The sequence below is a fragment of the Clostridium sp. Marseille-Q7071 genome, assembly GCF_965112025.1.
Genome location: NZ_CBCOPR010000001.1, coordinates 749,731 through 980,416 on the forward strand (window position 1 = coordinate 749,731; position 230,686 = coordinate 980,416).

General features: G+C 28.2%; 207 protein-coding genes, 1 tRNA gene, 3 pseudogenes and 2 other annotated features (1 of these 213 cut by a window edge). Of the genes and pseudogenes, 160 read left to right on the plus strand and 51 right to left on the minus strand.

The features are described from left to right. Window positions 1–277, plus strand: partial view of an aminotransferase-like domain-containing protein gene (locus ACWPW7_RS03495; protein WP_454052380.1) — the 3' end only. 1,184 nt of this gene lie to the left of the window's left edge; 277 of the gene's 1,461 nt are visible here — the last part of the coding sequence; the start codon falls outside the window, past its left edge; the stop codon is at window positions 275–277. A 151-nt stretch (window positions 278–428) separates the two neighbouring features. Here ACWPW7_RS03495 and ACWPW7_RS03500 read toward each other — a convergent pair whose 3' ends face one another. The 5 genes from ACWPW7_RS03500 to ACWPW7_RS03520 form a co-directional block, all read right to left on the minus strand. After that, window positions 429–779, minus strand: a complete 351-nt coding sequence (locus ACWPW7_RS03500) for a hypothetical protein (RefSeq protein WP_291562513.1) — start codon at window positions 777–779, stop codon at window positions 429–431. A gap of 175 nt (window positions 780–954) precedes the next feature. Continuing rightward, a complete protein-coding gene (locus tag ACWPW7_RS03505) occupies window positions 955–1,965 on the minus strand; it encodes a 3-oxoacyl-ACP synthase III family protein (RefSeq protein ID WP_454052381.1) in 1,011 nt (336 codons plus the stop codon). A 300-nt stretch (window positions 1,966–2,265) separates the two neighbouring features. Continuing rightward, entirely contained in the window at window positions 2,266–2,865 is a 600-nt protein-coding gene (locus tag ACWPW7_RS03510) for a hypothetical protein (protein ID WP_454052382.1), read from the minus strand. A gap of 174 nt (window positions 2,866–3,039) precedes the next feature. Then, window positions 3,040–3,756, minus strand: a complete 717-nt coding sequence (locus tag ACWPW7_RS03515) for an EcsC family protein (protein WP_454052383.1) — start codon at window positions 3,754–3,756, stop codon at window positions 3,040–3,042. 282 nt (window positions 3,757–4,038) lie between these two features. Then, window positions 4,039–4,161 carry a hypothetical protein gene (locus ACWPW7_RS03520; protein WP_454052384.1) on the minus strand — a complete coding sequence of 41 codons (123 nt, stop codon included), beginning with the start codon at window positions 4,159–4,161 and terminating at the stop codon, window positions 4,039–4,041. Between the two features lie 414 nt (window positions 4,162–4,575). On the opposite strand from ACWPW7_RS03520, the gene ACWPW7_RS03525 reads away from it, so the two are divergent. The 3 genes from ACWPW7_RS03525 (at window position 4,576) to ACWPW7_RS03535 (ending at window position 8,765) form a co-directional block, all read left to right on the plus strand. Beyond that, window positions 4,576–5,028 (plus strand): MarR family winged helix-turn-helix transcriptional regulator, encoded by a 453-nt coding sequence (locus tag ACWPW7_RS03525; RefSeq protein ID WP_454052385.1) that lies wholly within the window; start codon window positions 4,576–4,578, stop codon window positions 5,026–5,028. A 123-nt stretch (window positions 5,029–5,151) separates the two neighbouring features. Beyond that, the gene (locus tag ACWPW7_RS03530; RefSeq protein ID WP_454052386.1) at window positions 5,152–6,876 is read left to right on the plus strand and encodes an ABC transporter ATP-binding protein; all 1,725 of its coding nucleotides are present in this window, start codon (window positions 5,152–5,154) and stop codon (window positions 6,874–6,876) included. Further along, the gene (locus ACWPW7_RS03535; protein WP_454052387.1) at window positions 6,873–8,765 is read left to right on the plus strand and encodes an ABC transporter ATP-binding protein; all 1,893 of its coding nucleotides are present in this window, start codon (window positions 6,873–6,875) and stop codon (window positions 8,763–8,765) included. The genes ACWPW7_RS03530 and ACWPW7_RS03535 overlap by 4 nt, the downstream gene beginning before the upstream one ends. A 200-nt stretch (window positions 8,766–8,965) precedes the next feature. Here the strand turns inward: ACWPW7_RS03535 and ACWPW7_RS03540 are convergent, their stop codons facing one another. Together ACWPW7_RS03540 and ACWPW7_RS03545 are read right to left on the minus strand one after the other, a co-directional pair. Further along, entirely contained in the window at window positions 8,966–9,586 is a 621-nt protein-coding gene (locus ACWPW7_RS03540) for a hypothetical protein (protein WP_454052388.1), read from the minus strand. A gap of 169 nt (window positions 9,587–9,755) precedes the next feature. Further along, on the minus strand, window positions 9,756–10,463 hold the full coding sequence (locus ACWPW7_RS03545; protein ID WP_454052389.1) for a hypothetical protein: 708 nt from the start codon (window positions 10,461–10,463) through the stop codon (window positions 9,756–9,758). Window positions 10,464–10,785: 322 nt separating this feature from the next. Between ACWPW7_RS03545 and ACWPW7_RS03550 the strand changes: the two genes are divergently transcribed. Together ACWPW7_RS03550 and ACWPW7_RS03555 are read left to right on the plus strand one after the other, a co-directional pair. Beyond that, the gene (locus ACWPW7_RS03550; RefSeq protein ID WP_454052390.1) at window positions 10,786–11,709 is read left to right on the plus strand and encodes a helix-turn-helix transcriptional regulator; all 924 of its coding nucleotides are present in this window, start codon (window positions 10,786–10,788) and stop codon (window positions 11,707–11,709) included. 107 nt (window positions 11,710–11,816) lie between these two features. Then, entirely contained in the window at window positions 11,817–12,380 is a 564-nt protein-coding gene (locus tag ACWPW7_RS03555; RefSeq protein WP_454052391.1) for a DJ-1/PfpI family protein, read from the plus strand. A 412-nt stretch (window positions 12,381–12,792) separates the two neighbouring features. Here the strand turns inward: ACWPW7_RS03555 and ACWPW7_RS03560 are convergent, their stop codons facing one another. The 3 genes from ACWPW7_RS03560 to ACWPW7_RS03570 all read right to left on the minus strand — a co-directional run bounded on the left by ACWPW7_RS03560 (window position 12,793) and on the right by ACWPW7_RS03570 (window position 15,096). Continuing rightward, window positions 12,793–13,362 (minus strand): flavin reductase family protein, encoded by a 570-nt coding sequence (locus ACWPW7_RS03560; RefSeq protein WP_454052392.1) that lies wholly within the window; start codon window positions 13,360–13,362, stop codon window positions 12,793–12,795. A gap of 147 nt (window positions 13,363–13,509) precedes the next feature. Beyond that, the gene (locus ACWPW7_RS03565) at window positions 13,510–14,361 is read right to left on the minus strand and encodes a GNAT family N-acetyltransferase (RefSeq protein WP_454052393.1); all 852 of its coding nucleotides are present in this window, start codon (window positions 14,359–14,361) and stop codon (window positions 13,510–13,512) included. 147 nt (window positions 14,362–14,508) lie between these two features. Further along, a complete protein-coding gene (locus ACWPW7_RS03570; protein ID WP_454052394.1) occupies window positions 14,509–15,096 on the minus strand; it encodes a lipoprotein BA_5634 family protein in 588 nt (195 codons plus the stop codon). A gap of 574 nt (window positions 15,097–15,670) precedes the next feature. On the opposite strand from ACWPW7_RS03570, the gene ACWPW7_RS03575 reads away from it, so the two are divergent. The 8 genes from ACWPW7_RS03575 (at window position 15,671) to ACWPW7_RS03610 (ending at window position 25,179) form a co-directional block, all read left to right on the plus strand. Further along, window positions 15,671–18,046 carry an HAD-IC family P-type ATPase gene (locus ACWPW7_RS03575; RefSeq protein ID WP_454052395.1) on the plus strand — a complete coding sequence of 792 codons (2,376 nt, stop codon included), beginning with the start codon at window positions 15,671–15,673 and terminating at the stop codon, window positions 18,044–18,046. Window positions 18,047–18,214: 168 nt separating this feature from the next. Continuing rightward, window positions 18,215–19,627: an alpha/beta hydrolase gene (locus ACWPW7_RS03580; RefSeq protein ID WP_454052396.1), complete on the plus strand. Its 1,413-nt coding sequence runs from the start codon at window positions 18,215–18,217 to the stop codon at window positions 19,625–19,627. 190 nt (window positions 19,628–19,817) lie between these two features. Then, window positions 19,818–20,123 (plus strand): hypothetical protein, encoded by a 306-nt coding sequence (locus tag ACWPW7_RS03585; RefSeq protein ID WP_454052397.1) that lies wholly within the window; start codon window positions 19,818–19,820, stop codon window positions 20,121–20,123. Window positions 20,124–20,300: 177 nt separating this feature from the next. Next, a complete protein-coding gene (locus ACWPW7_RS03590) occupies window positions 20,301–20,717 on the plus strand; it encodes a HutP family protein (protein WP_454052398.1) in 417 nt (138 codons plus the stop codon). A gap of 464 nt (window positions 20,718–21,181) precedes the next feature. Continuing rightward, window positions 21,182–22,183 carry an ABC transporter substrate-binding protein gene (locus ACWPW7_RS03595; protein ID WP_454052399.1) on the plus strand — a complete coding sequence of 334 codons (1,002 nt, stop codon included), beginning with the start codon at window positions 21,182–21,184 and terminating at the stop codon, window positions 22,181–22,183. Beyond that, the gene (locus ACWPW7_RS03600; RefSeq protein ID WP_454052400.1) at window positions 22,184–23,068 is read left to right on the plus strand and encodes an ABC transporter permease; all 885 of its coding nucleotides are present in this window, start codon (window positions 22,184–22,186) and stop codon (window positions 23,066–23,068) included. It abuts the gene before it with no gap. Continuing rightward, window positions 23,052–23,846: an ABC transporter ATP-binding protein gene (locus ACWPW7_RS03605; RefSeq protein ID WP_454052401.1), complete on the plus strand. Its 795-nt coding sequence runs from the start codon at window positions 23,052–23,054 to the stop codon at window positions 23,844–23,846. The genes ACWPW7_RS03600 and ACWPW7_RS03605 overlap by 17 nt, the downstream gene beginning before the upstream one ends. 475 nt (window positions 23,847–24,321) lie before the next feature. Further along, window positions 24,322–25,179, plus strand: coding sequence for a DegV family protein (locus ACWPW7_RS03610; protein WP_454052402.1), 858 nt, complete (start codon window positions 24,322–24,324; stop codon window positions 25,177–25,179). A 60-nt stretch (window positions 25,180–25,239) separates the two neighbouring features. Here ACWPW7_RS03610 and ACWPW7_RS03615 read toward each other — a convergent pair whose 3' ends face one another. After that, window positions 25,240–25,434, minus strand: coding sequence for a carboxymuconolactone decarboxylase family protein (locus tag ACWPW7_RS03615; protein WP_454052403.1), 195 nt, complete (start codon window positions 25,432–25,434; stop codon window positions 25,240–25,242). A 432-nt stretch (window positions 25,435–25,866) separates the two neighbouring features. Here ACWPW7_RS03615 and ACWPW7_RS03620 point away from each other — a divergent pair, with 432 nt between their 5' ends. The 5 genes from ACWPW7_RS03620 (at window position 25,867) to ACWPW7_RS03640 (ending at window position 30,935) form a co-directional block, all read left to right on the plus strand. Further along, a complete protein-coding gene (locus ACWPW7_RS03620) occupies window positions 25,867–26,367 on the plus strand; it encodes a transglycosylase SLT domain-containing protein (RefSeq protein WP_454052404.1) in 501 nt (166 codons plus the stop codon). Between the two features lie 231 nt (window positions 26,368–26,598). Continuing rightward, window positions 26,599–27,297 carry a response regulator transcription factor gene (locus tag ACWPW7_RS03625; protein WP_454052405.1) on the plus strand — a complete coding sequence of 233 codons (699 nt, stop codon included), beginning with the start codon at window positions 26,599–26,601 and terminating at the stop codon, window positions 27,295–27,297. Window positions 27,298–27,300: 3 nt separating this feature from the next. Further along, complete coding sequence (locus ACWPW7_RS03630) at window positions 27,301–28,287, plus strand: sensor histidine kinase (RefSeq protein WP_454052406.1); 987 nt, start codon at window positions 27,301–27,303, stop codon at window positions 28,285–28,287. 10 nt (window positions 28,288–28,297) lie between these two features. Next, window positions 28,298–29,062: an ABC transporter ATP-binding protein gene (locus tag ACWPW7_RS03635; protein ID WP_454052407.1), complete on the plus strand. Its 765-nt coding sequence runs from the start codon at window positions 28,298–28,300 to the stop codon at window positions 29,060–29,062. Next, window positions 29,037–30,935 carry an ABC transporter permease gene (locus tag ACWPW7_RS03640; RefSeq protein WP_454052408.1) on the plus strand — a complete coding sequence of 633 codons (1,899 nt, stop codon included), beginning with the start codon at window positions 29,037–29,039 and terminating at the stop codon, window positions 30,933–30,935. Before ACWPW7_RS03635 ends, ACWPW7_RS03640 begins: the two co-directional genes overlap by 26 nt. A gap of 404 nt (window positions 30,936–31,339) precedes the next feature. On the opposite strand, the gene brnQ (ACWPW7_RS03645) is transcribed toward ACWPW7_RS03640, so the two are convergent. Next, window positions 31,340–32,665, minus strand: coding sequence for a branched-chain amino acid transport system II carrier protein (gene brnQ / locus ACWPW7_RS03645; protein WP_454052409.1), 1,326 nt, complete (start codon window positions 32,663–32,665; stop codon window positions 31,340–31,342). A gap of 835 nt (window positions 32,666–33,500) precedes the next feature. On the opposite strand from brnQ (ACWPW7_RS03645), the gene ACWPW7_RS03650 reads away from it, so the two are divergent. The 4 genes from ACWPW7_RS03650 to ACWPW7_RS03665 all read left to right on the plus strand — a co-directional run bounded on the left by ACWPW7_RS03650 (window position 33,501) and on the right by ACWPW7_RS03665 (window position 37,988). Continuing rightward, on the plus strand, window positions 33,501–34,370 hold the full coding sequence (locus ACWPW7_RS03650) for a GDSL-type esterase/lipase family protein (RefSeq protein ID WP_454052410.1): 870 nt from the start codon (window positions 33,501–33,503) through the stop codon (window positions 34,368–34,370). A 194-nt stretch (window positions 34,371–34,564) separates the two neighbouring features. Continuing rightward, window positions 34,565–35,062: a DUF4358 domain-containing protein gene (locus tag ACWPW7_RS03655; protein WP_454052411.1), complete on the plus strand. Its 498-nt coding sequence runs from the start codon at window positions 34,565–34,567 to the stop codon at window positions 35,060–35,062. A gap of 44 nt (window positions 35,063–35,106) precedes the next feature. Next, window positions 35,107–36,513, plus strand: a complete 1,407-nt coding sequence (locus ACWPW7_RS03660; RefSeq protein ID WP_454052412.1) for an MBOAT family O-acyltransferase — start codon at window positions 35,107–35,109, stop codon at window positions 36,511–36,513. Between the two features lie 335 nt (window positions 36,514–36,848). After that, window positions 36,849–37,988: a DHHW family protein gene (locus ACWPW7_RS03665; RefSeq protein WP_454052413.1), complete on the plus strand. Its 1,140-nt coding sequence runs from the start codon at window positions 36,849–36,851 to the stop codon at window positions 37,986–37,988. 76 nt (window positions 37,989–38,064) lie between these two features. Here the strand turns inward: ACWPW7_RS03665 and ACWPW7_RS03670 are convergent, their stop codons facing one another. Beyond that, window positions 38,065–38,748: a hypothetical protein gene (locus ACWPW7_RS03670; RefSeq protein WP_454052414.1), complete on the minus strand. Its 684-nt coding sequence runs from the start codon at window positions 38,746–38,748 to the stop codon at window positions 38,065–38,067. 210 nt (window positions 38,749–38,958) lie between these two features. On the opposite strand from ACWPW7_RS03670, the gene ACWPW7_RS03675 reads away from it, so the two are divergent. Beyond that, entirely contained in the window at window positions 38,959–39,825 is an 867-nt protein-coding gene (locus ACWPW7_RS03675) for a tRNA 2-thiocytidine biosynthesis TtcA family protein (protein ID WP_039634776.1), read from the plus strand. A gap of 64 nt (window positions 39,826–39,889) precedes the next feature. Here the strand turns inward: ACWPW7_RS03675 and ACWPW7_RS03680 are convergent, their stop codons facing one another. Continuing rightward, window positions 39,890–41,248, minus strand: coding sequence for a YjiH family protein (locus ACWPW7_RS03680; protein ID WP_454052415.1), 1,359 nt, complete (start codon window positions 41,246–41,248; stop codon window positions 39,890–39,892). Between the two features lie 292 nt (window positions 41,249–41,540). After that, window positions 41,541–41,808, plus strand: a binding site (T-box leader). A gap of 125 nt (window positions 41,809–41,933) precedes the next feature. On the opposite strand from ACWPW7_RS03680, the gene lysS reads away from it, so the two are divergent. The 21 genes from lysS (at window position 41,934) to ACWPW7_RS03785 (ending at window position 64,278) form a co-directional block, all read left to right on the plus strand. Continuing rightward, window positions 41,934–43,454, plus strand: a complete 1,521-nt coding sequence (lysS, locus tag ACWPW7_RS03685; RefSeq protein WP_454052416.1) for a lysine--tRNA ligase — start codon at window positions 41,934–41,936, stop codon at window positions 43,452–43,454. 330 nt (window positions 43,455–43,784) lie between these two features. Beyond that, window positions 43,785–45,299, plus strand: coding sequence for a D-alanine--poly(phosphoribitol) ligase subunit DltA (gene dltA, locus ACWPW7_RS03690; RefSeq protein ID WP_454052417.1), 1,515 nt, complete (start codon window positions 43,785–43,787; stop codon window positions 45,297–45,299). Then, complete coding sequence (gene dltB, locus ACWPW7_RS03695) at window positions 45,299–46,456, plus strand: D-alanyl-lipoteichoic acid biosynthesis protein DltB (RefSeq protein WP_454052418.1); 1,158 nt, start codon at window positions 45,299–45,301, stop codon at window positions 46,454–46,456. Before dltA ends, dltB begins: the two co-directional genes overlap by 1 nt. An 18-nt stretch (window positions 46,457–46,474) precedes the next feature. Continuing rightward, window positions 46,475–46,708 (plus strand): D-alanine--poly(phosphoribitol) ligase subunit DltC, encoded by a 234-nt coding sequence (dltC, locus tag ACWPW7_RS03700; RefSeq protein ID WP_454052419.1) that lies wholly within the window; start codon window positions 46,475–46,477, stop codon window positions 46,706–46,708. Window positions 46,709–46,711: 3 nt separating this feature from the next. Further along, a complete protein-coding gene (gene dltD, locus ACWPW7_RS03705; RefSeq protein ID WP_454052420.1) occupies window positions 46,712–47,884 on the plus strand; it encodes a D-alanyl-lipoteichoic acid biosynthesis protein DltD in 1,173 nt (390 codons plus the stop codon). A 926-nt stretch (window positions 47,885–48,810) separates the two neighbouring features. Beyond that, window positions 48,811–49,329, plus strand: a complete 519-nt coding sequence (locus ACWPW7_RS03710; RefSeq protein ID WP_454052421.1) for a S4 domain-containing protein — start codon at window positions 48,811–48,813, stop codon at window positions 49,327–49,329. A gap of 221 nt (window positions 49,330–49,550) precedes the next feature. After that, a complete protein-coding gene (locus tag ACWPW7_RS03715; protein WP_454052422.1) occupies window positions 49,551–50,372 on the plus strand; it encodes a MerR family transcriptional regulator in 822 nt (273 codons plus the stop codon). A 260-nt stretch (window positions 50,373–50,632) separates the two neighbouring features. After that, window positions 50,633–51,739 carry a VanZ family protein gene (locus ACWPW7_RS03720; protein ID WP_454052423.1) on the plus strand — a complete coding sequence of 369 codons (1,107 nt, stop codon included), beginning with the start codon at window positions 50,633–50,635 and terminating at the stop codon, window positions 51,737–51,739. 310 nt (window positions 51,740–52,049) lie between these two features. Continuing rightward, window positions 52,050–52,547 (plus strand): hypothetical protein, encoded by a 498-nt coding sequence (locus ACWPW7_RS03725; protein ID WP_454052424.1) that lies wholly within the window; start codon window positions 52,050–52,052, stop codon window positions 52,545–52,547. A 219-nt stretch (window positions 52,548–52,766) separates the two neighbouring features. Next, window positions 52,767–52,907, plus strand: coding sequence for a hypothetical protein (locus ACWPW7_RS03730; RefSeq protein WP_454052425.1), 141 nt, complete (start codon window positions 52,767–52,769; stop codon window positions 52,905–52,907). A 714-nt stretch (window positions 52,908–53,621) separates the two neighbouring features. Continuing rightward, window positions 53,622–53,744 (plus strand): hypothetical protein, encoded by a 123-nt coding sequence (locus tag ACWPW7_RS03735; protein ID WP_454052426.1) that lies wholly within the window; start codon window positions 53,622–53,624, stop codon window positions 53,742–53,744. 144 nt (window positions 53,745–53,888) lie between these two features. After that, on the plus strand, window positions 53,889–54,047 hold the full coding sequence (locus tag ACWPW7_RS03740) for a hypothetical protein (protein ID WP_454052427.1): 159 nt from the start codon (window positions 53,889–53,891) through the stop codon (window positions 54,045–54,047). Between the two features lie 653 nt (window positions 54,048–54,700). Then, a complete protein-coding gene (locus ACWPW7_RS03745) occupies window positions 54,701–55,039 on the plus strand; it encodes a hypothetical protein (protein ID WP_454052428.1) in 339 nt (112 codons plus the stop codon). 1,333 nt (window positions 55,040–56,372) lie between these two features. Then, window positions 56,373–56,630 (plus strand): hypothetical protein, encoded by a 258-nt coding sequence (locus tag ACWPW7_RS03750; RefSeq protein WP_454052429.1) that lies wholly within the window; start codon window positions 56,373–56,375, stop codon window positions 56,628–56,630. 391 nt (window positions 56,631–57,021) lie between these two features. Further along, window positions 57,022–57,171 (plus strand): hypothetical protein, encoded by a 150-nt coding sequence (locus ACWPW7_RS03755; RefSeq protein ID WP_454052430.1) that lies wholly within the window; start codon window positions 57,022–57,024, stop codon window positions 57,169–57,171. Window positions 57,172–58,993: 1,822 nt separating this feature from the next. Further along, window positions 58,994–59,239: a hypothetical protein gene (locus tag ACWPW7_RS03760; protein WP_454052431.1), complete on the plus strand. Its 246-nt coding sequence runs from the start codon at window positions 58,994–58,996 to the stop codon at window positions 59,237–59,239. A 538-nt stretch (window positions 59,240–59,777) separates the two neighbouring features. Continuing rightward, window positions 59,778–59,900 (plus strand): hypothetical protein, encoded by a 123-nt coding sequence (locus tag ACWPW7_RS03765; protein WP_454052432.1) that lies wholly within the window; start codon window positions 59,778–59,780, stop codon window positions 59,898–59,900. A 1,972-nt stretch (window positions 59,901–61,872) separates the two neighbouring features. Continuing rightward, window positions 61,873–62,019, plus strand: a complete 147-nt coding sequence (locus ACWPW7_RS03770) for a hypothetical protein (protein ID WP_454052433.1) — start codon at window positions 61,873–61,875, stop codon at window positions 62,017–62,019. A 171-nt stretch (window positions 62,020–62,190) separates the two neighbouring features. Continuing rightward, complete coding sequence (locus ACWPW7_RS03775; protein ID WP_454052434.1) at window positions 62,191–62,313, plus strand: hypothetical protein; 123 nt, start codon at window positions 62,191–62,193, stop codon at window positions 62,311–62,313. Between the two features lie 515 nt (window positions 62,314–62,828). Further along, the gene (locus tag ACWPW7_RS03780) at window positions 62,829–62,978 is read left to right on the plus strand and encodes a hypothetical protein (protein ID WP_454052435.1); all 150 of its coding nucleotides are present in this window, start codon (window positions 62,829–62,831) and stop codon (window positions 62,976–62,978) included. Window positions 62,979–64,059: 1,081 nt separating this feature from the next. Further along, window positions 64,060–64,278, plus strand: coding sequence for a hypothetical protein (locus ACWPW7_RS03785; protein WP_454052436.1), 219 nt, complete (start codon window positions 64,060–64,062; stop codon window positions 64,276–64,278). Between the two features lie 1,330 nt (window positions 64,279–65,608). Here ACWPW7_RS03785 and ACWPW7_RS03790 read toward each other — a convergent pair. After that, window positions 65,609–65,782 carry a hypothetical protein gene (locus tag ACWPW7_RS03790; protein ID WP_454052437.1) on the minus strand — a complete coding sequence of 58 codons (174 nt, stop codon included), beginning with the start codon at window positions 65,780–65,782 and terminating at the stop codon, window positions 65,609–65,611. 322 nt (window positions 65,783–66,104) lie between these two features. On the opposite strand from ACWPW7_RS03790, the gene ACWPW7_RS03795 reads away from it, so the two are divergent. From ACWPW7_RS03795 to ACWPW7_RS03965, 35 genes are all read left to right on the plus strand, one after another. Then, complete coding sequence (locus ACWPW7_RS03795; protein WP_454052438.1) at window positions 66,105–66,233, plus strand: hypothetical protein; 129 nt, start codon at window positions 66,105–66,107, stop codon at window positions 66,231–66,233. 676 nt (window positions 66,234–66,909) lie between these two features. Then, the gene (locus ACWPW7_RS03800; RefSeq protein ID WP_454052439.1) at window positions 66,910–67,116 is read left to right on the plus strand and encodes a hypothetical protein; all 207 of its coding nucleotides are present in this window, start codon (window positions 66,910–66,912) and stop codon (window positions 67,114–67,116) included. A gap of 50 nt (window positions 67,117–67,166) precedes the next feature. Continuing rightward, window positions 67,167–67,292, plus strand: coding sequence for a hypothetical protein (locus ACWPW7_RS03805; RefSeq protein WP_454052440.1), 126 nt, complete (start codon window positions 67,167–67,169; stop codon window positions 67,290–67,292). 82 nt (window positions 67,293–67,374) lie between these two features. Next, a complete protein-coding gene (locus ACWPW7_RS03810) occupies window positions 67,375–67,536 on the plus strand; it encodes a hypothetical protein (RefSeq protein WP_454052441.1) in 162 nt (53 codons plus the stop codon). A gap of 336 nt (window positions 67,537–67,872) precedes the next feature. After that, the gene (locus tag ACWPW7_RS03815) at window positions 67,873–68,040 is read left to right on the plus strand and encodes a hypothetical protein (RefSeq protein WP_454052442.1); all 168 of its coding nucleotides are present in this window, start codon (window positions 67,873–67,875) and stop codon (window positions 68,038–68,040) included. A gap of 116 nt (window positions 68,041–68,156) precedes the next feature. Further along, a complete protein-coding gene (locus ACWPW7_RS03820; protein WP_454052443.1) occupies window positions 68,157–68,366 on the plus strand; it encodes a hypothetical protein in 210 nt (69 codons plus the stop codon). A 247-nt stretch (window positions 68,367–68,613) separates the two neighbouring features. Continuing rightward, the gene (locus ACWPW7_RS03825; protein WP_454052444.1) at window positions 68,614–68,778 is read left to right on the plus strand and encodes a hypothetical protein; all 165 of its coding nucleotides are present in this window, start codon (window positions 68,614–68,616) and stop codon (window positions 68,776–68,778) included. Between the two features lie 1,022 nt (window positions 68,779–69,800). Further along, the gene (locus ACWPW7_RS03830) at window positions 69,801–69,950 is read left to right on the plus strand and encodes a hypothetical protein (RefSeq protein ID WP_454052445.1); all 150 of its coding nucleotides are present in this window, start codon (window positions 69,801–69,803) and stop codon (window positions 69,948–69,950) included. A 54-nt stretch (window positions 69,951–70,004) separates the two neighbouring features. Continuing rightward, the gene (locus tag ACWPW7_RS03835) at window positions 70,005–70,133 is read left to right on the plus strand and encodes a hypothetical protein (protein WP_454052446.1); all 129 of its coding nucleotides are present in this window, start codon (window positions 70,005–70,007) and stop codon (window positions 70,131–70,133) included. A 1,124-nt stretch (window positions 70,134–71,257) separates the two neighbouring features. Further along, complete coding sequence (locus ACWPW7_RS03840; protein WP_454052447.1) at window positions 71,258–71,578, plus strand: hypothetical protein; 321 nt, start codon at window positions 71,258–71,260, stop codon at window positions 71,576–71,578. Between the two features lie 452 nt (window positions 71,579–72,030). After that, the gene (locus ACWPW7_RS03845) at window positions 72,031–72,240 is read left to right on the plus strand and encodes a hypothetical protein (protein ID WP_454052448.1); all 210 of its coding nucleotides are present in this window, start codon (window positions 72,031–72,033) and stop codon (window positions 72,238–72,240) included. 1,003 nt (window positions 72,241–73,243) lie between these two features. Then, complete coding sequence (locus ACWPW7_RS03850; protein WP_454052449.1) at window positions 73,244–73,453, plus strand: hypothetical protein; 210 nt, start codon at window positions 73,244–73,246, stop codon at window positions 73,451–73,453. A 249-nt stretch (window positions 73,454–73,702) separates the two neighbouring features. Continuing rightward, the gene (locus ACWPW7_RS03855; protein ID WP_454052450.1) at window positions 73,703–73,888 is read left to right on the plus strand and encodes a hypothetical protein; all 186 of its coding nucleotides are present in this window, start codon (window positions 73,703–73,705) and stop codon (window positions 73,886–73,888) included. Continuing rightward, window positions 73,885–74,052, plus strand: a complete 168-nt coding sequence (locus tag ACWPW7_RS03860) for a hypothetical protein (protein WP_454052451.1) — start codon at window positions 73,885–73,887, stop codon at window positions 74,050–74,052. Before ACWPW7_RS03855 ends, ACWPW7_RS03860 begins: the two co-directional genes overlap by 4 nt. 721 nt (window positions 74,053–74,773) lie before the next feature. Next, window positions 74,774–74,959, plus strand: a complete 186-nt coding sequence (locus ACWPW7_RS03865) for a hypothetical protein (RefSeq protein WP_454052452.1) — start codon at window positions 74,774–74,776, stop codon at window positions 74,957–74,959. Window positions 74,960–75,196: 237 nt separating this feature from the next. After that, window positions 75,197–75,367: a hypothetical protein gene (locus ACWPW7_RS03870; RefSeq protein WP_454052453.1), complete on the plus strand. Its 171-nt coding sequence runs from the start codon at window positions 75,197–75,199 to the stop codon at window positions 75,365–75,367. Between the two features lie 820 nt (window positions 75,368–76,187). Continuing rightward, a complete protein-coding gene (locus tag ACWPW7_RS03875; protein WP_454052454.1) occupies window positions 76,188–76,373 on the plus strand; it encodes a hypothetical protein in 186 nt (61 codons plus the stop codon). A 1,619-nt stretch (window positions 76,374–77,992) separates the two neighbouring features. Continuing rightward, on the plus strand, window positions 77,993–78,235 hold the full coding sequence (locus ACWPW7_RS03880; protein ID WP_454052455.1) for a hypothetical protein: 243 nt from the start codon (window positions 77,993–77,995) through the stop codon (window positions 78,233–78,235). Between the two features lie 46 nt (window positions 78,236–78,281). Further along, window positions 78,282–78,530, plus strand: a complete 249-nt coding sequence (locus ACWPW7_RS03885) for a hypothetical protein (protein WP_454052456.1) — start codon at window positions 78,282–78,284, stop codon at window positions 78,528–78,530. Further along, window positions 78,514–78,879 carry a hypothetical protein gene (locus ACWPW7_RS03890; RefSeq protein ID WP_454052457.1) on the plus strand — a complete coding sequence of 122 codons (366 nt, stop codon included), beginning with the start codon at window positions 78,514–78,516 and terminating at the stop codon, window positions 78,877–78,879. The genes ACWPW7_RS03885 and ACWPW7_RS03890 overlap by 17 nt, the downstream gene beginning before the upstream one ends. A gap of 777 nt (window positions 78,880–79,656) precedes the next feature. Further along, entirely contained in the window at window positions 79,657–79,818 is a 162-nt protein-coding gene (locus ACWPW7_RS03895) for a hypothetical protein (RefSeq protein WP_454052458.1), read from the plus strand. Between the two features lie 1,494 nt (window positions 79,819–81,312). Continuing rightward, entirely contained in the window at window positions 81,313–81,471 is a 159-nt protein-coding gene (locus ACWPW7_RS03900; protein ID WP_454052459.1) for a hypothetical protein, read from the plus strand. Between the two features lie 2,377 nt (window positions 81,472–83,848). Then, window positions 83,849–84,085 (plus strand): hypothetical protein, encoded by a 237-nt coding sequence (locus tag ACWPW7_RS03905; RefSeq protein WP_454052460.1) that lies wholly within the window; start codon window positions 83,849–83,851, stop codon window positions 84,083–84,085. Window positions 84,086–84,381: 296 nt separating this feature from the next. After that, complete coding sequence (locus ACWPW7_RS03910; protein WP_454052461.1) at window positions 84,382–84,525, plus strand: hypothetical protein; 144 nt, start codon at window positions 84,382–84,384, stop codon at window positions 84,523–84,525. Between the two features lie 218 nt (window positions 84,526–84,743). Further along, window positions 84,744–84,935 (plus strand): hypothetical protein, encoded by a 192-nt coding sequence (locus tag ACWPW7_RS03915; RefSeq protein WP_454052462.1) that lies wholly within the window; start codon window positions 84,744–84,746, stop codon window positions 84,933–84,935. Between the two features lie 617 nt (window positions 84,936–85,552). Beyond that, complete coding sequence (locus ACWPW7_RS03920) at window positions 85,553–85,684, plus strand: hypothetical protein (protein WP_454052463.1); 132 nt, start codon at window positions 85,553–85,555, stop codon at window positions 85,682–85,684. A 119-nt stretch (window positions 85,685–85,803) separates the two neighbouring features. Next, complete coding sequence (locus ACWPW7_RS03925; RefSeq protein ID WP_454052464.1) at window positions 85,804–86,052, plus strand: hypothetical protein; 249 nt, start codon at window positions 85,804–85,806, stop codon at window positions 86,050–86,052. A gap of 382 nt (window positions 86,053–86,434) precedes the next feature. After that, window positions 86,435–86,599 (plus strand): hypothetical protein, encoded by a 165-nt coding sequence (locus ACWPW7_RS03930; protein ID WP_454052465.1) that lies wholly within the window; start codon window positions 86,435–86,437, stop codon window positions 86,597–86,599. Between the two features lie 135 nt (window positions 86,600–86,734). Further along, window positions 86,735–86,941 (plus strand): DNRLRE domain-containing protein, encoded by a 207-nt coding sequence (locus ACWPW7_RS03935; protein ID WP_454052466.1) that lies wholly within the window; start codon window positions 86,735–86,737, stop codon window positions 86,939–86,941. Window positions 86,942–87,091: 150 nt separating this feature from the next. Continuing rightward, window positions 87,092–87,250 carry a hypothetical protein gene (locus ACWPW7_RS03940; RefSeq protein WP_454052467.1) on the plus strand — a complete coding sequence of 53 codons (159 nt, stop codon included), beginning with the start codon at window positions 87,092–87,094 and terminating at the stop codon, window positions 87,248–87,250. Between the two features lie 77 nt (window positions 87,251–87,327). After that, window positions 87,328–87,471 carry a hypothetical protein gene (locus ACWPW7_RS03945; RefSeq protein WP_454052468.1) on the plus strand — a complete coding sequence of 48 codons (144 nt, stop codon included), beginning with the start codon at window positions 87,328–87,330 and terminating at the stop codon, window positions 87,469–87,471. A 667-nt stretch (window positions 87,472–88,138) separates the two neighbouring features. Beyond that, window positions 88,139–88,279, plus strand: a complete 141-nt coding sequence (locus ACWPW7_RS03950; protein WP_454052469.1) for a hypothetical protein — start codon at window positions 88,139–88,141, stop codon at window positions 88,277–88,279. Window positions 88,280–89,106: 827 nt separating this feature from the next. Then, the gene (locus ACWPW7_RS03955) at window positions 89,107–89,247 is read left to right on the plus strand and encodes a hypothetical protein (RefSeq protein WP_454052470.1); all 141 of its coding nucleotides are present in this window, start codon (window positions 89,107–89,109) and stop codon (window positions 89,245–89,247) included. Between the two features lie 879 nt (window positions 89,248–90,126). Beyond that, the gene (locus ACWPW7_RS03960) at window positions 90,127–90,321 is read left to right on the plus strand and encodes an antitoxin VbhA family protein (protein WP_454052471.1); all 195 of its coding nucleotides are present in this window, start codon (window positions 90,127–90,129) and stop codon (window positions 90,319–90,321) included. 10 nt (window positions 90,322–90,331) lie between these two features. Further along, the gene (locus tag ACWPW7_RS03965) at window positions 90,332–90,982 is read left to right on the plus strand and encodes a Fic/DOC family protein (RefSeq protein WP_454052472.1); all 651 of its coding nucleotides are present in this window, start codon (window positions 90,332–90,334) and stop codon (window positions 90,980–90,982) included. 226 nt (window positions 90,983–91,208) lie between these two features. Here ACWPW7_RS03965 and ACWPW7_RS03970 read toward each other — a convergent pair whose 3' ends face one another. Next, window positions 91,209–93,014, minus strand: a complete 1,806-nt coding sequence (locus ACWPW7_RS03970; protein WP_454052473.1) for a glycerophosphoryl diester phosphodiesterase membrane domain-containing protein — start codon at window positions 93,012–93,014, stop codon at window positions 91,209–91,211. Between the two features lie 287 nt (window positions 93,015–93,301). On the opposite strand from ACWPW7_RS03970, the gene ACWPW7_RS03975 reads away from it, so the two are divergent. From ACWPW7_RS03975 to ACWPW7_RS04005, 7 genes are all read left to right on the plus strand, one after another. Further along, entirely contained in the window at window positions 93,302–94,837 is a 1,536-nt protein-coding gene (locus ACWPW7_RS03975; protein WP_454052474.1) for an FAD-dependent oxidoreductase, read from the plus strand. A 159-nt stretch (window positions 94,838–94,996) separates the two neighbouring features. Continuing rightward, the gene (locus ACWPW7_RS03980) at window positions 94,997–95,563 is read left to right on the plus strand and encodes a glycerol-3-phosphate responsive antiterminator (RefSeq protein ID WP_454052475.1); all 567 of its coding nucleotides are present in this window, start codon (window positions 94,997–94,999) and stop codon (window positions 95,561–95,563) included. A 239-nt stretch (window positions 95,564–95,802) separates the two neighbouring features. Continuing rightward, window positions 95,803–97,305: a glycerol kinase GlpK gene (gene glpK, locus ACWPW7_RS03985; protein ID WP_454052476.1), complete on the plus strand. Its 1,503-nt coding sequence runs from the start codon at window positions 95,803–95,805 to the stop codon at window positions 97,303–97,305. A 231-nt stretch (window positions 97,306–97,536) separates the two neighbouring features. Further along, entirely contained in the window at window positions 97,537–98,976 is a 1,440-nt protein-coding gene (locus ACWPW7_RS03990) for an FAD-dependent oxidoreductase (RefSeq protein ID WP_454052477.1), read from the plus strand. 14 nt (window positions 98,977–98,990) lie between these two features. Next, the gene (locus tag ACWPW7_RS03995; protein WP_454052478.1) at window positions 98,991–100,250 is read left to right on the plus strand and encodes an NAD(P)/FAD-dependent oxidoreductase; all 1,260 of its coding nucleotides are present in this window, start codon (window positions 98,991–98,993) and stop codon (window positions 100,248–100,250) included. A 2-nt stretch (window positions 100,251–100,252) separates the two neighbouring features. After that, window positions 100,253–100,600, plus strand: coding sequence for a DUF1667 domain-containing protein (locus ACWPW7_RS04000; protein WP_454052479.1), 348 nt, complete (start codon window positions 100,253–100,255; stop codon window positions 100,598–100,600). Window positions 100,601–100,616: 16 nt separating this feature from the next. Continuing rightward, complete coding sequence (locus ACWPW7_RS04005) at window positions 100,617–102,068, plus strand: FAD-dependent oxidoreductase (RefSeq protein ID WP_454052480.1); 1,452 nt, start codon at window positions 100,617–100,619, stop codon at window positions 102,066–102,068. Between the two features lie 73 nt (window positions 102,069–102,141). Here ACWPW7_RS04005 and ACWPW7_RS04010 read toward each other — a convergent pair whose 3' ends face one another. After that, complete coding sequence (locus ACWPW7_RS04010) at window positions 102,142–102,879, minus strand: AAA family ATPase (RefSeq protein WP_454052481.1); 738 nt, start codon at window positions 102,877–102,879, stop codon at window positions 102,142–102,144. Between the two features lie 592 nt (window positions 102,880–103,471). On the opposite strand from ACWPW7_RS04010, the gene ACWPW7_RS04015 reads away from it, so the two are divergent. After that, entirely contained in the window at window positions 103,472–106,429 is a 2,958-nt protein-coding gene (locus ACWPW7_RS04015; protein ID WP_454052482.1) for a heavy metal translocating P-type ATPase, read from the plus strand. 340 nt (window positions 106,430–106,769) lie between these two features. On the opposite strand, the gene ACWPW7_RS04020 is transcribed toward ACWPW7_RS04015, so the two are convergent. The 10 genes and pseudogenes from ACWPW7_RS04020 to ACWPW7_RS04065 form a co-directional block, all read right to left on the minus strand. Further along, complete coding sequence (locus ACWPW7_RS04020; RefSeq protein ID WP_454055463.1) at window positions 106,770–107,561, minus strand: nucleoside hydrolase; 792 nt, start codon at window positions 107,559–107,561, stop codon at window positions 106,770–106,772. Between the two features lie 275 nt (window positions 107,562–107,836). Continuing rightward, window positions 107,837–108,522, minus strand: a pseudogene (locus tag ACWPW7_RS04025) (TVP38/TMEM64 family protein). A gap of 44 nt (window positions 108,523–108,566) precedes the next feature. Continuing rightward, window positions 108,567–108,830, minus strand: a complete 264-nt coding sequence (locus ACWPW7_RS04030) for a TVP38/TMEM64 family protein (protein WP_454055464.1) — start codon at window positions 108,828–108,830, stop codon at window positions 108,567–108,569. A 26-nt stretch (window positions 108,831–108,856) separates the two neighbouring features. After that, a complete protein-coding gene (locus ACWPW7_RS04035) occupies window positions 108,857–109,225 on the minus strand; it encodes a TVP38/TMEM64 family protein (RefSeq protein WP_454052483.1) in 369 nt (122 codons plus the stop codon). Between the two features lie 59 nt (window positions 109,226–109,284). Then, window positions 109,285–110,421, minus strand: coding sequence for a heterodisulfide reductase-related iron-sulfur binding cluster (locus ACWPW7_RS04040; RefSeq protein ID WP_454052484.1), 1,137 nt, complete (start codon window positions 110,419–110,421; stop codon window positions 109,285–109,287). After that, on the minus strand, window positions 110,400–111,185 hold the full coding sequence (locus tag ACWPW7_RS04045) for a TIGR04282 family arsenosugar biosynthesis glycosyltransferase (protein WP_454052485.1): 786 nt from the start codon (window positions 111,183–111,185) through the stop codon (window positions 110,400–110,402). The genes ACWPW7_RS04040 and ACWPW7_RS04045 overlap by 22 nt, the downstream gene beginning before the upstream one ends. 264 nt (window positions 111,186–111,449) lie before the next feature. Further along, window positions 111,450–111,710 (minus strand): hypothetical protein, encoded by a 261-nt coding sequence (locus ACWPW7_RS04050; protein WP_454052486.1) that lies wholly within the window; start codon window positions 111,708–111,710, stop codon window positions 111,450–111,452. Between the two features lie 209 nt (window positions 111,711–111,919). Further along, window positions 111,920–112,150, minus strand: a complete 231-nt coding sequence (locus ACWPW7_RS04055; protein WP_454052487.1) for a hypothetical protein — start codon at window positions 112,148–112,150, stop codon at window positions 111,920–111,922. Between the two features lie 2 nt (window positions 112,151–112,152). After that, on the minus strand, window positions 112,153–112,443 hold the full coding sequence (locus ACWPW7_RS04060; protein ID WP_454052488.1) for a hypothetical protein: 291 nt from the start codon (window positions 112,441–112,443) through the stop codon (window positions 112,153–112,155). A gap of 34 nt (window positions 112,444–112,477) precedes the next feature. Next, complete coding sequence (locus tag ACWPW7_RS04065; protein ID WP_454052489.1) at window positions 112,478–113,152, minus strand: TIGR04283 family arsenosugar biosynthesis glycosyltransferase; 675 nt, start codon at window positions 113,150–113,152, stop codon at window positions 112,478–112,480. A 269-nt stretch (window positions 113,153–113,421) separates the two neighbouring features. Between ACWPW7_RS04065 and ACWPW7_RS04070 the strand changes: the two genes are divergently transcribed. Then, window positions 113,422–113,613, plus strand: coding sequence for a ferredoxin (locus tag ACWPW7_RS04070; protein ID WP_291562323.1), 192 nt, complete (start codon window positions 113,422–113,424; stop codon window positions 113,611–113,613). 144 nt (window positions 113,614–113,757) lie between these two features. Here the strand turns inward: ACWPW7_RS04070 and ACWPW7_RS04075 are convergent, their stop codons facing one another. After that, window positions 113,758–115,188 carry a Na+/H+ antiporter NhaC family protein gene (locus ACWPW7_RS04075; RefSeq protein WP_454052490.1) on the minus strand — a complete coding sequence of 477 codons (1,431 nt, stop codon included), beginning with the start codon at window positions 115,186–115,188 and terminating at the stop codon, window positions 113,758–113,760. 370 nt (window positions 115,189–115,558) lie between these two features. On the opposite strand from ACWPW7_RS04075, the gene ACWPW7_RS04080 reads away from it, so the two are divergent. The 9 genes from ACWPW7_RS04080 to ACWPW7_RS04120 all read left to right on the plus strand — a co-directional run bounded on the left by ACWPW7_RS04080 (window position 115,559) and on the right by ACWPW7_RS04120 (window position 125,611). Next, window positions 115,559–115,789 (plus strand): DUF1450 domain-containing protein, encoded by a 231-nt coding sequence (locus ACWPW7_RS04080; RefSeq protein WP_291562317.1) that lies wholly within the window; start codon window positions 115,559–115,561, stop codon window positions 115,787–115,789. Window positions 115,790–115,963: 174 nt separating this feature from the next. After that, on the plus strand, window positions 115,964–117,550 hold the full coding sequence (locus ACWPW7_RS04085; RefSeq protein WP_454052491.1) for an SEL1-like repeat protein: 1,587 nt from the start codon (window positions 115,964–115,966) through the stop codon (window positions 117,548–117,550). A 429-nt stretch (window positions 117,551–117,979) separates the two neighbouring features. Continuing rightward, a complete protein-coding gene (locus ACWPW7_RS04090; RefSeq protein WP_454052492.1) occupies window positions 117,980–119,170 on the plus strand; it encodes a DUF3798 domain-containing protein in 1,191 nt (396 codons plus the stop codon). Between the two features lie 80 nt (window positions 119,171–119,250). Continuing rightward, on the plus strand, window positions 119,251–120,846 hold the full coding sequence (locus ACWPW7_RS04095; RefSeq protein WP_454052493.1) for a sugar ABC transporter ATP-binding protein: 1,596 nt from the start codon (window positions 119,251–119,253) through the stop codon (window positions 120,844–120,846). Continuing rightward, complete coding sequence (locus ACWPW7_RS04100) at window positions 120,847–121,896, plus strand: ABC transporter permease subunit (RefSeq protein ID WP_454052494.1); 1,050 nt, start codon at window positions 120,847–120,849, stop codon at window positions 121,894–121,896. It abuts the gene before it with no gap. After that, on the plus strand, window positions 121,889–123,166 hold the full coding sequence (locus tag ACWPW7_RS04105) for an ABC transporter permease subunit (protein ID WP_454052495.1): 1,278 nt from the start codon (window positions 121,889–121,891) through the stop codon (window positions 123,164–123,166). The genes ACWPW7_RS04100 and ACWPW7_RS04105 overlap by 8 nt, the downstream gene beginning before the upstream one ends. A 637-nt stretch (window positions 123,167–123,803) precedes the next feature. Beyond that, the gene (locus ACWPW7_RS04110) at window positions 123,804–124,550 is read left to right on the plus strand and encodes a Bax inhibitor-1/YccA family protein (RefSeq protein ID WP_454052496.1); all 747 of its coding nucleotides are present in this window, start codon (window positions 123,804–123,806) and stop codon (window positions 124,548–124,550) included. Between the two features lie 152 nt (window positions 124,551–124,702). After that, complete coding sequence (locus ACWPW7_RS04115) at window positions 124,703–124,927, plus strand: hypothetical protein (RefSeq protein ID WP_454052497.1); 225 nt, start codon at window positions 124,703–124,705, stop codon at window positions 124,925–124,927. Window positions 124,928–124,969: 42 nt separating this feature from the next. Further along, window positions 124,970–125,611, plus strand: a complete 642-nt coding sequence (locus tag ACWPW7_RS04120; RefSeq protein ID WP_454052498.1) for a YidC/Oxa1 family membrane protein insertase — start codon at window positions 124,970–124,972, stop codon at window positions 125,609–125,611. Window positions 125,612–125,669: 58 nt separating this feature from the next. On the opposite strand, the gene ACWPW7_RS04125 is transcribed toward ACWPW7_RS04120, so the two are convergent. Further along, window positions 125,670–126,851: a sensor histidine kinase gene (locus ACWPW7_RS04125; RefSeq protein ID WP_454052499.1), complete on the minus strand. Its 1,182-nt coding sequence runs from the start codon at window positions 126,849–126,851 to the stop codon at window positions 125,670–125,672. A gap of 327 nt (window positions 126,852–127,178) precedes the next feature. Then, window positions 127,179–127,439 (plus strand) — a binding site (T-box leader). Between the two features lie 332 nt (window positions 127,440–127,771). Between ACWPW7_RS04125 and brnQ (ACWPW7_RS04130) the strand changes: the two genes are divergently transcribed. Then, a complete protein-coding gene (gene brnQ / locus ACWPW7_RS04130; RefSeq protein ID WP_454052500.1) occupies window positions 127,772–129,100 on the plus strand; it encodes a branched-chain amino acid transport system II carrier protein in 1,329 nt (442 codons plus the stop codon). A gap of 284 nt (window positions 129,101–129,384) precedes the next feature. On the opposite strand, the gene ACWPW7_RS04135 is transcribed toward brnQ (ACWPW7_RS04130), so the two are convergent. Continuing rightward, window positions 129,385–131,376 carry an ABC transporter substrate binding protein gene (locus ACWPW7_RS04135; protein ID WP_454052501.1) on the minus strand — a complete coding sequence of 664 codons (1,992 nt, stop codon included), beginning with the start codon at window positions 131,374–131,376 and terminating at the stop codon, window positions 129,385–129,387. A gap of 653 nt (window positions 131,377–132,029) precedes the next feature. Here ACWPW7_RS04135 and ACWPW7_RS04140 point away from each other — a divergent pair. From ACWPW7_RS04140 to rodA, 6 genes are all read left to right on the plus strand, one after another. Then, window positions 132,030–132,704: a response regulator transcription factor gene (locus tag ACWPW7_RS04140; RefSeq protein ID WP_454052502.1), complete on the plus strand. Its 675-nt coding sequence runs from the start codon at window positions 132,030–132,032 to the stop codon at window positions 132,702–132,704. A gap of 15 nt (window positions 132,705–132,719) precedes the next feature. Further along, a complete protein-coding gene (locus ACWPW7_RS04145) occupies window positions 132,720–133,754 on the plus strand; it encodes a sensor histidine kinase (RefSeq protein ID WP_454052503.1) in 1,035 nt (344 codons plus the stop codon). Window positions 133,755–134,053: 299 nt separating this feature from the next. Further along, a complete protein-coding gene (locus ACWPW7_RS04150; RefSeq protein WP_454052504.1) occupies window positions 134,054–134,821 on the plus strand; it encodes an ABC transporter ATP-binding protein in 768 nt (255 codons plus the stop codon). After that, window positions 134,808–136,754, plus strand: a complete 1,947-nt coding sequence (locus ACWPW7_RS04155) for an ABC transporter permease (RefSeq protein ID WP_454052505.1) — start codon at window positions 134,808–134,810, stop codon at window positions 136,752–136,754. Before ACWPW7_RS04150 ends, ACWPW7_RS04155 begins: the two co-directional genes overlap by 14 nt. A 102-nt stretch (window positions 136,755–136,856) precedes the next feature. Beyond that, the gene (locus tag ACWPW7_RS04160; RefSeq protein ID WP_454052506.1) at window positions 136,857–137,918 is read left to right on the plus strand and encodes a pentapeptide repeat-containing protein; all 1,062 of its coding nucleotides are present in this window, start codon (window positions 136,857–136,859) and stop codon (window positions 137,916–137,918) included. Between the two features lie 452 nt (window positions 137,919–138,370). After that, complete coding sequence (gene rodA / locus ACWPW7_RS04165) at window positions 138,371–139,456, plus strand: rod shape-determining protein RodA (RefSeq protein WP_454055465.1); 1,086 nt, start codon at window positions 138,371–138,373, stop codon at window positions 139,454–139,456. Here the strand turns inward: rodA and ACWPW7_RS04170 are convergent. Beyond that, complete coding sequence (locus ACWPW7_RS04170; RefSeq protein ID WP_454052507.1) at window positions 139,446–139,673, minus strand: hypothetical protein; 228 nt, start codon at window positions 139,671–139,673, stop codon at window positions 139,446–139,448. The genes rodA and ACWPW7_RS04170 overlap by 11 nt on opposite strands. Before the next feature lie 85 nt (window positions 139,674–139,758). Between ACWPW7_RS04170 and ACWPW7_RS04175 the strand changes: the two genes are divergently transcribed. From ACWPW7_RS04175 to ACWPW7_RS04245, 15 genes are all read left to right on the plus strand, one after another. After that, window positions 139,759–141,234, plus strand: coding sequence for a LexA family protein (locus tag ACWPW7_RS04175; protein WP_454052508.1), 1,476 nt, complete (start codon window positions 139,759–139,761; stop codon window positions 141,232–141,234). Between the two features lie 596 nt (window positions 141,235–141,830). Next, entirely contained in the window at window positions 141,831–142,367 is a 537-nt protein-coding gene (locus tag ACWPW7_RS04180) for a TDE2712 family protein (RefSeq protein WP_454052509.1), read from the plus strand. Window positions 142,368–143,518: 1,151 nt separating this feature from the next. Beyond that, window positions 143,519–144,916 carry an MATE family efflux transporter gene (locus tag ACWPW7_RS04185; protein WP_454052510.1) on the plus strand — a complete coding sequence of 466 codons (1,398 nt, stop codon included), beginning with the start codon at window positions 143,519–143,521 and terminating at the stop codon, window positions 144,914–144,916. A gap of 292 nt (window positions 144,917–145,208) precedes the next feature. Continuing rightward, a complete protein-coding gene (murI, locus tag ACWPW7_RS04190; RefSeq protein ID WP_454052511.1) occupies window positions 145,209–145,985 on the plus strand; it encodes a glutamate racemase in 777 nt (258 codons plus the stop codon). Between the two features lie 281 nt (window positions 145,986–146,266). Beyond that, window positions 146,267–146,707: a hypothetical protein gene (locus tag ACWPW7_RS04195; protein WP_291567926.1), complete on the plus strand. Its 441-nt coding sequence runs from the start codon at window positions 146,267–146,269 to the stop codon at window positions 146,705–146,707. A gap of 576 nt (window positions 146,708–147,283) precedes the next feature. Continuing rightward, window positions 147,284–147,802: a peptidylprolyl isomerase gene (locus ACWPW7_RS04200; RefSeq protein WP_454052512.1), complete on the plus strand. Its 519-nt coding sequence runs from the start codon at window positions 147,284–147,286 to the stop codon at window positions 147,800–147,802. Between the two features lie 150 nt (window positions 147,803–147,952). Then, window positions 147,953–148,339, plus strand: a complete 387-nt coding sequence (locus ACWPW7_RS04205) for a DUF3783 domain-containing protein (RefSeq protein ID WP_454052513.1) — start codon at window positions 147,953–147,955, stop codon at window positions 148,337–148,339. A 92-nt stretch (window positions 148,340–148,431) separates the two neighbouring features. Beyond that, a complete protein-coding gene (locus ACWPW7_RS04210; protein ID WP_454052514.1) occupies window positions 148,432–149,103 on the plus strand; it encodes a helix-turn-helix domain-containing protein in 672 nt (223 codons plus the stop codon). Between the two features lie 471 nt (window positions 149,104–149,574). Further along, a complete protein-coding gene (locus ACWPW7_RS04215; RefSeq protein ID WP_454055466.1) occupies window positions 149,575–153,138 on the plus strand; it encodes a S8 family serine peptidase in 3,564 nt (1,187 codons plus the stop codon). Window positions 153,139–153,167: 29 nt separating this feature from the next. Continuing rightward, entirely contained in the window at window positions 153,168–155,036 is a 1,869-nt protein-coding gene (locus ACWPW7_RS04220; RefSeq protein WP_454052515.1) for a S8 family peptidase, read from the plus strand. 36 nt (window positions 155,037–155,072) lie between these two features. Then, a complete protein-coding gene (locus tag ACWPW7_RS04225; protein ID WP_454052516.1) occupies window positions 155,073–156,941 on the plus strand; it encodes a S8 family peptidase in 1,869 nt (622 codons plus the stop codon). Between the two features lie 45 nt (window positions 156,942–156,986). Next, window positions 156,987–158,855 carry a S8 family peptidase gene (locus ACWPW7_RS04230; protein ID WP_454052517.1) on the plus strand — a complete coding sequence of 623 codons (1,869 nt, stop codon included), beginning with the start codon at window positions 156,987–156,989 and terminating at the stop codon, window positions 158,853–158,855. 46 nt (window positions 158,856–158,901) lie between these two features. Continuing rightward, the gene (locus ACWPW7_RS04235; RefSeq protein ID WP_454052518.1) at window positions 158,902–160,770 is read left to right on the plus strand and encodes a S8 family peptidase; all 1,869 of its coding nucleotides are present in this window, start codon (window positions 158,902–158,904) and stop codon (window positions 160,768–160,770) included. A 46-nt stretch (window positions 160,771–160,816) separates the two neighbouring features. Next, a complete protein-coding gene (locus ACWPW7_RS04240; RefSeq protein ID WP_454052519.1) occupies window positions 160,817–162,694 on the plus strand; it encodes a S8 family peptidase in 1,878 nt (625 codons plus the stop codon). A gap of 340 nt (window positions 162,695–163,034) precedes the next feature. Next, complete coding sequence (locus ACWPW7_RS04245; protein ID WP_454052520.1) at window positions 163,035–164,420, plus strand: peptidoglycan-binding domain-containing protein; 1,386 nt, start codon at window positions 163,035–163,037, stop codon at window positions 164,418–164,420. Between the two features lie 668 nt (window positions 164,421–165,088). Here the strand turns inward: ACWPW7_RS04245 and ACWPW7_RS04250 are convergent. Together ACWPW7_RS04250 and ACWPW7_RS04255 are read right to left on the minus strand one after the other, a co-directional pair. Beyond that, on the minus strand, window positions 165,089–165,778 hold the full coding sequence (locus ACWPW7_RS04250; protein WP_454052521.1) for a TraX family protein: 690 nt from the start codon (window positions 165,776–165,778) through the stop codon (window positions 165,089–165,091). A gap of 312 nt (window positions 165,779–166,090) precedes the next feature. Continuing rightward, a complete protein-coding gene (locus tag ACWPW7_RS04255; RefSeq protein WP_454052522.1) occupies window positions 166,091–166,216 on the minus strand; it encodes a hypothetical protein in 126 nt (41 codons plus the stop codon). A gap of 126 nt (window positions 166,217–166,342) precedes the next feature. Here ACWPW7_RS04255 and ACWPW7_RS04260 point away from each other — a divergent pair, with 126 nt between their 5' ends. The 3 genes from ACWPW7_RS04260 to ACWPW7_RS04270 all read left to right on the plus strand — a co-directional run bounded on the left by ACWPW7_RS04260 (window position 166,343) and on the right by ACWPW7_RS04270 (window position 170,762). Then, window positions 166,343–167,029, plus strand: coding sequence for a response regulator transcription factor (locus ACWPW7_RS04260; protein WP_291564639.1), 687 nt, complete (start codon window positions 166,343–166,345; stop codon window positions 167,027–167,029). Then, entirely contained in the window at window positions 167,019–168,524 is a 1,506-nt protein-coding gene (locus ACWPW7_RS04265; RefSeq protein WP_454052523.1) for a histidine kinase dimerization/phospho-acceptor domain-containing protein, read from the plus strand. The genes ACWPW7_RS04260 and ACWPW7_RS04265 overlap by 11 nt, the downstream gene beginning before the upstream one ends. A 438-nt stretch (window positions 168,525–168,962) precedes the next feature. Beyond that, complete coding sequence (locus ACWPW7_RS04270; protein ID WP_454052524.1) at window positions 168,963–170,762, plus strand: heme NO-binding domain-containing protein; 1,800 nt, start codon at window positions 168,963–168,965, stop codon at window positions 170,760–170,762. Between the two features lie 268 nt (window positions 170,763–171,030). Here the strand turns inward: ACWPW7_RS04270 and ACWPW7_RS04275 are convergent, their stop codons facing one another. Then, window positions 171,031–171,936, minus strand: a complete 906-nt coding sequence (locus tag ACWPW7_RS04275) for a radical SAM protein (RefSeq protein ID WP_454052525.1) — start codon at window positions 171,934–171,936, stop codon at window positions 171,031–171,033. Window positions 171,937–172,130: 194 nt separating this feature from the next. Beyond that, on the minus strand, window positions 172,131–173,213 hold the full coding sequence (locus ACWPW7_RS04280; RefSeq protein ID WP_454055467.1) for a YkvI family membrane protein: 1,083 nt from the start codon (window positions 173,211–173,213) through the stop codon (window positions 172,131–172,133). 223 nt (window positions 173,214–173,436) lie between these two features. On the opposite strand from ACWPW7_RS04280, the gene splB reads away from it, so the two are divergent. From splB to ACWPW7_RS04295, 3 genes are all read left to right on the plus strand, one after another. Beyond that, complete coding sequence (gene splB / locus ACWPW7_RS04285; RefSeq protein ID WP_454052526.1) at window positions 173,437–174,444, plus strand: spore photoproduct lyase; 1,008 nt, start codon at window positions 173,437–173,439, stop codon at window positions 174,442–174,444. A 245-nt stretch (window positions 174,445–174,689) separates the two neighbouring features. Then, on the plus strand, window positions 174,690–176,114 hold the full coding sequence (locus ACWPW7_RS04290) for a TldD/PmbA family protein (RefSeq protein WP_454052527.1): 1,425 nt from the start codon (window positions 174,690–174,692) through the stop codon (window positions 176,112–176,114). After that, the gene (locus ACWPW7_RS04295; RefSeq protein WP_454052528.1) at window positions 176,114–177,409 is read left to right on the plus strand and encodes a metallopeptidase TldD-related protein; all 1,296 of its coding nucleotides are present in this window, start codon (window positions 176,114–176,116) and stop codon (window positions 177,407–177,409) included. Before ACWPW7_RS04290 ends, ACWPW7_RS04295 begins: the two co-directional genes overlap by 1 nt. A 221-nt stretch (window positions 177,410–177,630) precedes the next feature. Here ACWPW7_RS04295 and ACWPW7_RS04300 read toward each other — a convergent pair whose 3' ends face one another. Beyond that, a complete protein-coding gene (locus tag ACWPW7_RS04300; RefSeq protein WP_454052529.1) occupies window positions 177,631–178,053 on the minus strand; it encodes an EamA family transporter in 423 nt (140 codons plus the stop codon). 388 nt (window positions 178,054–178,441) lie between these two features. Between ACWPW7_RS04300 and ACWPW7_RS04305 the strand changes: the two genes are divergently transcribed. The 6 genes and pseudogenes from ACWPW7_RS04305 (at window position 178,442) to ACWPW7_RS04330 (ending at window position 182,260) form a co-directional block, all read left to right on the plus strand. Continuing rightward, on the plus strand, window positions 178,442–179,380 hold the full coding sequence (locus ACWPW7_RS04305; protein WP_454055468.1) for a TIGR01212 family radical SAM protein: 939 nt from the start codon (window positions 178,442–178,444) through the stop codon (window positions 179,378–179,380). Then, on the plus strand, window positions 179,377–180,084 hold the full coding sequence (locus ACWPW7_RS04310; RefSeq protein WP_454052530.1) for a 2-phosphosulfolactate phosphatase family protein: 708 nt from the start codon (window positions 179,377–179,379) through the stop codon (window positions 180,082–180,084). The genes ACWPW7_RS04305 and ACWPW7_RS04310 overlap by 4 nt, the downstream gene beginning before the upstream one ends. A gap of 293 nt (window positions 180,085–180,377) precedes the next feature. Beyond that, window positions 180,378–180,605, plus strand: coding sequence for an LD-carboxypeptidase (locus ACWPW7_RS04315; RefSeq protein ID WP_454052531.1), 228 nt, complete (start codon window positions 180,378–180,380; stop codon window positions 180,603–180,605). Window positions 180,606–180,670: 65 nt separating this feature from the next. Next, window positions 180,671–180,820 (plus strand): hypothetical protein, encoded by a 150-nt coding sequence (locus tag ACWPW7_RS04320; RefSeq protein WP_454052532.1) that lies wholly within the window; start codon window positions 180,671–180,673, stop codon window positions 180,818–180,820. A 21-nt stretch (window positions 180,821–180,841) separates the two neighbouring features. Then, window positions 180,842–181,240 (plus strand): annotated as a pseudogene (locus tag ACWPW7_RS04325) (hypothetical protein). Window positions 181,241–181,378: 138 nt separating this feature from the next. Further along, complete coding sequence (locus ACWPW7_RS04330) at window positions 181,379–182,260, plus strand: DMT family transporter (RefSeq protein WP_454052533.1); 882 nt, start codon at window positions 181,379–181,381, stop codon at window positions 182,258–182,260. A 783-nt stretch (window positions 182,261–183,043) separates the two neighbouring features. On the opposite strand, the gene ACWPW7_RS04335 is transcribed toward ACWPW7_RS04330, so the two are convergent. Further along, window positions 183,044–184,264 carry a NupC/NupG family nucleoside CNT transporter gene (locus ACWPW7_RS04335; protein ID WP_454052534.1) on the minus strand — a complete coding sequence of 407 codons (1,221 nt, stop codon included), beginning with the start codon at window positions 184,262–184,264 and terminating at the stop codon, window positions 183,044–183,046. A 406-nt stretch (window positions 184,265–184,670) separates the two neighbouring features. Between ACWPW7_RS04335 and ACWPW7_RS04340 the strand changes: the two genes are divergently transcribed. Then, window positions 184,671–184,862 (plus strand): hypothetical protein, encoded by a 192-nt coding sequence (locus ACWPW7_RS04340; protein ID WP_454052535.1) that lies wholly within the window; start codon window positions 184,671–184,673, stop codon window positions 184,860–184,862. A gap of 33 nt (window positions 184,863–184,895) precedes the next feature. Here the strand turns inward: ACWPW7_RS04340 and ACWPW7_RS04345 are convergent, their stop codons facing one another. Then, the gene (locus ACWPW7_RS04345) at window positions 184,896–186,074 is read right to left on the minus strand and encodes a class I SAM-dependent rRNA methyltransferase (RefSeq protein ID WP_454052536.1); all 1,179 of its coding nucleotides are present in this window, start codon (window positions 186,072–186,074) and stop codon (window positions 184,896–184,898) included. A 340-nt stretch (window positions 186,075–186,414) separates the two neighbouring features. Here ACWPW7_RS04345 and ACWPW7_RS04350 point away from each other — a divergent pair, with 340 nt between their 5' ends. The 3 genes from ACWPW7_RS04350 to ACWPW7_RS04360 all read left to right on the plus strand — a co-directional run bounded on the left by ACWPW7_RS04350 (window position 186,415) and on the right by ACWPW7_RS04360 (window position 189,974). Then, window positions 186,415–187,971, plus strand: a complete 1,557-nt coding sequence (locus tag ACWPW7_RS04350; protein ID WP_454052537.1) for an ABC-F family ATP-binding cassette domain-containing protein — start codon at window positions 186,415–186,417, stop codon at window positions 187,969–187,971. A 199-nt stretch (window positions 187,972–188,170) separates the two neighbouring features. Beyond that, complete coding sequence (locus tag ACWPW7_RS04355) at window positions 188,171–189,193, plus strand: MerR family transcriptional regulator (RefSeq protein ID WP_454052538.1); 1,023 nt, start codon at window positions 188,171–188,173, stop codon at window positions 189,191–189,193. 214 nt (window positions 189,194–189,407) lie between these two features. After that, window positions 189,408–189,974, plus strand: coding sequence for a hypothetical protein (locus tag ACWPW7_RS04360; protein ID WP_454052539.1), 567 nt, complete (start codon window positions 189,408–189,410; stop codon window positions 189,972–189,974). Window positions 189,975–190,089: 115 nt separating this feature from the next. Here the strand turns inward: ACWPW7_RS04360 and ACWPW7_RS04365 are convergent, their stop codons facing one another. Beyond that, window positions 190,090–190,761 (minus strand): TetR/AcrR family transcriptional regulator, encoded by a 672-nt coding sequence (locus ACWPW7_RS04365; protein WP_454052540.1) that lies wholly within the window; start codon window positions 190,759–190,761, stop codon window positions 190,090–190,092. A gap of 194 nt (window positions 190,762–190,955) precedes the next feature. Here ACWPW7_RS04365 and ACWPW7_RS04370 point away from each other — a divergent pair, with 194 nt between their 5' ends. The 6 genes and pseudogenes from ACWPW7_RS04370 to ACWPW7_RS04395 all read left to right on the plus strand — a co-directional run bounded on the left by ACWPW7_RS04370 (window position 190,956) and on the right by ACWPW7_RS04395 (window position 197,927). Beyond that, complete coding sequence (locus tag ACWPW7_RS04370; protein WP_454052541.1) at window positions 190,956–192,281, plus strand: glycine/sarcosine/betaine reductase component B subunit; 1,326 nt, start codon at window positions 190,956–190,958, stop codon at window positions 192,279–192,281. 73 nt (window positions 192,282–192,354) lie between these two features. Continuing rightward, complete coding sequence (gene grdH / locus ACWPW7_RS04375) at window positions 192,355–193,668, plus strand: betaine reductase selenoprotein B (protein ID WP_454052542.1); 1,314 nt, start codon at window positions 192,355–192,357, stop codon at window positions 193,666–193,668. Window positions 193,669–194,120: 452 nt separating this feature from the next. After that, complete coding sequence (locus ACWPW7_RS04380; protein WP_454052543.1) at window positions 194,121–195,650, plus strand: glycine betaine uptake BCCT transporter; 1,530 nt, start codon at window positions 194,121–194,123, stop codon at window positions 195,648–195,650. 344 nt (window positions 195,651–195,994) lie between these two features. Next, a complete protein-coding gene (locus ACWPW7_RS04385) occupies window positions 195,995–196,543 on the plus strand; it encodes a hypothetical protein (protein ID WP_454052544.1) in 549 nt (182 codons plus the stop codon). Between the two features lie 733 nt (window positions 196,544–197,276). Then, a pseudogene (locus ACWPW7_RS04390) lies at window positions 197,277–197,517 on the plus strand (hypothetical protein); the annotation flags it as partial. 44 nt (window positions 197,518–197,561) lie between these two features. Further along, window positions 197,562–197,927 (plus strand): hypothetical protein, encoded by a 366-nt coding sequence (locus ACWPW7_RS04395; protein WP_454052545.1) that lies wholly within the window; start codon window positions 197,562–197,564, stop codon window positions 197,925–197,927. Between the two features lie 124 nt (window positions 197,928–198,051). Here ACWPW7_RS04395 and ACWPW7_RS04400 read toward each other — a convergent pair whose 3' ends face one another. The 5 genes from ACWPW7_RS04400 to ACWPW7_RS04420 form a co-directional block, all read right to left on the minus strand. Continuing rightward, window positions 198,052–198,507 carry a hypothetical protein gene (locus tag ACWPW7_RS04400; RefSeq protein WP_454052546.1) on the minus strand — a complete coding sequence of 152 codons (456 nt, stop codon included), beginning with the start codon at window positions 198,505–198,507 and terminating at the stop codon, window positions 198,052–198,054. Window positions 198,508–198,737: 230 nt separating this feature from the next. Further along, a complete protein-coding gene (locus ACWPW7_RS04405; RefSeq protein WP_454052547.1) occupies window positions 198,738–199,394 on the minus strand; it encodes an HAD family hydrolase in 657 nt (218 codons plus the stop codon). Between the two features lie 254 nt (window positions 199,395–199,648). Next, window positions 199,649–200,995 carry a [Fe-Fe] hydrogenase large subunit C-terminal domain-containing protein gene (locus ACWPW7_RS04410; RefSeq protein WP_454052548.1) on the minus strand — a complete coding sequence of 449 codons (1,347 nt, stop codon included), beginning with the start codon at window positions 200,993–200,995 and terminating at the stop codon, window positions 199,649–199,651. 252 nt (window positions 200,996–201,247) lie between these two features. Beyond that, complete coding sequence (locus tag ACWPW7_RS04415; protein ID WP_454052549.1) at window positions 201,248–202,183, minus strand: IS3 family transposase; 936 nt, start codon at window positions 202,181–202,183, stop codon at window positions 201,248–201,250. 14 nt (window positions 202,184–202,197) lie between these two features. Continuing rightward, complete coding sequence (locus ACWPW7_RS04420) at window positions 202,198–202,503, minus strand: transposase (protein ID WP_454052550.1); 306 nt, start codon at window positions 202,501–202,503, stop codon at window positions 202,198–202,200. A 340-nt stretch (window positions 202,504–202,843) separates the two neighbouring features. Between ACWPW7_RS04420 and ACWPW7_RS04425 the strand changes: the two genes are divergently transcribed. Further along, window positions 202,844–205,204, plus strand: a complete 2,361-nt coding sequence (locus tag ACWPW7_RS04425) for a YceG family protein (protein WP_454052551.1) — start codon at window positions 202,844–202,846, stop codon at window positions 205,202–205,204. A 33-nt stretch (window positions 205,205–205,237) separates the two neighbouring features. Next, window positions 205,238–206,344: a toxic anion resistance protein gene (locus ACWPW7_RS04430; RefSeq protein WP_454052552.1), complete on the plus strand. Its 1,107-nt coding sequence runs from the start codon at window positions 205,238–205,240 to the stop codon at window positions 206,342–206,344. Window positions 206,345–206,476: 132 nt separating this feature from the next. Here ACWPW7_RS04430 and ACWPW7_RS04435 read toward each other — a convergent pair. Beyond that, window positions 206,477–206,552: transfer RNA gene (locus tag ACWPW7_RS04435), tRNA-Pro, on the minus strand. Between the two features lie 377 nt (window positions 206,553–206,929). Here ACWPW7_RS04435 and ACWPW7_RS04440 point away from each other — a divergent pair. Both ACWPW7_RS04440 and ACWPW7_RS04445 read left to right on the plus strand, forming a co-directional pair. After that, window positions 206,930–208,300, plus strand: a complete 1,371-nt coding sequence (locus tag ACWPW7_RS04440) for an aldehyde dehydrogenase (protein ID WP_454052553.1) — start codon at window positions 206,930–206,932, stop codon at window positions 208,298–208,300. A gap of 116 nt (window positions 208,301–208,416) precedes the next feature. Beyond that, window positions 208,417–208,767 carry a hypothetical protein gene (locus tag ACWPW7_RS04445; protein WP_454052554.1) on the plus strand — a complete coding sequence of 117 codons (351 nt, stop codon included), beginning with the start codon at window positions 208,417–208,419 and terminating at the stop codon, window positions 208,765–208,767. 115 nt (window positions 208,768–208,882) lie between these two features. Here ACWPW7_RS04445 and ACWPW7_RS04450 read toward each other — a convergent pair whose 3' ends face one another. Beyond that, a complete protein-coding gene (locus tag ACWPW7_RS04450; protein ID WP_454052555.1) occupies window positions 208,883–209,845 on the minus strand; it encodes a PhzF family phenazine biosynthesis protein in 963 nt (320 codons plus the stop codon). Between the two features lie 49 nt (window positions 209,846–209,894). Then, window positions 209,895–211,283, minus strand: coding sequence for a UDP-N-acetylmuramate--L-alanine ligase (murC, locus tag ACWPW7_RS04455; RefSeq protein WP_454052556.1), 1,389 nt, complete (start codon window positions 211,281–211,283; stop codon window positions 209,895–209,897). A 422-nt stretch (window positions 211,284–211,705) separates the two neighbouring features. Here murC and ACWPW7_RS04460 point away from each other — a divergent pair, with 422 nt between their 5' ends. After that, window positions 211,706–212,290 (plus strand): sigma-70 family RNA polymerase sigma factor, encoded by a 585-nt coding sequence (locus tag ACWPW7_RS04460; protein WP_454052557.1) that lies wholly within the window; start codon window positions 211,706–211,708, stop codon window positions 212,288–212,290. A gap of 129 nt (window positions 212,291–212,419) precedes the next feature. Here ACWPW7_RS04460 and ACWPW7_RS04465 read toward each other — a convergent pair whose 3' ends face one another. Beyond that, window positions 212,420–212,623, minus strand: coding sequence for a DUF4177 domain-containing protein (locus ACWPW7_RS04465; protein WP_454052558.1), 204 nt, complete (start codon window positions 212,621–212,623; stop codon window positions 212,420–212,422). A gap of 418 nt (window positions 212,624–213,041) precedes the next feature. Between ACWPW7_RS04465 and ACWPW7_RS04470 the strand changes: the two genes are divergently transcribed. Further along, window positions 213,042–213,185: a hypothetical protein gene (locus tag ACWPW7_RS04470; protein WP_291564735.1), complete on the plus strand. Its 144-nt coding sequence runs from the start codon at window positions 213,042–213,044 to the stop codon at window positions 213,183–213,185. 223 nt (window positions 213,186–213,408) lie between these two features. On the opposite strand, the gene ACWPW7_RS04475 is transcribed toward ACWPW7_RS04470, so the two are convergent. Together ACWPW7_RS04475 and ACWPW7_RS04480 are read right to left on the minus strand one after the other, a co-directional pair. Continuing rightward, window positions 213,409–214,374: a DMT family transporter gene (locus tag ACWPW7_RS04475; RefSeq protein ID WP_291564736.1), complete on the minus strand. Its 966-nt coding sequence runs from the start codon at window positions 214,372–214,374 to the stop codon at window positions 213,409–213,411. Between the two features lie 166 nt (window positions 214,375–214,540). Continuing rightward, complete coding sequence (locus tag ACWPW7_RS04480; protein WP_454052559.1) at window positions 214,541–215,461, minus strand: DMT family transporter; 921 nt, start codon at window positions 215,459–215,461, stop codon at window positions 214,541–214,543. A 224-nt stretch (window positions 215,462–215,685) separates the two neighbouring features. Between ACWPW7_RS04480 and ACWPW7_RS04485 the strand changes: the two genes are divergently transcribed. Both ACWPW7_RS04485 and ACWPW7_RS04490 read left to right on the plus strand, forming a co-directional pair. After that, window positions 215,686–216,108 carry a hypothetical protein gene (locus tag ACWPW7_RS04485; RefSeq protein WP_454052560.1) on the plus strand — a complete coding sequence of 141 codons (423 nt, stop codon included), beginning with the start codon at window positions 215,686–215,688 and terminating at the stop codon, window positions 216,106–216,108. 149 nt (window positions 216,109–216,257) lie between these two features. After that, entirely contained in the window at window positions 216,258–216,476 is a 219-nt protein-coding gene (locus ACWPW7_RS04490) for a hypothetical protein (RefSeq protein WP_291564744.1), read from the plus strand. Window positions 216,477–216,686: 210 nt separating this feature from the next. On the opposite strand, the gene ACWPW7_RS04495 is transcribed toward ACWPW7_RS04490, so the two are convergent. Next, on the minus strand, window positions 216,687–217,178 hold the full coding sequence (locus tag ACWPW7_RS04495) for a 4Fe-4S binding protein (RefSeq protein WP_312579466.1): 492 nt from the start codon (window positions 217,176–217,178) through the stop codon (window positions 216,687–216,689). 420 nt (window positions 217,179–217,598) lie between these two features. On the opposite strand from ACWPW7_RS04495, the gene ACWPW7_RS04500 reads away from it, so the two are divergent. The 10 genes from ACWPW7_RS04500 (at window position 217,599) to mfd (ending at window position 230,539) form a co-directional block, all read left to right on the plus strand. Then, entirely contained in the window at window positions 217,599–217,880 is a 282-nt protein-coding gene (locus tag ACWPW7_RS04500; protein ID WP_291564750.1) for an ArsR/SmtB family transcription factor, read from the plus strand. Between the two features lie 436 nt (window positions 217,881–218,316). Then, on the plus strand, window positions 218,317–219,159 hold the full coding sequence (purR, locus tag ACWPW7_RS04505) for a pur operon repressor (protein ID WP_454052561.1): 843 nt from the start codon (window positions 218,317–218,319) through the stop codon (window positions 219,157–219,159). A 133-nt stretch (window positions 219,160–219,292) separates the two neighbouring features. Then, the gene (gene spoVG, locus ACWPW7_RS04510; protein ID WP_039634355.1) at window positions 219,293–219,580 is read left to right on the plus strand and encodes a septation regulator SpoVG; all 288 of its coding nucleotides are present in this window, start codon (window positions 219,293–219,295) and stop codon (window positions 219,578–219,580) included. Between the two features lie 187 nt (window positions 219,581–219,767). Further along, window positions 219,768–221,138, plus strand: coding sequence for a bifunctional UDP-N-acetylglucosamine diphosphorylase/glucosamine-1-phosphate N-acetyltransferase GlmU (gene glmU / locus ACWPW7_RS04515; protein ID WP_291564756.1), 1,371 nt, complete (start codon window positions 219,768–219,770; stop codon window positions 221,136–221,138). 22 nt (window positions 221,139–221,160) lie between these two features. Further along, a complete protein-coding gene (locus ACWPW7_RS04520) occupies window positions 221,161–222,117 on the plus strand; it encodes a ribose-phosphate diphosphokinase (protein WP_291564758.1) in 957 nt (318 codons plus the stop codon). A 326-nt stretch (window positions 222,118–222,443) separates the two neighbouring features. Next, window positions 222,444–223,130, plus strand: a complete 687-nt coding sequence (locus ACWPW7_RS04525) for a response regulator transcription factor (protein ID WP_039634361.1) — start codon at window positions 222,444–222,446, stop codon at window positions 223,128–223,130. Further along, window positions 223,130–224,551, plus strand: a complete 1,422-nt coding sequence (locus ACWPW7_RS04530; protein ID WP_454052562.1) for a sensor histidine kinase — start codon at window positions 223,130–223,132, stop codon at window positions 224,549–224,551. Before ACWPW7_RS04525 ends, ACWPW7_RS04530 begins: the two co-directional genes overlap by 1 nt. Window positions 224,552–224,785: 234 nt before the next feature. Beyond that, the gene (locus ACWPW7_RS04535) at window positions 224,786–225,949 is read left to right on the plus strand and encodes a S1C family serine protease (protein WP_454052563.1); all 1,164 of its coding nucleotides are present in this window, start codon (window positions 224,786–224,788) and stop codon (window positions 225,947–225,949) included. Between the two features lie 422 nt (window positions 225,950–226,371). Next, window positions 226,372–226,935, plus strand: coding sequence for an aminoacyl-tRNA hydrolase (gene pth / locus ACWPW7_RS04540; RefSeq protein WP_454052564.1), 564 nt, complete (start codon window positions 226,372–226,374; stop codon window positions 226,933–226,935). Between the two features lie 73 nt (window positions 226,936–227,008). Then, window positions 227,009–230,539: a transcription-repair coupling factor gene (gene mfd, locus ACWPW7_RS04545; RefSeq protein WP_454052565.1), complete on the plus strand. Its 3,531-nt coding sequence runs from the start codon at window positions 227,009–227,011 to the stop codon at window positions 230,537–230,539. Window positions 230,540–230,686: the final 147 nt, after the last annotated feature.

Consider the following 230,686-nt stretch of genomic DNA (forward strand, 5'->3'; position numbering starts at 1 on the left):
ACAAGTAAAAAGATACATTCCTAATGAATATATAATGGGACAGGGAGGACTCCATATATTTATAAAACTTCTTAACGGACTTAGTTCAAGAGTTGTACTTGAGGAGTGTTATAAAAAAGGAGTGGTATTTACACCAGGAGATATATTTTATACTGATGATAGCGGTACAGATACTATGAGACTGGGCTTTTCAAGAGTTAATGAAGAGGATATAAAGAAAGGAATAAAAATTATTGGTGACGTAGTTAAAGAGTTAAGTGAGGAAACTAAAAATTGAGGTAACTTAGTAATGTTTAATCAAAGTTTAGAGCTAATTATAATAAATACTTTGAAATGAAATAACTAGTCAAGTATGTTATCATAATTGGCTAGTTATTTTTAAAAGATATTTAAATATAAAAGAATTATTAACCTTAGTATATGTAAGATTAACTATTTAAAAATTTTTCAGCATCATTTATATTATCAAAAAGGCTTTCTTGATCTTCTTCAAATGCTCTCTTTACTTGCATTTTCAATACAGCAGAACTCATTATAAATGCAGCTTTTTTATATCCTTTCGCTTTTGCATAGGCTTTGCTTTCGTTAAGTTTATCATTGATTTCAGGAAGAACCGCTGTAGTCTTTGATAAATCAGTACAAATTTTAAAATTTGGACCTGTGCTATCTACAGCTTTTTTGAAGTCTACTACATAATTATTAGCTTCCTCCATTTTCATGTTTCCCTCAACCACAACATAAATACAGTTTTTTAATTTATCATATCTTATTTTGTACATCTAAAATCCCCCTCGTATGAATAAAAATTATTAACTATTCAGATAATTTTTAGCCTCTTTAACATTTTTAAAAATATTACCTGATTAATTAAATGGTTTTGATAAATTAATATTAAAAACCTCACTATTTAAAATAACAGCAACTTTATATAATTTTTTTCATCTTCTAAAATTATTATAATTTTATTATTGCAGCAATGTGATTTTCGCCTGCACCTGAAGATGTAATTAAAAGGGTTTGACCTTCTTTAAGTAACCCTTTTTCTTTAGCCTCATAAAGAGTTACTGGTATTGAAGATGAAGCAAGATTTCCATATTTACGGAAGGTTTGATACGAACGTTCTTTAGGAATATTAATTGAATCTCTCCATGCATTATGAGCCCAATCAGCTGGTTGATGAGAGAAAAACATATCAATATCTTCTGAAGTCATATTAGCTTTTTTAAGTGTTTTTTCAAGAATTTCTTGCATTATATCAACAGAGTTCTTTCCCACCCCATTTGTTTTAATAGGATTAGTTGTAAAGAATGGTCTTAATGGAGATGGTTCAAAGAATCTTCTTCTTTTCTGATTTAAAGGCATTCTTTCAGCGAGTGTAAATGCATCATGATAATAACCATCAGAATTGCAGCAAGATGCAACATATCCTCTTCCTTCAGGAACTTGTCCCATAACTATAGCACCAGCTCCATCTCCTGCATATAGGCTTAAATAATCTGAGTAATCGAGAATTCTTGAATGAAATACAGAAGTTACGATTAAGATATTTTTAAATTCGCCCATTGCTATTAAATTAGATGCAGTGGTAACCATTGTAACAAAACTTGAACAGCAAGTATCAATATGCCAAGCACCTGCATTTTTTAAACCTAATTTATATTGAACTAAACTTGCATTACTAGGAATTATTTCATCTTGAAGCATAGAATGAACCATGACAAGATCAATATCGTCCTTTGAAATACCAGCATCTTTAATAGCTACTTCTGCTGCTTTAACTTCTGCGTCTGAAGGCAGCATATTAGCTGGAAATACTCTTCTTTCATCTATTCTTTCAAAGGGGCTTTTTCTACCTTCAGGTAAATTTGCTATTTCAATATTTTCCCAAAAGTCATTTTTCCTAATTTCTTCTGGAATATATGCGCCTATTCCTAAAATTCCAGAAGGCACGATTTCTTTTAACATTTAATTACCTCCCAACTGTTGTAAAAAACTTAAAAATGTAGTAATAATGTATAAAATATAAATATTACGCATTATTATATTTTATATATTTATTCTACAAGTTATTTTACATTCCTTTTAAAAATTACCTTAAATTATATAATTTTACAACAATTATCGACTATATTTATCAATATTATATATTTGGGAAATATTATGTATTTAAATTTTCAAAAATATTCATATTATTTTAAATCATTTAAAGATTAAATTTAATATTATAAAGAAAACCTTATAGGATACTCTACAAGGTTTAATATATTAGTTACCCCAATCTTTAAATTTAAAAAAAGGAAATTTTAGTGATAAAGAAGATAAATAAAAATTTATTTCATCTTCTAAGGCATAATCATTATTACCAAAGAAGAGAGCAGGATTATTTTCAAGAAGATGTAGAGTTATAAGAATATATAAATTTAATGGGGTTATATTTATTGTAGCCGTATATAAGGGTAGAATAGCATTGGTGTTTGTTATAAAAAAAGCTATAGAAGCATTGAGTTCATCATCAATGGATATGTTATTACTTAGAGCTTTATGAATAAAATCATTAGCTACTTTATTATTATGAATTATAGAATTATTATCGTATTCAATAATGTCATTCTGAATTTGGCTTATATAAAGACCTATTATAAAATTTGAAATACTTATCTGGAGATTAGAAGAAATTGTTATCATATTATTGTTATTATTATTATTTGAAGGGTTTACACTTAAAAAACAGTATATTCTATTAAAATTACGATATAATAATTTACCATCTTTTATTAAAGGATTAGAGTTATTTAAGAATTGAGCGCAAGGAGGTATTTCACCTTCAAAAGCATTACAGTTATAGCATCTACAGAATTTACGCATATAGAGCCTCCATAAACTTGATAATGTTATATAATATGATTTAAAACGTATAATGACATATTTTAGTAAGCAATTAATTAGTGATTAAAAAATAACTAGTTAGTATTAATAACTAGTTATTTTCTCTTTAACCTCTTTATAAAAAACATCTAAAAGATGGAATGCAAATTATAGTTATTTAAATAATCTCATTCTATATGAATTAATTGCTGTTTCACCAAGTTTATCTAATAATTTTGAATTAACATAAGCACCAACTAAAGCTCCAATAGCTGGTAACATTTGCATAAGTTTAGCAATATCAATATAGTCTCTATATTCCTGTTGAAATTTTCCCCAATCAAAGTAATCCATATCGTTAGGTAATGAACTAGAGTACTCTTCCCATCTTTCCATTTTGAAAAATATTTCATTTATATTTTCTTGGCTAGAAAATGCAAGCTCAAATATATGAAGTATATATACCCTTTCTTTATAATCACGAACATCAAATCCATAAATTGAAGCAACATCATATAAAAATTTTATTTTTATACTAAGAAGTAATGGAAAGTCAGCAAGACTCATCACAAATCCACCAGCACCTGTACCAGCGCCTTCTATCATAGCAGTTCGTTTATATGTTGAAATTTTTTCCTTGACCAATCTTTCTTTTTCTTCAAGATCTAAAATCCCATAAGGAGGCTTGGTAGCAATTTCTGAACCTAAAAGTACAAATTTAATCATATTTTTTATTGCGGATGTTAACATTTTATGATATTTTTCTGGAATTACATTATTAAATTTATTTTGTAGACCTTTTGATGCTTTGCTAATTATAGAAGGCTTTTTTCGCATTTTTGATTTCCAATTCTCTAATTCTTTGGCTGCATTTAAGTAATAATCATTCATAACATCACCTTATTTTAATATTATATTTTTAATATTATTGTTAAGCATATAAGTTTAAATATTCATTATAATTCTTTATTTTAAATCTTATTGAGTCTTAATATCATATATAAATCAATTAAAGTACAAAGTAAATAGTTTTTTAATCATAGATAAATTTTAACTTACATAAATAAATGTTAATAATGTGGATATTATTAGATTTATATTTTTAAAATGTGGATAAAAAACTCCTTTCTAAATATATATTTTATAATATCTAGAAAGGAATACGCTATACAGTTATTTATTATATTTTTCTCTATATTCATCTTCTAAAATGCTCATTAAGATAGCATCATGGTATTTATGGTTATAAAATAGCTTCTCTTTGAATTCATTCTCTTTTAAATCCAACCCGTTCATATGTATTTACATCTATTTCATTATATGAATACGCTTCAAGATCAATTCTGTGTAAATTTAATATTTCAAAAGCATAAATAAATGTGAATTTTATCACAATTTAGGGTATAATTCTCAATGATTAATAATATAAAAACAATTATAAATATTATTAGTAGACTAATAATAATTCTTCAGTCAGTTTTCAATAAAAAATATAAAAAACTTATATTTAAGTTCACATATTTTTATATAAATTCTATATGAAAAGTGGAGCTACTTAGTAAATGTGTAGCAGTAAGTCATCTGAAACAAAATTGTTAAATAAGAAAGTTAAAATTTTTTATATAAATTTGTACAAAATTATTGACTAGAAAATAACTTAATGATAATATTAAAAAATACTTAGCCAGCTAAATAGTTAGGAGGAAATAAATGAATTTTCATGAATCTGATTCACTATATCATGTTTTTTACCAAGTGATAAGATTGCATTACTACCGCACTCATACGCAACTTGATAAAATAGGTCTTTATCCTGGGCAACCACCTATGTTGCATGTTTTATATATGAAAGATGGGCAAAGCCAAAAAGAACTAGCTAGTAAGCTTGAAATAAAGCCTGCTACTATTACGGTAATGTTAAATAGAATGGAAAAGTCAAAACTTGTAGAGAGGCGCCAAGATCCTGAAGACCAACGGATATCAAGAGTATACCTAACTGAATATGGTAGAGAAATTTGTAAAGAGATGAATGAAATTGTAAAAGATATAGAATCGGAATGTTTTAGTAATTTTACAATGGAAGAGCAAGTTTTACTTCGTAGGTTATTGATGCAAATGCGTGATAATCTTTTAAAGGTATGTGACAAAAAGGTAGATATGTAATATTAAACTAAATAGAATTTTATTTCAGATGCCTAAAGTCAATAAGTTTTTTATTAAAGATATTTATTAACTTAATTTTACATGAAAAGTTTAATAGCTTTAACTGACTGGAGATGATTATTAATGATTAAGTTGTTTAAGTTTTTAAAACCATATGCAGCTTCTATAGCTGTTATTTTAATACTTGTATTTTTTCAATCCCTTTCTGAACTATATTTACCAACTTTAATGTCAAATATAGTTGATACTGGGATAGTGAATGGAGATACAAACTATATTTTGAAAATTGGTGGATTTATGCTTCTTGTAGCAGCAGGAGGTACTATTTGTACAATTTTAGCCAGCTTTTTATCCTCAAAAGTTGCAACAGGATTTAGTAAAGATCTTCGTAAAAATGTTTTTTCAAGAGTTGAAAGCTATTCATTACAAGAATTCGATAAAATAGGAGCATCTTCTCTTATTACAAGAACTACAAATGACATTACACAAATTCAACAAGTATTAGTAATGATGCTTCGTATGATGATTAGTGCTCCAATGATGTGTATTGGTGGTATTATAATGGCAGTATCGAAAGATGCAAAGTTATCACTAGTCATTATTGTTGTAATGCCTATACTGGCTATCGCCATAGGTATTATTGGAAAAAAAGGTATGCCATTATTTAAGATGATGCAATTAAAGATTGATAAATTAAACCTTGTATTACGTGAAAATCTTACAGGAATTAGAGTAATACGTGCATTTAATAGGATTGATCATGAAAAAAAGCGTTTTGATAAAGCCAATTTAGATCTTACCAATACAGCTATAAAGGTTAATAAAATAATGGCTGCATTAATGCCAATAATGATGGTAGTACTTAACTTTACAACAATTGCAGTTGTTTGGTTTGGAGGTATTCGTATTGATAATGGAAGTATGCAAGTTGGAGATCTAATGGCATTTATTCAATATGTAATGCAAATAATGTTCTCGTTAATTATGGTTTCTATGATGTTTATATTAATTCCTCGTGCATCAGCTTCAGCGGTGAGAATTAATGAAGTGCTTGATACTGTTTCGGAAATAAATGATGGCGATAATACTAAAAGTTCTAATAAAAAAGGCTATATTGAGTTTAAAGATGTTACTTTTAATTATCCTGGTGCAGAGAAACCAGCGTTAAGTAATATTTCTTTTAGTGCAAAGCCTGGTGAAACTACTGCAATTATAGGGGGAACCGGTTCTGGTAAATCTACACTTATAAGCCTTATACCACGTTTTTATGATATTAGTGGTGGTAGTATCTTAGTTAATGATATAGATATTAGGGAAATGACTCAAGAAGATCTTAGGCTGAAGGTAGGTTTTGTACCTCAAAAGGCTGTCTTATTTACTGGTACAATAGCTGACAATATAAGATATGGTAAGGAAAATGCTTCTGATGAAGAAGTTAAACAGGCAGCAGAAACTGCTCAGGCTTCAGATTTCATTTCTAATATGCAAGATGGATTTGAATCTGTTATATCTCAAGGTGGAACTAATGTTTCAGGAGGACAAAAGCAACGTCTTTCAATAGCTCGTGCATTGGTGAGAAGACCGGAGATATATGTTTTTGATGATAGTTTTTCTGCTTTAGATTTTAAGACAGATGCAAAATTACGTGCAGCACTTAAAAAGGAAACAGGGAAATCAACAGTGATTATAGTTGCACAAAGAGTAAGTACAGTTATGGATGCAGATAGAATTATAGTTTTAGATGACGGACAAATTGCAGGAATAGGAAATCATAAAGAACTTTTAAATAATTGTGATGTATATCGTGAAATTGTATCTTCACAGCTGTCAGAGGAGGAATTAGCATGAGCGAAAAACGTATAGAGCGTAAACCAAACAATGGAGCAAAAGTAGGTCATGGTGGACCTCGTATGGGTATGGCTGTAGAAAAAGCAAAGGATTTTAAAGGAACACTAAAAAGATTAATAGGATATTTAGCACCTCATAAACTGCAAATTTGTGCAGTATTTTTAATGGCTATTCTAAGTACGGTTTTTAGTATTGTAACACCTAAAATAATGGGAAAAGCTACAACAACTCTATTTGAAGGTCTTATGGCTAAGTTTACGGCTATAAAGATGAATCAACCTGTGCCTAGTGTTGACTTTGATTATATAGGACATATAATTCTTATTTTAATAGCATTTTATATAATTAGTGCAGCTTTTAACTATGTTCAGCAATTAATTATGGCTGGTGTTGCACAGAAGACAGTTTATAATATGCGTAATGATATTAATAATAAACTTTCACGTCTACCACTTAAATTTTTTGATTCTCATACCCATGGGGAAATATTGAGCCGTGTGACCAATGACGTTGATAATATTAGTAGTACATTACAGCAGAGCATTACACAACTTATAACATCCATGCTTACACTTATAGGTATTATTGTTATGATGCTTACTATAAGTCCAGTATTGACACTTATTTGTATTGTAACTTTGCCATTATATATATTTGTAACAAAAGTTGTGGCATCAAAATCACAAAAACATTTTGCTCAGCAACAAAAGTCACTTGGTGAGCTAAATGGTCATGTTGAGGAGATGTATACTGGCCACAAAATTATTAAGGCATTTGGACATGAAGAAAAGTCAATAAATGAATTTGATGAAATTAATGAAAAATTATATAATGCAGGTTGGAAAGCTCAATTTATTTCTGGTATTATCATGCCATTAATGACTTTCATTAGTAATTTAGGATATGTACTTATATGTGTTGTAGGTGGTATTTTTGTTACTAAGGAGAGAATTAAGATTGGTGATATACAAGCTTTTATTCAATATTCAAAACAATTTACTCAACCAATAGTTCAAACAGCAAATATAGCAAATATTCTTCAATCAACTGTTGCATCTGCTGAACGTGTTTTTGAACTTCTTGATGAAGTTGAAGAGATTAAAGATAGTGAATACAATAAGGTTATAGAATCTCCTAAAGGTGAAGTTAAGTTTGAACACGTTAAATTTGGATATAAGGAGGATGCTACTCTTATTGAAGATATGAATATTGATGTTAAACAAGGTCAAACTATTGCTATTGTAGGTCCAACTGGTGCAGGAAAAACTACACTTGTTAATTTATTAATGCGTTTTTATGAGATAAATGATGGTAGAATTACTGTAGACGGTGTTAATATTCAAGATTTAAATCGTGGAGATTTACGCAGCATGTTTGGAATGGTACTTCAAGATACATGGTTATTTAATGGTACTATAAGAGAAAACATAGGTTACGGACGTAGTGGAGCTACTGATGAAGAGATTATTAAGGCGGCAAAGGCAGCTCATGCTGACCACTTTATTCGAACTCTTCCAGATGGATATGATACAATACTAAATGAAGAGGCTTCTAATATTTCTCAAGGACAAAAACAATTACTTACAATTGCGCGTGCCATACTTGCTGACCCTGCAATACTAATTTTAGATGAGGCAACAAGTAGTGTAGATACAAGAACAGAGTCTTATATACAAAAAGCAATGACAGAACTTATGAAGGGAAGAACAAGTTTTGTTATAGCACATAGATTATCAACAATCCGTGATGCAGACTTAATACTTGTTATGAACAATGGTAGTGTAATTGAAAAAGGTAATCATAATGAACTTCTCTTAGAAGGCGGATTCTATGCAGATCTTTATAATAGCCAATTTACCAGTGGAAATTTAGAAGAACAAGCTATGTAAATAAAATATAAATTTAATATATATGAAACTTAATAAAAAAGCTGTGAACAAAGATAAAATGTTCACAGCTTTTTTATGAAATTTTAAATCTATATACTTTGTTATTAGCAACAATTAAAATTTAACCATCATTACAAAATATTCCACTTTGCCTTTTATTGTATGAAGATTTACTCCAATACACCCCTTATTATCTGTTGTTATCTGAGATTTGGAATAGTATTCTTTACTATACTATTTTTTAAACGGCTATCCATTGCAAGCTCATTTGCATTATTATATATTACATCAGCACAATTATGAATATAAGGCACTATTTGAGAACTTAGTTCCCTATTATCAATATAATCAACTATATTTTTAAATAAGGCTTTTGAATTAGTTTCATCTAGTGAATATAATAATTCAAAATAATTTCCTAATGTTAGTGATTTATTGGAATTGCCTTCCGTGAAGTCATAATCAAAAGTAATACTTGCATTGTCAAATATATCTGATGGCTCTGCATTTTTATGCACTATTAAAACATATGATTCTTTTTCTTTAAAAATTAGCATACTATCTGGTTCTGAACCTACTACTATTTTTTTTATCAATTCTTCTTCTTTTTTATTATTAACTTTTTTAAAAAACTCCTCTAATGTTATATCTTTTAAACCTTTATCATTTCTAGCATTAGCAGTCTTATATACTTTTATAGACTTTATATCTTTTGGTTTATTTGTTATGGATTTTGCTTCTGCTGCTTGAGTATTAACCCCTAAGAATAAACAAAGAATCATAATTAGAGAAAATGACAATAGAATTTTTTTCATTTTCATTTTTATATCCCCCCCGTAGTATATGTTATAGCTATACTGTAGCATTGCATTAAGACCATTATCATATGATATGTGAAATTTGACAGTGTATAAGCTGTGAACAAAGACAAAATGTTCACAGCTTTTTTATAAAATTCTTAAACTTATATATTGCGTTATTATTTAACAATTAAAACTTCATTGCTATTATATAATATTCTATTTTTCCCATTGTTGTATGAAGATTTACTCCAATATAACCATTATTATCTGTTGTTATTTGAGATTCGGAATAGTATTCTTTATTATTTTTTAAAGTTCTATCCACTACAAGAGCATTTGCACTATTAGATATTACATTATAACAATTTATAGAATAAGGTACTATTTGAGAACTTAGTTCTCTATTATCAATATAATCAACTACATTTTTAAATAAGACTTTTGAATTAGTTTCATCTAATGAATCTAATAATTCAAAATAATTTCCTAATATTAGTGATTTGTTAGAATTATCTTCTGTGAAGTCATACTTAAAAAATATATTTATATTGCTAAACATATCTGGTGTGCCTACATTTTTACACACCATTAAAGTATATACTTCTACGTCTTTTTCTTTTAAAATTAGTATACTTTCTGGTTCTGAACCTACTACTATTTTTTTTATCAACTCTTCTTCTTTTTTATTATTAACTTTCTTAAAAAACTCCTCTAATGTTATATCTTTTAAACCTTTACCATTTCTAGCATTAGCAGTCTTATCTACTTTTATAGACTTTATGTCTTTTGGTTTATTTGTTATGGATTTTGCTTCTGCTGCTTGAGTATTAACCCCTAAGAATAAACAAAGAATCATAATTAGAGAAAATGACAATAGAATTTTTTTCATTTTCATTTTTATATCCCCCCGTAGTATATGTTATAGCTATACTATAGCATTGTATTAATAGCGTTCTCAATGGATGTATAGTATAATTATTGGAAAATAAATAAAATATTTTACATTTAAGTAGTTTTTTTATTGTAATTTAAAAATATGTAAAATAATGTTGATGAACACATTTTTTTGGTGATAAGAAGAAAAATAGGTAGATAAACCTCACTTAAATTAATTTAGTAATAGTCATTAAATTTTTCACTTATATGCTTAGAGATTAAATTATAAGAAAGTGAAGATTAAGAAAGGGTAAAAACGTTAAAAACGTGGAGTGCAAATTATGAGGGTAGATAGATTATTATCAATTTTATTAATAATTTCTAATAAGGGTATGGTTACAGGAAAGGAACTTGCAGAGCACTTTGAAGTATCTATAAGAACTATATATAGAGATATAGAAAAAATAAGTGAAGCAGGTGTTCCTATAGCTTCTATTGGTGGAAAAAATGGCGGCTTTTATATAATGGAAAATTATAATTTAGATAATCTCTTTCTAAATAAAAAAGAAGTTCAACCATTAATATCAATAATGAATAATTTAAAATTTTTGTTTGGGAATAACGAGCAATTTAATAATATTATTTTAAAATTTGAAAATGTATATAAAAAAGAAATATTTGAGTATGATAAATTAAGTATAAATATGTCTCATTTTAGTATGGAGGATGAACTTAAAGAATATTTATTTTTAATTAATAAAGCAATTGAAGAGAGTAGATTATTAGAATTTTATTATATAAATAGAAGGATGGAATATTATGAAAGAATAGCTGAACCTATTCAAATAAAGTTCGATCAAGGTTCATGGTATTTAATAGCTTTTTGCAGAATAAAAAATTCTTATAGAATGTTTAAATTAGTTAGAATAAGAAATCTTAAACTAGGTAGAAATTTCATAAAAAAAGATATTTCTAAAGAAGAAATAGAAAAAATATTTGATGAAGGATATAGTAATAAAAGTATTAAAGTTAAGCTAAAATTTACTTGTAAAATTGGAGAACAATTAAAAGAATATTTTTCTAAAGATAGAATTAAAATTTTAGAAGATGGAGAGTTTATTGTTGAGGATTTTTTCCCATATGAAGAGGGATTAATAAAGTTTATTTTGGGCTTTGGTAAAGAATGTGAAGTGATAGAGCCTAAATATCTAAAAGAGGAAACTAAAGAATATCTAAAAGAATTATTAGAGAAATATAATGACTGACATATAGGTGTCAGTCATTATATTTTATAATTAAAGCACATAAAAGAAAATAATAGCTTAAATATCTCAAATATTGTAAAGTAAATAATTAAATAGGAGATGATTATATGAACGTATGTATTTTTTATTATGACGGGTTCCTTGGTTATGAAATTATGTTTGCAGCATCACTGTTTGATGAGAAAAACGTTTTTTCAGCTGCTTTAGAAAATAGGTCATATATAAGTGGAGAGAAACAAAGATTTTTACCGGATAAAACAATATCAGAGCTTAATCTAGATGATATAGATGTTTTTATAATTCCTGGTGGAGCTGGTAATGATAATCTTTATAATAATTCAATACTTAGAGATTTCATCACAAAATTAAATAATAGTAAAAAAGTTATTGCTGGTATTTGTGGTGGAGTTTTTCTAATGGCTAATTATGGCATCCTTGATAATAAAAAATGTACTGGAGATGGAGAAGGAATACAACTTGACTCTGAGTTTTCATATTTATTTGATAAATCACATGTAGTAAATGAAGATGTTGTAACTGATGAAAACATCATAACTTCAACTGGACAAGCATTTATGGAGTTTGCTTTTGAGATAGCTAAAAAGATGAACATTTATGATAATGATGATGACATGTTAACTGCATACAGATGGTTGAAAAATATCAAATAAATAAAATTAACAATAATAATTTATTATAATATTCCTTTAGGAACATTATATAAGAGAGCTATAGGGATACAATTTGAAAATCTAAAATATAGTATAGAAAATGAATTTTCTATAAAGATAACTTAAATCTTTAGAAATTAAGGATTAATAATTAAGAGTGAAGAATTTAGGATGAAATTCACTAAGTGTGAATTTCTTAAAATAAAATTATTCTAAAAAACTCCGAAGACTTTAATGGTGGAGTTTTAACCATAATTCTTCATTTTTCATTCTTAATTTTTCATTCATGATAAAAATTTTATTATGGAAATTAAAATCATGTATAAGTTAAATTTTTATTATCAAACTCTATATTAGCTCTCTTAATATCTTTATCAAAGACATGTTTTATAAATATGAATATATTTTTAAACTAAATAAAAGATTTTGAACTATCTATATGTTTTTTATCAATATATTTGTAGACACGCTCACTATCATCACCAACATAAAGAACTGGATCTAGCTTTTTATAATCTAAATATCCTTCTTCATTTAAAAGCTCTGATGAAACACATCTACCTTTAATCTGAGCTAATATATTGGTAATGCCATAATAATAATCCTTTTCTATTACATCTGTTAATGTACACTCAATAGATATTGGACATTCTTCAATCATAGGTGCATTTATAATATCTGATTTTATTGGGGTTAAGTTTACAAAACCAAATTTTTTGCAATTATGTCCTGAGGAATATCCACAGAAATCTATTTCTTTCATCAAGCTTCTATCTGGTATGTTTATAACAAAATCTTTGACTTTTTTTATTTGGTTTATAGCATATCCCTTACTGCCAAAACCTAGACAAATCATATCTCTTAAAGTATAGGATGATGAAAGTGTGGTTACATTAGGAACGCCATCTTCATCATAAAAGCTTACGAAAAAAACAGGAAATCCATAATAGAGTTTTTTATAGTTTACTCTTTGCTTTTCCATATCATTATTCTCCTATTAAATAAATTAATATAATATTTTGAGATCATTAGGTAAGTTAGTTTATAGTTAATTATATAGCAATTCATTTAATATTCTGTGATAATCATCACAGTTAAAATAGAATAAGTATATTGCTTATAAATTTAATTATAAGGTTAAATACATTTCATATTGGTTAATATTATCTTTTTTAAAGTCCATATGTTTTAAAAATCCTTGTAAAAGGTTGTTATTAGGAAATGCAACAGCAATTTTTGATATAGCTAATTTTTCACAAGCTTTGTTTAAAAGAGATGTGGCAATTCCCTTTCCTCTAAACTCACTTTTAATCCATAAAAAGCTAAGTTTTCCATTGGAGCTAATACAAAGAGACCCGACTAATTCATCACCATAGTATGAGCCATAATAAAATGTATTATCACATTTTTTTACATAGTCCATATCATTTTGCCAGTTAATATGAATGTCTTTTGTTTTATCTATGACCTTCTCAAATTCAGATAAATCAATTTTCCTAATATGAACATTTGTAATATCATATTTTTTTAACTTTGATGTATCATCAAATGAATAGTAGGAAAGATCATAAATTTTTTCATAACCAAGTTTTTTATAAAAATTAACAGCTCTATCATTACCAACTATAACTTCGAGAAATAGTTGTTTACATTGATTTTTTATTCCTTCTTCTTTATGGAGTTCAAAAAGTTTATTACTAATTCCTTTACCTCTATACTCTGGATGAACGCCTAAGGTGCCACATCTTATTGTTTTTATTCCTTCATATACTTTAATTCCCCCAAGTATAACACCAACAGCCTTATTTTCATCAAGTGCTATAAATGAATGCTCTAAAAAGTTTCCTTCTGGTCCTAAAAATCTAGTTATAAAGTCATCTTTAGACATATTAATTTTTATAATATAGTCAGAAAAACCAATTTGAAAAGCTTCATAGATTAAATTCATATCTACCTCTGAACATTTTTTATAAGTTACCATTTACCATAACCCCCTCTATATAATTTAAAATAAGATTCACAATTCATATGAAAAATAAAGCTATATTTTACATATTTTATCATCATTATAATAAAAAAACATAAAAACATCTATAATTAAATTATAATGTTTTTATGCTTTTAAGCTTTATTCAAATTTCATTAATTGTGCGAGTTCCACATTGAAGTTAATCATTTCATGTTTAGGATCTTTATTGAACTCTAATAATCCTATAGTTTTTTCTTCGCTATCAATTGTTTTCCAAATTGAATCGTCAACAATTGCAAACATATCAACATATACGCGGCCATCGCCAATAATAGTATTTCCTTCATATTTAACATTTAATTTTTTATCATTAATCATTAAATTTTCAATATTATTTTTTGCAAATAATACACCAGTATCACTTGTAACTGCTGGTAAAGATTTTAATGTTTCTGCATTATCATCTTTATCAACTTTTTTAAATACTCCTTGCTTAATAAAAGCCTCAGTAGTAGTTTTATTTAACACCATTAATTTCTTATCATCTATATTTGCTACTTTAATTTTATAAGATGTTTCTGACTTTAATTCTTTTTTATATTTTTCAATGGTATTTTCAACTTGCTGTTGGCTCCCGTATAACGCTACACCATTTGCCTTACTTAAAATTTTATCAGTTAGTGAGCAGCCTGTTAATAAAGACATTGAAAGTAATGATATAAATAATAATTTAATAATTTTTTTCATCTACATTTCTCCTTACTATAAATTAGAATATTATTTAAACACAAAGTTTATCAAAAGATATACTTAACATGATAAACTTTGTCTATGGTTTGATTTTAAGACAATAGGTACATATCTGCTATTTATTTTCCTTACAATAGGATTACATCTATGTAATAAAAGATGTATGTAAAAACGAATTATTGTTAAGAAATAAGGATAAACTTTATTATTAATTAAAAGTATAATATTTCAAATGGAAATCTAATAAATTAATGGGCATTTTCTAAGTGTATTCTAATAAAAGATAATTAAAATATATAAAGAAGTAGGATTATAACTAAGCATTAAATTATATAAGAGAAATAACAAATATTATTTATTTAATACTTTGAAATTTTATCTTATGTATATTTTTAATATAGATATGTTAAATAGTTATTTAGAAAAGAGTTTTGTTATAGAAATTAAAATATTGTATAAGTTGAATTTCCATTGAGAAACTCCATTAAATAAGCTTATACTAGATAATTATTCTTTGAAGATACCATAATTGGTATAAGTAATTCAAATGGAACTGAAAAGAGGTGGCTATATGAGATCGGAGTTTATATATGAGAACAAATCTTATAAAATTTCAAAAAGTAATGATGTGAATTATGGGCTTACAGATAAAGAAGTAAAGGATAGAGTTAAAAAAGGTAAAGTAAATATTATTCCTAAAACACCATCCCGTACAATTGGGCAGATAATTAGAGCAAATTTATTTACTAGTTTTAATGCTTTAAATGCAGTTTTAGCCATAATTGTTATTATAGCAGGATCACCTAAGAATGCTCTTTTTGCAGGCGTTATAATAACTAATACGATGATTGGCGTTGTTCAAGAAGTTCGTGCTAAGGCTATAATAGAAAAACTTTCTCTTTTAAACATGACTAATGTTAAGGTTATGAGAAATGGGGTAGAAAAAGAAATTTCCATGGAAGATTTAGTTATTGATGATGTTATGGTTTTAAATCCAGGAGCAAAAATAGTAGCTGATGCAGAAATATTACATGGAAGCGAAATTGAAGTAGATGAATCTTTACTTACTGGAGAATCAGATCCTGTATTAAAGAAGTCTTCTTCAAAAATTTTATCAGGAAGTTTTGTAGTAGCAGGAAATGGTTATGCTAAGGTAACAAGTGTTGGCGCTGATACATATTCAGCTAAACTTGCGGAAGAGGCAAAAAGATATAAGCTTATTAATTCGGAACTTCAAACAGCAGTAAATAAAATATTTAAAGTGATAATTTGGCTTGTAATTCCTATAGGAATATTACTTGTTGCTACACAGCTTCTGTTTGCTGATAGAAGTTGGCAAGATGCAATTATAGGAGCGGCTTCAGGTATTATAGGTATGGTGCCTGAAGGATTTGTACTTTTAACAAGTGCGACTTTTATAGTAGCAGTTGTAAGGCTTTCTAAATGGGATACTCTTGTACAAGAGCTTCCAGCTACGGAAGTTTTAGCTAGAGTGGATGTGCTATGTCTTGATAAAACAGGAACTATAACAGAAGGAAAGTTAAAGGTAGTAGATATAGTAGCTTTAGAAAATAATGATATTAATAATATTGAAGAAATTCTTGCAGGAATAGTTCATGGATCGCCTAGTATAAATCCAACACAACAAGCTATATTAGAAAAATATAAAGATAAACCAGAATTAAAAATAAAAAATAAAATACCATTTTCTTCTGAAAAAAAATGGAGTGGGGTTGAATTTGAAGAAAAAGGAGCATGGGTTCTTGGGGCTCCAGAAATGATTTTAAAGGATGAATATGAAGAAATAAAATCAATGGTTGAAGGTGAAGCTATAAAAGGAAGAAGGGTACTTCTTTTAGCAAAGACCTCAGAGAATGAATTTAAAAATCAGACATTAAATAATGTAGAGAAAACAGCTCTAATTCTTATTGAAGATATTATAAGAGAAGAGGCAACTAAGAGTTTTCAATATTTTGAAAAAGAAGGTGTTGAACTAAAAATAATATCAGGAGATAACCCTGTAACAGTATCTGCTGTTGCAAAGAGAGCAGGTATTAAAAGTGCTGATAAATATGTAGATGCTAGAACTTTACCAGAAGATAGTGAACAATTAGCAGAAATTATTGAGAATAATACTATTTTTGGTAGAGTAACTCCTCATCAAAAGAAAACAATAGTAAAATCTCTTCAATCAAAGGGGCATATTGTTGCTATGACTGGTGACGGGGTAAATGATGTTTTAGCGTTAAAAGAAGCAGATTGTGGTATTGCAATGGCTAATGGTTCTGATGCTACAAAGGCAGTAGCGCAACTTGTCTTATTAAATTCAGATTTTAGTGCTCTTCCTAAAGTTGTGGTAGAAGGCAGAAAGCTTATAAATAACTTAGAGAGAGTATCAGAATTATTTTTATCGAAGACAGTATACTCTATGATACTTTCTCTTGTATTTGGATTGATATTACTACCTTTTCCATTTATGCCAATCCAGTTAAGTTTAATAGGATCTATTGCCATAGGTATTCCATCTTTTTTCCTTGCTCTAGCACCTAATAAGGAACGTGTTAGTAGAGGGTTTCTAAAAAGGGTTCTTCAAGTATCAATACCTAATGGTATAGTAATAGGCTTAAGTACGCTTGCAATATTTTTATTAGGCTATTTTAATAATCTAACGATAGAACAATGCAGAACATTGTCCATACTGGTATTAGGTGGAATTAGTTTAATTGTTTTATTAAAAGTGGCAAAACCATTAAATGCTTTTAAGGCTTTACTTGTAATGGTAATGGCTATATTGTTCTCAGCAGCATTTGTAATACCTCAAGCGAGAGATTTATTTATGTTTTATAATTCAGATAAAATATATATTTTTATATCTATTTTATTAATAATATTATCATTACCATTTACCTATATCATCACTAATATTACTAAAAAAATATTTAAATAGAACAATTAAAATAGCACTAGAAATTGCGTTAAAAGTGCATTCTTGTGCTATTTCAATTTACTTATATTAGTTAGCATACATATGAAAAATTTAAAGAATTTTTAGATGGTAAAAATAAGGGTTTAATTAAAAGTTTGAGAATGTAATAAAAGAATGGAGAGAAATGTTATGAGGGTTATGGAATTAGTTGTTATTTTATTAAATTTTCTAATCTTAGGTCGGGTTTTGATCTTCGAAAGAGGTGCTACTCGTAATAATGTAATTTTGTTAGGAATTTCTGTTGTGGTTACAGCTCTACAATTACTGATAGAAGGATATAGGTGGCAAATGATTCCTGTATACTTAGTGCTAGTCATATTGTTACTACAAATTTTTATATTTCCCCGTAAATATACAGTGTCAGCTTCAAAGTGTGCTCGTATATTTAAGGGATTCCTTATAGGAATATACTTTATAGTTGCAGTTGGGCTACCACTTATTATGCCAATGTTTTCATTTACTAAACCTACAGGACCGTATGAATTAGGAACAAAGACATTTCATTTTATTGATTATAAACGACCTGAAAACTATACAGAAGATCCAAATGATCATCGAGAGTTGATGGTACAGATTTGGTACCCTGCAAAGGCTGGAAGCAATGAGCCTTTAGCACCGTATATTAAAAATCCTAGGGAATTAGCTATTGGTTTATCTTATCCTGTATTTGCTTTGGATCATTTAGGACAACTTAAGACCAATTCTCATCAGGGTGCATTGATATCAAAAGAAGAGAAAACATGGCCATTATTAATATTTTCTCATGGTATGAATCTGTATCGTAACCAAAACACTTTTCAGGTAGAAGAGTTAGCAAGTCATGGTTATATTGTTGCTGCTATTGATCATACTTATGATGCAGCAGTTACTGTGTTTCCTGATGGACGCGTTGCTCCTGTTAAAACTCAATTAGAAGATGGGGTATACTTATTAGATGAGCATATGCCATTATGGACTGAAGATGCAAAATTCGTCTTAGATAAATTAGAAGAATTAAATAAAGATAATTCAGATAATGGTTTTGGCAGACTTATTGATATGAACCGTATAGGCATGCTTGGTCATTCCTATGGAGGAGCGAATACCATGCATATGTTACTTGAAGATCATAGAGTTAAGGCGGGTATTAATATGGATGGTGGTCTGTTTGGAAAGCCAGTACCCGAAAAGGGCATTGGCAAACCATTCATGATAATGGATGCACAGGAAAGTGAAGATTATATGAATGCTGCAAAAGAGCAATCTAGCTTAAACAGTGATATGTATAACAACCTATGGGGTGAATTAGCCAGACGAAGACAAGTTGCTATGATCGGTGGTGTATACTCTCTTACTATTCCTAATACAGACCATATGAGCTACACTGATCTTAATCAATTTACATCAGTATTTAAAACGAAAGGTGAAGATTTAAAATATGTTCATCATGTAGTTAATGATGTAAGCCTTTCATTTTTTAATAAATATATTAAAGGTGATGGATCTGTGAAGCTAGAGAAGATAGCAGAACGATATCCAGAAATAAAGTTTGTAAAACACTAATTTAAAAAGTAAATATTTTTATGGAATGTATATAAGCACTTTAAAACTAACGAATATATATTGGCTTTTCTATAAAAACCTTTAAAAAAAATATTGGAATTTTTATCAATTAAAATATTTTTCATAATATCAATTAATTATTTATAAATGGGGAATATATAACTAATAAAATGCAAAGAGGTGTAAGAAAATGTCTAAAAAAAGTAGTAAGAATAATGAACTTCTAAATAATTCTAAGGCAAATTCTTCTCCAAAGATATATTATTTATTAGTTAAATTAGTTAATGATAAAAGAGAAGATCTAGCAGAGTTGGTTTTAAAAGTTGATTATTTGTTAGAATATGCAAGTAAATGTATAAAAGAAAAGGATTTTGCTGAGGCAAAAGAAGTGTTAGACAAAGCTAAAAATAGAATAAATACATTAAAAGATAAAGATGTAGACACAGAGTATTTAGATTATTTATATGAAGGTATAGTAAAAAAAATAAAAATATAATTCTTTATAAAAGTAGCTTTATATGAAGGTCATTAATTAGATTTGCATAAAGTTACTTTTGCTTTTATTTGAACTCTAGTAAAAGTAAAGTATTAATTCATAGTGAGAATTTTATTCAACTACTTGATGAATTAGTTTATAATGTTTTGTATAATAATAAATTTGAGGTGAAATATTATGGCTATAGATAGTATAGATGTAGCAAAAATTGCTTTAAAACTTGCTATATCTTCTAGAGAAGAAGAAAAAGTATTGGAAGCTGAGCTAAGGCAAAAAGGAATTTTGACAGTAGCAGTAGATGTTGGCGGAAATATTAATAGTTCTATTCCTAAAATAATAGAAAGAGCACTAGTTGCTTCAAAAAGAAATGGAATAATAGAAGATTGTCATGTTCATGATGGTGCAGTAGTAGGTGCAACCAGAGAAGCAATTATGCAAGTTGCAGCAAAAGCAAATGGACTTAATGTTGGTGGGAAAATTGGAATAGCAAGATACGGAGAGCATTTAAGTGTATGTATATTTATGAGCATAGGATTGCTTCATTTAAATGAAGTTGTAATAGGAATAGGACACCGTTCAATTCCAAATATGTAAAAAAGATAATATTGACAATCTTAAAAAATAAACATAGAATATTAACAAGTCAATTTTTTGGCTTATGTAGTAAAATAGTAGAATAGTAGTTTTGTAGTTTTGTAGTTTTGTAGTTTTGTAGTTTTGTAGTAGTATTTAGAAGGTTAACTAAAATTAAATATCATTATGTGTAGTAGATTTTAATTAGGTAAAATGGTAGTTTTGTAGGAGATATTAAAATGAGTCTATGTTTTTTTGTTATATAACTCTCCTATAGGAGAGTTTTTTGTTTTAGGCATCTTCAAAAAATAATAAACCAGTCTGTTAGCCTATTTTCCATCATACTGCGTTGTCAGAACTTGCCCATAGCGCCACTATGAGCAGAACCTGACGCCTTGTCTGATAAAAAATATTCTAACATCTTTGGCCCATTATTTTCTTTCAGATGCCTTATAAAAATTATAAATATTTTGGAGGATGGTAGTATGGTAGCAAAAAGATTAAAAAGCGTTTTTGCAGTGTTATTAACTGCGGCTATTTTAGGAGGATGTGTAAATTCTAATAAAACACATTCCAATGATAATAAAGAAATTAAAATCGGTATTTCACAACTAATCGAGCATCCAGGACTAGATGCTACAAGAAACGGATTTATTGATGGTTTAAAATCAAAGGGCTTTGAAGAAGGTAAAAATATAACCTTTGATTTTCAAAATGCCCAAGGAGATATTCCTACAACTCAAACTATAGCACAAAAATTTGTATCTCAAAAAATGGATATGATAATGGCTATAGCAACACCTGCAGCTCAAGCAGCCTACAATACAACAAAAGATATACCAATTTTAGTAACGGCAGTTACAGATCCAGTAGAGGCTGGCCTCGTTAAGTCTATAAAAGAACCTGAAACAAATGTTACAGGTACCTCGGATTATGTTTCAATTGATAAACAGTTTGAACTTCTAAAGAAAATTTTACCGGAAGCTAAAAAAGTAGGTATTTTATATAATACCAGTGAAAAAAATTCAGAAATTCAGGTAAATAATGCTAAAAATGCAGCACCTCAATTCGGATTAGAAATTGTAACAGCAGGAATAACTAATGTTAATGATGTGCCACAAGCATTAAATTCTCTATTTGGGAAAGTTGATGTGTTATACACACCTACAGATAATATAGTAGCATCATCAATGCCATTAATTTCTGCTCAATGCTTTAAAAATAATATTCCAATAATAGGTGCAGAAAAAGCACATGTTGAGTCTGGTGCATTAGCAACTAATGGTATTGACTACTATAAACTTGGGTTTCAAACAGGACTTATGGCTGTTGATATAATCAACGGAAAAGATCCTAAAGACATTCCTATAGTAACCTTAGATGAAATGCAGTTAATAATTAATACTGATGCAGCTAAAAAGTTAAATATCACTATTCCTGATGATTTAAATGATAAAGCTGAGAAGGTTGCAGGAGGTGTTAATTAGATGGGACTATTGATAAATATATTAGAGCAAGGATTAATATTTTCTATAATGGCTATCGGTGTCTATATAACTTATAGAATACTAGATTTTCCTGACCTTTCAGTAGAAGGAACATTTCCATTAGGTGCAGCCACTGCAGCAGTTTGTCTTATGAATGGTATAAATCCATTTATAGCATGCTTATTAGCTTTCATATCAGGAAGTATAGGAGGAATCATAACAGGATTACTTCATGTAAAACTGAAGATAACTAACCTTTTGTCAGGAATTCTTGTGATGATAGCATTATATTCAATAAATTTAAGGATAATGGGAAAATCTAATATTCCTCTATTTGGGAAAGATACTATTTTCACAGCAGTTTCTAATCCTATAATCATAATTGCTATTTTTGCATTGGCTTCAAAGATTATATTAGATTTATTTTTGAAAACTAAGCTAGGCTTTATTCTTAAAGCTACAGGAGATAATGAGCAATTGGTAACTTCTCTAGGAGTTAATAAGAACATGATCAAGATAGTAGGACTTATGATTTCTAATGGACTAGTCGCATTATCTGGAGCTATAATGGCTCAATATCAGGGATTTGCAGATGTAGGTATGGGAACTGGTATTGTAGTAATGGGACTTGCTGCTGTTATAATTGGAGAATCGATACTTAAAAAAGTTAATATAGTAAAAGGAACTACTATGGCTATATTAGGTTCAGTAATATATAAGGCTATAATAGCTATTGCCTTAGAACTAGGCTTTCAGCCTACGGATTTAAAACTTGTGACCGTAATTATAGTAGTTATAGCATTATCATTAAATAATAGAAATTTTAGTTTTAAAACTAGAAAAAAAGCAACAACAGGAGGTGAGGTTCTTGTTACAGATAAATAATTTATATAAAGTTTTTAATAGTAATACAGTAAATGAAAAAGTTATATTTGATAAATTTAATCTTAATGTGGAAAAAGAAGAGTTCATAACTATAATAGGAAGTAATGGAGCAGGAAAATCTACTCTTATGAATATAATATCAGGAGCAATAGCACTAGATGATGGCACTATTGTTCTAGATGATAAAGATATATCTACTATGGCTGAATATAAACGTTCAAAAGTTATAGGAAGGGTATTTCAAAATCCATCGTCAGGGGTAGCGCCTAATATGACAATTTTAGAAAATATGTCTATGGCACAAAATAAAGGAAATACATTTAATTTAACTAATGGTATATCTAAAAAAAGTATAGCCTTTTTTCAGGAAATGTTATGTAAATTAGATTTAGGTCTTGAAAATAAAATAAATATTAAGGTTGGTTTATTATCTGGTGGACAACGACAAGCTCTTTCATTAATTATGGCTGTAATGAGCAAGCCTCAAATATTGCTTTTAGATGAGCATACAGCGGCATTAGATCCTAAGACTTCAGAAAGAATTAATGAGATTACTGATGAAATTATAAAAGAACATAAAATTACAACTTTAATGGTAACTCATAACCTAAATCATGCTATAAGCATGGGAAATAGATTGATAATGATGCATCAAGGGAATATAGTTTTAGATGTATGTAAAGATGAGAAAAGAGAATTAACAGTAAATAAATTACTTTCTCATTTTGACAATCTTCAAAGTGAAGAATCATTAAGTGATAGAGTTTTATTTGGTTAAGATAAAATAAGGAGTAGAAGCTATAGCTTCTACTCCTTATTTTGATATATAAGATTTTGGAACAAGTAAGGATAATTACCAATAACTAAAATATTTAAGGTAGCTAAATAAAAAATATATAGAAAGTTAAGAAAAATTGAAGCAAATAAGTATTAAAGCTGTTATAGTTGTTAATATAGAGTTAAGACATATTAATTTGAATAAATTAATATGTAAAGTGAAAAACTTATTAAATATAGAAATATATAAAGACTTTATAAATAAAAAGTTTTAAAATTTGTCTATAGGGTTTCAATCCCTCAAATAAGCATATATACTTAATTACAAAGTAACTAAAATTTAATTATAAATATAAATTTACAATAAGGCATCTTTATAATCTTTGATTAGTTAATTTTTAGATGCCTAGAAACAATTTAAATATTAGCTATATAAATTGGCGGCAAATAGTAATTTAATGATTGAGGAGAAAGTTATGGCGGTAAAAATTTTAACTGATAGCACAAGCTATATTGATAAAAATATTAAAGAAGAATTAGATATAAAAGCTATATCTTTAAATGTTATATTTGAAAATGATAATTTTAAAGAATCTGATATAAGTAATGAAAATTTTTATAAAAAGATGGAGAAGGAAGGAATACCTACTTCTTCTCAGCCTTCCATTGAAGAGTTATATGATGTTATGAAATATATTGTAGAGACTGGTGATAGCATTCTTTGTATATTTTTATCTTCAGAGATGAGTGGGACATACTCAACAGCTCATATAGTAAAAAATATGATTTTAGAAGAATATAAAAATGCAAAAATAGAAATATTAGATTCCCGTTCTAATTGTATGCAACTTGGATTTGCAGCTATTTTAGCTGCAAGAGCAGCAAAGGAAGGGAAGGAATTAAAAGAAATTAAGAGAATTGCTGAAGAAAACCTAAAGAGAAGTAGGTTTTTATTTATACCAGATAATCTTGAGTATTTAAAAAAAGGTGGGAGAATTGGAGGAGCAAGTGCCCTGATTGGGAATTTACTTAAAATAATACCAATTTTAACAGTTGAAGAAGGAAAAACAACAATATATACGAAAGTTAGAACCAAAAAGAAAGCTGTAACAACAATGTTAGATAAAATCTTAGAAGACACTAATAAATATGGATTAGGGGAAGTAGTTATTCATCATATCAATTGCTTTAATGAGGCAATTGAATTAAGTAATAAGATAAAAGACATCTTTGGTTTAGAGGTTGAAATATGCGACATAGGACCAGTAATAGGAGTTCATGTTGGCCCAGGAGCAATTGGAATAGTTTATTATACAAAGCAGGATATTAGATAATTAAGTAGCCGTAGAACTTACTCTACGGCTATATTTATGTAAAATAATAATTTTAATCCATTACTCCTTTGTTAGTTCATCAATCATTTCAAATGTAAATCTGGCATTGGGATAAGTAATAGATCCACCACCAATTACACCAATTTTTATTGCTTCAGTAATCTCTTCTAAAGTTGCCTTCGCTTTAATGCTGCCTTCTAAATGGTATAATATGCATTCATTACAACGAGTTACTACAGAAATTGCTAATCCCATTAATTCTTTATTTTTCTTACTAATAGCACCATCACAATAAGTTTTATTATCGAGTTCACCAAATTCTTAAAAAAGAATCGGCATCTATTAACTTTTGATTATAATAGGCACAATGTTGTTTTAACTGTTCAGATTTCATTTTATTATCTCCTAAAACAATGAATTATTTACATTTCAAGTATAACATTGTCTATTGTTAATTAAATGGGAAGAGTTCATTAAATAAATAAAACTAATGATAAGTTATTTATTAATATTTCATAAGTATTACAACATTGTAATGATAGTGAAATATAAATCAATATTTTATATCATCACATGGTTTTACAATAAGTAATATAAGCATTTAAATATAGGGTTTCTTAATGAAAATTTAATCTATATAGTATTTTAATTTTCAAGGGGTTAAGTGGAGCAGGGAGGTAGATGAATATGAAAAAGTTTGGAGTACTCATAGTAGGATTAGTAATGTTAATAATAGGAATGATAGTATTTGCTAGAACTATGATTTATCCATTAAATAATAAAGGTATAATCGAAAAATATGGAGAGAAATACAACGTAGATCCAATATTAATTGCAGCAGTGATTCATTTTGAAACTAATTTTGAGCCAGTTGAATATGTAGAGGGAAAACCTTCAGGATTAATGAAGATTACAGACGAAGCTGGTATAAAAATCGCAAAGGAAATGGGAGAAAATTTATATAAAAAGGAACAAGCTGCTGAGAATGATACAAATATTAAGCTTGGAACATGGTATATATCTCAAAGCTATGTAGATAAAAATTATGATGAAATGATGGCTAATTGGATTATAAGAAATAGTAAAGAAGACAAAGAAATGATTGATTATGCAAGAAAATATTATGGGGAAAGAATAGAGCAAAGAGTAAAAGTGTATAAATTTTTATATCCAGAGTTAAGAAAGTGATATGTAAGTAATAAATTAATTATAAAATTAATTTATGCGTTAAAGGAATTAGTATTTTTAATATTGTGCATTATTTTAAATTGTGAATTGAAATATTTAAGGACGTAGTTATATTAAGTTATATATTAATTTTTAAGGTAGTCTAATAAAATAGTTATTAATAGCTAATCTTAAAAGTAGAAAAATTTTATACTATAATTAAAATAAATCATAAAGAAAGGAATAATATTAATGAATTATAAAGTAATGATTGTTGAGGATGATAACAATATTGCAAGGCTACTTGCTGAATATATAGAAAGATATGGTTATGAAGTGGTTGTAGCAGAAGATTTTGATGATATATTGGAGATGTTTAAAGAAGAAAATCCTAGTTTAGTGCTTTTAGATGTAAATTTGCCTAAGTTTGATGGATATTATTGGTGTACTAAAATAAGACAAATATCATTATGTCCCATAATATTTATATCTGCAAGAGATAGTGAAATGAATCAAGTTATGGCAATAGAAAGTGGTGCTGATGATTATATAACTAAGCCTTTTTATTATGAAGTAGTTCTTGCTAAGATAAAGGGGAATTTAAGAAGAGTTTATGGAGAATATTCATCACCAGCTAATGAAAGAATTGTAGAACTTGAAGGATTAATCTTATATCCAGAGAGATTTGAACTTCATTTTAACGATAAAAGCATAGTTTTGAGCAAAAAAGAAACAGAGCTTTTAGACACATTGATAAAAAAGTACCCAAAAGTTGCAACTAGAGAAACGCTTTTAGAAAAGTTATGGGATGATGAGAACTTTGTTGATGATAATACCCTCAATGTAAATATAACCAGGGTTAGAAAAAGACTTTTAGAGATAGGAATAGAAGATGGAATAGAAACATTAAGAGGTTCAGGATATAAAATAAATGTTACTTGGAGGAAATAATTAATGAGACTTTTTTTGAGAGAGCATATGGGGCTAATAATACTTTATTTAGTGAACTTTATTGCTCTTTTAACTATATATTTTATTTTTGGTGGGTTAAATAGTGTACCAAACTTAATGTATTTCATCTTTTTAAGTTCCTTTCTTTTGATATGTTATTTAATTCATAGATATTATAAAAATAAGCTGATTTATAAAAATTTAGATAATAAATATAATACCTTTGAGGAAACATTGGGGGAATTTGGAGATTCTCCTTTAGGTAGAAGTATGAATAAACTTTGTGAAGAGCTGTATGGTTTTTACCAACAAGAGTTTCATATTCAACTAAAAAAGCAAGAAGAACACCTTTCTTTTATAAATCAATGGGTACATCATATGAAGACGCCATTATCTGTAATAAAACTTTATATACAAGAAAATGATGGAGAAGAAATAGTTGAGAATATAAAAGGTGAAGTTGATAAACTTGAAAGAGGATTAAAACTAGCCCTTTACAATGCTAGATTAAATAATTTTGACCATGATTTTAATATTAGTAATTTTTCTCTTAAAGAAGCTATTAATGAAGAAGTTATATTTCTTAAGAGATTATTTATAAAAAATGGTGTATTTCCAAGGGTAAATGTAGAGGATAATATTACTATTAACAGTGATAGAAAATGGATATTATTTATAATGGAACAGCTTATAACTAACTCCATAAAATACTCCAAGGATAAAGGCGAGTACGTGGATATTAGAGGATTTAAAGGTGAGAATAATATTATAGTTGAAGTAGAGGATAAAGGTATAGGCATAGCTAAAAAAGATATTAGACGGGTTTTTGAAGCTTTTTATACCGGTGAGACTGGAAGAAAATATGGGGAATCAACAGGAATAGGACTCTATTTAGTAAAAGAAGTTTGTGATAAGCTTGGTCATCAAATATATATTAAATCTGAAGAAGGTATAGGTACAAAAATTAAGGTTGTAATTAAAAATGTTTAGAGGTTATAATATGAATTTGCTTGAATTAAAAGAAATATATAAAGTGTATGGTGAAGGAATAATAGCTTTAAAAAATATAAATTTATCTATTGAGAAAGGTGACTTTTTAACTGTTATGGGGCCATCTGGAAGTGGGAAAAGCACTTTGTTAAAAATTGCATCAACAGTTTTAGAACCTTCAGCTGGAAAAGTGAAGATTAATGGTAGTGATATTAAATTTAAAAAAGATGAAGAATTAATTCTTAATAGAAGAAGAAATTTAGGATTTGTTTTTCAAGATTTTAAATTATTAGAAGAATTAAATGTTGAAAATAATATAATATTGCCACTAGTACTAGAAGGGAAAAAGCAAAAGTTTATTAAAGAAAAGCTATTAAGAAATTCAGAACTTTTAGGCATTGAAAAGATTTTGAAAAAAAGTATTATAAATCTATCCGGCGGGGAAAAACAAAAAGTTGCTATAGCAAGAGCGCTTATAAATGATCCTATGATGGTATTTGTAGATGAAGGTACAGGAAAGTTAGACTTTAATACTTCACAAAATATAATGAAGTTATTTGAAAAAATAAATAAGGAGTTGAAAACAACTATATTTATGGTTACTCATGATCCTTATGTGGCGAGTTTTAGTGAAAGGGTAGTATTTCTTAGAGATGGAGAAATCTATAATGAAATATACAGTGGAGATAGTAAAAAAGACTTCTATAAAAGCATTTTAGATGTTATATCTTTCCTTGGAGGAAAAACCTATGAAATTTCAAGAGATATTACTTAAAAATACTTTTAGAAATTTAAAAAAGTATATATATTATTTAATAACTAGTACCTCTTCAGTTTTTGCCTATTTTATATTTTCTATCATATTAAATCATCCTAAAATGTATGAAAAACAGTATCGAATAGTAAAAGATGAAATACTGAGCTTTAGAGAAGCATTGTTTATTATTTCTATATTTTTTGTGCTATATTCATTAAAGAATTTTATGCTTTTAAGAAAAAAAGAATTCGGAATATTTAAAACCATTGGAATGGATAAAAAGGCTTTTTATAAGATAATTATTATTGAAAATATTATTATTGGTGGATTATCTATACTGTTAGGAATAATTTTTGGTACAATTTTTTCTAAGTTCTTCCTCATAATATTTTCATCAATGTTAGAAGGACCTGAAATGAATTTTTATTTCTCTATAAAGGTAATTAATGAAGTAGTGATTAGATATGGGATATTGTTTATTATAATACCTTTTATTGCGTCAAGAAAGATAATAAAATCTACACCTTATTCATTATTATTTCCCCATTATAACAATAAAGAAAAAACAAAACTTTATAAAATATTTAATATTTTAATATTTCTATTTATATTATCAATAATTATATATACTAATAAATTTACTCAGAAAGATACAGATATATTCTTTATAAAATTTATCTTGTTAATATTGATAAATTTTATATTTTTAAAAAGTATTTTATTAATATGCTTAAATTTTATAAAAGATATAAAGACAATATATTTAAATAAGAATAATATGTTATTTTTATCTGGTATAACAAGAAAAATAAATAATATGATTTCTTTAATAATCTTAAGCACATTTTTATTAACTTTTTCATTTGTATTATTAAGCTTGGCTTATATAGAAATAAATATATTAAAAAAAGAATTGAATATAGCAGTACCTTACACATATAGTATAGTTTTAAAAGATAATACTAATTATGAGAATGTCCAAAAATCTATAGAAAATATACTTAATAATAAAAATTTAAAATATGTTAAAGATGAATTTAGGCTTTTGATGACAAATGGAGAGAACAATATAATCTTTATAAAAAGTAGTGATTACAATTCTCTTTTAATATCAAAAGATAAAAAACAACTTTCTTTAAAGAAAAATGAAATAGCTTTTATAAATAAGGGAATACAATCTATTGATAAAAATAATATAAAGGAATCTTATATTTATATAAATGATATAAAATTAAAGATTACTGATATTATAAGAAGCAATATTGATTATAGCTTACCAAGTGGAGACATATATATTATATCTGAGGAACTATATAAAGAATTAGAAGAGCAATATAAAACTTCTTATTATATGGGATATGAAGTAGAAAATTGGGAGCAATTAAGTAAAATTAATGAAGATATATATAATAATATTAAAAAATACTCATTAGATGATAATATAGATATCACATCTAGATTATCAAGATATATAGCACAACGAAATTCTTCTAATATGAGCATATATTTTGGTGGGTTTATATCAGTATTACTTTATTTTATGACATTAAGCTTAATACATTTCAAATTTTATAATGACACTCTTTTAGATAGAGATCGATATGAAGGCTTAATGAGCATAGGTCTAACAAATAAAGAGTTAAAAAAATTAATAACGAAAGAGATGTATTTCATATTTTTCTTACCTTATACTATTAGTTTTATAAATACTAAAATTGTAATTGAACTATTTAGTGAGAGTTTTACTGCCGATATAAATGTTTATTTAAATATGATCTTAATTATAATTTTTGTTATAAATTTAGTATATTTTCTAGTGTGGAAATATAAAAGTTTAGATGAGCTAATGTTCAATATCAATATGAACACTATTTCAAAAGTAGATAATTAACTTTAATTTTACACCTTAGGGGAAGAGTAGTGAAGCCCTTTAGGATTCCCATGAGGTGCAGTATGCTTAGGAACAATACCTATTTATTTAGGCACATTCAAAAAATAAACAAGTCAGTATGCTAGACCCTTTTGTGCCATACTGCGTCAACAGAACCCATTGATAGCTCTACTATCAACGGAACCTATTTCCTTGTCTGACGCAAAATAGTCGTCGCATCTTTGACTTGTTATTTATTTTAATATGCCTTAATTAAAATAATGAAAATAGATAATATATCTAAATTATATTGCCAAAAGTGATTGTATCACTTTTACAATTTTAGAGATTGTACATCTATAGTAATACTATTACGTAAATAAAGCCTTATAAAAGTTTTACTTTTATAAGGCTTTAACTAAAAATTAAGCATTTAATTCTTTAGCAGTTTTATAAGGCATAAACAATCCAATAAGACCACCAATAATACTAGGTATTAGCCAACCAATGCCTACATCATAAAGTGGAATCATATGAGCAATTTCATATAAAGGAGAAAAAGTAAATCCTAAGCCTTCAATTACTTGAATAAAACTTATAACAAATGCACATATCATAGCTCCAATATAAACCTTAGAGTTTGAATTAATATATTTATCTATAAATGATACTAATATTAAAATAATAGTTAATGGATATATCATAAGGAGAAGAGGTTCAGTCACCTTAAGAATAACACTTAAACCTAAATTAGATACTATAAAACTAAATAAACAAACTAATCCTATAATTTTCTTATAAGAAAGCTTTGAAGACAATTCAGCAAAGTAATTTCCAAAAGCTGAAACAAGACCTACTGAAGTTGTTAGGCATGCAAAGGTTATAATTAATCCTAATAATAATATACCGCTTGTACCAAACAGATGACTCATAACATTTGTAAGTATAGTTACACCATCTTTTGTCTGGCCTAGAGAACTACTTGAAGCACCTAAATATGACAATGAAAAATAAACAATTAATAAGCTTAATGAAGCAATTATGCCGCTATAAATTGTATTTTTTGCAATTAGTTTTGGTTCTTTTACACCACGTTCTTTAATAGCGTTTATGACAATTATAGCAACAATTAATGCACCAACAGCATCTAAGGTTAGATATCCATCTAAAAATCCTCTTAAAAAAGGTGTATGGGCATACGCTCCAATTGGAGCTGAAAAACTGCCTATTGGTGAAACTATAGAAGTTATAGTTACAACACCTATCATAAGTAGTAAAGCAGGTGTTAATATCTTACCTATACGATCTACTAATTTAGATGGATTTAATGCTAAGAAATAAGTAATTATAAAAAATGTAAAGGTAAATAAAATTCGTGCAATCCACTGACCTTGAAAACCCTGTGGTAGTAAAGGCATTACACTCATCTCATAAGATACTGCACCTGTCCTTGGAACAATACACAATGGGCCCATTGCCATATAAATAACAATGATAAAAAACTTAGCAAATTTAGGATGAACACGGCTAGCTAATTTATTAAAGTTACCGTCAGCCAGGGCCACAGCTATTATAGCTAGCAGTGAAAGTCCTACATCTGCAGCAATAAAACCTAAGATTGCAATCCATGTATTAGTACCAGCAGCTTGACCTAATGCAGGAGGAAAAATCATATTTCCTGCACCGAAAAAAATAGCAAATAATAATAGTCCTATAGATAATATTTCACTGAACTTTAAAGAATTTTTCATAGATGGCCTCCTTCGTTATTTTGAAGATAAAAGTATAATTTCTTTATTTTTTACATTAATAGATTATTTTTTAACATATTTTTAGAGAAATATTATAAATTTAAATTTGTGGAAGATTTTAAATTTCTCTTAATTTGGGTATTAGATATCAAAATATGAATATTCGAATATTTATATTGAGGCTTGTAGTAGAAATTAAAGTTTGTTGCTTTAAGTAGTAAAATTAGTTATTTATAATTCCCTTCATTTTAATTTAAAATAGATGTAAAATCAATAATAACATTTTAGTATTGCTATGATTAATATGCAATTTAGACAAAATTTACTACAATATATAAATTATCATCAACAATAAGAAAGTGTATAACCAAGCCAATGTAAATATTTTCTCAAATTTAAATATAATCAGTTAAAAATATTTATACTTATAATAAAATATTTGAGATTATTATAAGTATTTAAAAAATTTTTTATAAAAGGATATTATTTAAGTATATCTTAAAACGTATCTTAAGTACTATAAACTTATTATTAATTAAATGTAAATAAAAGGTTACAATATAAAATTATAATATACTAATTAAGAAATTTTAAATTTTAAATTATATTGGAAAATACTACATAAAATCTTATGTAGTATTTTTGTTGCATAGAGTTTTATATTAATTTAAACTAAATATGAATAAAGTTAAATTGTTAACTTTTCTTAACCTTTTCTTAACCTTTTAAGAAAAAATAGGGATATAATTTTCTTATATACTATTTGTCGATAGATGTTATGATTTAACATTTTGATGTATATATTAACTACGAAAAAGATTACTAGAGGTGTATTATGAAGGGATATAGAAGAAGAAAAAGAAGAAAATTAAGAATTGTTAATCCAAGGAGATTTTTTGCATCAATAACCGTTACTACTTTAGTTGTATTTGCTGTATCAATGCCTATAAAAAATTATGTATTTAAAAGCATTTTTGGTAAGAATACTGCATCGGCAAAAAGTAACGTTAATATAGATAAAAATAATGATAATGAAATTGAAGATTTTAAAGAAAGTGGAACCTCTGAAAAAAAAGATAAAGACACCTTAAATATAGATAAAGTTAATCAAGAAAAAAATAATAGTACTAATTCTTCTTTAAATAATAATAGTGGTCAAGTTAAAAAAGTAGAAATCGATAATAAAGAATTTTTTAAAAATGCTGTGTTTATGGGAGATTCTATAGCAGAAAGCTTAGGTTTTTATGAGTTTCTAGATGAGTCTCGTGTTATAGCTGCTAAAGGGCATACTGTTATTAAGGCACAGAAAGATGTGGACAAGGTGGCTAGTTTATCACCAGAAAATATATTTATACTTTTTGGAATGAATGATTTGGAGACAGGAATAGATGGTCAGCAATTTGCAAAGAATTATGCGGATCTTATACATATGCTCAAGGAAAAATTACCTAAAGCAAATATTTATATTCATTCTATTCTTCCTATTAATGAAGAAGCACAGAAAGAGGATCCATTGCTTGCAAACACTCGTGTTGATGAATTTAATAGCGCATTAATAAATATGGCACAAAAGGAAGAAGTGGATTATTTTAATATAGCACCCCTATTAAAAGAACATAAAGATTTATATGAGCCTGACGGAAAACATACTAAGTATCAATTTTATGAGTTATGGCTTGATTATATAAAAAATAATATAAAATAATTATTAGGTATTTTCAAAAAATAGGTAGTCACTATTTTTCTATATTTTATGTCATACTGTATTAATGGAATCTCTAGATAGAATTCTATCTAGAGAAATTAGTGATGCGATAAGACGTGAGATATCTTGAAAATCCTTGACTAATTATTTTAGATGCTTAAAAATTCAATATAGAAAAAGGAGATTTAAAGCAGATGTTAAAACTATTTAAAAAAATCAACAAAAAATTTCTTATTACTATGGTTGTAGGTACCGTTGTGCTAGGAGCTTTAACTGGATGTTCCGGTAAAAAAGAAGAAGCTAAGAACCTTTCAGCAGTAGAAATAGGAGAAAAAATCAAACAAGCTGTTAACCTAGATGAAATGAAAGAAGGAGATAATGATAAACTTCAAAAGCTATATGACATAAAAACTGATGAAATTGAGAATTTTGTTCTTTATGGAGCTCCTACAAATCTTAAAGCTGATGAAGTGGCAGTAATTAAAGTTAAGGATGGTAATGATGTAGAAAGTGTTAAAGGAAAATTATCAAAAAGAGTAGAAGAACAAGGTAAAAGTTTTAAAGATTATCTTCCAGATGAATATTTCTTAATAGAAAAACATGTATTAAAAACTAAAGACAACTATGTTCTTTTAGCAATATCTAAAGATGCTGATAAAATAGAAAGTGCATTTGACGAAGCTCTTAAGTAACAATAGTTTGAGAGTTAGGCTGTTGCTTAGGAGGTGGACAAACTTTGGTATTTAGTAGTCTAATTTTTATTTTCTTATTTCTACCACTAACTATTTTTATTTATTATATATCTCCTAAGTCTCTTAGGAATTTAATATTACTTTTAGTAAGTCTTGTATTTTATGCGTGGGGAGAACCCCTGTACATATTAATAATGATATTTTCAACAGTATTTGACTACGTTAACGGTTTACTTATAGATAAGTATAGAGAACGTAAGGGGATTGCTAGAGCGGTATTTATAAACTCCATTGTAATAAATTTAGGGATACTTTGTTTCTTTAAATACTATGGATTTGTAGTGGATAATATCAATAATATTTTTAACTTAAGTATAAATGCGTCAACTCTTCCACTTCCTGTGGGAATATCTTTTTATACATTTCAAACTATGTCCTATGCTATTGATGTATATTTAGACAAAGTACCTGTGCAAAAAAGCATTATATCTTTTGGTGCGTATGTTACTATGTTCCCACAACTTGTTGCAGGTCCTATAGTAAAATATGGGGATGTTGCTAAGCAATTAGATGAAAGAAAAGAAACTTTAGATAAGTTTGGTGAAGGAGCAGAATTATTTATAAGAGGACTTTCTAAAAAAGTACTTCTTGCAAATAATATAGGGCTTCTTTGGACTACTGTGAAAGCAACTCCTATGGCAGAGCTTACAGTAATTTCTGCATGGCTAGGGATAATTGCCTTTACCTTCCAAATTTATTTTGATTTTAGCGGATATTCTGATATGGCATTGGGCCTTGGAAAAATGTTTGGTTTTGATCTTATGGAAAACTTCAATTACCCATACATATCAAAAAGTGTAACTGAGTTCTGGCGTAGGTGGCATATTTCATTAGGTTCATGGTTTAGAGAATATGTGTATATTCCTCTTGGCGGAAACAGAACAGGACAACTAAAGCAGCTTAGAAATCTGTTTGTGGTATGGTTTTTAACAGGATTATGGCATGGAGCAAACTGGAACTTTATTTTATGGGGATTGTATTTTGGATTTTTTGTAACCATAGAGAAGTTATTCCTTTTAAAGTGGCTTAAGAATAGACCTAAATTTATAGGACATATCTATACTCTTATTATAGTTATTGTTGGATGGGTATTTTTTGAATTTGAAAGCCTATCTTTAGCAATGGGATTCATAGGAACTATGTTTGGTTTTGGCAAGCATTTATTAATGGACAGTAAGACATTATATTACATATCAACTAATATAGTATTGTTTATAGTATTAGCAATTTGCTCAACTCCGCTTCCAAGAAAGGTTATTGTAAGTATAAGAGAAAGATTGAAGATGGTAGGTGCCATAGTTGTTCCACCTCTATATTTAATATTAATATTTCTTTCAACTGCTTATTTAGTAAATGAAACCTATAATCCTTTCTTATACTTTAGATTTTAATAGTATTAATATAGGGATACAATGCGAAAATTTAATATATACTCTGGAAAATAAATTTTCTATAAAAATAACTTAAATCCTTAGAAATTAAGGATTAATAATGAAGAATGAAGAATTCAGGAAAAAATTCACTAAAAGTGAATTTCTTAAAATAAAATTTATTTTAAGAAAACTCCAAAGGCTTTGGCCGTGGAGTTTTAACCATAATTATTCATCCTTAATTCTTAATTTTTAATCTATAAATAAGAGTTTTTGTTGTGGAAATTAAAATCATGCATAAGTTAAATTTTCGTTAAGGAACCCTATATATGTTCACTTTGAAAGAGGTGTTTTTCTTGAATAGATATGACAAAATATATAAATACATTATGGCAATATTGCTTTTATTATTTATAGGCTTTATGGTAGCTTTAAACATATTAACTCCTAATAAGAAATTTTCCGATTCAGAAAATAGAAACTTAGAGCAATTACCAAAGTTTTCATTTAAAAATCTTATGGGTGGAAAGTTTACTTCAAATTATGAAAAGTATATTTCTGATCAATTTGCTTTAAGAGATTTTTGGATAGGAGTTAAATCTGATACGGATAGAGTTATAGGAAAAAAGGAAAATAATGATATTTATTTAGGTAAAGATGGTTTCTTAATTCAAAAATTTAATAAACCAGAAGATAAGGATTTAAAGGATAAAGTAGAAACAATAAATTCTTTTGACAACTTAACACCTAACATTAATAAATATTTTATGCTAGTACCTACTGCTGTTAAGATATTAGAAGATAAGCTTCCTAACTACGTTTCTGATAGTGATGAGCTTACATATATTAATAAAGTTAAGAAATCTATAAATAATGATATAAATTTTGTTGATTTATATGATACTTTAAGTTCGAAAAAAGATGAGTACATATTTTATAAAACAGATCACCATTGGACAACAAAAGGTGCATATTATGCATATGGTGAATTAAGTAAGAAGATGGGGATTACTCCAAAGGGAGAAGAATACTTTAATATACAGAAAGTTACAGATGAATTTTATGGATCATTATATTCAAAGGGTGGTTTTAGACATTTAAACCCTGACAGTATTGAATTATATTTACCAAAGGATGATGAAAAATATAAAGTAGAGCATTTAGGTGAAGATAAAAGCTATGAATCTCTTTACGATATGAATAATATCAATAAAAAAGACAAATATACAGTATTTTTCAATGGAAACCATCCATTAATTAAAATAACAACTAATAAGGGGGAAGGAAGAAAGCTATTAGTGGTTAAAGATTCTTATGCAAACAGCTTTATCCCTTTTTTAACATCCCATTTTAGTGAAATTTATATGGTAGACCTTAGATATTATAGTGAGGGACTAAATACACTAATACAGGAAAATCAAATAAATGATATGTTAATACTTTATAATGCAAATACTTTCTTTGAAGATCCATCTATAAAAAATTTATCTGAATAGATCTAAAAGTCATCTATCATAATTATGTTAGATGACTTTTTCTATATAGTGAATTTAAAACAGTATTTATAGTAATTTAATTCTCTATTGGAGAATCAGATTCATATAGGAATAGTCCTTCACCAAAATCAAGTTTTGTTGAAAAAGGAACAGCGCAGGTTATAATATCTTGTTCAGGAGTTTCCAAAGTACATTTAGCTGCACCACAGATTTGCGCATAAGAATCTGTCATTTCGGATATATGCCAGTCTTTTTGTTCAAAATTTTTTATAATAAAATTTTCTTCATTGATATTATCATTATTAATATTTGAATTAACATCTAGAATTTTATACATTTTTTGGGTGTATAATCCATATTCATCTATATTTCGTACAAAGGAATAACGGATATTTATATCAATTCCATAAGTAAAAGATAAATTGAATCCATCAATATTTAAAATGGTATTGCCTTCATAGATTTTATAAGCCTCTTCAGCAATATATTTTTCAGAAGGCGTTGACTTATGCGCAAGCTGCCTCATCTCAAGTTTTTGAGCGTTTACTTTCTTTTGAGATTCTATACCAAATTTCAAGAGGAATCCTATATCAGTTAGATCCTTTACCGATTGAGCTTCTAAATCTAGTTCACAGTTAAATTCTGCACCAACATTATTCGCTTCAGTCATAAGAGATTCTATTTCTTTAATTAACTGTTTTTTATATCCATCTTCTATTTTTGAAAATAAATTTAATGTTCCAATAATACTTAAAATCATTAATGAACATAATATAATAGAAATCCTTGCTTTAATTTTTTTGGAAAATATTACACGCACTCCTTATTTTGGGATATTTGCATTTATATATAAACATTAACACAAAGTATACATAATACCAATATTATTTCCAAATATAATTTAAACGCTTTCCAAAGACAAAAACCATTATTGATGATATAATATTTTCGTGAAAAGAGAGGTGATAGCATGAGCGAGATTGCAGGAAGTGGTTGCGAGGTTTTAATTCCTTTTAATGAAAGAAAGCCACTTGAAGAAATTGAGCGTAGTCTTATTAAAAAGTATAGAAAAACCATATGGTCTAAATTTATTAAAGCAATAAAAGATTATAATTTAGTTGAAGAAGGGGATAAAATCGCCGTAGCTATATCTGGTGGTAAGGATAGCTTAGTTATGGCTAAGTTATTTCAAGAGCTTAAACGTCATGGACAGATGAATTTTGAGCTAGAGTTTATTGCTATGGACCCTGGTTATCATAAAAATATTAAAGAGCTACTAATTGATAATTGTAACTATTTAAATATTCCAGTTCATATTTTTGAATCTGGTATTTTTAAAATTGTAGATGATATTGCTAAGGATTATCCTTGTTACATGTGTGCAAGAATGCGTCGTGGAGCATTATATTCAAAAGCACAAGAATTAGGTTGTAATAAACTTGCATTAGGGCATCACTTTAATGATGTTATAGAAACTACACTGTTAAATGTCCTTTATGCAGGAAACTATAAAACTATGCTTCCTAAGTTAAAAGCTGCCAACTTTGAAGGATTAGAACTAATTCGTCCTCTTTATTATGTAGAGGAATGTTATATTCAAAAATTTACTCAAAGTAGTGGTATATGGCCATTAAACTGTGCATGTATGGTTGCAGCTAAGAAAATTGGAAATAAACGTTTTGAAATTAAGGATCTAATTGCAGAATTAAAGAAAAATTTTAATGACGTAGATAAATCCATATTTAGATCAGCACAAAATGTGAATATGGATGCTATTTTAGGATGGCAAAAAGATGGAGAAAAACATTCTTATTTAGATTTTTATGATGAAGAATAAGATATCTTTAAATAATAAAATCCTAGGAAAAAAGCTTCCTAGGATTTATTTAAATATATTATATTTAAAACAATATATGTGCAATCAGTACTATAATTGGTAGAGTTACTATAGTTCTTTCAATAAAGATTATTATTAAATCTTTTATGGAAACAGGAATTTTAGAGCCTATTAGTAATCCACCTACTTCAGACATGTATATAAGTTGTGTTACTGAAGTACAAGCTATAACAAAACGAGTCAAATCACTTTTAATAGTACTTCCTATAACAGTAGGTAGAAACATATCTGCAAATCCTACAATTAAAGTTTGAGAAGCCTCTTTTGCTTCAGGTACTCTTAATAATTCAAGTAAAGGAATAAAAGGAAGTCCTAAAAATTTAAATATAGGAGTATACTCTGCAATTATTAATGCTAAAGTACCTATTGCCATAACTATAGGTATAACACCCATCCACATATCTAAAACATTTGTAATACCTTCTGTTAAGACTCCTGCTACGCCACTATTCTTGCTAGCTTTTTCAACAGCTTGTTTTAATCCCCATTGAAAAGGAGTAAAACCTTCAGGAATTTCTTCTTTGATATTTTGTTTATTATCTCCATAATAGGTATCTGGTTTTTTAGATAATGGTGGAATACGTGGTGTTATGATTGCTGCCACAATTCCTGCAAAGGTAACTGTTAAGTAAAATGGTACAAATAGATGACCAAGATTTACTTGAGAAATTACAACAAGACTAAAAGTGATAGATACAGCAGAGAAAGTTGTACCTATTACCGCTGCTTCACGAGTGGTATAAAATCCGTCTTCATATTGTTTGCTAGTTAAAAGTACTCCAATGGTACCATCTCCAAGCCATGAAGCAATACAGTCTATTGAGGAACGTCCAGGCAATTTAAAAATAGGACGCATTACTTTAGTTAACAACGTACCAAAAAATTCTAGTAGTCCAAAGTTTAAAAGCAATGGTAAAAACATGCCTGCAAATAAGAATACAGAAAATAAGATAGGTAATAAGCTATATAAAAGCAATCCTCCAGTATTTTCTGACCAAATCATTTCAGGTCCTATTTTAAATGCAGTGCAAACTGCAAATATCATACTAGCAATTCTTGCAATTAGCCAAATAGGTGATATATTAAATAATGTATTTAAAAAGCTATTTTTTAAGATAAATTTAGGTTTAAATATCTTAGTTAAAATAGTTCCTGTTACAGTTACACATATAATGACAGTCATAACAATTGGTAGTATTTCTACAAAATAATTAAGAACAAATTTAGATAATACAGCTACAGGTATAGTAATATCTCCATTGTATAAAATAGGTGTCATAAAAAATAATACCCCTATTAATGATGGAATAATAAAACGTAACAAATCAGCTGAGGAATATTTCCTTTGATTTAAATTTTCCATTAATAAATTTCCTTTCTTATAAAGTTAATAATTATACAAACAATATTTATAATAATACATTATTTTTAATTCGCCAACCCTTATTTGTAATTAACCTTATATTGCTATAAATAAAAATACAAGGAATGAATAAAATTTGTATAATCATGCAAAATATTCATAATTATAGATTTATTAAAAATTGATAGAAACAAAGTTTAGAAGAAAAATCATATGATTTAAGAGATTTTTTTAAAAAGTTAATTTTCTTATTGACTTTTGCAATTATTCGAATTAAAATAATATTTAAAATATAAAGACTATGAAGAGAAGAGTAGATAAATTAATTGTTGTACAGAGAACTCCAGTAGGTGAGAGGGAGTGAATGAATTATTTATCGAAAAAAGACTCTGAGTTTCAGGTGGATTTTAACTTGCTAGTTAAAAGTATACTTTGACAGGAGCTCCTGTTATAGAGCTAGGGTATAATCACAGAAATTGTGACGTACTTGAAGAGGTTAATATGGTGACGTATTAACAAACTGGGGTGGTACCGCGAAGTTAATTACTCTCGTCCCCAAGACTATTGTCTTGGAGGTGAGAGTTTTATTTTTGACTTTTTTTAATTTTAATAAGACATCTAATATAAAAACACTAGTTACTTTAAGAAGATGTCTAACTTTTAAAAATGAAAGGTGGTATCATTAATGTTTAGAAATTATGAAAATATTGAAGATTTAAGAGAAATAATGAATGACGCAAATGAATTTGTAGTAGAAAGAGTTAAAAAATTAAATGAGTTAATAGAAAGAGGAATAAATCCATACCCATATAGTTTTAAAGGATGTGTTTATTCAAATTATATAATAGACAATTTTCATGATATAAAAGAAGAAGAAGTTTTTACGCTATCAGGAAGAATAATGCTTCTTAGAAGAATGGGAAATGTCACATTTTTAAACCTAAGAGATCAAGAAGGAGATATACAGGTATATCTAAATAAGGGTGCATTAGGTAATGAAAGGTATAATTTATTAAAACTTATAGACACAGGAGATATTATTGGGGTAGAAGGTACAGTATTTAAGACTAAAACAGGGGAAATAACAATTAAAGCGAGTGAGTTCACTATGCTTTCTAAATCTATAAGACCATTACCTGAAAAATACCATGGAATTCAAGATATGGATTTAAGACAAAGACATCGTTCATTAGATATGATTATGAATTCAGAGGTTAAGGAAAGATTTATAAAGCGTTCAAGAGCTTTAAGTTATATAAGAGAGTTTATGAATAGCATAGGATTTTTTGAAATGGAAACTCCTATTCTCGACACTAAATATGGTGGAGGGGAAGCAAAGCCTTTTGTCACCTATGTAAATGCACTAAGCTCTGACGTTTATATGAATGTATCTCCTGAGCTTTATTTGAAGAGGCTTATGGTAGGGGGTGTAGATAGGGTTTACACTATAGGAAGATCCTTTAGAAATGAAGGAATTGACAGAACTCATTACCCTGAATTTACTCTTTTCGAATGTTATATGGCATATGCGGACTACACAGATATGATGAGGCTTATGGAGAATTTATATGAGTATGTATTTACTAAAGTAAACGGAACAACAAAGAGTGTCTATGATGGTGTAGAAATTGATTTTAAAGCACCATGGAGAAGAGCTAGAATGTGTGATTTAGTAAAAGAAGATACAGGGATTGATGTAGAGTTCTTATCAAGAGAAGAAATTGTGAAAATAGTAGAGGAAAGAGAATTGCTAAGTGAGGAAGCTTTAGAAGGATTAGATATTAAAGACATGACAAAAGGTGATTTAATAATGACTATTTTTGATGAGTATTCAGCTTCAAAGCTAGTAGAACCTACTTTTGTAATAGATTTTCCTGTAGAAACTTCACCTCTTTGCAAAGTTCATAGAAAAAATTCTGAGTTAATAGAAAGGTTTGAACCTTATGCTTATGGGGTGGAGCTTGGAAACGCTTATTCAGAGCTAAATGATGCATTAAGGCAGAGAGTGCTACTTCATGATCAAGCGGATAAATTAAGAGCAGGTCTTGAAACAGCAAGTCCTATGGATGAAGAATTTGCTGTGGCAATAGATGTAGGTATGCCACCAGCAGGAGGACTAGGAATAGGAATTGATAGAATGATAATGTTCTTAACAGGATCAAATTCTATAAAAGATGTTATTGCCTTTCCATTAGTAAAAAGATAGTAGCTGTTTAGCTTTATATGCTTAACTTTTTATTTTAATATTTACAGCATATTGTAGATAAAAATCTTAAAACATATTTAATTCTATATATAATAGAAAAATTTAAATTTCTAATATAATGTATTTACTACATTGTTAACATTTTATTGTATTCCCTTGTTTATTGAGCAGGGAGGATTACATTCATAAAATGTTAACAATGTTTTTTATTTTAATTAATATTACGATAATTTTTAATATTGTCATAATTTGTCGCAAATTGACTGCGTTTCTTATAAAGAGTATAATATCACTAGAAATATTCAAAAACAAGTAATGCTGGAGGGAAAAATGGAGTTTTTGCGAAGATTAAAACAGTATGCTTTAACGAATAAAATAGCTCAGATTTATAATGAAGAAATGTTAACTTATAGTGAACTAGATTCTAAATCTGATGCTTTAGCATGTTATTTTATTGAGAAATATCAAGATAACCATGAGAAAAGACCAATAGTTCTTTATGGACATAAGGAAAATGAAATGTTAATTGCAATGGTTGCTTGTTTAAAAACGGGGCATGCATATATACCAATTGATATTACATTTCCATTAGAAAGAGTTAATCAAATTATTGAAGAAAGTAATTCACAGCTCTTAATTACTTTTAGAGAATTACCAATTGAGAGCAAAAAAGAGCTCACAGTTTTAAAAAAATATGACATAAAATTAATTTTTGAGGATTTTGAAAATAGTATCATTTCAGAAGAAAACTGGGTAAAACCAGAGGATAATTGCTACATATTATTTACATCTGGAAGTACAGGTAAGCCTAAAGGTGTTCAAATAAATAGAAAAAACATTGAAGCTTTTACTAACTGGTTCGGAGAATACTGTAATGTTCAGAATGAAAATGCTTTTATTATGAATCAAGTATCCTATTCCTTTGATGTTTCTGTAATGTCTGTATACATAGGGCTTTCATCAGGAAAAACATTATATGTAATAGATAAGGATACTATAAGTAACTTTAAAGCATTGTATAAAAGTTTAAATGAGTCTAATATAGCACTTTGGATATCTACTCCATCTTTTGCTGAAATTTGTATAACTGATGATAGTTTTAATAAGAAGCTTATGCCAAGCCTTGAAAAGATGATTTTTGCAGGAGAAGTACTTACTAAAAACTTAGTAACTACACTTAAAGAAAGATTTCAAGACGTAGAAATTATCAACGGTTATGGGCCTACTGAGGCTACAGTTTTAATAACTGCAGTTGAGGTTACTGATGACATGTTACACAGTGATCTTTCAATACCAATCGGATATAAAATACCTTCATCTGAAGTGAAAATATTAGATGAAGATATGAAAGAAGTTCCCAAAGAAGATAAAGGTGAACTAGTTGTACTTGGTGATAATGTAAGCATAGGTTATTTAAACAATGAAGAGATGACTAGAAAAAACTTTATTAAAGAGAATTCAGTTTGTGGATATAAAACTGGGGACTTAGTGTATGAAAAAGACAATCTTATATATTACTGTGGAAGAAAAGATTTTCAAATAAAGTTAAATGGGTATAGGATAGAGATTGAAGATGTTGAAAATAATATTAAAAGGATATCTAATGTACAAAATGCAGTAGTACTTCCAGTATATAATGGAGAAAAGATATCTCATTTAACAGCTTTTGTAGTCTTAAAAGAAAAGAATGAATTATCAAATCTAAAGAATGGAATTCTTATAAAAAATGAGCTTAAGGGACTAGTTCCATCATATATGGTACCACGTCAAATAAAATTTAAAGAAAGTTTTTCTATGAATACAAATGGAAAAATTGACAGAAAAGCATTGATGGAGGAACTATAATGAATTTGACACAATATGGAGATATTTTTTATTTTTATATTCTTTTAATAGCATTAGTTCCAGCTTTTATATTAGGATATTGTGAAAAAAGAATTAAATACTATGGGATGATAGTTTCTGTATTTATGATTTTTGTAATGTTAGGTGGAGATAAAAAGCAAAGTATTAGCTTTATAGTCTTTTATTTAAGTGAAGTAATACTTATTTACCTTTACTTGTATATTAGGAAGAATACAGAAAGTAGGATATTGTTTTACATAACTATATTACTATCTTTAGCACCACTTATATTAAGTAAAATATCTCATAGGTTATCTTTAGGAACTTTAGGATTTATAGGACTATCTTATGTAACTTTTAAAGTTTTACAAATTATCATAGAAGTTTATGACGGAATAATCAAGGAAATAAAATTCGTTGATTTAACTTATTTTATTATATTTTTTCCGGCATTTAGCTCTGGTCCAATAGATAGGCTAAGAAGATTTAATGAAGATTTAAGTGCAAAAATATCAAGAAATGAATATCTTGATGATTATTTTATTCCAGGGATAAAAAAGATAGTTCTTGGTTTAGGATATAAGTTTATAATAGGGGAAATTATTTATACATATTGGTTATCAAAAATACCAGTGGATATAACATTTGTGAATTCATTAAATTATATGTATGCTTATAGCTTATATCTATTCTTTGATTTTGCAGGATATAGTTTGTTTGCAGTTGGGACAAGCTATTTTTTAGGCGTGAAAACCCCTATAAACTTTAATAAACCATTTATAAGTAAAGATATGAAGGAATTTTGGAGTAGATGGCATATGTCTCTTTCTTTTTGGTTTAGAGATTATATATATTCAAGATTTGTGCTTCAAGCTAGAAGAAAAAAATATTTTAAAAATAGGTTGACAGCATCTCATGTAGCACAGGTTATAACTATGACTATAATGGGAATTTGGCACGGGACAAAGTTTTTTTATTTAATTTATGGATTATATCAAGCTTTTGTGTTAATAGGTACAGATATATATCAGAGAAAATCTAAATTTCACAAAGCTAATAAAAATAAAAAATGGTATCAAGGTATATCTATATTTATCACATTTAATATAGCTTGCTTCGGACTGTTATTATTCTCAGGATATTTATATAATAAGTAAAAAATTGGAGGTGTTATTATGGAAAATACAGTGTTAGAAATTTTAGAAGATATATGTGGAACAGATGAGTTTAAAGAGGATTTAGATATAAGTCTATTTGATGCAGGTTTATTAGATTCACTTGGTAGTATAGAAATATTATTAGAATTAGAAGAAAGATTAGGTATAAAACTTCAACCAACAGAGCTTGAGAGAAGTGATATCGAAACACCAAATAATCTAATTGCTTTTCTTAAAAAGAAAGGGTTTTAGAAAATGAAAAAGCTTAGACCCATTATTATTTCCATTTGCATTTTCATAATGTTTGTATTTACTTTTGACTTTATAATATCAAGAAAGCTTGAGAGTGCTTACAATAATTCAGTGGCATCACTATATGGAAATCCAGTTAAAGATAAAGGGTTGTTTTTACAAGAGGAGGCCTATGAAAAAAATAACCTTATGCTATACGGGTCATCGGAGTTAGGTGTTGAGCTGAAGCAAAACCCTAAGGAATTTTTCCCAATTAGTGAATTTAACTACATACCTAATATAATAGGAAAAGGTAATGTTCAAAATCTTGAACATGCTATAAATCTAGGAGGAATAAATCAGAAGCTAGATAAGAAAAAAATTGTATATGTAGTATCATTGCAATGGTTTCAAAATAAAGCAGGGATTGAAAGTGATAAATTTAATGCCTTATTTTCTGAAGTGCAATTTTATAGCTATATGAGAAATAAAGCTATAAGTAAGGAAAATAAAAAGCAAATAGCTAATAGAGTTTATGACTTAACTAAGGACTCAAAAGAAAATAAATATGCTAATTTATATGCAAAACTATATACTAATGATGATTTATTAAGTGATATAAAATCTGCATTATTAAAGCCATACTATTCTGGAAGACAGTATATATTAGGTATTAAAGATAAGATTAATTCATATAAGTTGCTTAAAGAAACACCAAGTAAAGCAATAGCTGTTAAAGAGATTAATTGGGAAAATGAATATGAAAAAGCAGAGAAACAAGGAAAAAAAGCAATTACTAAAAACAATTTTTATATTGAGGATAAGTATTTTAATACTTATCTAAAAGATAACTTAAAAAAGTTAGATGGACATTATAAAAATAGTAAGCTTGATGTATCAAAGGAATATAAAGATTATGAGTTATTCCTAAAAAGTTGCAAAGAACTAAAAGCAGAGCCATTAATAGTTATAATGCCTGTTAACGGGTATTGGTATGACCATATGAAATTAGATAAAGTGGAAAGACATAAGTTTTACAATAGAATTGAAAAAATGGCTAATGATTACGGCTTTAAGGCATTAAATTATTCAAATAAGGAATATGAAAAATATTTTATGAGTGATGGAATGCATTTAGGCTGGAGAGGATGGTTAAAAATAAATAATGATATTAAAGAGCATTTTACAAAAATATAGAAAAAGTGAAATTGCACAAATAGCTTTATATTCTACTATATTAATAGGACTATTTTTAATATTAGTTTTTAAAAATTCTCCAGAAGCATCATACATTTATAATCAATTTTAAAAATACTACATAAAATAAACCCTACCAATAATGGTAGGGTTTAAATTTTACTTCAAAAAAATTATAGTAGTGTATCTATAAATTATTAAAGATTCTATTTAAAATTTATAGATATTAAACATCTTAGTGGAATATACAATAATTTTCTGATTTTATTGACAATTTATTAATTTTATCATATATTATGAACTATAAAGATTAAATTTTGGAGGACTTATAGTTATGAAACCAGCTAATTGCTAATTAAATTTTTATTTAATTAATAAAGAAGTTTTAAAATACCTAAGTAATTAGGTTTATTTGTTATGCTTCTTAAAAATTAGCAATTAGAAGGTAGAAAACTTATAGAGCCAGATTAATCTTAATTTTTTGCCCATAATTTATGGGTTAGCTTTGCTTTACTTAATTTAAAATTAAGAATTTAAAAAATTTAGGCTATAAGAGGAATTATCTTCTTATAGCCTTTTTAGGCATATTCAAAAAAATAATAAGCTAGTATGTTAGCCTATTTTGTATCATACTGCGTTGTCAGAGCCCGCACATAGAGACCACTATGGGCGGAACCTGACGCCTTGTCTGATACAAAGTATACTAACATCTTTAACTTCTTATTTTCTTTCATATGCCTTATGAAAGTAGGTGAAATCGTATGACTCCTTATTACAAAGTAGTGTATTCAAGTCAATAGACAAGAGGAGTATAAAGTTTATGATTAATGCATTACTAACTAGGATAGAGTTTATTATTTTTACAAACTTTAATGAACCGTCCCTTAAAATAAATATTCCTCTTGAAGTTTTAAGGAGAGAGGAATATGGAGAAAGTATTATATTTAAATTGGGAAATTCATAATAATAATTTAGATAGTGAAGAAAGATATTGTCATAACTGTGGAAAAAAAGTTATATTTATAGATTCATTAAAAAGAAGACAAAATGCAAATGGAAAAAATATATTTCATTATGCCATATACAAATGTCCTAATAATCATACATGGAATAAAATGCTGAATACTTTTAAGGCAATTCCAGGATTAAATAATTTAGATGGTGAAGTTTATAAAAGAGAATCTAAAATAGATATGATATTTATAGAAGACTTAATTGCTAAAGGATTTAATTATGTTGAAATAACTATTGACGTTATTGATAAAAAAATAAGATTAGATAAATTGTTATCAAATCAAATTTTAAATTTAAGTCGTTCTAAGATAGAAGAAGGGATTAAAAAAGGATTCATTTTAATAAATGAAAAATTAGTTAAACCTAAAACTATAGTTAGAGAAAAAGAGACAATTTCTTTGGAATTAAATAAATTTAAATTAGTAGAATAAAAAATTAAAAACTCTATTGACCCTCCTATTATAGGAGGGTTTATTATTTATTTAGAGGGAAATTGCAAATAACTAAGAGAATTTTTAATTAATTATAAAGTTGAATTTACTAGGAAATATATCTAGATGTACAACGTACAATAAAAACTTTATATTTAGAAAAATCATAGTTTAAGTTATAATTTTTCTCTCATCCTCAATGTGCACAAGGAGGTAAATATATGATTAAAATAGGAGAATTCTCTAAAATAGGAAGAGTCTCTGTTAAAACTTTAAGACATTATGATGATATGGGACTTTTAAAGCCTGTAAAGATAGATGATTTTACGTCATATAGATACTATGATGTGGAGCAGCTATCAACTTTAAATAAAATACTACTGTTAAAAAGTTCAGGATTTTCTTTAAAGGATATTAAAAAGCTTTTTAATGAAAATTTAACTAATGAAGAATTAATCAAAGAATTAAGAGAAAAAGAAAAAGAGATAAAAGAAGAAATCTTAAAGTCTAATGATACATTAAAAGAAATAAATTTTCTAGTTGAATACTTAAATAAGGAGGATTGTATGATGGATAATTATGATATAGTTATTAAAAAAGTAGAAGGATTTAAGGCAGCTTCTGTTAGAGATATAGTAGAAAGCTATGGAGAACAGGGTAAATTGTGGAGTGAACTTAATCAACATGTATTTGCTAATAAAGGCAAAGTAAGCGGGCCATGTTTTAGCATATATCATGAATATGGATATAAAGAAAAGAATGTGGATACGGAAGTAGTAGAACCTATAGAATTTGATATACCTGAAAGTGACAAAGTTAAAGTGAAATATTTCGAACCTGTAGAAAGCATGGTTTGTTGTATTCATAAAGGTTCTTTTAAAATGATTGGCAAATCTTATGAATTTGCATTAAAGTGGATTGAAGCTAATGACTATGAAATAGCAGATAATATAAGAGAGGTATATCTTGTAGGAATGGGCAATTCTAATGATGAAGATGATTATATAACAGAAATTCAAATACCTGTAGTTAAAAAGAATTAAATTAAAAGCGTGGATAAAATTCCACGCTTTTAATTTATTATAGGAATTATTTTATATAATTCAATCCTGATTGGTTATAAGGAGTTTTTTATGTGACATTAATGTAACTTACTATTACAGCAAATATATATTAAAATATATTCAGATGAGAATTACAGTTAGTGATAATTATTAGTATAAATATTTCATAATAAATAGAGTTACACTAAAGTTGATATTAAATATTTTTAATAACTTAAGATGAAAAGGAGATGATTTAAATGAGTGTATATTTTCAATCTATTTTTACAGCATTTGCAACATTTTTAGTACTTGCTTTTGCACTGACTGTTCCTTTTCTTATTTATCAATATAGAAAATATAACTATATAAATAAATTTAGAGCATTAATATTATATTCTTTTTTATATTATTGTTTAGTAGCATTTTATCTAATAATTTTACCATTGCCACCTACTCGTGATACTTGCAGTTGGATACCAGCTGGTAGACAGTTTTATCAATTAGTACCTTTTAATTTTATAAAAGATATTATAAAAGAAACATCAGTAGTATTATCAAATCCTGCAACGTACTTAAGAATTCTTAAAGAGCCTGCATTTTTACAAGCATTTTTTAATGCTATATTACTATTACCAATGGGAATATACTTAAGATATTACTTTAAAAGAAATTTAAAACAAACAGTAGTTATATGCTTTTTAATATCTTTATTTTTTGAAGTAACACAATTAACAGGAATATATGGAATATATAATTGTCCATATAGACTATTTGATGTTGATGACTTAATGCTAAATACTTTAGGTGGATATTTAGGATATTTAATAACACCTGTATTTTCATATTTAATGCCAAGGCAAAAACTTTTAGATAAAGAAATAAATGAAGATATTATAAGAGTAGGATATATAAGAAGAGCATTAGCTCTTAGTGTAGATTGGTTTATACTTAATAGAGTGTTATATTATTTTGGAGATAAACAAAATATACTTGCTAATGCAATAGTGGTATTCTTATATTTCATAGTACTACCTTATGCAACTAACGGTAAAACACTAGGAAAGGCCTTAGTTAGAATAAGAATAAAAGGTACAGAGGAAAAACTAAAATTTAAAGAAGTTTTAATAAGATATTCAATCTTATATTATGGTGTTTTTGGATATATGAATTTTGCTACACAATCTTATTTAATAAATACAAATCCATATATACAAGCAGGATTTGTAATATTATTAATACTAGCTTTACCTGTACTTGGAATACATCTAATTCTTCAGATGATAAGAAAAGATATATTATTTTATGAGAAAATAAGTAAAACTAGAAACGTAGTTATTTCAAAAAGTAAAAAGGCATCTCAATAATGGCCTAATTTGCCTAAAACACTTATTTTAAGAATATAACTAAAATACTTCCTATGAGAAAAGTATAGAAATTAAGTATATACTTTTTTCATAGGAATATTAAATTTAAATTTTAAATAGCTAATAAATAATTATAATCATGAACTAAAAATTAAGTAGATTTAATTACAATATTAGAAGATATCAATTGCTTTGAGGTGTAAATGATTTTGTAACTAGGGTATCTACAAGGGAAACTATATTTACTTTTGTATTATAAATGTATATAATGAAGGTAATTTATTCTATATTTTAATTGGAGGTGTTAAAAGTGAAGCATGGCATGAAAGAACAACTACAAGAACGACTAAGTGATACCATAACTAAGTATAAACATGATCAATCTAATAAAGATAAAATCTTTATAAGTATTAAAGAAAGAATCAAGCTTACTGATTTAGTTAAAATATTTAATGGAGAAGTTGTTGTTGATACAATGTCAAAACGCACATTATATTTTTTATCGAAAGGTTTCTATAATGAGTTAGAAATTAACGAATTAAAACCAGAGTTATTTTTTACAGATTATGAAATTACAGAATTTGAGAGTGAACCACTAGATCTTGAACAAAAAGGTGAAAATTCTAATGTGATAATTTTAAATAATGTATTACCTACAGTTGAAGATAAGCAATATATTTGTTCAAGCATAACCTATAAAGAATTAGTATCAATTTTTAATAGAAATTTAATAAATTATGATTCTAGAATTCAAAGAGAAAGTAGAAGGAAAAAAGCTGATTGGAGATACTATTCAAGAAAGACCTAAGTTATATCATAGAAATCAATAAATGAAATGTCAAAGAAATGAAAATAGGAAAATATATTCCTACCGCTATTTCATTTGCAATATTATCAAAATGGAGAAGAAAAGAGCAGTGATATGAAAATCAATTTATCATTGAAGTAGATTCAAAAAGCATTATAAGTATAATTGATGGTCTACATAGGGTATCTTCAATACTCACTAGTTTAAGTGAAGTAGAAAATGAAGAAGAAAAAGAAAAAATTAGAAAATCAAATAATGCAAGTTAATATTTTTATACATGAAATACGGGAGTCAGCAGAGTATATATATCAAGAGGCACAAAAAATACCATTAGTGGGCGTGTTAAACAAAAAGCATTAAATACAAGTGATGTTACAAACAAAATAATTAGAGAGATAAATTCTTTTGAATCAGAAAGTGTAAATAAGTTATTTAATAAAGTAGGTATGGAGTATTCTGATTTTAAAAATGGGAAAAATATATGATTTACGCCGACATGATAAGTTGTATAGAACATACTTAATAACATGATTACAAAATAATCCTAAAATGCAAAGAAAAATTAGAAATTTTATAATAGACTTATTCAATGAAATAATAAGTGAATATGACCATATTTTTTGGAAAGAATATTGAATTTACAAAAGAAATAAATGCTTTAGTCAATTTCATATTATATGGATTAATTATTTAGACTTCAATTATTTGGATTAAATAGATGGGAGGAGGAACTGGAATATATTTTGGAAAATAAAATTAATTTTGATTTAAATGAAGAACTTGGAGCAAGCAATACTACTAAGGAAAATTGAGAGGTAAACAACGAACAGATTTATATGTATGAGTATTTTAAAGGTTTAGTAGGTGATTTTATTGAGAAATAACATAAATTATACTGAATTAGAATAGAGCTAAATGATTTGAAAAAGTTTCTGCACTATATTGAGCATAAATATGTATATAATACTTATATTAAATATAGAAGTTTATTTTTTAAAGTAGCATGGTATGAGCAAAACTTTTCTCATAAAGACCTATCTGAATTTACATTTCAGGAAGTAGTTCGAGGAAAAAATGAAGTTTTTTTCACGCAGACACAGAAACACTACTAAATACTCAATTAAGTATGTAAGAAAATATATGGAAGTGGCAGTTATTCAAGGATATATAAGCAACAATTTAGATATTACAGCTTAACTAAAGAAACTTCAAGTAATTTTATAAACTTCAGTGCTTTTAAAGAAGATGGATATTGAAAATTAAAAAAGAGCTATATTGTCAGCTGTTAAAGAGTTAAAGAATCTTACATAAATAATTTTCTTATTGATTTTTGATGGTATCATGGGTAAAGCATATAAAGATTTAATAAATTTAAAAGTAGAAGATTATTGTTCAGAAAATCATTCTATTAAAGTTGGGGATAAGTTGTATAAACTATCAAGGGAGACAGAATACGCATTAAGGTACGCATTGGAGCAAGACGTTTATTTTATATTATAAAGAAATGATAAATATAGCTAATATAAATTAAATCCTAATGATCCTTACATTATTAGATCAAAAAAAGTAAAGTTGATAAACCAATAAGCACAGTAGGCATTAGAAGAAGGATTGATACCTGTAAAGAGAATATATGAATAAAGAATATATTCATGGTAAGACTGTATGGTTATCTAGTATAGCACATCGATTAATTAAATTGAAAAGTGAAAATCAATGAGCTGGTTCATGGACAGATAAAAGAATATTGTAATAAGGAAAATATCAATACAAATATAATCGATATGATAGATATAATCAAAATTATTAAAGAAAAAACATAAACAGTGGAAAATGAATTCAGCATAGCTTATTGCCTTACATGTGTTATATAATATTTTTATACTATTCTTTTATTATAGTAGAGCAAATTGTTGCTAGCACTTCAAATTAAATAACATTAAAGTATATTTACATGTTTTTACATTAAGATAAAACAGTTAATAAACATATAGGTATAATTTTAATAGTATTTATTTTTCAAAATAAAGAAGAGCAAACTATTAATAAAATAAAAGTATTAAATAAAAAATATACAATATATATGATGATGATTTATATTCATATTTATAGCAGATATATTCGTTGGAGGGATAAAAATTAATTTATAATGGATGAAAAATGGGAGGATTACTACATGGGAACTAATGGAGAAAAGAGGGTATTTTATACTAAGAGAGAAAGAGAATTATATTATAACATGTGCGACAACAATATTAAATAAATTAAATAATAATTTAATGAAAAGTATAAAAAATAAAGATGAATCATCATCTATTGCTTGTTTAAAAAAGTTTTTGAAGATATATCTAAGGAAGAGTTTAAGTTTTAAAGTGAAAGTTATAAACAATGCTATTGCTATATTTATGAGAGCTTATGAAAAAATGGGCGATTGGGGATTTTTATATAATGTATATGCAGTAACTTACTACATAAAGCATGAAAAGTTTTAAGCAGTATAAATATATTGAAAATAATATAATTTTAATTAAAATTATATAAGTATTAAATAAATAATATGATATTAAATAATGTTGAAATTTGTTAGTTATACTACAAATAAATGATTGAATTTAACATATTCAAATTTAATCATAAAATAAATAGAAAATACTATCACATACCTAATGTGATTAGATATATTTTATATAAATAGATAGTTAGATACAAAGTAAAAATTAAATTAGTAAATAAATGTTACTAAATTTAATTAGAATTGGGTAAATTAGGGAGAAGTATGAAGCTATATGTTAAGAATTTTTATGTATACAAATGGAAAAAATATATACGATTTTACAAGAAAGCTAGATTATAATCTAAAGCAAAAGAGAGAATTGATTATATAAACAATATAATAGAACAAGAATTAGGAATAAAATATTTTGAAGAATTATTCACGCAAACTTTTCATGAAAAGAGAGTAGTGACAGCCGTTTGGGTAAAAGAAGAAAAAGAGATATATGCGATGGGAAAGTTTTATATCATGGTGTGAAAAAAGAAATATAAATTTAATAAGTATTTAGGTATGAAAGAAGAGGTAGGATCCTATACAGGTCAGAATATTTCTCATATAAATTTAGTTTTAACTGAAAAGGACAATATTTAATTGAAACTTAATATAGCTAAAGAATGGAAATTGGCAGATTATATATTAAATGCTTCAGATGGGGAAAAATAAGCAAAAATAAAATATAATTTTTACAATAAATGAAGAGTTATTTAAAAAGGAAGTTAAAGAAAAGAAAATAGGCAATTTTATCTGGTATAATAATAATGAAGATGAACAGATTTTTAATTAAAAATGTAAAAATTTTAAAAAGGAATAAAGCAGGTGATAACCTATGATGATTTAGAAGATGAAAGCTAGCATGTCTTCAGGACTACGAAAGTGCTATTTTCAAATTAAAAGATGCAATCTCTAATTTGAAAAAAATTAATAAGGATGTTATAAAACAAAGAAAATTAGGTAGTCATTATAATTAAACAAGTAGCATCAGTATTATGCAAAGATTCTATTAAGGGACCATCTATTTTAAACAGCCCTTACAGATAGTAATAAAAATAGATTGGGACAAGTTTGATTTTTCAAGGAAAGAAGCATGTACAGTATTACTTTCAATGTCATTAAAGGACTCAGCGAAGATTATATTCGCCTGTTATAATATAAAAATTAATTAATAGTTGTAATTTTACAAGAGTGAAAAGATAATTATGTTATTAAGAAAAATATAACTCAACAACATATGGGAGAAATTCTAAAAGTATCTCAGCCATACAATTAACTATATGATAAACAAAATCGTTAATAAGATAATAAATGCTTACAGAATATTATATGAATCATGGTTTTACAACAATATAGAAAAATCAAGAGTAAAGAAGTGCACAAATGGAATAAGTAAGCTAGTTAATGAAAACTATTTTTCAGAAGAGGGGCAGATAAAAAAGGTGACGGTTATTATAATTGCTGCAGAAAATGTGAAAAAAATAAAAAGCACGAAAAGCACTTATAAAAAAGCATCTTTAAAGGCATATATAGTGTAAGGATATAAATATTAAATACAAATTTTATAAAAAAATAATAAACTTGCAAGGTTATTTATGTTTCTATAATAAGAAAGATGAATTTATGCCCTTATAACTTACTAATTAAAATATAGAATAAATATTAAATAAATTATATAAAACGGAGGAATAATATTATGACAAAAAGGATTTATTAATTGATGTGCCTGGTAAAATATTAGAACCAAGGACAATGAGCAACACATATAGTAACAGCTAAAAAGGTGAAGTTAAATTTAGTGGAGGTGTTAGATGAAATCAATGGAGGCTGAGCTCATATGCTTTAGCCGAAATAGATACGAAAAAACTTTTAGAAGTAAATATATCCGATGCTCAATGGGTCGGATACTATGGGGCGGTCACAGGAGGCATGCATATTAAAGAAGTAGATGAAGAGTATATATTTGGTGTTGCTCATGAAATTATAGGTGGAAAGATTGAATTAACAGGAAACGCATATGAATCAATCAGCATTGTAATTAAATCAGTATCATCAGATGAAGTAGAAAAGTTAAAATAAAATAAAGAATTTAAGTAGTTACTGCAGGTAATAAAACTGAGCTAGTATTTGCAGAAGATATGAAAATGGAAAGACAGTATGCCCATCTTATTCTATATCCAAACAGAGAAAGAAGTTGAGAAACAATTAACAGCAACTACTAAAGACTTCCACAACTGTGAAAAAGTTATATTAAATTTCTATTTATTCTGAAGCTAATAAAGAAGAAACGGATATAATAGGTCATGGTCAATTTGTTATATATAAAGGAAAAATTAAACCAAACTTGATTTACATGTGCTATAAAACGTTTAAATTTGGTTAGATTTTAAGTATGACTTGATTCTAGAAGAAGTGACAAAGAAATGTTCAAATTTCATATTCTTGCTTAAAATTTAATTTAAGTAAGGGGTTATTATAAAACTAATCACACATAGATTTTATTTAGATTTTTATGTATGTAAACCTCTAGCAATAGCTATGGTTTACATGCTTGAAAATTTATAAAATATGATGAAATACATATATAAAATAAATGAATTCAATGAAATGATAATCAGCTAATAAGCTAATTAAATAAATATAATTATTATCATATTAAATAATAAAGAAATAAAAAAATAAATTAGAACATAATTTATTAGAGGGAGCAGATTAATTTCTAAAGTATATAATAAATTTATAGAAAAGAATTAAAGGCTTGCCATTAATATTTATATAGATGAAATAAGTATGTTTGTGGGCGGATAGAATATATGCGTTAATAACTGTAAAATAAAATATGAGAGGAAGAATTTATGCCAAAATCTTTATATGTAGAAAATAGTTATGCCAACTTAGGAGAAAAATTTTAAATATAAATAATACTATTATATTTTTCTTTTATAACAAATTAGTTAATTATTCTATCTCTGGAGCTACTTCAGGAAGTTTTATATCACAACATAGATGGTTCTAGTGCATATAGAACACATTTACTAACTTCAGCAGACGGAAACCTTCTTCTTTCATTGGAGCTGTTGAACTTCAACTGTTTCAAGTAATATTGGTCTGAAAAGATATGGTGTATTGCGTATGGGTTAGATAAAACTAATTTCAAAATGTATGTAGACGGAATTTAGAGATTGAAAGAGAAGTTACTAATTATTATAACGATAATACATGGTTATTTGCAAGTAGAGGTAAAAGAAATTTTTAAATGCTTATATATCAGAGCTTAGAATTTATAATTATGCTTAACTCAAGAACAAATAATAAATAAAATGAATAAAAAAGAAAATAATTATTCTGAATTATTAAGGTACTATAATTTTAATGAAGTATTAATGATAATATAATCAGACTTAACAGGAAATTATAATTTACTTCAGGAGGATTTAAAATATTTATCAGAAGATATACCTAAATTTCTAAAAGATAAATATCTAATAAAGCAAAATAATAAATATTATACTATAGCGCAAGAATCTTTATGTTATCGTGTACTTATCAACTGCTAGTTTTAGAAGGTGGAGCAACTCCTAATGACAATGACTTTATAAGCAAAGGATTTGATGATTTGGCGTACTAATCATGACCTACAAACAATATTTTTTCCTGCAGATTTTTTAGGCAATGCAGGAGAAGGAACAATTTATAAAGTGTGTTATAAATAGAAATGATGATATATGGATAAGATAGAAATTAAGGAGGTTTCAAACAATAAAAAAATTGTTTTAAGGAGGCTATATTAATGAGTAATAATATTGGTGGAGGAATATAACAGTTATAATCATACTAAAAATTAAATTATTATAATTTGAAAATAAATTCACAAGATGGAAAAAAATCAAAGTAACTTGTTATGGTGGTAGTGGTAAAGGTGGATATGGTACAAAAAATGGCAATTAATGGAGAATATGGAAAAGCAGGAGGTTATGGACAAATTAAAGAAAAAACAATTGTTTTAAATGCTAGTGATACGCCAGGTTCCATATATCGCTACAAATGGTGCAGATGGACTAAATGCAATATCATTAGAGGTGAGGGCTGCGGAGGAGGTGGTGGCGGTGCAACTTTTATTAATAAACAGCATCAATGTAGGAGCTGATGCAGAGGAGGTGGAGGCATTTCAGAGGTAATGGAGCACCTGAAGGTCTCCAAGGTAAAGGAGGATGGGGAAACTTACGGCTACTACCAAAACCCAGATAGAGGTGTTTATGGGAGGTTCTGTGGAATGGTAGTTAACATGGAAGATTAATTGCTTTTTATCTTCTCATCAATAAAGGTAAAACAGTAATAGAAGTCATGGAGGTGTATTGGCAAATTAAGTCTTTGATTAAAACTTCAGATAAATTAATGTTTTTATCAAAATAATATTTGGATTGATACGGGATTATAGAAGCAGATATTTCTCTCAATAATCCTAAAATATGCGCCAAAATTTTGAAGAACATGGAATGGATGATATATACACATATCGCAAAAGAAAAGGTAGAGTTAACGACTTTGAAATTATTACATATACAAATAGGGATGATTTCTTAAAGTAAAGGCTACTGTTCCAAATTACAGACCAATAGACATTTTAAAGAAAAATAATAATGGTATATGTAATGCATTGTTTAAATAGTTGCAGGAGTGATATTATGGCGAAAATAGGAGGACAGTTACTACAACCAGAAGCACAGGTTGGAAAAGGTATGATGACAGTAATAGTAATATTAGTTACATTGGAGATTGATTCCAGAAGATTATTCAATATATTATAATGGTTCCGAAATTTATACTGCTGATAAATATTCAATAAATACAATTTAATTTTATTGTCTAAAAGCAACGAATAATAGCGAATATGCTTAATAACAAGCATAATAACATAAAAATATATATAGATAGTGATTTAATTGAATATTATTCTCAATATAGAAGTACTGGAATGCAGCAGTGCTTAGTATATGAAAAATTAGATTAGATAATAAAGACATTTTATTACTATCGATTGTGTAGATTTACCTAGTGGTAAATATTTTTCGTTAGATGCAATAGATATAGATGAAAAAGGTGTTTTAAAACCATATAAAAATAAAGCGGCATTATCTACTGGATAATCTAATAATTATTATTATATGTGAATAATAACTATATAAATCTAGGTCAATCAAATGATAATAATCAGCTAATAAATTGCTAAGTAAATATGAAGTTGGTGAAGATATTAGTATATTACCGGGTAGAGTTTGAATAATAAAATAGTATCATGGATTTAATAATGATAATATTAATGTTTCTTGGGGATATGTAGATTTAAATGATGTCATAGATAGCATTAGTTTGATAGAAAAATATAATAGAAAAATACATTCAATAATTATGATAATTATAAAATTATAGATGAAATTAAAAATAATAATGATGTAAAGTTTATATATTGTAATGAAAAGAAATTTAATAATAAATAACTTTAAAATATTTATTTTAGTATTATATTTGGAAGTGATATTGGCGGCTAATTATGAAGTTTAAATTTGATAATGATACAGGATATAAAGATGAAAGCACGGGAATAAAAGTAAGTGCAAGTTCGAGTATACATCAAGTGGAAGAGAAGAGGTCCTGCATATAGTGCATTTGATGGAAAGATTTCAGTCTCCACAAATTATATTTACAACCGATGGGAACCGGGACAAAGATAGCAGGGAAGAGCAAAAGTCTATATTTTATAATAGATTTTAATACAAACAGATATTGTGTGAGAAAATTTTCAATAGTGTTCATAATCACAAAATAAACTTAGCGGTATATGTATGCGTTTAGTAATGATAGCTTAGTTTTGGGAAAATATTTATAGCATTCAAAAATCTAATGTGTAATCAAAGATGAAGCCTTACAATTACCATGGAGTTTGATAAATAAAAAGAAGACGATATTATAAAATAAATTTTACACGTGTTGGTGGAATCAGGAATGGGGAGATATATGAAATGCAATTACACGAAGATTTAGCCTTTGAACATCCAAAAAATTTTATTAAAACAAAACTCAAATTATTACGCTATAAAATCGTAACTTATGCTAAACTTGACGTCCTATAGATAATACTCAATTAGAACAATGGTATAAGAAATATGGTGTTGATTATGCAAATATTTTAACTGGAGAATTTGTTAAATAGAGAAATGCCTATGACATTAGATAAAACAACTTGCGTATTTGGAAGACAGATTTTGAATTAGATGCTAGTAATATCACAGATAATCTTGAATTGCTTGAAAATGATAATGAAAAAAGTAATTATAAAATAATTAAATATGAAAGTCCCTAACATAGAATATATGATTTATTAGACAATGAATTTGAAATAATGATGCTTGAATAGAGAAAGACTATTAAGGTCTTTTATTTTTGTTTAAAATAGTTCTATATTAAGACAAAAGGTAAGTCTCTTTTTTATGCAATAATTTCAATAAAAGGTTACTTTTAATTACTTAAAAATTTTCACATATTTAGTATATAGAAGAAAAAAAAGCTTTATTATATATGCTAAATTTTAATTTGAAAGTTTTATAAGTGGCTAAAGATAGATTTTATAACAATGTTAAATAGATTGAAAAAGTGATTAAAAATGGGAATAGTTACATTAGATTTAGATTCAAAAAAGGTACTGTGACATTAGATGAAACCCAAGTTAACTGCCAATATCGAAGTATCAGTCTGCTGTTAGAGCAAATCATGGAGTAACAAGTGGAAAATATTATTGGGAGTCCAAAAGTAAATAATGGGGGATACAACAGTGCAGTTTATATTGGTATTGTAAATGAAAAATTTGATACAGTAGACTTTGTAAATACAAGATACGTTTATGGTGGTTATAATGGAAATAAAATTTAGGTATACAAGTTCAACTTATGGAGCTAAATTCACCAGCGGAGATATAATAGGTGTTTGTTTAGATTTAGATAATAAAACTATACTATTTCTATAAAATGGAGTTTTATAGAGTTGCTTTTGAAATGATTTGGCCATCTTGCCAGATGACAAAGTACTATACAGTTATTGGGTATGGTTACAATAATGATTTTTAAAGTTGTTGCAGCTAATTTTGGAGCTATGCCATTTCAATATCAAGAATTATTTGAGAGTCTAGGTGTATTACAATCTTATGATGGTAGTCAAAAAATGTAACTTTTCTTTTTGTTGCAAACAAAATAATCAATATTATAATATAAAGCCAGAATTTTACACCAATGGTGTCTATAAATCTTTATTACTAGAAGATGGAGCAACTCTCCTAACAGTGATTTTGGAAATAAAGGATTTAAAAAATCCTGAATGACATATTAATCGAATATAAAGAAGGTAGTATTAAATCTAGTGCCAGTGATTTAGAAGAAGGTAAGATGTTTAGTTTTAATATAGATAGTACTTAAAAATATAAATAGTATAGAATAGAGGGTGAAGTATATGGCAATGGCATTTTTGCAGGTGGAGCTAAAACTTAAAATAATCCTTATTTAATAGAAGATGCTCTTGATTTAGATGCAGTTAGAAATGGGCTAGATAAACATTATAAATTAATTAGAGATAGATTTGGACATAAGACTTTTAACGAAAGTGAAGGCTGGAAACCTATTGGAGATTTTAAGTACTGCTTTAAAGGAATACTTGATGGAAGTGGATATAAAGTTAAAAATTTATTTGTGGATACAGTAAAAATCAACAAACAAAATGTTGGATTATTTAGTTTTACTGAGGGAGCAAGGTTACAAAATATAGATAATAAATGTAAATATAGCAACTACCATACAGCAGGTAGCCTGGCAGCAAGAGTTTTAACTTACAATATCTAATTGTTACTCTACTGGTATAATTAAAGTTGTGAATTTTACAATGGAGGGTTAATTGGTGCCAGGATAATGAAAAGCAAAAGTATTTAACTGTTCCGTATTCTTCTTGCCAATTAAATTCCCAAGGTATAGCTGATGGTTTAATAGGTGAAATACGGTATGGAAAACAATGTGATATAATGAATTGTTTTTCCATAGGAACAAAGTTACAGGTAGCTCAAAAATAGGTGGTTTATTAGGTGAAATAAAGGAAAAGAGCTATTTTATTGATTCGGCCAAATATAGAAACAAGTGGACAAAACAATATCAGTAGAGGGGAGGGAAAAAAGTCAACAGAAATGAAAAAAATATTAACTTTTAAAGATTGATAAAAAAAATTAGATAATGGTACTCCCATTTGCATTTTAAAAAATGGAATATATCCTAAATTATGGTTTGGAACTTTTATTTTAAACAAAATTTTGATTAAACATAATAATACATTCAATAGAAAATAACTTATATGAATGAAGTAATCATTGATACAATCAATTAGAAAAATGGTATAAAAAATATGGTACTGATTATGTAGATATTTCAACTCAAAACTTATCTAACAGAGAAATGCCCATGACATTAAGTGAAACAATTAGTATTTGGAAGACAGATTTTGAGTTAAATATTAATGATAATAGTAGATAATGTTGAATTAGTTGAAAGTGAATAGTGTGGAGAATAATTATAAAACAATTAAATATGAGAGTTCTCAGTATGAATATATGATTTATTAGGATGAATTTGAAGTGATGATGTTAAAAGAAAAGAAAGACTAGTAAAGTCTTTTTTATTTTTGCTTAAAATAAATTTAAATTAAGAAAATATGGAATATATTTATATATTAAGCTTTAGTTCAAAACCATAGTAAGAGTTTATCTTAAATACTTACTTAATACTAAAAATGGAAAAAGGAGATATCTATGGATAACTATAATGATAAAAATTATATAAAGATTAATAAAAGGGTTTTATATATACATCCAATAAAAATGAAGTATATAAAAGACAATTTTTATAACATATATTTATGCGTTAATAAGTTTGACTTATGAGATTATTAGAGTTTTCAGATGGAAGTGAAATATTAAATAAATTTTTAAATGCAGTTTTTGATGGAGATAAAGAAACAATAGATTATGCACGTGACGAGATGACAACTTGCGAATTTAACGAATTATTGATAAAGGTAAAAGAAATAAATGAATTAAAGGATGAAAATGATCTAAAAAGAATTGTGTTGATAGTGGAGAAAATGTACCCGAACTAACTATCCGCAAGATGTTATGCTTTATTGGTGCATTGTGGGATATCAGAAAGAGAGTTAGATGAATGTTCTTATGTATTTTTTAATGATTGTATTAATGAATTAATCAGTTAAGTTAGAATATGATTGCATTATAAATATATTGGGAAATTCATTGCCGATGATACAGCAATCAAATATGTTAATGAAAGGAATCATTTAATACTATTACCAAGGCACAAAATAATAAATTGATCATGGATGACATTAAAAAAGTGGATTACTACAAGAATAATAAAGATTAATAAAATATTATTAAGGGAGTTGATGGCAATGTCAGTACCAATTAGTGAGCTTAACAAAAGGAAATAAGAGAAATAATAAGTTTTATTGATGATAGAAATAATCAAGAAATAATTATATGAATATAAGTAAAGATCAAAAAGAAGAATTTAAAGGATTTTTTAAAAGAAAAGCGTAAATTTAGATAGTACAGAATTATTAATTAGAGGTAAATAAAATAGTAAGATTTTTTTATACTAAATGAATTGATTTTATATAAAGTCAGAAGATGATATTATGGATATTTTAAATTTCCTAATTATATATTAACTAAAGTATCATCAGTTATAGGAGAGATAATCACAGAGCTAGTTTATGAGATAATCTTAGAAAAAAACTAGAAATGAACAACATGTTGATATTATTAGAACAACAAGAATGTTATAACCAAATAGAAGAAATATTAAATAAAACAAATAATAATGATGAAGATAATAACTAATAAATAGTATATTAATTAAAAACTAATTTAGAAGATATATGAGATAGAGTCATAAGGTCTTGCCTCAGAAAGGAGAACAATAAATGGCATATGATTTAGGTGAACAAAAATTCAATCTTATAGATAGTGATATTGTTAAAATAGAAAATACTATTAAAAAGAATGAATGAAATTTCAAATAAATATAAAATAAAAACTATCTATTGAAAATAAAAGTATAAATGATTTAGAAAAACAATTAGAAAAGGTTAAAACTGCTTTAGAAACAACTATTAATTTAGATAGAAATTTAAATATTGACTAATAGTACAGTTTTTAGTGAAATAAATATTGGAGTTAGTGAATTAGAAACAAAAGAAAGTACTTAATAGATAGCACTCAAGTGACACTAATAAGAAAAGGTTAAAAGAAGGCTTATTAGAAACTCCAAATAGCATAGCATCATTAAAAGGTAATATAGAACAAGTCACCCTACCAATATGAATTCTCCTACTAAAACAACAGTTAGAGATGGATTATGAAGGCGATTAAAAATGCATCAATCTGTAGATGTAAGCATGATTGATGCTCTTAAGAATAATATCCTTCATTAGAGAAGAAATAAGTTCTGCAGGAACTTGGAAGGTTAGCAGAGAAATTATTAGAGTCTAAAATTGATGATGCAAGTGTGAGTATTCTTGGAGCTCTTTGGCGTAGCTGCCACAGATCATCAATTTCAGTCATGGCTTTGAGCTCAGTAGACATTAACTGTAGGCTTAGGAGCAGCTATTTCCGTAGCTATGGCTGGTATTACAAAATTAATTAATAAAAATAAAGAACTAGACAGAATCAGTTGAAAATACCATAAAAACAACTAGAGAAAATATTTCAGATAATGTAAATAGTATACAAATGTTGAGTGATATTAAAGATGAATATGAATCATTGTATCGAAAGAATAATAGAAGCTTTGAAGAGGAAGAATGATATTTAGAATTAATCAATAAGATAGCACAAATAAGCCCAGAATTAGTTAGTGGATATGATGCACAGGGAAATGCTATTTTAAATTTTAAGGGTAATGTAGATGGAATCAATAGAATCTTTAAAAGAAAAAAATAGAATAGAAAACCTAAAGATTGTAGCAGATTGGGACAATATAGTAAAGGTAAATAAAGATAAGAAAAAAAGAATTAGAAGATGGAAAAGAGTATAAAGAGACTTTAGAAAAGCGCAACAATTAATTGGGCAAATAGAAGCAAGTAAAAAATATAAAATGGAATTGGAAGAAGAAGGTAAGGATACAAAAAAGGTTGATGAATTAATTTCGTTCATGAACAAAACCTAGCTAAATTTAACGCCATAATAGAAATCACAGAATCACAAATAAAAGCACTAATCAGAAATCTCACAATTAAACATATCTTTTTTACAAAGTGCAGAAGGATTTTGACGAATTAACAAGTTCACAAAAAAACTTTGCAAGTACATTGAAGCAAGGAGAATACTGATTTAATCTAGTAGAAGCTGAAGATTATAAGAAACTTTAAATTAGCAAGTAATGAATTTAAACAATTTGATAATTTAAAAATGAACAAAAGTAAAATGAGTATTAAAAGCTTTGAAAAAGAAGTTGATAGTTCGTTGAAAAAATATATGAAGAAATAGATATACCTATAAATATTATAAAAGATAACTATATAGACTATAGTACGCCAAAATGTAAAAAAAGAAGTTATACAATATGAAAAGAGCTGCACGGAAATTTATCAAACTTAGGGGAAAGAAGTTGACAGATAAATTCAGTTTTAGATGAATATGCCCAGACTAATCAATGGAATAAGAAAGCCTTAGAAGAATTAGCAAAAGAATATCCTGAAATATCAACTTTAATGGATGATGAATTAGCTTTAGAACAATTTTTAATTGATAAAAAATCAGAGAAAATAGGAGCTGTAGAAGAGGTTCTAAATGCTCAATTAACGGCTGCACAGGAATCTGTTAATGAATTGGGAGAAAGTTATAGAGCGGACTTAGAAAACTTCTCTGATGCAGAATCAGCTAAATTAGCTATTCGGGAGAAAATAAAAAAGAATTAACCAATCTTTACAGTTCAAAGGCTAAGTCATCACAAGACGATGCAGCGAAATTGGCAGCAGATACAGATCCTATGGATACTGAGGTGGAGACAGCAAGTGCAGATCGTTTCGCGCAGAAAGCTAAAGAGTATGAAAATACGGATGTTAATGATTTCGATTACCTCCAGAGCTTGTAATTAAGATTGACAATTATTATAAAGAACTATCGTGCACAAAATACAATATCATTAAGAAAACTCATCTTACCCTGAAATAGCAATGGTGAGTGCATATGGATCAGGCATATCAAGCAGCTCTCAAGAAAAGGTTTTTCAAACTAATTTCCCAGAATTAGATAAATATAAAATAAAACAAATAGATAGAGACAATGAAGAATTAGAAAAACAAGAAAAGGTAATTGATAATAACAACAACGGGTAAATATAGTGAAAATAATGATAGTAATAATGACCAAAATACCCAGCACGAACGAAGAATATGAGCAAATTAATTAAGGTTCTAAACAGAACAAAAAGGTTTAGTAAAATACTTCAAAGAATCAATTAAAAAAGAATTCTTTAATCTAACTAAATAGATATAAGTAAATATAAAAGCGCAATTACGTTATTTATGCTGTTATGTGGACTTTAGAGACTGGTGTAAAAAGATGAAGAATCTAAAAGAGCTTCTTGAAGAGAATGAGAAAAAATTTAAATTATTAGTTGAGGCGGTTTAATACGAAAATAGTGCTATAGAGAAAATAGACGAATGAACTATATGAAACTGAGAGCAAAAGATCAAAGAACAGAGGAGTATTGGGAATCAATACTTAAAATACGAGATAAAAATTTAGAAAAAAGTAAAAATGATTTAGAAGATGTACGAGCAAATCTAGAAGCAATTGAGTCAATTTACAATGATAGAACAGGTTACGATAAAAAATAGAAGCAATAGAAGAAATTATAAATGCCATACAGATATACAAAGTTAAACTAATTGAAGAAAATGCTTATTTACAAGCTCAATTGCTTACCTCTTAAAGAAGGTTCACAAAAAGATATGTGGAAGATTTTAAGAACAGAATAAGAGAAAATGATAAAGAAATTTTAAATAGTTCTAAGAGTTTAGCTGAACATTTTGATAAAAGAAAAGAAATAGAAGTAAGTAAGCTAAATGCTGTTAAAGATATTGAAGAAAAAATTATTAATTTATTAAAAGAAAAATATAAAGTAGTACAAGAAAAGAAGAAGATAGGCACAGAACAGCCTTAGATAACATTGAAGAAGAAAGAAAGGCTTTTAATGAATATATTGATGAAAAAATAAAAAAGCATTAGATAAAGAAGAAAAAAAGTGAAAATTACACAAAGAATTAAATAAAAACTAGAAGAAAAGCAAAGCTTTCAAAAGCACCAGATGCGTTAATGCTAGATAGCTCTTGAAAGCAAAGCAAAGCAAGAGGAATTACTTGAACAATTAAGAAATAAACAAGAGGAAATAGAAGAATTTCAAAATAAGTATGCTCGACTTAAAAAGGAAAACTTACAAGAACAAAAAGAAGCTCATAATAAAGCTTTGGATGATGAGAAGAAAAGAAGATGAAAGCTTTGAGAATTATAAAAAGGTCTCAGAAAGACAATTAGAATATGATAAATTGTATGATGAGGCAAGAAGTACCTGTTAGTTGATTTATGCAGATGCTATTGGTAATGCAGCTGATTTATCAGAAGCTTTATTAGAATATGAAGATAATTTGAGAAGGATTGTCTGCTGGGTAGGACAAAGATAAAAACAGAAATAATAGAAAATCTATTAGAAGTACAAGATTTATTAGCTAATGGTTTTGATGCAGCCTATTTTAAGTGGTAATAATTATGCAGGACCAATTGACAGTAATAATGAGTCAATAATTGATACAGAAATAATTTTTAGTAATAAAGATAAAACAAAGTATAACTATATTTCTCTCTCTCTCTCTCTCCCCCCCCCCCCCCCCCCTTTTTTTTTTTTTAAGAAATAGTATAGACTTAGGCAAATGCACAGATTTTTTAGCTAGTAAACATGGAGTTAATGCTGAATTTGAAAAAATGAAATAATACTAGCAAAATGCCAAATGCAAATGATATCGTCTTAGGACAAGCAGCTAATAATTATAGTAATTCAACTGGAGCTATTACTAACAGGTAAAAATAGAGATGAAAACTAAAAGCATGTTAGAAGTAATAATTTATTAAAAATGTAAAAGGATCTTATGCAGATGGTGGAATTACAGAATTTATGGACTAGTTGATGATGCATGTAATGAAGATAGAATTTGTTCTGTACTAAACAATAGTCAAAGCTTCTAGTCTTTTTAATTTTGTAAAAAATAATAGGGTGTAACTATTAGGCATAATGCTATAAATCCAATGAGATCAATTCCATATGGAGAGCAAATAACTAATAATTCTACTATTAAAATAGATAACTCATAGAGATCAATGGAGATGTTGATGAAAAAGTTTTACCACAAATGAATAAGGAATTTTAAATTTTAAATATACAAAAAGAATTAAATAAGTCAGAGTATTTAGTAGAAGATAAGATTTTATCTATTTTATGTAAAGATAGTTATACTTAATAGTAGTTTAATTGTTAGTAACATTTATTGAAATTTTTTATTAAAGTGAGGTGAGATTAATAGATGTTTTTAAGTCAATCTCATTTATGTATAATGGCATAAATTCAGAACTTATGGGTGTAGCAATAGCATTTACTGAGAATGGTATGATAGAGATGCCTTTGGACATAGAAGAGAAAATTGTTGAAGAAAAGCTAGATAAAAGAAACTCCTTATTTTTATGGTTTTTCAAATGAATGTTTAATGCTATCTATTACTTTTGCTGCAATTAGATGGGAGCAATTGGACATATGAGGATAGAAGAAAATAGTAGAATGGTTTATCAAGATGAATATAAGCCTTTTATCAGCTTAGATAACCCAGTTATTTATTATCATACAGCAGTTGGAGAGCCTAAAAGATACGATAACTTGTTTTGAGGAAGGATATGTTACTTTAAATTTAAAGTGTAATTCTTCCTTATGCTTATTCACTCTATGTATATTAGTACTTATGATTATAATAAAATAAGTAAAACCAATATTTTAGAAATAGATAATACAACTAATGTAAAGAAATATTATTATCCCGAAATAGAAATAGAAATGGTAGATGGTACTGAGACAAGTATTATTAATTTAACTAACATGCGAAGAATTTAAAATCTAATAATTTAAAAGGTGAGATCATTTATATAAACAATGATATGCAAGAAATAGAAAGTAGCTTAAAAGATACTCTGGAGATTGAGTAATTTTAATAAAAACTGGCTCAAATTAGTTAAAGGTGTCAATAGATTAAAAATTAATGGAAATGCAAAGGTGGCTATTAGATGCTGTTACTCCTATTTCAATATAGAAAGAACGGTGAAGTGTTATGATTATTTATGTTAATGACATAAAGTAGAAAAGGACGATATCTTCCATTTAGGCTATAGATAAAGATAAAAAAAGGAAAGATGATTTGAGATGATACTTTGTAAGCCTGATGGAACAGAGGTTTGTGTTTTAAAAAGAAGCTTTTGATATATAGGGTTTACATTGAATCCTTAAAGGTATAGATGAATGTATAATTTACTATGCCCTATTATATATAACGAAATAACATAAGAGGGTAAAAATAAGCATTGGGAGTTAATTAAAGATGATTATTTAATTAAAGTAAATAATAAGAAAATCTTGTTATTAATGAGATAAAAAAGAATAACAATGTAGCTATTAAGGATAAGTATATTCATGCTTATAGTAGAGTATAAATTAAGTAAAAGAAAAATTAGGAATTTTAAGAGGTACTAGACAATTATATAAAGATATAAAAGATGGCACTATAACTAAAATGCAATATAGTTTGACAATGTTAAATGGAACAACTATACTGAGCCTTTTACAACAGAAGAAGGTAAAAATATTCATATGAGAATATATGACAATCTATACATTGTTGTTACCAATATGTGTGGAATTTTTTTTTTTTTTTTCTAGCAAAGATGTTATTTCTAAAACTGAGGGTATTTTAGTTACTTATGAAATGGTTGATCAAAATCAATTTTAAAATAAAAAGCATTATGAAGATAATAGCGGAAACTGGAGAAGGTATATTAAATATACTTGAAGATGAAACTCTCCTGAGAGTAGGTTTCATTGATAAAAAAGTCAGAGAAGATTTTAGCTTAGGTCAAGACCATAGAAAATATAGAACTTTTGATGTTGTTGATAGACCATGGATTGATGTTATTTATGATGATATACAAAAAACCTTTGAGTGCGTAGTTATATTTGATACTATAAAAAAACTAATCAACGTTTATCACATTGATACTATAACTAAAAATAGAGGGTTATTTATATCAGAAAAAAATTATCTTAAAAGTATGAAGAAAATTTAAATGATGATGAAGTAGTTACTAGAATGATGATTTATGGAAAAGATAATTTAAACATAGCTAGAGTTAATCCAACAGACAGCTATATATAGAAGATTATAGTTATTATATGAATACAAAGTATATGCCTCAAAGCTAATAGATAATATAAAAAAATATGATAACAAGGTAGAAACAAATACAATCTACTTTTTTAAATTTACTTAAGGACTTAGAAAAGTTAAGAAATGAAGAAATGAGCTGCAAAAATCAACTAGTAGACTTAACTGTTGAGCTAAATAGAAAGCGTTATGATAACATAGATATTGAAATACACAAAAATCAAAAAGAATAGTGATGTCGCAGTTGTTACAGGTATGTGTAGCAATGCCGAATTAATGTTAGAGATGAGCTAAGAGTAAATGTTTCAGATGTTGATAAGCCTAAAGATTTAACTTCACTAAATACTATTAGAGATGAAATTAAAAAATAAAATTAGACTTATTGAAGAAAAGATAGATAACAATAAAAAATATATTGAAAAAAAGATAGATGAAACTGGTAAGATTAAGATAGCACTAGATAAAAAGAACAATCCTTACAAAAAACGAGTTAGAGTTATTAGATCGATGAGTAAACAAGATATTGAAGAATGCCAAATTATAACAGATGAGTTGAATTATTAGTCTGCTGCTGAAAGTAAGCCTAGAAAAACTGAGCAAACCTACATTGAGCTTTAGTATTAATGTGGTGGATTTTTTAACATTGTTCAGTGCCAAAGAGCTTGGGATAAGATTCAATTAGGTGATATTATAACTATTAGTTATAAGGAATTTGATATAGATTTAGAAGCAAGATTAGTTAAGATAGTACACAATATTGATAAAAAATATGCTAGATTTAACTATTAGTAATCTTGAAGAGTTGGACGATCCAGCTAAGTTTTTATGATTTAATTAAAGATAGTGCAGGAGCTAACAACACTAAATATTTTTAATGCGAACGATTTAAGTATAGAAATCAAGATTTAATTAGTAAAATATGAATAAATTTAGTTTGGACTCAGCTAAAAATGCAGTATTGGCGGAAGGCTTCAAAATATTTCTATAACAGAACGGGTATTAGTCTAAAACATATGGAGCAATGAAGATGGTGTGCACCTGTATGTTAAATAATATTATTGCACTCGCAATGGTTAATTGAAAAGCTGCTCTACAGCACATACCATCAAGCTGACGGTAGCAGAGCAATTATATGGTAAAGTGGTTAAGTCAAACAATGTATTATAACCAATATGAACAGTAGAGAAAGCTCTTTTTTGCAGATGAAAACTGTTTCATGAAAGCTATTAATATGGATTTATCTCTTGAAAATAAAACTCACTAACCGTATATATATGAACCCAGAAATAGATTTAAAGTTTTACAGAATGTAGAAAGGTTCTGGTTAAAATGCAATTAAATGTATACACATGAAGAATATATATGCTAAGTATTTAATATAATAAACACCAATACTAGACTTGATGACACAGGATCAAATTCATATGTTGTGCTATATGGATACGAAACTTCCTAATGGAGCAAGTGGTAGTTTTAATGCCAATCAAAATGGTGAAGTTGATGCAGTGGTAGGATTTAAGTACTGAAAGATGCAGCCCTTAGGTAATAAAGATGGCAATAGTATGTCATGGATATGTATAAGGACAATAGCAAAGGTGGAAAATTACTTATCAATGATTGGAATGGTAAAAATAACGTATTCTTAGGATCGTCACCAAATGCACAGTATAATGGCGGATTTTTAAAATTATATAATAATCATGCAGAAGAGTTACAAGAACTTGGGGTATTTACTGGAGATGATGCAGGAACCTCAAACTTTGGGCAGAAAAGATAAAGTTCAAGATGGAATATTATCATAAAACATAACAAAGGAGATTTTGGGGTTCTAAAATTAACTAATGAAAAGGGAAGTGAAAATAGAATGCTATAACCGCTCAGTCCGATCATGACAATGTTGCTAGCATAAGAAAAGTAGTGATTACAAGTTGAGTTAACTAGCTTTGATGGAAGCACAAAAGGTTGTTAACTGTAAAAGAGAAAATGTCTGGAATATGGCAATGAAGTAGGATGGTAGAGTTAAATAATGAGGACAAATACTGTAAGATTAGCAGGTAAATCCTTGGAAAGAAATACATTTAGGAAGAAAATAATTATTTCCTATGATACAAATACTAAATGTGGAGATCCAGTAATACCTAATATAAAAATTGAAAATGGTGGAAATTTTATTAAAAAGGCAAATGATAATAATTATATAGAAATATCATGAAGAAGAATAAAAGGAATAAAATTATCTTAACTAAAGGAGGTACTATGCCCAGGTTGCCAGAGAGAAGGAGAAAAGAGAAGCAAACATTTGCAAGGGCAATAAATTTCAAGGTACAGACACAAATATATGACAAATGCACAGGAAGAAGCATATATACACCATGACAATCTATTGCTGCCAAGAAGACAGCTGTTTCTACCATACATGTTTATATGATTATTGACCATCCTGTCTTCTGATTATTACATCTATAGTAGATGAAATCATGTTTATGATGGTAGAAAAGCTGCTGAATGTAGGAGCTAGAAGCACAGTAAGTGGCCACCTGGTATAAAATTACTGGTGGAAGTTCTAATGTTTCTACAGGATAAAGATAAGAAGAATAATTAATGGAGGATTTTCATGCAAAATTCACAGAAAAAAAGTAAGATATGAATTTACAGAGGAGATGGTGAATAATTTATTTACCTTATTAGATAGGAGTAGAGATCAAAGGTTTTAAAGAATTACAGGTAATGAATAATATTTTAGATACTCTAAATAGTCCTATACTAGAAGATAATAAAGATCATAAAATAAACCACTAAGTTCTAATTTAATTAGTTCTTAGTGGTTTTTTATTATAAAGATCTATGAAAAGGAGGTGAAAAGCATATGTTAAAATTTAAGTATTTTCATACTATGCGTGGAAACTAAGAAGTGGGCAAGATGATGATCCTTATGAAAAAAGTTGAGCAAATTAAAATAATAAACAATAAATCTCAGCTGCAAGAGACTCCTGACGTCTATAATACTAGAATTGTACTTTTATGAGACCTATAAAAGAGGAATATAGGAATTCCTAATTAGAAGAAAATCAATTTATGTAGAGATCATGAAACAGGCATGATTACATTCCATCCAAGCCATGAAGGCAAAACATTAAATGTAGAATACATGGGACGTGGAATAGGCCTACAATATCCTGCAGATAGAATATGGGCTCATAGTCCTAACCCCTATGCTGTAGATAATCTTCAAGAGTTGATTGATGCTATGCATTTAAAACTGAAGAATTTAGTTAAGTGGTAAGCATGAGAAAATAAAAGAATTTACAGATCATTTAAAATACGAATATGATAGATTTGAAAAGTTTGTAGAAGGAAAAATAGCTTATGCTGATGAGAAAGTAAAGGATTTTACTAAGTTTGTATCCTGTTAGAAATACAATGAACTTAAAGAATATGTAGATAGCTACATCAAAAAGCAGAGAAAAAATTTCTGAAATAGATAATCATATAGGACTTGCTGAAATTAAGCAAGGAAGCTATGTCACAAGTAGAAAGTGCTAAAACTGCTGCAGAAAATGCGGAATTTGCAACAGAAAAAAGCAGAAAGTGCAACATATACGAAGCTAAAAACGTCATTGACATAATGAGAGAAAAAAATAAAAGAATGTATAGAAGCTATAAAAAATGCTGGCAAAGAAAACTGAATTAACTCATATAGACAGATTAAACACTAGATTAATTTGGCAAGAACCTGCTGAGACTTATGTGGATATTTTACAAGTCTATAATAAACCAGAACAGGTTGTGGGACTGTTCATTCATGAAATTAGATGGTGAAGCACACATGATGAATGAGCAGAATGGAAATATATTTCTAATTAACAGGGCACACCAGAAGTTACATCAGAGCACTCAGGCTTAACAAGAGAGCGAAAGATTATGTTAAGTTAAATAGTATAGAAGAAAAAGCACAAAGAAATCTTGAAGGTGAAGATGCAAAAAATGTACTTCCTGAATACTTTAAAACAAAACAATGGTGTTCTACTTTAGGAGAAAGCTACCAAAGTGTAGTTGACTACACCTATATTACTTCAATTCCCTTGTAATGGTAAAATTGAAGAGATTATAAGTTTTTGTGATTGCAGGAGATGATCCTACATCAATATACTTAGAAAAAAATTGATAAATATTTTGAAAACAATTTGGAGAATTGGGACTTAGTAACAGATACTAATTATCCAGTTCTTTTAATTATGGAAAGAAGAGAGCTGAAATTACATCAATAATTAATACAGTTAGAGAAGGGGATTATTTTAGACTTAGGATAGCTTCTTTAAGTAAAAATATAAAACATAACTGTTGAAATTACGATAAAAATATAAGATAAAAAGCGGCAAATTGATGAGGAATTTAATATGGCAATGAGTAAAACCAGATGTAGTATGGTATTGGGATTATATAGATGGGGATAGTAATATATTAAAATACGACAAAGTTGGACTTAAAGATGGTAAAGGTAACTCAAATACGTGGGATTTAGGAGTTGTGAAAGCTGGTCCATAACTTCTGATGATACTATTCAAACTTTCTATATTTCAATAATAAAAGTGAAGAGAAATCCAATACAAACTATGACTAATTGTGAGCTACAGTTAGAGATGGAAGGTATACTGATGGCTCTTATAATGAAGGTAATGCAGATAGTCCACTTGTAAGAGGGAGAATGGAGGAAAACTCTTCGATAAGGGCAAGAGCTTTTAAATCAATAAAAGGTGAAGAGAGAGAACAAATTGAAGGAATGGAAAACAGTAGGGTTACGAAGGTACTGGTGAAATTTTAAAACTAAATTTTGAAGCATTAGAAGAAGAAGTGACAAACATACAACAGATACTTTTATACAAAGTAAGAAATTAGTGGAGGAATTAATACAGGTAATTTTGAAGATGATATTTGTAGAAATAATTATGCTAAGGTTCAATTAAAGATGATTGTACTAACTACGCAGTTGATGCTGGATAAAAGCAGATTATAGTAAGAATTTATTATTCATCAAGAGCAGCATAAATTTATAATAGGGTTACAATTAAGGAAGTGAGAAATTTCACTTCCTTTTATTTTAAGGAGGTAAATCAATGAATACAATCAAAGATATTAAGCCCTATAGTATAAATGGAGATACGGTTTTTATGTGGGTTGCAGAATTACAAATGGTAAGTTAATTAATGAATTAGAAAAATAATAGTTTTGATATAGATAGAAAAAGATTATTAAATTTTGGAATTGTAGGTTGTGGTGTAACCTGCACTATCAAATACCTACAGGAATATTTGATTTAAATGGAAGAATAGTAGAGTTTTTTTAGTTGATGATGAAGGAAAAGAATATGAATTAACTAATACGTTTAATCTATATAATGACTGTATATGTTACCACAATTATTATGGATATAAATACGGGAAGATTCAAGCAGTCATTTATGTGATATAAGCCTTGATATAATTAAGTTTAATCTAATGGATTTAAAATTAAATTTTCACCATTACTAATGAAGTTAATCATGATGATGTTCAGTGTTCAAATTTAAATTTAAGCGATAAAGATATAGATAATGTGTTATTAATAAAAGTAGATAGAAATATATTAAATCTATACCTATAAAATTAGTTAATAACATTAGAGCTGAGGTTCAGTATAGGTTGGAGTAACGTTAATATTAATAGTAGAGAAGGTGTGTAAATGAGGTATGAATACAATGATAAAAGATATGGCAGTATTCATACTTAAAATATTCAAATATATCCATATATGATACAACAATATACAAAAATATTTATATAAAAGAGCATAAGGTTCCATATAAAATATCAAATTCAAAATATAGTGAAAAAGTAACACAACATAATGAATTTGAAATTTTAGAAGACGGAAAGATGTTTACTATGAAAATTAGTGATTTAGAAAACAGACAAGTTTAAAATTAGGAAAATTGAAATGGAATAATTAATGGAGGGATTTTATTATGTCTTTAATTTTAACTGGATAATAGACCTTTTGATCCAGATAAATGCTTACCTTTTGGAAAGGGAATGAAAAGATGCGCTTTAAGACAAGATGGAACAGTATACAAATATCATCACCTACAGAAGACACAAATAAATGAAGATGGTTCAATGTGATTGAAATCATGAAAAAGATGGACTAAAATTGCATGGTTGAAATACCTAAGTTTTATTATGCCAAATACCCTTATAATATGGATTAAAACATATGAGTGTTACCACATATGGGTAATATCTGATACTTTAGAAGAGGGCTTTGGAATTACATCCTACTTTTGCATGAAAGGTGGGGACAAAGCTGTGATGATTCAACAGGTATAGCAAAAGAGGTCGATTACAGAGGTAGAGCTGCTTTCAGGATGGAAGATAAAACAATAAGCATATGGTGTCACGCGTTTTTGCCACTAACTAATATAAAAATAGGTGATAGTAGAAATTATGCTAAAAATAATGGTTTTGGTTGGGGCATTTTAGATTACAACTTATTTTATGCTTTATTAATTGGTTATTTGCAGTAGAATATGGTAAATTGGTGATAGCCAAAACTATCTTAGGAAGAGGATAGTGGATGGTACAGTGATAAAACAATGTTGTGCTATACTAAGTAAAGGTAATTATAGCTATGGTGAAACTACAGGAAAGAAGCACATGTCTTATAGAGGAATAGAAGACATGGGCAACTGTCTTTATTTTGTTGAGGATTTTTGTGATGGTAGCATGAATATGATTGGGAATAGGTGCTTTAATGATAGTGGTATTGGATACAAAGCATATGGAACTGTTATGAGAGGAAAATTTGGATTTTATAAGTGATATATATTCAAATAAAAATCTTGGGTTTGTAATTAAATCAGGTGGTGCTTCAACTACATCAAAATTTTATAATCATGGGGCTTTATATGTAAATAATTTACCTTATGCTGGTGGTGCTTGGGGGAGTGGTTTTAACATAGGTGCTTTTTACTTTTATTGCGGTATTAGTATCAAATGCTGGTACGAGTATAGGATGTTCTATTGCTTTTTATCACCAGTAAAAATTAATTTTAATAAATATATTAAATATAATGTAAAAGTATTATTAATGAAAATAGTATTTTTATTAATATGGAATGGAGGTGATATGTTAAATGAGATACGGAATACAGTGGAATATAATGGCTAGTGATATTAAATATTTAAGTTTTACTAGATTTATGCATGGCGGCAAGGGCTTAAGTACTATACGATAAAAAAGGGAATCAATAATGATAAATTTGAAATTCCAGAAATTGAAAGAGAAATTTTAATAAAGAAATATTTTGAAGATTATGGATTTAAAGACATTTCATTTATTAATGCTAATAACGTTTTAGGTAGATTTGCTAAAAATGGAAATTGAAGTTTTATTATATACCTTTGCGAAACATTTTAATAAAGTATCATTATGGTCAGAAGAGTTTAAAGGCAAGATTTTAAATATCAACAAAACTAGACAATAAGGTTATAAAGGATTACAGTCGATTTGACTATAAAGAAGTTAATGGGGAAATTATAATACTACAAGAAATTATTGATGGTTAAAAGGTGATAAAATACATACTTTAACTGGTAAATATGCAGGATAGACAAGGTAATGAGACATCTGAAATTTGTACGTTAATATAAAAAATCAACGGAGCTTTAGCAGATACTTTAAGCCTAATGTAGATAATTATATATATATTTCGGTTTTTTAAAGTTCTATCAGAAATTACTATACAGGTAATAAAAAGAGCTAAAAAATGAAAATGAATTTACTTGCATAACTAATAATACTCTATAAGTATGCCAGTAATGAATTAAAATATGGTAATTTCTTTGAAGGTTGGATTTATGAAGTAAGAGTATGGCAAAAAGGTAAAGAACAACAATGGACAGGCGTTCTAAAAGGTGATGAGGAAGGCTTAATTACGCTTTATAGATGAATGAACTAGAAGGAAATATTTGCTTTGATAGTACGGATAATAAAGTACATGGAATATACTTAGGCACTGAATGGAGGAATAGTGCCACAGGTGTTGCAGAAGGAATAAACAGTGAAATCCTAATAAAAGATGAAAATGCTATTGTTCCACAAGGTTGATTATCCCTATGGATATGAAATAACAACTCCATATATGATAATTGATATAGATCCACGAAAATGATAGAAAATGATATTGTTGAATTTAAATACATAATGATGAATACAAAGATATAGAGAGTATAAATTTAATAGACAATCCTAGCACTAGCATGCTAAAGCAAAGGGTATATAATGCCAAATTATAAAAGCATAATGCCAATAATGACAGGAAATATAGATGACATAACTGGGATTAAAATAAGCTTCACAGGATCAACTCTCTTCTAGGAAATGGTCCAGGTTGGAAATTATTCGACGGAGTATTTGGTAATAGCTGGGATAATGGATGGGAAACTAGTGAAGGGTTTCAAAAGGAAGTGTAACTATAGATTTTTTCAGGAGAATGATATACATGTAAAAAGGTATGACTTTATACCCATATTCTAAGTATACTTACTGATTGATTTTATGCTAGTAATGATAATAAAAATTGGGATATATTACACACTGTTACTAATAATAAAAACATTCACAGTGGCTAGAGTATGAATTTAAAAAAGTAGAAAAAATATAGATACTATATGATAAAAATGACATAAAATAAGAAAAAACAAATTTACAAGAAATGCAGTTATATATAGATTTAGATGATTATTTAATACCACTTGAAACTATAGATATTTATAAAAATATTTATATAAATAAAAATTATAAAATACTATAAAATATCAAATATACAAGATAAACAAGAACAACTACATGCAGTAATACATTAGAGATGTCAGAAGGAAAATGTTTACCATTCCCATAAGTGAATTAAAAAATATAGTGAATTTAAGATAAATGGTTTAATTGTAGAATAGATAAAAATTAAATGTCAAATCGATATAAAATAATAATTTTATAAGAAGGTGAAATAAGTATGCTTAAATATTTTATGAATCCAAAAGATCAATCAAGTTGAAATAGAAAATAATAACTTAACAGTTATTTCTAATATAAATAAGTGGCAAGGAATTAGATCTAATTTACCTATAAATAATGGTATATAGTAAGGTGTATATGTGCTAAATAGTAAATAATCAATGCAAATAATTCAATAGCATTAACAACAAAATCTTCATCATTAACAGATTACAATACAAAGTATAAATATTGGTCTGATGGTTCAGGATATGGAACTAAATGGTATGGGCGACGTAATAAGTGTGTTATATGATAAAAAGAAAAATAATGGCACATTGGAATTTTGAAAAATGGAATTTTAGAGAAAAGCAAATAATTTAAATGCTGAAGGAGACTTATACTTAACTTTAATAGTGTATAAAGGTGAAATGTACAGGCATACAGTAAATTTTGGAGCAGAAATATTTAAATATAAAATGCCAAAAGAATATAAACAATTACAATGCCGTATAAAACATTATTTTTAGTCCGTGATGGGAGAAAAAGCATATAATGATAATGACAAGTAGGAGCCTATCCTCCTAGTGAAGATATATTTATGCGAATATGGACGAGAATATTGAAGATTTATTTAATGAAGACAGCTCAAATATTAGACTTAAAAAAATCAGATATTATGAGAATGGTACGTTTTATAGTACAAACAAATGTAATAAGTACTGGGAGAACATAGAAAGTTTATTAAGAGCTCTTAGTGTGGGGTAACAAAAGATAATACTTTAAAATAAAGGTTTTTATGATTTAGTTTTATTAATTGAGAAAATAACTTTATAAAAAGTATTTTTAAAATTATATGTACTTAATAGATAAATTTTAAATTAATAAATGATAGAAAATTTTAGACATTAATAATAGAAATTTAATATTAACAACTTAACCTCTTAAAATATTCATTTTTATATGATTGGAGAGTGAGAATATATAAGATGGTCGGATGGATTTGACGGATAATTTAAATAAAGAAAATTTTACAGCTTCTAAATGTGCATAGTGGTGCCAAAGAATATTATCCTTATTTAGCATTTGACAATCACCAAGAATTAGGGGACAAGCTGGTTTTCAAATCAGATATCCTTCTTTCAATGATTGGCTATAAAAAATAGACTTTATTACTAAAGTAAGTCCTCTAAAGTAACAATACAAGGAAACAAAACAGATAGTCCTAATTTACCTAAAAAATAAAAATATTAATGAGTAATGATGATACTAACTATGATAAAATAGATATTATATACATAAAAAGAGATACAAATATAAATGAATATATCCCTATAAAAGACCAGGCAAAAAATATAGATATTTAAAAATTGAATTTATGAATTTTATGATAGTGAATGGTGCACAATAGGTCAAATGCAATTTCTTGAAAAGTATTTATTAATAAATATTTAGTTAAACAGGAGTAAAGACTACTATTCTATAAAATATAACTTTTATAATCTTAGACAACCTGTTGATAATATTCAATTAGAGCAATGGTGTATGAAAAATATGGCACAGAGGATATAAATATTTTAACTATATTAATAACAGTAAAGAAATAGTCATGAATTTAGATGACGTTTCTAAAGTATGGAAAACTAATAAACCTATGGATTTTAATGAAATTAAAGATACATTATTGATTTAATAGACTTCAAGAGAGTAAAAGTATTAAATATAGCATAGAAACCTATAAAATTTATGATTTACTTGAAGATGAATTTGAAATAATGAAGGAAGTGAACTTAATGGAGAAAAATATTGATAATACTAACTAGAAATTAAGGGTAAAAGAAAAAATATATTTGATAGATTTAATCTTCAAAACTCCTGAATTGTTAGTTTGTGTTGATAACAAGGATGTAGAAAGTGCTTTATTGGAGATTGAAGGCAGTATTACAAGAGGATTTTAAATATCAAATTAAATTGGATAATGAAATTATACAAGATTATGGTCAATGGATTATAGAGAAATTAGTAAAGAATTTATAGTACTAAAAGAAAAAATTGATGGGAACAGCAAAAAGGAAATAAGACGCATATTTTAACTGTTATAATGCAAGATAAAGAAAGTACTGAAACAGTAGCAAATTGTGATATTAATATAAAAACTAACGGAGCTTAGTATTTTAAACTTAATGTAGATTATGTATATTTCTAGTCTTCCTAAAGTTCTGTTTGAAAATGACTTTCACAGATAATAAAAAAAAGCTAAAATGGTGTTGAATTTACGTATAACTAATAACACTCTAAAGTATGTCAGAAGAAGGAATCAAAAAATAGGTAATTCCTTTGAAGGTTGGATTTATGAAGTAAGAGTATGAAAAAGGTAAAGAGCAACAATGGACAGGCGTTCTCTTCTAAAAGGTGATGAGGAATACCAATTGCGCTTTATAGAATGAATGAACTGAAGGAAATATTCGTTTTGATAGCATTTGGATAATAAATTACATGGAACATATTTAGGTACTGAATGGGAGGAAATATGCCAATAGGTGTTAAGGAAGGAATAAATAGCAAAATCCTAATAAAAGATGAAAATGCTATTGTCCTATTACAGTGATTATCCTTGGTGGAATATAAAATGAACACCGCATATATGATGATTAATGAAATCATGAAAATGATATAGAGGGTGATATTATTGAATTTGAGATCGATGGTAAAGAATATGAGATAAAAGTATAAATTTAGTATAGAAGATAATGATGTGAAATAATGGGAAAAGTAGGAGAACAACTACTAAATCCAGAAGCTGGTGAAAAGGTATGACTATAAAAAAATGAAAAAAATTTATTTTTAATTTTTCCTTCGGATTGGAGATATGCATCAACATATGTAAGCACCTACACAATGCAGAAGTTAGATTTAATTTTACTGAACCAAGTTAATTATAATGTATAATGCTATAAAAATTGAATGAGAATCAGAAAATATTATTAGATAATGTATTATATACAAATGTAGGATATAAAACATCGGACGTTAAAAATAATAGTTAACAATATTTAAAGGAGAACTTACTAAATAACATAATTTTATATAATGTTTTAATGTTCAATATGGAATCAAGATTTGATAAATGTAGATATAGATATAAATGGAGAACGAAAATAGCCATATAGCCTATACATGCCATATAAAATTCCAATTGCTTCCTAATAAGCAGGTTATAATTTATAAAGATTTGCTACTTCAACAAATTACTTCAAAAGATTTTCAAAATATAGGCAGCCTAGATTTTCTAACAGAAAAACAATTAACACTAGAACAAGATTACGATAGTGTCATAACAACAGAAGATAACAAAAAATATAATTTTAAATTAAAAAGATAAATTCTATCAAAGTGTATTTGAAGGAAAGTGTATGGAGAGTGTGAGGTGAAGATGATGTTTAAGGATTTAAATATAAATGAATATAATAATTGGGGTGAGAAGCTAATAAAAGTTTGAATTATGATATTAATGAACATGCCAACTATTGTAATAGTATAGTATTTAATGATAATTTATATGTATTTTGCAGAAATTGAATATAATTACTACTAATAATAAAAATAACATATCAACTAAGGTATAAATATTATGACGGAACTATATGGCACAATGATAATGAAAGTTTAAATTATAATATGAGTAAAAATATTGATTATCATGATAGTATTGTTTTTAATAACAATTTATATGTATTTTGCAAGAATATGATGGAAGTGGGTATCAAATTAGATATAAATACTATAATGGAGCTAAATGGAATAATGATAATGGTAGTTTAAACTATCTTATAAAGGAAAGGCATTTTATCCTCAATCTATTATATTCAATAATAACTTATATGTATTTTGGAGTGAATATAGTGGAAGGTCATTAAATACGGTTCAAATTAGATATAGGTATTATGATGGTATTAAATGGTATGATGATTTTGGAAGTTTAAATTATGATATAAATGTTGGGGGTAATTATCCTGAAAATATTATATATAAATAAACCTATGTCTTTCATTGAGAATAACAGATTACCATATAACATATATGATGGTATTAAATGGTATGAAGATTTAGGTAGTTTAAGTTATAATAATGGTAGAAATGTTAATTCTCTTAATAGTATTATATTTAATAATATTTTATATGTAAGCTGGTCTGAATATGATAGCAATAGTAGTGTTTATCAAATAAGGTAAAGCAACATAAATGGGATGACAGCAGAAATACACAATCATACAGCTCAAATTATTATAATGATAAAGAAACTAATTATCCTAATAGCGTTATATTTAATAGTATATTATATGTATTTTTTATTGAAAATAATAAAGCAAGATATAAATATTGGCGATGGTACCAAATGGTATAATGATTTAAGTAGTTTAACTTGAGCCAATAGTAAAAATAAGCAAATTTCCTAAAAGTATTAGCATATAATAATATCTTATATGTGTTTTGGGATCAATTAGAGAATGATAGCGTCAAATATTTTTTCACAAGCGTCTAATTTAAATACTATCTTATAAATAATAATAATTCCATATACCAACAACCCATTATCAAAATTACAAAACATAGCACAATCAAATTTAACATCAGAAACATTTATGGAATAAAAGTAATAAGCTCACATTAAACGAAAATGAATATAATGAATTATCAGAGGATGCAGAGGTTTTAGTTTACAATTCATCGCAAAAGGAATTAAAGCTTCATAAAAATGTCACATATGATAAAAGATTTATTATGATCTTAGATAAGCGTTTCTAAGAGCAGCAGATAAAGCCAAACAACTTGACTAAAGCCTAGCTTAATGTTAAATGCCCAGGCTTATGGAGAGGCCATAGATGTAAAAATTGATACTTTAGAAAAGCCTATTAAAGAAGTAATTGCGATTAAATATGATATTGATGATGAAGCTGTTATACAAAAGGATACTCTTTAAAACACATCAGAACGACATTATGCCGCAACTATTACAGTTGAGCAAGAAAATGGAGACAGTTAAAAAGAATGGAAGTTTAACGCTTTAACAGGAGTCGTGTTGATAATAGAAGGATAGGAATGTTAATGAGGTTAGAAATAGGCGATGATGATAAAAATAAAATTAAATATAGAATGTTACTAAATGGCAAGCAGATATATCCACTAGATGGAGATTGGTCAAATTACTTTGATACACCCTATTCTATAGCTAGAAAATTTAAAAGTAATGAAATCAGTATAGGACGCAATAATGTCATTCAAGTATTTGTTAAAGATGAATATGAAAAGCAAAGTTCACTTGCTTACAATTTTTATTGGAGAGTATAGTGGACTATTATTTTGCGATGAATTAGGTGGATATTATTCTGATGACTTAGGAAATATTGTTAAGAGGATAAACTTTGCAATATATTAGCAGGAAAAACAAGGCAAAGGGGCACTGTTTATTTAAAATGCTCGTGGATATAATATCAAAGATGTTGTTATTAAAGTAACAGAGAATTTAATAATACTCTAGTGCTCAGATATATTAATTGATAGTGAAAAAGATAATGAACAGGTTCTCATGAAATTAAAATTGACAAATTACTCAATGAAGAAATAATTCCCTTTTATATTAGAGTAAAAACTGATATAGAGCAAGAGCAGGGTGAAGATTTGAGATTACTGTAAATTCCACTTCAAGTGAAATTTAGAAAGGAAGTGGGTTGTGAGTAATCAATGCAATGATGAAACAGCTAAAATAAAAACTAAGCAAACAATGCAGGATTTTAATAAATGGAAGGTAGCTATAATCTTGGCATGGTTTAATTATGGGGTAATGGCAAGAGTAATATATGGTCTGCGCCTACTTTTAGATGGATTTTACTGGTAAAGTTGAAATAGGAACTTTAATAAGCGATGGAGTTAAAGGTAAGTTGTTTATAAAGCACATTCATCAAACAAACAAAGGGGTTTATTTGGAATACAGGCTTACCCTAGAGAGAAAGTTTTTTTTAATTTTCACTAGTTGAAGATACTTCTTGTTAGTGAAAAACAAAAGTCATTATCCTTTGGTGAATATCCTTATATAAGAGTAGGTGATAAAGAAGGATTTAGATATAGAAGTTTTATTAAATTTGATATATCTAAAATGCCATTAAATTGTCATATTACAAGAGCTAGTTTAAACTTGTACTCACAGGATAAAAAGGCTTTTGAAGTGCTAGGAAATTAATAGTGATAGAAATTGGATAGAAAACAGTATTACATGGAATGGACATCCTCAAAGAAAGAAATTAATAAGTATAGAGCAAGCTGAAGAGTGGGCTATTTTTCAAGTATACCTTTGATGTTAAGTCCATAGCAAAAAAGATTGGTATTATAATTGGAACGTAACTATGGATTTTTACTGAAAGCTTTTGATGAAGAACAGGTACAATTTAAAAGCTTTTTATCAAAAGAATATTCCGATAGATTATATGCTCCAGAGCTAGAAATAGAAGTATTTGACTTGATACATTTATACTACCAGCAGATAGAATAGATGGTAAAGCAAACATTGAGTCTATACAAAAAGCTTATAAAGGTATTGAGGGTAAAGCATATATTGATAAAGATGAAATGTATAGCAAAATCCGTGCAAAAGCTAGAATATATCCAGATATGATTGAAGGTATTGTTAAAATTAGTAAAGCTAATGACTTCAAGGTGCCAAATCTGTTGGCGGGCGAACTTTTGATGAGAAAATTGCAAGGAAAAGTATGAAATAATACATGATATAATTGATGAGCAATTAAGAGGTAAGGCAATTATTAGTCAAACTGCCATTAAAGTGGTAAGAATAGCTTATACTAGACGTGTTTAAGTGCGTGCCAATATACAAACTTTAATGATATTTACAAGGTATATCTAATATTATAGGTGGTGTTGGAAATATAGAATAAATGGTAAAGCAAGTATACGAAATATCAGATGATATTTATGGAAAAGTAAAAATTACAAGTTTAGATAAAGATGATAACTAAAAAGGTACTGCTAGTATTATTAAATCTAATGATACACTTAGGGGTAGAGTTAGAGTTAGATATGTCAATGAGGAATTAGAAGGTAAAGCATTCATAGCTAAATCCAGCAAAATAGATGGAAAAATAAGAGTAAAAGTAAGAAAAAGAAATATTCAACGGTAAAGCCTTAATTAGATATACTGATGAAAAATTGTATGGTAAATAAAATATAGCATTTAAAACGATAGATGGTAAAGCAATTATTCAAGTTAAGAAACAGTTATTTAAAGGTAAGGCACATATTGCAAAACAAAAAAATATATTTGAAGGTAAGGCGATCATAAGCCAAATTCAAATTGGTGGAAAAGCTCTACTAGTAAAAGATGATAACTTAAGAGTGTAAAGCAATTATACCAATCCAAAAGGATTTGAAAGGCAAAGCTACTATTAGAGAGTTTAGTTATATAAAAGGTAAAGCTTCCATAACTTCATTAGAGTTTAGCGAAATTTATGGTGCTGCTATTATCAAAAATGAGAATTTAGATGGAAGATACTGCTATGATTTATAATGTAAAAGCAGTGTTATATATTAATGGATTATATAACAAAGCTAAAAGATTTAGAAAAATCTTTTGGCTTTGTTTCCTATTTTGAAAGCGAGGCGTTGAGATGAGGCAGAAATAATAAAAGTAGCAATTAGTCAAGGGCTAGCACAATGTTTGTATTTCTTTTAATTTATGTGCTTAAGACTACACATAGAGAGAGAAAACAGACTAAATCAAGCTATAGAGAAGAATCGCTATAATACAAAACTTAGCACAGAGAATAATAAAAAATTTGAAAAAGTGAAAAGGATGTAGAAGAAATAAAGATTATATTAAAAGTAGAGGTGTTTTTTATGGAATTTAAAGATTTTATAGCAGAGCAGGGCATTAATATTAATACCAGTTTTATATATTGGTAGGTATTTTTAAAACAATTCAACGCTGTAAAAGATGAAATAATACTTCATATATTATTATCTTTTAGGGATTTTATGCTCTAATTTGCTTTTAGGTTTTGGTATACAGTCAACTATACAAGGTGTTTTAGTAACAGGTACTACTGTATTAACTAACCAAGTATTTAAGCAAGTTGATAAAACAGGGGAGGGATATTAGGTAAATGAGAATAGGTATGATATGGTCATACGAAAGTTTACCTGGTGCAAGAGGAATTATTGATGAGTTGCAGAAGGAAGAAAGATTATTAAGGAATTGAATTCTTTTGTTGTTGTGCAGCACAATTTAACAACTTGCCAACTACCAGAGGATAGTTTTTATCCACAGAATTAAATTATGGTATTAACAAAAGCTAACTCATAATTTAGATATATATTTTTCTATTCATTTTAACAATGCATAGCAGATATGATGGAGCACTAGGTAGTGAAATTTGGGTATATGATAGAAATTCAAAGTTAGCTATTGAAAAGGCTACTGCAATATTGAAAATCTTAGAAAACCTAGGTTTAAAAATCGTGGTATTAAATATTTAGTTGATAGTGGTGGATCAATTAGGAGAATCAAAAATACTGATTGTGAAGCCATGATAATTGAGGTATGCTTTGTTGAAGCTACAAAGGATATAGAGGTATATAAAAGATAGGTTAAAAATGTAGCTAAAGCAATAGCAGATGGATTTAAGACCGTAAGGTTAATAAGAATCTTAAATATGGAACTGTAACAGCAGATATCCTAAATGTAAGAAATGACAGAAGTATGCTTTCTATGATATAATTGGAGAATTAAAATATGGAGATAAGGTTAGACTATGCTTATTGCCGTTCGTTGGTGGAGCATAGATTATGTAAAAGGTGTTGGATATATAAGTGGAGATTTTATTAAATTATTATAATGTATAAGAAGCATATAGTTGCATAGCTACAGGAGTATAATATTAGAACTCAAAATAGAGATTCATATAAAAATAGCTTAATTTCTTGAAAATTAAGGATTAATAGTTAAGAATGAGGAATTTAGGATAAAATTCACTTTAGTGAATTTCTTTAAATAAAATATACTCTAGAAAACTCCAAAGGTTTTGACGTGGAGTTTTAACCATAATTCTTCATCTTTCATTCTTAATTTTTAATTTATGTATAAAAATCTTTTACTAAGTTACTCCCTGAATTTATAAAAGCACATTCTAAATATATATATATAATGTTTATATTATTTAGAATGTGCTAAAATTATAATATAATAGAGATAATGTATTTAGATTATTAAAATCATATAAATTTTCAGAATAAACTGTCAATATTGAAGCGAAAAGTAAATCTTTTATATTTTTAAACGGTGAGGTATATGATTTTATATTTTTATTTTATAGAAAGTATATGAGTAAATATGCTATGAAGTTGGAGTGATAGAAATTGAGTACAAGTAAAAATGAAAGAAAAGAAAGATTAAAAAAAGTACGATCAGCAATTGCAATTAATTCGCTGGATGGAGTTGAGCCTTCAGAGGAATGTAAAGAGATGCTGGAAGATTATATAAAGGGCAAAACTGAGATTGAAGATAACATCAAGAAACTAATTGAAAAGTATAAAGTACCTGAAAACAAATAGAGGTGGCATTATGGCAGATTCATATTTGTATAAAGGTACAAACGTACTTATTAATAAGTTAAACATAAGAGATTTAGAAACATTAAATCAAGCAGAGGCAGATTTTACAGTACAGAGATTAGTTACTGTTGATGATGAGGTAGATATCAAGAAGTTTGACTTTGAACATATGAAAAAAATCCATAAATATATTTTTCAAGATTTATATCATTGGGCAGGGGAAATACGAACTATAAATATGAGAAAAGCAGAATTTGTTTTAGATGGTATGTCAGTAGAGTATTCAGATTTTAGTTTAATTAAAACTGATATAGAGAAAGCAATAAATAAATTAAATCGTATCAATTGGGGTGAAATGCCATTAGATCAAAAAGCAAAAGAATTTACAGAAATAATAGCCAAAATTTGGAAGGTTCATCCTTTTAGAGAGGGCAATACAAGAACAACAATGAAATTTGCTTGTCAGTATGCAGAACATCATGGATTTCCAATGAAAGAGACATTATTTGAAAAAAATAGTAAGTATTTAAGAGACTCTTTAGTATTAGCTTCAATAGGGCAGTATTCAGAAAATGATTATTTAGAGAAAATAGTAAAAAGATCTATGGAAATAGGAGCGAAAGAGAGTAAAAAAACTCTAGAATATGATTACGATAGATAAACAATTAATCTTGATTCTTTAAAATAATATATAATAATTTTTCGGTATATTTTTAATATTGAAAATATAATTTGGTTTCTTAATGCCATTTTATAAAAACTCAGTTATAATTAAATTTATATTAGTATGAAAATAATTTTGTGGCTATCCATTTTGGATAGCCACAATTAATAATAAAAATCATTTTAGTAAGAACCTAGTTTCTACCTTCATACATAGTAAGAAATCAGTTTTCTTTCATTTCAGCTACTACTTCTTTAGCAGTAGGAACATCATCTGTAACTATTCCATCTACACCTAGTAGATAAAAACCTTCCATAGAACTCTTACTATTTACAGTCCAGACATATATAGGTTTATTTAGTAATCTAGAAGCATGTATAATTTTATCTGTTACTAAGGATTCTTCTATTGTTAAAAAGTCAACTTCGATAAATTCAACTTTAGGAAGTCCAGCATATATTATATATCCTACTTTAAGTTTAGGCTCAGCTTTTTTTATTTCTTTTAAAATAGGAAAATCTGTAGATTGAACTACACATTGATCTGTGAAATCATTATCTTTAATAATCCCTATAAATTTATTAACAAAGTCTTCTTCTTCTCCATGTAACTTTACTTCTATATTTAGCTTTATTTTTCCCTTAGAAAACTTGATAACTTCATCCAAGGTGCTAATTTTACCTGTAAAATCACCTTGTTTTAATGTTACTTCTCTTATTTCATCTAAGGTAAGGTCAGAGATATTAGCATTAACTTTTCCAAGTCTTTTTAAATTAAAATCATGTATTACTACAAATTCATTATCTTTAGTTTGAATCACATCTATTTCAGCATAATCAGCTTTTTCATTTATAGCTCCTTCTATTGCTTCTAGAGTATTTTCCACACCATGTAATGAACTTCCTCTATGTGCCATAATTACTAAATCTGTATAGCCGCTTTCAAAAGGATCTATAACTATAGGTAGGACAAAAGAAATAATTACAAATGGCAATAAAAGAAAAACAACAAAGGATTTTTTATATTTAACTAAAAAGCTTTTTGTATTGTCATCAGCAGTTTTTATATTCTTCTTTTCAATATTGATTTTATTTTTATCACATCTATCTAAATACAATTTAGTTATAAGATTTATATAAAAAGGAGTAATTATTGATGTAGAAATATAAAAAGCAATAACCACTAAAGCAAAGAAAATGGACGTTATTACGGAAGAAATAACACTTTCTTCTGCAATTATATTACTTAGTAAAAGGTAAATTAATATTAATACAAAGGCTAATAGAGATATTAATAAAAGCATAAATAATACATATATAAATATACTTACTAATACTCTTAGTGCAATTTTAAAGTAATTTCCTTTAACCATCTTACTACTTTTTTTAGCAGCAGCTCTAAAATTGTTATTTCCTTCAAGTACTATAATATGAAGAGAATAAATCCATCTAATATTTAAATATATAATAATAGCAAAAACTATTGTATAAGATATTATCCCAGTTGTAGTTTTAAATAGCTCTCCTGATATAAAATTAGGTATTTCTATAGAAGGTAAAAGAGTAGAACCTATGCCTATATTTAATAATGGAACTAAAAGAAGAAGGTATGTTGCTATTCCTAAAATTCCATATTTAAATATAGAAGGTAAATATCCAAGAGATTTTATAAAAGCATCCCCTATAAGAACTCTTTTTCCCTTATTGCTATAATAAGAAATTATAATAAGTATAGAAAATTCTAAGAAAATAAGAATTATAGCTATAGGAAGTAATATTAAAATGGTTAAAAAGCCATATCTACTAAAACCAAATCTTAAAAGTTCATTATTAGTGATTGCTTTAAAACCTGCAATAGATAATAGTCCGTTAAATATCATAGAAATCATAGGAATAAATACTATCATAGCTAAAAGTTTATATATTGTTTCAAAAATAAGATTTTCCCAATAGGTAAACATCAATCTATTGTAAGAATGCAAAAATAGTTTAAATGCAGAAGTTTGTCTTATGTTTTTTTGATTTTCCATTTGATACCCCACTATATAAATATTTTAATTCATATTTCATAATTTATAATTACAGTTGAAATTAATTCAAAACTTCTCCGTTATAGAAGAAGCCTCCACAATTGTGAATTATTAAAAGAATATCTTTAATTATAACATTAAAAATATAAATTATTTTAAGATATCCATCAACTTTAAAGCTAGCATCATCATATTATAATTATAAACATATAATAATTATAAAATTAGCATTTTGTAAATAATAATCCTCTTATTTGTAAAAATTAATATATATAGGAGGGAATATTATGATAAATATAAATAAATCTCTATGGTTAGACACTACAAAAACCACGAATTATGAAAAACTAAATGGTAACTTTGAAATTGATATTGCAATAATAGGTGGTGGACTTGCAGGGATTAGCACTGCTTATATGCTAAAGAAAAGTGGATTTAATGTTGCCGTATTTGAAGGAAATAGAATTGGTGAAAATACTACAGGAAATACTACTGCAAAAATAACTTCTCAGCATGATTTAATTTATGATAAACTCATTAACGATTTTGGAAAAGAAAAAGCTAGACAATATGCAGATGCAAACCAATCAGCAATTAAAAAGATAAAGGAGATTATTGAAGAAAATAATATTGATTGTGATTTTGAAGAAAAAATAGCTTGTGTTTACACAGAATCTGAGGAATACATAGATAAAATAGAAAGGGAAGTAAAGACTGCTGCAAGTTTAGGAATATCTGCTGAGTTTGCTAAGAAAGTAGCTCTTCCTTTTGATATAAAGGCAGGAGTAGTTTTTCATAATCAAGCACAGTTTCACCCTAGAAAATATCTTTTAGCTTTAGCAGAAAAGGTAAATGGTGATGGATCGTACATATTTGAGCATACTAGAATTTTAGATGTGGATAAAGAGGATAAAAAACTAATTCTTTCAACTAAAGATGAAAAGATAACTGCAAATAAGGTTATAGTTGCAACTCATTTTCCTATTTTAAATAGTCATGGTCTTTATTTTGTAAGAATGCATGGAGAGCGTTCCTACGTATTAGGATTAGATACTAAAAATATAAATGTAGACGGAATGTATATAAGTGCAGAAAAGCCTAAAAGGTCTTTTAGAACACAAAAACTAGGTGATAAAGATATATTGCTATTAGGTGGAGAATCACATAGAACCGGAGAGTTTTACAATACTGAGAAATGCTATGAGGCATTAAAGAAATACGGAGAAAAACTCTATGAAAGTATGGAAATTATATATAAATGGTCAACACAGGATATGACACCATTAGATGGAGTACCTTATATAGGACAATATTCTGCTAATACAGAAAATTTATATGTTGCTACAGGATTTCAAAAGTGGGGAATGACTAGCTCAACTGTTGCAGCAATGATTATTACTGATTTAATAAGTACTGGTAAAAGCCCTTGGATAGATGTTTATACACCTTCAAGATTTAATGTGGCATCATCAATTAAAGAGCTAGGAGGAAATGCTTCCAAGTTCACACAAAGATATACTAAAGGAAAATTGGATTATCCTGAAAAATCTATTAAGAATGTAGGTAAAGGTGAAGGTAAGGTAGTTGAATATGAGGGAAGAAAAATAGGTGTATATAGAGATGAGCAAGGTAATTATTATGGTGTTGAGATAATATGTACTCATATGCAATGTGAACTTCAATGGAATAATAGTGAAAAAAGTTGGGATTGTCCTTGTCACGCTTCAAGATTTACTATAAAAGGTGAAATAATAGAAGGACCAACAGTAAAACCTTTAAGGGTGGTAGACATAGATAAAGAGAAAATTAAGAATAATGGTTAATAGCATAAATATATAAGTAAAAATTAACAGTGCTATTGATAAAAATTGCATAAATTCACAATAATTTATGCAATTTTTTATAAATATGAGGAAAAACCTTTTCATTTACTTTATTTTATGTAACAATTATATTATAATAAATAGTAAGAAGGTATTAAGATGGGAAAGTTGTTTTATGAAGCTTTAGAGGATGTACCTGTAGTATCTGCTGTTAAGGATATGGAAGGACTCGAAAAAGCATTAGAAGCTGATTCGAAGGTTGTGTTTATTCTATTTGGTGATATATGCAACATTAGAAACATAGTTAAGAAAGTTAAAGATAGTGATAGAATAGCCATTGTTCACATTGATTTAATTGACGGACTTTCAAATCGAGATATTATAATAAATTTTCTAAAAGAGAATACAGAAGCTGATGGAATTATAAGCACTAAAGCTAGTATGATAAAAAATGCTAAAGAGCAAGGGCTTATAACGGTACAACGATGTTTCATATTGGATTCATTATCCCTTGAGGGGAGTAAAAAGCATATGAATTCTGGATATGCAGATGCTATTGAAATTTTACCTGGTGTTATGCCAAAGATTATAAAAAGAATAGTTAGTTTTTCTAATCTACCAGTTATTGCTGGAGGATTAATTGAAGATAAAGAAGATATAATGCTAGCGCTTCAAGCAGGAGCTACGGCAGTATCTTCAACAAAAAATGAAATATGGTTTATGTAGTAAGAGATTAAGAGATAAACTACAAAAACAAAACGCCTTTTTAGGTGTGTTGTTTTTGTAGTTTTTTGTTTTCTATTTATTGAATAATTGGTACAAAATAAAAGGATTATTTTGCACTATAATTGTCCATAGTCAATTCTCAATTATTTCAAGTTGTAGATTTAAATACATAAGACCGCAGCGATATTCGGCTATACATTAACTTTGTAAATTTAATATATATGATGGGGGAGTATCACATGGAAAAGTATATTGTAGCACTAGATCAAGGGACTACTAGTTCAAGAGCAATAATTTTTGATAAGGATCAAAATATTCTCGAAATTGCTCAAAAGGAAATTACACCTATGTATCCTCAAAAGGGATGGGTGGAGCAAGATCCTATGGAGATTTATGCATCTCAATATGGGGTTTTAACAGAGGTTTTAGCAAAGACAGGATTACTAGCAGAAAATATAGCTGCTATAGGAATTACAAATCAAAGAGAAACTACAATTTTATGGGATAAAGAGACAGGAAGACCGGTTTATAATGCTATAGGGTGGCAATGTAGAAGAACAGCAGAAATATGCGACAAACTAAAGGCAGATGGCTGGGAATCATATATTAGAGAGAATACAGGTCTTGTTGTAGATGCATATTTTTCTGCCACAAAAATTAAATGGATTTTAGATAATGTTGAAGGCGTTAGAGAAAAAGCTGAAAATGGAGAAATATTATTTGGAACAGTAGATACCTGGCTTGTTTGGAAACTAACCAATGGAAAAGTTCATGTAACAGATTATACTAATGCGTCACGAACAATGCTCTTTAACATTAGAACATTAAAATGGGATGAAAAAATATTAAAAGCCTTAAATATACCTGAAAGTATGCTTCCAGAGGTTAAAAATAGTAGTGAAATTTATGGAAGGACTAACCTTGGTGGAAAAGGTGGTACAAGAGTACCTATAGCAGGTATAGCAGGAGACCAGCAAGCAGCACTATTTGGTCAAGCTTGCTTTGAAAAGGGATCTGCAAAAAATACATACGGCACAGGATGCTTTTTACTAATGAACACTGGTGACGAAATAATACAAAGTAAAAATGGACTTATAACAACAATTGCAATTGGAATTGACAATAAAGTCCATTATGCTCTTGAAGGAAGTGTATTTGTTGGAGGTGCAGTTATTCAGTGGCTTAGAGATGAGCTTAGAATAGTAAATGACTCAAATGATACAGAGTACTTTGCTCAAAAGGTTAAAGACAATGGTGGAGTTTACATAGTTCCTGCATTTACTGGACTTGGAGCACCTTATTGGGATATGTATGCTAGAGGAGCTATTTTTGGATTAACAAGAGGAGCAAATAGAAACCACATAATAAGAGCTGCTCTTGAATCTATAGCTTATCAAACTAAGGACGTAATTGATGCAATGATAGAGGATACAGGCCTTGAGCTTGAAGAACTAAAGGTTGATGGAGGAGCAAGTTCAAATGGATTTTTACTTCAATTTCAATCAGATATTTTAGGGAAAATCGTAAGACGACCACTTATAAGGGAAACTACTGCATTAGGTGCAGCTTATTTAGCAGGGCTAGCTGTAGGCTTTTGGAAAGATAAAGAAGAGATTATGGATAAATGGAATATAGATAACGAATATACACCAAATCTTGAAGAGGAAACAAGACAAAAGCTTTACAAAAGTTGGAGGAAAGCAGTCATAAGAGCACAAGAGTGGGAAGAACATGATGCTTAGAAATTAAGAATTAAGGATGAAGAATTAAAAATTATGGTTACTTTTTAATCTATATTGAAGATTCAAAAACAAATGTTATTTAAAGATGAAAAATTAGGTTAAATATTATTTTAAGAAAATTAGTTTATAAAATATAGTTATTAATTTCTCAGTTATGCTGAGAAATGTTCACAATTGTCCATTGTTAATTCTCAATTGTCAATTGAAATAACGCTTTGGGAGGAATTGTTTATGTATGATGTAGTAGTAATAGGAGCAGGAATAATAGGTGCTTCTGTAGCAAGAGAACTTGCAAAGTATGATTTAAATGTGAAGGTGTTAGAAAAAGAAAATGATGTTGCAAATGGGACAACAAAAGCAAATAGTGCTATTGTTCATGCAGGTTATGATCCTAAAAATGGAACTATGATGGCTAAAGTTAATGTTAAGGGAAATGAAATGTTTGAAGAAATCTGTAATGAACTAGATGTTCCATTTGAAAGAATAGGTTCACTAGTATTAGCTTTTAATGATGAAGATTTAAAAACAATAAATTCACTTTATGAAAATGGTACAAAAAATGGAGTGCCAAATCTTCAAATATTAACTAAAGAAGAAACTTTAAAACTGGAACCAAATATAAGCCCAGAAATAGCAGGAGCATTACATGCACCTACAGGGGGAATAGTAGGTCCATGGGAATATACAATTGCACTTATGGAAAATGCAGTTGTCAATGGAGTAAGGCTTCAACTAAGTGCTGAAGTTACTTCAATAGAAAAATTAGAAGATGGATATACAATAACTATTAACGATTCAGAGAAACCAATTTATACAAAATATATAGTTAATGCAGCAGGGATTTATGCAGATAAAGTTCATAATATGGTAGCTAAGCCTGCCTATGCTATTAGCCCTAGAAAGGGACAATATTTTGTAATGGATAAAACACAGGGAGAATTAGTAAAGAAAACAATTTTTCAATGTCCAAATGAACATGGTAAAGGAGTGCTTGTTACACCTACAGTTCATGGAAATCTTCTTGTAGGACCAGATTCAGAAAGCATAATAAGTAGAGAAGACTTTTCAACTACAAGTGAACAATTAGACTTTGTTAGAGAAAAGGCTGCACTATCAGTTAAAAATATTGCTTTTAGAGATAGTATAAGAAATTTTGCTGGACTTAGAGCATATTCTGAAAGAACTGATTTTATTGTTGAAGAAGCGGAGGATGCAAAAGGATTTATAGATTTAGCAGGTATGAAATCTCCAGCATTATCCTCAGCACCAGCAATAGCCTTAGAAGCTATTAAACTTTTAAAAGATAGCGGTTTAGAATTTAAGGAAAATAAAAATTTTATAAGAGAACGTAAGCAAATAGTATTTATGGAACTTTCACCAGAGAGAAAGGCTGAAATAATCAAGGAAAATCCGAGCTATGGAAGAATCATCTGTAGATGTGAAAACATAACAGAAGGAGAAATAATAGATAGTATAAGAAGACCAGTAGGGGCAACCACCTTAGATGGAGTTAAAAAGAGATGTAGACCAGGAATGGGAAGATGCCAAGGTGGCTTCTGTGGACCAAGAGTTCAAGAAATTTTATCAAAGGAACTTGGAAAAAATCTTGAGGAAATACTTCTAGATAAAAATAATTCTTATATTTTAACAGGTGAAACTAAAAAGAAATAGCAGGAGGCGTAAAAATGAATTACGATTTAGTAGTTATTGGTGGAGGTCCAGCAGGGCTTGCAGCAGCATTAGAAGCACATAATAATGGAGTAGAAAATATATTAATCATTGAAAGAGATAAGGAACTTGGAGGAATATTAGAGCAATGTATTCACAATGGTTTTGGACTTCATACTTTTAAAGAAGAGCTTACAGGACCTGAATATGCTCAAAGGTTTATAGATTTATTAGATAAAACTACTGTTGATGTTAAGTTAGATACGATGGTTTTAGATGTAACACCAAACAAAGAAATTCATGCTATAAATTCAGAAGATGGATATATGATAATTAACACTAAGGCTATAATTTTAGCAATGGGATGTAGAGAAAGAACAAGAGGAGCTATAGCAATTCCAGGAGATAGACCTGCAGGAGTATTTACAGCAGGAGCAGCTCAAAGATACGTTAATATGGAAGGCTATATGGTAGGAAAAGATGTTGTTATATTAGGTTCTGGAGATATAGGGCTTATAATGGCAAGAAGGATGACACTTGAAGGAGCTAAGGTTCATGCTGTAGTTGAATTAATGCCTTACTCAAATGGATTAAATAGAAATATTGTTCAATGCTTAAATGATTATAATATTCCATTGTATCTTTCACATACTGTAACTAATGTAAAGGGTGATGGTAGAGTTCAATCTGTTGTCATTTCAAAAGTTGACGAAAATAGAATTCCTATAAAGGGAACAGAAGTAGAATTTAAATGCGATACACTTTTACTATCAGTAGGATTAATACCAGAAAATGAAATATCTAAAAAAGCAGGCGTTGAAATAGATAGAAGAACTAGTGGACCTATAGTAAATGAAAGTATGGAAACTAGTGCTGAAGGTATTTTTGCTTGTGGAAATGTAGTTCATGTGCATGACTTAGTTGATTTTGTTACTTCTGAAAGCCAAAGAGCAGGACGTAATGCAGCAAAATATATAAAAGGGGAAATTAAAAATAGCGAAGACTATATTTATATTAAAAATGGTAATGCTATAAATTACACAGTACCACAAAAAGTAAGAGTAGAAAATCTTGATAAGGGAATAGATGTATTTATGAGAGTAAATAATGTCTATCAAGATGTTGTTATCAAGGTAAAAGCTGATGATAAAGATCTTTTAAGCTTTAAGAGAAAGCATATGGCACCAGGAGAAATGGAAAAAATAATGATTCCTAAGGGTATTCTCGAAAGTGTTAATAAAGATGAAATAATAATTTCTGTGGAGAAGGAGAGTTAATTATGACTAAAGAATTAATATGTATAATATGCCCAAGAGGGTGTCATCTAGAAATAGATGTAGACAATAATTATAAAGTTAGTGGTAATTTATGTCCAAGAGGTGCAGAATATGGGGTTAAAGAATTAACTTCTCCAACAAGAGTAGTAACTTCAACTGTTAAAATAAAGGGAGGAATTCATAATAGACTTCCTGTAAAAACTAATGGTGCAATACCTAAAGATTTAAACTTTCAATGTATGAAACTTTTAGATGATATTGAAGTATCTTCACCAATAAAAGTTGGAGATGTAATAATTGAAAATGTACTAGGAACAGGAATAGACTTGATAGCAACAAGAAATATGTAGCTTAGGGGAGAAGAGTATGATTTATGATGTAGCAATTATAGGGGCAGGAATTGTAGGCACAGCAATTGCAAGAGAGCTTTCTAGATATGATCTTTCTATTGCGCTAATAGAAAAAGATGTGGATGTTTCTATGGGTGCTACAAAGGCAAATAGTGCTATAGTTCATGGAGGATATGCAGAAAAACACGCTACTTTAAAAGGGCAGCTTTGTTACAAGGGAAGAATGATGTATGAAGAGCTTGATAAAGAATTGAATTTTGGATTTAGAAAAACAGGCTCATTAGTAATAAGCTTTGAAGAGGATATAAAAGCATTAGTAGGTCTTATGGCAAATGGAATTATGAATGGTTGCCATGATTTAAGCATTATAAATAAAGAAGAAATATTAAAAATTGAACCTAATATTAATCCTAATGTAAAATATGCTCTTTATTGTAAAGGAGCAGGAGTATGTTCTCCTTATGAGATGGCAATTGCACTTGCTGAAAATGCCATAGCAAACGGTGTAGAGTTATTCTTAAATAGCAAGGTTTTATCCATAGAAAAAGAAGATAATATTTTTAATATAAAGACCAACAATGGAAATTTTTCTTCCCGATTTGTAATAAATGGAGCAGGCCTTTATAGTGATGAAATTTCTTCTATGGTAGGCGAGGATTATTTTAAAATTCTTCCTAGAAGTGGTGAGTACCTACTATTTGCTAGAGATACGGGAAAAGTTCTTAATACAGTAGTGTTTCAAATGCCTACCGCTTATGGCAAAGGTGTTTTGGCAACAAGCACCTATCATGGTAATTTATTAATAGGACCAGATGCTTCCGATGATTCAGAAAAAGAAGATACTTCTACCCATATAGAAAGAATGAATAAAATATTAGAACTTGCTAAAGCAACTACAGATAAAATTGAGATTAATAAATTTATCAGAAGTTTCACAGGTATAAGAGCTAGAAGCAGCACAGATGATTTTATAATTGAGGAAACATCTACAAAGGGATTTATAAATGTGGCAGGAATTCAATCACCAGGACTTACCTCATCACCTGCTATAGCACTAATGGTTAAAGACATATTAGAAAATGCAGGATGTGTTCTTAAGAAGAAAGATAATTTTATAGCTTATAGAAAACCTATAATTACTAAAAAAGATCTTGTGCCTTTTAAGGAAATAAAGGATAAGATAGATATAGATTCTTGCCCAGAAAAGATTATTTGTAGATGTGAGCAGGTAACAGAAGGAGAAATTGTAGATTCACTTCATAGAGGTATTAAAGTTACAACCATTGATGGAGTAAAAAGAAGAACCAGAGCATCTATGGGCTGGTGCCAGGGAACCTTTTGTAAATCTAGAATAAAAGAAATAATCGAAAGGGAATACAATATTAAAATTGATGATAAAGAAGATATTGAATATAGTGGAGTAAATAGAGTAGGTAAGTCAGAAATATTAAAGCAGTTAGGCATATAAAATAATACAGACAATAATTTATAAGATAAAAAGCCGTGAGATATCACGGCTTTTTTATTTATTAAGTTGTATATTAAAATAAATATTTAAAATATCTTTCTCTATTATCTAAAAAGTCTTTAGTAAGTTTAAAATGTTCAGTATCTTCATAGTTTATCTTCCTTATAAAATCACCATTAAAATCGTATATAATTGCATTTGGATAAGACATTATTATTGGTGAGTGGGTAGCGATTATAAATTGAGATTTTGTTCCATCTATAGTATCATGAAGTATTTTTAAAAAAGCTATTTGTTTTTCAGGTGACAATGCAGCTTCAGGCTCATCTAAAAGATAAATTCCTTTTCTAGAGAATCTATTTGTTATTACACTTAAAAAAGATTCACCATGAGATTGAGCATAAAGCTCTTTATTTCCATATGCAGCATACACTTCATCTCTATCTATATAAAGATCATTCGCCAAATCTTCAAGATATTCAGCATAGTTAAATAAAGTTTCTGCTCTTAAAAAGAAGCCATTATTAATTTTAGGTAGCCATGATAAAGTCATAATAGAACTTAAAGATAAATCATCTAAAGTACTATTAAGTATGGAATTTTGGCTTCCACTTTTTGTTGAAAATCCAATTTTATGAGCAAGAGCCTCTAATAATGTTGATTTACCAGATCCATTTTCCCCTACTAAAAAGACTACATTATGTTCTGTATCTATAAAATCAGTATTCATTAATGATTTAATATTAAAAGGATACACATTTTTATTTTTTACTTTGTTCCAGTTAAAAGTTATTCTTTTTAAGTAACTCAATTCTTACACCCCAATAAAAGTTCATAATTAAATATTATTATAAGTGTTAAGATAAATTTAATAAAGGTATTTAAATTAATAATTAATTCTAAGATGGGATAATTAACTACAGTTCTTTAGAATAAGTAAAAATTGTAGTTTTAGATGTGTGTTATTCTTCTAGTATTTCTATTTCTTTTAGTACATTATAAATTTTTTTATCACATATTAATTTGTTAGTATTATCATTACCATTGTTGATAATACTAATAGTGTTTTTAAAAAAGGTATTAAAAATATAATTTTTAACGAAAATGTAGATAATGATATTTTAGCTATAAATTATAGTTTCACTATAATGACTAAGTAATAAGATGTTTAGCAATAAAAGTATCAAAGAAATAAAATTTAGAAATATTACTAAAGTAAAGATATAATGTAGATATCATCACATTTTTAAAATTATTGAGATTAATTGAAATAAACAAAATTTGTTAAAAATCTGTTAAGAATATACTTTTTATCTATATTGACAGTAACAAAAAACAAGAGTATGATTATAATATAACATATGAATGATTGTTCATATGTTCAGATTAAAGGGGGTAGTAATATGGGTAAAAAGCAATTAATACTTGAGAATCTTGATTGTGCTAATTGCGCCTCAAAAATAGAGAACAAAGTAAAAGATAATAAGGACATAAAAGAAGTAACAGTAAACTTTATGACTAAAACTCTTACTTTTGAACCACATGATGAGGCTAATGTAAATGAAATAATAAATGAAATTAAAAATACAGTTAATAAGCTTGAACCAGATGTAATCGTAAAAGAAAAAGCTAAAAAAATGAATTATAAAGCTAAAAAAGAACTTATATTAGAAAATTTAGATTGTGCAAACTGTGCCTCTAAAATAGAACATAAGATTAGAGAAATAAACGGAATAGAAGAAGCAACAGTAAACTTTATGACTAAAACTTTAATCTTTAAACCTAAAGACGAAGAAAACTTAAATGAAATTGAAGAAAAAATAAAAGCTATAGTGAAAAAATTAGAACCAGACGTAGTTGTAAGGGAAAAAGCTAAAAAAATAAGCTATAAAGCTAAAAAAGAGTTTATATTAGAAAATTTAGATTGTGCAAACTGTGCCTCTAAGATAGAAAATAAGATTAGAGAAGTAAATGGTGTAGAAGAAGCAACAGTAAATTTTATGACTAAAACTTTAAATCTTAAGCCTAAAGACGGAGAAAATTTAAGCAAAATTGAAGAAGAAATAAAAGCCATAGTTAAAAAATTGGAGCCAGATGTAATTGTAAAAGAAAAAGCGAAGAAAAGTAATATGAAAGCTAAAAAAGAGCTTATATTAGAAAACTTAGATTGTGCAAACTGTGCTTCTAAAATAGAAAATAAAGTTAGAGAGATAAAAGGCGTAGAAGAAGTAACAGTAAATTTTATGACTAAAACTTTAATTTTTAAGCCTAGAGAAGGTGAAAACTTAAATGATATTAAGGAAGAAATAAAGGCTATAGTTAAAAAATTAGAACCAGATGTTGTTGTTAAGGACAAAATAGGAAAAAAATCTATAGCAACTTTACAAACTAGAGGGACTAGTTGTTGTAGTGGTCATGATCATAGTCATGAACATCATCATGAGGAAGCTGCACATCGCCATGATGAAGAAGAGGAAGAATATGGACATAGTCATGGGGATGGAAGCACCAAAAAAGCTATACTAAAACTTGCATTAGGCGGTGCAATATTTGCTACTGGAATAATTGGTAAGTTTAACACCAATATAGAGCTAGCAATATTCTTAATTGCTTACCTTATAGTAGGAGGAGAAATTGTTCTTAGAGCACTAAAAAATATTACTCGTGGACAAATTTTTGATGAAAACTTTTTAATGACTATTGCAACTGTTGGTGCATTTGCTGTTGGAGAATTCCCAGAAGGTGTAGCAGTTATGTTGTTTTATCAAGTAGGAGAGTTATTCCAAGATATAGCTGTAAATAGATCTCGTAAGTCTATAAGTTCACTAATGGATATTAGACCAGACTTTGCAAACTTAAAGACAGATGGAGAAATAGTTAAAGTATCACCAGAAGAAGTTTCAGTGGATGACATTATAGTTGTAAAACCAGGAGAGAAGGTTCCATTAGATGGAGTAGTCATTGAGGGAAAATCAATGCTAGATACATCAGCACTTACAGGGGAATCAATGCCACGTAATGTTGAAGAGGGAAATGATGTACTCAGTGGATTTATAAATCAAAATGGAGTAATTACTGTAAGAGTAACTAAAGAATTTGGAGAATCTACAGTTTCTAAGATATTAGATCTTGTACAAAACGCAAGTAACCGTAAAGCAAAAGCAGAGAATTTTATTACAAAGTTTGCAAAATATTATACTCCAGCAGTAGTAATTATAGCAGCTGTACTAGCTATACTACCTCCAATATTTATAAGTGATGCAACTTTTGAAGAGTGGGTATATAGAGCCTTAGTATTTCTAGTTATTTCTTGTCCTTGTGCTCTTGTAATATCTATTCCTTTAGGATTTTTCGGTGGAATAGGAACAGCTTCAAAACATGGTATTTTAATTAAAGGAAGTAACTATTTAGAAGCTCTTAACAATGTAGAGACAGTAGTATTTGACAAAACAGGAACGCTTACTCAAGGAGTATTTAACGTTACAGAAATAAATTCATCAAATGGATTTAATAAAGACGAAGTTTTAAAATATGCAGCTTATGCAGAAAGCTACTCTAATCACCCTATTGCAGTTTCAATTGTTAAGGCATATAAAAATGAAATTAATAAAGATGATGTAAACAATTATGAAGAAATTGCAGGTCATGGAATAGTTGTAGAAGTTGAAGGTAAAAGGGTTGCAGCAGGTAACAATAAGCTTATGAATGCTGAAAAAGTAAAATTTGAAGAAACTGATTCAGTAGGAACAGTAGTATATGTGGCAATAGATAAAGTTTATGCAGGAAGCATAGTAATTGAAGATACATTAAAAGAAGATGCTATACAAGCCATTAGAGAATTAAAGGATAATGAAGTTAAAAATACTGTTATGTTAACAGGAGATAATAAAAAAGTAGCAAATAAGGTAGCAAGCCAACTAAAAGTTGATGAAGTTTATTCTGAATTACTACCACACGAAAAGGTAGAAAAACTTGAGAATATTGATAGTAAAAAATCATCAGGAAAGAATATTGCCTTTGTAGGTGATGGAATAAATGATGCTCCAGTTCTTGCAAGAGCAGACGTAGGTATTGCAATGGGTGGTTTAGGATCTGATGCAGCTATTGAAGCAGCAGACGTGGTTATCATGACAGATGAGCCTTCTAAAATAGCTACTGCAATAAAAATATCAAAAAGAACTAGAAAAATAGTTATTCAAAACATTGTATTTGCCTTAGGAGTTAAAGCCTTGGTATTAATTTTAGGTGCCTTTGGAATAGCAACAATGTGGGAAGCAGTTTTTGCTGATGTAGGAGTATCTGTGCTTGCTATATTAAATGCTATGAGAATAATGAGATTTAAGGCATCTTCAAAAAAATAATATACCAGTATGTTAGCCTATTTTCCATCATACTACGTTGTCAGAACCTGCCCATAGCGTCACTATGAACAGAACCTAACGCCTTGTCTGATAATGAGGTATATTCAAAAAATAACTAGTCAGTATGCTCATCTATTTTGTATTATACTGCGTCGTCAGAACTCCATAATAGCTAAACTATAATGAAAATCTGTCTCCTTGTCTGATACAAAATATATTTCGCATCTTTGACTAGCTATTTTATTTCATATGCCTAAAAAAGTACTAAAAGACGTGAGGAAACTCACGTCTTTCAGTTTATCACAAAATTAATATTAAGATATTTTTGATTTATTATTTCTTAGATGTATAGGTTATTATTTGTATTTATAAATCCTTTAATTAATATTTCATTAAAGGTTTCTAAATCTATTATTGAGGAAGGCATATAAATTTTTTTACCATCTTCACATAAATTTAAATATCCACTTTTTAAATCCTCAACGGAAGAATTTATAATTACAGTTTCATTTTGAAAAAGTTCGGGATTGGTGATATATATGGCAGCAGCTGCATCCCAGTTACAAAAGGCTTTAACACCCATAAGCTTTTCCATAGATGCACACCAAGGATTTATTTTTTCTAATATATATTTAAATAGTTTATTAGAATCAGTTTCTAATTTTAATAATTCTTTAGGACCAAAGATGGCTTCCATAGTAGTATGACCATTTAATATTGAAACTTTTGCTTCAGAGGATAAAACCTTATGTGAAGCTTCAGGATCACAAGAGAAATTTAATTCATCCACTTTATGCCCATGTATTATTAGTGGAGAAGTTACTCCTCCCATTAACACTATTTCTTTTACATTTGTAAAAAAGCCATTGTCATAAAGATAAGCACCATATAAATTAGTTAATGCACCTGTAGCTAATATTGTAATTTCTTTAGGATTGTCTTTCACTGTGTTAGCTAAAAATTTACTAGCTTCGCTAATTCTATTCTGATGATCTTCACTTCCTTTAAATACTTTTATATGATTAATATTTAATTCTTTAATCATATTCATAGTAGTTTCATAAACTACATCTATAGTATTATTTCCATAGGTTAGGGTTAAACCTTGTAAATAAACATCTTCCTCCCTAATAGATAAAGTAGAGTAAGACCATCATCTACATCGCAACCTACAACTCCCATTGTATTATCGCAATCATATATAATTTTATGCATAATTACCTCCAAATTAACCATCAATAATTTGTTTTTTTATAAGGTATCTGAAATAAAATAACTGGTCAAAGATGTGACGAATATTTTGCGTTAGACAAGGCGACAGGCTCCACTGATAGTTATTACGCTATCAGTGGGTTCTGACAACAAAGTATGACACAAAATAGGCTAGCATACTGATTAGTTATTTTTTTAAAGATGCCTACTATATACATATTTTTTTATAGCAAGACCAAATGCTACTAGAGCTATAAACCCTGTTACAATTCCAAGTCCAAACTTCGCCATTTGATCTATATTTTCACCTAGTATTGAATAAACAATAGTTGCAGGAAGTTGTCCTATTCCTGTTGCCCAGAAGAAAGACCAAAATTCCATATTAGTAAGTCCAGCAGCATAGCTTACAGCATCAAAGGATATAAAAGGGAGTAATCTAGCAATTAATATAGCGTAATTTCCATATTCATCAAAAAAATTATCTGTTTTATCTAAAAGTTTAGATGAAACAAATTTTTCAGCAGCTGTACTTCCATAAATTTTAGTTATGTAAAAGCAAAGTATTGCACCTAACATTGCACCAGACCAAGAAATAACTGCCCCCACATCCAGCCAAAAACATAAGCATTAGCAAAGGTTATAACAAAGGCAGGTAAAGGAGCTGCAATAGATTGAAACATCATAAGTATTATAGAAATTAACGGACCCCATATACCAAAAGAAATAATATAGTCCTTCACAGCAGGTATATTTAAGGTAGATAATAGCACCACAACGTGATTAATATTATTTTTAACAGGTGGTACAAGGAAATAAATTAAAAGTAAAACTACTAGCACTGATAATTTGTATATAGTTGATTTCTTAAATTTATTTTTCATATCACAATCCCTCTCTTGAAATTAATCTGTTTAATAAGAGATGACTAATCACTTTCTATCAAATATTTTGTTTTTTTCTTAAGCAATAATGAAATTAAAAGTAAAGCTATTAGTAGTCCTATTGCACATAAAAATTCAATAGATTTAAAATTTAGAGACTTGTCCCCTAAATTAGTAAAAACTACTACTCCAGGAATTATTCCTAAAATTGTTGCAGAAATAAAATTTTTATATTTTATTTTGGAAAACCCTGCTCCATAGCTTATAACATCAAAAGGTATTAAAGGTATTAATCTTAGAATTAAAATAGTAAGAAATTCATTACGATTTTCTTTTAAAAGTTAAAGTTGAATTTTTCTTTCATAAATTTTTCTGCTCTATCTCTAGCAAAATACCTTGATATCACAAAAGCTAAAGTAGAAGCTAAAATTGCACCTATCATAGTATAAATAGTTCCATATAAAATTCCAAAAGCCATTCCGCCTGCAATTACTAATAAGGCATCAGGAAATATTGTAATGGGCATAGAGGCAAAAAGTATTATATAAACTATAGGAGCAATTTTTCCATAGGAGTTTATAAAGTTTTTAATTTCTTCTGAAGAATAATTTCTTAAAAACTCAGTATTTTTAAAGAGAAAAATACAAAATATCACTAAACCAATAAACAATAAGAATTTTTTCTTATCAATTTTTTTATTCAATTATTCTCCTCCTTTCATAATGTGCTTTAAAGATACAATAAAATATCACAGCATATTGATTATTTATTTCTTTTAATATGCTTCATTTTAGATTTTAGTTTATATCTATTTTTCCATGAATTTAATGTAGTTATATTTAATTTATTTCTAGATTCAATTTCATTTTTATCTTTAAAAATTAAATCTAGAATATGATAAGATTTTTTATCTGTTAAGTTTACTGATCCTAGACATCCTCCACAGTAACTTATAATATTATTGCTTTCCAGTTTTTCTAAAGAAGAATTTCTAATAGCCTTAGAAAGATTACTGTCAACTGTATGCACAAGTCCACCAAACCCACAGCAAGAATTTGTGAAATCTAAAGACGTTAGTTTATATCCTAGTCTATTAACTATGTATCTAATACTGTCACCAATATCTTTATCATCTAAACTTTGGCAGGAATCTTTAATAGAAAATTCTAATTTACAGTCTTTCCCTTTACCAATTGAATCTTTGGGAATATCTATTTCTTTTAATACCTTCCACAAAGAAGTAGTTTTTATATCAGTACTTTCTTCTTTCAAAACTCTAAAGCAAGATTGACAAGCAGTAATAATTTCTACATTTCCAAAACTTTTTACTTCATTTATAAAAGATTCATATCTTTTTCTAAATAAATCTATTTCTCCTAAATCTTTAGTAGGTTTACTACAGCAATAAAGTAATAATCCAGTATGACCTAATTTTTCATTGAGATAATTATAAATTTTTATAACTAGATCTGGATTATAACCAGATAGGGAGCATCCTGGCATAAATAGTCTCTTAACTTTTTTGTCCCCATATATTCCTTTAAATAATGGGGAATTACTAAAACTTTGATGAAAATGCATAACAGAGTGACCTTTAAGTGGAGATTTTCCACCATTATAGGTAGAGATCTCTTTTCTCATAGTAAAAAATACTTCACCTAGATCTATATTCTTTGGGCAAACTCTTTTGCAACATCCACAGAGACTACAAGAAAAAGGAACTATAGGATCAATAGATGTAGTTTTTTCTATATTTATTAATAGCTCCTTAGGTGTATTGCAGTATTTTTCTAGAAAAGGACAAACTTTTAAGCATTTTTTACAGGAAATACATCTATCTTTAGAACTTATAAAAACATTGTTTATTGTTGAATTTATTACATTAAAATTATTTTCCATAAACTCTCCTTTTCTTTATAAATTAGGCATGTGAAAGAAAATAATAGGATAATATACTTATCATTATTTTTTGAAGATGCCTTAATATTATTAATAAAATCTAAGGTATAACTATTATCTATTGAAGATTTCTTAAAATTTAATAAATCTTCAATGGTATCAATGTCTTGTAATGGTTCTATTAATTTATAGTTTTTATTTTTGTTATGAATTATTGTTAATGTACGTTGAAAAACCGTTTCCTGTCCCCAACTTATTGGTGATAAAAGAATATCATCTATAGATTCACTACAACCTATAAGATAATATCCACCATCGTATGTAGAACCTATTACAATATCCCAATTGTTAAGATATAAAAAAGAATTTTCTATAATATCTGAACTTATATTAGGTATATCACTGCCAGTTAAAACAACTTTATCATAACCAATATTTAATAGATAATTTATAGCATTATTCATTTTTTTGCCTAAGTTATTACCCTGTTGAGGAAATAACTTAATAAACTTAGGAGCTATTGAAGTTAATAAATTTATATTTCCTTCATCAGAATAGGCTACAAATATATCTATTTCATCTTTCAAAGCATCAGTTGTTTCAAACAAATCTTTCAGCAAACAACTATGAAGCTCTGCACATTGTTCTCCGTTTAAATTAGGCATCATTCGAGTTTTGGTCTTTCCTGCCACAGGGATTCTAGTCATTATTACATAAGCATTTTTCAATTTTATATCACCTACTTTCATCAATTCACAATTCACAATGCAAAATTCACAATTTTGGACATTTCTCAGTTTTACTGAGAAATTTAGAATTAATTTATTTTTGAAGTTACATAGTAACTTCTTATAAAAAATGATTAAAGAAATTAGTTTGATTAAAACTAATTTCAACCAAAATTCTTAATTTTTCATTGTTAATTCTTCATTAATTAAACTGTTCCCTTGAGGTGAATAGTTATCAATCATTTTAAGTTGTCTACCAAAATATTTAAGAAAAAGTTATATTAAGTTTTTAATAGTTATTTATACCTTTATATCATATGGTTTTAATAAGTTTGACAAGAAATCAAAATCTAAATAAGATTTTATTTTATTAAAAATTTCATCATTGCGAAGGAGTTTATCTTCAGTTCGGTAGTCAATAAAAGCCATAGCACACCAACTTAGAGCTCTTAAATACAGATAAGGGTTGTACATTTCAATGGAGGTTTTTATCTCATCAAGGCTATGATTAACTTTATTTGCATAGCTCTTCAAGAAAAATTCTTTTTCTTCTTTACTCATAATGTAATTATTTCTCCAAAGGGTAGTGGTATCCGCCAAAAATTGAGTTAAGTCTTGGCAAGGGTGGCTTATAACAGGTTTCTCCCAATCTATAAGGTAACCTTTTTTACCTATTATAAAGTTATGGGAATTAACTTCCGTATTGTTTATAACTTTCCAAGAGTTTTCAGCAAAAAAACTTTCTTTATAAAGGTTTTTATCACACCATTCTAAGTAATTAGCAAAAAAGCTTTTAATTTTTTACTAGGAATAGGGCTTGCAAAGAAATTCTCTAATAACCATGTACTTTCAGAGATTCTATCTTTAAAAATATTATTCTCCACAATAAAATTATTTTCTTTTAAATTATTGATATTAATTGAGTGTATTTTGCTAAATATATGTGAAGCTATTTCTAAGTCACTAGAGTAATTTAGTGGTCTTCCTTCTAAAAATTCCATAACTAAAATACCAAAATCAAAGTATTTTTAGTTCCATCAACAAATAGACCTTTAGGTGTTACACCACTTTTTTCAATAGCTTTTAAGGCTTCAAACTCATAGTTTATCTGATTTTCTAATCTAAGCTGACTAGCTGTATTTATCCTAAAAACGAATTTTTTATTTTCATCACTAATAGTATAGTTTATGTTATATTCACCTTGAGCTAAGAAATTTATATTAAATTCTTTATTTAAGTTTAAGACCTGGCAAAGGTCTGTTTTAAACAAATATTCTCTTATTTTATTAATCATATATCCTCCTACTTAATTATTTTAAAGAAGGCGCTTATCTTATATCCTTGTACATTTTTGATAGCTTATCCGTTGGTACGCCTAAAATATATAAAAGTTTAATTTTATGCATAAATAAGTGAGTTTTAAGAGCACTACCTTTTTTAAATCTTCTAGCTGAGGTTTTAAGAGGTAAATCTAATATTTTTGTTTTACCTTGTTTTTTTAACCTTACAGAGAAATCCCAATCTTCCATAAGAGGCATATTTTTAAATCCGTTCATATTAAGAAACAAATCTTTTTTTAAAAACATTCCTTGATCACCAAATATTAGCTTTAAGTATTTAGCTCTCCAAGTAGAAGTCTTAGCTATGTATTTTAAAAATAGCCTATTATCATCATAAAAGTCTAATGAAAAAGCACCACCTATAAAACTTTTTTCTATAGTTTTTTCAATGTAAGAAAGGCTATCACTATGTATTTGAGAATCACAGTGAAGAAACCAGAGTATATCACCTTTTGCAATTTTTGCACCTGCATTCATTTGGTTTGCTCTACCCTTTGAACTAGTTAAAGTTAAAGCATATTTAGATGCAATTTCAATAGTTTTATCACTACTTCCTCCATCAACAATAATAATTTCATTATTACCTTTAATTTTATTTAATTCTATAAGTAAATTTTCTATATTATTTTCTTCATTAAAAGTTGGTATTATAATAGAAATCATGTTATTCACTCCTATATTACGAGGTTATTATAACATACAGTATATAGACACTACCTATAGATTTTATTTATAGATATCATATAAACTATAGAAATTTTAAATAATTATTAAAAATAAAGAGCTAAAGATAATTTTTATTTTATATTAAAATTTAAAAAATGATTTTTAGAAAAATAGTTTAGTTAATGTTCTTTTTTTATCTATTAGTATAGAAATTAATGTTTAGAGGAATTCTATATTATAATCAAAAATGTAGGAGGATTCTTAATATGAGAGCAATAGTTAATAAAGATGAATGTATATCCTGTGGATTATGTCCAAGTGTGTGTCCAGAAGTCTTTGAATTTGAAGATGATGGAAAAGCAGGAGTTAAAGTTGATGGAATACCAAAAGATGTTTTAGACTCTGCTAAAGAAGCAGAAGAAGGTTGTCCAACTAATGCAATTTCAGTACTAGAATAATTTTAAAAGTCGCTTGAAATATCAAGTGGCTTTTATTTTATACTTAAAAAATAGAAGTAGTTATAAAAAGAGGAATTAAAATAGATTTTAAATTTTTCTTATTAATTTTTAAATAAAAAAGTCATGACATTTAGTCATGACCTTTTATAACATAAATCCAAATATTATATAAAGAACAAAGCTTATTGCACCATTTAATAATGCGTAGGGTAACTGAGTTTTTACATGATCTATATGATCACAAGCTGTTGCCATTGATGATACTATTGTTGTATCTGAAATTGGTGAACAGTGATCTCCCATAACTCCTCCAGAAATTACTGCACCTATACAAAGATATAGATTAGCATTAAGCCCTGCATACATGGATACGGCAATAGGTGTCATTATAGCAAAAGTACCAAAGCTTGTCCCTGTTGAAAATGCTATTATTGAAGAGAACACAAATATTAAAGCAGGTACAAGACTAGGGTTAATTTTTCCAGATAGTGTGCTTGCTATAAACTCTCCTGTTTTTAAATCTCCAACTACATTACCAATGGCAAAAGCAAATACAAGAATTGAAGCTACTTGTAACATTCCACTAGCACCTTTAAAGGTATAGTCCATAAATTCATTTAGATTCATTATACCTTTGATTTTATATAGTATTCCACAGAAAACTATAGTTGTAAATACAGCCCAAAATACTGCAGTTGAGCCTGAGCCATTTAATGTATTGCCATTTCCAGTTATATAAAGACCTAGAGGAATCATTCCTATTAATACTATTAATGGAAGTATCATATTCCACATATTAGGCTTAACACCATCTTTAGTTGAAATTTCTGTTACATCATCAGAAATAAGGGGAGTTGAACCTTCTCTTATAACTGCACCTGTAGTTTTTGCCCTAATTTCCGCACTTTTCATAGGTCCAAAATCTTTATCAGTAAGGATGTAAAAAGCTACAGAAAGTATAGTTATAACTGAATAAAAGTTAAATAATAAACTTCTACCTAATATTCGAACAGGATTTCCAGAGATAACTCCAGCAGCTATCTGTGCAGAAATCACTCCTAATAATGTAGCACCCCATGAATTAAAAGGGAGAATAGAGCACATAGGTGCAGATGTAGAATCAACTATATAAGCTAATTTTTCTCTTGAAACATTGTATTTATCGGTAACAGGTCTAGCTATAGCTCCTGAAACAAGACAGGTTATAGTAGATTCTATAAAAATTACTATTCCAACAATATATCCAAGCATCATTGATGCTTTTCTACTTTTAACAGTTTTTGTTTTTGTAGTTAAGTAATCAACAAAACCTTCAACTCCACCAGAAACCTGAATTAAGGTTATTATTGAACCTACAAATATACAAAATATAATTGTTTTAGTTGTCCAGCCTTCAGAAAAAACAGATATTATTCTTTCTAAGGATGCATTTAGTGAAGGCAATAATGCTCCACCAGATAATATTAACTCGCCAATATATATTCCAGCAAATAAGGAAATTATGACTTGCTTAGTTATAAGAGCAAGTAGTATTGATATTAGCGATGGTAATAAAGTAAAAATACCATAACTCATTTGTATACTCCTTTTTATTTAATCCTAAATTTAAAATCTTAAAATACCCCTGAACTTATGAATATATTTCAGATAAATAGACTAAACAACAGTATATTTATTATTTAATTTGGTTACTATATAGAGAACTAAATTGAAGAAGCGATTTTTATCATAAAAATTAAAATATTGTATAAATTAAAATTCACTAAGCAACCTTATATATAAGTATAATCATAAAACTATAATTTAAAAAGATAATAATTATCAATTAATGAATTTGGAATAGAAAGATGATTCTGTGATAATTTTTTTAATAAATAGAATAACTTTTAAGATAAGTATAAATAATAATTTTATAAAATTTTATTTTTGAGAAGGGATTAAGATTATGGAAAAAGAGATTTTCTTTTGTGAAAATAATGTAAGTAAGGGATTAGAAGAAATTATAGAAAAGTTAGAAGAGAAGTATAAAGACTTAGATGTTTACATTGAATCTTGCCAAGGACAATGTAGTATATGTTCAGAAAAATATTTTGTTGTTATAGACTCAGAACTTATTGAAGCAGAAACTCCTGAAGAATTGTATGAAACTATAATAGATATTCAAAATAATAACTAATTATAGTGTATTATATTCTTTTATAATATATAAATGGAACTATTGTTATAATTATAATAGGAAAAGTTTTTAAATAATGCAAACTTTTTTATATTGTTTATAATTACATTTTTTAGTTGTTATAATATAATTAATAATGTATATTAGATTTTTAATAAATAAGGGGGACATTAAATGTTATCTATACCTAGATGGTTAGCAATTACTATAATAATTGTTGGTAGTAGTATTTTATTAATTAAAGCTATCAGTAAGTTTAGAATAAAAAGAAAAGAGTATATGAATAAAAAAATTATTGAAGCTGCTGAGGAAGGAGACTTAGTAGCACAAGTTATATTGGCAGATATGTATTATCATGGTGATAAAATAGAAAAAAGTTACGAAAAAGCATTAGAATTATATAAATTAGCATCGGAACAAGGTGATGAATATGCACAAATGTCAGTAGCTTATATGTATTGTAATGGTGAAGGTACTGAAAAGGATTGTGAAAAAGCTTTTCTTTGGTATAAAGTTGTAGCAGAAAGGGAAAATGAACATGCACAATTAAATATAGGCTATATGTATCATAATGGAGAAGGTGTAGAGGTAAACGAAGAGGAAGCTTTAAATTGGTATAAAAAATCTGCTGAAAGCGGAAATATCATTGCAAAATATAATATAGGTTCTATGTATTATAGTGGGCATGGTATCGAAATTAATTATAAAGAAGCTTTTAAATGGTACTTATCATCAGCAGAAGGAGGATATATCGCTGCTATACTTAGAGTATCAGATATGTATTTTGAAGGACAGGGCGTAGAAAAAGATGATGAAAAAGCATTATATTGGTCAATAAAAGCTGCAGAAAAAGGAAATATAGATGCAAAATATAATTTAGGATTTTCTTATTATAATGGTATAGGAATAGAAAAAAATTATAAAGAGGCCTTTAGATGGTATAAGAAAGCGGCAAAAGATGGTGATGAGGAGGCTCAAATTGCTATTGGTAATATGTATAGAGATGGGGCCTATGTGAGAAAAGACATAAATCAAGCTTTAAAATGGTATAAGATGGCTGCAACACAAGGATGCTTAGATGTACAGAAAGCCATTGCAGATTCCTACTTTAAAGGAGTAGATGTAAAGCAAAATTATAAAGAAGCTTTTAAGTGGTATGAAAAAATGGTTGAGCAAGGAGAAACTTATGGAGAAGTAAGCATAGGAGATATGTACTATAATGGATGCGGAGTGAAGAAGAATTATGCTAAAGCACTAGAATACTATAATAGAGCTGCAGAAAAAGGAGATTCAAGCGCCCAATATAACATTGGAGTAATGTACGAGAATGGACATGCTGTTCCTCAAAGCTATGAGAAAGCATTATATTATTATAAATTGTCTTCAGAAAAAGGCCATATTCAAGCAACTTTTAATGTAGGAGTGTATTATTATAAAGGAAATGCTACTCCACAAGATTATAATGAAGCTAAAAAGTGGTTTGAAAAAGCTATTGAATTAGGTGATGTAGAGGCACTTTCTGCTATTGGAGATTTTTATTATTTTGGTAGAGGCATAGAAATAGATTATAAAGAGGCCTTTAAATGGTATGAAAAAGCTGCAGAAAATCATGTAGCCGTTGGATACTTTAATTTAGCTTATATGTATGAACATGGAGAAGGGGTAGATATTAATTTGCAAAAGGCTAGAGAACTTTATGAAAAAGCAGCTAATTTAGGGGATAGGGATGCAGTAAAGGCTTTAGAAAAGTTACATAATTAAGGGTAAAAAGAACTTATAAAGAAATTATTAATTTATTATATTTAAAGTGTAAAATAATTTTTTAAATTTATTCAGTAATTTAACGTTAACAATAAAATATTAATATTTAGAAAGTCTTAGAATTATTCTAAGACTTTTTATTTTACGTATATTTCCAAATAATTAATTAATATTTTCTTATTCTTGCACTAGATTAAAATTACAATTTTTTAAAAATAAATTTAATTGACTTTTAAATGTGTATAAATATTAAATAAAAAATTAACATATGATGAAAGTTTTACATTAATTTCAAATTATTATAATTAATTCACAATTAGTTCAAAGAATGTAAACACTTTTTGTAGCATAATGTAGTAATATTTAGAATAAAAATTAATATTCTATATTATTAGCTAAATTTATAGAATATAAAGGGGAGGATGGATTATGTTAAAGAAAAGGATATTAGCGGCCCTTTTATCAATGGCAATGCTAGTTGGAACTGTGGGATGTTCTAAACCTAGTACTGGTGAAAAAGATAAGGAAAATACCAGTAATCAAGAGCAAAAACAAGAGAATACAGAAGAGAAAAAGGATTTTAAAATTGGAGTTATAACCGGTACAGTTTCTCAAGGAGAAGAAGAGTACAGAGCAGCAGAAAAAGTAAAGGCTGAATATGGAGATATGATAGTACTACAAACATATCCAGACAATTTTACTAAGGAGCAGGAAACAACTATAGCTAATACATTAAGTTTAGCTGCTGATCCAGATGTAAAAGCCATAGTATTCGTTCAAGCAGTACCGGGAGCCAGTGCTGCAATTGATAAAGTTAGAGAAAGCAGACCAGACATGCTATTTATAGCAGGAGTTCCTGGAGAGGATCCAGCTATGATATCATCAAAAGCTGATGTAGTATTGCAAATTGATGATGTGGGAATAGGAACAAAAATGGTTGAACAAGGTAAAAAAATGGGAGCAAAAACTTTTGTTCACTATTCTTTTCCAAGGCATATGTCTTATGAAATGTTAGCTAAAAGAAGAGATAATATGAAGGCTGCCTGCGAAAAAGAGGGGATAAAGTTTATTGATGCTACAGCACCAGATCCAACGGGTGATGCAGGAGTTCCAGGAGCTCAACAATTTATATTAGAAGATGTTCCAAGAAAGATTAAGGAGTTTGGAAAAGATACAGCATTTTTCTCAACTAACTGTTCAATGCAAGAACCTTTAATTAAATCTACACTTCAAGAAGGAGGTATATTCCCTCAACAATGTTGCCCATCTCCATATCACGCATATCCAGGTGCATTGGGAATAGAAATTCCAGAAGATAAAAAAGGTGATGTTAGTTATATAGTTGAGCAAATAGGTACCAAAATTGGTGAAAAAGGTGGAAAGGATAGATTTTCAACTTGGCCAGTACCTGTAAATATGTTATTTGTTGAAGCTGGAGTAGAATATGCTAAAGCTGTATTAGAAGGAAAGTCTAAAGGAAACAATGATCAAGGTCAAATAGAAGAAACTTTAAAATCTTTAACAGATAAACCTTTTGAACTTTATAAATATAAAGATGAAGCATCAGGAAAAGTTTATGATAATTATTATCTATTATTATCAGATTATATAAATTTCTAATAACAATCTATGGTTCCAAAGGAGAGCTCTCCTTTGGAACTAATAAAATATATTATTTCAACAGTTAGGGGGGACACTGGATGAATGAAAAATATGTTTTAAGAATGGAGAATATAGGGAAAGAATACTTCGGAAATAATGTATTAAAAGGAGTAAATTTAAAAATAAAACCAGGAGAAATACATGCTCTGCTTGGTGAAAATGGAGCAGGAAAATCTACCCTTATGAATATACTTTTTGGAATGCCAGTTATACATTCAACAGGCGGTTTTAAAGGAGAAGTTTATTTAAATGAGGAGAAGATAAATATTAAGTCTCCTAAAGATGCAATGAAACTAGGTATAGGAATGGTACATCAAGAGTTTATGCTTATACCGGGATTTACTATTACAGAAAATATAAAACTAAACAGAGAAATAACTAAAAGTAATATTATAAGCAAAGTTTTTGGCAAGAGATTAAGAGCTCTTGATATAGATACTATGAATGTACATGCTAATAAAGCTTTAAAAACTACAGGAATTGATATAGACGAAAGGACAATTGTTGGAGGATTACCAGTAGGATATATGCAATTTGTTGAAATTGCACGGGAAATTGATAAGGAAAATGTAAAACTTATGGTTTTTGATGAACCAACAGCGGTTTTAACTGAAAGTGAAGCAGAAACCTTGATGAAAGCTATGAAAAAAATAGCTGAAAGTGGTATAGCTATTATATTTATAACTCATAGATTAGATGAAGTTATTAAAACGGCAGATAACATAACAATACTTAGAGATGGTGAGCTTGTTGCTAGCAGAGAAGTTTCTAAGACCAATGTGGTTGAACTTGCTGAACTTATGGTAGGTAGAAAGCTGGATATCTCAGCTAAAGAATTTAAAGACCATGAAAATGATGAAACAATAATTTCTATAAAAAATCTTAAAGTAGAAATGCCTGGTGAGAGAGTAAAAGATGTAGATTTAGAAATTAAAAAAGGTGAAATTTTAGGTATAGGAGGCCTAGCTGGTCAGGGCAAGATTGGTATAGCAAATGGAATTATGGGTTTATATCCAAGTATGGGAAAAATTGAATATAAATCTGAAGAACTTCCATTAAATGATACAGAAAAAGCCTTAAAAAGTAGACTTGCATTTGTTTCTGAAGATAGAAGAGGAGTGGGATTATTACTAGATGATTCAATAGAAACTAATATAGTAGTAACTTCTATGCAAATCAATAATAATTATTTTCACAAAATAGGACCTATGAAAATAATGAATAGCGGGGAAGTAAGAGAACATGCTCTTAAGATGATAAAAGATTTAGATATTAGATGTACAGGCCCTACTCAACCTACAAGAAGATTAAGCGGAGGAAATCAACAAAAGGTTTGTATAGCTAGAGCACTAACTTTAAATCCTGAGGTTATATTTGTATCTGAACCTACTAGAGGAATAGATATAGGAGCTAAAAAATTAGTGCTGGATTTATTGGTTAAGCTGAATAAAGAAGAAGGAATGACAGTAGTAATTACATCGAGTGAATTAAATGAATTAAGATCTATATGCGATAGGATTGCTATAGTAACGGAAGGTAAGATATCTGGAATATTAAAACCAAATGCCTCTGATGCAGAGTTTGGATTAGTAATGTCAGGTCTAAATTCTAATTTAAAAGAGGGGGGAGAATAAATGAAGGAAAAGCTTAAAGGTATTGTAGATAAGTTTGGACTTCCTAGGGTTATAATAACTGCTTTTTTTATACTTCTTTGTATACTTGCAGTAGTGCTTAAGTTACCGATAAGCATGCTGATATCCGATATGCTCGTAAGATTTGGTATGAATGGAGTTCTGGTTTTAGCTATGGTACCGGGAATATTATGTGGTATAGGGCTTAACTTCGGATTACCTGTAGGAATATTAGCAGGAATATTAGGAGGCCTTATAAGTATAGAACTTAATCTTAGAGGAGGAATAGCATTCTTAGTGGCAGTGGCAATTGCTATACCTATTGCAGCGCTAGTAGGATATGCTTATGGATTGCTTCTTAATAAGGTTAAAGGTTCAGAAATGATGATAGGAACTTATGCAGGATTTTCAGCAGTTTCTCTTATGTGTATAGGATGGCTATTATTGCCTTTCAAGAGTTCTGAAATAAGGTGGCCTATAGGGCAAGGATTAAGAACTACTATAACATTGGATGGTAGGTATAGTAAGGTATTAGATGATTTTCTAGCATTTAATATAGGAGAAGTTAAAATACCTACAGGACTTATACTGGCGTTTTTAGTGTGTTGCTTGCTAGTTTGGATATTCTTGAAAAGTAAAACAGGAATTATGATGGCAGCAGGAGGAAGTAATAATAAGTTTGCACGTGCATCAGCAATAAATGTTGATAAAACTAGAATTATAGGAACTGTATTATCAACAATATTGGGAGCAGTAGGAATACTTATGTATGCTCAAAGTTATGGATTTTATCAGCTTTATCAAGCACCTATGATGATGGGATTTGCAGCAGTTGCAGCAGTTTTAATAGGTGGAGCATCTACAACTAGTGCGAAAATATCTCATGTTATAATAGGAACATTTTTATTTCAAGGATTACTAACATTAGGTCTTCCTGTTGTAAATCAGATGGTTTCAGAAGGAAATCTATCAGAGGTTGTAAGGATAATTATAAGTAATGGAATAATCCTTTATGCATTAACAAAGGCAAGAGGGGGTGGCTCTGGTGAATAATAGCAATAACAGTTTCATTGATAAAGTAAAAGGTGGAATTTTTAATAATATGGTGACAATACTGTTTGTAGTGTTGTGTATTATAGGAATAAAATTATCAGGTCAATCAATTTCCTTTGTACTAACAGAGCTTGTAATAAGAATAGCTAGAAATTCATTTTTAGTATTGTCATTAATAATACCTGTAATGGCTGGTATGGGATTAAACTTTGGTATAGTAATTGGTGCGATGGCAGCACAAATTGCTATAATTGCAGTTACTCATTGGGAAATATCTGGACTGGGAGGTTTTATGCTTTGTGTACTTTTAAGTACTCCTCTTGCAATCATATTTGGATATTTAACAGGAGTTTTATTAAATAAAACAAAAGGTCAAGAGATGATTACCAGTATGATATTAGGATTTTTTGCTAATGGTCTTTACCAACTTTTATTTCTATTTTTAGTAGGTACTTTAATACCTATGAAAAATACTAAGCTTATGATTCCTGGTGGAGTGGGTATTAAGAATACAGTAGATTTAAATGGTGGAATAAAATATGCCTTAGATAATATATGGAAAAAGAATGGGCTGGATGTACTTTACTATGGAGTAATAATAGCCATTGTTATGATATTATTATGGTCTATTTTTAAATATGTAAAATATAAGAATAAAAGTATAAGTTTTTATAAAAGAGAGATTATGCTAGTTGTAATGTGTGCTCTTTTATATGCTTTATTGTATATACCTTATATAACAAAAACTTTATCTGTAGTATCTGTGCCTATAGTAACTATGATAATAATTTTAGTATTATGTTTATTCAATATATTAATTTTTAAGACTAAATTGGGTCAAGATTTTAGAACTGTAGGTCAAAGTTTAAATGTTGCTAATGCTTCAGGTATAAATGTAAATAAAACAAGAGTTATAGCTATAATAATTTCAACAGTGCTTGCTGCTTGGGGACAATTAATATTCCTACAAAATATAGGAACATTAAATACTTATGGAAGCCATGAACAGGTAGGTATGTTTGCAATAGCTGCTATTTTAATAGGCGGTGCTACTGTGTCTAAAGCTACAAACAAGCAGGCGATATTAGGAGTTGTATTATTCCATACCTTATTTATAGTTTCACCTATGGCAGGTAAAAATTTATTTGATAATGCACAAATAGGAGAGTATTTTAGGGTATTTGTAGCATATGGAGTAATTTGCGTATCCTTAGCATTATATGCTTGGAAAAAACTTGTGGAAAGTAAACGTGATTTAAAGTCTGAATAAAATATAAATATGCAAGACTAGCTTAATAATATTAAGCTAAATCTTGCATATTTTTTAATGTATGGGAAATCCACACTATGGCGCATATGTGATCGCATCTTTTATACCTTATTAAGATAAGCAAGTTCTTATAAAGTAATATATGTAATAAGTGTAAATATGTGATTAAAAGTAATGGATATTTTTATAATGGATTTAAAAATAAATTCTATAAAAAAATAATAATATTCGCTTATTATATACTATTAAAAATGATACCTCATATCGTATAAGGTAGTTTTACACATAATACAGTATACTTTGTTAATAAGTCGATTTTTAAAACTAAAACTGTGGATATTTTATATAAGATTAGAGATAAGAATAATATGAAAGTAAAAAATTCTATATTACTTCTTTATAATTATGGTAACTTTATAATTATGTTTTATTAGATCTATTTACTTATACGAAGCAAGTTTAACACTATATAATTATCTTTTTAATATTATCTTTAATAAGCTTTACCATAGTGTTATTATGCTATAAGAAAAAACTAGAAAATTTAATTAATTTTTAATCTCTTTATATATATTTACTAATTTTACGATGATAAATTGTCAATATAGTAATTAGTTATCTAGGGAGGAAAAGTATTATGAGAATCAAGTCTCCTAAAGTTAATGGATTTTTATTCTCAGGCTTTGAGAAGGTGGGGGATTATTCCTATGAAGAGAGAATGACAGTTTCAGGAGCGAGAAATAAGACCTTAGTTTTATTATTAGTTATGATAGCATCTAGTGCAATATCATGGTACTTAATGAATGGTAAATATATAGGTTCATCTATATGGCTTATATTATTAGGTGTAGGAATGATACTACCACTTGCTATAGTAACAACCATAAGTCCTAAATCTTCTTCTTTTGCTGCTCCCTTCTATGCCATAGGAGAAGGATTTCTATTAGCTGGTATATCATTGCAAGTTGAAAAATATTATTCAGGAATAGTTATGCCTGCAATATTATTAAGTATAGCAATAGCAATTTCCGTATTGCTTATTTATCAAGAGATAGGAAGATTGTCTTCAAAATTCATAAAGGGAGTATTTATAGCTACCTTTGGAATAGCAATAAGTTATTTAATTACATTTGTAATTTCCCTATTTGGAGTTAATATACCTTTTATTCATACAAGTGGACCTATGAGCATACTGTTATCTATAGTAGTAATAGGAATTGCAGCATCTAACTTATTAATAGATTTTGACTTTGTATGCAGAGAAGCAGAAAGCGGTGCCCCAAAGTATATGGAGTGGTATAGTGCAATATCAATAATGGTTACTCTGGTGTGGATGTATCTAGAGGTATTGGAGTTACTTGAAAAAATAAAAGATGGGGATTAAAATTTATAATAATTTTAAAAAAGTATATTTCTAAAAAACCAACATATTTACTGTTGGTTTTTTATATTAAATTAATGAATTATAATTTAGAAAGTATTATAATGTATATAAATAAAAAATATAATAATATATATATACTAAAGGGGAGAGCTATGAATATAGATTATATAGGAGCTTTACAGCTCATGTTATTAGTACTCTCCATAACAACTATATTTCTATATTTAAAAGGATATACAAGACAAATAAAAGAGTTATCTAAAAGTTTTATTAATGTTATAACTAACAAAATTCTATCCTATAGTAAAAATCTTTGGGTAATTCATTATGAGGTCTTTGAGAAATATGGTGTATGGAGGTTTGTTACGAAGTTTTAATTATAAATAATATTTATGAAATATATTACTAGGAGTGATTTTATGAGTATTATTTATAATGTATTAACTGAGTTATTAAATTCTATATTTAATTTAGTAGGAGATTTTGGTATAGCTATAATTATTGTAACTGTATTAGTTAAGCTTATATTACTTCCAATGTCTATAAAACAGAAAGTCAATATGGAAGAGCAAAGAAAGCTTAGCGAAAATATTGCAAGATTAAAGGAAAAATATAAGGATAATAAAGAAAAGCTAGATAAGGAGTTACAGGTACACTATAAGGAAGCTTCAAAGAGCATGAAAGGATGTTTAACAACGTTAATTCAGCTTCCAATAATTATGGGACTGTATAGGGTGATAATATCTATGCCAATTGAGGTAGGTACTATAATAATTCCATGGGTATATAGTATAAAAGCAGTAGACAATTATTATATAGCACCAATAATATATGCATTAGTTTCGCTAATGCCTCAACTATTAAATTATGTAGGATATTTTAAGTTGTCGTCAAAGGTAGCAATAAATAAAGTCTCTATAATTAGTACAGCAATTGTTAGTCTTTTAATATCTTTTAAAATGCCTGTTGCTCTAATAATATACTTTATTACAAACAGCATTTTTTCAGTTATTGAAGAGATTATATTTAGAATATATATGAAAAATAAAGCCACTATATAAAGAGATCCCTATGCTAGTACTAGTATAGGGATTTTAAAATTTTCAAATAAAAATAAGATTATAGATCATATATATCAGAGAATTCAATGTTTATACTATTTAGAATATTTGATTTAGTAACTTCATCAATAGTATAAATAGCATTTTCTTTTGAGTTGTTAATAGGTAAGGAGATAGTAAAGGCCGATCCCATATTTAATTCACTTACTAAAGATATATTACCACCGTGAAGGTTTATAAGACCTTTTACTAAAAATAATCCGAGTCCACTTCCCTCTACATTCCTAGAAAGAGAAGTATCTACTTGACTAAATTTGTCAAATATATGGGCTTGATTCTCTTTAGAAATACCTATTCCATTGTCAGAAATACTTATATAAACATAGTCTGTATCATAAGTTATATTTACAAAAATATTCATTTTACGAGGTGTAAATTTAATAGCATTAGATAATAAATTCAATATTATTTTTTCAAACTTATTGTAATCAATGAGTGTAAATAATTCTTCATTATCAGTATCAAATATTATAGATATATCTTTAAATTCTATATACTCATTAGCGTAGGTGCATAAATTCTCGATTACATTAACTACATTATAATTTTGTAAATATAATATTAAAGAATTATCATCTAAAGCAGAGATATCTAAGATATTGTTTATTAATCTTAATAACCTTAAACTATTTTGATGTATGTCAGAGATTCTACCAGATACCTTTAAGTCGTTTAAGGTAGTCTTTTCGCTTTTAGAGTAAAGTTGTAATAATTGAGTTCCAGATAATATAACATTTAATGGAGTTCTAAATTCATGTGAAATATTATTCATAAAGTGATTTTTTAGTTGATTATATTTAAGTTCTTCTTCAAGCTTAATTTTTTCTTTCTTAGCTTGATGTTTTAATTTATTAAATTTCATTAGTTTAAATATAAGAATAGTAATTATAACTATAAATAATATTATTAGTATAGTTTTAGATAATTCAATCTTTCTTTTAGTTTTATTTATACACTTTTTACGGTAATTTCTACGATTTTTACATTTTTCATGGTTCATAGTTCTATAAGTTTTGTATTTGGAGGTTGAGGTTTTAGCGTATAAGTTTAATATAAAAGGATTTTTTGAAAATTTATTTTGATAAGTAACTGTATTAGCTTTAGTAGAGGCAGGAAAAATGATAAATATTATAAAAATTAAAATTAGAATTTTAATAATAGAAGAATATTTTTCTTTCATAAACATACCCCCTCTAAATTTTTAAGCATATTATACCATTTTGATAGTAAATTATTTGTATAATTAAGTTGAAAAAAATTTAATTTTTAAGAGTTTATTTGATTTTACGCAGTAAGAAATAACTTTATATAATTAAGTTTAATATCAAATTTAATTATATAAAAATATTTGAAATCATAAATCATAAAAAAGAATGTAAAATCAGCATTTATGTATTATTTCGACAATTATTTTAATTATATTTTTATTAAAATTTATAAATCATATCAAAAAAATATTTGACATAGCAATTAGACCATGATATTATAGCTTTAATTTATTTACGAACTAAATTTGATGAAGAGAACAAGTAAGTTATGATATCTGTCCTACAGAGAGTTGGCATTATGCTGAAAGCCAATGTTCAGAACATATCTGAAAATCATCTCTGAGAAGTAAAACTGAAACTTATTTTAGGTAAGTTTTACCGGAGTTCCACCGTTAAAAGGAACGCGTATCATGTGTACGTAGCTGAGTGCTATAAACTAATATAGTGTTTTTTTGGTTTATAGAATTAGGGTGGTAACGCGAGTACAACTCGTCCCTTTTATGGGGCGAGTTTTTTTATTTTTATATACCGGAAAATTATGGTTTTTCAAAAGTACTGATAGTAAAGAACTTATAAAAGTAAATAATTAATTTTACACTATAAATTACTTATCTATATAGAATTAAACATTAAATCTTATAAATAATAGCGCTATTAATATATATTAATTTTGATATGAGCATATTGTAAAAAACTAGCTAAATTTTACAAACAAGTTCATAAAACAATGATGGTTAAAAGATAATTTCGGAGGTGGTATTAATGGAATGTGACATAGATATTAAAAACTATTATAAAATTAATGAGTTTATATATGTTTGGAGGCAGAAATATGGAAAAATTATCAAAGAAAGATATAATGCTTATTAGCTTAATGCTTTTTTCAATGTTTTTTGGGGCAGGAAATTTAATAATTCCGCCTTTTCTAGGACAATCAGCAGGTACTTCTATGGGAAGTGCTATTTTAGGATTTATTCTTTCAGCGGTAGGACTACCGATATTAGGAGTGATTATTGTTTCTAAAGCTGGAGGATTACATAATTTAGCTAGCCGGGTACATCCCTTTTTTGCATCTGTTTTCACAGTATTAATTTATGTAGCTATTGGACCTTTTTTAGGGATTCCTCGCGCAGGAAGTTTGGCTTTTGAAATGGGAGTAGCTCCTTTCTTACCAAATCACATAAACTTAAGCGGGTGGATTCTTTTCTTATATACTTTAGTTTATTTTTCAATAGCCTTTTGGCTTAGTTTAACACCTTCTAAATTAGTAGAGCGTTTTGGGAAAGTTTTAACTCCTCTATTATTAATTCTTATTTCAACTATATTCATTTATAGCATATTTAAGCCACTAGGTAGTTTTGGTGCACCAAGTGGGGATTATGCAAAATTTCCTTTCTTTAAAGGATTTTTAGATGGATATATGACTATGGATACCATAGCTGCTTTAAACTTTGGAGTTGTAATTTCATTGACTCTTAAACAGATGGGCATTGAAAAAGAAAAATCCATTGTTTCAAATTCAATACGTGCAGGGTTAATAGCTGGTTTTTTCTTAACTATTATATATATCATATTGGCAGTTTTAGGTGCTTCAAATCAAGGAAGTTTAGAAACTACAGCAAATGGGGCAGTGATATTAACTAATGTAGTATTATATTTATTTGGTAACCCAGGCGTTGTATTATTGGGATTAATATTTTCATTAGCTTGCTTAACTACATCTGTTGGGCTCATTACATCTTGTAGCCAATATTTTGCTTCATTAACGCCAAAAATTTCTTATAAATATTGGGTTACGATACTGAGTATATCAAGTATGATTCTTGCAAACATGGGATTAACAAAAATTCTTATAATATCAGTGCCAGTTTTAACTGCTATTTATCCAATGGCAATTACCCTTATTCTTCTTTCCTTTGCTCATGACTTTTTTAAGGGAAGATCTAGTGTGTATATGTGTAGTATGATTTTTGTATCCTTAGTTAGTATTACTGAAGCTCTTAAACAATCAGGATTTAAGGTGGATGCTATAACTAATTTATTTAAGCATTTGCCACTTTACTCAATGGGACTTGGATGGATAGTTCCTGCTATAATTGGTGCCACTATTGGATTTATATTCACTTTTTCAAAGGAAAAGTTAGTTAATATTGAGATGTAATTAAGACATCATATAAAAAGCAACCTAGCTATTTAACTAGGTTGCTTTCAAAAAACAACTGTTAATTTTTTATTTTATAATTGCCAATTCTCCATTGATTAAAGTTATAAATTGAAATACTGGAGAACATAACTACATTATAGGGTTACATAATAAAAATTTAACTTATACATGATTTCAATTTCCATAATAAAATTTTTATCATGAATTAAAAATTAAGAATGAAAAATGAAGAATTATTGTTAAAACTCCACCGCCAAAGCCTTTGGAGTTTTTAAGATAGTTTATCTATATTCTTCTTCATTATACAGGTCTGAAAACTCTAAGTTGATTTTAGTATTAATATTTGAGGATATATCTTTATTAACTTCAATAAGATTACTTTCCAATATTGTTATAGGCAATTCAACTGTAAAAGTAGAGCCTTTATTCACTTCACTATCAACATAAATCTTTCCATTATGAAGTTCAACTATTGATTTTACAATGGACAGTCCGATACCACTTCCATCAGAATTTCTAGATAATGAATTATCTATTTGAGTAAATCTTTCAAAGATAGAAGTTTGTTTATCTTTAGGAATACCTATTCCAGTATCTTGTACTATTATTAAGACATTATCTTCTTTTAATTTTACATTAACAGTTATTGAGCCGCCAGATTTTGTGAATTTTATTGCATTAGATAATAGATTTAATACCACTCTTTCAATTTTATCATAATCTATTGCAGTGTATATTTCCTCTTCTTCAGTATCAAATATAAGAGATATGTTTTTATTTTCAACATAATCTACTGTACTTAAAACTATATTTTCAACTACTTCAACAATATTAATATTTTCAAGTTTCAAACTTAGAAAACCTGCATCTAATTTAGTTATATCTATAAGATTATTTATAATTCTAAGGAGTATTAGTCCATTTTGATTAATGTAAGAGATTTTATTCTTCGCTTTTTCATTCTTATATATTATATCTCCTGATTTTTCATAGAGCTCTAATAATTGAAGCCCTGAAAGCATAACATTAAGAGGTGTTCTTAGTTCGTGAGATATATTAGCTAAAAATTCAGTTTTAATTCTATCATATTTAATTATTTCATTTAATTCTTGTTGGTCTTCTAAAGATTTTTTTCTAAGTCTAGTAGAATTAATAGATTGAAACATAGTAATAAGAAGGAATGTACCAATTAATCCTAAGATTAATGATTTAATTTCACTAGGCATATCGAAGGGAATTAGTGGCTTGTTTAATATAATACTATCTTCTGGCAAGTCTTTCATACTTATATCAAATTTTACTAACTCATCATAATTAAAAGTATATTTAGATGAGTTATCATAAAGTAAAGGCATGCTAGATAAATTTTCATTCATTAGTATTTTTAAAGCAAGATTTCCGATTTGTACTCCTTGTTCCTCAGGATTATAAACTTTTCCGCCTATTACGCCCTTAATGCCTATATATCTGTTCTTGAGACTATACATAGGAAGAGTACTAATTTGATTTAAATTTTCAACTGTTTCTTTTGGTGACAAATATATATTTTTCTTATTTTTAAAATGTCCAGCTATTAAATTTACCTCATTAGAACTGGAATTATTAATCTGTGATATCACATCTTCTATATAATCGGAGCAAATATAATTTAATTTAATATTGCTAAAATGCTCATCTAGTAGTAATACTTCGTCTAGTAGCAATTGAGAATATACATTGGCATTTAGTAATATGTTTATTTGTTTTGTTTCAGGATGCAAGTTAGAAATTAAATGTAATGTGTCATCTAGTTGACTTTCTTTAGCAATACCTGAGAACAGATTATAAGGATAAGATTTTAATTTAGTAATATCGTTTACAACCCCAAAAACTACAGGTGTGTCCTTGAATAAATTTTCATAATAATTAGCAACAAAGTCTAGAGATTCATCATTGAGTACAATTATTAAATCAAATTTATGATTTTTATATTTAGATTTCAAATAATTAGCTTTTGTGTTTATATAGGAGAGATCTTTAGAACCATCTAGTTCTAAATACTCAAAATTATATGTTATTTTAGTATATCTTTCGTCTAAAGTATGTTTTATTACATCAGAAATTTTAATAAATTTATAGTTTTCCTTATAATAAGATTGAAGTATAAGAATAGATTTAACTTGATTTAATTGCCCAGTATCACAATAGGCATAGGAAGAGGTATTTATTATATAAAACATTATAATAAAGAAAAAAATAGATATTTTTAATTTACTAAATCTAAAACACTTCATAAGACTATCCCCCATCAGTTCACAATACAATAATTATACCACTTTTGTTATTTTAAAGTATTAAATATTCGTAAAATTGGGAATTATTCAACAAATTGTCTTATATTAAAAAATTTGTTTTAATTTTCGATAATTGTGAAAAAACCATTCATAATCTTTAAATTATATAGGATAATATATAAATGAATAGACTTTAATTTTAATCTATTCATCAATAAAGTTGTGTTAGTAAATTATTTTAGCTTACACTAATATGGAATTGAGAATTAAAAATGGACAATTGACAATTATATAAAGCATAGATTAAATTTGAAAGTAGTACATATAGGGATACAATATGAAAACGTAATATATACTCTGGAAAATAAATTTTCTATAAAAGTAGTTTAATCTCTTAAAAATTAAGGATTAATAATTAAGGATTAATAATTAAGAATGAAGAATTTAGGATGAAATTCACCCTTAATGAATTTCTTAAAATAAAATTTATTCTCAAAAAACTTCAAAGGTCTTAACCGTGAAGTTTTAACCAAAATTCTTCATCTTTCATTCTTAATTTTTCATTTATAGAAAAGATTTTTGTTATGGAAATTAAAATCATGTATAGGTTAAATTTTCATTGTGGAACCCTATAGATAATATGAGGTGATTGTATGTTTAAAATAATGGTTGTGGAAGATGATAAAACTATAAAAAACATAATATTAGAAAATATAGTTAGATGGGGATTTACTCCCATTGATATAGATGATTATGGTGAGGTCTTTAATACTTTTGCTAAGGAGGAACCTCACTTAGTTTTACTAGATATAAATCTTCCATCTTATGATGGTTTTTATTGGTGTAATAAAATAAGAACTGTATCAAAAGTTCCTATTGTATTTATTTCTTCAAGAAATAGTAATATGGATATAGTTATGGCGATGAATATGGGAGGCGATGACTTTGTTCAAAAGCCATTTTCTATGGAAGTTTTAATGGCAAAAATTAATGCATTGCTTAGAAGAACATATGACTATACTAATGTAGAATCAAGCGTTGTTGAACATAGAACTGTAGTATTAAATTTAAAGGATAATAATTTAATATATAATGATAAAAAAGTAGAGCTTACAAAGAATGAATTTAAAATACTTTATATACTTATGAAAAATAACGGAACTATAGTTAGCAGAGAAAAAATAATGAGGAAGCTTTGGGAAGATGAAAGTTTTGTTGATGATAATACACTAACAGTAAACATAAATAGACTTAGGAAGAAGTTGTCAGACATAGACCTTGAAAATTTTATAGAAACAAAGAAAGGCCAGGGGTATGTAATATTATAAAAGGTGGTAGAATGAATGAGATTTAGGCATTATTTATACGATAATATAAGTTTTATGATTTACTATATAGGATTAATGAGTTTTATTACTATTTCCTTATATATAGATCCTAACAAGAGTATAACTGTAAATAATTTAGTTTATATAAATATAGTGGCTTTTTCTTTTACTTTTATATATCAAGTATATAAATACATGAGTACTAGAAAATACTACAGTGAACTAAAAGTCATTGTAGATAACTATGTTCAAGATATTTCAAATACCTTACCAGAACCAAATAACTATGAGCAAAAAATTTATGTTGAATTATTAAAAAAGATGTATGAAGAGCAGAATGAAAAAATATATGAGCTTCGTCATGATAAAAAAGAAAATCAAGAGTTTATAACATCATGGGTTCATGAGGTTAAGGTTCCTATTGCAGCAAGTAGACTTATTATGGAAAATGATTTAGAGAAAAGTATTGATAAAGTTACAGATATGTTAGAAGATGAACTTGATAGAATAGATAATTATGTGGAACAGGCATTATATTATTCTAGAATAGATGACTTTTCTAAAGACTATTTTATCAGTGAAATTAGTTTGATAAAAATAATAAAAGAGCTTTTAAAAAAACACGCTAAAATGTTTATAAATAAGAAAATATCGATAGAAATAAAAGATGTTAACTTTGATATATTAAGTGATAGAAAGTGGCTTAGCTACATAATTGAACAAATATTAGCCAATTCCTTAAAGTATACAAAAGAGGGTGGTCAAATAGTCATAACTGGGAAAGAAAAAGATGGAGATAAAGTTCTTATAATAGAAGATAATGGGATAGGCATAAAAAATGAAGATATAGGTAGAGTTTTTGAAAAAGGTTTTACAGGATATAATGGAAGGCAAAATTATAAATCTACTGGAATGGGGTTATATCTTGCTAAAAGAATGAGCAATAAATTAGGGCATGAAATAACTATAGAATCAGAGTATGAAAAATATACTAGAATTAAAATTTATTTTCCTAAAATCACTAATTATTTAAATGTTACAAAACTGTAAGCTCATAACATGCTTTTGTAAGTTAAAAAAATTGTTTATAGCGAATAAGTTCTATAAAATAAGCTTGTAGATAATAAATGCAAGCTTATTTTTGCATATTAAGGAGATTATAAAAATAAAAAATTAAATTTGTAGATGATTTATAAGAAAATTAACGGCGAATGGCTTATAAGAATGAGTAGTTTTTAATTATTTATTTTTAGTTTAACAGAACTCTAAATTGGATACTGTTAGTTCTGTATTTAAAAAGTTGGAAGCTAGTTGATATATATTTTATAAAAGTTTTAGGAGGATAAATTATGAAAAATGTATTAACAGTAAAAAATGTTGAAAAAGTTTATGGTTCGAGAGGAAATGTATACACTGCTCTTAATGATATAAGTTTAGAAGTAAGAGAGGGAGAGTTTGTTGGAGTAATGGGACCATCTGGTGCAGGTAAAAGTACATTACTTAATATTATTTCAACTATTGATAAGCCTTCTTCTGGGATAGTTAGTGTAGATGGAGATGATATAACAAAGATGAATGAAGATAAGTTATCCTCATTTAGAAGGGATAAATTAGGATTCATATTTCAAGACTTTAACCTTCTAGATACATTAACTGTAAAAGAAAACATAATATTACCATTAGCACTTTCAAAGGTTAATGTAAGAGAAATAGAAAGTAGATTAAAAAGCATAGCACAAACATTAGGAATAGCAGATATATTAAAGAAATATCCTTATGAAATATCTGGTGGTCAAAAACAAAGAGCGGCAGCAGCAAGAGCAATTATAACAAGTCCAAAGCTTGTACTTGCAGATGAACCTACAGGAGCACTTGATTCAAAATCTGCTACAGAACTATTACAATGTTTATCAGATTTAAATGAAAAAAATAACGCAACAATAATGATGGTTACTCATGATGCTTTTTCAGCAAGTTATTGTCAAAGAATATTATTTATAAAAGATGGTGTTTTGTTTACAGAACTTGTAAGAGGAGGTTCACGTAAAGAATTCTTCCAAAAAATAATAGATGTGCTTGCGACTCTTGGAGGTGGAGACAAGAATGAACTTATTTAGTATTGCTATAAAAAATATTAAAAGTAATTTTAAAAATTATTTTCTTTACTTTGTATCGATGGTATTTAGTGTAATGATATACTTTACCTTTACATCAATACAATATAATGAGCAAATTGTGGAATTAGTAAATAAAAAAGCAAAAATTATGGGGGCATTTAATGCTTCAGCAGTAATAATATTATTATTTTCTGCTGTATTTATATGGTACTCAAATTCTTTCTTTACAAAAAAAAGAAAGAAAGAAATAGGACTATATTCAATGCTTGGGGTTAAGAAAAAACAAATAGGAAGAATGTTATTTTATGAAACAATAGCTATGGGAGTTTTGGCATTAGTTGTAGGAATAGGGTTAGGCGCATTACTTTCTAAGTTCTTTATAATGATACTTGTTAATTTAATGGGATCAGCTATAGTTGTTAAATTCGCAATATCTATGAAGGCTATAATTCAAACATTTATAGTATTCTTTATATTATTCCTTATAACCTCAATACATGGATACTCATTAATATATAGATTTAAGCTTATAGAACTTTTTAAAGCTGAAAATAAAGCAGAAGGAGAACCCAAGGCATCAATAATACTTGCAGTATTTTCAGTAATATTATTATCAGTTGCATATGCTGTGTCTTTCCATATTTTTGAAGGCAATTTCTTACTAAGAATGATGTTTGTATTATTTGGATCTATTATAGCTACATACATACTTTTCTCATCTTTTATAGTATTTTTAATTAAAAAATCAAAGAAGAATAAAAGAAAATATTATAAAGGTATGAACATAATATCTACATCACAGCTTTTATATAGAATAAAAGGAAATGCAAGAGCACTAGCTACTATAGCTATACTTAGTGCTACAACTATAACTACTATGGGAACAGCAGCAAGTTTTTATTATCAATCTGTGATAAAGACAAGGGAACAAGTGCCTTTTGATTATGCTTATAGCCATAATGAATATAAAAATATAGATAATGAGATTGAATCAATAATTAACAAATATGAAGATAATAGATTAAAGAATAAAATACAAGTAAAATTTATAGAAAAAGATATTAAATTACCTAATATAGTTAAAATAGCTGGTAGCTCAGATGAAATGCAGGAAGCTTCTATAAGTATAATTTCCGAAAGCAGCTTTAAGGAAATAGATAAAGCCTTAAATAATAAATTTAACTTTGAATTAAAAGAGGATGAAATGGCATATTTCCCTCAATTTTTCTCACCAGCGCTTATGAGAAAGTTTGAAGGAGAAAAAGCTATAATTGATTTAGATGGACAATCTAAAGAGCTTACAGTAGCAAAATTTAGTGAAAAGCCATTAATACCTATATATATGACTAATGAAATAGTAGTAGTTAAAGATGAGCTATATAATAAATTATATTCAGAAGACAATCTAACAACCATTAGTTTATTTAATGTAGAAAATTATTTAAAAGCAGAAGGACTTACTAATGAACTTGAAAGCTTTATTGATTCTAAGAGTGTAAATAATGAATCTTATCTTCGTGAATTTACTTCATTCTATTCTGTATATAAACAATCAATGGAATTTGGAGGGCTATTTATATTTATAGGAAGTTTCTTAGGATTAGTATTCCTAATTTGTACAGGAAGCATAATATTCTTTAAACAACTTTCCGAAGCCAGTGAAGAAAAGCCGAGATATATTATATTGAAAAAAATAGGAGTTAACCAAAAAGAAATTAAAAAGTCAATTGGTAAACAAGTTTTAGTAGTATTCTTATTACCACTTTTAATGGGAATAATGCATAGCTTATTCGCCTTAAGAATATTAGATGGAGTTATGGGTGGATTAATGACACCAATAATGATAACAATAGTAGTGTATGTCATAATTTATTCTATATTCTATGTATTGACGGTAATATCTTATAATAATATAGTTAATGAAAAACTTTAATGTAGTAAATTTTAAATTATTTATTAAGAGTATTTATCAATTTTTGATAAATACTCTTTTTTTAGGGGAAAATATTTAAAACTCTATATTGGTTGGTGTGTTATGGAAAATAAAAGTTATAACTATGATGAAGAATATAAAATTGCAAATAGAATAATAGAACTAGAAAATTATAAGAACGACGATATAGATAAAATATTTTTCTCTAATACTAAGTATGTTTCTTGTAACTTTTCTCATATAATTTTTGAGGGTATAAATTTTTGTAATATGATATTTGAAGGTTGTACTTTTGAGTTTTGTAGCTTTTCACATTGTAATATAAAAAATAAAAGTTTATTACAATTCTTTTCTAGTGAAATTTTTAAGTGCAGTTTTGAGAAATGCAATCTTAAAGGGATATCTATTAAAAAGAGTAGATTTAAAGACGTAACTTTTAAGGATGCCTTTCTTAAAGGGTGTAATTTTATAGGTAATTGCTATAGTAGAGTAAAATTTATTGATGATTGTAATTTAATGGATTGTGTTATAAGAGATAGCAATTGCAGGTTTGATATATGTTTTATTAATAAAAAATCATATACAAGATTTAATTTAAACTCTTATGTTGGAAAATTTAATTATGATGATAAGTATTATTGTAAGGATGATAAATACTATGATGGTGAAAAAAGATATAGAGATATCTGTAATACTTATTTATGTTTTGGAAGTCAATATTTGAAAAATGACATTAGGGAAAAACAAGGAGAATGCTTTTATGAGAGTAAGAAGGCACTCTATAGAACTTTAAAAGGGCCAAGAAAAATAACCTCTTTTTTATCTTATTATGTTTGTGGATATGGAGAGAAACCTTATCGAACTTTTAGTTTTTCATTAATAATAGTAATTTTTTGTACTATATTATATATGTTTACAGGTTTACAGGGAAAAGATGAATTGATTTTATATGGATTTAATGTAGGAGCTAAAGGTATAAGGGTTTTAATTAGAGATTTTATTTACTGTTTTCATTTTAGTTTAGTAACTTTTTCAACAGTAGGCTATGGAGATTTAGTACCTTATGGTATTATGAGTACAATAATATCTAGTATTGAAATAATATTAGGTGTACTAATGATAGGAATTTGGACCTCGACTTTAGTTCGTAAAATGACAAGATAAACATTCTTATAAAGAATTCTGATGATAAGGTCATCAAGCCAATATTCAATTAATTTATAGTTACAAGTTCAGAAATTTTTAAAAGCAGCATTTGAAAGAACTATGGGAATAGCTAACAATATGTATTAATAGACTTATTTTGCATATAGAATTATTTCTTTGTGGAGGTGTAAATAAATTGTGAATATAATTTATTTTAATTCAATTTTAGTAAGCTTAATGTTATAATAAGTGTTATTTTACAAGGCCTCACAGTTAAGTTTTTAGAAATTTTCCCCAAACTTAAAATTAAATTTATATTGTAGATAGCTTAGTAAGATAAAAATTTTAGGGTTAATAATTCCATCATATTTAATAAAATTTAGAAAGTTGGTGCATTATTGGCTATAAAGAATAATATTATTTTAAAGAAATACTTTGAATTGAAGAAATCTTTTGACTTAAAGAAATACATGAAAAATTTCGATATTTTTTTATTTATTCTGGTAATTCTTGTATCAATTTGTGGAATTGTTATGATTAGTAGCGCAACATCTAATTTTACTAATAGCAGAAGATACATTACTATTCAAAGTCTTTCAATTATAATTGGGCTGGTTCTTATGTTTATAACAATTTGCATAGATTACCGTAATATTGGACATGCCTATAAATTTATCTATGTATTTAATTTTCTATTATTGGCAGCTGTAAGTATTTTTGGGACAGGAAAAGAACAATGGGGTGCACAAAGGTGGATACAAATTGGAAGTATTGGAATACAACCATCGGAAATTGTAAAAATAGGATTTATTATTACTCTTGCAAAATTTCTTGAGTCAATAAAAGATAATGTGAATCAAGTAAAATATCTATTGGCAACTCTGGCTTATATTGGAGTACCTATTGTACTTGTGATGGCTCAACCTGATTTAGGTACTGCTCTGGCATTTGTTTTTATTTCTATTACAATGTTATATATTTGTGGTATCGACTATAGATATATATTAGCAGGGGTTTTATCATGTGCTATTTTTATACCTCTTGCTTGGCAGTATCTACTTAAAGAATATCAAAAAAATAGAATTTTAGTTTTTATTAATCCTGATTTAGACCCTATGGGTGCAGGATATCACGTTCTTCAGTCTAAAATATCAGTAGGTTCTGGTGGATTGTTTGGAAAAGGCCTATTTAAAGGGGCTTACGCGCAAAATTTTGTGCCTGAAAAACATACAGACTTTATATTTACTATTATTGCTGAAGAATTAGGCTTTATAGGGAGTGCAATTATATTATTACTTTTATTAGTAATAGTTTTAAGATGTATTTCAATAGCAAAATCTGCTAAAGATTATTTTGGTTCTTATGTTTGTGTTGGGGTTGCTAGTATGATTATATTTCAGATATTTGTGAACATTGGTATGTGTATTGGTATTATGCCTGTTACAGGTATCCCACTACCATTTATTAGCTATGGTGGTTCATCGCTTATTACCAATTTTATAGCAATAGGCTTAGTTCTAAATGTAAGACTAAGGCACAAAGTTATTACTTTTTAGAAAAGCTAGAGCATAACATCATCAATAGATCCTCTATGAACTTTAACCGAAAGGTCGTACTTTCTTCTAATAGCATAATAACTAATGAGTTCTTTAATTTGCCTATAATAATATTAGTATTAACTTTGTATTCGTACTTTAGATTTTTTTCATTAGGTTCTTCTTTAATAATTGCATTAGCATTCATTTTTGTAAGTGAAACTATATTTTGTTTCACTTTAAGTTACCATTTGTAAATTCTACATTGGTTAAGTTTTATATAATGTTATAATATAAGAAAGATATAATTAGGGGGTGAGGGTATGGATCTTTCTAAGAAACAACAACAAATAGTTAATAGTAAGTTTAATGGATGCTTGATAATAAAAGGTGAAGAACATAGAGGTAAAACTCTTACTGCAATACATAGAGCAATATATTTAAAAAATAATTATTGCTTATATAATGATGATAATATAATAATGATTATTCCTAATGATAAAGAAAAGGAAAATATATTAAATATTTATGAAAAAGAGCAAGAATCTGGGGTATTAAGCTTATTTTCTTATAATAATCAAAGTTTTAAGGTATTTACAATTAATGAAATAATAGAATCAAAGTTTAAGCAATTTAAAAATAATAAGTCATTAATAGATGATAATATAAGAGCTGAAATTTTAAAAGATTGTATTGTAGAACTGAAAAAACAGAAGAAAAGATCAAAGATACTAAGAGAAGAATATATAGCTTACTTCTTAGAAGAGTTTGATTATATAAAATCTAATATGATTTTTAGTATAGGTGATTATCAAATATTTATAAGAAAAGGAAGAAAAGATACTATTCATAATGGTCCTAAGTCAGTACCTAAAAATTCTTCTACAAGAGAAGTAATATTTAAACTTATGGAACTTTATGATGAAGTTCTAAAAAAGAGAAATTTAATTGATTGTATCGGAAGAGAAACTTTGGTATTAAAAAGCTTAGAGATAAATGGCATAAAATCATACACTCATATAATTGTAGATAAAATTCATAAATATAGTAAATTACAGCTAGAAATCATAAAGCTATTAAATAATAAAAAAGATTATACAAATTTTATTGTAACCTGGGATATAAAGGATATATTAGAAAAAAACTCACTTGGAAATCGTGGCATTAAAATTAAAGATTTATTTTATGGCATGAAGATTAAAACCGTGGTACTGAAAGAAAATTTAAAAAGAGAAAATAAAATAGCTTCTTTTAATATATCAAAAGAATATAAAAATCAAGAAAATATATTTATGGAAAGTTATGAGTTTTTTGATATAAGGCATAATAGAAAATTTGATTTTGCTATAGATACAAGCAGTGAAGCAGACTTTATATTAAATCCTAAAGGTAAGGGTGAAAATTTACGGGTAGATGATCTTCTATCATTACCTATGTATAATGATATAGCTGCTGGAGAACCTATAATGATTAATGAGGGAGTCGAAGGTAGTTTTTATCTTCCTAAATATTGGCTTAAAGGTATTAAAGATGCTTTTTTATTAAAGGTAAAGGGAGATAGTATGATAAATGCTAATATTAATGATGGAGATTATGTTGTTATAAGAAAGCAATATAATGCAAATAATAATGATATTATTGCGGTAGACTTAGATGGAAGCGCTACTTTAAAAAGATTAAGTATTAAAAAAGAAGGTATATTTTTAATGCCAGAAAATGATAAATATACACCGATTGTAGTAAACAATGAGAATACGATGATAATAGGAATAGCAATAGCAATAATAAAAAGAAATTAAAAAGTAGCAGTATTTCACTGCTACTTTTTATAAATAAATGCAATAAATGCTTTCTATTTATACTAAAAAATGTTGAAAAACCTCATTATGGTGTGTTTAATTATGACTTATTATTTTATAAATAAGTTTCTTGAGCTTATTTTTCATATAAATGTATAAAACTGGTACTCCATAGGCTAAAGAAAGAGAGGCTATAGATTGCTTATCACAGTACCCCAAGAAAATTCCACATATTCCAAAGCTAAAAGAAAAAGAACCTATGAAAATTAGTAATACTATCAGTAAAAAAGTATATATTTTATTATTTGTAGAATTCAATTTAAAAATTATATATAAAATTACTACAGATAATAATGCTAATAGAAGTGATGTAAAATTGTGAACCATATTCAATGTGTCACATCCTTTGTATTTCTATGGTAATATATTATAATTTTTTTTATATTTGGTGAGTATTTTTACTAAACAATATACTACTCTTACGATGGCGGTAGAATTGAATCAATAATTTCATTTTTAAATTATTACTTATATATTATATTTATTGTATAATTGAACTATATTATACTATTTATAAATGATAAGGGGAGAATATTATGTTACAAAGGATTAAGTTAAATCTTGAAGCAGTTGAGGCTATGCTTTATTATTGGCAAGCAGCTAGTGAAAAGGATAACATAGCAGAAAAATTTTTCTATGACGTATCAGATATGCCTGCATTAAGTGCAGCTTATGACGAGGATTTTAATGGGGAGTCAGTAAGGCGTGCATTAAGTGCTATAAAAAATAGGGAACCTTTTGAAGGAAATAAGAAGGAAAAGAAATTTTGGAATAATAATATGTGGATGATGGAGGACTTAGAATATACTAAAGCAATGGCCACTCCATTAAAAAAATTAAATTTAGACTCCTTAGTAGCAGAACTTAAAGATTGTAACGGTGTAGATAAGTATGAAGAAATAGAGGTAATATTTTCACCACTACATTCAGATGAATATATAATCTTTAATAATAAATTAATAATTAACTTCTTTAGAGTTAAACCTAGTGACATAGATGATAGAACATTTATAGGAGATGTTGAATTAATAAATTATATAGCAGATAGAATAAAAGAATTATTGAATAAGTAATTTCTATTATTAAATTTCAAATAAGCAAGCTAAATTTGAGGAATTGAATTTAGCTTGCTTATTTTATCATTGAAAGAGATACTTTTAATCAATATTACAATTTTGGAGAAAAATGAAATTATACTAATTGTTTGTAAATATAATATATAATACTTACAGTTTTTTTAAGTGATATTTTATAGAGATTTATAATGGATAGATTGGTATAGCTAGGGGAAAAAGGAATAGGGAAGCTATTACTTAAATTTTTAATAGGAATGAAAATTTATTTATTAGTATTGGCGATTATAGGATTTCAGACTGTAATAATAATAATTTATTAAAATCTAAATTAGAAGTAAGTAGCGAAAACTCAATTAGTGATTAGGACAATTTACAGTGTGTAAGATTACGAGGATTGTCTTTCATTTCGTTTAATAAATAGTTTTGTATATATTATCTTACCGTCCATAATATATAAGAAATTCCTACTGCTTATGGACATAGTGCTAAGTTTTTCTTATAATTATTAAATTTATACTTCAATAATTTGCTACACTATTTGTTATAATCTTACACACTTTATATAGCATAATGTAAAGATTTTAATATGCGATAAGAATTATAAATTTTATTATTTATAATTCTTATTTTATTGCTTTAAAAATATTGGTAGTAGATAATTAAGGGTTGATAATTGGTGTCAAATGTTGTAGAATTTAAAAGGTTAGTTAGGAGGCTAAATAAATTCGTTAAGAATTAGGCTTAAGAGCAAAATATTGGATTAACTAGCTACTGATAAAATGACAAACATGTATGATTCAGCACTTCGGGAGCATATTTAGGTTCTTCTCAATCCTCAATATTATATTAATTATCCAGAAAGCACTAACAAATTTAAAAAGAAGTTCAAAAAACTAGAAGATACACTAAGTGTCTTTACTGAACTGTTATCTTCATTGGACTATAAAGGATATCTATTTAGATTATAGAATAAAAATATTCGATAATTAATAGATTCTATTTGGTTGTTACAGATAAAAAATGGTAAAACAAATAACCATATTAAAAAAAATCTAAGGATGATTTATATGGGAATTTTTTGATAGATGAAATAACTTTATTAGTTAGATAGATAAAAGAAACTTAGAAAAAAGTTAAGGAGGAATACAATGGATAAATCAGAACAATTAGGAAAAGAAAGTATAGGGAAATTATTATTAAAATTTTCTATACCAGCAATAATAGGTATGCTTGTTAATGCATTTTATAATATAGTAGATAGAATATTTATAGGGCGGGGAGTTGGAGAAATAGCTCTTTCTGGAGTTACAATTACCTTTCCAGTTTCAACAATTATTATGGCTTTTGGTATGCTTATAGGTATAGGTGCTGCAGCGTTAATATCCATAAGGCTTGGACAACAAAAGGAGGGTGAAGCAGAAAAGATATTAGGAAATGCTTTTACTTTAATAGTAATTATAATGATTTTGCTTACAGTAGTATCACTAATATTCTTAGAACCTATGCTCAAAATTTTTGGTGCAAGTGATGTAACATTACCTTATGCTAAAGATTATGGTTATATTATATTATTAGGAGCTATTCTTCAAAATCTTGGATTTGGGCTAAATGGAATAATTAGATCAGAAGGAAATCCTAAAGTTGCAATGCTTACTATGTTAATAGGTGCTATAACTAACATGATATTAGATCCTATTTTTATATTTACTTTTGGATTAGGAGTTAAAGGTGCTGCAATTGCTACTGTTATAGGTCAAGGATTAAGTGCAGTTTGGGTAGTATTCTATTTCACTAAAGGAAAAAGCGTATTAAAGTTAAAAATAAGTAATATGAAGTTAGATATGAAAGTAATAAAAGAAACATTTTCAATAGGAATGGCACCATTTTTTATGCAACTGGCTGCAAGTTTAGTTACAGTGATTTCAAATAATGCATTAGTAACTCACGGTGGAGACGTTGCAGTAGGTGCTATGGGAGTTATATCTAGTGTATCAATGGTAATACTTATGCCTATATTTGGTATAAATCAAGGTTCTCAACCTATAATAGGATATAACTATGGTGCTAAAAGTTATAATAGAGTTAAAGAAGCTCTAAAATATGCTGTAATAGCTGCTACTGCTATAACAACAATAGGGTTTTTATCAATACAATTATTTGCACCACAAATAATAAGATTGTTCAATAAAAATCCAGAACTTGTATCAATAGGTACTAAAGGACTAAAAACTTTTATGTTTATGCTTCCTATTATTGGATTCCAAATAGTTAGTTCCAACTATTTTCAAGCTGTTGGAAAGGCAAAAGTTGCAATGTTCTTAAGTCTATGTAGGCAAGTTATAACTTTAATCCCATTATTATTGATAATTCCACCTATATTTAAATTAAATGGGGTATGGTATTGTGGACCAATATCAGATTTTATATCTTCTTTTATAACAGCAATATTTTTAATGAGAGAAATGAAGCATATAAACAAATTGAGTAAAGAAAAAGCTATATCTTATGAAATGGATGATGAAGTAGCTGTAGACAGTATAGAATAGTACTTAGAGGAATATAGTTAATATAATATGTTAATAATTAAGAGGGTAGCAATATATAGATTTCTTAGTCAGGAATTTAATTTATATAATAGTTTAATTTCTATAATAAAAGTTATTTTATAGAAATTTTATTTTAAAGATATACTTTAAATTTTTATATAGAGTCTCCATATTGCTATCCTTTATTAATTTTTATTAGTATGATATATTTTAATAATGATTATTTTAAAATATAATAAATTGTATAAATTAATTGTTTATTATATAGGCTTATTACAGGGTGGTGGCAATATTGAGTTTCAATAGTGAAAGTAGCATTGGATTTTTTGATTCAGGTATAGGAGGATTAAGTGTATTAAAAGAAACAATAAAAGTATTACCTAATGAGAATTACATATATTTTGGAGATTCAATAAATGCTCCTTATGGAATAAAAAATGTTAGTGAGGTTAAAAGATTAACTTTTAATGCAGTAAAATTTTTATTAAGTAAAGATGTAAAAGCTATAGTCATAGCATGTAATACTGCAACTAGTGCAGCTATAGAAGAGTTAAGAACACAATATGCTCATATACCTATAATTGGAATAGAACCAGCACTTAAGCCAGCAGTAGAGCTAAATAGAGAAGGTAGTATAGTGATTATGGCAACACCTATGACATTAGCAGAAAGAAAATTTGCTAAGCTTCAAGGAAAGTATGAGGAAATAGCTAATATTGAACCACTTCCTTGTGCAGGACTAGCAGAGATTATTGACGAAGGAAAAATAACAGGGCAAGAAATTCATAATTATCTTGTAGATAAATTAAAAGAGATAGAAAATATGAAAATAAGTTCTATTGTTTTAGGTTGCACTCATTATCCTTTAATAAAGGAAGAAATTACAAAGGTTATAGGAAATGAAATTCCAGTAATTGATGGAAGCTTAGGAACTTCAAAGCAGCTAAAAAGGATTTTATCTTCAAAAAAAATATTAAACACAAATAACTCTAAAGGTAATGTTGAAATTTATAACTCATTACAGTCACAAAAAATAATTGATTTGAGTTATGGATTATTAGAGATTTAGAAAGGAAGTCTGTTTATATAAAATAAAGTTTTGTATAAAGAGACTTTCTTTCAGTTATTTACTAAATATCCTTAACAATATTTAGTAGTTATTCATACCCTATATTATAAAATAAAACTTAGGTGTCTGAAATAAAATAACTAGTCAAAAATGATGACCTATTTTGTATTAGCCAGGTTGACGTGACTAGAGGTTTCTGTTGACAAGATATAGCAGAAAATAGGTTGTCATAATGATCAATTATTTTTTGAAGATGACTTATAGAAATAAGGTGATTAAAGGTGAAAATATTTAAATTTCGCAAGGAGAAAAACTACAAAGCTCATGATAAAGTAATAGAGCTTGATTTGGATAAGGAAAAGGAATTTAGGTATATTACAATAACCAATCCTATAGATAGTAATAGACTATATATAATAAGCAATATAATGTTAAATAATATTAATAAAAATAATGAATTATACTTTTATGGATATGATAGTAGCAAGGGATTAGAAGGCAGTAGTAAGGAAGGGGTTTTAGATATAAAATCAAAAATTCATGAAGGAGATAATAAGGACAAGTTATTATTATATAAGTCAAAAATTAATAACCATAATAATCTAAGCCTGCTTGGCGAGGATTATTTTATTGTTTTACCTGGGGGTACATTATCAATTGAATTTTCTAATTATGATAAAGATTTATCAGTAAAGGTAGCCGTAGAAGAAGAGGAAATATAAGGCGTCTGAAATAAAATAACTAGTCAAAGATACAACGTATATTTTGTGTGAGAGAAGGAAATATAGTCCGTTCATAGTTGAGCTATCAGGGTGTTATGTTGACGTAGTATTATGCAAAATAGGCTAGAATACTGCCTAGTTATTTTTTTGAAGATGACTATATTTAATTATAAATTAAGCCTACGAAAAAAGTTTATATGTGACTGAATAAAAAAGAGTAAAATTATATAGAGATTCAGAAGCTGTATGATTATCTGGGAATATAATAAATATTTTACCAAGTCATATAGCTTTTTTAGAAAAAATTTAAAACAATATAATTAATACTTATAGAGTTAATAATTATGGATATAATTTAAATACAAAGGTTATAAATCACAAAGTTTTAAAATTATATAATTTATTATAATATTTCTATGATATAATCTGATTAATAAATTATATAAGGCATCTTCAAAAAAATAATAAACCAGTATGTTAGTCTATTTTTCATCATACTGCGTTGTCAGATATGAGGTATATACTAACATCTTTAATTTATTATTTTATTTTAACTGCCTAAAAGGAGAGATAAGAATGGGAAATCCAATGGTTACATTTAAAATGGCAAATGGAAAAACAATGAAAGCTGAATTATATCCAGAAACAGCACCTAATACAGTTAAAAATTTTATAAGTCTTGTTAAAAAAGGTTTTTATAATGGACTTATATTTCATAGAGTAATACCAGGATTTATGATTCAAGGAGGATGTCCTGATAAAAGTGGAATGGGTAATCCAGGGTACAGAATAAAAGGAGAATTTTCAGCTAATGGTTTTGCAAATGATTTAAAACATACACAAGGAGTATTATCAATGGCTAGAACTGCAGTGCTAGATTCAGCTGGATGTCAATTCTTCATAATGGTAGCTGATTCACCTCATCTTGATAGACAATATGCTGCTTTTGGTAAACTTATAGAAGGCCAAGATGTAGCAGATGAAATTGTTAATGTAGATAGAGATTTTAGAGATAAGCCATTAGAAGATCAAGTTATGGAAGAAGTTACAGTTGAAACCTTTGGTATAGAATATGATGAACCTGAAAAATTATAATTAGTCATGTGAAATAAAATAACTAGTTATAAATATTTAGGATATTTCATATCAAATAAAGGCATTGATATTTGTAATATTAGTGAACATAGTATAATGTAAAACATCATAACTGGTTATTTCTAAATATGACTGGAATGGAGAGTAGGTATGAGTAGTTTAAATGATAAAGTAATTTTAACTTATGCATTATCTGATGATGAAGTAGAAATACTTAATAAAGAGTTTGAAGGTAAAGTTGATTGTAACTGTATAGTGATAAAAGAAGCTATGGGTGACTCAAAAATTAAGGATATTCTAAATGGAGAATCTAAAGAAGACGATGAATTTACAATGCCTTTAGAGAAAACAATAATATTTAATAATTTTCCACCACAACAGCTTCAAGCTTCAGTTAAGAAAGTTAGGGCTATTTTAGAATCTAGACCTATACTTGCAACAGTAACTCCAATATCAATAAATTGGAGATTTCATAAGTTATTGGAACATTTAGTAGAAGAAAGAGAGCAATTTAAAAACTCTACAAACAGAAAATAGCAAAAAATCCTCTATGTTAACTCTAGAGGATTTTTTTATTTATGATAGAATATATCTATAGCTAAATTTCAAGTTTAAGAGAGGTATATAACATGAGCAAAGTAGGAGAGAACATTAAAAGAGCTAGAAATGAAAAAGGTATGAGTCAAAAACAATTAGCCAAAAAGCTTGGAGTTTCTGAAAGTTTTATTAATGAAGTAGAAAGTGGAAGAAAGGTAATAAATGAAAAGCTAATTGAAAGAATAGGTAAAGTATTAGGAGGAGATATTCAGAATATGACTTCTATGTTCCAAAATATTGCCTATGAAGAGAGTAAGAATGAAAGTGTTGCTCCAAAGAATAAAGCTCCTGAAACTGTTAAGGATGTATGGAATGATGCTTTTGGCTCAATTTTAAAAACTATAGGAATATACAAATATGATCTAGATAAACCTATAGCAAATCGTCAAATGCCTATAATATCTAATAAAATAGAGGGACATAATTCAGATAAAGTTTTATTTATTGAAATAGAAAATGATGATTTAATGGGCTTTAGAATATGCAAAGGAGATATAGCTTTTGCAAATTTAACTACAGAAATAGAAAACAATGCTATATGTTTAATTGACTATAATGGTGAGAGAGTTTTAAGACAAATTAAAAGATTAGATAGTAATAAAGTTTTATTAATAAGTAATAAGGGAAGTCTTAGAACAGAAACACTAGGAGTAAAAGATATAAAAGTTATTGCGAAATTAAATAGAGTGGAAATTATGCTTTAATAAATAAAAAACTAGCAATATATGCTAGTTTTTTTTCACCTCTGGGGAACTTAATCAATGGAAAATTGAGAATGGAGAATTGACGATTATGGTTGAAATTAATTTTACAAATTAATTTCTTCAAAAATTCTTTATTGTCCATTGTCAATTTTCAATTGTATAAGGGTGCAGTATAGTTTGGAATAATACTAATAAACTTAACTAATATTATGGAGATAGTACAGCTGCTAGTTTTTATCGGAATTCATTTCGTAGCTTCAAAAATAATTAATTTTAAATTTCTCAGCCAAAGCTAAGAAATATCCACAATTGTGAATTATGCATTGTGAATTATGAATTGAAACATATAACAAAGCAGTTATATTTGGATACCAATTGAACTTTAAGATAGTACATTTATACAAAAAAAGTCATGATTTAATTTTCTCTCTCATAACATATTAAGTGAAGGAGTGTTTTTAGGGAGGGATTATTACGGAAAGAGTTAGTGGAAGATTAAATTTATTTTTGAACCTACCCAGAGGAATTAGAAATAGAGTAGCACAAGTTTATAGGGAACTTGAGATAAGTGAGGATAGGATTGAATTAGTAGTTTTATATGGTGAGAGTGAACCAATTGTTAGAGAACAAGTGGAAGCCTTAGGAGGTACCCTTGAAGATTTAGGCTATGGTTTTGGAATTATAACCGTAAGTTTTGATAAAGTTCTTGATGTGGGAAATATACCACAAATAGATTATATGGAAATTCCTAAAAGTCTATATATTAATTCAGAAGTTAGCAATAGAGCTATTTGTCAGCCAGCGGCTCGATTAGTTTATGGACTTACTGGTAAAGGAGTTTTAATAGGATTTATAGACTCTGGTATAGATTATACTCATCCTGCTTTTATAGATGCAGATGGCAATACAAGAATTGATTATATTTATGATTTGGCTGCTAATAATGTAGTATACAATAGTACAGACATTAATAATGCATTAAAATCTCCAGATCCCTTTAATATAGTTCCTCATGTTGATACAGCAAGGCATGGTACTCACGTAGCTGGGATAGCTTGCGCTGGTGGTAATATACCTCCACGATATTATGGTGTTGCTCCTGAAAGTTCCATAGCTATGGTTAAGCTTACAAGAGAGATAATGGGGGGATATACAAAGAGTACTCAGCTTATGAGGGGAGTAAAATTTTTAATAGATAGAGGCAGAGAACTTATGAAGCCTTTAGTTATAAATTTAAGTTTTAGCACTAACGATGGAGCTCATGATGGAAATAGTTTACTTGAAAGGTATATATCAACAGTATGTGACCTTGAAAGAATAAGTTTTATTGTTGCAGCAGGAAATGAGGGGGATAAGGCACATCACGTATCTGGAATTTTAGCCTTAGAGAATAGGGTGGATGTAAGTATTGGGGCCAATGAGACAGCAGTAATATTTCAATTATATAAATCTTTTATAAAAGATATTAGCATAGAATTAATAGCACCTAATGCTTCAAGAAGTGGGATTATACCACTGATTAGAAATTATGTAGAAGGAAATATAAGAAACGATTATTATTATATTTTTAATTCTGGACCAACTCCTTTTAATATATCTGGAGAAATAGTTATAAGTTTAGTAGGACAAAATCAATTTATTTCTCCAGGTACTTGGTCTATTATCATATATTCTAGAGAAGTTAATGAGGTTACTACCTTTGATATGTGGCTTCCAATAACTGAAGGATTAAATATAACTACTAGATTTTTAGAACCATCAGTTTTTAACACAGTAGGAATTCCTGGTACTGTACAAAACGTTATTACAGTAGGTAGCTATAATCCTATTACTGGAACTATATCTAGTTTCTCAGGAAGAGGACCAGCGGATAGGTGTGTAATTAGACCAGAGATAGTTGCACCAGGAGAAAATATAGAAGCACCAGTACCAGGAGGTGGTTATGATTCACTATCAGGAACATCTATGGCTGCTCCACATGTGGCAGGTGCTGCCGCAATGCTTATGGAATGGGGATTAATACAAGGAAGAGACTCATATATGTATGGAGAGAGGTTAAAGTATTTTTTGCTTAAAAGTGCTACTAGAGATAGACCGCTTGTAATTTATCCAAATGAAAGTTGGGGATATGGAACACTATGTATAAGTAATGCATTAGAAACTTGGCTAGAAGAAGCACCTGTAAGAAGTATAGATATGAGTAGAGAAATACCCATACTAACTCCACCTTCTCCTGGTTGTAGGGAGTTATATTTAGATGAAAACTATGAAACCTTTATGGTGGAATATAATGGAGATATAATAAGCGAACTTGACAGATTTGATTATGCTTGTGCTTTTCTTGCAGAACCTTTTTATGCCGTTATATCTGTTCAAAGAGGAAGAAGAGCAGAACTTTTAAGAAATGTTAGATCTATTATAAATGTAGAGAGAACAAAGCTCTATACGCTATCAGTATTATCCCCTGTTGATACTGCTAATATTTCTCAGTTTCATGAAAATCCTTATTTAAATTTAAGAGGTAGAGGAGTAATAGTTGGAATAATTGATACAGGAATTGATTATTTAAATATCGAGTTTATGACTGAAGATGATAGAACTAGAATAGTGAGCATATGGGATCAAACAATACAGGCAGGGACGCCGCCAGAAGGATTTGCTTATGGTACAGAGTATTTAGATACCCAGATAAATGAAGCAATTGCTGCTAGTTTTAGAGGAGAGGATCCATATGCTATTGTACCTTCAAGAGATGAAAATGGTCATGGAACAGCAGTTGCTGGTATTGCAGGAGGAAGAGGGAGAGCTGGTGTAACTGGTGCAGCACCAGATTGTCAATTTGCAATAGTTAAATTAAAACAGGCTAAAAGGCTTACATTAGAAGAACGTGGAGTGATTTTTCCTGTTGATATTCCAATATATCAAACTACAGATGTAGTATTAGGACTAAGCTATTTAACTTCTATTCAAAGAAAATTAAATAGACCTATGGTAATTTGTGTGCCTATAGAAACAAATTATGGTGGACATGATGGTAGTGCTATTTCAGAAAGATTTATTGATTACTTTTCAATAACAAGAGGAATTGTTGTTGCAGGTGCAGGAAATCAAGGAGCTAGTGAAACTCATGTTAGTGGTAGATTTAAAAATACAGGAGAAACTCAAATAATAGAACTTAGTGTTGATTCAAATCAAGTAGGGTTAGAAATAAATATATGGTGTAATCAGCCAGATAAGGTATCTGTAGGTATAATATCTCCAAGTGGAGAAGTGCTAGAAAGAGTTCCAGAAAAACTACAAGGAGTAGAAGATATAAGGTTTATACTTGAAGGCACTACTGTTTCCATAACCTACTATTTGCCAGAAGATATTACTGGTGATGAACTTATTAGCATAGTGATGAGGAACGTTACAGGAGGTATATGGCAAATAGAATTAATAGGTGATTCTATAGTTGATGGCAGGTATAATGCATGGATATATCAAAGAGCTCTTTTAAAACCAAATACCAGATTTTTACGTCCTGATGCAGATATTACATTGACTATACCTTCTACTAGTAGAAGTGCAATTGTAACAGCTTATTATGATCAAGACAATAATACCATAGTGACTTCTTCAGGAAGGGGATATACAAGAGATGGTAGAATTAAACCTTCCGTTGCTACAGGTGGAGTTGATGTATTAACCACTAGACCAGGTGGGGGTACTACCACAGTCACAGGATCAAGTGCAGCTACAGCAGTATTATCTGGTGCAGTAGCATTAATATTACAATGGGGAATAGTAGAAGGAAACAATACCACTTTATACGCTTCAGAAATTACAACTTATCTTATTACTGGAACTAGAAAGAGACCAGGAGATATTTATCCTAATAAGGCTTGGGGATACGGTATGTTAGATTTAGCTGGAGTATTTAGAAATATAAGATCACTTGGATTACCCAAAAATTTTGGAAATAAAGAAATAGTTGAGTTTTCAAAAGAGGTATCAATAAGTATACCAGAAAATATTTATCATAGATTAAAGTAACAATAATATTTACAGTGGGAGGGGGTATAGTGAAAAATCAAAAAGAAAATATTAGAGAGTCTAATATTGATATTAATGGATGTGGAAAATTATATTTAAACGATGAATATGAACATTATATAGCTGACTATAACGGAGATATATTAGAAGAAATTAATAAAATAGATTATGCTTGTGCGTTTTTAGCGGAACCTTTTTATGCAATATTGTCTGTAAAAAAAGGTAGAGTATGGGACTTGCTAGAAGATGTAAAATCTATTGTAAGTATAGATGTAGATAAGTTGTATACGCTTAATGCAATGTCTCCTATTGATACCTCTAATGTTTCAGATTTTTATAAAAATCCTTATTTAACACTTAGAGGAACGGGAGTAATTGTAGGGATGCTTGATACAGGTATTGATTATTTAAATAAGGAATTCATGACAGAAGATAATAAAACTAGAATATTAAGTATATGGGATCAGACAATTCAAACTGAAAATCCACCAAAGAATTTTGATTATGGAACAGAATATTCTATGGATCAAATTAATGAAGCTATTAGCGCACAGAGTAGAGGAGAAGATCCTTATAATATTGTACCGCAAAAAGATGATATTGGTCATGGTACAGAAATAGCAGGTATCATTGGAGGTGCTGGACGGCAAGGAGTAAGAGGGGCTGCACCAGAATGTGAATTTGTAATAGTAAAACTTAAAGAAGCTAATAGGAGTCTTATGCTTGATTATCCACAGGTTAATGTATCTATACCAGAATATCAAAGTTCAGATATAGTTTTAGCATTAAAATATTTATATGATATTCAAGCTAAATTAGATAAACCTATGGTGATATGTATAGCTTTAGGAACTAATTATGGAGGGCATGATGGTAGCTCTGTAGTAGAAAGATTTATAGATTATTTTTCTCTTAGGAGAGGCATTATAGTAGTTGGCGGTACTGGAAATGAAGGAGATGCAGCAAATCATACTAGTGGGAAAATTTCTCAAAATGATGAAATAGAAATTATAGAACTTAGTATGGCGGATGATCAACTGGGGATGGAGATGAATATCTGGTTTAATAAACCAGATAGAGTCACAGTTGGAATAGTTTCGCCAAGTGGAGAAGCATTGGAAAGAGTTCCTCATAAGATAAAAGGGGCACAAGGAGTGAAGTTTGTACTTGAACAAACACTAGTTACAGTGACATATAATTTACCAGAAGATATTATAGGGGATGAACATATATCAATTTCTTTTAGAAATGTTAAAGGTGGTATATGGCAAATAAGACTTATAGGAGATTATATAGTTCACGGAACATACAATGCTTGGATATATCAAAAAAAGTTTTTAAAACCAGGAACAAAATTTTTAAAATCTGATCCATACTGTACACTAACTCCTCCTTCTACAAGTAAAAGCATAATTGTTACTTCATATTACAATCAAAATAATAACACAGTTGTAGCAGAATCAGGCAGAGGATACACAAGGGATGGTCGTGTAAAACCAGTGGTTACTACTGGAGGAGTTAATGTAATTACTACTAAGGTTGGAGGAGGAACAACTATAGTTACTGGATCTAGTGCGGCCACCGCAGTTTTAACTGGAGCAGTAGCATTAATATTACAATGGGGTATAGTTGAAGGAAATAAACCTACTCTGTATGCACCTACAGTAATAACATATCTTATTTCAGGAACTAAAAGGAGAAGTGGAGAAATCTATCCTAATCCAATATGGGGATATGGTATGTTAGATTTAAATGGGGTATTTCAAAATATACGCTGCATTAATAATGATTTAAATAAAAATGAAGAAGTAGAGCGAAATGTAGAAGAATTTACTACAAATATATTTGTACAGATACCAAAAGAGGTTTATACAAGAATGAATATTAAGGCTCTTTAATTACCTTATAGATATAAAATCAGGAGGTATTTGTTTATGAAAGAGCATAGAGAAAATATAGATGAAATGCAAGAAGACTTAAACACGAATATATTACAATGTGGAGAAAGGTATTTAAGCGAAAATTATGAAAGTTATATTGCAGAATATAATGGAGATGTTATAAACCAGCTCAATCAAATAGATTACGCTTGTGCATTTATGGTAGGAAACTACATGATAATAGTAATTGTTGAAAATGGGAGATTAAATGATTTATTAAGAGATGTACCAGCTATAGTATATATAGAAAGGGATGATTTATATTCTCTTACTCAATTATCCCCTATTGATGCTGCTAATATTTCTAATTTTCACGCAAATTCATATTTAATACTGCGAGGTACAGGTGTAGTTGTAGGGATGTTAGACACAGGTATTGATTATTTAAATAGAGAGTTTATGACAGAAGATAATAAAACTAGAATAATAGGCATATGGGACCAAACAATACAAGAAGGACCACCTCCAGAAGGGTTTGCTTATGGAACAGAATATTCTAGGGAACAAATAGATGAAGCTATAAGTGCTCAAAGTAGGGGAGAGGATCCATATTCTATTGTGCCTTCAAGAGATGAAATTGGCCATGGAACTGAAATTGCAGGAATTATTGGTGCAGGAGGGCGCGAGGGAGTAACAGGAGCGGCACCAGATTGTGAATTTTTAATTGTGAAACTTAAGGAGGCTAATCCAGCCCTTTTACGGCAATTTCCGCAAGTTAATGTGGAAATACCAGAATATCAAACTAGTGATATACTTTTAGCATTAAAATATCTATATGATACTCAGAGAAAACTAAATAAACCTATGGCTATATGTATAGCCTTAGGTTCAAACTATGGAGGTCATGATGGAAGTGCTAGGATAGAAAGATATATAGATTATTTTTCAGTTAGAAGTGGAATAGCAGTGGTAGGAGGTACTGGAAATGAAGGAGATGCGGCAAATCATACCAGTGGAATATTTACTGAAAGTGGAGAAGTCAGAATAATAGAGCTACAGGTAGCTGATAATCAACTTGGAATAGAAGTAAACATCTGGTTTAATCAACCGGATAGAATGTCTGTATCAATCATTTCTCCAAGTGGAGAAATCTTAGAAAGAATTCCAGAGAAGGTGAAAGGAGTAGTAACCGTAAAGTTTACATTTGAGGGAACTACTGTTACATTATTATATGATTATCCAGAAGATATTACAGGAGATGGGCGTATATCTATTGGTTTTACAAATGTTAGAGGTGGAATATGGCAAATAGTTTTAACAGGAGACTATATAGTTGATGGAAGATATAATGCTTGGACTTATCAAAAAAATTTTTTAATGCCAGGAACAAAGTTTCTAGAACCAGATCCATATATTACTTTAACTATTCCTTCAACAAGCAGAACTATAATTGTTACATCTTATTATAATCAATTTAATAATACAGCAGTTGCCCTTTCAGGAAGAGGATTTACAAGGGATGGCCGTGTAAAACCATCAGTTGCTACTGGAGGAGTTAATGTAGTTACCACTAAGCCAGGAGGAGGAACAACTATTGTTACTGGATCAAGTGCAGCTACTGCAGTTTTAACAGGAGCAGTTGCATTAATATTGCAATGGGGTGTAGTAGAAGGAAATAATCCAGCATTATATCCACCTAAAATAAATACATTTCTTATAGCTGGAACTAGAAAAAGACCAGGTGATATTTATCCTAATCCAGTATGGGGATATGGAATGTTGGATTTAACTGGAGTATTTCAAAATATTCGATCTCTTGATGTTTCTTCAATGCGCTCTAATAAAAATAAAGAAAATTTAGTTGAATTTACCAAAAATGTATTTATAAATATACCTGAAAATACTTATACAAGGTTAGACTAATGCTCTTTAAATAACCTTATATATAAGATAAGGAGGGTTTAGCTCATGAAAGAGCATAGAGAAAATATAAATCAAGCTCAAGAGGCTCCAAATAATAACTTATTACAATGTGGAAATTTGTATTTAAATGATAACTATGAGAGCTATGTTGTTAGTTATAATGGCGATATTGTAAGCGAACTTAATAATATAGATTATGCTTGTGCTTTTATTGTAGGATTTAATATGGCGGTAGTTGTTGTTGAGAGAGGAAGAGTAAATGAATTAAGAAGTATATCTAAGACAATAGTGTATTTGGAGAGAGATGAATTATATTCTCTTACTGAATTATCTCCCATTGATACTTCTAATATTTCTAATTTTCATGAAAATCCTTATTTGACATTGCGGGGTACAGGGGTAGTTATAGGAATGTTAGATACAGGAATTGATTATTTAAATAAGGAATTTATTACAGAGAACAATGAAACAAGAATAATAGAAATGTGGGATCAAACAGTACAAGATGGACCACCGCCGCAGGGATTTCCTTATGGAACAAGATATACTAGAGAACAAATTAATGAAGCTATTAGTGCACAAAGTAGAGGGGAAGATCCTTATGCTATTGTACCTGAACAAGATATTATTGGTCATGGAACAGGGGTTGCAGGTATTATTGGAGCAGGAGGCTGGGCAGGAGTAACTGGAGCAGCACCAGAGTGTGAGTTTGTAATTGTAAAACTTAAGGAACCAAATAAAGCTGTTTTGCAATTATTTCCTGCAATAGCGGCAACTGCTCCACAATATCAAACTAGTGATGTGCTTATGGCATTAAAATATTTATATGAATCTCAAAGAAGATTAAGTAAACCTATGGTTATATGTATAGCACTAGGGTCAAATTACGGAGGCCACGATGGAACTGCTCGTGTAGAAAGATATATAGATTATTTTTCATATAGAAGTCAAATTGCAGTAGTTGGTGGAACTGGAAATGAAGGTGACGCATCAAATCATACTAGTGGTAGATTTACACAAACTGGAGAAACTATAATAGTTGAATTACAGGTAGCTGATGATCAAATAGGAATAGAGGTAAACTTTTGGTTTAATCGACCAGATAAGGTATCTGTAGGAATAATTTCACCAAGCGGTGAAGCTTTAGAAAGAGTTCCAGAAGAAATAACAGTAATCACAGATTTAAAATTTACATTAGAAGGCACTACTGTTTCCATATTATATGATTATCAATTTGATATTTCAGGTGATGAGCGTGTATCTATTGAATTTAATAATGTTAAAGGAGGAATATGGCAAATAGTATTGATAGGAGATTATATAGTTGATGGAAGATATAATGCCTGGACTTATCAAAAGTTTTTTTTAAGACCAGGAACAAAGTTCTTAAAACCAAATCCATATACTACTTTAACCAATCCTTCAACAAGTAGAGAAATAATTGTTACATCTTATTATAATCAATTTAATAATACAGCAGTAGCACTTTCAGGAAGAGGGTTTACAAGAGATGGTCGTATAAAGCCATCAGTTGCTACTGGAGGGATTGATGTGCTTACAACTAAGCCTGGAGGAGGAACAACTACTGTTACTGGTTCTAGTGCAGCTACTGCAGTTTTAACAGGAGCAGTGGCATTAATAGTACAATGGGGTATAGTTGAAGGTAATAATCCTGCATTATATCCACCTAAAATAAATACCCTTCTTATATCTGGAACTAGAAAGAGACCAGGAGATATATATCCTAATCCTGTATGGGGATATGGTATATTAGACTTAGTAGAAGTATTTAAAAATATTCGCTCTCTTAATAATAGTTTAAATAAAATTCATAGGAATAAAAATGAGATAGTGAAGTTTAGTAAAAATATATTTATAAAAATACCAAAGGAAATTTATACAAGGTTAGAATAATGCTCTCTAGATAACCTTATGGATATAAGATAAGGAGGTTCTATTTATGAAAGAGCATAGAGAAATTATAGATCAAACTCAGCAAACTCCAAATAATAATTTATTACAATGTGGAAATTTGTATTTAAATGATAATTATGAGAGCTATGTTGCTAGTTATGTTGGTGATATTATAAGTGAACTTAATAACATAGACTATGCTTGTGCTTTTATTGTAGGATTTAATATGGCGGTAGTTGTTGTTGAAAGAGGAAGAGTAAATGAATTAAGAAGTGTATCTAAGACTATAGTGTATTTGGAAAGAAATAATCTATATTCTCTTACTGAATTGTCGCCTATTGATACTTCTAATATTTCTAACTTTCATGAAAATCCTTATTTGACGTTACGGGGTACAGGTGTAGTTATAGGAATGTTAGATACAGGGATTGATTATTTAAATAAAGAATTTATTACAGAGAACAATGAAACAAGAATAATAGAAATGTGGGATCAAACAGTACAAGATGGGCCACCGCCACAGGGATTTCCTTATGGAACAAGATATACTAGAGAACAAATTAATGAAGCTATTAATGCACAAAGTAGAGGAGAAGATCCTTATGCTATTGTACCTGAACAAGATATCATTAGTCATGGAACAGAGGTTGCAGGTATTATTGGTGCAGGGGGACGCGCGGGAGTAACTGGAGCAGCACCGGATTGTGAGTTTGTAATTGTAAAGCTTAAAGAGGTTAATCCAGCTGTTTTAGCACAATTTCCCAAAATAGAGACAACTGCTCCACAATATCAAACTAGCGATGTGCTTATGGCATTAAAATATCTATATGAATCTCAAAGGAGATTAAGTAAACCTATGGTTATATGTATAGCTCTAGGCTCAAATTATGGAGGTCATGATGGAACTGCTCGTGTAGAAAGATATATAGATTATTTTTCATATAGAAGTCAAATTGCAGTAGTTGGTGGAACTGGAAATGAAGGGGATGCAGCAAATCATACTAGTGGTAGATTTACACAAACTGGAGAAAGTATAATAGTTGAATTGCAGGTAGCTGACGACCAAATGGGGATAGAAGTAAACTTTTGGTTTAATCGACCAGATAAGGTATCTGTAGGAATAATTTCTCCAAGTGGGGAAGCTTTAGAAAGAGTTCCAGAAGAAATAACAGTAATTACAGATTTAAAATTTACATTAGAAGGAACTACTGTTTCCATATTATATGATTATCAATTTGATATTTCAGGTGATGAGCGTGTATCTATTGAGTTTAACAATATTAGAGGAGGAATATGGCAAATAGTATTAATAGGAGATTATATAGTTGATGGAAGATACAATGCATGGACTTATCAAAAACTTTTTTTAAAACCAGGAACAAAGTTCTTAAAACCAAATCCATATATTACTTTAACTAATCCTTCAACAAGCAGGGAAATAATTGTTACATCCTATTATAATCAAGGTAATAATACAGCGGTGGCTCTTTCTGGAAGAGGATTTACAAGAGATGATCGTATAAAGCCATCAGTTGCTACTGGAGGAATTGATGTGCTTACAACTAAGCCTGGAGGAGGAACAACTACTGTTACTGGTTCTAGTGCGGCTACTGCAGTTTTAGCAGGAGCCGTAGCATTAATAGTACAATGGGGTATAGTTGAAGGTAATAGTCCAGCGTTATATCCAGTTAAAATAAATACTCTTCTTATATCTGGAACTAGAAAGAGGCCAGGAGATATATACCCTAATCCTGTATGGGGGTATGGTATATTAGACTTAGTAGAAGTATTTAAAAATATTCGCTCTCTTGATAATAGTTTAAATAAAATTTATAGGAATAAAAATGCGATAGTAGAGTTTAGTAAAAATATATTTATAAAAATACCAAAGGAAATTTATACAAGGCTAGAATAATGCTCTCTAGATAACCTTATGAATATAAGATAAGGAGGTTCTATTTATGAAAGAGCATAGAGAAATTGTCAGTGAAATTCAAGAAGAATTAATAATTGATTTGCCACAATGTGGTAAATTGTATTTAGATCCTGAATATGAAAGCTACATTGGAGAATATATTGGAGATGTGGCAGGTCAACTTAATAAAGTAGATTATGCTTGTGCACTGGTTGTTGGCGAATTTACAGTAATAGTAATTGTTAAAAGTGGAAGAGTAAGTGATCTATTACGTGATGTACCAGCTATAGTAAATTTAGAGAGAGATGAATTATATTCTCTTAGTATATTATCACCTATTGATACAGCTAATATTTCTACTTTTCATGGAAATGCTTTTTTAACTCTACGAGGGACAGGAGTAGTTATAGGGATGTTAGACACAGGAATCGACTACTTAAATAGAGAGTTTATGACAGAAGATAATAAAACTAGAATAATAGGAATATGGGATCAAACCATACAAGAAGGACCAGCTCCAGAAGGATTTCCTTATGGAACGGAATATTCTAGAGAACAGATAAATGAAGCTATCGCTGCTCAAACTAGAGGAGAAGATCCTTATGCTATTGTTCCTCAAAGGGATGATAATGGACATGGAACTGAAATAGCAGGAATTATTGGTGCAGGAGGTCGCGCAGGAGTGACAGGAGCAGCACCGGATTGTGAGTTTTTAATTGTTAAGCTTAAAGAGGCTAGTAAAAGTCTTACAGAACAATTTCCGCAAGTTGCTGTAACAATACCAGAATATCAAAGTACCGATATACTTTTAGCGCTGAAGTATTTATATGATACTCAAAGAAAGTTAAATAAACCTATGGCTATATGTATAGCTTTAGGTGCAAATTATGGAGGACATGATGGAAGTTCTCGAGTAGAGAGGTATATAGATTATTTTTCTGTTAGAAGTGGAATAGCAGTAATAGGTGGTACTGGAAATGAAGGAGATGCTGCAAATCACACTAGTGGTTCATTTACAGAAAGTGGAGAAACTAGAATAATTGAACTACAAGTGGCTGATGATCAACTTGGAATAGAAGTAAATATATGGTTTAATCGTCCAGATAGAATTTCTGTAGCAATTATTTCTCCAAGTGGAGAAATACTACAAAAAATTCCAGAAAAATTAAAAGGAGTAGTGACCTTAAAATTTACATTCGAAGGAACTATTGCCACATTATTATATGATTATCCAGAACAGGTCACTGGAGATGGACGTATATCTATTGGTTTTACAAATGTTAAAGGTGGAATATGGCAAATAGTTTTAGTAGGTGAATATATAGTAAATGGAAGATACGATGCATGGACTTATCAGAAGGATTTTTTAAGACCGGGAACAAAATTTTTAGAGCCAGATCCAGAGATTACTTTAACTATCCCTTCAACAAGCAGAACTATAATTGTTACTTCTTGTTATGATCAAAATACTGGTACAATTGTAGCAACCTCTGGGAGGGGATTTACAAGAGATGGACGTGTAAAACCAGCAGTTACTACTGGAGGAATCAATGTACTTACCACCAAAGTTGGAGGGGGAACAACTGTTATTACTGGATCTAGTGCAGCTACTGCAGTTTTAACTGGAGCAGTAGCATTAATATTGCAATGGGGTGTAGTAGAAGGTAATAATCTAGCATTATATCCACCTAAGATAAATACTCTTCTTATATCTGGTACTAGAACAAGACCAGGGGATATTTATCCTAATCCAAGCTGGGGGTATGGTATATTAGATTTGAATAGAGTATTTCAAAATCTTCGCTCTTTTGATGAAGATTTAAATAGAAATATAGATAAAAAGAATAATGTAGCGACATTTACTAAAAATGTAATTGTTCGTATACCTAAAGAACTCTATAATGTATATGAAAAAAATAACTAGTTAAAGGTGAAAAGTATATCTTATGTTAAACATGTCAACAGGTTTCCATGATAGCTCAGCTATCATGGGGTTCTGACGAGTCAGTATGACATAAAATATATACGTATACTGACTAGTTATTTTTTAATACATCTAATTATTAAATATAAAAGCTAGATAATACCTTTAGTATAAATTAAGTAATTATAATTTAATAAATATTGCAATTAATATTTATAACTTTCTGTGAAAACAAGTTGTATGAATTAAATTTATTAATAATATGAAAAACAGTTTATTCATATGTTTACATATATTAGCATAAAATATAATTGAAGCATTTTAATTAAGGAGTATTTATATGGCTGATACAGGCAAAATAATGGTTAATGTCTATAGACAAAATAGTTATGTTCCAATTACTGGTGCCAAGGTGACAATAACTCCAGTAGGAGGAGAAACGAGACAGGAGATTGTACTAACAACTAATAGTGTCGGGCAAACAGAATCTGTTGAAGTAAGTGCACCACCTATAGAGCTTACAATGGACCCACAACAAGCTGAAATGCCTTATAGTCTTTGGAATATAAACGTTGAAGCAGAAGGATATGAGCCAGTAACTGTAGAAGGGTGTCAAGTATTATCTGAAACTACATCTATACAAAATTTTAACCTAGCAAATTTATCTAGAAGCGATAGAGAAATACAGATAGGAAGAGTAATAATTGTACAGGATATAACTTTGTTTGGAAATTTTCCACCTAAAATTCCTGAAGATCCTGAGAAACCTTTGCCACCTCCACCAACCGGATTTGTGGTATTACCTGAACCAATAATACCTGAATATATAATAGTTCATGCAGGTGCACCAACTAATCCAGCAGCACCAAACTATAGGGTGCCATATAAAGATTACATCAAGAATGTTGCAAGTTGCGAAATATATGCAACTTGGCCAGAAAGTACAATAAGAGCTAATATATATTGTATAATATCTTTTACATTAAATAGAATTTATACTGAATGGTATAGAGGCAAAGGATATAATTTTGATATTACAAATTCCACTGCTTTTGACCATGCATTTACTTATGGAAGGAACATCTTTGACAGCATAGATAGGATTGTTGATGATATATTTGCAACTTATATTAGAAGGAGAGGAGCAAAGCAACCGTTATTAGCTCAGTATTGTGATGGGCAAAGGGTTAAATGTCCAGGATGGTTGACACAATGGGGAAGTAAATTTTTGGGCGATCAAGGAAGAATACCATATGAAATCTTAACTAATTTTTATGGAAGTGATATTGATTTAGTTAGAGCTGAAAGAGTAGCAGGAAGTCCACAATCGTATCCAGGTTATACATTAGGAATTGGCACTACTGGAGAACCAGTAAGAGTAATTCAAACTCAATTAAATAGAATAGCACAAAATTATCCTTTAATACCTAAAGTAGCAGTGGATGGAGTATATGGACCTACCACTGCAGAAAGTGTTAGAGTATTTCAAAGTATATTCAATCTTCCACAAACAGGAACGGTAGATTATGCAACTTGGTATCAAATATCAAATATATATGTAGGCGTTACTAGAATTGCTGAATTGAGAAGTAGTATGGGCATAGACTCTAGGGAGGCTAGAACCTTAGAAGAAGAATTAAATAGAAGTAGCACATCAATATTTATTCCGCCTACACCATATAAAGGAATATGGAATGTACCAAGATTGGAATATCCAATGGATTAAAATAAATGAGAATGTTTGCGAAAAATGCAGACATTCTTATTTATTTTAATATACTAGGCTAAAAACAAGTATTAATATAGTGTAAATGCAAAATAAGGCATGATTTTTATCATGCCTTATTTTTTCGGGATTATTGGGATTGATTTATTAAAGTTTATCATAGTAACTATTATTTATATCTTTACAGCTAAGATTTAAATCGGCTTAATTGCAAAGATATTTAAGAGAAAGCCTTGGAATATTTATATAAGTTTATAATTCAAATTATTTCCCAATAGAATAAAATCTGTAAAATAATACTTGGGGAAGTGATTAAAAAACACTTACAGAATTTTATCCAATGCATAATAGCTACAATATAAAAACATTTCAATAATATTATTTTAATAGGATTTTATTATATAATTCTTATAAGAAGATTAAAATTTGATGAATAAGCCATAAAGGTTATCTTTACTTATACAATCTTGATTGAATCTTGTAAGCAAAGGTTTGAAGTTCTTCGTTCAAAATATTTAATCCTCTTTCAATTTTAATTCCATTGTATTTAATAAAGCTTCTCCAAGATTTCATATACATATATTTGTTTTAGCCTATAAGTAATATAAAGATGCTAGATATGATAATAACTACATTTATAATTTTCTTTTTCATATATATCCTCCTACTTAAATAAGTAAAAAGTTATTTATAATATATAACAATAAAATATGAACTGGGTAGAAAGCATAAAAAGCATATTTAAAACTTTTGCCTTTTTCACCATTATATTTTTTAATAAATATTAAGGAAAGAAGAGAGGCGCATTGCAAGAAAACACCTAAATTTAAATTACCATTTATAAATATATATTTATAAATAGGTACAACATAAATTATATTCACAATAACCTGTGCTATAATTAGCTTTGTAAAATTATTTTTGAACAATTTAAATGCTAATATAGTTAAAACTCCATATATTCCATATTCAGCACGAAATACATAAGAAGATGTAACTATAGCTGATACAACTATGACTTTTAATATGCTATTTAATAGTTTATTTTCAGAAAATTCATAGTCAGTAGCATATAGTGCCATAAGTCCAATGAATAATGTAAAAAATATATTTAAATAAGTCATATGAAAGGCTAACATATAAGGTGCTTGGGAGACTAAAGCAAAAATTAAAAGTCTTATTGAATATTTTTTAATGCTATGGGTATGTATATAGCCTTCTGTAATTAAATAAGCGAATATAGGAAAAGCAATTCTTCCTATAACTCTCAAAAACAAATATTGTGGAAATAGAACAGAACCTATGTGATCTATAAGCATACAAATACAAGCAATTAGCTTTAAGTGAAAACTGTTCATAAATATCACCTCGTTAATTCTTCATTGACCATGTATAGTTATTATAGTTAATTCTCAGCAGAGCATGAGAATTTTTTAATTGATTTATTTTCTAGAATTTATTATTTTTATGATAAGTGTATATTCCCTAATAAGACAATAAATTCCTTTATATATATTGTTAATATTTTAAATATATACATAGTGTATATTAATAATAAATTAAAACTATAATTTGATGTATACATAGCTATAAGTCCAAAGAATAATGTAAAGAATATATTTAAAATAGATGATTTAAGAATGAGTATGTAACGTAGCTGAGAAATCAATTCAAAAATTAGTAGTCGCAAGTCTACCTATAATTTTAAGAAATAAACTATTTGGTAGCACTGGACCACTCATATGGTCTAATAACATAAAGATACAAGCAGGTAGCTTTATATGGAAATTATTCATAGTATCACCTCATATTGTAAAATTTCAATCATAATAACTTATACTATCTATAAGAAAATCCTTCTGAAAATATGTTAATATTAATTTATAATATAATAAATAAAGATTTATAAGAGGTGAAAATTAATGGAGAAGACAATTCTAGTTGTTGATGATGAAGAAAGTATAAGAAAATTATTAGGAGCTTATTTGTCAAAAGAAAAATATAATGTTATTTATGCAGTAAATGGCGTGGATGCCCTAAATAAATTAAAAAATGAAGAGGTTCACCTTATAATTTTAGATATAATGATGCCTATTATGGGAGGATTTGAAGCATTACAACTTATAAGGCAAAGTTATGATATTCCTATTATAATGCTCAGTGCAAAGGAGGAAGAACAAGATAAACTTTTAGCTTTTGGATTTGGAGTAGATAACTATGAAACTAAGCCTTTTAGCCCTAAGATATTGATAGCAAAGGTTAATGCATTGATCAAGAGAACTTATGGCAGTGAAGTTAAAAGTGAAGATGTGTATGACTTTGATGGTTTGTGCATAAATGAGAAATCACATATAGTAACTGTGGATAAATTAGAAATTTCTTTAACTCCTACAGAGTTTTCTTTGCTTATGTACTTTGTAAAAAATAAAAATATTGTACTAACTAGGGAACAAATTTTAGATGGAGTTTGGGGTTATGACTTTGATGGAGATTTTAGGGTAGTAGATACCAGCGTCAAAAGACTAAGAGAAAAGTTAAAGGATAAATCTAAGTTAATTCAAACAGTTAGAGGCTTTGGATATAAATTTGAGGTGAAGAATGAAGTATAATATAAGATATAAGGAAAGTATATCAACAAAGCTATTTATAATTACTACACTGATTTTTACATTATTTTTAAGCTTTAGCCTTTTAATACAAAGAATATTTTTTCAAAGTATGTATTCTAATAAGAAGAAGCAAGAAATAAGAACTAATACTGTTAAGTTTTCTCAGAAATACGATAAACTAAAGAGCTATGAAGAGTTGACAGTACTTATGAAAGAATATGAGGAGAAATACAATACATATTTAGCAATAGTAGAATATAAATATGAGTTTACTATTACATTTAATATTGAAATAGCAGGAGAAGATAATAAAAGAGGTAAATATGTAAATCAAATCCTACGCGAGTTAAACACAAATGAATTGTTAAGAAGTAAGCTTTTAAAGGAAAAGATAATTGTATTTTCAGCAGAGACTACATATAGTGAGAATAAAGATTTAGTTTGTATAAAATTAGACGATAATAAACTTATAATAGGGACTACATCGCTTCAGCCTATTGATGAAGGTATTAGTGTTATAGAGGAGTTTTATAAATATTTCTATGTAGTAGCAATATTTATAATTTTAGTGTTGTCTTTTATATATTCTATAATGATTACTAATCCTTTAAGAAGAATAAACGCAACTGCAAAGAAAATGAGTAATTTAGATTTTAGTGAAAAATGTGAAGTAGTATCCCAAGATGAAATAGGCAATTTGGCAATAACATTAAACTTCCTTTCAGAAAACTTGTATCGTGCATTATCTTCATTACAAAGAGCAAATATCCAGCTTCAAAAAGATATAGAAAAAGAAAGAAAAGTAGAAGAAGTTAGAAAAGAATTTGTAGCAGCAGTATCACACGAGCTTAAAACTCCTATAACTATAATTAAAGGTTATATAGAAGGCATTAAGGATGATGTATTTTCAGAGGAAGAAAAAAATGAATCCTTAGATATAATCTTAGAAGAAACTAATAAAATGGGCAAGCTTGTAAAGGATATGTTAGATTTATCTGCATTAGAAAGCCATGCTACAGAACTTAAATATGAAATATTTAACCTTAGTGAAATGATAGAAAAAAATATAAAAAGCTTAAACAATGAAATAAATGATAAAGATATAACCATTGATAGAAACTATATTTCTGATGTTTATATAAAAGCAGACAAATTTAGAATAGAACAGGTTATAACTAATTTTTTAACTAATGCTATAAGACATACGGAGCCTTTGGGACTTATATGGGTATCTATGAATTTTGAAGACAATAGGCTTAGAGTATCTGTTGAAAACAGTGCAAATCCTATATCTGATCAAGAGATGAGTAATATATGGAGTAAATTTTATAAAGCTGATAAGTCAAGAAGTAGAACTTTGGGAGGAAGTGGATTAGGACTTTCTATAGTTAAAAATGTATTAGAACTTCACGATATGGAATATGGTGCTAGAAATACAGAAAGAGGAGTAGAGTTTTACTTTTATACAGAAGTAGAAGATGTTAAAAACAATTAGCATATAATTTCTAAATATTTTTTAAAGATACCTATGAAAATTCTATTAAAATTAATATAGTATAATTAAACTATTGAAAAAATATTTAGAATTTTGGTATTATAGTCTTACAACATAGGGAAAATTTTAGGTATGTTAACTTTATATGAAACTATAGGTAGCGTATGCAATTATAGGATAAATATGTTTAGAATTATTTATTCATAAAGATATTACTTAGAACTATATAAGTTAAATTCAATATCTATTTTAAATTTAAATAAGGCATCTTGAAGAAAACTAGTCATTATTCTAGGATATTTATATCATACTAAATCGTAAAGATCAAAGATATTAGTTATATCTATGAAACATTACTTTTTATGTGGCAAAAAATATCCTTAGAATCTTTGACTAATTATTTTGTTTCAGATGCTTAAGTAGATGGGGGTATAAAATATGAAAGGCACAACAGTAGCTACATGGGTTAGAACATGTAGAAATTTTTATGGAGATGGTTTTATTGATGAAGCTATGATAAATGCTGGCTTTGAAAGTAATAAGATATTTTCTCCAGCAGAAGATGTTGACGAATTAAAAATTCAAAAGTTTATAAAATATATTTCAAATAATAAGGGAATAACAGAGGGAGAACTTTGGAGGAAAATAGGAAAGGACAATATATACTCTTTTTCTAAAGATTTTAAAGCATTTTTTTATCATGATAATACTTATTCATTTCTTAAGTCACTTTATGATATACATACTGTAATGACTAAGAGAATACCAGGAGCTAAGCCACCAATAGTTGATATTAAAGCTATTTCTGATAAACAAGCTATTATAACCTATTCTTCTAAAAGAAAAATGTTTGATTATTTCTTAGGAATGCTTGAAGGTAGCTTTTCCTACTTTAAAGAGGAAGCTAATTTTGATGTAATTGAAAAAACAGAAGATGGATTGAAAGTTAAAATAACTTTCCATAAAGATATTAAGTATAAAAAGACTTACTTCATAAATAAAATATTATCCTTTGGATTTGTAAAAAGCGTAGGTTTCAAGGCTGCAATAGTTACATCTATAATAACATTTTTATCTACGCTACCTATTTTAGGGTTAAGTAGTATATTTAAAGGATTAATAATTTCATTAATTAGTGGAGCAAGTGCGTTTATAGGAACTTCATTGCTTATAAGGCCACTTACTCATATTGAAAAAATACTGGATAATCTTAATAATAAGGAATTTATTGAAGAAAGTATTCTTATCACTAATGATAGATTTGAAAGATTATATGGTAAGCTTAATAATCATATAAAGAATATAAAGAGTGATTTTGTAGGATTCAAAGGTATCACTGATGAGATGGCAACTTTTGCTAAAAATATAAGCACTATTTCTGAAAATATGGACAAGACTTCAGAGGAAATATCTCAAGTTGTGAATCAGGTAGCAGACACTTCTGTTGATCAAGCACAAAATACAGAAAATGCTGCACATATATTAAATGATAATATCAATGCCTTAAAGCTTATTGTTGATAGTGAAAACAATAATAAAGAGGAACTTGAAACTACAATTAATAAGATTACTGATAGCTATAAACAAGTTGATAAAGTAAGTGAAAATATATTAGAGACACTAGAAAGTTTCAAAGAAGTTAAAGTCAAAGGAACTCAATTAGGTGATAAAGCTAAAGATATTACTAATATAGTTTATATAGTATCTCAAATTTCTGATATGACTAACCTATTAGCTCTTAATGCTTCTATTGAAGCAGCAAGAGCAGGAGAACAAGGTAAAGGATTTGCTGTAGTAGCTGATGAAGTTAGAAAACTTGCTGAGCAAACTAAGGATGCAGTAGAAGAGATAAATACAAATCTTATTCAATTTGTTGATGATATTGATGTATTAGTTAAAAATATAGAAAATAAACATGATGTACTTCAAGAAGCAACTAAAGGACTAGTCTTAATAAGAGATGTAAATAGAGGAACAACTACATCTGTTAGAACTGTATCTACTTCAATGATAAAAACAATAAATGAATTAGACACAGAAGCAGAGTCAATTGCAGATATGTACAACAACATAGAATCTCTAGCAGCTATAGCAGAACAAAACTCAGCAGCATCACAAGAGGTTAGCGCAAATGTTAATCTATATACAGAAGAAATTAAAAATCTTATAGAAAGCATAAATGAATTTAAAAAAATTGCTAAATTCTTTGAAGAAGATTTAGGAAAATATAAAATATAATGAAAAGGTCCATTATCCTTAGGATAGTGGATTTTTTTATAGGATTCCTTAATGAAAAATTAACTTATGCATGATTTTAATTCCTACAACAAAGATTCTTTTCTATGAATGAAAAATTAAGAATGAAAGATGAAGAATTATGGTTAAAACTTCACGGTTAAGACCTTTGAAGTTTTTTGAGAATAAATTTTATTTTAAGAAATTCACTAAGGGTGAATTTCATCCTAAATTTTTCATTCTTAATTATTAATCCTTAATTTTTAAGGGATTAAACTCCTTCTAAATCAAATTCAGGTATAAAGCTCTCTTTCGCAGTACCTTCTTCCTGTATAAAAGCGTTTTTATATCCTAATTCTAAGCAATGACTAATAAGTGCATTATAATGTTTAGGATTTAGAGGCTTTGTTAATTCTTCAAATTTGCTACAATTATAAACTGGAGTATACTGATTCATAAGACTTAGATAAACTTTGTGATTATAGGTTTTAAATATGTAATCTACAATTTTTTTAGAATCAAATAATAATCCAGGAAGCATTAAATGTCTTATTATAACACCATTTTTCATCATACCATCATTGTCAAAGGTAGGTTCACCTACTTGATTAAACATTTCTTCAATAACAGAGATTGCGCTATTAAAATAGTTTTTAGCATTAGAGTATTTTATGGCATATTTATCATTAAAATATTTTAAATCTGGAAGGTAGACATCAATATATCCTCTTAATTTTCTAATAGCTTCTACATTTTCATATCCGTTAGAATTATATACAATAGGTAACTTTAACCCATTATCTTTAGCTAATTTTATAGCCTCAATGATTTGAGGAATATAGTGGGTAGGAGTAACTAAGTTTATATTGTGAACTCCACTTTCCTGTTGCTCTAAAAATATTTCACTAAGCCTTCCAATAGAAATTTCTTTTCCTACTCCATTATGACTAATTTGATGATTTTGGCAAAAAACACATTTAAGATTGCAATTAGAAAAGAAAACAGTACCGGAACCATTAGACCCAGAAATGCAAGGTTCTTCCCAATAATGCTTAGAAACTTTAGAAACTTTTATATTTGAATTTGAATTACAAAATCCTAGCTTTTCAACTGTTCTATCAACAGAGCAATTTCTAGGACAAAGATTACAACTTTTTAGCATATACAAATTTTCCATAGTACTTCTCCTAGGTGAAATGATTTTAGGCATGTAAAAGAAAATAATATACTAATCCATCATTTTCAATGCCTTAATATATTAAAATTATAACCTAATATAATGGAGAATGTACAATTTAAATAAAATTTAATATATTAGGAAAAATCACCTCTGAAAACCATTATAGGAATCAGAGGTGAGAATTCATTTATTTATTTTCTACATTTTTTCATATAGAATATGAATGTTTGTACCACAAATATTAAGCTTATAATACCAAAGCCAGGATACAAATAGGTTATTAAATTTTTAAAACCTATTTGAGAAACCGGAAGAGCGATAAGAAGTATTATAATTACAGCTTTTTTATAAGGTATATTAAATTTTTGCTCAAGAGTTTTTCCTACGCTATATATATCTGATACTTCTGTTGAGAACATTTCACACCAAATAACAAGTAGAAGAAGAACCTGCATTAATGGCCCAAACTTGCTTGCTACATGAAGTAAAGGTATCTCATATTTAAATATATCAGGAATATTTACGAGTAACATAGAGTTTATTAGAAAACCTAGTAAGGTTAATAGCAATGAACCTAGTATAAGGCCCAAAATAATCATAGATTTATTTTTCATTTCCTTACTTACAGGAACAAGAACCCCACTACAGGATAACATATTGAAACCTGCATATAAAAATGAGGAGATTATCCATTGATAAGGTATTATCATATTTTTATGAACAGGTACAGTTTTCATAAATTCTAAGGACATGTTATCTCTATAATATATTAAATAAAGGGTAAATACAGCAATTATAATAGTAGAAAGTGAAGGTACAATAAAAGAATTAATAGCAATTAGGCCTTTTGTATCACGAAGTAAAGTGATAAGGGAAACTATTGCCATTAAAATAATTCCAATATATTTTGGAAGTCCAAAATATTGTTTTAATAATGCTCCTCCACCAGCTAAAATGATCGCTGCACCAGCTACTAGAAAAAAACTAGTTAAAATATCAGTAATTTTTCCTAGAAAGCCAGGACTTACTAAGTTTATAAGCTCAGTGTAGGAATTTAAATTGTAACGTAAACTTATGGATACTATCATAGAACTAACAAATATATAAAATATTGCACAAATTAATAACCCAATAAAGCTTTTATATCCATATGTAGTAAAAAACTGAGTTATTTCCTGACCAGATGCTAATCCTGCTCCAACAATAGTACCCACAAAAACTGTAGCTGTTTGAAAAACTAAAGCTAGTTGTTTCTTCAAGTATATCTCCCCCATAATCTTATATATATACTTTAAATATATAGAGGGTTGTACAATTTTATTCATAAGAAAAATACTTAAGTATGTGAAATAAAATAAATATTATAAATTATAGTATGAATTTCACAATCAAATCTATAAATAAAGCTAAAGACTTCAAAGCGAACATAATATAAAATAATGATTTTTTATGTTTAGTATAAAATTTTCTACAAACACTATTGTTGAGGTGATACAAATGTTTAATCCCAAAAGAGTGGTTTTTGAAGAAGGAGCATTAACATATGACAAAGGAAAGGAGCTTTTAGAAGTTTTTAAAGATCAAAATGTGGAAATAAAGTATTCTAAAAGCGGAAGAATATCTGGAATTACAGGTAAAAGTCCTACGGAAATGTATGGAGAAGGAAAAAATACTTTAGTTGTAGGAGTGAGAAAGACATTAAAATTTGAATCTTGTAAGCCATCCGCTCATTATCAACTTCCGTTAGTTAGTGGATGTATGGGAATGTGTGAATATTGTTATTTAAACACCCAAATGGGAAAAAGACCATATACAAAAATTTATGTAAATGTTGGAGAAATATTAGAAAAAGCAGGAAAATATATAGATGAAAGGCTACCTAATATAACAATATTTGAAGGCGCCGCTACTTCTGACCCTATACCAGTAGAACAGTATACAGGAGCGTTAAAAAAGGCTATTGAGTATTTTGGTAAAAATGAAAAGGCACTTTTTAGATTTGTTACTAAGTATACGGAGGTGGACAGTCTTTTAGATGCAAAACATAATGGAAGAACTACTATAAGATTTAGTTTAAACATAAATGAAGTAATAAGTAAATTTGAACATAGAACACCTAGTTTTGAAGAAAGAATAGAAGCAGCTAAAAAAGTAAGTGATGCAGGATATAATTTGGGGTTTATAATTGCGCCAGTGTTTTTAGAGGATAATTATCAAGGGAAATATTATGAACTTTTATATAAGATTAAAGAAAAAATTCCAAATACAAAAATAAACTTTGAAGTAATTTCTCATAGGTTTACTAAAAGAGCTAAAGAAAATATATTAAGCATATTTCCTAAAAGTATTTTACCTATGGAAGAAGAATTAAGAAAGTTTAAATTCGGTCAATTTGGTTATGGAAAATATATTTATAAGGATGATGAAATGAAAGAATATAAAGAGTTTTTTATAAAGAGTATAAATGAGCTTTTTGGAGAAGGAAATATCAATTATATAATTTAACAAATTTTATTTTGTTTTCACATCTAGAAATTTATAATAAATATTAAAGAAATTAATTTAAAGTTTTTATACTGAAGAAGAAATATTAATCAATTATTTATTATTTAAAAGTATGAAAGTGAATAGAAATTTTTTTATATTTTATTAAATTGAAAATTATGATAATTTTAGTGATATAATAATAAGTAAAAATATTCTAGCATAATATTTAAATACATAGTTTTAAACAAAGAGGGGTGTAATATATGGAACTAGAATTATCGAATTTTCTTATAGAATCAAAGAAATCTATAAAAAAACTTATAGAAATTTTATCAATGGAATATAAATATGTATCTGTATTAGGAACTGATTGTTTTGGAAAAGAATATACTTCTTTAAGAACTGGAACCTCTATAAAAAATTCTGTTTGGAATGAAAGAGGATTTGTTTTAAAAGTATATAATGGAATTAATTATTCGGAATTTTCCTTTGATTATATATTAGATGATAACGTAGAAAATCTTGCAGAACAAATTAAAGAAAAAATAAAAACTTATGTATCTTTATTTAGTGAATATGAAGTAAATCATTATCCAGTATTAGAGGAAGAAGAAATAACAAAGTCTTTTAAGGATAAAGTAGATATCTATCCTACAACTGTTAGTGATAAAGAAATATTAAATAAAATTACAAATATAAATAAAAGTGCAATGGTTCTTAGTGATAAGATTTTAGATGTAAGAGTAGCCTATAATTATCTTCATGTAAATAAAATTTTTATGTCAAATAAAAAAAATTTAGAGCAAAGTTATTTATGGAGTGAAGGTATGGTTCAATGTATAACTACTAATGAAGAGGATACTAGATTTAATTATAAAGTTTTTTCAGGATTAAAAGGTGTAGAAATTATAGATGAAATGGAAAGCTCAATTAAAGAAGTTGTAGATACAGCTTTAAAGGCATTAGAGGCTAAGCCTATAATACCAGGAATGTATGATGTAATATGTTCTCCAGAGGTGTCAGGATTAATTGCTCATGAAGCTTTTGGTCATGGTGTAGAAATGGACATGTTCCTTAAAGAAAGAGCAAAAGCCAAGGAGTATATAGGACAACACATTGCATCACCATTAGTAACAATGCGTGATGGAGCAACATCTGAAAGACATATGTCCTCTTATTTGTTTGACGATGAAGGAGTATTAGGACAAGACACAGTTATTATTGACAAAGGTGTATTAAAATGTGGAATATCTGATACTTTATCAGCGCTAAAATTAGGTGAAAAGCCTACAGGTAATGGGAAAAGACAATCCTTTGAAAGAAAAGCTTATTCAAGAATGACTAATACGTTTTTTGAAAAAGGTTATTGTAACTTAGAAGAAATGATTAAATCCATAGATTATGGTTTTTTATTAGATGTACCTATGAGTGGAATGGAAGATCCTAAAAGCTGGGGAATCCAATGCATGGTGAACTTTGCATATGAAATAAAAGATGGAAAACTTACAGGGAAAATCTTTTCTCCTATCGTTTTAACTGGATATGTACCAGACTTATTAAAGTCTATATCCATGGTTTCTGATGAGATATGTTTAGAGGGAAGTGGAGCTTGTGGTAAAGGATATAAGGAATATGTAAAGGTATCTTCTGGAGGCCCATATATTAAAGCGAGAGTGAGGTTAGGATAATGTTAGATAATATAATTTCTATATTAAAAGAGTTTGATATTAGTGGATATAAGATAATAGAAAATAAAGTAATTAGTGAAGAAATGTTTTTTATAAAAAAACAATTAGATATGAACAGAAATAAAGAAGTTCATAAATTTAATGTTGTAGTTTATGTAGACTTTGAAGAGAATGGAGAGAAATTTAAGGGAGATTCATCAATAGAAGTATATACTACAATGAGTGATGAAGAGATAAGAAAAGCTATAAATGATGCTAGTTATGCAGCAAAATTTGTGAAAAATAAGTATTATCCATTGGTAAGTGGAATTAAGGAAGACACTATAACTATACCTTCTAAGTTTAATGAAGAGGACTCTATTAAATGGATAATAAGATTAAAAGATTCTCTTTATAAAAATGATAACAAAGAAGATGGAAGTATAAATTCTTCAGAGATATTCTTAAATAAAGTTTTTACTAGAATTGTGAACTCTGAAGGAGTAGATGTAAGTTATATAAGTAATTCATCGGAAATAGAATTTATTACAAATTGGAAAGGTGAAGAAGAAGTAGAACTTTACAATATGATGAGTTTTTCTGATTATGATGAGGCTTATATAGAAAATAAAGTAGAGGAAGCATTAAAAATTTCAGAGTATAAGGCAAAAGCGAAAGAAGAGCCATCAACAGGAAGTTATAACGTAATATTAAAAGGTGATAATGTAAAAGAAATGATGACATATTATTATACACAAGCTAATGTTAAATCTGTGTATAACAAAATAGGAAAATTTAAAATTGGGGATAAAATTCAAGGAGAGAATGTAAAAGGTGATTTATTAAATATCACTTTAACTAAGGAATTAGAAAATTCTCCAGTATCTTCACCTTATGATGAAGATGGCTTTCAGTTATCAAATATAAAAATAATTGAAGATGGAAAGCTAACAAACTATTATGGGGATGTTAGAAATAGTTACTATTTAAACGTAAACCCAACAGGAACTCTTAGAAATTATATTGTTGAGGGTGGAAGCAAATCAATTGAAGAAATGAAGAGTGAATCCTGTATTATAGTAGAAGCTTTTTCAGATTTCCAAATGAATAGCTTAACAGGAGATTTTGGAGGAGAGATAAGACTTGCTTTATATGTTGAAGGAGATAAAATAAATCCTATGGCAGGAGGATCCATATCAGGAAATATAAAAAATGTACAAGGGGAAATGTATTTATCATCGGAGATTGAAGCTAATGGAAATTTCTTTGGTCCAAAAGCAATGTTATTAAAAAATATTTCAGTAGCAGGAAGATAATTAAAAATGAAGAATTGTGGATAGCGTATTGATTTCTTAACAAGTATAAGAGATGTATACTAATTTTTCATTTGTAATTTTATTATGAAAATCCACCTTTGGAGAATGAGAGTAAAATTGGTTGAAGTTCTCCAGAAGTGGATTTTAATTATTATGTGCTTATATTTATATTATTGTAGTTCTAATTCTAAAAATTGTCATGATAAATAAAGAATAAAAGTTTATTTTAAAACTACAAGTATTGCACCTATAGTCATAAGAGCTAGACCTAATATACTTGTTTTATTTATTTTTTCACCTAGTATTAAAAATGCAAGTATTGCTGCCATAACTGCACTAGTTTTATCTAAAACAGATACCTCTGCTACTTTTCCTGTCTTTATAGCAGTAAAATAGAATATCCAAGATAGGGCTCCAGCCATTCCACTAAAAACAATAAATAATAGTGCTCTCTTATCTTCTAATATTTTAGAAACCTCAGAAAATTTTCCTTGGAAGAATACTACTAAAGTTGTAAATATAGCCATAACAATAGCGCGAATAGCGGTAGCACTATTAGCATCAAGTTTAGCAAGCCCTATCTTACCAAATATGGCAACTAATGCTGCAAAAATTGCTGATAATAAAGAATAAACAATCCACATGATATCCTCTCCTTTTTATAAATATCTAGACTTATAGAGTTTAACCTAAATATTAAACATATTCAAATTAAAATTTGCATAAAGTTTACCTGTACTATATTAAATATAATGAGTTAAAAATCCTTTATATTATTTGTTAAATTTTTACAAAATTGTACTCGTTCTTAGTTTTAAATTTATAAACAAGGATTTTTATTATGGAAATCAAAATATTTTACAAATTAAGATTCTATTAAGAAAAACTATGAAATATTATAAATCTTTATATTCTTAAGGTGTTTATAATATTAAAAGAATACTATTTGTATATATTTTGCGTTATAATTTAGGTATTGTTATTAATAATATATTTTAGTGATAAAACATTATGCTTAGAAAGGAATATGATATGACAAAGAACTGGAAGGGAAAGAGATATCATAATTTAAATTATTTTTTAAGAGAAAAATTTGGCCAGAAAGTGTTTAAAATATCTTTAGATGCAGGTTTTTCTTGCCCTAATAGGGATGGTACTATAAGCAAAGGTGGATGTGTATTTTGTTCTGAGAGAGGCTCAGGCGATTTCGCAGGAGATAGGTGCTTTTCTATATCTAAGCAATTTGAAGATATAAGAATGATGATGAATAAAAAGTGGAAAGATGGAAAATATATAGCTTATTTTCAAGCTTATACCAATACTTATGCATCCATTAATATTTTGAGAGAAAAATATGAAGAAGCAATAAATCAACAAGATGTAGTAGCATTAGCTATTGCTACAAGACCTGATTGTTTAAGTGAAGAGGTTCTAGACTTAATTGAAGAGTACTCAAATAAAGTTTATACATGGGTAGAATTAGGACTTCAAACCTCAAAGGATGAAACTGCAAGGCTTATTAATAGAGGTTATGAACTTTCAGCCTTTGAAGAAGGGGTTAGAAATTTAAGAAAAAGAAATATTGATGTAGTAACACATGTAATTTTTGGATTACCTACTGAAAGTAAGATAGATATGATAAACACAATAAATTACGTAGCACATAGTGATATTCAAGGGATAAAAATACATCTTCTTCATCTTATGAAAAATACGCCTTTAGAAAAATTTTATAAAAGTGGAGATTTAAAGCTTATGGAGATGGAAGAATATGTAGATTTAATAGGTGAGACGATAACATTACTTCCTGAAAGTATGGTAATACATAGATTAACCGGTGATGCACCTAGAGATTTACTAATAGGACCTATGTGGAGTCTAAAGAAATGGGAAGTTCTAAATGCTATCGATAAAAAGTTAGAAGATGAAAATCTATATCAAGGTATGAATTTTAAGGGGGAGATTTTATGAAAGTTGATATAATAATTTCTGCTAGTGACATTAAAGAAGAAAAAATTAAAGATAAAGTTGTTGTGGTTATTGATGTTCTTAGAGCTACTTCAGTGATGGTCACAGCTTTAAATAATGGGTGTAAAGAAGTTATACCTGTATCTCATGTAGAAGAAGCTAGGGAAGTTGTTAAGGAAGATAGAGAAAAATATGTATTAGGTGGAGAACGAAATGCCCTTAAAATAGAGGGATTTGATTATTCTAATTCTCCATTAGATTATACAAGAGAAAATATTCAAGGTAAAACATTAGTTATGACTACAACTAATGGTACAAGGGCTATAAAAAATTCAAAAGGGGCAAGTAGAATCTTCATAGCTTCTATGATAAATGGAAAAGCTGTTGCAAAAAAACTAATAGAATTAAATAAAGATGTAGTATTTGTAAATGCAGGTACATATGGGGAGTTCTCCATAGATGATTTTATTACTAGTGGATATATAATAAATTTAATGAGAAAAGAAGCAGAGGTAGAACTTACAGATATAGCGGTAACTTCCAATTATATATATAACAATAATGAAGATATATTTTCCTTTGTAAAAAATGCTTCTCACTACAAAAGAATATTAGAACTAGATTTAGAAGAAGATTTGAAATATTGTCTTTCTAAGGATGTAGTTGATATAGTACCAGAATATAGAGATGGTAGAATAAATATATAAGGCATCTGAAAGAAAATTGGAGACGAATTAAGTTATACACCTCAGGGGAACCCTTGTAGAATCATACTACTGTTCTCTTGAGGTTTTTACATATTGGAAAGCTACTATGAGGAGAAGTTCTGAAAATCTTTAGTAGTAATTAGAAAAAGAATTTTTCTTAAATAATAAAATCTTACGTGATAGTGGAGGTAATTTATGATTATTAAGCCAAAGAAATTAAACGTAGGAGACAGGGTAGCAATTATTGTACCATCCTCACCAGCAATAAAGGAAGTTGTTAAAAAGGGGGGGAAATGATAAAAGCAATGAGACTTGAACCAGTTATGTATCCTAGTTGTTATATAACACAAAGAGATTTACCAATATCTAATTATTTAAAAGCGAAAGATATTAATGATGCTTTTCAGGATAGAAATATTAAAGGAATCATTTGCTTAAAAGCCGGATATGGCATACAACATATACTTAAATTACTTGACTATAAGCTGATAAAGGAAAATCCTAAGATTTTTTTAGGGTAAGTGATATTACAGCGTTGCATATAGCACCTAATAAAATATGCAGGATGGTTACTTATCACGACTCTATGGCATCTTCAAACATATATAAAAAGAAAGGTAATAAATTTAAATTTGAGCCCTATACTTTTGACAGTATCAAGAAGAATTTGTTTACAAATGAGGCACCAGGTTTGATAGAAAATCCTCTAGGAGAAATTATTGGTTCGTTGTTTTGAGGTAAAGCTGAAGGAGAACTTATAGGAGGTAATTTATCACTGCTAGCGAGGACTTTAGGTTCTGATTATGAAATTGATACAAGAGGAAAAATATTATTTATAGAAGATACTAAAGAAGATGTATCCAATATTGGTAGGATGTTAATCTCACTATCTCTTGCAGGTAAATTTGATGAGTGTAGTGGTATAATACTGGGAACATAGACAAATTGCAATTTAGAAAATAAAGGATACTACAATAGCAATTTGGCTTTAGAAGAAACTTTTAAGGAAATCTTACTTCCATATAAAAAACCAATAATTACAAATTTTAGAGCAGGTCATAACAATCCTCAAGCTACACTAGCATTTGGAACAAAAGTTATTATAGATGCGGATAAAAAAGAGATTGTATTCACTGAATCTGGAAATGCAGATTGATGGGAATCTATATTCGTAGATAGAAAGCTTAGGAGGAAATATCAGAAAATTTAAAAAACAATACAGATATTACTAACACTTAAAGAGAGTTAATAATATTTAAAGTAATATTAATTGTATTATATAGGGGGAAGGGCTATGAATAGAAAAGCAAAAGCAGATTTGATGCTGTTAATGATTACAATTTTTTGGGGGGCATCATATATTCTTACTAAAATCGGACTTGAAACTTTTGAGCCATTTAATTTAATAGCATTACGGTTTATTATTGCTTTTGGCATATCTGCTATTGTGTTTAAAAAACAGGTTTTTAAAACAGATGTAAAAACAATAAAATATGCTTTGATCTTATCAATAATTTTATTTGGTGTTTTTATTTCAATGACATTTGGTTTAAAATATACTTCAGCTTCAAATGCTGGATTTTTAATTAGCCTTTCTGTAGTTTTAATACCAGTAATTTCTTTTATATTTTTAAAGCAAAAAATTGAGAAGAAAGTTATTGGTGGGATATGTTTAGCCTTAATTGGAATTGCATTATTAACGTTAAATACTGAGCTGAGATTAAGTAGTGGAGATATTCTTTGTATATTATGCGCACTATTATTCGCAACACATATTGTTGTAACTAGTATTTTTACTCAGAAAGTTGATTCAATTGCTCTTGGAGTTTTGCAGCTTGGTTTTGTTGGTATCTTTAGCGTTGTATTTTCAATGTTAACAGAGACTGTGAAGCTTCCTAGCAATACTACATCATGGTTTGTGGTATTATCACTAAGTATTCTCTGTACGGCAGTTGGTTATATTGTACAAACAACTGCGCAGCAATACACAAGTGCAACTCATACTGGACTTATTCTATCATTGGAACCAGCTTTTTCAGCTGTATTTGCCTATGTATTTTTAGGAGAAATTCTTACTATAAAGGGATATGTAGGTGCAGTAATTTTATTATTTAGTGTTTTAATTGCTGAGCTAGATTTTAAGAATAAAAGTGAATCCCAATCTGTTTGTAAGTAATTTCTTTAGCTAATTTTTTATTATCGATGTACGGTTACTTTTCCACCTCTGGGGAAGTTAATCAATTGATAATTGAGGATTGATAATGGACAATTGTGGTGAATTCTCAGCAGAGCATGAGAATTTCTCAACTTTTCTGGTAGTAAATTGAGATATATTTAATTTTGTTATTATATATCTTCATATATAAATAAGCCCCAAAACTAATTAAGTTTATTTTGGGGCTTTGCTATGTCTTTTCCTAAGGAGTAAAACTTCATATATTACTGTATAGAGGGTAAAAAGGGATATAAATGTTATTTGCTCTTTTTCGCTCATATTATAAGTTGCCAGTACAATTAAAAGGGGGAAAAATATAAAAATTTGAATAAGTCTAAAGGTGGATAGTTTTTTCAAAAAATCACCTCTTTTACTTCCAAATATTTACTATATGTATATTATTACATTAATAGTACTAAAAGTAAATAAATTTATTATTACAAATAAGCCCATAAATGCCTTTAATACATGTCGAAATATATAATTAATGAGAAATTGAAGAAAATTTCTCGTTTAACTTTAAAATATTTATAAATAACTTTTTCAATAATTATCAGTTTCCTAAATTGTAAATTGAAATACTCAAGGGTGTAGCTATATTTAGCTATATATTAATTTTTAAGGATAAGAGTATAACTACATATAATCTAATAAAATAGAGATATCCTATATGCAATATTACATATAGGATATCTCTATTTTAGATTAGTTATATTCTTAATAGATTTTTATCTTTTATAAAGATTATAGCAATACACCTGCAATAGCAGCAGTCATGAAGGCTGCTAGAGAGCCTCCTAAAACTGCTTTTAATCCTAGCTTTGCAACATCCCCACGTTTTTCAGGTGCAACTCCACCTATAGAAGCTATTTGAACTGCTATAGAACTAAAGTTAGCAAATCCACAAAGTGCATAAGTTAATATTACTATTGTTTTTTCAGTTAATTGACCACTAGAAATTAGTGGTGAAAGATTAGCATAAGCAACAAATTCATTTAATACAACTTTCTGTCCAAGAAGATCTCCTGCTACGGCTATGTCTTTTGTCGGAATGCCCATTATATATGCAACAGGTGAAAAAAGTTTACCAAAAATCCAACTTAAGCTAAAGTAGTCAGCACCAACTAATCCACCTAGCCATCCTAAAAGAAAGTTTAACAAAGCTATTAAAGCTATAAAAGCTATTAATAATCCACCTACATTAAAAGCAATTTGAATACCATCTATAGCTCCATTGGCTGCTGCCTCAATTATATTGGTAGCAGTTTTTTCATTCTTCAATTCAATTGAGTTCTTAGTTAATGGTTCTTCCGTTTCAGGAATCATAATCTTTGCTATAACTAAGCTTGCTGGTGCAGACATAACACTGGCTGCAAGTAAATGACCAGCACTAACACCCATAGCTACATAACCAGCCATAACACTACCAGCAACGGTAGCCATACCACCAACCATAACTGAATATAACTCAGATTTAGTCATTTTGCCTATGTAAGGTTTTATAATAAGGGGTGCTTCATTTTGACTTACAAATATATTAGCTACTGCAGATAATGTTTCTGCTCCACTAGTTCCTAAAATTTTTGCAAGTCCCTTAGATATAATTGAAATAAAGAACTGCATAGCACCTAGATGATAAAGTATACTCATAAGTGCTGAAAAGAAAATTATAGTAGGCAGTACTTGTAATGCAAATATAAATCCTATTTTATTTACGTTTACTAAATCTCCAAATACAAAAGCTGTACCTTCAGTAGTAAATTGCAATAATTTATCAATTATATTACTAGCAAATTGGAAAAACTTTTGTCCTAAAGGTACTTTAAGTACTAATAGTGCAAATATTACTTGAAGAACTACTCCAATAGTAACAAGCTTCCAATCAACTTTTTTTCTATTAGTAGAAAATAAATATGCTATTAAGATAAAAATAGCTAAACCAAAAATTCCTATAATTCTATCCATAATACATTCTCCGTATATATAAATTTTTAGACTCAGAACATAGATGTACTTGTAAAGTCCATTAAATAATATAGAATAAAATTCGACAATTTTCAACAAAACATTTTATTCATTTTAAATGATAATGTTTGTCATTTAGAAATAAGTATAGAAAAGAACCGCACAAATAAAGGGCTTAAATATATTTATGGTTTGAAAATAAATAAGATAGGAATGTTTTGTAAAAAGTTATAAATTTATTTTTATTAAAATTTCCAATACTTTGAGAAAATTTATAATGTTAATAAAATTTATATTAAATGTTTTAAAAGAGTAAATATTTTTAGAAGAGAACGCAATGTATATTAAAGATAATTTTTAGGAAAGCTATTTTTAATTAATATTCAGAAGTTAAGAGGTGTTAAATGTGAAAAAAATTTTTACTCAAGAAGATTTAGAAAGAGCTTTTAATTTAGGAAAAGAACAAGGATATATAGAATCACAAAATAATAGTGGACATAATAGGCATAATGAGTTTTCTTCAGAATTTTCTAATGAAATACCAAACTATTATAATCTTAAAGATTATACATCAGCTAAAATAGATGATAGAAAATAATATTAAAAACCGTGACATTTAGTCACGGTTTTGCTATATAACTTGAAATATAAAGAATTTTAAATAGTAAGACTCTTCATTATCTGTCCATAGTATTGGATGATCCGGTGCTTGAGTTTTAAATTCTACTTGTCTAAGCATTCTACCAGCATCTTTTGCTGCTTCATATATAGCTTCTTTAAATAGTTCTGGGCTCATAAAGTGTGAGCAAGAAGCTGTTACAAGGTAACCACCCTTTCTTACTAATTTTATTCCTCTGTAATTTATTTTTTTATAACCCTTTTTAGCATTCTTTATAGTTTCTCTTGCTTTTGTAAAAGCAGGGGGATCTAATATTACAACATCGAATTCTCTTCCTTCATAGTTAAACTCTTTTAATATGTCAAAGGCATCATGACATTCAAATTTAACTATATCCTGTAAATCGTTAAGCTCTGAATTCTTTCTGCAAAAATCCACTGCATGCTGAGATATATCTATGCCTAAAACACTTTTAGCACCAGCAATTCCAGCATTTAAGGCAAAAGAGCCTGTATGAGTAAATACGTCTATAACTTCTGAGTCTTTACAAATTTTATGTACTGCTTTTCTATTTTCTTTTTGGTCTAAAAAGAATCCTGTCTTTTGACCATTTTCTATGTCCACATAATATTTAACACCATTTTCTTCAATGGTTATCATGGTATCAAAAGTTCCACTTAAAAATCCTTTAGTTTGCTCCATCCCTTCTTTTAATCTAACAGCAGCATCACTTCTCTCATAAACTCCCCTTGCATTATATTCTTCAATTAATATATCTACAATAGTTTGTTTATACTTATCAATTCCTAGTGCTAAGGATTGAATTACATAAATATCTTCAAATTTATCTATAACCATTCCAGGTATAAAATCAGCTTCTCCAAAAATGAATCTGCAAGAAGATGTATCTACAACCTTTTCTCTATATTTCCAGGCATCTTTTAATTTTCTTCTAAAAAAATCTTTGTCTATTTCCTCGTTTATATCCCTAGTCATTATTCTTATAGCTATTTGGGAGGCATCGTTTATGTATCCTTTTCCTATAAAAGTATTGTCGGAAGTATAAACTTCAACAATATCCCCATTAGTATATTCCCCATCATAGCCGTTTATCTCTGTAGCAAAGATCCATGGATGACCACTTAAGGCTCTTTTACCACGACCTTTATCCAAATAAAATTTACAATTCATCTTTTGTCCTCCTAAAAAATAAGATGTAAGTAGTATATCACAGTGTAAATTTTTATATAACCTCAATATTAGATTCACAATGCACAATTAAGTCTTTCCACCTCTGGGGAACAGTAGTGAAACCCTTTAGGGTTCCCCTGAGGTGCAGTGTAGCTTGGAACAATGTCCAAAAACTTAAACTAATACTGATGGAGATAGCTAAGAATAAGGAATGTTCAATCTTTTTAATAATTTTCATTTTGAAATGAACTGTCCCTTGATTTACTTTTCTTTTGACATCATATAGGTTTATATTTTAAACTATAAATTGTGCCTATATTGAATTTTAAGGAGAGATAAAATGAGCATACTTACGGTTAAAAATATTAGTCATGGTTTTGGTGATAGAGCTATATTTGAAAATGTTTCTTTTAGACTTTTAAAAGGAGAACATATAGGTCTTATAGGAGCAAATGGAGAAGGTAAGTCTACCTTTATGAATATAATTACAGGTAAATTAATGCCTGATGAAGGTCAAGTTATATGGTCTAATAATGTTAGAGTTGGATATATGGATCAACATGCAGCTTTGGAAAAGGGAATAAGCATAAGGGATATATTAAGAGATGCTTTTAAATATCTTTTTGATGCAGAAGCAGAAATGAACGAACTTTATGGGAAAATGGGAGACGTGTCTCCAGAAGAACTTGAAAAAATGCTGGAGAGAACAGCTGTAATCCAAGACATGTTAGATCATAATGGATTTTATGTTATAGATGGTAAGGTGGAAGAAGTATCTAAGGGATTAGGACTTTTAGATATAGGACTTGATAAAGATGTGGCTGATTTAAGTGGTGGCCAAAGGACAAAGGTTTTGCTTGCAAAGTTATTACTTGAATGTCCAGATATATTACTTCTTGATGAGCCTACTAACCATCTAGATGAGGCTCATATTGAATGGTTAAAAAGATATCTACAAAATTATGAAAATGCATTTATACTGATATCTCACGATATACCATTTTTAAACTCAGTAATTAACCTTATTTATCATGTGGAAAATAAAGAATTATCAAGATATGTTGGCGACTACGATGAATTCCAAAGAATTTATGAGGCGAAGAAAAAGCAATTAGAGCAGGCTTATGAAAGACAGCAAGCAGAAATCGCAAGGCTTGAGGATTTTGTTGCAAGAAATAAGGCAAATGTGGCTACTGCCAACATGGCTAAATCTAGACAAAAGAAGCTAGATAAAATAGAAAAAATAGAACTTGTAAAAGAGAAGCCAAAGCCAACCTTTAATTTTAAACCAGCAAGAGCAGCAGGAAAAATGATCTTTGAAACTAAGGATTTAGTTATAGGATATGATAGTGCTCTTACAAAACCATTAAATCTTTACATGGAAAGAGGGCAAAAAATAGCCCTTGTGGGTTCTAATGGACTTGGAAAAACTACTCTTTTAAAAAGTCTTATGGGAGATATTAAACCACTAAGTGGAGAGGTAGAACTTGGAGATTATCAATACATAGGATACTTCGAGCAAGAGAGCAGAGAAGGAAATACAAATACCTGTATAGAAGAATTTTGGAAAGAGTTTCCTAGTTATACCCAATATGAGGTACGTGCAGCACTTGCTAAGTGTGGATTAACCACAAAGCATATTGAGAGCATGGTAATGGTACTTTCAGGAGGGGAGGCTGCAAAGGTAAGACTTGCAAAGCTTATAAACAATGAGACGAATATACTTATCCTAGATGAGCCTACTAATCACTTAGATGTAGACGCAAAAGAAGAATTAAAAAGAGCGCTAAAAGAATATAAGGGCTCAATACTCATAGTTTGCCACGAACCAGAATTCTATAGAGATATAGTAACGGAGGTATGGAATTGTGAGGAATGGACAACAAAAATTGTATAATAACTCTATGTACGACGATTTAATGTAAATTAATATTAACAATAGTACAAAGACAGTAATAATATTAACAGGTATTATTACTGTCTTATATTTATTTGGTGAATTTAGATATTATTTCCATATATTTGGAAGTAATTAAAATTGGTATTGACTCTAACCTAAGGTTAGAATTTAGAATAATATTAAAGGGGGGATATTCTTGAAAATTAGTGAGTTCGCTAAGAGATCAGGGGTAACTGTGAAGACATTACTGCATTATGATAAAATTGGGCTATTACAACCATCTAGAAAGACAGACAAAGGTTGTAGAATTTATTGTGATGAGGATTTTACTAAACTACAGCAGATTACTACATTAAAATTTGTTGGATTATTTCTTGAAGAAATAAAACAGATTTTAAGTGAAAAGGGACAGGATATAGGAAGCATAATTGATGTTCAAACAAAAGCATTAGAAGATAAAAAGAAGCATATAGAAACAGTTATTACTGCTCTAAGCAAGGCAAAGAAAAAAATACAAAGCAATAGTTTTCTTGAAGTTCAGGAGCTCATTGATATTATCAGGATAACCAATATGGAAGTAAGAGCAAAGCAAAGATTTAATAATGCCTGTAAACAATATGTTACTAATAGCTATTATTGGAGAGCAAAAACTGCAGAGTTAATAAATGAATTAGTTGAGCCAAATATGAATGATGTGGTACTGGATTTAGGCTGTGGTACAGGGAAACAACTTATAGAATTATCTCAAAAGGTAAAACTAGCAATTGGGGTAGATATTAGTGAAGGAATGCTTAAAGAAGCTAAAGAAAATGTAGAAAATGAAGGAATAAATAATATTGAGTTTTATATAGGAACCTTTGAAGAACCTAACTTAAATGTAGATTTACAAACAAAGCATGTTACAAAAATTATATCAAATTATGCTTTACACCATTTAATTACAGAGTATAAACAAAAAGCTATAGAAAAGATGATTAATATAGGTGGAGAAGATTTACAAAGTATTGTTATAGGTGATTTAATGTTTTTTGAAAATCCTAACGATCATAGAGAAGAGTTTGCTTTAGTGGGATATGGACCAGAAGTAGATTTTCCTTCAAGTATTGAAGAACTAATGAATTGCTTTTTGAACTTTGATTTTACTATTGAAGTACATAAGGTACATCCACTTGTAGGGGTTATAGTTGCTAATCGTAATAAAAATGACAATAAGATATGAAGAGTGAGGAGTGTAATTTTATAGTAAAAACCACACAACCTATGTACTCTTTATTGGATAACAAAAATTGTATAATAATATTTAATATTGAGAGCTAGTTTTGGCTCTTTTGTTTTTATATTTAATATGTTTCATCCTAATGGTAAAATTAAGAAAAATAGTATATTTTATAAAAAGAATTTATTGAGGTATGGATAAAAAGGGGGAATAATAAGTGGACTTAATGAACAAAGAGGATTTTAATAATTTACTTAAAAGTTCTTTGTCTAACTATTATGAGGGAAGATGGGCTTATTTTAGTGAAGTAATAAATATTATAAAACAAGAGAGTAAAATTGAGAAGGTTCTAGAATTAGGACCTGCATTTCAAACAATCGTGAAGAATTGTGATATTATGGTTAAGCCAGAGATTGATGTATGGGGTAGACCTGAGAAGTATATAAATAAAGAGTTTAAACATGATGCCACAGTTGTACCTTGGCCAATAGATGATAAGGCTTATGATTTGTTTATTGCATTACAAGTTTGGGAGCATTTAGAGGGAAAACAAAAGGAGGCATTTGAGGAAGTTATGAGAACTTCAAAAGCAGCTATATTAAGTTTCCCTTATATGTGGGATTGTCCTAAAGATAATGCAAATTATCCGGAGCACCATATGATTGATGAAAAAATGATCTCGGAATGGACATTAAATGTAAAGCCCAAAAAGGTAATTAAGATTCTAAGGACAGGAGATAGAGTTTCAAAGGGTCCAAGAATAATTTATTTTTGGAAGTTTTGATAATAAACATTTAAGCTATTAAAAAAGATAATAGAATAATTAAAATAGTATATAAGAAAGTCTATAACCAAATATATGTTATAGACTTTTTCTATCTTGATTTTTAAAATATTTGCTAATCTAAGTTTATATCTTTTAAACAATAAGATTTCAATATTTGTCTAATGAATTTCAAAGTCAAGTTTAGAGCATCTTCTCTAGTATATTTATGATAATCACTTATAAGTCTTGTAAGTATACCTTCATAAAAAATAATAATCACTTCACTTATTTCATTTAAGTCTTTTTTATCTATGTAATTGTCTTCTGCTGCCTTTAATAACACAGCCTTATCTCTATCATGTATATTTTCCTTATCTAGCATATGAGATAATTCCTTAGGCAAGCTTTCCAATTCTTCAGGAAACAATTCATAATAATTATTTATAGCTTGAGTAAAAGACTGATTTATATTATTTAAGAACATAGCTTTAAATATTTGTGGATTATTGAAGGAGTGAACACAAAAACACTTCCAAATATTATAGTAAATTTTTATAGTATTATCATTTATATTTACATAGTTATATAGATCATGAACATATTTATTGTAGTATTTTACACAGACAAAGAATATAAGATGATCTAGGTTATTAAAATACCTGTAAATTATAGCAACATTATGACCAGCTAAATTAGCTACTCTCCTTGCTGTGATACTTTCAATACCTTCACTATCCATAATTTGTGAGGCAGCATCTATAAAAGAAATCATAACTTGTTTTTTTTCTAAAGCAGTTTTTGCCATTTGTATTCTCCTTAAATGTACATCCATAATTTACTATTATATCATAAATAAAGAAATATTAATATTTGAAAAAGTAATAGATAGGTGTTTAACAATTTGTAAACATGTTTATAAACCGGTCTACACAATTTGATAAACAGAATATTATTTAACTATATAGAATATTTAGAAAATTATAAAAATGAGGTGGGTTTATGAAATTAGAAATAGGAAATTTCCATGTACGAGATATTGTTTTTGGAGATAACACAGAGTTTAAAGATGGGCTATTGACAATAAACAAAGAAGAAACACTAAACTTTGTTAAACAAGATGAACGTATTATAGAAGCAGAATTATATATTGTAAAACCAGGAGACAAGGTAAGACTTGTTCCTGTTAAAGAAGCTATTGAACCAAGAGTTAGACTAAATGGAAACCCTTTATTCCCTGGATATACAGGAGAACTTGTTAAAGCTGGAGAGGGAAGAACTCATGCACTTAAAGATTGTAGCTTACTTGTAGTGGGAAAACATTGGGGTGGATTTCAAGATGGATTAATAGATATGAGTGGGGAAGGCGCTAAGTATACTTATTACTCCCAGCTTAAAAATATAGTATTAGTTGCTGACACTAATGAGGAATTTGAAAAAAGAGAGCAACAAAAAAAGAATAGGGCATTAAGAGAAGCTGGTCATAAACTTGCTGAATTTATAGCTCAGTGCGTAAAAAATCAAGAACCAGAAGAGGTGGAAGTATATGAACTTGAATCTGTTACAAAGAGAAGTGAAGATATAAACAAACTTCCTAGTATGGTATTCGTAATGCAGCCCCAATCTCAAATGGAGGAGTTAGGATATAATGATTTGCTTTATGGTTGGGATATGAATAGAATGATACCTACTTTTATGCATCCTAATGAAATATTAGATGGAGCAGTGGTATCAGGAAGTTTTATGCCTTGCTCTTCTAAATGGGCTACCTATGAATTTCAGAATAATCCCACTATTAAGAGGTTATATAAGGAACATGGTAAGACACTTAACTTTTTAGGGGTAATAATGTCCAATCTTAATGTAGCATTGGAGCAAAAAAATAGAGCAGCTTTATTTGTATCTCAAATGGCAAAAAACTTAGGAGCGGATGGCGCCATAGTTGCTGAAGAAGGATATGGGAATCCTGATGCAGATTTTACAGCTTGTATAGTTGCATTAGAAGACGTAGGGGTTAAAGTTGTAGGGTTAACAAATGAATGTACTGGTAGAGATGGTCAATCACAACCGCTAGTATCTATGGATGAAAAGGAAAATGCAATTGTATCTTGTGGTAATGTTTCTGAACTTATAGAACTTCCACCTATGGAGATTGTATTAGGAGAGCTTGAAGCATTAGGAAGAGATGGACTTTCAGGAGGATGGTCTAATGATGAAATCTTAGGACCATCAGTTAGAGAGGATGGTTCAATTATAATGGAAAATAATGCTATGTTCTGTGGAGACCAAGTTTGTGGATGGTCACCAAAAACAGTAATAGATTTTTAGTTCTAAAATAATAAAAATCAATAATTATAATAACCAAAAATAATCTTCAATAAATTATAGGGGGATAAATTATATGAAAAAAGTGATTTTATATATAAATCAGTTCTTTGGTCAAATTGGAGGAGAAGATAAGGCTGATTTTAAACCAGTTATAAAAAATGGTTTAGTAGGACCAGCTATAGAATTAAATAAGAATTTAGAAGAGGCAGAAGTTACACATACAATAATTTGTGGAGATAACTTTATGGGCTCTAATACAGAAGAAGCAATAGATATTATTTTATCAGAACTTGAAAATATAGATTTCGATATGTTTTTTGCAGGTCCAGCTTTTCAAGCAGGAAGATATGGAGTTGCCTGTGGAGAGATATGCAGAGCAGTAAAAGATAAATTCAATGTACCTGTTATAACATCAATGCATATTGAAAATCCAGGTGTTGAGATGTTTAAAAAGGAAATGTATATATTCAGAGGTGGGCATAGTGCAGCGAAAATGAGAGCAGATATAAAGGCTATGGCTAAGTTTGGTAATAAGTTATTAAAAGGTGAAGAAAATTTAGGCGCTGACAAAGAAGGATATTATCCGAGAGGAATAAGGCATCAAATATGGAGAGAAGACAGAAAAACAGGTGCTGATAGAGCAGTAGAAATGCTTATAAAAAAGTTAAGGGGAGAAGAATTTATTACAGAGCTTCCAATACCAAAAGCAGATAGAGTACCGATAGCTACTCCAATCAAAGATTTATCTAAGGCTAAAATTGCAATCATGACAACAGGAGGAATTGTGCCTGTTGACAATCCAGACAGAATTCAATCTGCATCTGCAACTAGATGGGGAAGATATAATATTAAAGATATGAACCGCTTAGAAGGTGGAGCATATAAGACAATACACGCAGGATTTGATCCAGCAGCAGCGGATAATGATCCTAATGTAATTCTGCCATTAGATGTATTAAGACAATATGAAAAAGAAGGTAAGTTCGGATCTCTTCATGATTATTTCTATTCAACTGTTGGAACCGGTACAACTCAAGCAGAAGCAGCAAGAATGGCCAGAGAAATAGTTGAATATCTTAGAGGAGATAAAGTGGATGGAGTTATAATGGTTTCTACGTGAGGAACTTGTACACGTTGTGGTGCAACGATGGTAAAAGAAATAGAAAAAGCAGGATTCCCAATAGTCCAAATGGCTAATTTAATACCAGTGGCTAAAACCGCAGGAGCAAATAAAATAGTTCCTACAATATCCATACCATACCCATTAGGAGATCCAGCTACTACTAAAGAAGAACAGTGGAGATTAAGATATTACAGATTAGGTGTCGCATTAGATGCATTAACCGAAGATGTTAAAGAACAAACAGTATTTAAGGTGAAAATGTAATAAGAATCTGAAGGCTGACAATGGTATATTTACTATTTTCAAATTTAATTTATGCATTGAATTATTTAAGTTCAGATGACTATAGAAGCGATAATTGACGATGGACAATGGAAAATGGACAATTATGGTGAATTCTCAGCAGAGCATGAGAATTTTTCAACTGATTATTTTGTAAAATTAATTGAGTTTATTTTGATATTTTAATAAAAATAAGAAGTTATTATTAGAAAATAGTTAAAAAGCTATGATTTTTAACTAAATTATTAAAGAAATTAATTTGAGAGAATTAATTTCCACCTTAATTGTCAATTGTCTATTGTCAATTTTCAATCGTTCTAAGTTGTGAATTAAAATATCTAAAAACAGCTATATTTAGCTATATATTAAGTCTTAATGTAGTAGATCTATTATAATGTCAGCCTCATATAAAATAAATATTTGGGGGGCTATTTATGAAAAATATTGAGCCATCAGTAAATAATAAATTATCACCAAAATCAAAGACTGATGAAGTTTTTATTATATCTTTAATCATCACTTTTGCCATTGTACTTTGGGGAATATTAGCTCAAGAAAATTTCGCTAATATGTCTAACAACTTATTTGCTTTTTTAACAGAAAAGTTCGGATGGGCATACCTTAGTTCAATGCTTGTATTTGTTATTTTTGCTATTGTAGTAGCATTCAGTAAGTATGGTAAGATTAAACTTGGTCCAGAGGATTCTAAACCGGATTATAGTACTACAGCATGGTTTGCAATGCTCTTTGGAGCTGGTATGGGAATTGGTCTTGTGTTCTGGGGAATAGGGGAGCCACTTTCTCATTTTGTATCACCGCCATCAGGAATTGAAGCAGGTTCAATAGAGGCAGCAAATTTCGCTATGAAATCATCTTTAATGCATTGGGGATTTCATCCTTGGGCAAATTATAGCATAATAGGACTTGCACTTGCTTATTTTCAATTTAGAAAAGGTAAGCCTGGGCTTATAAGTAGCATATTTATTCCATTGTTAGGAGAAGAAAGAGTAAATGGACCTATAGGGAAAACAATAGATATATTAGCAGTATTTGCTACAGTAGCAGGGGTAGCTACTTCTCTAGGACTAGGTACATTACAAATAAATAGTGGACTTAACTATATGTTTGACATACCTACAACTAACTTAGTTCAATTGATTATAATTGCAGTTATTACAATAATATTTATATATACAGCAGTTAAGGGCATAGAAAAAGGGATAAGTGCAATATCGAATTTAAACTTAATACTTGCCTTTGGCATATTAATACTATGCTTTTTAATTGGACCTTCAATTAAAATGATAAATTCATTAACAAGTGGAACAGGAGCTTATATTGGAAACTTTATACAAGATAGTTTACATTTAGAGGCTTTCGGAGATAATAGCTGGATAAATGGATGGACAATATTTTATTGGGCATGGTGGATAGCATGGGCTCCATTTGTAGGAATATTTATAGCTAGAATTTCAAGAGGAAGAACAATAAGGGAGTTTATATTAGGAGTTATAGTTGCGCCTACAATAGCTTCTTTAATTTGGTTTTCAATTTTTGGAACTTTAGGAATTGATCTAGGTATTACAGGAAAGATACCTCTTGATAAACTTAAAGAGATAGCGGCAGTTCCTGAAACAGCATACTTTGCTGTAGTTCAAAATTATCCATTAGGTATAGTTATAGCAGTAATAACTATAGTATTACTTTGTACTTTCTTTATTACTTCTGCAAATTCAGCTACCTTTGTTTTAGGTATGCTGACTTCAAAGGGAGATTTAAATCCTTCTAATACTAAAAAAGTATTATGGGGATTAGTACAATCATTGTTAGCAGTAGCATTATTATTATCCGGAGGATTAAAATCGCTTCAAACAGCTTCGGTAGTGGCAGCTTTTCCTTTTATATTAGTAATGTTATTAGCTTGTATATCATTATGGAAAGCTTTTAGGGAAGAAAAGATATAAATGATTTTTAAAATTAAATATTTAATGTTCATTTTAATGATTTTATAATGTTCATATATGTCCCATAAAAAGAGTAAAATTGTATAATTTTAGAATATAAATAATGTAATAAGCAAGCAAAATAGAGATAAGATGTATAGATCTTATCTCTATTTTTTTATGGAATAAGTTTCATTAAGTACTATATAATTAATAATTCAAATTTAATTTAAGTAAATAAATTTATAACAATACTAAAAATAGGACCAAATATATTGTACAAGCATACTATATCTTAGTATATTCAATGTCTTTTGTAGATATTGAAATAAATACAAATAAGTTGAAAATATATGGGGGTAACTATGTTTAAGTTAGATGAATATAATAACTCAATAGATGCCGAGACAATAAAAAAGATAGATACTATGATTGAAATTATGGAAGGATTAGAAGATTCCAATAATAATGTTCAGGATCAATATAATGATATTCAGATAGAGCAAATCGGCCCAACAGGCCCAACAGGTCCAACTGGCCCAACTGGAGCAACAGGGGCAACTGGAGCAACTGGAGCAACTGGAGCAACTGGAGCGACCGGAGCAACAGGAGCAACAGGAGCAACTGGAGCGACCGGAGCAACAGGGGCAACTGGAGCAACTGGAGCAACAGGGGCAACCGGAGCAACAGGAGCAACTGGAGCAACCGGAGCAACAGGAGCAACCGGAGCAACAGGAGCAACAGGAGCAACCGGCCAACAGGTACCAACAGGTCCAACATACCAAGCGGTCCAACAGGTCCAACATACCAAGTGGTCCGACAGTACCGACAGGTCCGACCGACCTACCAAGCTACCAACAGGTCCAACAGTACCAACAGGTCCAACAGGTCCAACAGGTACCAACCGGTCCTAGCGGTCCAACAGGTCCGACAGGTCCAACAGGCCCAACAGGTCCAACAGGTCCAACCTACCAACCGGTCCAACTGGTACCAACATACCAACCGGTCCGACAGGTCCAATACCCATACCAACCGGTCCGACAGGTCCAACCGGAGCAACAGGACAAACAGGAGCAACCTACCAACAGGTCCAACCTACCAACCGGTCCGACGGCCCAAGCGGTCCAACAGGTCCAACAGTACCAACAGGTCCAACTTACCAACAGGTCCGACAGGTCCATTTTACCAACAGGTCCAACAGTACCAACCTACCAACCTACCAAGTGGTCCAACAGTACCAAGCGGTCCAACAACAACATACCAACCTACCAACCGGTCCGACAGGTCCAACCGGAGCAACAGGACAAACAGGAGCAACCTACCAACCGGTCCGACAGGTCCAACAGGTCCGATATACCAAGCGGTCCAACAGGTCCAACAGGCCCAAGCGGTCCGACAGGTCCAACAGCGCCCAACTTACCAACAGGTCCTAGCGGTCCAACAGTACCCAACAGTACCAACAGGTCCAACAGGTCCGACACCGACAGGTCCAACAGGTCCAACAGGCCCAAGCGGTCCAACAGTACCAACCTACCAAACCTACCAAGTGGTCCAACATACCCAAGCGGTCCAACATTATATAACGGTTAACCAACCCCAACCGGTCCGACAGGTCCAACCGGAGCAACAGGACAAACAGGAGCAACCGGCCCAACCGGTCCGACAGGTCCAACAGGCCCAACAGGTCCGACAGGCCCAAGCGGTCCAACAGGTCCAACAGGCCCAAGCGGTCCGACAGGTCCAACAGGCCCAACTGGCCCAACAGGTCCTAGCGGTCCAACAGGCCCAACAGGTCCGACCGGCCCAACAGGTCCAACAGGTCCGACAGGTCCAACAGGCCCGACAGGTCCAACAGGTCCAACAGGTCCTAGCGGTCCAACAGGCCCAACAGGAGTACCAGGTCCAACAGCAATAGCAATTTTATCAAGCAATATGACTCAAACAGTTGCGAATAATGCACCGGTTAACTTTAATCTACGCAGTAGTACAGGAATAATTACTGACGCAACTTCTGCTACTATTGTAATTCCAGGTGTTTATTATATAACTTGGCATGTAGCTTTAGGAAATGATAACGCAGGAAGTGCTCAATTCGCTATTACACGTAATAATGGTAATGCACAAGCTATGGCAACTAATCAAGCAAATGATCAATTGAGTGGTAGTGTAGTATTAAGTCTTGATGAATTTGATGTAATAAGACTAATAAACACATCTGGAGTTAGCAAATCCCTTTCAGTAATAGTTGCAGGCGCTAATGGAATAAGTGCAAGATTGACTATAGCAAGAATCTTATAAGAAAGTTAAATTTATTAGAATTTTAATATAAGACCATAATAAATCTCCCATCTGTAAAGGATGGGAGATACTTTATTAAAATTATAAAGATAATTAATTAAAATATTGTATAAATTAATAGCAATCATTCAATATTTTTATATGTGTATAAACCACTTTCTACAATTTCCAATTCTTTAACATCGCTTTTCATAACAAAGCCTTTTATGTTTTTATTTTGTGATTGAATAATTACTTTAACCTCATACCAGATTATATTATAAACTTCACAACAATCTATAATTTGAACTTTAACTCCTCGAGAAAGATTTCTCACTATAGATGAATTCAAAAGTGGAGCAATATATAATAAAGTACTATTTTTTATTTCTCCGTGATAAGAATATACCGGTAAATAGGATATAATTAAATTTTCTAACGGAGTGTTAAAAGTTTTAAGTTTAGATAACAATTCACTATTGCGCCTTGACAGTACTCTAAGTTGAGTATATTGTTTATTATATTTTAAAGAAAGAAAAAAAGCATATCCACAAGCTACACAAGCTATTATAAAGAAAGTGTACATAAAAAAAGTCTTCATATATCCCCCTAAGTAAAATAAATACTATTGTTATAAGTTTATTCAGAAGATATAAAAACTTGACTAATAATTTAATTTTATGGATTATACATTATTAAAATTTACTTCAATGAGGTTAAAATCATGGATAAATGTGGAAAGGTCCACAGTATAAATTTTTCTCGTAGTTTGAAGAAAATTTATAGTAAATTGTAGCAAATTAAAAAGTCGTAACTTTTTATTACGACTCTTTAATTTATTTCTTTAAGTAATTCATCATATTCTTTTATAAATTTGTCTGCAATTTTTATCATTTCTTCATGTTGATGAATTGCATGGTCATCATAAACACCAACTACTTTCATGTTGGCTAATTTAGCACCTTTTACTGCAGGAAGTATATCTTCAAAGACTATACAATTTTTAGGGTCTATTCCTAGTCTTTCTGCTGTTAATAAATAAACATCAGGACAATCTTTTCCTCGTGTTACCTCATCAGTGGTAGTAATAACATCAAAATAGTCATAAATGCCATTTGATTTTAAGCAAGCTTCTAGTAATAATCTGTTATTACTTGTTGCTAACGCTATTTTTATATTCATAGATTTTAGTAGTTCTAAAAATCTTTCAACACCAGGCTTTAATTTAACATTCGTGCAATATTCTTTATAAGCCAATTCATTCCAATGATCTTTTATTTCCTCTACGGTATATGGAAGATTAAAGGTTTTTTTAAAGTAAACAGCTACTTCATCATAGCTAAGATGGGCTATATCTGACTTCAAAGTTGGTGGTAAGGATAAATTATTACTATTTAGGTAGTCAATGTCAATACTTTCCCAAACCCACATAGAATCAACTATTGTTCCATCCATGTCAAATATTGCAGCTTTTATATCTTTAAGCATATCATCACCTCTTAGGGTAGTATATCAAAGTTTCATCATAACTAAAAGGTAATTTTGTAAATATAAAGTTTAGATTAAGGTATCTTCAAAAAAATAATGGACCAGTATGTTAGCCTATTTTCCATCATACTCCGTTGTCAGAACCTGCCCATAGCGCTACTATGAGCAGAATCTGACGCCTTATCTGATATAAAATATACTAACATCTTTGGTTCATTATTTTCTTTCAGATGCCTAGCTACTAAATACATAATTTAATAAAAATCTCTGTGAAATATATTGGTTTTATCATGATTTAGGAAATCATTTAAACTATTTATATTAATTTTTTCTAAAATGATATTCATTGTTTCACTATCTACAGATATTTTAATTTCTGAGCTATTTGCAAATTCATTAACTTTAATTTTACCTAGCTCTCTATCAAGTATGACTTTAGGTCCACCAACACATCCACCTATACATCCCATACCTTCTATAAAGTTTCCTGCAATTTCTCCATTCACAGCACTATTTAATAATTCTTTACATTCTTTAATTCCATTAGCTTGAACTGCTATTAAATTTTCAAATTTTTGAGGGAATAATCTTTCTATACATTCGGTTATAGCTATAGATACTCCACCAGTTCTAGCATATAATCTTCCACCACGAGAAGTATATTCAATTGAAGGAGTTTCAGGGAGCTCTTCAGGTTTGATGCCAAAGACATCAAATATTTCTTGCATTTCAGAGAAAGTTAATACAAAGTCTATGTCTCCTAATAAATCTTTTTCTTTAGCTTCTGCTTTTTTAGCAACACAAGGACCTATAAAAACTACCTTCACATTAGGATTTAAAGCTTTTATAATCCTACCAGCAGCAATCATAGGTGATACAGAAGGAGAAACATGTTTTACTAGATCTTCATAGACTCTTTTAAGCATAGCAACCCACATGGGACAGCAGCAGGAAGTTATCATAAAATCATCTTTAGTTTTAATCTTTGCATCGAATTCTACTGCTTCTTTTAAAGTCAACATATCAGCAAAGAATGCTACTTCTACCATATCTGTAAAGCCTATTTTCATAAAAGAGGTTCTCAGCTGATTTATATTAGCGTTATTAAATTGGTTAGTGATGGCAGGTGCAACTGCCGCAATCACTATACTATTACTCTTTAAAAGATTTGCTAAAGGTAAAAATTCAACTCTATCTAATATACTTCCTGTAGGGCAACCCTCAACGCAGAATCCACAATCGGTACATTTTTTATTGTCTATATAAGTAGTTTTTGATTTTTCGTCTACTAAAATAGCATCAAAAGGGCATGATCTTTGACAGGAAGTCTTTCCATCTTTATCTGCACAATCCATGGTGCATTTTTTTACTTTATCTACAACTTTATGATCAGGAGTGTATTTAAGTATTGCGTTTTTAATATCATCTATATAATTATCGCTAAAAGGAATTTCTACGCCGCAGAGACTAGAAATTATTGCTGCAATATGATCTTTTTCAGTATCATTATTGTTTAATAATTTAGTAACTTTTTCTTCAAAGTTACCTTCTGAATATGATTCTATAAGTTCTTTAAATAAATCACTATATTCTGCTTTCAAATAATTCACTTCCTAAAATAAATAGTATTTTAGTAAGTATTTTTCCACATAAGGAAAATATTTATACGATTATATAAAAAAAGGAGAGACTATATAGATAAACTTTATTTAATTGAGAATTGAAAATGGACAATTGACAATTAAGGTGAAAATTAATTTTTACAAATAGATTTTTAAAAAGAATGAATTTAAAGCTTCTCTTACAAAATAGAAGTATCCATAATTGTCGGATTGCCCCCCCAAAAGTGGACTCTAAATGCTAATTACTAGATTATCCTTAAAATTACTATTTGTTAGATTATAGAATTCATTTGGAGTCCTATAACCAATTGAAGAATGTATTCTTTTAAAATTATAATTATTCACATATTTTTCGATAGTATCACTTGCATCCTCTAAGTCTTTAAACAGCCTGCCGGCAAGGCATTCTTGTTGTAAATATCTATGATATGACTCTATGTGAGCATTATAATTAGGACTATGAACAGGTATTCTTTCATGTGTAATATTCTCTTGAACACATAGCTTTTCAAATTTACTAGCTATAAATTGCGATCCATTGTCCGTACGAACTATTAATTCCGAAGTTTTTCCTTTGATACCTCTATTATAAAGTGCTTTTATTACTACAATTTTAGCCTGTTCTGCATTTGGAGAAAGTGACAAATCATATGCTAATATACTTCTATCAAATACATCTATAATAGATGTTAAATAGGCTATTTGCCTTGTTTCAGCTATATAAACATATTTCATATCCATTTCCCAAAACTGATTTGAGTCTGTAATTACGTGATTTTTGCACACTTTAGAGTATCTCTTAATGCCTGTTTTTTTCTTGTTTAATAGACTCATACTCTTCATTAGTCTATAAACTTTCTTCTTATTAATTTTTAGTTTATATTTACTTTTTAAAACTACTCTTACCTTTCTATATCCATAAAACTGTCCTACTTCATCCTTTTTTATTTCCATTATATATTTTTGAATTTCTAAATCAGAAATTTTTTCACCATGTACATTTAAACTATATCCTGGAATGTTTCCTTCGGATTTGTTTAAAGGTTTATTTCCACTTTTAATTAATAATTGGTGTTTATAATAAGTAGATTTCTTTAAACCTAATATTCGTAATATAGTTTTAGTAGGTGCACCTGTAGAAATCCATTCGGATGCATAAGAATGCAACTCAAATTCTTCATTTATCTCTTTTTTTTTAATAAATCTCGAAGAACAGCAACTTCTAATTCAAGCTCTTTGCATTTTTCCTGCGTTTTCTTATACTCTTTTCTATAATCTATAATTATTTGGTCATCTTTAGGTTGCTTAGCATTTTTAGGCTTTAAAGTTTGCTTATATCTTCTATAATTACATTTCCAGTTAGATATCAATCCACTGTGTATATTGTACTTTGCTGCCACTAAAGAGTTACTTCCACATGCTAAAACTTCTTCTACAATTTTTACTCGTTCCTCTTCAGTATATTTTCTAATAAAATTTTCACTCATAATGCACCCCCCCATCTATTAACTCTAGTATAATTCCATTCGAATTATGAGTCTACTATTCTAAAGGGGCCTATGAGTTGTCCATTGTCAATCGTCAATTCTCAATTGCATAACTTACTTATAAGGAAACATACAAATGAGAAAAAGAGAGAAATATAAAAAAATATTTAAATATAATTTCAAATTATATTTAAAATAAAACCTAAATATTTATAAAGTTAATCATTAAAGTGTTTTATAGATTACTTATTCTTTTCTTTAATTGAACTAAAGATTTTTTTAAACTATAATAAAGTTACATAAATTATCTAAGGATGTTAGGCTAAGAGAGGTAATGTATATGGGGGATAAAGGTTTTGTACTAAAAAAATCAAATAATATTTTTAGAGATATACTATTAACAAGGAAAGAAAGAAAGATTTCTAATAGTGATAATAATGAATATATATATGGCTATAGATATATTGGTTTAAATAATGAGAGTGAATATTATAGTGAAATTATTAAGTTAAACAGTAATCTTTCAAAATTAGGAAATATATATATACATTTTGAGGATAAAATTAATATTCCATATGATTTAGAGAGAACAAATAAGATAAAAGATTGTATAAATAATGCTTCCTTAAATGGCTTTTTTGTAGATAATATTGTAGAAGCTCTGTATCGTGAAGGTATTCTTAAAATTAATAATTTTATAAATAAAAATATAAAAGAAGCTTTAATAAGATTAATTAACTTATATATGAAAAATGAAGGTAAAGTTAATTCAAGTTTAATGGTTAGTTTTATAAGTAAAATTATTTCTTGGCTCTATGAGTATATACCTAAGAGTTTTTGCTATGATATAAAAGAGCATAATCCTAAAGTCTTATATTATGGCAACATAAAGAAGCATGAAGCATATTTTTTAATATTACTTTCTTTAATTGGATATGACGTTTTATATATTAATAGTGATAACGATAATATATTTTCCTCAATAGATTATAATAATGAATTTATATTAACTATCAACAATAAAAACAGAGTTGAAGTAAAAGAAATTACATTAGAACATGGAACTGATGTAAGTAGTGATTTATATGATCAAGGGAAATCACCAAAGGTATTATTAGTGAAAAGTAAAGATATATTTAAAGATATTTTTACTACTTTAAAAGTAAGAGAAGGTTACTTACAAAATCAAGTTTATCCAATATATTTTGAAAGATATATTGGTATAGAAAATGAAAATAGTGAGATGTATTACAATAATCTATATAATTTGGATAAAAAATTAAAAGAAGAAAAATACAATTATTTAAAGTTTGAAAATAAAATTGCAGTACCATCTAATGAAGAAGCGACTAAATATATTGGAAAGATTAAGGAAAAGATAAATTTACTAGATATAAAAGATAAGAATAAAGTCATTACAGAAATAATATCTCTTAATATTTTACCTAGGAGCAATAAAGAAGAAATTAATTTAAGAATAAAAGCTAGCTTTATAGAGATATTACATTTATATCTTGATGTAGAAGAAAACTTAAATATATCCAAACTTCAAAACTTTGTAATGAAGCTTATATGTTGGATTAATAGATATTCTGTTACTTTACATAATAATTTTAATGAAGAGCATAACGGAAAAATTATATATTATGGAGAAATAAAAGCTCATGAAATATATTTTTTAATATATGCATCTCTTGTGGGCTGCGATATTGTTTATATCAGTCCTAGAGAAGAAGATGATTCACTTTATAATGTTTTGGACAAGCAAGAAAAATATACTTTTTTAACTAAGCTAGATAGCTTTACTCAACTTGAGAGTTTTCCAGTAATAGAAAGAACCATAGTAAAGGAGACAGTAGCATATAGGGCTTCTAAAGAACTTGAAGAACTATTAGGAACGGATGTTGGTTACTATAAGCCAAGACAATTAAATGAAAGTTTGACAAAATCAGTTTTATTAAAGACTACTTATGATGAAATGAAAATATTGTGGAAAGAAACCGGCAAGATAAGACCTCATTTTAAAGTGGAAAATAATATAGTTTATATACCTAATATATTTGCTAAAATAAATGGTACTCATGAAGATTTAGAGGAGTATTGGAGAGATTTCAAAGAATTGTCTTCCAATAGCAATACTTTAACAATAAATACGGTTCCTTTTACGGAAATTAGATATTCACGACAAGATAAATACTCAATTATCTATTTCTTAGATAGAGATGGATTATTAGATTTTAATAAAGTACAAAATAGTGATTTATATAGGTTTAAATATTTAAGTGATAAATTACAAAATCTAATTTTGTCTAAAATAAATGAATTAATATTATTGAATCCTTTTAATAGGGAGATGGAGAATGAATTCAAATTAAATATAATAATGACTGTTCTCAACATTAGTGATAATATTTTAAAGTTAATAGAAACTTTTGACTATACATCATATATTCCTAAGGTGATAATATATGATAATACTAAAGATTTTTTAAGTGAAGAAGATATTATAACTTTAGCATATTTAAATATTATAGGGATGGATATAGCAGTATTCACACCTACTAATTATAAAAATATAGAAATATTATTAAAAGAAAATACTTTTAAAAGTCATAACTTGCCTTCTGTTAGGCTTGATTTATCTATGCCTAATCTAGAGAAAAAAAGGGATTCCTTTATTAGTAAGTTATTTCGATTCTAAAAAGTGGAAAACATATAGGGAGGGAAGATAAATATGAAACTAAATGGAAGTACAACTTCAGAAAATACTGAGATAATTGAAGTTAAAGAATTTAATTTACAAAAGCAGAAAGAAGAGATAGCAAAAAGAGTTGAAAATTCACCAGAAATAAACAATATACTTGCTCAAATAGATACAGATAATATGCAAACGGTGGTAAAATTCGGAAATGAAACAGTGGAAAGTATATCTAAGTTTTCTGATAGAATACTTAACAATATGGAAATGGCTAAGATAGAAGACACAGGAACATTATTAAATAATTTAAATAAAATAATGGAGAAGTTTGACATAAAAGATTTTGATGAAAAAAAAGTTGGATTTTTTGAAAAAGTATTTAATAAGACTAAAAACTCAATAGAGCAATTATTTAAAAAATATCATACTATGGGTGATGAAGTTGAGAAGGTATACATATCTTTAAAAGAATATGAAAATGAAATAAATGGCTTAAACATAAGCCTTAATGAGATGTTTGAAGAAAATCTTAAGCATTATGAAAAATTAGAACAGTATATACATGCTGGAGAATTTGCAGTTGAAGAGCTTAGTACTAACATAATACCAGAGTTAGAAAGAAAAGCTGAAACAGGTGGAAATGTAGAGAAGATGGAATTGAGTAATATAATGCAAGTTAGGGAGATGATGGAGCAAAGGGTTCATGATTTAAAACTTGCAGAAAATATTGCATTGCAAACAATGCCTTCTATAAAAATGTTACAGTACAACAACTATAACCTTATCAGAAAAATAAACTCAGCCTTTATAATAACATTACCAATATTTAAGCAATGTCTTATTCAATCAATAATGTTAAAAAGGCAAGATGTACAAGCTAAAGCACTAACAGCATTAGATGAAAAAACAAATGAACTACTTATGAGAAATGCAGAAAATTTAGCAAACCAATCTAAGGTAACTGCAAGATTGGCAAGTGGTAGCTTTGTTGAAGTAGAAACCCTTGAAAAAACATGGCATACTATTGTAAATGGAATAACTGAAACTAAACAAATACAAGATGAAATAAGAGAAAAAAGAGCTATAGATAATAAAAAATTAGATGAACTAAAAAAAGAATTTAATGCAAAACAATTAACTTAGCATAAAAATAAAAAGGTTGTGAAAAGTAGAAAAAGTTTCTGCTTTTTACAACCTTTTGTTTTTAATATGATTTAATAAACTATACATACTAAATTTAAAATAAAAAAAAGAGAGTTGCCTATGCAACTCTCTTGGTCGGGGTGACAGGGATTGAACCTGCGACCTCATGGTCCCAAACCACGCGCGCTCCCATCTGCGCCACACCCCGCCGACAAAAATTATTATATTACATACCTGAATGGTTGTCAACAACTTTTAAATAAAAATTTCATAAAGAGTATAAATTTTACGTATAGAGCTTTTAAATTTATATTATTACTATGATTAAAGAGCTTTAGCTATTATTTATCATTAGTTTTCAATTATTGATTAGATAAATAATGTATATATTAATTTATAAATTAATATGATTATATAATTTTAATAATTAAATTCTTATAACTTTATATAATAAATATTAAGATAAATATTAATTTAAACTTTTAGTCATAATTTTATTATATAAAGCACTATAGAAAGCATGTAATAAGTGATATTATTTAGTTAATAATATGAATAGAAATAAAAGATTTCGAGGTGAAACTTATGAGAGATATAAAAGACCTTGTAGATATTCAAAGGAAATATTTCTATACCGGAGAAACCTTAAGTATAGACTTTAGATTTAAGCAATTGGCACTTTTAAAAGATATAATAACTAAAAACGAAGAAAAGATATTAGAAGCACTAAATAAGGACTTAAATAAGGCAAATTTTGAAGGATATGCAACAGAGTTGGGCATAGTATTAGAAGAAATTAATTATACAATAAAAAATTTAAAAAAATGGTCACGGCCCACAAAAGTTAGATCACAAATAGCTCATTTTCCTGCAAGTTGTTTTTCTTATCCTGAGCCATATGGAGTAACACTTGTTATTTCCCCATGGAATTATCCTTTTCAATTATCTATAGCACCTATGATAGGGGCTATAGCAGGAGGAAATACAGTAATATTAAAGCCATCTAATAAAAGTGTTCATGTATCTAAAATTTTAACAGAATTAATAGAACAGAATTTTAAAGAAGAATATATAGCAGTAGTAAATGGTGGTAGAGAGGAAAATACAGAACTTTTAAATCAAAAATTTGATTATATTTTTTTTACAGGAAGTGTACCTGTAGGACGTATAGTAATGGAGGCGGCAGCAAAAAACCTAACTCCTACAACTTTAGAATTAGGTGGGAAAAGTCCTTGCATAGTAGATTATGATGCAGATATAAAAGTAACAGCTAGAAGAATAGTTTGGGGAAAGTTTTTAAATGCAGGTCAAACCTGTGTAGCACCAGATTATATATATGTTCATAAGGATGTAAAAGATGCATTAATTGACTCTATGATTTACTATGTTAAAAAGTTTTATGGAGAAAACCCTAAAGAATCGAATGATTACCCAAGAATTATAGATACTGGACAATTTGATAGGTTAATAGGATATTTAGATGAGGGAAATATTGAAATTGGTGGAAGATTTGAGAGGAAAGAATTATATATCTCTCCTACAATATTAAATAATATTACTTTTAATGATAGCATTATGAAAGATGAAATTTTTGGACCTATAATGCCTATATTGGAATTTAATAGCTTAGATGAAGCAATAGATATGGTTAATAGTCGTCCTAAGCCATTGGCATTATATTTCTTTTCAAAGAATGAAAAAAGTATAGAAAAAGTATTAACTTATACCTCATCCGGTGGAGTTTGTATAAATGAAACTATAATGCATGTAGCATCACTATATCTTCCTTTTGGAGGAGTAGGAGATAGTGGAATGGGAAAATATCATGGAAGAGCCAGCTTTGATACTTTTACTCATCATAAGTCAGTGGTTAAAAAAGGATTTTCAATTGATGTCCCTTTAAGATATCCACCTTATAATGATAAAATTAAGTATATAAAGAAAATATTTAAATAAATATTAGGCATAGATGTAAGTTAACGTTCAGTCCATCCTCGTGCATCTATGCATTACTTTATTTATTAAAAATTATATTAGAATATAGTTAAAAATAATAATTAGAGGTGATGTTTATGAAATGCTTCGCTAATTATAATTTAAATATAAATAGTGATTTTGAAATAAAAAATTTTAGAGAAGATGAAAATGATATAGATTTGCTTATTTCAATAGATGATAGAACTTTAAATCTTAATATGGATAGTTACCATATAAGATCAAGAATGCAATTTACAGGGGTACAGGGGATACTTATAAGGGCATGTAAGGATAATAATAATATTGCGACTATACATTTACTAAAGGATAAAGGAATACATTCAACAATTTGTAATTTCGAGGTTGATTATATTGATTTGATTATAGAAATTAGATCTATGGAATTTTATGTTGATATGAATTTAGATATCTTAAAAAATAATTAGTGGATATTATGGTGTGTTTTATTTTAGATACTTTATAACATTAAGAATTAATTAAAATATCATATAAGTTGTAAATAAAATAAATTTTTCATATAAATAAAAGGGCAAAAGCCCTTTAAAATACACCTAATTCTATTTCAGTTTTATTTACTATTGAGGCTTTTCCACCTACTTTGATACCAATTCTTTCAAAACTTTTTTCTATTTTAACTATTATCTCACTAGGATTATCCATATAGTATCCTTGTTCACAATAAATAGTTCTATTTTTATCTTCATTAACTTTTATAATTTCATTCTTTATAAGATAAGCTCCTAACGCTCCATTAGAAGTGCCTGTTGCGCTTTCTTCATCAATTCCTGCTGCAGGACCAAAGTTCCTTGTAGAAACAGTAGAAGTATCATTTTCTGTTTCTAAAGTAAAAGCATGAACTCCAATTACCCCTAAAGAGTTACTATAGTCTGCTAATTTCTTAAAATCAGGATTGATTGATTTTAATACTTTAAGATCTTTAACTGGAAGCATTATATCTGCAAGTCCAGTAGATACTGCTTGAGGTTTTGTCTTAAAAGATTCTATAAAAATATCTTCACTTGAAATACCTAGAATATCACAAAGTTCTTTACTATCATCTATTTCAAATAAAAATTTAGGCTCTGCTTGAGTCATTAGAACGTTAGATATGTTGCTATCACTAAAATTAAGCTCTACATCTAATATACCTGCTTTAGTTTTTTGTCTTATAATTTTTTGATTCTTTCCTTCATCACAGGTTATTATTCCTAGCTTTGCTAAGGTATAGAAACTGGCGATGGTAGCGTGACCGCAAAGTTCAACTTCTTGAGTTGGTGTAAAGAATCTAACTTCAAAATCATAATCTTTTAGATTCTTAGAGTTATTGTGTTTTTTCTTATCAGCAGTAGGAATTATAAAAGCTGTTTCAGATAGACCTACTTCTTTTGCAATAATTTGCATTTCTAAAGTGTTAAGCATAGAAGCATCTACAACCACACCTGCACCATTGCCCCCTTTATTATCTTTAGTAAAAGCATTTACTATATAAACTAATATTCCCATGTTTAAATTCCTCCTAAGTTTGTTTAGGTATCTGAAATAAAATAACTAGTTATTTTTTTGAAGATGCCTCAAGAAACATTTCCCCTATTCTATATACATCTCCTGCACCAATAGTTAAAATAAGATCTCCGTCATGTGCATTATTTTTTAAATAACTAACTATTTCATCAAAGTTATGAAAGTTTTTAGCATTGACACTTTTATTTCTAAGGGCATCTCCTAACTTTAATGAGCTAACTACTCCGGTATCTTTTTCGCGAGCAGCATATATATCTGCAAGTAGTAATTCATTAACACCATCAAAGCATTCTACAAAATCATTAAATAGTGCAATTGTTCTAGTGTAGGTATGGGGCTGAAATATAGCAAATAATTTATTATGAGGATAATTTTTAGATGCCTCTAATGTTGCTTTTATTTCTGTTGGATGATGTGCATAATCATCAATAACAGTTATATTATTTTTTTTACCCTTAAATTCAAATCTTCTATGAGTGCCTTTAAAGTTAAATAATCCTTCTACTATAGATTTTTCACAAATATTAAGTGCTAATCCAGTACATATAGCAGATAAGGCATTTAAAACATTATGCTTACCAGGTACATTCAAACTAATTTTAAATAACATTTTATCATCCTTACAAAAATCAAAGCTGCCACAACCTAAAACATTATAATTAATATTTTTAGCTCTATATTGTCCATTGTGTATACCAAAGGTAAGTATATTACACTTAGCATTTTCAATAACATCTAAACAATCAGTATCATCAGCATTAACTATTACATAACCATCATTAGGAATGATATTTACAAATTTCTTAAAAGTATCCTTTATGTGATTTAAATCTTTATAGTAATCTAAATGATCCTCATCTATATTTAAAATTACTCCTATATGAGGAAAGAACTTTAAGAATGAAGCTTTATATTCACAGGCTTCTGTTATGAAATAGTCACTACTTCCTGCAAGTACATTTCCACCTATTACGTCAAGCTCTCCCCCTACCAATATAGTAGGATCTAAATTTTCCTCCAATACAATGTGAGAAACCATTGATGTAGTCGTAGTTTTTCCATGGGTACCTGAAACAGCTATACCATACTTATGACCTTTCATAAGGTAGCCTAAAAATTCTGCCCTATCCATTATTTGAATTTTGTCCTGCTTTGCTTTCAGAAGTTCAGGATTTTCAGGAGATATAGCAGCAGTATAAACTACTAAATCTACATCTTTTATATTATTTTCATTATGTTCTATATACACTTCTGCTCCATCTTTTTTCAATTTTTCAGTAATATTAGAGCATTTCATATCTGAACCAGAAACCTTATATCCATTCTTTATAAGTATTTCTGCAAGACCACTCATGCTTATTCCACCTATACCTATAAAGTGTATTTTTTTATTTCTATCTCTTAAAAAATCAAAAGACATATTAACAACTCCTTAATATTAATGCATACATACTATAGATTATTATTAATATTTTAATAGGCAACCCTTATATATAGATAAATTGCTTAAAAAGTTAATATATAACTAACTTCTAAGTTATTAAACTTTTTAATTCCTATAAAAGAGACTTAACAATAATTTCTGTTGACTATAGTCAATGTTTAATTAGAATTTACCTATAAAATATTCTCATCTTTAATTATATACAAAAAAACACTAAAAAAATACAAGAAATAATATAGGCACTAATTATTACTTATAAAAAGCATATTTTAAACTTAATTAATGTTATTGTGAAATACATACAAAAATATTTGAAAAACTTACAATAATATTATAAATATTACTTTAAAATGCATACCTAATTAATTAGAAGAAAATATTTTAAGGTGGGATAAGATATGTGTAATGAGATAAATGATGTAGTATTAAGAGTTAAAAATGGAGAGATCAAAGAAATTGAATATATAATAAATAAACTAAATCCATTTCTACATAAATGTTGCAATGCTATATATATTAATGGATATGATAAAGATGATTTACTGCAACTAGGAAGAATTAGCATATTGAAAGCCATAGATAAATATGAGGTAGGCAAAGGCGAGTTTATTCCATACGCTATGAGAAGTATAAAAAATAATTTTAATTATTTAATAAGGAGCAAAATTAAATCAAATTATGAAGTTAGCCTAAATACTCCTATAGGAGAAGGTATAATACTTCAAGATAAATTAACTTATGAAGATAGATTTATTGACAATTATATTAATGATGAAACTAGAAGATATCTTTATGAATTTGTTGATATGCTTACAGCTGAACATAAGGAACTTATATACTATGTTTATCTAGATAAAAAAGGAAATCTAAAGGAATATTCAGAGTATAAAAATATGAAATATATGACAATAGTTAAAAGAAGGGAAGTAGCTATAAAAAGATTAAAAGATATGTTTAGAAAAAAAGGATATATAATTAAATAAACAATACTTGTATAAATAATAAATAAAAAGCAGTGAAGAAGTTTGATATAACTTATCAGGGGTTGATGTTAAATTAACTATTTTGCTTCTCTGCTTTTTCCAAATATTAAGTATAATTGCTATTTAATTCTAATTAGAATTTTTTATTTCTTTTTCAAAAATTAGCTCAAAATAAGGCGAAAGCCCATACTTTCCTGTAGAAGGTGCAAATATTTGAATTAATCTCCAACTTTCTTTTAGATGATCTTCAATTATTTTATGATAATCTTCTGCTGAATCTTGAGATAATAAACCTGCTTTTAAGCCAAATTTCACAAACTTAGATTCATACATAAATATAAGAATCCTTCTAAAACAATAAGAGCTAACCATTTATATAGTATAATATACAATATAATGAGTTGGAAATCAATACTTTATTCATAAAATTTATGAAATATTTATACAATTTGTAGATGATTAAAATATAATAATAAAATAGTGATAACAAATATTAAAGTATGACTTTCTATGACAAAAAAAGTCGATAGAAAATTTAAAATATTCTAAAAAATTACTTCCATTAGTAGAAAAAGTATGTTAAACTTTAAACATAAAGTGTTAATTATTTAACCAGATGCATATAATGTAATGTACGTGCATAATATTAGAATTTTACTTAGGTTTTTTAGACATAGTACAGATTTTCATTAATTATATAAATATATAAAAAATATAACCGTTTGGTTAAGGTATGGAGAGGTGTGTTAATATGTTAACAAAAATCAATTCTGAATATCTTATATGGCAATTAAAGAGTAAAAGAAGAGATGATAGGAAGGCAATTGATGATTGTGATAGAATTGCAGAAGGTGTAGATTTAGAGTATGCATATTGGCAATTTGATACCCAATAATAATTAGTAAGCCTTTTGTATAAATTTATAAATAAAGCAATAATTTTTAAAATTAATCTACTATTTATTAGCCAAATCTTGTTTTAAATAATATAAATAATTTTCAAAATATTAGGGATGTTGAAAGTTAAATTTTGGGGCGAATAGCCCTACTTTTTTTACTTTGGTAATTTAAATTTCTCATAAATATAGTAATAAATTAGGAACTAAAAAATCGTGATTTTTAATCACGATTTTTTTCTCTTATAGTATTATCTATAGCTTTTTCTTCAATTATCTTATGGTTAGATGCTGTAAAACGATTTGTCCCCCATACGCCTAAAATTATTAATATAGCACCAATTACATGATATACTCTGAAATTTTCTCCTAAGAATACCACTCCAGCTATTATGGATACTATAGTACAAAGATTCTCAAATACAGCAACCCTTGCAGCTTCCATCTTAGACAGTGTGTAGTTTATTAAGAAGAAACCCATTATTGATGCAAAAATAGATAGGAAAATTATTGTAAATATAAACTCTTTATGTAGAAAAGGGGTTATAAATGCAGTTAAATCCCCCTTAATTAAACATTCTATAAAAGCAATTATAGTGAATACGAATCCACCTATTCCCATCATAAAATATGTAGTTTCTGTAGGAGTATATCTTACTGAAAATTTCCTTGAAAGTATAGTAAAAGCTGTTTGTGATAATATAGCACCAATCAAAAGTAATATTCCTACTAAACTACCACTTCCACTATCTGTTGCACCAAAAATTACTATTATAATAACTCCTACTATAGAGGTTAATATAAATCCATACTGTGCTTTAGTAGGCTTTTCTTTTAAGAAATAAGCTGAACTTAAAGCAACAGATATAGGAATTAATGAGGAAATTGTTCCTGCTATAGAGCTAGGAATACTTTTTAATGCATAAGTTTCAAGAGCAAAGTATAGAATTGGCTGCATAAATCCTACCAATATTAAAGGTAATAAATTTTTATTTTTAAAATTTACTTTTAATATCTTAAAAATTACTAATATAGACATTACAATAAATGCTATAGAAAATCTAATAGATAAAAGAAGAAAGGGTGAAGTATACCTTAAAGCTATAGATATAAACATAAAAGTTAGTCCAAATAATAGTGCATAAGCCATGCCGGCAAATATTGGCATGGCTTTTTTCTTATTAATCATAATACCATCCCCCTTTACTACTTAATTTTATCATTTAAAATCATAGTATTAAAGAGGAACAATGAAACATGGCGATTAATCCTTAAAGGAATTAATTCTTTGAGGATTGATTTCTTTAAGAGCTTTAACTAATAACTGTATTGATAATCTTTAGTAGTGAATAATTTTATCCTTGATTATTATTGTTTTGCCCAAATTTATTTGTTCCCCATACTCCTATGAGTATTAATATAGCACCTATTATTTGGAATAATTTAAAGCTTTCACCTAGAAAAATAACTCCCGCAATTATTGATACTACAGTAGATAAATTAGAAAAAACTGATGCCTTAGTAGCTTCCATTTTAGATAGTGTAAAGTTAACTAAAAAGAAACCAATTATTGAAGCCATTATTCCTAAAAACAGTAATGATAATAGAAAGTCTAAATTATAAAAAGGTAAGAAAAATTTATTTAACGTACCTTGAGATAATCCTTCTACTAAGGCAATTAGAGTAAAAGCAAAAAAAGCAATTCCCATCATAAAATATGTGGTTTCAGCAGGTGTAAAGGTAGTAGAGAGCTTTCGAGATAATAAATTAAATATAGTTGCAGAAATAACAGCTCCAAATAAAAGAACTATACCTATAAGATTTCCACTAGTACTATTTTGACTACCTAAAACTACTATAATAATAACGCCCACTATTGAGGCTAATATAAAGCCATACTGGGTTTTAGTAGGTTTTTCTTTTAAAAAATAACTTGAACTTATAGCTACCGATATAGGAATTAGTGCAATTAGCGTACCAGCTACTGAAGTAGCTGTATTTTTTATGGCGTAAGTTTCAAAAATAAAATATAAAATGGGTTGCATAAGTCCTAATAAAAATAAGGTTTTTAAATCTTTATTCTTAAAATTTATTTTTATAATTTTAAAAAATACAAGAATAGACATTACAATAAAAGCAATTCCAAATCTCATAGATAAAAGTGCAAAAGGAGAAGTGAATCTAAGAGCAATGGAACTGAACATAAAAGTAAGTCCAAATAGGGTAGAATATATAATTCCAGAGATTATAGGAATTACTTTATTTTTATTATTCATATTTTTTCCTCCTAAGTAAGTTATATCATCGAAATAAAATATAACATAATTAATATAATTATTTAAGTAAAAATCTTTATTTTAATTTGAAAAATATATAAGCGGAAAAGTTAATTAATATTAAAATATATTGGAAAACATATGGTAAGAATGGTCGTTGTAAAAACTATATAAAGTGATACAATTTAAATATAAAGAAAATTTTGAAAAAAGGGGGAGAATTTATGAATCCTACAGTAATATATATTGCTGGGATAATATTAGCTTCAATTAATGGCTATTTAGCAATTAAGAAAATATTTATTGATAACACCCTCAGTGAAAAAGGAATAAAGAATGTGGTACTTATATTATGTATAGCACTATCATTATACTGTTCAATAATGGCTGTAATTTACAGCAATGCATGTATTAGCAATTTAGATATATATAATGAAGGAGTTAAAAGCGGTGCTTTAACAGTAAAAGAGCTTGCAGAAATTAATGATACAATAAAAACGTTAGGTGAATATAATTTAAAAGCTATTGTAATAGGATATTTAGGATTAATATCTAGCTATTTATTATTAAAGAATATTAAAAAAGAAATAATTAAAAACTTAAATTCACCTAAAAAAAGGTGGAGTTGGGATAAAATAAAAAATTAAATAAGAATTTTATTTAAAAAACTCTTAAATCTTGGATTTAGGAGTTTTTTAGTAAAAATAAAAAAAAAATTAGAAAAATATTGCATTGCGAACAAATGTTCGATATAATGAGTATATAAATGATCTATGTTAAATTTAGGGGGAAAAAAATGAGTAGTAATCAAATGTTTATAGAGTTAAATTATGAAAATGGAGAAGAACTACCTTTAGAAATTAGCTTTAAAAATGATGTATATAATAATAAATATATACTTTGTAGGGGGATATTGAATAAAAAAAACTCTAAAATAGTTTTTAAAATGAGAAACATAGATGAGACAAATGAATTTTTACAAAAGAATACAATGATTAATAAATTTAAATGTTAGTAAATATGGAAGATATGAGATAACATTTGTTCATAAAAATAATTATAGAGTAATCATCAATCCTTTCGTTCACATGCTCTTTCAACTTATCTTCCATATTTTATATATCAATAATTTATAATAAAAATTATTGGAAAACTTCTCAGATATACTGAGAAGTTTTTTGCTTTATATACAAATAGGCAATAAAAAGATTAGATATTATAATTATTATTTGTGGCTAGAAGATTTAGGTTTTTTTATTATTTTATCTATGAGACCAGAACCATACCCCATAGGACAAACCTGACACCAACTTCTAGGCTTATATATTATTCCTAAAATAACACCTAAGACTAATGAAGACATCATAAGTCTAAACAATCCAAACCCTATTGAATTTATATTTCCACCGGATTTAATCATGGTAATAGTAAACATTATCAACATGAAGCTTAAAATAATATTTTTTACAGTTTTTGTTTTAAATTTACTAGGTAAGTTGTTTTGTAAGGATATATGGCTTAAAAAATTTTGAAGTAATGATCCTCTAGGACAATAATGGGAACAGTGAACTTTCCCCTGCTTTCTAAGAACAAAAAAAAGCGGCATTCCCATACAAACAAAACCTAAAAGCCCAAATCTTATGTCATAGATTGATAGAGTTATGAATAGTACCATAAATATCCATGACCACTTCTGATAGGATTTTCTTTTTTTCATTTAACAAACCTCCGATTACATTAATTGAATATTTTAGATTGGAAATTTTAAAAACTACTTACAACTTTTAGTTATTTTTATAATTTATAATATCTATATATTCAAATATTACAATACCGTGATTAATAAGTCAATAAAACTTGTAATTCAGTATAGTATATATTATATATAGATAAACTATCTTAAAAATTAATGTATAGCCCAATATAGTTACACTCTTGAGTATTTCAATTCATAGCATTGTGAATTCAATAGCTATAATCAGAGGAGTAAAAAACAAGTACTTTTATAAATAAAGTAATTTTAGAATTAATATATCTATAGTTGTTTAAAATCTATGATTATTGACAATCATATTACTATATCGTAATATCCTCATATAGGCTAAAATAAATGGATTTTGGAAAGGTCGTTGATTAAATGAATAAGCAAGAGATAGAATTATTTACTGAAAATGCAGAGTTATTGAAAGCATTAGCACATCCTGTTAGACTTTGTATTGTTAAAGGACTATTAGAAAATGGTGAACGTAATGTAACTTGTATGCAAAATTGCTTAGAACTTCCTCAGTCTACGGTCTCTCAACATCTTCAAAAATTAAGATCAGCAGGAATAATTAAGGGAAATAGAGAAGGTCTTGAGGTTAGTTACTATATTTGTGATGAGAGAGTTAAAGAGCTTATTTCTATTTTATTTAAATAAATTTAAAAAGGTAGAGTAGCGTATAAGTAAATTCAAATCAGAAATTAATATGATTTTATGACATGATATTTTAATTTATGATACACATAAAAAATTCATAATTATATATATTCATCACTATAAATTAAGAGATTAATAATTGATTATTTTCTTAAGATTGTATTGTTCTTATCTATCTATATTAAAAAAATGTATTTTGAAGTTATTCTATAATTTTTTATAGAATGAAACCGCTGTTTACTTTCCCGAAAGTTTAATTAAATAGAATAATATAGTATTAATAATTATAATAAAAGTAATGAATATTGAACAAAATAGAAATGAACATTTTAAATGTAAATCAGCAATTGTAATATACACGAAAAACATTTAAAATTATAATTATGAATATTTGCGAATAAATATATAAAATAATTCGTAGAAAGGTAAGTTTAATATGGGAAAGAGTGCAGACAAGTTTAGTAGAAATCAAAGAGTTGTAGCTATAACTAAAACATTAACTGAATCGCCGAATAAGGTAATAAATTTAAATAGATTTACAGAAATTTTTAACGCTGCTAAATCAACAGTAAGTGAAGATATAGTTATTGTAAGGGAAACATTAGAACAATTATCTATGGGGAGAGTTGAATCTGTTTCAGGAGCAGCAGGAGGAATAAAATTTATAACAGATATATCTGATAAAGATAGACTGAAGTTTAGTGAAGAACTTTGTGAAGTCATAAGAGAAGAAGATAGAGTAATGATAGGAGATTTTTTATATGTAACAGATCTTATGTATAATCCTAACATTATAAGTACAGCAGGAAGAATTTTAGCTTCAATTTTTAGTAATTTAGATATTGATTATGTTGTTACTATAGAAACTAAAGGGATTCCTCTAGCTTATGAAGTTGCAAAAGCCTTAGGTGTCCAACTTGTTACTGTAAGACATAGAAATAAAGTTACTGAAGGTGCAACAGTTAATATTAATTATATTTCTGGTTCAAGTAATAGAATTCAAACTATGTCATTATCTCGTAAATCTATGAAAAGAAATAGTAAATGCTTATTTATAGATGATTTTATGAGAGGTGGGGGAACAGCTAAGGGAATACAAGAACTTTTAACAGAATTTAATAGTGAGCTTTTAGGTTGTGGCATATTGGTAGATAATACTTTCGAAACAAAAGAAAAGCTCATTGGAGATTATATAGCTATAGTAGATTTTGATGGCATTGGTGAAGACGGAAGAGCTATAGTTAAGCCTTCTCTAAGAATAGATTTGAAAAAACAGTAGTTGTAATTGCCACAAATTTTTTTTGAATTAATTGTTAAATAAGTTGTAATATACAAAATTATTAGAATTTTAGAAGGAAAAATAAAAAATATGGAGAATAATAGACCTATAGCACATCTTGGAGGTGGAATTCATGCAAATTACAGATGTTAGAATTAGAAAAATCGCTACAGAGGGTAAAATGAAAGCTATAGTTTCTATAACTTTAGATAATGAATTTGTTGTTCATGATATAAAAGTTATAGAGGGCCAAAATGGTCATTTTATTGCTATGCCTAGCAGAAGAACACCAGATGGTGAATTCAAGGATATAGCACACCCAATTAATACGGAAACTAGAGAAAAAATACAAAAGGCTATTCTTGATGAGTATGAAAAGGTTAAGAATGAAGAGCCTGTAGTTGATGAAATAGCAGAGTAGCGAAAAAGCTTAAGCTTTTTTATTAAATAAAAAGGAGATTAATCTCCTTTTTATTTTTGTGTGAAAATTTAAATAAGAATTACTTTTATTGCAAACCATTACCATATGAAATATAATTAATAAGTGTATCAATAAAAGTGTATTTGTAGTAAAATAAATATGACTTTCATATAAAGAGGTGTTAAATTTGTATAAATGTGCTATCATATTAGCCGCTGGAGAAGGGAAAAGAATGAATTCTCATATTCCAAAGGTGCTTCATAAGGTTTGTGGAAAAGAAATGATAAATCATGTTATCGATACATTAAGAAGTTGTAATATAGAAAATGTGAATGTGGTAATTGGTAAAGGTGCAGAAAAAGTTAAAAAAGGCACAGAATCAAGAAATATTTCTTACTCAGTACAAGAGGTACAACTTGGGACGGGACACGCTGTAATGTGTGCTGAAGAATTTCTAAAAGATAAAACTGGAACAGTGGCTATATTTGTTGGAGATGGTCCGTTAATCACGGAAAATACAGTTAATAGTTTAATGAATTATCATGAGCAAGGTGAATTTAGTGCGACTATATTAACATCCATCATGAATGATCCAGCTAAATATGGTAGAATAATAAGAGATGAAAAAGGACAAGTAGAAAAAATTGTTGAATTTAAAGATTGCAATGAAGACGAAGTTAAAGTCCAAGAAATAAACTCAGGCATGTATTGTTTTGATATACAGGCATTACTTTGCACGCTTTCAAAATTAAATAATAATAATAACCAAGGTGAATATTATTTAACTGATGTTATTGAGATACTTAAAAAAGAGAATAAGAAGGTTGGAGCTATTAATGTGCCAACAGAAGAGATTACAGCAGTAAATTCTAAATTTGAGCTTTCAATAGTAGAAAATATAATGAAAAATAGAATTAATAAAAAACACATGGAAAATGGAGTTATATTAATTGATCCAACTAATACATATATAAACTGTGATGTGGAGATAGGTATAGATACTGTTATATATCCTAACAATGTAATAGAGGGAAAGACTATTATTAAAGACAACTGTACAATATATCCAGGATGTAGAATTGAAGATAGTATAATAAAGTCTAATGTTACTATTCAAAGTTCTGTAATTTTAGAAAGTACAGTAGGAGAAGAAACTACAGTAGGCCCTTTTGCATATATTCGTCCTCAAACTACAGTAGGAAATAAAGTTAAAGTAGGAGACTTCGTAGAACTTAAAAAGTCAACTATAGGAGATGGAACAAAAATATCTCACTTAACTTATATAGGGGATGCAGAAGTAGGGGAAAAATGTAATTTTGGTTGCGGAACGGTAGTTGTTAACTATGATGGTGTTAATAAACATAAAACTATAGTGGGAGATAACTCCTTTATAGGATGTAACTCGAATTTAATTGCACCAGTTGAAGTTGAAGAAAATACATACATTGCCGCAGGTTCAACTATCACTAAAAAGGTACCAAAAAACTCATTAGCAATAGCTAGAGCAAGACAAGAAAATAAAGAAAATTGGGTTAAAAATAGAATACATAAGAAATAATAAAATATAGGAGGACTACATAATGATACCACATGGAAAAAATATTAAAATTTTTACAGGTAATTCCTATCCTGAATTAGCAGAAGATATAGCTAATGTATTAGGACTTAAAGTTGGAGACTCACAAGTTGGAAGCTTTAGTGATGGAGAAATTTCTGTAAACATAGCTGAAACTGTTAGAGGAATAGATGTGTTTGTAATTCAACCAACAAGCGCACCAGTAAATGACAACTTGATGGAGCTTTTAATAATGATAGATGCATTGAAGAGAGCTTCGGCTGGAAGAATAACAGCGGTTATGCCTTATTATGGTTATGCTAGACAAGATAGAAAAGCAAAGGCTAGAGATCCAATTACAGCAAAATTAGTTGCAGACTTAATTACAGCTGCAGGTGCTGATAGAGTACTAACTATGGATTTACATGCAGCTCAAATTCAAGGATATTTTAATATTCCAGTTGATAACTTAATGGGAGCTCCAATACTTGCAAAATACTTTATAGAAAATGGATTTAAGGATGTTGACGATGTAGTTGTAGTTTCTCCAGACTTAGGAAGTGTAAGTCGTGCTAGAAAATTTGCTGATAGATTAAACGCTCCAATAGCTATAATTGATAAAAGAAGACCTAAAGCTAATGTTTCAGAGGTTATGAACATAATAGGAGAAATTAAAGATAAAAAAGTTATATTGATAGACGATATGATAGATACAGCAGGAACAATCTGTAATGGTGCTAATGCTTTAGTTGAAAGAGGAGCTAAAGAAGTTTACGCTTGTTGTTCACACGCAGTTTTATCAGGTCCTGCTATAGAGAGAATACAAGCTTCTGCTATAAAAGAATTAGTAATGCTAGATACAATTCAATTACAGGAAGAAAAACAAATAGAAAAGATAAAAATATTATCAGTAGCTCCAATATTTGCGGAAGCTATTAAAAGAATATACGAAGATATATCAGTTAGTAAGCTATTTGATTAATATAATAAAAAAGCGTTGTCATTTATTCGACAACGCATTTTTTTAATTTAAGAATTTTAGTATATATTTTATAAAATGTTTATGTAAAATTATGAAGAAAATCAAGATAATTACTGTAATAAATTGTAAAATATAAGAATTATCAAAATAATTTTTAAATAATTTGTAACAAATCTTAATTTTATACTAACTAAGCATTATAATGGATGTATACTTATATTTAATTATAAGTAGTTTAGGTTTCTGAAATAAAATAGCTAGTCAAATAGACTAGAATACTGACTAACTATTTTGAAGACAAGATTAACTTTTTAGGAGGGGTATTTATGGAAGGCTCTATTGCAAAAGTTTTGGTGGTAGATGATGACAAAAACATCTGCGAAGTAATAAAAATGTACTTAGAAAGTTCGGGATATTCTATAAAAATAGCTAATGATGGTAAAGAGGCTCAGGAAGTATTTTTAAATTTTAAACCTGATTTGGTTATTTTAGATGTTATGCTACCATATGTTGACGGTATTGATGTTTTAAAATGGATAAGGAAAGACAGTGAAACTCCTGTTATTATGGTTACTGCTAAAGGTGAAACCTTTGATAAAGTTTTAGGGTTAGAGCTTGGAGCAGATGACTACATTGTAAAGCCTTTTGAACCTAAGGAGTTAATAGCTAGAGTTAAGGCAGTTTTAAGAAGATATACCATGGAAACAGAAAACAAAGAAACCATTAGTTATGATAGTTTAGTTATAGATGCTAATTCTTATAGTGTGGTTTATAGGAATGAAGAAGTGAAAATGCCACCGAAGGAATTTGAATTATTATATTATCTTGCTAGCAATAAGAATAGGGTTTTTACAAGAGAACAATTATTATGTGAGGTATGGGGATATGATTATCCTGGTGATTCAAGAACTGTGGACGTACACATTAAAAGATTAAGGGAAAAAATAGAAGGTGGCATAAATTGGCAAATAGAAACAGTTTGGGGTGTAGGATATAAGTTTGAGGTGAAATAATGATAAAAAGCAACCTATTTTCAAAAATGGTGCTTATATATACTGTTATAATATTTTTGAGCTTAACTATAATTGCCACATTTTTATCAGTGTGGTTTAATGATTATTTTATTAACGGCAAGAAAAATCAAGTATTAACACAAACAGAATTTATTCAAGGTTTGGCATCTAATTACATAGATGGAAAATTAACCTATGAAGAGCTAGATAATTCTTTAAAATTTGTTGGTGAATATTTCTATGAGAACATATATTTAATTAATGGACGAGGCTATGTCTTTGCAACTACTTCAGATAATAAAGATGTCTTAGTAGGAAAACAAGTATTTGTTGATGAACTAAATAGCATTCAAGATCTTTCAGAAGATGGATATTTAAAGAAAATAGATAGAAGAAGTGATTTATTTAGTAAAGATACCTATGTTTTGGGACAACAGATAAAAGATGTTAATGGAGATATAAAGGGAGGAATAATAGTAGAACTTTCTATGTCCTACGTGAAAGAATCCCTTGGGAAAATATATAGAATTATATGGCTGTCAACTGCACTTATAATGATATTATCTATGTCTATTATTTATCTTTTTACAGATAAAATAGTGATAAAACCACTTCAAAAAATGAGTTTAGTGGCAAGAAAAATAGCTAATGGTGATGTAGCAAAAAGAGTAGAAATAAATACTAATGATGAAATAGGACAGTTTGCAAAGGCTTTTAATTCTATGGCAGATTCCTTAGAAAAGGTAGAGAAAAATAGAAAAGAATTTATTTCTAATGTTTCTCATGATATTAGATCTCCAATTACTTCAATAAACGGATTTATAAGAGGAATTTTAGATGGAGTAGTACCGAAAGAAAAAGAAAAAGAATATTTAACTGTTGCTTATGAAGAAACTCAAAGATTAACAAGATTAGTTAATGATCTTTTGGATATGTCTGCTATAGAAGAAGGAAGAATAAGATTAGCACTTAGAAAAATTGACATTAATGAAGTTATAAGGCTAAGTATTTTAAAGAATGAAGCTAAAATAAAAGAAAAGAGAATAAAAGTTGAAGTATATTTTGACTCAGATGAACTTTTAGTCTACGGAGATCCAGATAGAATTTTTCAAGTTGTGATGAATCTGTTAGATAACGCTATAAAATATTCAAATGAAGGTGCATTAATTACCTTATCTTCTAATGAGAGAGGAAAGAAAGCATATATTTCTGTTTCTAATACAGGTTCACATATCGACGAAGAAAGTTTGAAAACTATTTGGGAAAGGTTTTATAAAGGTGATAAATCTAGAACTAATAGAGTAAGTTCTGGATTAGGTCTTTCAATAGTTAAAAAGATATTAACTATGCTGGATGAAGAAATTTGGGCTGAAAATATAGAAGATGGAGTTAAATTCACTTTTACTTTAACATTAGCTTAATATTTATATAATTGAGAATTGACTATTGACAATGGACAATTGTGGATATTTCTCAGTTATCACTGAGAAATTTAGAATTTATTCTGTAGTAGCGAACAGTGTTCGCCATATAACTAGCAATTATATTGCTAGTCAAAAAAATATTCAAAGAAATTATTTTGTCTAAAAATAATTTCAACCTTAATTGTCAATTTTCCATTTTCCATTGTTAATTGCTTAAGGAGGTGAAGCTATGTGGATGATCAACCTATTATAAAGGAAACTTCCCCAATAAATATTGGAGGGGACATAGTTTTTAAAAAGACTAAAAATAAGAAAAAGCCTAGATACAAAATTTTTCTTAATATAATTTTTTATATAATAATAGCTTCACTTTCAGGAGCTATTACTGCAAAAATTTTAGTTGATAAAGAGCTAGCTAAAATTACTATTGATGGCAACGGAAAATCTGTGTTTTTAAATACAAAAGAAAAAAGAGAGGCTATGTCTGAAATTGCTAATAAGGTCTCAGCTTCTGTGGTATCGATAAGTAAAATAGTTTATGGTAAGAACGTAGAAATAGAAAGTGGAGCAGGCACCATAATAAGAGAAGACGGATACATAGTAACAAATCAACGTATAGTGTATAAAGCTGATGAAATTAAGGTTAAGCTGTCCAATAATAAGGTGTATGTTGGACAAGTTGTAGGATCAGATCCAGTTTTAGATATTGCAGTAATCAAAATAGATGAAGTTGGACTACCAGCGGTTATTATAGGAGACAGTTCAAAAGTTAAAATGGATGATGAAGTGATTTCTATTGGTAATCCTAATGCTAATGCTTTTCAAGGGGCTATATCTTATGGAGTAGTGGAAAATGCGAATCAAAGAATTTCAGCTACAGATAGACAAACAAGGCAGCCTGTTTCATACAATGCCATAAGGACTGACATTGAAATATTTGCAGGAAACACTGGAGGACCACTTTGCAATTTAAATGGTGAAATGATAGGCATAAACAATAATATATTGAGTTATACAGAGAAAGCTACAAAATCAGGTTTTGCAATAGCTATAGAAGACGCTAAACCTATAATAGATATCTTGATGAAAAGGGGAAATACATTAAAGCTTGGATTAGGAATATATGGTGATAAGGCAATTCCTAAAAATGGTGTAGATGGAGTGTCAGGAGTATATGTTAGAGATGTATTAAAGGATAGTGAGGCTTATAAAGCTGGAATAAGGCCTACAGACATAATTACTTCTATAAATGATATAAATATTACAGAGGTTGAGGATATAAGCAGAGCTCTGAGAACCTCACAAGAAGGCCATATTGCAGTTTGTAAGGTATGGAGAAATGGAGAATATCAATTTATAAATGTAAAATTAGCTTATTATAGAATGCTATCTTAAAAAATTAAATTAATAATATAAAATATATACAATATTTTAAAGAAAATACAAGAGCTATATTAGCTCTTGTATTTTTAATATAATAAAAAGTTATCTAAAGTTCAATTTATATATAGCTTGCAAGAAAATTAATAATTAAAATCACAAAAAATTATTAGAGATAAGAATCTAAGTTATTTCTAGATAGATTAAATTTTAGGCTTAATTCTTGCATAGTATTTACATATAAGGTAAATATATATAATGTAAAATTATACAAAAGTATATTTTAATATATTCTTATAGGATTTCCAGTTTTTTTGTAGTAATATGTTTTTGTAGTATTATAATATAGAACAGTATTTTGTACTTTGATTTTTATATCTTTAATTTAGTATAATATAAATACTGTATAACTAGCGGATGAATTTTGGAGGTATCAAATGTATTTAATAGTAGGATTAGGTAATCCAGGGGATAAATATGATAAGACAAGACATAATGTAGGCTTTGATATAATAGACTTATTTGCACAAAAGTATAATATTTCTATTAATAGGATAAAATTTAAAGGTATATATGGTGAGACAACAATAAATGGAGAAAAGGTAATAGTGTTAAAACCTCAAACTTTTATGAATTTAAGTGGGGAAAGCGTTAGAGAAGTATGTGATTTTTATAAAATTCCTAATAATAATATCATAGTTGTTTATGATGATATAAGTCTTGATATCGGCACTGTAAGAATTAGGCAAAAAGGTAGTGCGGGGGGACATAATGGAATTAAAAATATAATTTCACATCTTTCAACAGAAGCTTTTCCAAGAATTAAGATAGGGGTTGGACAACCAAAATATGATTTAGTAGATCATGTTTTAGGAAAATTTTCAAAAGAAGAAAGAGAACTATTAGAAAAAACCTTTGAACCAAGTGTTCAAGCTATAGAAACTATAATAACTAATGGAATTGCTGAAGCTATGAATAAGTTTAATGGTATTAAAGCCTAGCTATTGCTAGGTTTATAACTATTTACAGAAAAATTCAGTATATTTCCATTTTATTTGTATAGAGGTGATAATTTTGAGACTAAATGGACTTATGATGCCATTAAGACGTAGTGAAGAATTTAGAGAAATCTCAAAAAGTATTAAAGGAAATAATTTTCCTATAGGTATTTACGGAGTTTCTGAATCTGCAAAAAGCTATTTAATAAATGGAATTTATGAAGAAGTAAATAAAAAAATCCTTATAGTTACTCATAATGATGTAGAAGCAAAAAATATTTGTGAGGATTTAAGTTTTTATTTAAATGATGTGTATTATTTTCCAACTAGAGAAGTAGTTTTTTATAATATTGATGCTATTTCTGGAGATTTAAGATGGGAACGTCTTAAAATATTTAAAAAGATGTTAGAAGATGGCCCTAAAATAATAGTAGCATCTATAGAGTCACTATTAGCTGTGTATACTCCAGTAGATTTATTTAAGAATTATATATTTTCTTTAAAGGTAGGAGATATAGTAGATATTAGAGAATTAAGTGAAAAGCTTATTCAATGTGGTTATGAGAGAAGTGAAGCAGTTGAAACAAAAGGCCAATTTTCAATAAGGGGAGGAATATTAGATATTTTTCCTCCTATAGATGCCCTTCCTTATAGAATAGAATTTTTTGATGATGAAGTAGATTCTATTAGAACTTTTAATACGGATACTCAAAGAAGTATTGAAAAGATAAATGCTATAGAAATATTTCCAGCAAAAGAAATAATTATGACTAGTGAGAGTTTAAAGAAAGCTTATGATAACATTAGTGAAGACTTTAATAACTCACTTTTAAATTTTAATAAGAAGAAAGAAAAAGAAGCTATAGAGAGATTAAAATCCATAGTTAATAGTAATATTGAAGCACTTAAAGAGACTTGGAGTTTTGAAACTATAGATAGCTACATACCATATTTTTATGAAAATATTTCCACATTTTTTGATTATTTAAATGATAGTTTTATTATAGTAGATGATGTTCAAAGATGTAATGGTAAACTGGAGAGTGTTTACTTCGAGTTTAAAGAAAACTATGAAAATTTTTTGAGAAGAGGAAACATACTTCCAAGACAAGGAGAACTTTTAATTTCAAAGGAAGAAACTTTAGAACTACTAGAGAGCAAAAGAGTGTTAACCATAGATGCTATTGCTAAATCAACCAAAATATTAAAGCCAAGAACTATTTCTTCTTTTTCACAAATAACTATACATGATTATCATGGACAATTAGATTATTTAATTGATGACATTAAAGATAAAAAAGATAACAATTATAGGACAGTAATATTATCAGGAACAAGAACTAGGGGAGAACGACTAATAGATACGCTAAGGGATAGAGGTATTGAAGCAAGTTATAAAGACTTTATTGATAATATAGAACTTGGCCAAGTTGTTGTAACCTTTGGTAATTCATTAAAAGGATTTGAATATCCTGAGCTTAAAGTGTGTGTAATATCTGATAAGGAAGTATTTGGACAATCTAAAAGAAAAACAGGAAGAAAAGGAAATAAAAAAGGTGCAGGAAAGATTAAAAGCTTTACTGAGCTTAAATTAGGAGATTATGTAGTACATGCAAATCATGGTATAGGTGTATATAAAGGAATAAATCAGCTTGAAATACAAGGCCATAAAAAGGACTTTTTAGAACTTACTTATAACAATGGAGATACTTTATATGTTCCTGTAGAACAGCTAGATTTGGTGCAAAAATATATAGGTAGCGAGGGCAAATCACCTAAAGTAAATAAACTAGGTGGAAGTGAATGGATTAAAGCTAAAAATAAAGTTAAAAAATCTATAGAAGACATTGCAGAAGATTTAGTTAAGCTTTATGCTACTAGAGCACAAATTAAAGGTCATAAATATGGTATTGATACAATATGGCAAAAACAATTTGAAGATGAATTTCCTTATGATGAAACACCAGATCAATTGACAGCTATAGAGGAAATTAAAAAGGATATGGAAAGTAATAAACCTATGGACAGACTTTTATGTGGAGATGTTGGTTATGGAAAAACAGAAGTAGCCTTAAGGGCTGCTTTTAAATGTGTGATGGATGGAAAGCAGGTTGCATTTTTAGTTCCTACGACTATACTTGCAGAACAGCATTATAAGAATATGTTAAAAAGATATTCTGATTTTCCTTTAAAAGTTGATATGATAAGCAGATTTAGAACAGCTTCACAAACTAAGGCAATATTAAAATCTGTTAAGGAAGGAAATGTGGATATACTGGTAGGCACCCATAGGATACTACAAAAAGATGTTTCATTTAAGGACTTAGGGTTATTAATAGTAGATGAAGAACAAAGATTTGGAGTTACTCATAAAGAAAAGGTTAAGTCTATCAAGAAGAATATAGATGTTTTAACTTTAACTGCAACTCCTATTCCTAGAACATTGCATATGTCTTTGACAGGAGTAAGAGATATAAGTGTTATTGAAACTCCTCCAGAGGAAAGATATCCAGTTCAGACCTATGTAGTTGAATTTAATGATCAGCTTATTAGAGATGGTATAATGAGAGAATTAAATAGAGATGGCCAAGTATTTTTTGTGTATAACAGGGTTGAAACTATAAAAGAAATGGCAAGCTATCTAGGAAAACTTATACCTGAAGCTAGAATAGCGGTAGCTCATGGGCAAATGACTGAAAGAGAATTGGAAAAAATAATACTAGATTTTGTAGATTATAAATATGATATTTTAGTATGTACAACTATTATAGAGACAGGTATAGATATTCAAAACACTAATACTATGATAATCTATGATGCAGATAAAATGGGCTTATCTCAGCTATATCAATTAAGAGGTAGAGTAGGTAGGACTAATAGGATAGCATATGCTTATTTTACTTATATGAAGGATAAAATTTTAACAGAGGTAGCAGAAAAACGTCTTAAAGCCATTAAAGATTTTACTGAATTAGGTTCAGGTTTTAAAATTGCTATGAGAGATTTAGAAATAAGAGGTGCAGGAAATATTATGGGTTCTGCACAACATGGACATATGGCTACTGTAGGATATGACTTATATTGTAGAATGCTTGAAGATATGATAAAACTTATTAAAGGTGACATTGAAAAAGAACCTATTGAAACTACTGTTGAAATTAAAATTGATGCTTATATTCCAAGCAGCTATGTGAAGGATGAAACGCAAAAAATTGAGGTTTACAAAAAGATTGCGTCTATCGACTCTTATGAATATATGATGGAATTACAAGATGAAATAGAAGATAGATTTTCTGATATACCACCTACTGTTTATAATTTGATGAATATTGCTTACTTAAGAAGTATGGCAAAGGAAATAGGCATTATTGAGATTAAAGAAGTTAAAAATGAAATATTAATCACTTTTGAAAGTAAACAAAATATTAGCAAAGATTTAATTACTGGACTATTAGATAATTATATAAGCAAAATAACTTTTAAAATGGCAGAAGTACCGGTTATTGCTTATAAGATAAAGGAAACTAAGAAAGAAGAGCTTCTTGATAATTTAATTAATCTAACTAAGTATATGAAAGAATTTAATGGCAAAACTAATAATAAATAATTCTTTAATTCATTTTAGGTTAATTTCAATAATTTACTATAAACTTTCAATAATTAGGAGTTTATGATAAAATTATTTTTGAATGTCACAAAGATGAAATATTATCCTATTAAAATAGGACTGTATTACAAAAGCTATATTTTAAAA

Excerpts from the sequence above, each read along its gene's own strand:
- ACWPW7_RS04070 (WP_291562323.1), top strand. The coding sequence starts at position 113,422 with ATGAGAGCAATAGTTAATAAAGATGAATGTATATCCTGTGGATTATGT.
- ACWPW7_RS03650 (WP_454052410.1), top strand. The coding sequence starts at position 33,501 with ATGAAGGGATATAGAAGAAGAAAAAGAAGAAAATTAAGAATTGTTAAT.
- ACWPW7_RS03500 (WP_291562513.1), bottom strand. The coding sequence starts at position 779 with ATGTACAAAATAAGATATGATAAATTAAAAAACTGTATTTATGTTGTG.
- ACWPW7_RS03800 (WP_454052439.1), top strand. The coding sequence starts at position 66,910 with ATGGATGATGAATTAGCTTTAGAACAATTTTTAATTGATAAAAAATCA.
- ACWPW7_RS03560 (WP_454052392.1), bottom strand. The coding sequence starts at position 13,362 with ATGGAAAAGCAAAGAGTAAACTATAAAAAACTCTATTATGGATTTCCT.
- ACWPW7_RS03710 (WP_454052421.1), top strand. The coding sequence starts at position 48,811 with ATGGAGAAAGTATTATATTTAAATTGGGAAATTCATAATAATAATTTA.
- ACWPW7_RS04290 (WP_454052527.1), top strand. The coding sequence starts at position 174,690 with ATGGAACTAGAATTATCGAATTTTCTTATAGAATCAAAGAAATCTATA.
- ACWPW7_RS04230 (WP_454052517.1), top strand. The coding sequence starts at position 156,987 with ATGAAAGAGCATAGAGAAAATATAAATCAAGCTCAAGAGGCTCCAAAT.
- ACWPW7_RS03550 (WP_454052390.1), top strand. The coding sequence starts at position 10,786 with ATGAGGGTAGATAGATTATTATCAATTTTATTAATAATTTCTAATAAG.
- ACWPW7_RS04395 (WP_454052545.1), top strand. The coding sequence starts at position 197,562 with ATGACTCAAACAGTTGCGAATAATGCACCGGTTAACTTTAATCTACGC.
- ACWPW7_RS04240 (WP_454052519.1), top strand. The coding sequence starts at position 160,817 with ATGAAAGAGCATAGAGAAATTGTCAGTGAAATTCAAGAAGAATTAATA.
- ACWPW7_RS04055 (WP_454052487.1), bottom strand. The coding sequence starts at position 112,150 with ATGGAATTTTTAGAAGGAAGACCACTAAATTACTCTAGTGACTTAGAA.
- ACWPW7_RS04205 (WP_454052513.1), top strand. The coding sequence starts at position 147,953 with ATGAGTAGTTTAAATGATAAAGTAATTTTAACTTATGCATTATCTGAT.
- ACWPW7_RS04255 (WP_454052522.1), bottom strand. The coding sequence starts at position 166,216 with ATGAATAATTTCCATATAAAGCTACCTGCTTGTATCTTTATGTTATTA.
- ACWPW7_RS04140 (WP_454052502.1), top strand. The coding sequence starts at position 132,030 with ATGTTTAAAATAATGGTTGTGGAAGATGATAAAACTATAAAAAACATA.
- ACWPW7_RS03565 (WP_454052393.1), bottom strand. The coding sequence starts at position 14,361 with ATGGTAACTTATAAAAAATGTTCAGAGGTAGATATGAATTTAATCTAT.
- ACWPW7_RS04180 (WP_454052509.1), top strand. The coding sequence starts at position 141,831 with ATGTTACAAAGGATTAAGTTAAATCTTGAAGCAGTTGAGGCTATGCTT.
- ACWPW7_RS04160 (WP_454052506.1), top strand. The coding sequence starts at position 136,857 with ATGGAAAATAAAAGTTATAACTATGATGAAGAATATAAAATTGCAAAT.
- ACWPW7_RS03750 (WP_454052429.1), top strand. The coding sequence starts at position 56,373 with ATGATAAACAAAATCGTTAATAAGATAATAAATGCTTACAGAATATTA.
- ACWPW7_RS03895 (WP_454052458.1), top strand. The coding sequence starts at position 79,657 with ATGAATGAACTAGAAGGAAATATTTGCTTTGATAGTACGGATAATAAA.
- ACWPW7_RS04085 (WP_454052491.1), top strand. The coding sequence starts at position 115,964 with ATGTTATCTATACCTAGATGGTTAGCAATTACTATAATAATTGTTGGT.
- ACWPW7_RS03915 (WP_454052462.1), top strand. The coding sequence starts at position 84,744 with ATGTCTTTCATTGAGAATAACAGATTACCATATAACATATATGATGGT.
- ACWPW7_RS04445 (WP_454052554.1), top strand. The coding sequence starts at position 208,417 with ATGAAATGCTTCGCTAATTATAATTTAAATATAAATAGTGATTTTGAA.
- ACWPW7_RS03825 (WP_454052444.1), top strand. The coding sequence starts at position 68,614 with ATGCTCGACTTAAAAAGGAAAACTTACAAGAACAAAAAGAAGCTCATA.
- lysS (WP_454052416.1), top strand. The coding sequence starts at position 41,934 with ATGTTTAGAAATTATGAAAATATTGAAGATTTAAGAGAAATAATGAAT.
- ACWPW7_RS03520 (WP_454052384.1), bottom strand. The coding sequence starts at position 4,161 with ATGAACGGGTTGGATTTAAAAGAGAATGAATTCAAAGAGAAGCTATTT.
- ACWPW7_RS03635 (WP_454052407.1), top strand. The coding sequence starts at position 28,298 with ATGAATTTGCTTGAATTAAAAGAAATATATAAAGTGTATGGTGAAGGA.
- ACWPW7_RS03845 (WP_454052448.1), top strand. The coding sequence starts at position 72,031 with ATGAAATTAAAAAATAAAATTAGACTTATTGAAGAAAAGATAGATAAC.
- dltD (WP_454052420.1), top strand. The coding sequence starts at position 46,712 with ATGAAAAAGCTTAGACCCATTATTATTTCCATTTGCATTTTCATAATG.
- ACWPW7_RS03775 (WP_454052434.1), top strand. The coding sequence starts at position 62,191 with ATGGTTACAATAATGATTTTTAAAGTTGTTGCAGCTAATTTTGGAGCT.
- ACWPW7_RS03615 (WP_454052403.1), bottom strand. The coding sequence starts at position 25,434 with ATGGGATTAGCAATTTCTGTAGTAACTCGTTGTAATGAATGCATATTA.
- ACWPW7_RS03590 (WP_454052398.1), top strand. The coding sequence starts at position 20,301 with ATGGCTATAGATAGTATAGATGTAGCAAAAATTGCTTTAAAACTTGCT.
- ACWPW7_RS04530 (WP_454052562.1), top strand. The coding sequence starts at position 223,130 with ATGATAAAAAGCAACCTATTTTCAAAAATGGTGCTTATATATACTGTT.
- ACWPW7_RS03835 (WP_454052446.1), top strand. The coding sequence starts at position 70,005 with ATGAGGATAGAAGAAAATAGTAGAATGGTTTATCAAGATGAATATAAG.
- ACWPW7_RS03760 (WP_454052431.1), top strand. The coding sequence starts at position 58,994 with ATGGTGGTAGTGGTAAAGGTGGATATGGTACAAAAAATGGCAATTAAT.
- ACWPW7_RS04320 (WP_454052532.1), top strand. The coding sequence starts at position 180,671 with ATGGCATCTTCAAACATATATAAAAAGAAAGGTAATAAATTTAAATTT.
- ACWPW7_RS04470 (WP_291564735.1), top strand. The coding sequence starts at position 213,042 with ATGTTAACAAAAATCAATTCTGAATATCTTATATGGCAATTAAAGAGT.
- ACWPW7_RS03815 (WP_454052442.1), top strand. The coding sequence starts at position 67,873 with ATGAAACTGAGAGCAAAAGATCAAAGAACAGAGGAGTATTGGGAATCA.
- ACWPW7_RS04250 (WP_454052521.1), bottom strand. The coding sequence starts at position 165,778 with ATGAACAGTTTTCACTTAAAGCTAATTGCTTGTATTTGTATGCTTATA.
- ACWPW7_RS03570 (WP_454052394.1), bottom strand. The coding sequence starts at position 15,096 with ATGAAAAAAATTATTAAATTATTATTTATATCATTACTTTCAATGTCT.
- ACWPW7_RS03795 (WP_454052438.1), top strand. The coding sequence starts at position 66,105 with ATGGAATCAATAGAATCTTTAAAAGAAAAAAATAGAATAGAAAACCTA.
- brnQ (WP_454052500.1), top strand. The coding sequence starts at position 127,772 with ATGGAAAAATTATCAAAGAAAGATATAATGCTTATTAGCTTAATGCTT.
- ACWPW7_RS04400 (WP_454052546.1), bottom strand. The coding sequence starts at position 198,507 with ATGAAGACTTTTTTTATGTACACTTTCTTTATAATAGCTTGTGTAGCT.
- ACWPW7_RS03920 (WP_454052463.1), top strand. The coding sequence starts at position 85,553 with ATGTTAAATGCCCAGGCTTATGGAGAGGCCATAGATGTAAAAATTGAT.
- ACWPW7_RS04260 (WP_291564639.1), top strand. The coding sequence starts at position 166,343 with ATGGAGAAGACAATTCTAGTTGTTGATGATGAAGAAAGTATAAGAAAA.
- ACWPW7_RS04365 (WP_454052540.1), bottom strand. The coding sequence starts at position 190,761 with ATGGCAAAAACTGCTTTAGAAAAAAAACAAGTTATGATTTCTTTTATA.
- ACWPW7_RS04075 (WP_454052490.1), bottom strand. The coding sequence starts at position 115,188 with ATGAGTTATGGTATTTTTACTTTATTACCATCGCTAATATCAATACTA.
- ACWPW7_RS03785 (WP_454052436.1), top strand. The coding sequence starts at position 64,060 with ATGAGATTATTAGAGTTTTCAGATGGAAGTGAAATATTAAATAAATTT.
- ACWPW7_RS03610 (WP_454052402.1), top strand. The coding sequence starts at position 24,322 with ATGGCGGTAAAAATTTTAACTGATAGCACAAGCTATATTGATAAAAAT.
- ACWPW7_RS04125 (WP_454052499.1), bottom strand. The coding sequence starts at position 126,851 with ATGAAAGAAAAATATTCTTCTATTATTAAAATTCTAATTTTAATTTTT.
- pth (WP_454052564.1), top strand. The coding sequence starts at position 226,372 with ATGTATTTAATAGTAGGATTAGGTAATCCAGGGGATAAATATGATAAG.
- ACWPW7_RS03515 (WP_454052383.1), bottom strand. The coding sequence starts at position 3,756 with ATGAATGATTATTACTTAAATGCAGCCAAAGAATTAGAGAATTGGAAA.
- ACWPW7_RS04430 (WP_454052552.1), top strand. The coding sequence starts at position 205,238 with ATGAAACTAAATGGAAGTACAACTTCAGAAAATACTGAGATAATTGAA.
- ACWPW7_RS04345 (WP_454052536.1), bottom strand. The coding sequence starts at position 186,074 with ATGAATTGTAAATTTTATTTGGATAAAGGTCGTGGTAAAAGAGCCTTA.
- ACWPW7_RS03855 (WP_454052450.1), top strand. The coding sequence starts at position 73,703 with ATGAGGACAAATACTGTAAGATTAGCAGGTAAATCCTTGGAAAGAAAT.
- ACWPW7_RS04200 (WP_454052512.1), top strand. The coding sequence starts at position 147,284 with ATGGGAAATCCAATGGTTACATTTAAAATGGCAAATGGAAAAACAATG.
- ACWPW7_RS04135 (WP_454052501.1), bottom strand. The coding sequence starts at position 131,376 with ATGAAGTGTTTTAGATTTAGTAAATTAAAAATATCTATTTTTTTCTTT.
- ACWPW7_RS03555 (WP_454052391.1), top strand. The coding sequence starts at position 11,817 with ATGAACGTATGTATTTTTTATTATGACGGGTTCCTTGGTTATGAAATT.
- ACWPW7_RS03715 (WP_454052422.1), top strand. The coding sequence starts at position 49,551 with ATGATTAAAATAGGAGAATTCTCTAAAATAGGAAGAGTCTCTGTTAAA.
- ACWPW7_RS03535 (WP_454052387.1), top strand. The coding sequence starts at position 6,873 with ATGAGCGAAAAACGTATAGAGCGTAAACCAAACAATGGAGCAAAAGTA.
- ACWPW7_RS04500 (WP_291564750.1), top strand. The coding sequence starts at position 217,599 with ATGAATAAGCAAGAGATAGAATTATTTACTGAAAATGCAGAGTTATTG.
- ACWPW7_RS03620 (WP_454052404.1), top strand. The coding sequence starts at position 25,867 with ATGAAAAAGTTTGGAGTACTCATAGTAGGATTAGTAATGTTAATAATA.
- ACWPW7_RS03975 (WP_454052474.1), top strand. The coding sequence starts at position 93,302 with ATGATAAATATAAATAAATCTCTATGGTTAGACACTACAAAAACCACG.
- splB (WP_454052526.1), top strand. The coding sequence starts at position 173,437 with ATGTTTAATCCCAAAAGAGTGGTTTTTGAAGAAGGAGCATTAACATAT.
- ACWPW7_RS04175 (WP_454052508.1), top strand. The coding sequence starts at position 139,759 with ATGGATCTTTCTAAGAAACAACAACAAATAGTTAATAGTAAGTTTAAT.
- ACWPW7_RS03980 (WP_454052475.1), top strand. The coding sequence starts at position 94,997 with ATGGGAAAGTTGTTTTATGAAGCTTTAGAGGATGTACCTGTAGTATCT.
- ACWPW7_RS03675 (WP_039634776.1), top strand. The coding sequence starts at position 38,959 with ATGAGCGAGATTGCAGGAAGTGGTTGCGAGGTTTTAATTCCTTTTAAT.
- ACWPW7_RS04275 (WP_454052525.1), bottom strand. The coding sequence starts at position 171,936 with ATGGAAAATTTGTATATGCTAAAAAGTTGTAATCTTTGTCCTAGAAAT.
- ACWPW7_RS03655 (WP_454052411.1), top strand. The coding sequence starts at position 34,565 with ATGTTAAAACTATTTAAAAAAATCAACAAAAAATTTCTTATTACTATG.
- ACWPW7_RS03720 (WP_454052423.1), top strand. The coding sequence starts at position 50,633 with ATGAGTGTATATTTTCAATCTATTTTTACAGCATTTGCAACATTTTTA.
- ACWPW7_RS03970 (WP_454052473.1), bottom strand. The coding sequence starts at position 93,014 with ATGGAAAATCAAAAAAACATAAGACAAACTTCTGCATTTAAACTATTT.
- ACWPW7_RS04235 (WP_454052518.1), top strand. The coding sequence starts at position 158,902 with ATGAAAGAGCATAGAGAAATTATAGATCAAACTCAGCAAACTCCAAAT.
- ACWPW7_RS03955 (WP_454052470.1), top strand. The coding sequence starts at position 89,107 with ATGCATAGCAGATATGATGGAGCACTAGGTAGTGAAATTTGGGTATAT.
- ACWPW7_RS04150 (WP_454052504.1), top strand. The coding sequence starts at position 134,054 with ATGAAAAATGTATTAACAGTAAAAAATGTTGAAAAAGTTTATGGTTCG.
- ACWPW7_RS03870 (WP_454052453.1), top strand. The coding sequence starts at position 75,197 with ATGTCACAAGTAGAAAGTGCTAAAACTGCTGCAGAAAATGCGGAATTT.
- ACWPW7_RS03765 (WP_454052432.1), top strand. The coding sequence starts at position 59,778 with ATGGCGAAAATAGGAGGACAGTTACTACAACCAGAAGCACAGGTTGGA.
- ACWPW7_RS04210 (WP_454052514.1), top strand. The coding sequence starts at position 148,432 with ATGAGCAAAGTAGGAGAGAACATTAAAAGAGCTAGAAATGAAAAAGGT.
- ACWPW7_RS03735 (WP_454052426.1), top strand. The coding sequence starts at position 53,622 with ATGAAGTTTTTTTCACGCAGACACAGAAACACTACTAAATACTCAATT.
- murC (WP_454052556.1), bottom strand. The coding sequence starts at position 211,283 with ATGTCTTTTGATTTTTTAAGAGATAGAAATAAAAAAATACACTTTATA.
- ACWPW7_RS04480 (WP_454052559.1), bottom strand. The coding sequence starts at position 215,461 with ATGAATAATAAAAATAAAGTAATTCCTATAATCTCTGGAATTATATAT.
- ACWPW7_RS04305 (WP_454055468.1), top strand. The coding sequence starts at position 178,442 with ATGACAAAGAACTGGAAGGGAAAGAGATATCATAATTTAAATTATTTT.
- rodA (WP_454055465.1), top strand. The coding sequence starts at position 138,371 with ATGAAAAATTTCGATATTTTTTTATTTATTCTGGTAATTCTTGTATCA.
- ACWPW7_RS03525 (WP_454052385.1), top strand. The coding sequence starts at position 4,576 with ATGAATTTTCATGAATCTGATTCACTATATCATGTTTTTTACCAAGTG.
- ACWPW7_RS03755 (WP_454052430.1), top strand. The coding sequence starts at position 57,022 with ATGCATATTAAAGAAGTAGATGAAGAGTATATATTTGGTGTTGCTCAT.
- ACWPW7_RS04420 (WP_454052550.1), bottom strand. The coding sequence starts at position 202,503 with ATGAGTGAAAATTTTATTAGAAAATATACTGAAGAGGAACGAGTAAAA.
- ACWPW7_RS04155 (WP_454052505.1), top strand. The coding sequence starts at position 134,808 with ATGAACTTATTTAGTATTGCTATAAAAAATATTAAAAGTAATTTTAAA.
- ACWPW7_RS04225 (WP_454052516.1), top strand. The coding sequence starts at position 155,073 with ATGAAAGAGCATAGAGAAAATATAGATGAAATGCAAGAAGACTTAAAC.
- ACWPW7_RS04525 (WP_039634361.1), top strand. The coding sequence starts at position 222,444 with ATGGAAGGCTCTATTGCAAAAGTTTTGGTGGTAGATGATGACAAAAAC.
- ACWPW7_RS03995 (WP_454052478.1), top strand. The coding sequence starts at position 98,991 with ATGAATTACGATTTAGTAGTTATTGGTGGAGGTCCAGCAGGGCTTGCA.
- ACWPW7_RS04380 (WP_454052543.1), top strand. The coding sequence starts at position 194,121 with ATGAAAAATATTGAGCCATCAGTAAATAATAAATTATCACCAAAATCA.
- ACWPW7_RS03790 (WP_454052437.1), bottom strand. The coding sequence starts at position 65,782 with ATGTCTACTGAGCTCAAAGCCATGACTGAAATTGATGATCTGTGGCAG.
- ACWPW7_RS04465 (WP_454052558.1), bottom strand. The coding sequence starts at position 212,623 with ATGTATGAATCTAAGTTTGTGAAATTTGGCTTAAAAGCAGGTTTATTA.
- ACWPW7_RS04145 (WP_454052503.1), top strand. The coding sequence starts at position 132,720 with ATGAGATTTAGGCATTATTTATACGATAATATAAGTTTTATGATTTAC.
- ACWPW7_RS03630 (WP_454052406.1), top strand. The coding sequence starts at position 27,301 with ATGAGACTTTTTTTGAGAGAGCATATGGGGCTAATAATACTTTATTTA.
- ACWPW7_RS03540 (WP_454052388.1), bottom strand. The coding sequence starts at position 9,586 with ATGAAAATGAAAAAAATTCTATTGTCATTTTCTCTAATTATGATTCTT.
- dltA (WP_454052417.1), top strand. The coding sequence starts at position 43,785 with ATGGAGTTTTTGCGAAGATTAAAACAGTATGCTTTAACGAATAAAATA.
- ACWPW7_RS04270 (WP_454052524.1), top strand. The coding sequence starts at position 168,963 with ATGAAAGGCACAACAGTAGCTACATGGGTTAGAACATGTAGAAATTTT.
- ACWPW7_RS03510 (WP_454052382.1), bottom strand. The coding sequence starts at position 2,865 with ATGCGTAAATTCTGTAGATGCTATAACTGTAATGCTTTTGAAGGTGAA.
- ACWPW7_RS04120 (WP_454052498.1), top strand. The coding sequence starts at position 124,970 with ATGAGTATTATTTATAATGTATTAACTGAGTTATTAAATTCTATATTT.
- ACWPW7_RS04040 (WP_454052484.1), bottom strand. The coding sequence starts at position 110,421 with ATGGAAAATAATTTTAATGTAATAAATTCAACAATAAACAATGTTTTT.
- ACWPW7_RS03910 (WP_454052461.1), top strand. The coding sequence starts at position 84,382 with ATGAGTAAAAATATTGATTATCATGATAGTATTGTTTTTAATAACAAT.
- ACWPW7_RS03830 (WP_454052445.1), top strand. The coding sequence starts at position 69,801 with ATGTATAATGGCATAAATTCAGAACTTATGGGTGTAGCAATAGCATTT.
- glpK (WP_454052476.1), top strand. The coding sequence starts at position 95,803 with ATGGAAAAGTATATTGTAGCACTAGATCAAGGGACTACTAGTTCAAGA.
- ACWPW7_RS03850 (WP_454052449.1), top strand. The coding sequence starts at position 73,244 with ATGGATATGTATAAGGACAATAGCAAAGGTGGAAAATTACTTATCAAT.
- ACWPW7_RS04450 (WP_454052555.1), bottom strand. The coding sequence starts at position 209,845 with ATGGGAATATTAGTTTATATAGTAAATGCTTTTACTAAAGATAATAAA.
- ACWPW7_RS03505 (WP_454052381.1), bottom strand. The coding sequence starts at position 1,965 with ATGTTAAAAGAAATCGTGCCTTCTGGAATTTTAGGAATAGGCGCATAT.
- ACWPW7_RS03905 (WP_454052460.1), top strand. The coding sequence starts at position 83,849 with ATGGAGAACGAAAATAGCCATATAGCCTATACATGCCATATAAAATTC.
- ACWPW7_RS03530 (WP_454052386.1), top strand. The coding sequence starts at position 5,152 with ATGATTAAGTTGTTTAAGTTTTTAAAACCATATGCAGCTTCTATAGCT.
- ACWPW7_RS04490 (WP_291564744.1), top strand. The coding sequence starts at position 216,258 with ATGAGTAGTAATCAAATGTTTATAGAGTTAAATTATGAAAATGGAGAA.
- ACWPW7_RS04090 (WP_454052492.1), top strand. The coding sequence starts at position 117,980 with ATGTTAAAGAAAAGGATATTAGCGGCCCTTTTATCAATGGCAATGCTA.
- ACWPW7_RS04385 (WP_454052544.1), top strand. The coding sequence starts at position 195,995 with ATGTTTAAGTTAGATGAATATAATAACTCAATAGATGCCGAGACAATA.
- ACWPW7_RS03600 (WP_454052400.1), top strand. The coding sequence starts at position 22,184 with ATGGGACTATTGATAAATATATTAGAGCAAGGATTAATATTTTCTATA.
- ACWPW7_RS04370 (WP_454052541.1), top strand. The coding sequence starts at position 190,956 with ATGAAATTAGAAATAGGAAATTTCCATGTACGAGATATTGTTTTTGGA.
- ACWPW7_RS04060 (WP_454052488.1), bottom strand. The coding sequence starts at position 112,443 with ATGATTAATAAAATAAGAGAATATTTGTTTAAAACAGACCTTTGCCAG.
- ACWPW7_RS03965 (WP_454052472.1), top strand. The coding sequence starts at position 90,332 with ATGGCAGATTCATATTTGTATAAAGGTACAAACGTACTTATTAATAAG.
- brnQ (WP_454052409.1), bottom strand. The coding sequence starts at position 32,665 with ATGAAAAATTCTTTAAAGTTCAGTGAAATATTATCTATAGGACTATTA.
- ACWPW7_RS03840 (WP_454052447.1), top strand. The coding sequence starts at position 71,258 with ATGAAGATAATAGCGGAAACTGGAGAAGGTATATTAAATATACTTGAA.
- ACWPW7_RS04495 (WP_312579466.1), bottom strand. The coding sequence starts at position 217,178 with ATGAAAAAAAGAAAATCCTATCAGAAGTGGTCATGGATATTTATGGTA.
- ACWPW7_RS04485 (WP_454052560.1), top strand. The coding sequence starts at position 215,686 with ATGAATCCTACAGTAATATATATTGCTGGGATAATATTAGCTTCAATT.
- ACWPW7_RS04350 (WP_454052537.1), top strand. The coding sequence starts at position 186,415 with ATGAGCATACTTACGGTTAAAAATATTAGTCATGGTTTTGGTGATAGA.
- ACWPW7_RS03670 (WP_454052414.1), bottom strand. The coding sequence starts at position 38,748 with ATGATTTTAAGTATTATTGGAACATTAAATTTATTTTCAAAAATAGAA.
- ACWPW7_RS04405 (WP_454052547.1), bottom strand. The coding sequence starts at position 199,394 with ATGCTTAAAGATATAAAAGCTGCAATATTTGACATGGATGGAACAATA.
- ACWPW7_RS04000 (WP_454052479.1), top strand. The coding sequence starts at position 100,253 with ATGACTAAAGAATTAATATGTATAATATGCCCAAGAGGGTGTCATCTA.
- ACWPW7_RS03945 (WP_454052468.1), top strand. The coding sequence starts at position 87,328 with ATGTATAGCAAAATCCGTGCAAAAGCTAGAATATATCCAGATATGATT.
- ACWPW7_RS03545 (WP_454052389.1), bottom strand. The coding sequence starts at position 10,463 with ATGAAAATGAAAAAAATTCTATTGTCATTTTCTCTAATTATGATTCTT.
- ACWPW7_RS03865 (WP_454052452.1), top strand. The coding sequence starts at position 74,774 with ATGATTACATTCCATCCAAGCCATGAAGGCAAAACATTAAATGTAGAA.
- ACWPW7_RS04425 (WP_454052551.1), top strand. The coding sequence starts at position 202,844 with ATGGGGGATAAAGGTTTTGTACTAAAAAAATCAAATAATATTTTTAGA.
- ACWPW7_RS04005 (WP_454052480.1), top strand. The coding sequence starts at position 100,617 with ATGATTTATGATGTAGCAATTATAGGGGCAGGAATTGTAGGCACAGCA.
- ACWPW7_RS04295 (WP_454052528.1), top strand. The coding sequence starts at position 176,114 with ATGTTAGATAATATAATTTCTATATTAAAAGAGTTTGATATTAGTGGA.
- ACWPW7_RS03585 (WP_454052397.1), top strand. The coding sequence starts at position 19,818 with ATGTCTAAAAAAAGTAGTAAGAATAATGAACTTCTAAATAATTCTAAG.
- ACWPW7_RS04095 (WP_454052493.1), top strand. The coding sequence starts at position 119,251 with ATGAATGAAAAATATGTTTTAAGAATGGAGAATATAGGGAAAGAATAC.
- ACWPW7_RS04245 (WP_454052520.1), top strand. The coding sequence starts at position 163,035 with ATGGCTGATACAGGCAAAATAATGGTTAATGTCTATAGACAAAATAGT.
- ACWPW7_RS03680 (WP_454052415.1), bottom strand. The coding sequence starts at position 41,248 with ATGGAAAATTTAAATCAAAGGAAATATTCCTCAGCTGATTTGTTACGT.
- ACWPW7_RS04440 (WP_454052553.1), top strand. The coding sequence starts at position 206,930 with ATGAGAGATATAAAAGACCTTGTAGATATTCAAAGGAAATATTTCTAT.
- ACWPW7_RS03900 (WP_454052459.1), top strand. The coding sequence starts at position 81,313 with ATGGACGAGAATATTGAAGATTTATTTAATGAAGACAGCTCAAATATT.
- ACWPW7_RS03810 (WP_454052441.1), top strand. The coding sequence starts at position 67,375 with ATGGTGAGTGCATATGGATCAGGCATATCAAGCAGCTCTCAAGAAAAG.
- ACWPW7_RS03575 (WP_454052395.1), top strand. The coding sequence starts at position 15,671 with ATGAGATCGGAGTTTATATATGAGAACAAATCTTATAAAATTTCAAAA.
- ACWPW7_RS04185 (WP_454052510.1), top strand. The coding sequence starts at position 143,519 with ATGGATAAATCAGAACAATTAGGAAAAGAAAGTATAGGGAAATTATTA.
- ACWPW7_RS04335 (WP_454052534.1), bottom strand. The coding sequence starts at position 184,264 with ATGGATAGAATTATAGGAATTTTTGGTTTAGCTATTTTTATCTTAATA.
- ACWPW7_RS04115 (WP_454052497.1), top strand. The coding sequence starts at position 124,703 with ATGAATATAGATTATATAGGAGCTTTACAGCTCATGTTATTAGTACTC.
- ACWPW7_RS04080 (WP_291562317.1), top strand. The coding sequence starts at position 115,559 with ATGGAAAAAGAGATTTTCTTTTGTGAAAATAATGTAAGTAAGGGATTA.
- ACWPW7_RS04280 (WP_454055467.1), bottom strand. The coding sequence starts at position 173,213 with ATGGGGGAGATATACTTGAAGAAACAACTAGCTTTAGTTTTTCAAACA.
- ACWPW7_RS03925 (WP_454052464.1), top strand. The coding sequence starts at position 85,804 with ATGTTAATGAGGTTAGAAATAGGCGATGATGATAAAAATAAAATTAAA.
- ACWPW7_RS03860 (WP_454052451.1), top strand. The coding sequence starts at position 73,885 with ATGAAGAAGAATAAAAGGAATAAAATTATCTTAACTAAAGGAGGTACT.
- ACWPW7_RS04300 (WP_454052529.1), bottom strand. The coding sequence starts at position 178,053 with ATGTGGATTGTTTATTCTTTATTATCAGCAATTTTTGCAGCATTAGTT.
- dltB (WP_454052418.1), top strand. The coding sequence starts at position 45,299 with ATGAATTTGACACAATATGGAGATATTTTTTATTTTTATATTCTTTTA.
- ACWPW7_RS03640 (WP_454052408.1), top strand. The coding sequence starts at position 29,037 with ATGAAATTTCAAGAGATATTACTTAAAAATACTTTTAGAAATTTAAAA.
- ACWPW7_RS04065 (WP_454052489.1), bottom strand. The coding sequence starts at position 113,152 with ATGATTTCTATTATAATACCAACTTTTAATGAAGAAAATAATATAGAA.
- ACWPW7_RS03740 (WP_454052427.1), top strand. The coding sequence starts at position 53,889 with ATGGGTAAAGCATATAAAGATTTAATAAATTTAAAAGTAGAAGATTAT.
- dltC (WP_454052419.1), top strand. The coding sequence starts at position 46,475 with ATGGAAAATACAGTGTTAGAAATTTTAGAAGATATATGTGGAACAGAT.
- ACWPW7_RS04315 (WP_454052531.1), top strand. The coding sequence starts at position 180,378 with ATGATAAAAGCAATGAGACTTGAACCAGTTATGTATCCTAGTTGTTAT.
- ACWPW7_RS04015 (WP_454052482.1), top strand. The coding sequence starts at position 103,472 with ATGGGTAAAAAGCAATTAATACTTGAGAATCTTGATTGTGCTAATTGC.
- ACWPW7_RS04110 (WP_454052496.1), top strand. The coding sequence starts at position 123,804 with ATGAGAATCAAGTCTCCTAAAGTTAATGGATTTTTATTCTCAGGCTTT.
- ACWPW7_RS03990 (WP_454052477.1), top strand. The coding sequence starts at position 97,537 with ATGTATGATGTAGTAGTAATAGGAGCAGGAATAATAGGTGCTTCTGTA.
- ACWPW7_RS03625 (WP_454052405.1), top strand. The coding sequence starts at position 26,599 with ATGAATTATAAAGTAATGATTGTTGAGGATGATAACAATATTGCAAGG.
- ACWPW7_RS03580 (WP_454052396.1), top strand. The coding sequence starts at position 18,215 with ATGAGGGTTATGGAATTAGTTGTTATTTTATTAAATTTTCTAATCTTA.
- ACWPW7_RS04475 (WP_291564736.1), bottom strand. The coding sequence starts at position 214,374 with ATGATTAATAAGAAAAAAGCCATGCCAATATTTGCCGGCATGGCTTAT.
- ACWPW7_RS03730 (WP_454052425.1), top strand. The coding sequence starts at position 52,767 with ATGAAGAAGAAAAAGAAAAAATTAGAAAATCAAATAATGCAAGTTAAT.
- spoVG (WP_039634355.1), top strand. The coding sequence starts at position 219,293 with ATGCAAATTACAGATGTTAGAATTAGAAAAATCGCTACAGAGGGTAAA.
- ACWPW7_RS04520 (WP_291564758.1), top strand. The coding sequence starts at position 221,161 with ATGATACCACATGGAAAAAATATTAAAATTTTTACAGGTAATTCCTAT.
- ACWPW7_RS03595 (WP_454052399.1), top strand. The coding sequence starts at position 21,182 with ATGGTAGCAAAAAGATTAAAAAGCGTTTTTGCAGTGTTATTAACTGCG.
- ACWPW7_RS03745 (WP_454052428.1), top strand. The coding sequence starts at position 54,701 with ATGAAAAATGGGAGGATTACTACATGGGAACTAATGGAGAAAAGAGGG.
- ACWPW7_RS04310 (WP_454052530.1), top strand. The coding sequence starts at position 179,377 with ATGAAAGTTGATATAATAATTTCTGCTAGTGACATTAAAGAAGAAAAA.
- ACWPW7_RS04460 (WP_454052557.1), top strand. The coding sequence starts at position 211,706 with ATGTGTAATGAGATAAATGATGTAGTATTAAGAGTTAAAAATGGAGAG.
- ACWPW7_RS04265 (WP_454052523.1), top strand. The coding sequence starts at position 167,019 with ATGAAGTATAATATAAGATATAAGGAAAGTATATCAACAAAGCTATTT.
- ACWPW7_RS04100 (WP_454052494.1), top strand. The coding sequence starts at position 120,847 with ATGAAGGAAAAGCTTAAAGGTATTGTAGATAAGTTTGGACTTCCTAGG.
- ACWPW7_RS04050 (WP_454052486.1), bottom strand. The coding sequence starts at position 111,710 with ATGAGTAAAGAAGAAAAAGAATTTTTCTTGAAGAGCTATGCAAATAAA.
- purR (WP_454052561.1), top strand. The coding sequence starts at position 218,317 with ATGGGAAAGAGTGCAGACAAGTTTAGTAGAAATCAAAGAGTTGTAGCT.
- ACWPW7_RS04330 (WP_454052533.1), top strand. The coding sequence starts at position 181,379 with ATGAATAGAAAAGCAAAAGCAGATTTGATGCTGTTAATGATTACAATT.